The organism is Micromonospora sp. Utrum1, from assembly GCF_057197805.1.
This window is the reverse complement of record NZ_CM170071.1, coordinates 1392463-1618811: the sequence shown is the minus strand read 5'-3', so window position 1 is coordinate 1618811 and position 226349 is coordinate 1392463. Positions and strand designations below refer to the sequence as shown.

Genomic DNA, 226349 nt, shown 5'->3' with positions numbered 1-226349 from the left:
GCGCCAGTGCCGTGGCTGCCCTCCAGGATGCGGACCTTGTAGTCGGCCAGCTCGAACTCGCGCAGCTCCGGGTAGTGCCGGGCGAGCCCCACCCGCAGCGCCTCGTCCAGGGCGTTGACCGGGCCGTTCCCCTCGGCGGTGGCGATGACGCGCTCTCCGCGTACCCGGATCTTGACGGTGGCCTCGGAGACCACCGCGCCGTCCTCGCGGTGCTCGACCAGCACCCGGTAGGACTCCAGCGCGAACGGCCGGGCCGGCGCGGCGTCCGGCAGCTCGGAGCGGACCAGCAGTTCGAAGGAGGCGTCGGCGGCCTCGAACGACCAGCCGCCGGCCTCCAGTTCCTTGACCCGGCTGGTGACCCGGGACAGGGTCTCGGGATGGCCGGCCAGGTCCAGGCCCAGCTCGCGGCTCTTGAGCTCGACGCTGGCCCGGCCGGCCATCTCGGTCACCAGGATCCGCATGTCGTTGCCCACCACCGAGGGATCCACGTGGTTGTAGAGCAACGGGTCCACCTTGATCGCGCTCGCGTGCAGCCCCGCCTTGTGGGCGAAGGCCGCGGCCCCGACGTAGGCCTGATGGGTGTCAGGGGCGATGTTGGCGATCTCGGCGATGGCGTGCGAGACCCGCACCATCTGTTCCAGGCAGCCCTCCGGTAGGACGAGCATGCCGAGCTTGAGCTGGAGGTTGGCCACGATCGCGAAGAGGTCGGCGTTGCCCGGGCGCTCGCCGTAGCCGTTGGCGGTGCCCTGGACGTGCCGGACGCCAGCCTCGACCGCGGCGATCGTGTTGGCCACCGCGCAGGCGGTGTCGTTCTGGGCGTGCATGCCGAGCCGCTCCGGTGCGATCCCGGTGCGCGCGGTGAGGCCGGTGATCGCGGCGGTGACCTGGGAGGGCAGCATTCCGCCGTTGGTGTCGCAGAGGACGAACCGCTCGGCCCCGGCGGCGAGCGCGGTCTCCGCCACCGCGGCGGTGTACGCCGGGTCGTGCCGGTAGCCGTCGTAGAAGTGCTCCCCGTCGACGAAGACCCGCCGCCCCTGCGCCACCAGGTAGGCGACCGTGTCCCGGATCATCGCCAGGTTCTCCTCGGCGGTGGTGCGCAGCGCCCGCTCGACGTGCCGCAGGTCCGCCTTGGCCACCAGCGCCACGGCCGGGGTCCGGGCGTCGAGCAGCCCGTGCACCTGCGGGTCGTCCTCGACGGCGACGCCGGCCTTGCGGGTGGCCCCGAAGGCGACCAGGATCGCGTGCCGCAGCTCCAGCTCGGTGCGGGCCCGGCGGAAGAACTCGGTGTCCTTCGGCACCGCGCCCGGCCAGCCGCCCTCGATGAAGCCGACCCCGAGGTCGTCGAGCAGGCGGGCCACCGCCAGCTTGTCGACCACCGAGTAGCTGAGCCCCTCGCGCTGGGCGCCGTCGCGCAGCGTCGTGTCGTACACCTGGAAGGTCATGGGAGTCCTCTTCTCGAACCTGCGGGGAGCAACAAAAAGACCCCCCGCGGATGCGGGAGGTCTGCGCGCTCGGCGAGGGGGAAGGCCGGCGCGCTAGCTGCCAATAATCAGGACGGAGCTGGTCACGGTCCGTACTCTGCCATCCCGAACCCGGTTTTGGGAGGAACAATCCACATCTCGGGATGGTGACCCAGGGCGACCGCTCCGGCCCCGTGATCGACTTAACAACCGGACCGGCCGCCGCCGGGCCGAGACGACGCTGCGGCAGCATCTGGAACAGATCAAGTTACCGGCCGGGCGTCGTTGCCAGGCCGCCGTCAAGGAGGACCCGTGCTCACTGTCGGTGACCGCTTCCCCGAGTACGAACTCACCGCGTGCGTCTCGCTCGACGCCGACAAGGCGTTCGAGACGATCAACCACAAGACCTACGAGGGCAAGTGGCGCGTCGTCTTCTTCTGGCCGAAGGACTTCACCTTCATCTGCCCGACGGAGATCGCCGAGTTCGGCCGGCTCAACGGCGAGTTCGCCGACCGGGACGCCCAGGTGCTCGGCGTCTCCGTGGACAACGAGTTCGTCCACTACGCCTGGCGCAAGGACCACCCGGACCTGCGCGAGCTGCCCTTCCCGATGCTCAGCGACATCAAGCGCGAGCTGACCGCCGACTGCGGCGTGCTCGGCGAGGACGGCGTGGCCCAGCGGGCCACCTTCATCGTCGACCCGGACAACGAGATCCAGTTCGCCATGGTGACCGCCGGCTCGGTCGGCCGGAACGTCTCCGAGGTGCTGCGGGTGCTCGACGCCCTGCAGACCGACGAGCTCTGCCCGTGCAACTGGAACAAGGGCGGCGCCACCCTGGACGCCAACGCTCTGCTCGCCGGCGCCGGGGCCTGACCATGGGTCTGGACGCGGTCAAGGCGGCCCTGCCCGGGTACGCCAGGGACATCAAGCTCAACCTCGGCTCCACCATCGCCACCTCGACGCTGAAGCCGGAGCAGGCCTGGGGCACCGCCCTGGCCTGTGCGGTGGCGGCCCGGAACGCGACGGTGCTCAAGGAGATCGCCGCCGAGGCGGCCGGTCACCTCACGCCCGAGGCGGTCGAGGCGGCCAAGGGCGCGGCCACCATCATGGCGATGAACAACGTCTACTACCGGGCCAAGCACCTGATCGGCGACGAGCAGTACGCCTCGCTGCCGGCCCGGCTGCGGATGCAGATCATCGCCCGGCCCGGGGTGGAGAAGGCCGACTTCGAGCTGTGGTGCCTGGCCGTCTCGGCGATCACGGGCTGCGGCGTCTGCCTGGAGTCGCACGAGAAGACCCTGCGCGCCGCCGGGTTCAGCCGCGACCAGGTGCACGAGGGGCTGCGGATCGCGGCGGTCGTGCACGCCGCGGCGGTGGCCCTGGACGCGGAGGCCGCCCTGGCCTGAGCCGGTCGGTGTATCGATCTCCGCAACCGGGTAGGCAGGTATCCGACAGGCAAATCCCCCGAGAAAGTCGAGAAAGGGAGTGTTGACGCCATGGAGCGGCTCGACCCTCGAACGACCCACGGGACGCCGGATCCGCTGACCCAGGGTGGTCAGGGCGCCTTCGCGGGCGGCGCGCCCGCCGGGCGTTTCGATCCGTGGAGCTACCGGGACGACGCCGGGGTGACCGGTGTGGACCTGGTCGGCTACAAGGTGGAGGCGACTGACGGCGGTATCGGCAAGGTGGACCGGGCCAGTCACGAGGTGAACAGCAGTTTCCTCGTGGTGGACACCGGGCCGTGGATCTTCGGCAAGAAGGTCATGCTGCCGGCCGGCACCGTCAACCACGTCGACCACGACGAGCGGAAGGTCTACGTCGACCGGAGCAAGGACCAGATCAAGGCCGCGCCCGAGTACGACGAGACCACCGACACGGACCCGGCGTACCGGGACAAGCTCGGCGGTTACTACGACGACACCTACTCGTCGATCCCGCCGGGCACGGCCCGGTAACGGAGGCACCTGCAACCGACGGCCGGCGGGGCACATCATGGCCCCGCCGGCCATTACCGTGTCAGGGGTGGACGCCCTGGAAACCCCCTTCCCCGCGTTGTTCAACTTCCGCGACGTCGGCGGCTACCGCAACCGCGACGGGCGCACCGTCCGGCACCGCCGGCTCTACCGCTCCGACTCCCTGCACCGGATCGATGAGACCGACCGGGCCGCGTTCACCGCGCTCGGCATCCGCACCGTCATCGACCTGCGCCGCCCCACCGAGGTGGCGCGGGACGGCCGGGTGCCGGCCTACGACGGGCTCACCTACCGGCACATCCATCCGGAGCACCAGGACTGGGCCGAGCAGATGTACGACCCGGACACCAGCCTGGCCCGCTACCTCGCCGACCGCTACGCCGACCTGGCCCGTACCGGCACCGCGGGGCTGGCCGAGGCGGTCGGCCTGATCGCCGACAGCGCCAACGCGCCCGTGGTGGTGCACTGCGTCGCCGGCAAGGACCGCACCGGCATCGTCTGCGGGCTCACCCTGGCCGTGCTCGGCGTGCCCGACGAGGACGTCGCCGCCGACTACGCGCTCAGCACCGCCGCGTCCGAGCGGTTCAGCGCCTGGGTCCGGGCCACCGTGCCGGACGCCGAGGAGCCACCGCCGCCGTTCCTCGCCTCCCCCGCCGAGGCGATGATGCTCTTCCTCAGCGAGCTGCGCGAGGGCTACGGCTCGGCCGAGGGCTACCTCCGGCACGCCGGCGTGACCGACGAGCAGATCACCGCCCTACGCACCCACCTCCTCGACTGACCCCGGCGGAAAGCGCGCACGGCCGGCGCCGTCGGGAGACGGGGCCGGCCGTGCGGGACGAGCGGGTGGACGGTCAGAGGACGCGGGAGACCCAGCCGTGCCGGTCCTCGGCGCGGCCGCGCTGGATGTCGACCAGCTTCTGCCGCAGGGCCATGGTGGAGCGGCCCGGCTCGCCGCCGCCGATGAGGAACTCCCCGTCGGGGAAGCGCACACCGCCGATCGGGGTGATCACGGCGGCGGTGCCGCAGGCGAACACCTCGCGCAGCCGCCCGCTGGCCGCGTCGGCCTGCCAGTCGGCGAAGCTGACCGGCCGCTCCTCGACCCGGTGCCCCGACTCGGCGGCCAGGGTGAGGATCGCGTCACGGGTGATGCCCGGCAGGATGGTGCCGGTCAGCGGCGGGGTGACCAGGGTGTCGTCGTCGTAAACGAAGAAGACGTTCATGCCGCCCAGCTCGTCGACGAAGCGCCGCTCCACCGCGTCCAGGAAGACCACCTGGTCGCAGCCGGCCTCGATGGCCTCGGCCTGGGCGGCCAGCGAGGCGGCGTAGTTGCCGCCGCACTTGGCCGCGCCGGTGCCGCCGGGCGCCGCCCGGGTGTAGTCCGGCGAGACCCAGACCGTCACGGGCTTCACCCCACCGGCGAAGTACGCCCCGGCGGGCGAGGCGATCACGCAGTAGAGGTATTCGTTGGCCGGGCGGACGCCGAGGAAGACCTCGCTGGCGAACATGAACGGACGCAGGTAGAGGCTGGCGTCCTCGTGCTCCGGAATCCAGTCCTGGTCGATCTCGACCAGCCGGCGCAGCGACTCGACGAACGTCTCCGCCGGCAACTCCGGCATGGCCAGCCGGTGCGCCGAGGCGACGAAGCGGGCCGCGTTGGCCTCCGGTCGGAACATGGTCACCGACCCGTCCCCGGTCCGGTACGCCTTCAGCCCCTCGAAGATCTCCTGCGCGTAGTGCAGGACTGCGGCGGCCGGGTCCATCGGGATCGGCGCTCGCGCCTCCACCCGGGCGTCGTACCAGCCCTTGCCCTCGGCGTAGCGAATGGTCACCATGTGGTCGGTGAACACCCGGCCGAAGCCCGGGTTCGCCAGCAGGGCGGCCCGGTCGGCGGCGGATACCGGCGCGGGATTCGGACGGATCTCGAAATCGAGCTTGTCACCACCGCTCATCGCGCTGACCTCCCTGCGGGTCCACGGCATGCGGGATCGCACGCCGACGTCACTGGTGCCAGAAACTTACCCCGAACGGTCGTTCAGCGGATAGCTCCGCCCCGGCACATGGAGCGCGCCGGACGGGCCGCCGGCAGGGACCGGAACGAGAGCGGGCCCGGGTACGGGTCTGGCGGCCCGGATCCGGGCCGACGTGACGGCCCGGTCAGGCTACGGCGTACCCGGCGAGCCGGTCGCCGACCTCCTCGGTGCGCAGCGGCGCGCCCGGCGTACGCCCGGCCAGCTCGGTGGCGACCGCGGCGGTGACCCGCGCGGCGGCGTCGCCGTGCCCGAGCTGGTCGAGCAGCAGCGCGGCGGAGAGCACCCCGGCGACCGGATCGGCGACGCCGCGGCCGGCGATGTCCGGCGCGGAGCCGTGCACCGGCTCGAACATCGACGGGTAGCGCCCCTCCGGGTTGATGCAGCCGCTGGCCGCCAGCCCGATGCCGCCGGTCACCGCGGCGGCGATGTCGGTGAGGATGTCGCCGAAGAGGTTGTCGGTGACCACCACGTCGTACCGCGACGGGTTGGTCACCAGGAACATCGCGGCGGCGTCGACGTGCTGGTACTCGGTGGTCACGTCGGGGTGCTCGGCGGCGACGGCCGCGAAGGCGCGGGCCCAGAGCGAGCCGGCGTGGGTGAGCACGTTGGTCTTGTGCACCAGGGTGACCTTTCGCCGCTCCCGGCGGCGGGCCCGGGCGAACGCGTCGCGGATCACCCGCTCGACGCCGTGCCGGGTGTTCAGGCTCTCCTCGGTGGCCACCTCGGCCGGCGTGTCCCGGTGCAGCGAGCCGCCGGCGCCCGCGTAGAGGCCCTCGGTGCCCTCGCGGACCACCACCAGGTCGACCTCGCCGGGCTTGACGGCGGCCAGCGGGCCCGCGACACCGGGCCAGAGCCTGGAGGGGCGGAGGTTGACGTACTGGTCGAAGGCGAAGCGGAGCTTGAGCAGCAGCCCGCGCTCCAGCACGCCCGGCGGCACGGTGGGGTCGCCGACCGCGCCGAGCAGGATGGCGTCGTGGCCGGCCAGCTCGTCGAGGACCGAGTCGGGCAGCACCTCGCCGGTGCGGTGGTAGCGGGCCGCGCCGAGGTCGTACCCGGTGGCCTCCACCCCGGGGAGCACCGCGTCGATGACCTTGCGGGCCTGCGCGACCACCTCGGGTCCGATGCCGTCCCCGGCCACCACCGCGATGCGTGCCACCTGGCGCTCCTCACCTCGTCGTTCCCGGCAACCGTACGTCGCCGTCCCGGCTCCCGGTACGCGTCTTCCAGCATTCGGGAAACTACGATGCACAGGACTCTCCCAGGTGGCATTCATGGTGCGGTCATGTCCACTGCTTAGGGTCGGTGGCGACCGGGTCGACGGGGGCCCGTGACCGCTTTCGCCGCGGCGCTGCGGCGTGGTCAGCGAGGGAGCAGTGTCATGCGGATCGAGGGACAGCGGCGGGCCCGCTGGACGGACGAGCAGCCCCGCACCCGGTGGATCGACCAGTCCGCCTTCCGCCACCGCCGCCCCGACCTGCGGCTCGGCACCCGCAGCCACCGGCTGGAGCGGGCCGGCGGCGCCGCCGGAGACCGGATCAGCGTCCGGCACACCGTCCGCACCTCCACCGCGGAATACTCGCTGCTGCTCAACGCACCCGAGTGGCTCGGCCGCCGGGGCATCGGGGACGCGCTGCGGGACGCGGTCGCCGAACTGCGCGCCATCGACCTCACCTACGGGCCGAACCAGCCGGACAGCCTGGTGTCGAGGCTGCGCCGGGGCGAGATCGCCCCCGAGTCGTACCCGCCGCTGGCGGACCTGGTGGACCGCTGCGCCGCGATGCGCGCGGCGACCGACGGGTGGTTCGACGCCTGGGCGGTGCCCGGCGGTTTCGACCCGGGCGGCCTGCTCGGCGGCTGGGCGGTGGAGCGGGCCGCGGCCCGGCTGCGCGCCGCGGGCGTGCACGACTACGCCGTGCTCACCGGCGCCGACCTGACCGTCCGCGGCCACGCGGCGCACGGCGGCCCGTGGCGGGTCGCGGTGCACCACCCGACCGACGGGCACCGGGCGCCGCTGGTGCTGGAGATGACGGCCGGCGCGGTGGGCACCTCCGGGGTGACCGGGCGGCAGGGGCACGTGGTGGACCCGCACACCGGTGAGCCGGCCGACCAGCTGGTCGCCGCCACGGTGGTGGGCCCGGATCTCGCGGTGGCCGACGCCTACGCCACCGCCCTGTACGTCGCCGGCCCGGCCGGGCTGGCCTGGTTCCGCAACGGCTCGGACTACCGGGTGCTCTTCGCCCACCGCCGGCGCTGACCGGGAGCGCGCCCCGCCTTCGCATCCGGGACGTGAACGGCGATCGGCCCCCACGGTCTCGGCAACGACCGTGGAGGCCGGTCAGCGACGAATGCGCGTGGCTCGCGCAATCGAGGGGTGCGGGCCGGTGGGCCGGTTGGCCGACCACGCCACCCGAAGACGGGCCGGAGTATCGACTCAGCCAGTGACCGCACGCGTACGCTAGCGAATCGACGCAACTCGACGCAAGAGTCTCCACAGCGGACCGTCCGGCGCCCTGTCGGCAATCAGCGCGTCAACCTGCGGCGGGGCAGGGGTGACGGCGCGGACCGGGGATGGCACGCTGTCCGCCGTGAGTTTCGATCTGAGCGTGTGGGCCCTGCGGGCCGGGGCCACGCCCGACGAGGTGCGGGCAGCGGTGCAGCAGTGCCGCGAGGGGCGGCACGGCGAGGCGTATCCCGACCCCCGGGTGGTCGCCTTCTACCGGGCCATCACGGCCAGCTATCCCGACCGCCCGGCGGGCCCGGGCACGCCCTGGGAGGTCACCCCGCTGCACGCGGCCGGTGACCACGTGGAGATGAACCTCTTCCCCACCTGCGCGGACCAGGTGCTGCTCGACATCGAGCGGCTGGCCGGCGAGCACAACCTCATGCTCTTCGACGCCCAGGACGGCTCGGTCTACCCGCCGCCGGCCCGCGTCACGTCCTGAGCGGACACGATGAGGGGCCCGGCCGTCCGGCCGGGCCCCCGATCCGTCGTGGCCGGACTACTCGTCGCGCAGGTCGGCCGCGCTGGCCGCCACCGCGCCGATCGAGTCGGCCGCCGAGGTGAGCAGGTCCGCGCCGAGCGCCTGGTCGACGGTGAGCGTCATCAGCGTCTCGCCACCCGCCTCGCGGCGGGCCACCTGCATGGCGGCGATGTTCACGCCGGCCTCGCCGAGCAGCGTGCCGACCGTGCCGACCACGCCCGGCCGGTCGACGTAGCGCAGGAAGACCAGGATGCCCTCGGCGCCGATCTCGACGTCGAAACCGTCCACTTCGGTCAGCTTGAGCACGTCCCGGGTGCCGGTGTGGGCCACCGTGCCGGAGACGCTGACCGTGCGGCCGTCCGGCAGCGCGCCGCGGACGGTCACCAGGTTCGGGTGGTCGACGGTCTCGGCCTGCGTGGCGAGGGTGACCTCGACGCCCCGCTCGGCGGCCAGGTGCGGCGCGTTGACGTAGGTGACCTGCTCCTCCACCACCGAGCTGAACAGCCCCTTGGTGGCGGCGAGCTTCAGCACCGACACGTCGTTGGTGACGATCTCGCCGCGCACGTCGACGGTGACGCTGGCGGCCACCCCGCCGGCCAGGGCGGTGAAGGCCCGGCCCAGCTTCTCGGCCAGCGGCAGCAGCGGCCGGACGTCCTCGGCGACCACGCCGCCGGCCTGCACGTTCACCGCGTCCGGCACGAACTCGCCCTGGAGCGCCAGCTTGACGCTCTTCGCGACGGCCAGACCCGCCTTGTCCTGCGCCTCGTGGGTGGACGCGCCCAGGTGCGGGGTGGCCACCACGTTGTCGAAGGCGAACAGGGGCGAGGAGGTGCACGGCTCCTTGGCGTAGACGTCGACGCCGGCACCGGCGACCCGGCCCTCGGCGATGGCGTTCGCGAGCGCCTGCTCGTCGACTAGGCCACCGCGGGCGGCGTTGACGATCCGGACGCCCGGCTTGACGATCGCCAGTTCCTTCTCGCCGATCAGGCCCACCGTCTCCGGGGTCTTGGGCAGGTGGATCGAGATGAAGTCGCTTTCCCGGAGCAGCTCCTCCAAGCCGACCAGCCGGACGCCGAGCTGCGCGGCGCGGGCCGGCTGGATGTACGGGTCGTACGCGATCAGGCGGGTGCCGAAGGCGGCGATGCGCTGCGCGAAGAGCACGCCGATCCGACCGAGGCCGACCACGCCGACGGTCTTGCCCTGCAGCTCCACGCCGGTGTACTTGGACCGCTTCCACTCCCCCGCCTTGAGCGCGGCGCTGGCGCTGGCGGTGTTGCGGGCCACGGCGAGCAGCAGCGCGACGGCCTGCTCGGCGGCGGAGACGATGTTGGAGGTGGGAGCGTTGACGACCATGACGCCCCGCGCGGTGGCGGCGGGCACCTCGACGTTGTCCAGCCCGACGCCGGCCCGGGCGACCACCTTCAGCCGCGGCGCCGCGGCGATCGCCTCGGCGTCGATCTGGGTGGCGCTGCGTACGATCACCGCGTCGGCCTCGGAGAGCGCGGAGAGCAGGGCCGGGCGGTCGGTGCCATCCACGTGACGCACGTCGAAGTCGTGCGCGAGCACCTCGATGGCGGCGGGAGCGAGTTCTTCGGCGATCAGTACGACAGGATTCATCGGTCCTCGTAGACGCTCGGTTTTTGTGGTCGGCCTGGGGCGTCGGGACGCCTCGCTGCGCCCTGCGCCGATCCGTGCCATGGCCGTCGGGTGCCGGCTGGAGCACCTCACCAAGGATGGTAGGGGGCGGCCCGCCCTCCGGGTCGCGGACCGCGGGGTGAGCGCCCTCACACAGGCTGGTCGAGCGCTCGTCGTCCCCCGTTCACCCGGTGACCGTCTGGCGCAGTCCCGGTACAACGGGAGCCAGCAGCCGCGCGGGAGGAGCCGTCGATGTCGCTCGTGGTCCGGATCGCGCTGCTCCGCCCGCTGGCCCGCGGCCGCCCGCTGCGCTGGGGGCCGCGGCTGGCCGAGGCGTTGGTCACCCGGTCCCAGCTGGTGAGCGGACTGCCTGGCGGAGCCGCCCGGCGCGTGGCTGCCGCCGAGGAAGCCGTGGCACTGTGCCGCTGGCTCGCGGCGGACCGCCCGGACCGGCACCGCGTGGACCTGGCCCGCGCGCTCGTGGCCCGGGTCGGCATCCCCGACCTTCAGCCCGTGGCGGAGGCGATCGACCAGCTCCGGGAGGCGATCGGATACGTCGATGACCCACCCGACCGCGCCGGGCTGGTGGTGCTCGCCGCTGCCCGAGGGCTGCTGGCGAGCAACCTGTCCGTCATCGGCGAGGAGCGCGAGGCGCTCACGACGGCGCTGCGCGCCCGGGCCACCTGGGATGCCGCCGCCCCGCTCGACGAGTCGGAGCGGATGCGGCGGGCCTGGACGCTACTGGTGATCGGCGACTGTCAGGCGGCGCTGGGCCGGCCCGGGCCGGCGCTCGCCGTGCGGCAGGAGGCGTGGAACGCGTTCCGCGCGGTCTCCCGCTACCAGCGGCTGCGGCGGCTCTACCTGGGGGCGATCGCGGCGACCGACCTCGCGCGGAGCCTGGCCGCGACCGGTCGCCCCCGGGAGGCGCTCGACCTCCTCAACGCGTCCCGCCCGGACCGGGAGATGGTGCGTACCGTCCAGTCGGCGCGCGGGTGGGCGCTCACGGCAGGCGCACTGCTGGTCGAGGCGGAGTGCCGGGCGGAGCTGGGCGAGCCCGACGCGGCGCTGCGAGCCGCCGAGGGGGCGGTCAGCCGGTTGCGGGAGCCGGCCCCGCTCCGACGTGGCGAGCTGGCCGCGGCGCTGCGCGTACACGGGCAGTTGCTGCTGCGGTTCGGGTCGCGCCCGGGCGGCGCCGATCGGCTCGCGGAGGCGGTCGAGGTGGCCCGGGACGCCGACAACATCGAGCTGGCCCGCGCCCTGACTCGGCTCGCCGCGGCGCGGATCGTGGACCGGCGGTGGGACGCGGTCGAGCCGCTGCTGGAGGAGTTGCTCGGCGTCTGCCGCCGGTGGGCCGACGACCTGCCGGAGGTGTTCCGCCCGCTGCTGGTCGAGGCACTGAACCTGGTCGTGCTGGTGACCGCGTTCGAGGCACCGGCCGGGGACAGGCACCCCGGCGCCCCGCCGCGCGACCGGGTCGCCGGGCTGGACGGGGTGACCGCCGGGCGGAAGGCGGTGGAGCTGGCCCGCGCGCTGGCCACGGCCGACCCGCAGCACCGCGCGCTGCTGGGCCGGGCCCTGTTCGGGCTGGACCGGGCGGTCAACCGGGCCGGCGACGTCGCGGAGGCGGCGGAGCTGCTGCGCGAGTGCGCGGCCCTCCGCCGCGAGCTGTACGCGGAGGACCCAGCAGGGCACCGGTCGGATCTGGCTCAGGCGTTGGCAACCTGGGCAACCGGCTGCACGTCCTCGGCCGCAGCGACGAGGCGGAACGCGCCGCCGCCGAGGCGTACGACCTGGCCTCGACGTGACGGGGCGGCCGCGCGCCGCCGTCGTGGTGCGGGAATGACGGCGGCCCGCCGCCCGACGCCGGGGAGAGCGTCGGGCCGCGGGCCGCGTCGGAGCTGCCTGACCCGGGGTCAGGCGGTCTCGGTGATGGGCCGGTCGACCCAGCTCATCATGGCGCGCAGCTTCTGCCCGGTCTCCTCGATCGGGTGCGCCGCGCCCTCGGCGCGCCACTTGGCGAAGTTCGGCCGGCCGGCCTCGTCCTCGGCCACCCACTCGCGGGCGAACTCGCCGGACTGGATCTCGCCGAGGATCTTGCGCATCTCCTCCTTGACCCGGGAGTCGATGACCCGGGGCCCGCGGGAGAGGTCGCCGTACTCGGCGGTGTCCGAGATGCTGTAGCGCATCCGGGCGATGCCGCCCTCGTACATGAGGTCGACGATGAGCTTCAGCTCGTGCAGGCACTCGAAGTAGGCCACCTCGGGGGCGTAGCCGGCCTCGGTGAGCACCTCGAAGCCGGTCTGCACCAGCGCCGCCGCGCCTCCGCAGAGCACCGCCTGCTCACCGAAGAGGTCGGTCTCGGTCTCCTCGGTGAAGGTGGTCCGGATGGCGCCGGCGCGGGTGCCGCCGATCGCCTTCGCGTAGGCCAGCGCCAAGCGGAAGGCGTTGCCGCTGGCGTCCTGCTCGACGGCGACCAGGCAGGGCACGCCCTTGCCGTCGACGTACTGGCGGCGGACCAGGTGGCCGGGGCCCTTCGGGGCGACCATCGCCACGTCCACGTCGGCCGGGGGCTTGATCAGGCCGTACCGGATGTTGAAGCCGTGGCCGAAGAAGATCGCCTTGCCGGGGGCGAGGTTGGGGGCGATCGCCTCGGCGTAGAGGCCGCGCTGCGCGGTGTCCGGCGCCAGGATCATGATCACGTCGGCCTCGGCCGCCGCCTCGGCCGGCGTGAGCACCCGCAGGCCCTGCTCCTCGGCCTTGGGCCGGCTCTTCGAGCCGGCGGGCAGGCCGATCACCACGTCGACGCCGGAGTCGCGCAGCGACAGCGCGTGGGCGTGGCCCTGGCTGCCGTACCCGATCACGGCGACCTTGCGGCCCTGGATCAGGCCCAGGTCGGCGTCGTCGTCGTAGTACACCTCAACGCTCATTGACTTCCCTTTCGTACGGCGGTGCCCGTCGGCCCGTCGAAAATCTGGTGGGTGCGAATCAGGCGGCGCGCAGCGCCGGGCCGGCGGTGATCGAGCGGGAGCCGCGCCCGATGGCCACCGTGCCGGACTGGACCATCTCCTTGATGCCGAACGGCTCCAGGTCACGCAGCAGCGCGTCGAGCTTGTCCGGGGTGCCGGTGGCCTCGATGGTCAGCGTGTCCGGTGCGACGTCGACCACCCGGGCGCGGAACAGGGCGACCGTCTCCAGCACCTGGCCCCGGGCGCTGCGGTCCGCGCGGACCTTGACCAGCAGCAGCTCCCGGGCCACCGAGACCTGCGAGTCCAGCTCGACGATCTTGAGGACGTTGACCAGCTTGTTGAGCTGCTTGGTGACCTGCTCCAGCGGGGACGACTCGGCGTTGACCACGATGGTGATCCGGGAGACGTCGGGGTTCTCGGTCTCCCCGACGGCGAGACTGTCGATGTTGAACCCGCGCCGGGAAAACAGCCCGGACACCCGGGCCAGCACGCCCGGCTTGTTCTCCACCAGCACGGACAAGGTGTGCAGGGTCATTACAGCGCCTTCCTCGTCATGCCCTCATGGCCCTCGCTGCGCTCGGTGCATTCGGTCATGACTACAGCTCGTCCTCGTCGAAGGCGGGGCGGACGCCCCGGGCGAACATGATCTCGTCGTTGCTGGTGCCGGCGGCGACCATCGGCCACACCATGGCGTCCTTGCCGACCACGAAGTCGATGACCACCGGGGCGTCGGTGATCGCCATGGCCGCCTCGATGGTCTTGTCCACGTCGGCGGCGTTCTCGCAGCGCAGGCCGACGCAGCCGAGCGCCTCGGCGAGCTTCACGAAGTCCGGGATGCGGTGCTTGTGGGTGCCCAGCTCGGTGTTGGAGTAGCGCTCCCCGTAGAACAGGGTCTGCCACTGGCGGACCATGCCCAGGTTGCCGTTGTTGATGACGGCCACCTTGATCGGGATGCCCTCCAGTGCGCAGGTGGCCAGCTCCTGGTTGGTCATCTGGAAGCAGCCGTCGCCGTCGACCGCCCAGACCGTGGTGTCCGGCTTGCCGACCTTGGCGCCCATGGCCGCCGGGACGGCGTAGCCCATGGTGCCGAGGCCGCCGGAGTTGAGCCAGGTGTACGGCTTCTCATACGAGATGAACTGGCTGGCCCACATCTGGTGCTGGCCGACGCCCGCCACGTAGACGGTGTCCGGACCGGCGATCTCGCCCAGCCGCTTGATCACGTACTGCGGGGAGAGGGTGCCGTCGGCCGGCTCCTCGTAGCCCAGCGGGTAGCGCCCGCGCAGGTCGTCGAGCTGGTTCCACCAGTCGGCGAGATCGGCGGCCGGGTGGGCCGCGTGCTCGGCGGTGACGGCCGCGATGAGCTCGTCGATGACGTGCCGGGCGTCGCCCACGATCGGGACGTCGGCGTGCCGGTTCTTCCCGATCTCGGCCGGGTCGATGTCGGCGTGCACCACGGTGGCGTCCGGCGCGAACGAGTCCAGCCGGCCGGTGACCCGGTCGTCGAAGCGGGCGCCCAGCGCCACGATCAGGTCGGACTTCTGCAGGCCGTAGACCGCGGCGACGGTGCCGTGCATGCCGGGCATGCCCAGGTGCTGCCGGTGCGAGTCGGGGAACGAGCCGAGCGCCATCAGGGTGGTGACCACCGGGATGCCGGTCAGCTCGGCCAGCCGGCGCAGCCCCTCGGTGGCGCCGGCCTTGAGCACGCCGCCGCCGACGTAGAGCACCGGGCGGCGGGCGCTGCTCATCAGCCGGGCCGCCTCGCGGATCTGCTTGCCGTGCGGGTGCAGGGTGGGCCGGTAGCCGGGCAGGTCCAGGGTGGGCGGCCAGGTGAAGGTGGTCGGCGCCTGGAGGACGTCCTTGGGGATGTCGACCAGGACCGGGCCGGGCCGGCCGGTCGAGGCCAGGTGGAACGCCTCGGCGAGCACCTGCGGGATCTCGTCGGCCGTCTGCACCAGGAAGTTGTGCTTGGTGATCGGCAGGGTGATGCCCTGGATGTCCGCCTCCTGGAAGGCGTCCGTGCCGATCGACGGGCGGGCGACCTGGCCGGTGATCGCCACCATCGGCACCGAGTCCATGTACGCGTCGGCGATCGGCGTCACCAGGTTGGTCGCGCCCGGGCCGGAGGTGGCCATGCAGACGCCGACCTTGCCGGTGGCCTGGGCGTAGCCGGTGGCGGCGTGCCCGGCGCCCTGCTCGTGCCGGACCAGGATGTGCCGGACGGTCGAGTCGTAGAGCGGGTCGTACGCCGGCAGGATCGCGCCGCCCGGGATGCCGAAGACGACGTCGACGTCGAGCGCCTCGAGCGACCGCACCAGCGAACCGGCACCGGAGACCTGCGCCGTGGTCGGCTGCCGTACGGCCGAGGCGGCCGGCGCGGCACCGGTGCGGGGGGCGGGAGCGTGGTCGGCGTCAGCCGCCGGCTCGGTGGCCGGGCGGGCTCGCCGGACGGAGTGGGCGAGGGTCTCTGGCGTGGGTCTCGTCATGGCGGTTCAGGCCTTCGGCTGGAGTGGGTGATGCGCTTCTCAGGATGGAACGCGGGCGTCCCGGCGATGGTCCGACGGCAACAAAAACGGCCCACGTGCAGATGCACGGGGCCAGCGCACTCTCGTTCGGGAGAGTGCGCTCAGGTAAGTACTCGCAGCGACCGGTTCGACGACATGCGGTCAAGCCTGACGCATCTCACGCGATGAGTCAACTGATCCCACATTTTGGTTCACGGACGTGGGCGTGTCGGCCCCCGAAACGCCCTCCGCGCCCGGTGCCACCTGCGAAGATCCCTCATTCGAGGTACGCGGCGCGGGTATCTGGGCGGGCGGGTTCGACCGCAGCCGGGGCAGCAGCGGCGACGGTCCGGTCCGCACCGGCGGGGGCGGTGGGACGGGCGGCACCGAGGCCGGGCGGTTGCCGGGCGAGGTGGCCGCCTCCAGCATCGCCTCCAGGTGTTCGGCGGGTACGCCCCAGCCGAAGGCCGCGCCCTGCCCGAACCGGCAGCCGGCGGCCACCACGGCGGCCAGCTCGGTGGGGGTGGTGACGCCCTCGGCGATCACCTCCAGGCCGAGCTGGTGCCCGAGGCGCATGACGATGTCGACCATCGGGGCGAACGCCGGACCGTCGCGGCCGACCGGCCGGACCGGCTCGTGCTCGGCGACCAGGCTGTGGTCGATCTTGAGGATGTCGATCGGGAGCCGGCGGAGCTGCCCCAGCGAGGAGTAGCCGGCGCCGAAGTCGTCCAGCGCGATCCGCACGCCCGTGAGACGCAGCGCGGTGAGCCGCCGGATCAGCTCGTCGAGGTCGGTGGCGACGGCGTGCTCGGTGACCTCCAGCACCAGCCGCTGCGGCGGCACGTGGTGGGCGCGCAGCGCGTCGGCGACCTGGACCACGTACTCCGGGGCGTGCAGCTCCCGGGGCGAGACGTTCACCGACACCCAGACGTCGTGCCCGTCGGCCAGCCAGCGGGAGAGCTGGTAGCAGGCCTGGTGCAGCACCCAGGCGCCGAGCTTGGAGATCATCCCGCACTCCTCGGCGAGCGGGATGAACTCGTCCGGGCGGACGTTGCCCAGCTCCGGGTGGTGCCAGCGGAGCAGCGCTTCGGCGCCGACCGGGCGGACCGAGGGCAGCGAGGCCACCGGCTGGAAGGCCAGCCGCAGCTCGTCGCGCTCGATCGCGCCACGCAGCTCGTGCTCCCAGCATGGTGCGCCGGCGCAGCAGCTGGTCGTAGGTGGCGTCGTAGCGCTCGATCCGGTTCTTGCCGCGCTGCTTGGCGTAGCGCAGCGCCAGGTCGGCGTTGCGCAGCAGCAGCTCGACGTCGGTCTCCCCGCAGCCGCCGGCCACCCCGATGCTGACCGAGAGGAAGACCGGCCCGTCGGCCTCCTCGTAGGGGCGGCCGAGCACGCCGAGCAGCCGCTCGGCGACCGGCCCCGGGTCGCTCGTGCCGTGCATGAGCACCGCGAACTCGTCGCCGCCGAGCCGGGCGGCCAGGTCGCCCGGGCGCAGGTTGCCGCGCAACCGCCGGCCCACCTCGGCCAGCACCGCGTCGCCGACGTCGTGCCCGCGCATGTCGTTGACGTTCTTGAAGCCGTCCAGGTCCAGCCCGAGCAGCACGCAGGGGACGCCGGCCTCGGCGCAGCGGTGCAGCGCCCGCAGCAGGCCACGCCGGTTGGCCAGGCCGGTGAGCGGGTCGGTGTGCGCCAGCTCGCGGAAGTGCGCCTCCCGCTCGGCCAGCCGGCCGGCGTAGCCGCGGACGTCGTTGAGGGCCAGGTACTGCCGCGCCACCAGGGCGAAGCCCTCGACGCTGCCCGCCGCGATGCCGAACACGTCGAACCGGCCGCCCTGCACCAGGTGGTACATGGCGGAGGCGGCCATCGCGAACATCGGCACGAAGGCGTACTCGCCGTCGCGGCGGATCAGGTCGACGTCGACCCGCGGCAGGTCGACCCGGTGCGCGGCCAGGGCGGTGGCCAGCAGGCCGGCGGCGATCACCGCGGCGCCGGCGAACGCCAGGCCCGCGCCGGCCTGGCAGAGCCCGGCCGACAGGCCCAGGCCGCCGCAGGTCACCCCGGTCGCGCCGGCGCCCAGCAGGACCAGCCGGCCGCGCGGCGGGGCCGCCCGCAACACCATGATCAGGGTCAGCCCGGCGGTGAGCGCCGCGCTGACCGTGGCCAGCAGGATGGCCAGGCAGACGGCCGGGGTCGCGTCGCCGAGCAGCCGGGTCGGCGGGCTGAACACCGCCCAGCCGACGAACCAGAGCGCGCCCGCCATGATCACGCCGTCCAGCAGCAGCCGGGCGGTGGCCGCCCGGGCCGCGGCGGTGCCGGGCAGCCGGAGCAGGACGACGCCGAGGCCGAGCCCGGCGAGCGTGGTGCCGAACGAGACGAGGGTGGCCCACCCGGTCCGCTGGCCCTGCCGGTGCGCCCAGTGGTCGCCGGCGGCCAGCGTGCCGGCCAGGCCGAGGAGCAGGCTGAGCAGGGCGACCCCGGCGGCGGCCGCGAGCAGCACGTGGGCCCGCCGATGCGGCCCACCCCGGCGGCGCGCCGACACGGCGAGCAGGGCGGCGGCGCCGGCCGCGGCAAGCCCGCTCAGCACCGCGACGGTGACCATGCCCGGGGACGACTGCACGACCTCAACTGTGCCGGATCGGCGCCCCCGGTGGGGCACCGGGTGTGCAACTGTTGGGACACGGGGCGCGTGCCGGGGGGCGGCCGGGCCGACGGTGTCAGACTGGTAGGCATGCCTGAGCTGCGGTCGAGGACCTCCACCCACGGTCGGACGATGGCCGGCGCCCGGGCCCTGTGGCGGGCCACCGGGATGACCGACGACGACTTCGGCAAGCCGATCGTCGCCATCGCCAACAGTTTCACCCAGTTCGTCCCCGGCCACGTACACCTCAAGGACCTCGGTGGCCTGGTCGCCGACGCGGTGGCCGAGGCCGGCGGGGTGGGCCGGGAGTTCAACACCATCGCGGTGGACGACGGCATCGCCATGGGCCACGGCGGCATGCTCTACTCGCTGCCCAGCCGGGAGCTGATCGCCGACGCGGTCGAATACATGGTCAACGCGCACTGCGCGGACGTGCTGGTCTGCATCTCCAACTGCGACAAGATCACCCCGGGCATGCTGCTGGCCGCGCTGCGGCTCAACATCCCGACCGTCTTCGTCTCCGGCGGCCCGATGGAGGCCGGCAAGACCGTGGCGATCGAGGGCGTGGTCCACTCCAAGATCGACCTGATCGACGCCATGATCGCCTCCTCGAACGAGGCGGTCACCGACGACCAGCTCGGCGAGATCGAGCGCTCCGCCTGCCCGACCTGCGGCTCCTGCTCCGGCATGTTCACCGCCAACTCGATGAACTGCCTCACCGAGGCCATCGGCCTGGCGCTGCCCGGCAACGGCTCGACGCTGGCCACCCACGCCGCCCGCCGGTCGCTCTTCGTCGAGGCCGGCCGCACCGCCGTGGAGATCGCCAAGCGCTGGTACGACTCCGACGACGCCTCGGTGCTGCCCCGGTCGATCGCCAGCCGGGCCGCGTTCGAGAACGCGGTCGCCCTCGACGTGGCCATGGGCGGCTCGACCAACACCGTGCTGCACCTGCTGGCCGCCGCTCGCGAGGCGGAACTGGACTTCGGGGTGGCCGACATCGACGCCATCTCCCGCCGGGTGCCCTGCCTGGCCAAGGTCGCGCCGAACTCGCCGCAGTACCACATGGAGGACGTACACCGGGCCGGCGGCATCCCGGCCATCCTCGGCGAACTGGACCGCGCCGGCCTGCTCCACCGGGACGTGCACGCGGTGCACTCGCCCAGCCTGGCGCAGTGGCTCGCCGACTGGGACGTGCGCGGCGGCTCCGCCACCCCGGAGGCGGTCGAGCTGTTCCACGCCGCCCCGGGCGGGGTGCGCACCACCGAGCCGTTCTCCACCACCAACCGCTGGTCGTCCCTGGACACCGACGCGGCCGGCGGCTGCATCCGGGACCGCGAGCACGCGTACAGCGCGGACGGCGGGCTGGCCATCCTGCACGGCAACCTCGCGCCGGACGGCTGCGTGGTGAAGACCGCCGGGGTGCCCGAGGAGTGCCTGACCTTCCGCGGGCCGGCCAAGGTCTACGAGTCGCAGGACGACGCCGTGTCGGCGATCCTGGCCAAGGAGGTCGTCGCCGGGGACGTGGTGGTGATCCGCTACGAGGGCCCGAAGGGCGGCCCCGGCATGCAGGAGATGCTCTACCCCACCTCGTTCCTCAAGGGCCGCGGGCTGGGCCGCTCCTGCGCGCTGCTCACCGACGGCCGGTTCTCCGGCGGCACCTCCGGCCTGTCCATCGGGCACGTCTCCCCCGAGGCGGCCTCGGGCGGGCTGATCGCGCTGGTGCGGGAGGGCGACGAGATCGTCATCGACATCCCGGCCCGGTCGATCCGGCTCGACGTGCCCGACGACGTGCTTCAGGCGCGCCGGGTGGCGGAGGAGAAGCGGGACCGCCCGTACACCCCGGCCGGCCGGGTCCGCCCGGTCTCCGCGGCGCTGCGCGCGTACGCCTCGATGGCCACGTCGGCCAGCGACGGCGCGTACCGCCGAGTGCCGGAGTAGCCGCCCCCACCGGTCTCCACGCCGCCGGTAGGGTCCGGCGGCGTGGAGACGACGGTGAGCTACGCGCGACTGATCCGACCGGCCATCGACCGGGTGTACGTGGGCGCCCGCTGGGCCGCCCGGGCCCGGATGGAGAAGTTCTACGCCGAACGCGGCGTGGACCTCGGCTACGAGAACAGTTTCTTTTCGGGCGTGCTGGCCCGGCCCATGTCCGCCGAGGCGCTCGCCGACGGCCTGGCCTACACCGACGGCGACATGAGCCGGGAGCTGGCCCAGGGTGTGACCAGGGTGGACGCCGAGGGCACCTGGCACCTCACCGAGCTGGGCCGGGAGCTGGCCCTCCACGCGCAGCGGGCCACGGCCGAGGCCGCCGAGGAGCTGTGGTCGGCCATGCCGGGAATGCTGCCCGGACTGAGCATCGTGCCCCGGCTGGCCGACCTGGTGGGTCGGGTGCTGGCGCACGGGCAGGCCACCGGCGGTCCGGCGTTCCGCGCCATGTCCCCGCCGTACGAGCCGGAGGACGCCTCGCCGGCGCTGCTGCTGGTCACCCGGCTCGGTTCGCTGCGCCACCACCGCGCCGACGCGCACCGGGCGGCGTGGCGGGCCGCCGGGCTGACCGCCGAAGGGATCCGGGCGCTGCCGGACGGGCCGGAACGGGCCGCCATCGAGGCGGAGACCGACCGGCGCGACGAGCCCACGTACGCGGTGCTCAGCGACGCCGAGCGCTGGGAGCTGCTGGCCGGCCTGGCCGCCCTACCGGGCTGAACAAACAGAAGACCATTGCTGAACAACAAGCTCGGAGCAGCCAGCCATGCGACAGAAACCATGAGCTGCCAGCACGGGTGTCAGTGAGCAGACGCCTTCGCCTCCGCGCCGGCGAAGGCGATGGTGCGGGCGTGGCGGATGGCGGCCGGGGTGTCCGGGAAGATCAATCCCTCCCGGCGCAGCTCCTCCGCCACGCCCAGCGTGCTGAGCACCTGGTCGTGGCCCGGCGTGATGCCGGAGAGCAGCACGGCGATCCCCCGCCCCCGCAGCCGGTCGACGGCGTCGCCGAGCACCTGCGCGCCGGTGGCGTCGACGGTGGACACCCGGGACATCCGGAGGATGACCACCCGTACGTCGGCCACCACGGCCAGCTCCAGCAGGAAGGTGTGCGCGGCCGCGAAGAAGAGCGGTCCGTCCAGCCGGTACGCGACGATGTGCTCGGCCAGCAGCGCGTGCTCCTCGGCGCTGTGCTCGCCGGGGTCGAGGGGCACCTGTTCCAGCCGGGCGCTGCGCGCCACCGCGCGCAGCGCGAGCACGACGGCCACGGCCAGCCCGACCGCCACCGCGGTGACCAGGTCCCACATCACGGTGACCGCGAAGGTGAGCACGAGCACCACGGCGTCGGCCCGGGTGGCCCGGAGCAGCGCCCGCAGCGACCCGGCCTCCACCATCCGTACGGTGGTGGCGAGCAGCACCCCGGCCAGCGCGGCGAGCGGGATGCGGCCGACGAGCGGCGCGGCGGCCAGCACGATGGCGGCGAGGGCGACGGCGTGGGTGAGCGCGGCGAGCTTCGAGGAGGCGCCGGCCCGCACGTTCACGGCGGTACGGGCAATGGCGGCGGTCGCCGGAATGCCGCCGAAGACGGGGGCGGCCAGGTTGGCCAGGCCCTGCCCGAACAGTTCCCGGTCCGGGTCGTGCCGTTCACCGACGGTCATCCCGTCCGCCACGGTCGCCGAGAGCAGGCTCTCCAGGCCGGCGAGCGCGGCCACCGCGAGCGCGCTGGGTAGCAGCACGCCGAGCGCGCCGGGGTCGAGGAAGTCCAGCGAGGGGGCGGGCAGCCCCTGCGGCAGGGCCCCGATGCGGACCAGGTCGACCGGGGCCAGTTCGGCGACGAGCGTGGCGGCGGCCACCCCGAGCAGCGAGAACGGGATGCCGGGTCGCCAGCGGGCGCCGAGCAGCATCAGCGCCGCGACCCCGAACGCCACGGCGACGGCCGCCGGGCGCGGGTGGGCGACGAATCGGGCGACCGCATCGGCGGCCACGGCCCAGACCTTCTCGCCGTGGGCGTCGGTGACGCCGAGCGCCGCCGGCACCTGTTGCAGGGCGATGACCACGGCGATGCCGGCGGTGAAGCCCTCGATCACCGGGGTGGGCAGGTAGCGGGCGTAGCGGCCGAGGCGGGCCAGAGCGAGGGCGAGCAGGATGAGGCCGGCCAGCGCGCCGACCATCAGCACGCCCCGGGCGCCGAAGCGCTGCACCACCGGCACGAGCACCACGGTCATCGCTCCGGTGGGGCCGGAGACCTGCAGGTTGGAGCCGCCGAAGATCGCGGCGACGGCCCCGGCGACCACGGCGGTGACCAGCCCGGCCTGCGCGCCAAGCCCGGACGTGACGCCGAAGGCGAGCGCCAGGGGCAGCGCCACCACGGCCACGGTGAGCCCGGCGAGCAGGTCGCGGCGGGGCGATCGGCGTACGGCCGCCAGGTCGGACCGGCCCGGCAGCAGCCCGGACAGCCGGGTCCGGAGCAGCCGACCGACCCGCCGCGGCCCGCCGCCGGGGGCGTTCGGCCGGGGCGGCCCGCCGGCGGCGGTGGAGGCCGGGGCCGCCGCGTTCATCGCTCCCCTTCCCCGGCTCGCAGCTCGTCGAGGAGGGCGTCCCGGTCGGTGAGGACCGCGCCGAGGATCCGCCGGCCGGCGGCGAGCAGGTCCGCCACGTCGGGGGTGCTGAGCGAGTACACGACCAGCGGGCCGTCCCGGTGCGAGGTGACCATGCCGGCCCGCCGGAGCACGGCGAGCTGCTGGGAGAGGTTGGACGGCTCCACGTCGATGGCGGCGAGCAGGTCGCGGACCGGCTTCGACCCGTCCTGGAGCAGTTCGAGCACCCGGATCCGGACCGGATGCCCGAGGGTGCGGAACAGCTCGGCCTTGGCCTGGTACAGCGGCACGGACACGACGACCCCTCCCCGGGTGACTCTGAAGACTTTACCACTTGCAAAAGTCTTCAAGTCTGGGCCTGGATCCGCTACCCGGTCAGGTCGTTGACGCAGCGGAGGACCGGCCGGGCGGTGAGGGCCGCCGGGTCGAGCGGCTCCGGCGCGGTGACCGTGAAGGTGGTCGACTCCCCCGGCAGCAGGGTGACCACGGCCTGGTCGACCTGCCCCGACGGGTGCAGCCGGTCCGGGAAGAGGGTCAGGTCGCGCAGCACCGTCCGCGCGGTCACCCGGACCCGCTGGGCGTCGCCCGCCGGCTCGACCGTCGCGTCCAGCCCCGCCGCCGGCCACTCGACCTCCCGGTCGGTGGCGAAGAACCACAGCGCCCGCTCCGCGGTCTCCCCGGCCTCCGCGACCAGCAGCTCCCGCCGGGCCTCGTCCGGCCGCGCCAGCTCCGCCGGCAGCGCCAGCACCACCGAGGAGTACGCGGGGACGTCGAGGTCCACCGAGGTCTTCGCCCTCGGCTCCCCGGTGAGCGTGAGCCGGGTGACCGTGGCCGGCGCCTGCCACGCCTCGCCGGTCTCGTTGACCGCCACCAGCGCGAGCCCGCCGTCCCGCGGCTGCACGGTGAGCAGCCGGTCGGCGTACGCCCGGCGCAGCGCGTACCAGAGGGGCTTGCGCCGGCCGTCGCCGTCGACGGCCGCCCAGGAGGTGACCGGCCAGCAGTCGTTGAGCTGCCAGACGATGGTGCCCATGCAGACCGGCCGGTGCGAGCGGAAGTGCTCGACGCCGAGCTGGATGGCCCGGGCCTGGTTGAGCTGGGTGAGGTAGTGCCAGTCGTCGAAGTCGGCGGGCGGCGGCAGGTGGGCGTCCAGCCCGCGCTGGAGCTTCCGGTCCCCGTCGGTCGCTTTCTGGTGGTGCGCCATCCCGGGCGAGTCGTGGGCGAGCGGCTCGTCGGAGAGGGCCCGGCGCAGCGTCGCGTACGCCGGGGGCGCCTGGTAGCCGAACTCGGCGACGAAGCGGGGCACGTACTCCCGGTACTTCGTGTAGTCGTCGGTATTCCACACGTCCCAGATGTGCATGGTGCCGTGCGCCGGGTCGTTCGGGTGCACGTCCTCGCTGCCGGACCAGGGGCTGCCCGGCCAGTACGGCCGGGTCGGGTCCAGCTCGGCGACGATCGCGGGCAGCAGCTCCAGGTAGTAGCCGCGCCCCCAGGTGCGGCCGGCGAGGGCCTCCTGCCAGTCCCAGTCGTGCCAGCCCCAGATGTTCTCGTTGTTGCCGGTCCAGAGCACCAGCGAGGGGTGAGCGGCGAGCCGGGTGACCTGCTCCCGCGCCTCCGCCTCGACCTCGGTGCGGAACGGCTCCTCCTCCGGGTACGCGGCGCAGGCGAAGAGGAAGTCCTGCTGCACGAGCAGCCCGAGTTCGTCGGCCAGCTCGTAGAAGTCCGCCGACTCGTAGCGGCCGCCGCCCCAGACCCGCAGCAGGTTGACGTTCGCCCCGACCGCCTGCGCGAAGCGCTCGGCGAGGCGGGCCCGGGTGACCCGGTTCGGGAAGGCGTCGTCGGGGATCCAGTTGACCCCCTTGACGAAGACCGGCACCCCGTTGACGTGCAGGGTGAACGCGGAGCCGTGTGCGTCGGGGGCGGTGTCCAGGTGCACCGAGCGGAAGCCGATCCGGCGGGACCAGTCGTCCAGCACCCGGCCGTCCGGGGAGCGGAGGGTCACGTCGAGATCGTGCAGCGGCTGGTCGCCGTACCCGACGGGCCACCAGAGCGCCGGGTCGCGCACGGTGAGGGTCGCCACGGCGTGGCGCTCCCCGGCCGGAACGGTGACCTCGACGGCGGCGCCGGCCACGGTGGCGTGCACGGTCAGCGGTTCGTCGCCCGCCCGCTCGACCTCGACGTGCAGCTCCACCCGGCCGGTGTCGCCCTCGACCGTGACCAGCGGCCGGACGGTCGCCAGCCGGGCGGTGGACCAGGCGTGCAGCCCGATCTCCTGCCAGATGCCGGCGGTGACCACGGTCGGCCCCCAGTCCCAGCCGAAGTTGCAGGCGGTCTTGCGGATGAAGTGGAACGGCTCCGGGTAGGCGTTCGGCCGGTCGACGAGCCGGTCCCGCTGCGCCTCGGCGTAGCGGTAGGGCGAGTCGAAGCGCACGGTGAGCGTGTTGGCACCCGGCCGGAGCAGCGGGCCGGCGGCGAACCGGTAGCCGCGGTGCTGGTTCTCGGTGCGGCCGACCTCGGTGCCGTTGAGGGCGACCGTGGCGACCGTGTCCAGGCCGGCGCAGACCAGGTCGACCCGCTCGTCGTCGCCGGGCCGCCAGTCGAAGGTGGTCTCGTAGACCCAGTCGGTCCGGCCGATCCAGCCCAGCCGGTACTCGTTGTCGTCGAGGTACGGATCGGGGATGAGGCCGGCCGCCAGCAGGTCGGTGTGCACGCAGCCGGGCACGGTCGCCGGCACCGCCTGCCCGGCGACCTCCGGCGGCACCTGCGGACCGGGCACCGCCCGCAGCGTCCAACCCTCGTGCAGCGTCTGACGGCTCACGACTTCACCGCGCCTTCCATGATTCCGCGGACGATCTGACGTCCACCGATGAACAGCATGACGAGCAGGGGCACGGTGGCGATGAACGCCCCGGCCAGCACCCGCCGGTAGATTACGTAGTTGCCGCTGGCCAGGTCGGAGACCGCGACCATCGAGGTCGGGAAGTCGGTGCCGCTCAGCGTGATGAGCGGCCACTGGAAATCGTTCCAGGTGGCCACGAAGGTGAGCAGTCCGAGCACGGCCAGGGCCGGGCGGATCGCCGGCAGCACGATGTTGGCGTACACCCGCATGGTGGTGGCGCCGTCCATCCGGGCCGACTCGACCAGCTCATCGGGGACGGTGTTGACGATGAACTGCCGCATGTAGAACACGCCGAACGCGGTGACCAGCCCGGGGGCGATCACCGCCAGCAGGGTGCCGTTCCAGCCGAGCTTGCCCATCACGATGTAGAGCGCCACGATGCCGAGCTGGTTGGGCACGGTCAGGGTGAGCACCACGAAGAGCATCAGCGCCTTGCTGCCCTTGAAGCGCAGCTTGGCGAAGGCGAAGCCGGCCAGCGAGCAGAAGAAGAGCACCGAGGCGGTCACCACGGTGGCGACGATGACGCTGTTGACGAGCGAGGCGGCGAAGTAGACGTCCTGGAGCGAGAAGACCTCGTCGGCGTTGGTCATGAACATCCCGCCCGGGACGATCGCCGGCGGCAGCTTCGCGAGGGCCTCGTCGCCGCTGGTGGCGATGACGAACATCCAGTAGAGCGGGAACGCGGCGAACAGCATGGTCAGCGCGAGGAACAGGTAGGTCCAGAGCCCTGCCTGGGTCTCCTGCGGGGCCCGCGCCATCAGCCGCGGCTTCCGGCGCGCGGGTCGTGCCACGGCGGTCACTGTGCTCTCCTTCCGTTCGCGACTGCGGTACTCCGCTTCGCTGCGTTCCTCGCGCTCACCGACGCCCTCCGGACAGTCGGTTCGTCACCACGTAGTTGACGCCGGCGACGATCAGGATGATCAGGAAGAGGGCCCAGGACATGGCCGCGGCGTAGCCGAGGTTGAGGTCCTTCCAGCCGACCTTGTAGATGAGCTGGGCGATGGTCTGCCACTCGCCGTTCGGCCCCCCGGTGGCGGCCTGGGCGTTCGGGTCGAAGAGCATCGGCTCGGTGAAGAGCTGGAGGCCACCGATGGTGGAGAGGATGACGGTGAAGAGCACCACCGGCTGGATCATCGGCACCGTGATCCGCCAGAGCTGCTTCCACGGTCCGGCGCCGTCGATCGCCGCCGCCTCGTAGACGTCACGCGGGATGGACTGCATCGCGGCCAGGTAGAGCAACGCGTTGTAGCCGATCCACTTCCAGTTGACCATCGTGGCGATGGCGATCCAGGAGTGCAGCTTGTCGGCCCGCCAGTCGATCGGGTCGTCGGCGCCGCCGAGCCCGAACAGGCCGAGCACCCAGTTGGCCATGCCGAAGTCGCGGGAGAAGAAGACGCTGAAGACCATGGTCGATGCGACGATCGGGGTGACGTACGGCAGCAGCACGCCCACCCGCCACCAGGTCTGTCCCCGCAGCTTCCGGTTGAGCAGCGCGGCGACCACCAGCGCGAGCAGCAACTGGGGCACCGAGGAGAGCAGGAAGATGCCGAAGGTGTTGTAGAGGGCGTTCCAGAAGTCCTCGTCGCCGAAGAGCCGGCTGAAGTTCTCGAAGCCCGCCCAGTAGGGCAGCGTCGGGTCGTCGAGCCGGTAGTTGCGCAGCGAGACCACGGCGTTGAACAGCAGCGGGAAGAGCCCGAACACGACGAAGAGCAGGAAGAACGGCGCGATCATGAGGTACGGCATGTAGCGCATGTCGAAGCGGTACAGCCGGTTGCGCCAGGTCAGCCGCCGGTCGTCGCCCCCGGAGCGGCCACGCTCTGGGGCGGCTCGGCAGCTCGACCGCGCGGGGGCGGCACGGGTGGTGGACATCGGATCACTCCAGGGCCGAGGTGGGTGAGGAGGTCAGGCGGTGACGGGGCGGCTGCGGCCCGCCCCGTCACCGGTGTCCGGTCAGGACTTGGCGGCCTTGTCGGCCTCCTTGACCGCCTCGCTCCAGGCGGCGTCCGGCTTCAGGCTCTTGTTCTCGACCCGCCGGATCACGTTCTCCACGGCGACCCGGGTGGGGCCGTTCTTCTTGCCCAGGTACTGCGGGGTGAGGCCCTGCGCCATCTTCGGGAAGATCTGCCCGACCGGGGCGTTGTTGAAGAACGGGTTCTTGAAGTCGGCGATCGCCGGGTCGGCGTACAGCGCCGGCTGGGAGGGCAGGTTGCCGACCTTCTTGAAGATCTCGATCTGCTGCTCCGGCGCGACCAGCCACTCCAGCAGCTTGTACGCCTCGTCGACGTGCTTGCCCTGCTTGGGGATGGTCAGGAACGAGCCTCCCCAGTTGCCGCCGCCACCGGGCACCGCGGCGATGTCCCACTTGCCCTGGGTGCCGGGGGCGGTGTCCTTGATGTGGCCGAGCATCCACGCCGGGCAGGCGAGCACGGCGAAGGCTCCGCTGGTGAAGCCCTTGTCCCAGTCGGCCTGGAAGCTGACCAGGTTGGCCGAGAGCCCGGCCTGGACGGCCTTGACGGTGTAGTCGAAGGCGACCTTCGGGCCGCCGTCCATCTGGAGCTGCTCCTGGTCGGTGTAGAAGCCGACCTGCTGCTGGCCGAGGATCGGGTTGAACAGGTTGGTGCCGGCGTCGATGAACTTCTTGTTGGTCTTGGCGGTGTACTGCTGGCCGACCTCGATGAACTTGTCCCAGTTGGGCCAGAGGGCGGAGACCTGGTCGCGCTCGGTGGGCAGGCCGGCGGCCTTGAACAGGTCGGTCCGGTAGCACATGGCCAGGCCGCCGACGTCGGTGCCGAGGCCGATCTGGGTCTTCCCGTCAGCGGAGAGGGACTGCTTCCACTTCCAGGGCAGGTACTTGCTCTCGTACGAGCCGGCGCCCTTGTCCAGCAGGTTGACGAACTTGTCGGACTGGCTGCGGAACTGGACCATGAAGCCCTCGTCGATCGCCGCGATGTCCGGCGCGCCGTTGCCGGCGACGAGCTTCTTCTGCAGGTCCTCGTGCTGGGCGTTGTACTCGCCGGAGTTCAGCTGGATCTTGATGTTCGGGTGCTCGGCCTCGTACTTCGCCTTGAGGTCCTGGAGGCCGAAGTCGCCCCAAAAGTTGATCTTCAGTGTGACCTGCCCGCCGGCCGCGCCGGAACCGCCGGTGGTGCTCTTGCCGCTGCAGGCGGCGACCATGACCAGGCTGACGGCACCCACGGTCGCCGCCCGGGCCCAGTGCGTCCAGGACCGTTTCATGTCATCCTCCGCGCCAAAATGGGAACGCTCCCGATATCGAGAGACGTTGACTGAACCGGATAAGTGAGCACACCGTACGGTGACCCCTCTGGAGTGTCAACGGCCGATTAACAGCGAGCCCGCCTCGTCGGCAACACGTCGCTCTGGGAGCGCGCTCATGCGTGGTTGAGCGCTCTCCGGCGCACAAAAGTAAGGCCAGGGCTGTCAGGGACGGCCGAGTCGGGCCGTACGCTTAACCGCGCAAGCGAAGGGCTGCGTCGATCGCGCCGCGGCCCGGTTGCAGTAGCGTGACAGCCGCCGGTCACCCCCGGCGGTCGAACAGGCCCGCGAGGGCCGGACGAGTGGAGGAGCGCGCCGGTGAAGCGGCCGACCATCGCCGATGTCGCCCGACGGGCCGGGGTCTCCAAGGGCGCGGTGTCGTACGCGCTGAACGGGCAGCCCGGGGTGTCCGAGGCGACCCGCCGGCGGATCCTGGCGATCGCCGCCGAGATCGGGTTCAGCCCGAGCAGCGCCGCCCGGGCGCTCTCCGGCGCCACGGCCAAGGCGGTCGGCCTGGCCCTGTGCCGGCCCGCCCGGATACTGGGCATCGAGCCCTTCTTCATGGAGCTGATCAGCGGCGTGGAGGCGGAACTGTCCGCCCGCTCGTACGCGCTGACCCTCCAGGTGGTGGCCGACCAGGAGGCGGAGATCGCGGTCTACCGCCGCTGGTGGGCCGAGCGCCGGGTCGACGGGGTGTTCGTCTGCGACCTGCGCACCGACGACCGCCGGGTGCCGGCGCTGGAGGAGTTGCAACTTCCGGCCGTGGTGATCGGCGGTCCCGGCCACACCGGCAGCCTGACCAGCGTCTGGTCCGACGACGCGGCGGCCCTGGTCGAGACGGTGGAGTACCTGGTCGCGCTCGGGCACAGGCGGATCGCTCGGGTCGGCGGGCTCCCCTCGCTGCTGCACACCGAGATCCGCACCGACGCGTTCACCGAGGTGTGCGGCCGGCTCGGACTGGACGAGGCCACCACGGTCTGGTCCGACTACACCGGCGAGGAGGGGGCGCGGGCCACCCGCCGGCTGCTCAGCTCGGCCGGCCGGCCCACCGCGGTGATCTACGACAACGACGTGATGGCGATCGCCGGGCTCTCCGTGGCGCAGGAGATGGGGCTGGCCGTGCCCGGCGACCTGTCGATCGTGGCCTGGGACGACTCCCCGCTCTGCCAGCTCGTGCACCCGCCGCTGACCGCCCTGGGCCGGGACATCCCCGCGTACGGGGCGCACGCCGCGCGGCAGCTCCTGGCCGTGATCGCGGGCGAGCCGGTGACGGGCCTCCAGGACGAGACCGCCCGGCTCACCCCACGCGGCAGCACCGCCCCGCCGCGGAGCCGGTGAACCGGTTCAGCTATCCCACTGAACGACCAGGTCAGCGGGGTGTCGAGGGAAACTCCTCGAACCACGCCTCCACCCGCTCGGCGGGGGCCGGGCGGGCCAGCGCGAAGCCCTGCCCGTAGCGGCAGCCGGCCCGGCGCGCCCCGGCCACCTGGGCGTCGGACTCCAGCCCCTCGACCACCACCTCCAGGCCGAGCCGATCGCCCAGGTTGGCCACCACGTCGATCAGCGGGCGCTGGCCGTCGGGGCCCGGCCCGACCAGGTGGGGGCCCACCTTGAGCAGGTCGATCGGGAGCCGGCGGAGCTGGGCGAGCGAGGCGTGCTCGGCGCGGAAGTCGTCCAGCGCGGTGCGGACGCCGAGCGAGCGGAGGCCGGCGAGCCGGGCCACCACGGTGGACAGCTCGGCGGCCACCGCCGGCTCGGCCACCTCCACCACCAGGCGCTCCGGCGGCACGTCGTACGCGGCCAGGGCGGTGGCCGTGCGGGCCACGAAGTCGGGCGCGGCCAGCTCCCGGGGCGTGACGTTGACCGCCATCCACAGCTCCCGGCCCCCCTCCGACCAGTCGGCGAGCTGCCGGCAGGCCCGGTCCAGCACCCACCGCCCGACCTCGCCGAGCAGGTCGAGGTCGGCCGCCACGGGCAGCAGTTCGTCGGGCAGCACGGTGCCCAGCACGGGGCTGCGCCAGCGCAACAGCGCCTCGGTGCCGACCGGCACGCGGTCGGCCAGCGCCAGCACCGGCTGGTAGACCAGGTCCAGCTCGCCCCGGGAGAGCGCGCCCGGCAGCTCCCGCTCCAGGTCCAGCCGGCGGACCAGCTGTTCCTCCAGGTAGGCGTCGTACCACTCGACCCGGTCCCGGCCCAGCTGCACCGCGCGCCGCCGGGCCAGGTCGGCCTGGCGCAGCACGTCCTCCGGCTCGCCGCCGGTGGTCTCGGCCAGCCCGACACTGGCCCGGATCCTCGTCGCCCCGCCGGCCCGCGGGTACGGCTCGGCGAGCGCCCCCAGCAGCCGGGTGCCCAGCGCGTACGCGAGCACCGGCCCCAGATCGGTGAGCACGGCGAACTCGCTGTCGGTGAGCCGGGCGACCAGATCGTGCGGACCGGAGCCGGACCGGAGCCGGTGGACGACCTCGGCCAGCACCGGCCCGTCCAGCACCGCCGTCTCGTCGGCCCCGTGCAGGTCGACGACGAGCAGCGCCCCGCCGGTGCGCCGGGCGAGGGCGTCGACCAGTTCGGCCCGGTCGGCCGGCGGGCCGTCGGCGGGCGGGCGGCCGTCGCCGGCCAGGTGCCGCGACCGCGCCTCGCCGGCGGCCAGTCGCTCGGCCCGGCGCCGCTGGTCGGCGGCGGCGAGCACCTCCCGGACCACGATCGGCGGGATGACGGACAGCCCCAGGGCGATCGCCGGGGCGGTGAACTGCCCCACCGTCCACAGGTGGTGACCGGCAGCCAGCGCCGCGATGCCGGCCGGCGCGGTGAGCCCGGGCCAGGCGACGGGCGCCGCGGCGGTGCCGGGGTTCTTCCGGGCCGCGGTACGCCGGGCGCCGGCCGCGGTGACCAGCGCGCCGACCAGCAGCGGCGGCGCGACGGCCAGCACGGCCCGGTCCGGCGCGGCGTAGGCGAGCAGCACCACGAGCAGGGCCAGCCCGCCCAGCGTGGCGGCCGCGCCGGCGTGGCAGCGGGCCGCGCCCGGCCGGCGGCTCCGCTCGGCGAGCGCGGCCACCGACAGGACGGCCAGCGCCAGGGCGCCGCCGACGCTGGCGGCGAGCGCGGCCGACGGCACCGGGCCGGTCGGCAGCAGCACCCAGCCGGCGAAGACCAGGCTGACGCCGAGGCCGACCATGTCGACGCCGCGGCGCAGCCGTTCCCGGCCGGAGAGCCGGGAGCGGCCGGGCAGCCGGAGCAGCGCGACGGCGTACAGCGGGGCGGTGATCGCCAGGCCGGCCAGCGCGACCGGCAGTCGGTGCCCGGGTTCACTCAGCGGCAGCACCGCGACGGTGAGACCGGCGGCCAGCACGGCGGCGTCGAGGATGCCGGCGACCCGGCGGGACAGTGCCACCCGTCGGGCGCGCCGCCCGGTCGGCCGGGCGACGGCCGGCTCGAACGGGCCGGCCCGCTCCGGCGGCGGGGTTCCGCGGGACCGCTGCCCGGCGGGCGTGCCGACGACGGGCGCGGGCCCGGCACTGGCCGGTGCGAGCGCGGCGGGCGGAGCAGCGGCCGGCGCGGGCGGGGCGGCGGGCGCGGCGGGCGGGGCACCGGCCAGCCGGGCGAGTCGGACGCAGGCCAGGGCGGAGCCACCGGCCACGGCGAGCGACACGGCGGCCGGGCCGGGGATCAGGCCGGCGGCGCCGGCGAGGACGAACAGCGCGCCGGCGAGCGACACGACGAGGTCGGGGAGCGGCGGCCGGCGGAGGGGACCGGCGGAGGGCTGGGTGACGGGCACGGCGGTCGCCTTCGTGAGGGGGCACGGGGCGGTGCGGTTGCGGTACGACGTGCGGGGTCAGCGGTGCGGGTCGGGGTGTCGGGCGCGATCGGCGCCGGACGGGGACCGGCGCGACCACGCCCATAAACGATCCCGGACAGCCAGGGTTACGCGACACGGCACGTGACGCCGATCACACCTGCTGGGTCCGCAGCGGGCCGCCCGCCGGGATCCCGGCCGGTCCCGGGTGGGATCATCGGGGGGTGAGCCGCGCCGACATCGTCCGTTTCCGCTACAGCCAGGCGATCCTGGTCGCCGCGATCGTCGCGTTCATCGGCGCGCTGCCGCTGGCCACCGCGCGCTGGTGGCTGCTCTGGGTGCTGCTGATCCCGCTCGCGCTCGGCGTCTGGGCGTGGCGGGCCGGCACCGACGCGGACGCCCGCGAGCTGCGGCTGCGGGCCCTCGTCGGGCAGCGGCGGGTGCCCTGGACGCGGGTCGCCGAACTGGCCACCGACGCGCGCGGCCGGGCGGTCGCCCGGCTCGACGACGGCGAGACGCTGGTGCTTCCCGCGGTCCGCGCCGCCGACCTGCCCCGGCTGGTCTCCGCCACCGGGCAGGAGCTGCCCGAGTCCGCCGGCTGAACCGTCAGTAGCCGTCGACCACCCGGTTCGTCAGCGGCTCCCCGGCCGCGAACCGGCGCAACTGCTCCCCCACCAGCCGGTACGCCCGCGGCAGCAGGCCGCGGACCGAGCCGGCGACGTGCGGGGTGAGCAGCACGTTCGGCAGCTCCCACAGGGGATGGTCGGCGGGCAGCGGCTCCGGGTCGGTCACGTCCAACGCGGCCTGCAGCCGCCCCGACGCCAGCTCGGCGACCAGCGCCGAGGTCCGGGCCACCGGGCCCCGGGCGGCGTTGACCAGCAACGCGCCGTCCGGCATCGCGGCGAGGAACTTCTCGTCGACCAGCCCCCGGGTCTGCTCGGTCAGCGGCACCAGCAGCACCACCACGTCCGCCTCGGGCAGCAGGGCGGGCAGCTCGTCCACCCCGTGCACCTCCTCGGCCGGGCGCGGCGTCCGGGCGACCAGGGTGAAGCTCACCTCGAACGGGGCCAGCCGGGCCCGGACGGCCGCGCCGATCGAGCCGGCGCCGACGATCAACACCCGCTTGCCGGCCAGCTCGTCGGTCGGGGCCACCTCGTCGTACGCCCACTCGCGGCGGCCCTGGGCGCGGGCCAGCGGGCCGAAGCCGCGCAGCGCGGAGAGGATCGCGGCGACCACCCACTCGGCGGTGGCCGAGTCGTGCACCCCCCGGGCGTCGCAGAGCGTCACGCCGTCGGGAATCCGCCCCACCCAGGCGTCCGCCCCGGCGGAGAGGAGCTGCACCACCTGGAGGTCGGGCAGCTCGGCCAGGAGCTCGCCGGCGTCCGGGCCGGCCAGGAAGGGCGGCACCCAGAACCGCACGCCGGACGGGGACGAGGGCAGCTCGGCCGGGTCCGCCAGCAGCTCCACGGTGACGCCCGGGGGCAGCTCGCCGAGGAGGCGCCGGCCGGCCGGGTGCGGAATCCATACCTTCACGACCGCCGACATTAGTCGCCCCGAACGGCGCCGGCGGGCGGGGCCGTGACGACCACCGCTGCCGGGATTGACGAGCAGCCCGGGGAGGTATAACCGAGGGCGGAACGTCGGCCGGCGTTCCCGACTCCGGAGACAGGTGGCGATGAGCGAGGACACTCCCGGGCGCCCGGCCGTGCCGATTCCGGCGCTGGTCGACGCCGAGCGGCTGCGGTCCCTCGCGGAGACCCGGCTCGGCGCGGCGCCGGACGAGGCGTTCGACCGGTTCGCGCGGCTGGTCAGCGACCTGCTCGACGTGCCGGTCGCGCTGGTCTCGCTGGTCACCGCCGAGCGCCAGTTCTTCCCCGGCGCGGCCGGGCTGCCCGAGCCCTGGGCCGGCCGGCGGGAGACCCCGCTGAGCCACTCGTTCTGCCAGCACGTGGTCGACGTCGAGGTGCCGATGGTGCTGCCCGACGCCCGGCTCTACCCCCGGGTGCGGCGGAACCTGGCCATCGAGGACCTCGGGGTGGTCGCGTACGCCGGGATGCCGCTGACCGATCTGGACGGCCGGGTGCTCGGCTCGCTCTGCGCCATCGACAGCAAGCCCCGGGCCTGGACGGCCGAGCAGCTGCGTACCCTCGCCGACCTGGCCGCCGCCTGCTCCTCCGAGCTGCGGCTGCGGATCGCGGTGCAGGGCGCCGAGCAGGCCCGCCGCCGCGCCGAGGAGGCGCACGACCGGCTCGCCATGCTGGCCGGGATGAGCGAGACGCTGGGCGGCACGCTCGACGTGGCCACGGCGATCGACCGGCTCGGGCAGGCCATGGTCCCGCTGCTGGCCGACTGGTGCCTGATCACCCTGGTCGACCCGGCGGGCCGGCCGCGGACGGTCGCCGGGACGCACCGGGACCCGCAGCGAAAGTCCGACGTCGCCCGGTTCGCCGAGGTGCTGGCCACCGGGCTCGGCCCGGACTCGATCATCCGCTCGGTGCTGCGCAGCGGCCGGCCGGTCATGCGCGGCGCGGCGAGCCTGGACGACGTGGCGCGCGGCACCACCAGCCCCGAGCTCGTGCCACTGGCCGCCCTGCTGGGCTTCGGCTCGCACCTCAGCGTGCCGATCACCGCCGCCGGGGACCGGATCGTCGGCACCGTCACGCTGGTCAACGGCCCCGCCCGGCGTGGATTCGACGAGAGCGACCTGCGGACGCTGCGGGACCTCGGCCGCCGCGCCGGCCAGGCGGTCGGCAACAGCCGGCTCTACAGCGAGCAGCGGCACGTCGCCGAGGTGCTCCAGCAGAGCATGCTGCCCACCCTGCCGGAGGTGCCCGGGGTGGAACTGGCCGCCCGCTACCTGCCGGCGGCCGACCGGGTGGAGGTCGGCGGCGACTGGTACGACGCCTTCGTCCAGCCCGACGGCGACCTGGTCGCCGCCATCGGCGACGTCGCCGGGCACGACATCGAGGCGGCGGCGACCATGGGCCAGCTGCGCAACCTCGTCCGCGGCGACGCGTACGGGCGGGACGACCCGGTCGACGAGCTGATGACCCACCTCGACCGGGCGATCCAGGGGCTGCCCGTCCCGACCGTCGCCTCCGCCGTGCTGGCCCGGGTCTGCCCGGCCGCACCCGGCCTCCGGCTCTCCTGGTGCAACGCGGGGCACCCGCCGCCGCTGCTGATCCCCGCCGAGGGGCCGGTGCAGGTGCTGGACGGGACCCGGGGCGCCCTCCTCGGCCTGGCCCGCACGCCCCGCCGCACGCGCCGGGAGCTGACCCTCGCCCCGGGCGACACCCTGCTGCTGCACACCGACGGGCTGATCGAGCGCCGCGACCGGCCGATCGACGAGGGGCAGGCCGAGCTGATCGAGCAGCTCGCCGGCACCGCTCCGCTCCCCCTCGCGGCCCTCTGCGACCGGCTGCTCGCCGCGGCCCCCCGGCGGGAGGACGACATCGCCCTGCTCGCCCTGCGCGCCCGGTGAGCCGGGAGGCGGTTCGTCGGGCCCGGTTCGCCACCCCGCCCGGCTAGGCTGGGCCAGGTGAGGCCGCATCCCCCGTACCCCCGCGCCGGCCGCCTCCGGGCGGCGCTGGCGGCGTCCTGCGCGACGCTGCTGCTGGGCACCGCCGGCTGCGCCTTCGGCGACCCGGATCCCGACCCGGCCGGCGAGCCGCCCAACCTCCCGTCGCCGTCCACCTCGGCCAGCCCGGGGGGCGCCGGCCAGCAGGTGGTCGCCACGGTGCTGGCCAAGGGGCTGGCGGTGCCGTGGGGCATCGCTTTCCTGCCCGACGGCGGCGCGCTGGTCACCGAACGGGACAGCGGGCGGATCCTCCAGGTCGGCCCGGAGTCCGGGCCGGAGGGGATGACCGTCCGGGTGGTGCAGACCGTGCCGGACGTGGCGGCCTCCGGCGAGGGCGGCCTGCTCGGCATTGCGGTCTCCCCGGCGTACGCCCGGGACCGCACGGTCTTCGTCTACTACACGAGCGCCGAGGACAACCGGATCGCGCGGGTGGAGCCGGGCCGGCCGCCGACCCCGATCCTCACCGGCATCCCCAAGGCCGGCAACCACAACGGCGGCGGGCTGGCCTTCGGCCCGGACGGCTTCCTCTACGCCAGCACCGGCGACGCCGGGCGCACCGCGAACGCGCAGGACCCGAAGAGCCTCGGCGGCAAGATCCTGCGGATCACCCGGGACGGCCGGCCCGCGCCGGGCAACCCCACCGCCGGCTCCCCGGTCTGGTCGACCGGGCACCGCAACGTGCAGGGCTTCGCCTGGACGCCGAACAAGCGGATGTACGCCGTGGAGTTCGGCCAGAACACCTGGGACGAGATCAACCAGATCAACAAGGGCGGCAACTACGGCTGGCCGCAGGTGGAGGGGCGCGGCGACGACAAGCGCTACGTCAACCCCATCGTGCAGTGGCGCACCGGCGACGCCTCCTGCTCCGGCCTGGCCGCGGTGGAGCGGCTGCTGGTCACCGCCTGCCTGCGCGGGCAGCGGCTCTGGCTGGTCGAGCTGGCCGGCAACGGCACCGTCCTCGGTCAGCCGCGCGAGCTGCTCACCGGCCGGTACGGCCGGCTGCGGGCCGCCGCGGTGGCGCCGGACGGGTCGGTCTGGGTGAGCACCTCCAACCGGGACGGGCGGGGCAAACCGGCCGGCGACGACGACCGCATCCTGCGGCTGGTCTTCGCCGACGGCGGCGCCGGACGCAGCTGATTCCGCTTCCGCCGGGTTTGCCAAGATCCTTCTACGGGCAGGTCAGAATCTCAGCATGGACGGCCAGGAGAACGAGCAGCACAGCACCGGGGACGAGACGGCTCCGGAGGACGGGCGTGCCCGCCGGTGGCGCCTTGGCACGGCGCTGCGCCGGCTCGGCGTGGTGCTGGCCCTGCTCGTGGTCACCCTCGCCGGCATGGTGGCCGGCACCTACGCGGGCGGGCACGTGGGCACCGACATCGGGCCGTTCCGCGCGCAGCTCAACCTCAGCCCGTCGCTGAGCGGCGGCACCACCGTCGACATCCCGCCGCTGGGCGCGCTGCTGCTGGACAGCCACGACGGGCCGGCGTACCTGACCGTCGAGCTCGGCGCGCTGGACCAGCGGCGTACCGAGGCGCTGATCGACGACCCGGCGAGCATCAGCCGGGCCAGCCAGTCGGCGGTCGAGGACGTGCGGGCCGGCGTGATGCGGCTCGGCCTGAAGACCCTCGCCTCGTCGGTGCTGGCCACCCTGCTCCTGGCCGGCCTGGTCTTCCGCGACATGCGCCGCACCGCGTGGGCCGGCGGGCTGGCGCTGGTGGTCACCGCCGGCAGCCTCGGCCTGGCCGCCGCCACCATCCGCCCGCAGGCCATCGAGGAGCCGCGCTACGAGGGGCTGCTGGTCAACGCCCCGGCGATCGTCGGCGACGCGCGGCGGATCGCCAACGACTACACCAAGTACGCCGAGCAGCTGCAACGGCTGGTCGGCAACGTCAGCAAGCTCTACACCACGGTCTCCGCGCTGCCGGTGGTCCAGCCGTCGCCCGGCACCACCCGGGTGCTGCACGTCTCCGACATGCACCTCAACCCGACCGGCTGGCAGCTGATCCGCACCGTGGTGGAGCAGTTCAACATCGACGTGGTGATCGACACCGGCGACATCACCGACTGGGGCAGCGAGCCGGAGGCGTCCTTCGTCGGCTCGATCGGCCTGCTCAAGAAGCCGTACGTCTACATCCGCGGCAACCACGACTCGGCGAAGACGGCCGCCGCGGTGGCCGCGCAGCCCAACGCCATCGTGCTGAACAACTCCACCACGACGGTCTCCGGGCTGACCATCGCCGGCATCGGCGACCCCCGGTTCACCCCGGACAAGGAGACCTCGCCGGCCGGCAGCGGGCTCACCAGGGTCGTCGCCGACCAGGTGATCGGCGCCGGTGAGCAGCTCGCCGCCACGGTCAAGAGCTCGCCGAAGCCGGTGAACATCGCGCTGGTGCACGACCCGGCCTCGGCCGGGTCGCTCTCCGGCACCTGCCCGCTGGTGCTGGCCGGGCACACCCACGCCCGGCAGGTGTCGAAGCTGCCGCAGGTGCCGGACAAGCAGCCGACCCAGCTCATGGTGGAGGGCTCCACGGGCGGCGCCGGGCTGCGCGGCCTGGAGGGCGAGAAGCCCACCCCGCTGTCGATGTCGGTGCTCTACTTCGACCAGCAGAAGCTGCTCCAGGCCTACGACGACATCACCGTGGGCGGGACCGGGCAGTCGCAGGTCAACCTGGAACGGCACGTGATCCAGGACCCGAAGAAGGGCGACCAGGTGCCGGTCACCCCGACGCCGACCCGGGGCGGGCCCGTGTCGCCCGCCCCGACCGGCAGCCCGACCGCGACGCCGAGCCCCACCGGCTGACGCTCAGCGCAGCGAGAGCGCGGCCAGCGCGGCGTTGACGATGCTGCCGGGCAGCAGGTCATGCAGCTCGTACAGCTCCCCGACGCTGCCGGACTGGCCGAACTCGTCCACCCCGAGCGGCACGGCCGGGGCGCCGAGCGCCGAGCCGAGCCAGGCCATCGCGTGCGAGGCGGCGTCGTGCACGGTGACCACCGGCACCCGGTCGGCGAAGGCCGACCGCAGCGCCCCGGGCACGCTCGGCACGGTCGCCGTCCGCACGCCCTGGCGCAGGGTCCGCTGCCAGGCCCGGTAGAGCCGGTCCAGGCTCGTCACGTCGACCACGTGCGCCGCGACGCCCTCCTCGGCCAGCTCGGCGGCGGCCGCGAGGACCTCCGGCAGCACCGCGCCGGAGGCGGCGAGCTGCACGACCGGGGCGTCCGCGAGATGGGGGTACGCCTCGTGTGCGTCGACCAGCCGGTACGCCCCGGCCACCACCTGCCGGCGCAGCACCGCGTCGCCGATCCGGGCCCGGGCCGCCTCGAACGGCGCCTGGTCGATCGGCCGGGTGCTGAGCCGGAAGTAGTACGCCCCGTCCTCGGCCGGCGCGGCGGTGGCGGCCGGCGCCGCTCCCCCGGCGATCTGGCCGAGCGCGTCGCAGAGCAGCCAGTCGAGGCTGCCGGCGTACGCGGGTTCGCAGAAGGTGACCCCGGGCAGCTCCAGGCCGACCGAGGCGGTGATCGTCGACTGGTGGGCGCCACCCTCGGGGGCGAGGGTGATGCCGGACGGGGTGCCGGCGACCACGAACCGGGAGCCCGAGTAGGTGCCGTAGAGGAAGGCGTCCAGGCCGCGCAGCACGAACGGGTCGTAGACCGTGCCGACGGGCAGCAGCGGCTGCCCGGACAGGTCCCACGACAGGCCGAGCTGGCCGAGCAGCAGGAACAGGTTCATCTCGGAGATGCCCAGCTCGATGTGCTGCCCGGCGGGGGTCTCCGTCCAGCGCAGCATCCGGTCCTCGGTCCAGGAGCGCTGCTCGGTCGGGGCGAACACGCCGGTCTTGTTATGAACCCCGCCAGGTTGGTGGAGGTGGCCACGTCCGGCGCGGTGGTGACCAGGTAGGGCGCGACCTTCGGGTCGCGGGCCAGGTCGACCAGCACCCGGCCGAAGACCTCCTGGGTGGAGACGGGCTTGTTGACCCGTACCTTGGTGGTCTCCGGGACGGTGACCCCCAGCGCCCGCTCGCGCGGCGCGCGGGACAGCGCCTCCCGGCGCTCGCCGGCCCGGATGCCGGCCGGGGAGGCCGGGTCGAGGCGGTCCCACTCGGTGTCCCGGGTCAGGCCGTGCGCGGCGCGCAGCGCGTCGACCTGCTCGGTGGTGAGCAGCGCCGAGTGGTTGCGCGGGTTGCCGGCGATCGGCAGCCCCCACCCCTTGACCGTGTACGCGAAGACCACGCTGGGCCGGTCGGTGACCGCGTCGCACTGGGCGTACGCGTCGAGCATCGCCTGCAGGTCGTGCCCGCCCAGGTCGGTGACGAGCGGGCCCAACTCGTCGTCGGGGATGTCGGCCACGAAGGCGGCCACCTCGGCCGGGGCACCGTCCAGGAACTGCTTGCGCAGCGCCGGCCCGGCCAGCCCGAACAGCGACTGGTACTGCTCGTTCGGCATCAGGTCGATCCAGTCGCGCAGCGCTGCCCCGCCCGGCCGCTCGTACGCCTCGGCGAGCCTGCGGCCGTACTTGACCTCGACCACGTGCCAGCCGGCGGCCTCGAACTGCCCGCGCCACTGGTTGATCCGGACCCCGGGGACGACCCGGTCCAGCGACTGGCGGTTGAAGTCGACCAGCCACATGACGTTGCCCAGCCCGGTGGTGGCCGGGTCGGCGACGGCCTCCCAGATGTTGCCCTCGTCCAGTTCCGCGTCGCCGATGAGGGCGATGAACCGGGAGTGCGGCCGCTCGCCGAAGTGCGCGTCGACGTAGCGGCGGGTGACCGCGGCGAACAGCGGCGCGGCGGCGCCCAGGCCCACCGAACCGGTGGAGAAGTCCACCCCGTCCGGGTCCTTGGTCCGGGACGGGTACGACTGCAACCCGCCGCGCGCCCGCAGCTTCGGCAGGTAGGACCGGTCCAGGTTGCCGAGCAGGTACTGGACGGCGTGGAAGACCGGCGAGGCGTGCGGCTTGACCGCGACCCGGTCCTCGGCGTCCAGGTGGGCGAACCAGAGCGCGGTCATCGCGGTGACCAGCGAGGCGCTGGACGCCTGGTGGCCGCCGACCTTCACGCCGTCGCCGGTGTCCCGGTCGTGGTTGGCCGCGTCCACGATGCGGGTGGCGAGCCAGAGCACCCGCCGCTGGATCTCGTCGAGGACGTCGAGGTCGTGCTGGTTCACGGTGACTCCATCCGGGCGTCGCCGTTGACGCCCACGCGCGGGGGGGTGCGGGGTGGCCGCGTACTCGGAAGAGACCGGGGGCCGCCGCCGGATCACGGCGGCGGCCCCCGGGACGGGACTCAGCCCTGGACGCCGAGGCGCGCCAGGATCAGCTCGCGGACGGTCTTGGCGTCCGCCTGGCCGCGGGTGGTCTTCATGACCGCGCCGACCAGCGCGCCGGCCGCCGCGACCTTGCCGCTGCGGATCTTGTCGGCGACGTCCGGGTTGGCGGCGATCGCCTCGTCCACGGCGGCGGTGAGCGCGCCGGTGTCGGAGACGACCTCCAGGTTGCGGTTGGTCATGATCTCGGTCGGCGAGCCCTCGCCGCCCACCACGCCCTCCAGCACGATGCGGGCCAGCTTGTCGTTGAGCCGGCCGGCGTCCACCAGGCCCTGCAGCTCGGCGACCTGCTCCGGGGTGGCCCCGACGTCGGAGAGTTCCACGCCGGTCTCATTGGCCCGCCGGGACAGCTCGCCCAGCCACCACTTGCGGGCGGCGGCCGGGGTGGCGCCGGCGGCCACGGTCCGCTCGATCAGTTCCACCGCGCCGGCGTTGACCACCGACTGCATGTCCAGGTCGGACAGGCCCCAGTCCTGCTGGATGCGCTTGCGGCGCAGCCGCGGCAGCTCCGGCAGGGCGGCCTTCAGCTCGGCCACCCAGGCGGGGTCCGGCGCGAGCGGGACCAGGTCCGGCTCCGGGAAGTACCGGTAGTCGGTGGCGGTCTCCTTGGACCGGCCGGGGGTGGTGTCCCCGGTGTCCTCGTGGAAGTGCCGGGTCTCCTGCGTGATGGTGCCGCCGGCGTCGAGCACCGACGCCTGCCGCAGCATCTCCGAACGGACCGCCCGCTCGACCGAGCGCAGCGAGTTGACGTTCTTGGTCTCGGTGCGGGTGCCCCACTCCTCGCCCGGCTTGTTCAGCGAGGTGTTGACGTCGCAGCGCAGCGAGCCCTCCTCCATCCGGACGTCGGAGACGCCCAGCGAGCGGATCACGTCGCGCAGTTCGGTCACGTACGCCCGGGCCACCTCGGGAGCGAGCGCGCCGGTGCCGGGGACCGGCCTGGTGACGATCTCCACGAGGGGGATGCCGGCCCGGTTGTAGTCGACCAGCGACTCGGTGGCGCCGTGGATCCGACCGGTGGCGCCGCCGACGTGCAGCGTCTTGCCGGTGTCCTCCTCCAGGTGCACCCGCTCGATGCCGATCCGCACGATCTCGCCGTTCACCTCGACGTCCAGGTAGCCGTCGACGCAGAGCGGCTCGTCGTACTGGCTGATCTGGAAGTTCTTCGGCATGTCCGGATAGAAGTAGTTCTTCCGGGCGAACCGGCACCACTCGGCGATGGAGCAGTTCAGCGCGAGACCGATCCGGATGGTCGCCTCGATGGCCGCCTTGTTGGCCACCGGCAGCGAGCCGGGCAGGCCCAGGCAGACCGGGCAGACCCGGGTGTTCGGCTCGCCGCCGAAGTCGGTCGGGCAGCCGCACCACATCTTGGTGTTCGTGCCCAGCTCGACGTGGGTCTCCAGGCCGATCACCGGTTCGTAGCGCGCCACGACCTCGTCGTACGCGGGCAGTGTCGTCGTCATCGGTGCTCCTGCCTCACAGTGCCGGTGGGGTGAACGTGCCGACCGTGGACTCCAGCGCGGCGGCGACCCGGTACATCCGGTCGTCGGCCATGGTCGGGGCCATGATCTGGAAACCGACCGGCAGCCCTTCGGAGAGGCCGCACGGGACCGAGATGCCCGGCCCGCCGTAGAGGTTGGTCGGGATGGTGAACAGGTCGGCCAGGTACATCTGGTAGGGGTCGGCGGTGCGCGCCCCGATCGGGAAGGCCACGAACGGGGTGGTCGGCGAGATGAGCGCGTCCACCCGCTCGAAGGCGGCGGTGAAGTCCCGGGTGATCAGGGTGCGGACCTTCTGCGCCTGCCCGTAGTAGGCGTCGTAGTAGCCCGAGGAGAGCGCGTAGGTGCCGAGCATGATGCGCCGCTTCACCTCGGGACCGAAGCCGGCCTCCCGGGTCAGCGACATGACCTCCTCCAGCGACCGGTTGCCGTCGTCGCCGACCCGCAGGCCGAACCGGACGCCGTCGAACCGGGCCAGGTTGGAGGAGCACTCGCTCGGCGCGATCAGGTAGTAGGCCGGCAGGGCGTACTTGAAGTGCGGGCAGGAGATCTCGACGATCTCGGCGCCCAGCTTCGCGAGGGCCTCCACCGACTCGCGGAACGCGGCCATCACGCCCGGCTCGGCGCCCTCGCCGGTGAACTCGGTGACCACGCCGAGCTTCACCCCGGTGAGGTCGCCGGTGGCGCCGAGCTTCGCAGCGCCCACCACGTCCGGCACCGGGGCCGGGATCGAGGTGGAGTCGTTCGGGTCGTGGCCGGCGATCACCTGGTGCAGCAGCGCGGCGTCGAGCACCGTGCGCGCGCACGGGCCGGGGGTGTCCAGCGAGGAGGAGAACGCCACCAGGCCGTAGCGGGAGGTGCCGCCGTAGGTGGGCTTCGCCCCGACCGTGCCGGTGACCGCGCCCGGCTGGCGGATCGAGCCGCCGGTGTCCGAGCCGATCGACAGCGGCGCCTCGTACGCGGCCAGCGCCGCCGCGCTGCCGCCACCCGAGCCACCCGGGATGCGGTCCAGGTCCCACGGGTTGCGGGTCGGGCCGTACGCCGAGTATTCCGTGGAGGAGCCCATGGCGAACTCGTCCATGTTGGTCTTGCCGAGCATCACCGTGCCGGCGTCGCGCAGCCGCTGCACGACCGTCGAGTCGTACGGCGGGCGCCAGCCCTCCAGGATCTTCGAGCCGACGGTGGTCGGCACGCCCTTGGTGGTGAGCACGTCCTTCACGGCGACCGGCACGCCGGCCAGCGGGCCCAGCTCCTCGCCGGCGGCGCGGCGCTCGTCCACCCGGCGGGCGGCGGCCAGCGCGCCCTCGGTGTCGACGTGCAGGAAGGCGTGGACCCGCTCGTCGACGGCGGTGATCCGGTCCAGGTGGGCCTGCGTGACCTCCACGGCGGAGGTCCCGCCGGTCGCCACCAGGCCGGCGATCTCGGCGGCGGTGAGCCTGGTCAGGTCAGTCATGAAGCCACATCCTCGTCCAGGATCCGCGGGACGCGGAACCGCTGCTCCTCGGCGTCGGGCGCACCCGACAGCGCCTCCTGCGGGGTCAGGCACGGCGTCACCACGTCCTCACGGAGGACGTTGGTCAGCGGCACCGAGTGGGACGTCGGCGGAATGTCCGCCGCGGCGACCTCGCCGACCTGGGCGACCGACTGGAGGATCACGTCCAGCTGGCCGGCGAAGGTGTCCAACTCCTCCTCGGTGACGGCGAGCCGCGACAGTCGCGCGAGATGCGCGACCTCCTCGCGGGAGATGGCGGCCATCGGGTGCCCCCTTCGTGGCTGTCCTGCTGCGTCTGCGGTGTGCCGGCCGCGCGCTCGCCGGGGACGATGACACGCGGTGACCGGAGCGAGTCTATTGCCCTCCGGTGGGGCCGACGCCTCCGACTCCCGGTGCCCGGCCGCCGGGACGCCGGTCAACGGGCCGGTCGGCGCGGCCCGTCACCCTCCGCCGCCACGGCCGGGTGGACCGGACGGTACCGGGACAGCCAGGTCACCAGCTCCTCGGCCGGCATGGGGCGGGCGTGGAACCAGCCCTGCGCCACGTCGCAGCCGGCCGCGTGCAGCAGCCGCCAGGTGCGCTCGTCCTCGACGCCCTCGGCCACCACCCGCAGCCCGAGGGCCCCGGCCAGCTCGATCATCGACCGGACGATCGCCGCGTCGTCGGGGTCGTCGGCCATCCCCAGCACGAACGACCGGTCCACCTTCACCTCGGACAGCGGCAACCGGCGCAGGTGCTGCAACGACGAGTAGCCGGTGCCGAAGTCGTCCAGCGCGATGCCGACCCCGATCCGGTGCAGCTGGGTGATGCTGGCCAGCACCCGCCGCGGGTCGGCCATCAGCGCGCCCTCGGTGATCTCCACCTGGAGCCGGTCCGGCGGGACGCCGTAGCGGGCCAGCCGGTCGGCGATCTGCTCGGCGATCTCGCCGGTGTGCAGGTCGCGGACGCTGACGTTGAGCGCGGCGCGCAGCGTGACGCCGGCCGCCGACCACTTGGCCACCTGCTCCACCACGTCGTCCACCACCCGGCGGGTGAGCAGCCGCATCACCGCGCTCTGCTCGGCGACCTGGATCAACTCCCCGGGGTCGACCATGCCCCGGCGCGGGTGCCGCCAGCGCAGCAGCGCCTCGACCCCGACCACCTCGCCGGTCGCGATGGCGATCTGCGGCTGGTAGTACATGGTGATCTCGCCCGGGTCGTCCGCCCCGCCGGGGTGACCGGCCGGCCGGGCCCGGGCCGGGCCGCGCGGCTCCATCGGCCGGCTCGGGACCGGTGCCGCGCCGGCCTCCGACCCGGAGCCGGACGGTCCGCTCGGGCCGCCCGGTCCGCCCGCTCGCTGACGAGCCGCGTCGTCGCCCTCCGGCTGGCCGACGGTCACGGTGTCGGGCTGGCCGCCGAGCGCCGCGCCGAGCACCGCCTCCGGCCGGCCGTCGGGCCCCACCTCGGGCTGGCCGCCGTGGGCCGGGGTGAGCCGGTCGCCGTCCCCGGGCGACGGAACCTCCGCCGGGGCCGGACGGGCCGCCCGGCGGCGGATCGGGTCCGCGCCGGTGACGATCCGGTTGATCAGCTCGTCGTCGTGCCGCACCTCGACCCGCTCGCGCCGCCGCAGCCGCCACCGCCCCGGCGGCTCCAGGTCGCGGCGCGGCCGCAGCCGCCCCGACCCGGGGATGTCGGAGGACCCGTCGCCGGGTCGCGCCCGACCGCCGTTGCGAGGCAGACCGTCGGCCCGGGCCGGCCGCGCCGCCGGGGCGGGCAGGCCGGGCGCCGGGGCGAGGGCCGCGCCGTCGCCACCACGTACACCGGTCGGCTCCCCGGCCGGGGCCGGCGGCCCGGCCTCCAGCACGCGGCGCAGGTCGGCAAGGAGGCTCAGCCGCTCGGCGGAGTTGTGGTCGGACTCCGGCGCGTAGACGGCGACGGTGTCGTTGCGGTGCTTCGCGTCGTACATCGCCACGTCGGCGTGGCGCATCAGGGTGGCGAAGTCCTCGCCATGCTCGGGGAAGAGGGCGACGCCGATCGAGCCGCCCACGTCCAGCGGCAGCCCGTCCAGCGGCACCGGCTCGGCGAGCGCGGCCACCACCCGGTCGGCCCGCTCGCGGGCCTGGTCGGTGCCGGTGAGCCCGGGTACGACGATGGCGAACTCGTCGCCGCCGAGCCGCGCCACCAGGTCCCCCTCACCGACCACCTCGATCAGCCGGGCGCTCACCTCGACGAGCAGCCGGTCACCCACCGCGTGCCCGAGCGCGTCGTTGACGTGCTTGAACCGGTCGAGGTCGAGCAGCAACAGGGCCAGGTGGGCGTCCGGCTCGCCCCGGGCGGCCCGCTCGGCGTGCAGGTGCACCTGCTCGGCCACCTCGGTGAGCAGAGCCTTGCGGTTGGGCAGCCCGGTCAGCGGGTCGAGGTCGGCGAGCTGCTCCCGCTCGGCGGAGAGCCGGGCCATCCGGTAGACCGCGAAGAGCGGCACCAGCACCAGCGGGATCAGCGCAGCGCTGGCCCGGGCCGCGGCCACCAGCACCGGGGCGAGCAGCAGCAGCGAGCCGGTGGAGAGCAGCTCGTAGGCCAGGCCCAGCCGGACGCTGGGCCACCAGCGGTCGCCGAACCGCAGCCGGATCGCGGAGCTGACCAGGCCGTAGTTGACCACGAACCAGGCCGCCGTGGCGCCGCCCACCGCCGCCACGTCGGTCCAGTGCAGCCGGCCACCGTCGAAGAGCTCGCCCGAGCCGAGCCGGGTGACCGCGTACGCGGCCGCCAGCGCGCAGGCGTACTGGGCGCCGTTGAAGGCGGTGCGCCATCCGGCGTAGCCGAGCCGCCAGCCGGAGACGGCCACCGCCACGGCCTGCACCGCGACGGCCGGGCCGAGCCCCCAGCCGAGCAGGATGGCGAAGGTGAAGCAGGTCGACGGGAAGACCGCCGAGGTCTGGCGTCGACCGGGCGGCACGAACGGCCGGGCGTCGCAGGCCACGGCGAGCGCCGCCATGGTCCAGAAGGCGGCCGGCAGGTCGGGCAGCTCGTCGGGGAGCGCGGCCAGCGGCCCGGCCGACACGAGCAGGGCCAGGACGCCGACCACACTGACGAAGCCGAAGAACGGCCCGGTCCGCCCGGGCGGCACGGAGTTTCGCGGGTCGCCGGTCTCCATCGCACCTCCCGGGATCGGCCCCTGGCATGCGCCGTCACACGCCGTACGCCAATGAAACGCCCTCGGTGCCGACTTCCCCGACACGACAGTCACGAATCGGTCGTAGTCGTAATTAAGTTGGAATACGCGGCAGGCTGCGCCGCGCGGGTGTCAGCCCTCGATGCGGGCCACCTCCCGGGCCGCGTCCGGGCCGGACTCCAGCAGCACCCGGAAGCCGTCCTCGTCGAGGACGGGCACCTTGAGGCTGGCCGCCTTGTCGGCCTTGGAGCCGGGGTTGTCGCCGACCACCACGAAGCCGGTCTTCTTGGAGACCGAGCCGGTGACCTTGCCGCCGCGGCTCTGGATCGCCTCGGACGCCTGGTCGCGGCTGAACCCGGCCAGGGTGCCGGTGACCACCACGGTCACCCCTTCGAGCGGGCGCGGCCCCTCCTCGCCGGCCTCCTCGGCCATCCGCACGCCGGAGTCGGCCCACTTGCGCACCACCTCGCGGTGCCAGTCGACGGCGAACCACTCCTTGATGCTGGCCGCGATGGTCGGGCCGACGCCGTCCACCGAGGACAGCTCCTCCTCGCTCGCCGCGTCGATCGCCTCGACCGAGCGGAAGTGCCGGGCGAGGGCCTGGGCCGCGGTCGGGCCAACGTGCCGGATGGAGAGCGCGACCAGCACCCGCCACAGCTCCCGCTCCCGGGCCACGGCCAGGTTGTCGAGCAGCTTGGTCGCGTTGCTGCCCAGCGTGCCGTCCTTATTGACGAAGAACGGCGCGCGGGAGAGCTGCTCGGCGTCGAGGGCGAACAGGTCACCCTCGTCGTGGATGATCCCGGCGTCGAGCAGCGCGGCAGCGCCCTTGTAGCCGAGCACCTCGATATCGAAGGCGCCCCGGCCGGCCAGGTGGAAGACCCGCTCGCGCAGCTGCGCCGGGCAGCTGCGCGAGTTGGGGCAGCGGATGTCGACGTCGCCCTCCTTGGCCGGCGCCAGCGGCGTGCCGCAGGCCGGGCAGGTGGTGGGCATGACGAACGGGCGGGCGTCGGCCGGGCGCAGGTCGACCACCGGGCCGAGCACCTCGGGGATGACGTCGCCGGCCTTGCGCAGCACCACCGTGTCACCGATGAGCACGCCCTTGCGCTCGACCTCGCGGGCGTTGTGCAGGGTGGCCAGGGCGACCGTGGAGCCGGCCACCCGGACCGGTTCGAGGACGGCGAACGGGGTGACCCGGCCGGTGCGCCCGACGTTCACGTCGATGTCGAGCAGCTTGGTGGTCACCTCCTCCGGCGGGTACTTGAAGGCGATGGCCCAGCGCGGCGCGCGGCTCGTCGAGCCGAGCCGGCCCTGGATGGAGACCGGGTCGACCTTGACCACCACGCCGTCGATCTCGTGCTCGACGTCGTGCCGGTGCTCGGCGTAGTAGGCGATGTATTCGGCCACCCCGGCCAGGTCGGGCACCACCCGCCAGCGGTCGCTGGTCGGCAGCCCCCACGCCCGGAGCGCCGCGTAGGACTCGGACTGCGCGGCCGGCTGGAAGCCCCGGCGGGCACCGATGCCGTGGACCACCAGGCGCAACGGCCGGGAGGCGGTGATCCGCGGGTCCTTCTGGCGCAGGCTGCCGGCGGCCGCGTTGCGCGGGTTGGCGAACGGCGCCTTGCCCTGCTCGACCAGGCCGGCGTTGAGGTCGGCGAAGCCGGCCACCGGGAAGTAGATCTCGCCGCGCACCTCGAGGAACTCGGGCACGTCGGGGAAATCGTCGGAGGGGGTCAGCCGGGCCGGCACGTCCCGGATGCTGCGGACGTTGGCGGTGACGTCCTCACCGGTGCGCCCGTCGCCCCGGGTGGCGGCCCGGACCAGCCGCCCCTTCTCGTAAGTCAGGTTGATGGCCAGGCCGTCGACCTTGAGCTCGCAGAGGTAGGGCACCGGGCCGCCGGCGTCGCGCTCGACCCGCTCGGCCCAGGCGGCCAGCTCCTCGTCGGCGAAGGCGTTGTCGAGCGAGAGCATCCGCTCGGCGTGGGTGACCGGGGTGAAGTCGGTGGAGAAGGTGCCGCCGACGCGCTGGGTCGGCGAGTCGGGGGTGCGCAGCGCCGGGTATTCCGCCTCCAGCGCCTCCAGCTCACGCAGCTGCTCGTCGAACTCGGCGTCGGAGACGATCGGCGCGTCCAGCACGTAGTAGCGGTACTGGTGCTCGGTGAGCTCCTGGCTCAGCGTGGCGTGCCGCTCCCGCGCCTCGGGGGTCGGCTCGGCGCCCGCCGCCGCCTCCTGGGCCGGGCTGACCGTCTGGGGAATCGCTTCTTCGGACACCCTGCCGCCTTCGGACACCGCTGTCGACCTCCCGTGATCGTGCTACCCCCGCACGGTAGCGGGCGGGGCCGACAACCGCCCCCACCCCACCGACTCGTTCGCCGTCGATCATGACGTTGGCGGCGCCGAAGCCGACATTCCACCCCGCCAACTTCATGATCGACGGGAGGGGTCCGGGGCCCGGGTCGGGGTGGTTGGTGCCGGGCGGTGGGGTGGTCGGCGTGCGACGATCGCCGGGCGGTGGTGGGGCGGCACGGGTGAGAGGCGGGGGTACGGATGCGCGACGGGCTGCTCTGGGCGGCGGTGATCGTGGTCTGTGTGGCGGCCGGCTGGCTGTGGGGCGAGTGGCGGCGCCGGGCCGCGAACCGGTCCGCGGAGGCGGGTCGGCGCGCGGGACGCCGGTCGGGCGCGGGGGACCGCTCCGGGCGTGGTCCCCGCTCGGGAACGGAGGTGCGCAGCGACGGCGGCGCACGCCCCGGACGCGGCGGCACGCGTCCCGCCGGCAGACCGGACGGCGGCCGCCCCGACGGCGAGCCGGCGCGCGGGCGTACCGGCGCGGCGCCGCGGCCGCGGGACGCCGGGCGGGGTCCGGCGACCGCGCCGCGCCCCGGGGAGATCTGGTGGGCCGACGTGCCCTACGCCGACGGGACGGGCTCGAAGGTGCGCCCGTGCCTGGTGCTGCGGGTCGACGGCCGGGACGCCGACGTCCTGAAGATCACCAGCCAGGACAAGTCGGACCGGGACGACCACCTGCCGATCCCGACCCGGAGCTGGGACCCGGACGCCGACCACGACAGCTTCCTGGACATCAGCGAACCCATCCCGGTGCCCCTCACCGCCTTCGAGGACAGGGCCGGCACCTGCGCCCCCGACCTCTGGCGTGGCATCCGCCGCCTCCCCCACCTCACGGTCTGACCAGCGCCCGACCGGTCGGGTCAGTCGAGGGCGGTGCTGAGGGCGCGCAGGTGGTCGGCGTATTCGATCCGGGTGGACCAGTCGGCGGGCCACGCCGACATGCCGTGGGCGGCGCCGACGAAGGCGCCGGCCAGGGCGGCGATGGAGTCCGAGTCGCCGGCCGTGGTGGCGCCCCGGGCCAGCGCGCCGACCGGGTCGTCGGCGTGCCGCAGCGCGCAGAGCAGCGCGGTGGCCAGCGCCTCCTCGGCGATCCAGCCCTCGCCGGTGTGCCGGCACGGGTCGCCGCCGTCGTCGGGGCGGGCCAGCGCCGCGTCGAGCCGCCCGAGCACCCGCAGGCACTCGTCCCAGCCCCGGGCGATGAACTCCGCCGGCCTCCGCTCGCCCGAGCGCTGCCACAGGTCGCCCAGCCAGTCGGCCCGGTAGACCGTGCGCTGCGCCCGGGCCCGGTCGGTGAGCAGCCCGGGCAGCTCGGGCAGCGCGGCGCCGTCGCGCAGCAGCCGGACCGCGTACGCGGTCAGTTCGCTGGCCGCCAGGCCGGTCGGGTGGCCGTGGGTCAGGCCGGCCTGGAGCTGGGCCAGCCCGGCCAGGGTGTCGAGGTCGACGTCGAGCAGCCCGACCGGGGTGACCCGCATGTTGGCCCCGCAGCCCTTCGAGCCGGCGACCGTGGCGTCCTGCCAGCGGATGCCCCGGTCCAGCTCGGCGCAGGCCCGCAGGCAGGTCACCCCGGGCGCGCGGTTGTTGTCCGGGCTGACCGCCCAGTCGAGGAACCGCCGCCGCAGCAACGGCTCCACCGCCTCCGCCGTGTAGGCCGGCGCGTCGCGCAGGGCCCAGGCCACCGCGAGCGCCATCTGGGTGTCGTCGGTGACCAGCGCGGGGTCGCCGGTCAGCTGCCGCGGGCCGGCCGGACCGTAGCGGCGGACGATCTCGTCGACGGTAAGGAACTCGGTGGGCTTGCCCAGGGCGTCGCCGTAGGCGAGACCGAAGAACGAGCCGGAGGCGCGGCGCGGGACGGAGTCGATCACGGTGACGATCATGCCCCGCCCGCGCAAGCCCGGCCCGCGCGGTCAGTCCCAGCAGAGGCAGAACGGGTGCCCGGCCGGATCGGCGTAGACCCGCCAGCCATCCCCCTCGCCGGGCAGCCGGCGGGCGCCGAGGGCCAGCGCCGCCTTCTCCGCGGCCTCGATGTCGTCGACCGTCACGTCGATGTGGAACTGCTGCGGCCGCTCCGGGTCGGGCCACTCGGGGGCACGCAGGTTGAGCGCCTTCTGGAAGGCGAGGCGCGGCTGGTGGCCCGGCCGGCCGCCGAGCACCACCCAGTCGTCACCTTCGGAGTTGTCCTCGATGAGCGGGAGGCCGAGCAGCTCCGCGTAGAAGCCGGCCAGCGCGCGCGGATCTGGGCAGTCGATCACCACGGAACGCAGCTGTCCAATCATGCCGGTCATCCTGCCCCCGGGGTACGACAGGAAACCTCACTGCTTCCGAACTGATTGCTCATCATGCCGTTCGGATGGTTCGCTCTCCGCTCGACGGTGGCCGGGCTGGAGTCCTGGACCGGCAGTCTGGTCCGGTGGCGATCGGTCCTCTCCTGCAGGGTCTGCCTCACCTTGTCATGTGGGGTGTGCAGGGCGATGTCGGGGTCGCCGGCTCGCTGCAGGATGTTGATCGCGGCGTTCACGTCGGCCTGCCACACCACCCCGCACGAGGTGCAGTGAAGCCGGTCCCCGCTGCGTCGGCCGAGGCGGCCGCAGCGGTGACAGGCTTGTGAGGTGTAGGCGGCATTGACGTGAACGAGCGCAGAACCTCTGCGCTCCGACACGTTTGCTAGCGCCTCCGCGGTGACTCCTTTGGTCCACCCGGCGAGGCGTCGATTCATGTTCTTGCCGAGCGTCTTACGCCCGGCGAAGCGCTTGGTCAGGTCTTCGGCAACGACGACGCCGGCCTTGTCGACGACCCGATGCACGGCCTTAAAGATCTCCGTACGTACCTGCGCGCGGTGACGGATTGCCTGCCGGTCTCGCTTGACGGTCCCGAGGTTGTGGGACCTGATTCGATGCGCTTTTGCATGGTTGCCACGCAGGGCGGCGGTGTTCGCTATCGAACGCAGCTTCGCCCGCCGCCGGTTACGCTCCTTCAACCGGTCCGACTCGCCGGACAGCAGCTCGCCGAGTCGGCGGCCGTGGCGCGCGCCTTCGGAGTCCGTTAGGGCTTCGGTGTAGCCCTTGTCGACGCCGATGGTCCGGTCACCGCACGGCCGCTGTGACGACCGCATCTGCGACGCGTCTATCTGGTAGTGCACCTCGACGCGACCACCACGCAGGATCAGCCGCAGCGTGCCGGTCGGGGCAACCGTCGTGGACAACGGAATTCTGACCATGCGGCGACGTTCCAGACCGGGAACCGCCAGCCACAACTGGCCGCGCCGGTCAACGACGGTGTTGTGTTGATCAGCGCGTACCACGATCTGATCATGCGTGCGATTCCTGCCACGCCTCCAGTGCTTCCGCATCTGCCGGGCCAGGAAAGGGTCGCCAGCCCACCGGTCGGCCTTGAGGGAGTTCAGCATGTGCATCCGCTCGGCCGGGTCGCTACCACGCCGGATGGCCGCTCGACGAACCTCGACCTTAGCCGCTGCCAGGTTCGCCGCGATGTCGGTCATGGCGTCGCGGAGGGTTTCCTTCCACGCGTTGGCCAACACACCGAACCGCGCATGTGTGTCGTCAGCCAACCACCGATCCCGCACCGACCGATCCTTCAACCCGGATCCGACCCCAGAGATTGACCCGTAACGCTGCCACACCTCGCTGCGAACCTGACCCAGCCGGCGAGCCTGCTCATGCAAGGCGGCGTACTTGCTGCGATTGAGGCGGGTCGAGTACGCGATCCGGGTTACCTTCACCGGTCGACCTTGACGCTCAGATGCACCACCTGGAGCTCCTTCGCGTGGCGTCACACTCGGCACGGCTGGCGTGGCTCCTGCTTGCGGAACGATGATTTGTGGCCGCAGCCCGTTTCTACCCGCCGAGGAAGGCTGCGGCAGAAAGGGCCGGACATCCATCCGAAAGCATAGCGACGCCGCTCACAATAAAGAGGGATTCGACAACCGCTTAGTCCTCCTCGGCGAGCCGCCGGCCGGCGTCCCGGCACGCGGCGAGGACCGTGCGCACGTACGCCGGGGTGGCCCCGGCCAGGCCGCAGGCGGGGGTGACCACCACCTGCTCGGCGAGCTGGCGGCGGGGGAAGCCGAGCTGGTGCCAGACCCGGCGTACCCGGTCGGCGACCTGGGCCGAGGTCGGCGCGCGACCGCCCGGCGGCGGCAGCGCGGGCGCGGCGCCGGCCAGCAGCCCGAGCCCGGCGTCGAGGACCTCGCCGAGCGGGTCCAGGTCGGTGATCAGTTCCAGGTCGAGGGCGACGCCGGCGGCCCCGGCGGTGCGGATCAGCTCCAGCGGCACGTCCGGCGCGCAGCAGTGCACCACGGTGGGTACGCCGGCCGCCTCGATCACGCCTCGCAGCAGGGCACGGGCCACCTCGGACTCGACCGGGCGGTGGGTGCCGAAGCCGCTCTCGGTGGGTACCCGGCCGGCCAGCACGGTGGGCAGCGACGGCTCGTCGAGCTGGAGCAGCACCGTGGCGTGCGGCAGCCGCCGGGCCACCGCCGCGACGTGCCGGCGCAGCCCCTCGGCGAGCGAGCCGGCGAGGTCCCGGACCGCGCCGGGGTCGCGCAGCAGCCGCCCGCCGATCGGCAGCTCCAGCGAGGCGGCCAGGGTGAACGGGCCGGCGGCCTGGACCTTGACGGGGCCGGCGTACTCCTCGGCCTGCTCGGCGAGCTGGTCGAGGTCGCGTTCCATCAGGTCGCGGGCGCGGCGCAGGTCCTTGCCGGGCCGCGGGGCGATCCGCCAGCGGGCCGCGTACAGCTCGACCGGCAGCTCCACGAGGAGGCCGCCGGTGCGGCCGATCAGGTCCGCGCCGGGGCCCCGGGCGGGCAGTTCGGGCAGGTGCGGCAGGGCGGGCAGCTCACCGAGCACGATGCGCTGCGCCTCGGCCACGTCGGTGCCGGGCAACGACCCGATCCCCGTCGCCGCGCCCACTCCCCACGGCCAGGTCGTCTCAGTCACTGCCGCAGCCTATCCACCACCCCGCGCGCCGCACGGAGGGATCCGGGTGGGCTCAGCCGGTGATGGTGGCGGAGCCGAGGACGACGTCGCCGGCCGGGTCCGGGCGGTACGCGACGATCGCCTGGCCGGCGGCCACGCCGCGGACCGGGCGGCGCAGGTCGGCGTGCAGTTCCTCGGCGTCCAGCGACACGGTCGCCGGCACCACGTCGCCGTGCGCCCGGAGCTGCACCTCGCACTCGATCGGCCCGCCGGGGCGGGCGCCGCCGGTCCAGACCGGGCGGGTGGCCCGGACCTGGGAGACCTCCAGCGCCTCGGCCGGGCCGACGGTGACCGTGTTGGTCTTGGGGGTGATGGAGAGCACGTAGCGCGGGCGGCCGTCCGCGGCGGGGCGGTCCAGGTGCAGGCCCCGCCGCTGCCCGACGGTGTACTGGTAGGCGCCGGTGTGGCTGCCGACCACCGCGCCGCTGAGCGCGTCCACCACCGCGCCGGGGGCCTCGCCGAGCCGCTGGGACAGGAAGCCCCGGGTGTCGCCGTCGGCGATGAAGCAGATGTCGTGCGAGTCGGGCTTGTCGGCCACCGCGAGGCCGCGCCGGGCGGCCTCCGCGCGCACCTCGGCCTTGGTCGAGTCGCCGAGCGGGAAGATCGACCGGTCGAGCTGCGCCCGGGTGAGCACCGCGAGGACGTACGACTGGTCCTTGGCCGCGTCGACGCTGCGGCGCAGCAGGCCGTCCGGGCCGAGCCGGGCGTGGTGGCCGGTGACCACCGCGTCGAAGCCCAGGGCCACGGCCCGGTCCAGCACCGCGGCGAACTTGATCTTCTCGTTGCAGCGCAGGCACGGGTTCGGGGTACGGCCCGCCGCGTACTCCGCCACGAAGTCGTCCACCACGTCGGCGTGGAACCGGTCGGCCATGTCCCAGACGTAGAACGGGATGCCGAGCACGTCGGCGGCGCGGCGGGCGTCCCGGGAGTCCTCCAGGGTGCAGCAGCCCCGGGCGCCGGTGCGGTAGGTCTGTGGGTTGCGCGCGAGCGCCAGGTGCACGCCGGTCACGTCGTGCCCGGCCTCCACCGCCCGCGCCGCCGCCACGGCGGAGTCCACTCCGCCCGACATCGCCGCCAGAACCCTCACCGGCTCACTCCCCTCGTCATCACCGAGGGTATCCGGGTCAGCGGGGAGTGCGGAGGGCGGCCGCGCGGCGGGCTCGCTCCACGGCGCCGGGCAGGGCGGCGATCAGGGCGTCGACCTCCGCTTTGGTGCTGGTGTGGCCGAGGGTGAAGCGCAGCGACGAGCGGGCCCGGTCGTCGTCGGCGCCCATGGCCAGGAGCACGTGCGAGGGCTGGGCGACGCCCGCGGAGCAGGCCGAGCCGGTCGAGCAGGCGATGCCGTGGGCGTCGAGGAGCAGCAGCAGGGCGTCCCCCTCACACCCGGGGAAGGAGAAGTGCGCGTTGCCGGGGAGCCGGCCGGTCGGGTCGCCGTTGAAGATCACCTCGGGGACCGCCTGCCGGACCCGCTCGACCAGGTCGTCGCGGAGCGCGGCGACCCGGGCCGCGTACTCCTGCTGGCCCTTCACGGCGGCCTCGACGGCGACCGCGAAGGCGACGATGCCGGCGGTGTCGAGGGTGCCGGAGCGGACGTCGCGCTCCTGGCCGCCGCCGTGCAGCAGCGGGGTGGCGGCGATGTCGCGGGCCAGCAGCAGCGCGCCGACCCCGGTCGGGCCTCCGAGCTTGTGGCCGGTGACGGTGAGCGCGGCGACGCCGCTGGCGGCGAAGTCGACCGGCACCTGCCCGACCGCCTGGATCGCGTCGGTGTGGAAGGGCACCCCGTGCTCGGCGGCGACCGCGGCCAGCTCGGCCACCGGCTGCACGGTGCCCACCTCGTTGTTGGCCCACATCGCGGTGACCAGGGCGACCCGGTCGCCGTGCGCGGCCAGTTCGGCGCGGAGCCGCTCCGGCTCGAGCCGGCCGGCGGCGTCGACCGGCAGCCAGCCGACCTCGGCGCCCTCGTGCCCGGCCAGCCAGTCCACCGCGTCCAGCACGGCGTGGTGCTCGACGGCGCTGGAGACCACCCGGAGCCGCTCGGCGCGGGCGGCGCGGCGGGCCCAGAAGATGCCCTTCACGGCCAGGTTGTCGCTCTCTGTGCCACCGCCGGTGAAGATCACCTCGGACGGGCGGGCGCCCAGCACCGCGGCCACCCGCTCACGGGACTCCTCCACCCGCCGCCGGGCGCGCCGGCCCGCCGCGTGCAGCGAGGACGCGTTGCCCACCTCGCGGGCCGTGGCGACGTACGCCTCGAGTGCCTCGTCGAGCATCGGGGTCGTCGCCGCGTGATCCAGGTATGCCATCACCGTTCAGCCTAACGGCCGACCGGTGTCCCGCCGGATGCCGGACCGCCCCGTTCGTACGGGGACGGGGCGGGCGGTCCGGCCGGCACGCCGGTGACCAGGATGTCGTCCCGGTGGCGCGACGGGTGGGAGCCACTTCGGACGCACCGGCGGTTGCCCGCGCCCGTGGCGAATTCCCCGGGCGTTCCGGGGTACCCAGGGTCTGGCCGATCCCCGGACGCCATGGATGTTCTTCTTGGGTACGCTGAGCGGAGCACCAAGCCCGCCCACTCCGCGACAGCTCGCCGAGGGGCGCCCCTGACGGGCTGATCGGCGGGCCGGCTCAGCTCCCCGGCCCGCCGATCAGCTCCCTTCCGCCGCACGGAAGGGCCGCAACGAACGCGAGCCGCCGCCCGGATCACCGGACGGCGGCTCGTGTCGTGACGGGGTCACTTGCGCTTGCGGATCTCCTCGGCGGCCTGCGGGACGACCTTGAACAGGTCGCCGACCACACCGAAGTCGGCCAGCTCGAAGATCGGCGCCTCGCCGTCCTTGTTCACCGCGACGATCGTCTTCGAGGTCTGCATGCCGGCCCGGTGCTGGATCGCGCCGGAGATGCCCAGCGCGACGTAGAGCTGCGGGGAGACCGTCTTGCCGGTCTGGCCCACCTGGAACTGGTGCGGGTAGAAGCCGGAGTCGACGGCTGCGCGGGACGCGCCGACCGCGCCGCCGAGCAGGTCGGCCAGCTCCTCGACCAGCTTGAAGTTGTCGGCGTTGCCGACGCCCCGACCACCGGAGACGACCACCGACGCCTCGGTGAGCTCGGGGCGGGAGCCCTTCTGCTCGGCGACCCGCTCGACGACCTTGGCCAGCTTGTCCGCGTCGGAGACCGACACGGTGAGCTGCTCGACGGCCGGGGTGGCCGCGGCCGGGGTCGGGTTGAGCGAGTTGGGCCGGACGGTGACCAGCGGCAGGCCCTTGGTGACCTTGGACTTGACGATGGTGGAGCCGGCGAAGGCGACCTGGGTGGCGGTGCCGTCGGCGGCGAGGGACACCACGTCGGTCAGGATGCCGTTGTCCAGCTTGACCGCCAGGCGCGCGGCGATCTCCTTGCCCTCCTGGGAGGAGGCGAGCAGCACGGCGGCCGGCTGCACCCGCCGGACCAGCTCGGCCAGCACGGTGGCCTTCGGGGCCACCAGGTAGCCGTCGATCTCGTCACCCTCGGCGGCGTAGACCTTCGCCGCGCCGTACTCGCCCAGCTTGGCGCTCAGCGCCTCGGCGGCGCCGGCGCCACCGAGCACGACCGCGCTCGGGGTGCCCAGCTCGCGGGCGAGGGTGAGCATCTCCAGGGTGACCTTCTTGACGCCGAATTCCTTGGTGGCTTCGACGACGACGAGAACCTCAGACATGTCCAGACCTCTCACACGAACTTCTCGGTGGCGAGGAACTCGACCAGCTTCACGCCGCCCTCGCCCTCGTCGGTGACCTTGGTGCCGCCGGAGCGCGGCGGGCGCTTGGTGTGCTCGAGCACGGCGCTGGTGGCGCCGTCGAAGCCCACCTCGGCGGGGGCGACGCCGAGGTCACCCAGGGAGAGCGTCTGCACCGGCTTCTTCTTGGCGGCCATGATGCCCTTGAAGGACGGGTAGCGCGGCTCGTTGATGGTGTCCCAGACGGAGACGACGGCCGGGGTCGAGGCGGTGACCACCTCGTAGCCCTCCTCGGTCTGCCGCTCGACGGTCAGGGTGGCGCCGTCGACGGTGAGCTTGCGCGCGCCGGTCAGGGCGGCCACGCCCAGCCGCTCGGCGATCATGTGCGGCATGACCTGGACCCGGCCGTCGGTCGACTCGGCGCCGCAGATGACCAGGTCGGCACCCAGCTGGCCGAGGGCGGCGGCGAGCACCTTCGAGGTGGCCACGGCGCAGGACCCGTGCAGGGCGTCGTCGACCACGTGCACGGCCTTGTCCGGCCCCATGGAGAGCGCCTTGCGGATCGACTCGGTCGCCCGGTCCGGACCCATGGTCAGGATGGTGACCTCGCCGCCGTGGGCCTCCTTGATCTTCAAGGCCTCCTCGATGGCGTACTCGTCCATCTCGTTGATGACGTTGTTCGCCGAACCGCGGTCGACGGTGTTGTCGTCAGGACGCAGGTTGCGGTCCGCGCCCGAATCGGGCACCTGCTTGACGAGTACGACGATGTTCATCGCGCTTCGACGACCCTCCTGTTTGGTGTAGCGATCACTCGCCCGGTCACGGGCGCAGCCTCGCGCGTGGCTTAACGTTCGGTCAACCGCGCGGGGCTGTGCAGTTGCCCACGAAGCAATGTTACCCGCAAGTAGCTTCCGCTCTCCGGTGCCTCAGAGTGACACAGGTCACCGGACTCCGTCGCGCCGGGTAAGCTCCCGAAACATGGGGTTGACGGACATGTCGGAAAAGGGCGTTTCGGCGCAGGCCCCGGACGCGGCGGCCGGCCCCCGTACCAGCCGCCGGGCCTGCCGCCGGATGCTCCCGGACACCTACCGGTGTGCCTGCGGCCGGGTCCGTGACCGCTGCGTCCGGGCCAGCGTGCGGGCACTCTGGTCGGCCGGGACGGTCAGGCCGGCTCCGCCAGCGCATGCCTGATCTTGTCGATCACCGCAGCCTCGGCGGGCGCGACACCCCGGTGGGCCTGCGCCACCCGGTCGGCGGCGGCCAGCACCACCGACCGGTACGCGTCGACGTCCCCCGGTGACTTGGTCCGGAGGATCTCCACCGCCCGGCCCAGCGCCGGCAGCACGGTCGCCTCGATCTCCAGCGCCGAGTCCCGCGGCAGCTGCGGCAGCGGGCCGGTGGTGAGCGCCTCCTTGACCACCCCGCTGGCATCGCCCAGCGCCCCGGACGCGGCGATGCTCTCCCGCACCATGGCCAGCATCCCGGGCACCGCGTTGGAGACCAGGAAGACGGCCCCGAAGGCGCCGGTCTTGAGGGTGAGCTGCTCGTCCGCCGTCAACCGCTCCATGATCACGGAGTGTAGACGTACGGGGTGGTCGTGGTGACCGCAACGAGCCCGAGCCGCTCCAGGATCGGCCGGCTGTCCGGCGAGCAGTCCACCTGCAGCAGGGTCTTGCCGCGCTGCTCGGCCAACCGCGCCCGGTAGGCCACCAGCGCCCGGTAGATGCCCCTGCCCCGCCACTCCGGCAGCGTCGAGCCGCCCCAGAGCGTGGCGAAACCGGTGCCGCCCAGGTAGCGCACCCAACCGGCGCTGACCACGGTGTCGCCCGCCTCGGCCACCACGATCGTGATCGACTGCGGGTCGGCCTCGATCTCCCTGGCCAGCCCGGTCACCAGGTGGCTCCGGTCGTCGTTCCAGACCGCCTCCTCCATGGCGGCGATCCGTTCCAGGTCCTCCCGGGAGGTGACCTCGCGCAGGCGTACCCCCTCGGGCGGCATCGGGACGGCGGCGGCCAGGGCCGCGACCGGGCCGACCACGACGGTCTCCAGGTCCTCCGGCACGAAGCCGGCGGCGCGCAGCCGGTCGCCCAGGTCGGCCGGCTCGTCGTGCCCGTTCAGCTTCCACTCGACCGACTCGCCCCGGTCGCGGAAGAACTCGACCTGCCGGGCGATCAGCGCGTCCAGGTCGGCGCCGGCCAGCCCGCCCAGCGTCCGGTACGTGATGAAGCCGCGCTTGTCCAGGCCGAGGATCCGGACCAGCGGGCCGTCCCGGTCGACGGTCACCCCGGCCGGCAGCGGGTCCGGGATCTCCGGGCGGATCTGGGTGTCATACGCGTCGCGCAGGTTCCGCGCGTCAAGATCGGTCATCCCTTCAGGCTAGGCACCGGGCAAAGCGGATAATCGACAACGTGTGGGAGGCGATCAGGCGCTGGTTCGACCCGCGCGAGCTGCGGTCGGTCGGCAGCACGCCGGACTACCGCTTCTCGCTGGCCAACGAGCGGACCTTCCTGGCCTGGCTGCGCACCGGGCTGGCGCTGATCGCCGGCGGGCTGGCCGCCGCGCAGTTCCTCCCGCGGTTTCCGCTGGCCCACCTGCGCGAGGTGATCGCCGTCGCCCTGCTGCTGCTGGGCGCCGCGGTGGCGGTCCGGGCGGTGGACCACTGGTCCCGCACCGAGCGGGCCATCCGGCTGGGCGAGGAACTGCCCGCGTCCCGCTTCCCGGCCGTGCTGGCCCTGGTGGTCGCGGTCGGCGCGCTGCTGCTGGTGGTCGCCGTGCTGGTCCGGGGTCTCGGGTGAGCCGGGATCCGGGGCTGCAACCGGAACGTACCCGGCTGGCCTGGCGGCGGACGCTGCTCGCGGTCACCGCCGTCCTGGTGCTGGAACTCCGGCTGGCGTTCACCGGGCGCGTCTTCGACGCGCTGCTGGCCGGGCTGGCGGTGGCCGTCTGGCTGGGCGTGCTGGCGGTCGACTGGCGCCGGGCCACCGGTGTCGGGCTGCGGGGCGCGGGGCGCTGGTCGATCCCGCTCACCGCGCTGGCCACGGCCGGGCTGGCGCTGCTGGGCGTCCTGCACGTGCTGAGCGGGCTGCGCTGACCGTCCCCGGTGCGCCATGATGTCCGGCATGGTTCGCCTCTACGGGCTGCTCTTCCTGGCCCAGATCGTGCTCGCCGTCTGCGCGCTGATCAGCTGCCTCTCCGCCGAGGAGGGCGAGATCCGGGCGCTGCCCCGGGTCGCCTGGGTGCTGATCATCCTGTTCTTCCCGCTGGTCGGCTCGATCGCCTGGTTCGTCGCCGGTCGGGAGGCCGGCGCCCGGCGCCCCCGGACCGCCTGGCCGATGGGGAACGGCTTCTCCGAGCAGCACCGCCCCCGGCAGGTCGCGCCCGATGACGACCCCGAGTTCCTCTCCTCGCTTCGCGAGCGCGCCCGCCGGGACGACCAGGAGCTGCTCCGGCGTTGGGAGGACGACCTGCGCCGGCGCGAGGAGGACCTGCGCCGCCGCGAGGACGGGCGGGACCGGCCGGAGGTCTGAACGCAGCCGCCCGAGGCGGTGGCCGTCACACTCGACGCCTGAGCGCCCGCACCGCCAGCGGGGCGAAGACGGCGAGCAGCACGGCGGCCCAGATCAGCGACCGGGCCACCGGGCCGGCAACCGGGCCGGAGACCAGCAGTCCGCGCAGCGCGTCGGCCAGGATGGTGGCCGGGTTGATCTCCACCCAGTGCTGGAGCCAGGACGGCATCTTGTCGGTCGGCACGAACGCCTTGCTGGTGAAGGTGAGCGGGAAGATCACCATGAAGCCGAAGATCTGCAGCTGTCCGGCTCGCTGAGCGACCGCCGTCGCCGGTCACCCCGGCGACGGCGGTCGCGGCGTGTGGGTCAGGCCAGGTTCGACGACCGGGGGTACGCGTCGGCCGGGTCGGTCAGCACGTTGACCAGGTACGGAACGCCGGCGTCGAACGCGCGGGCCAGGGCCGGGCCGAGGTCGGCGGCCTTCTCCACCGTCTCGCCCGCGCCGCCGAGCGCCTCGACCACCTTGTCGTAGCGCAGCCCGGGCTGGAGGTCGGCGGCCACGTCGTAGCCGTACATGGCCCGCATCGGGTGCTTCTCCAGGCCCCAGATGCCGTTGTTGCCGACCACCATCACCACCGGGAGCCGCTGGCGGACCAGGGATTCCACGTCCATCAGCGAGAAGCCGGCCGCGCCGTCGCCCATCAGCACGCAGATCTGCCGGTCGGGGTGGCTGACCCGGGCGCCCATGGCGTAGCCCATCCCGGTGCCCAGGCAGCCGTACGGGCCGGGGTCGAGCCAGGTGCCGGGCTGGGCCGGCTCCAGGTACTTCCCCGCGTACGACACGAAGTCGCCGCCGTCGCCGATGGTGATCGCATCCCGGGCGAGCACCTTGCGCAGCTCGCCGTAGACCCGGGCCGGGCGGATCGGATCGATCTCGGCCGCCATCTCCTCCGCGTCGCGCGCCTTCGCGGCGTCCTCGGCCGTGCGCAGCTGGGCGACCCAGTCGGCGTGGTCGGCCCGGTCGCCGGGGTGCTCGGCGAACCCGGTGAGGATCAGCCGCAGGTCACCGGCGGGGGCGGCGGCCGGCTGGACGTGCCCCGCCCGCTGGCCGGGCGCGTCCACCACGTGCACCACCTGCGCGTCGCCGAAGTCGCCGAAGCCGAGCCGGAAGTCGAGCGGGGTGCCGACCACCACGACCACGTCGGCGTTCCTGAGCGCCACCCGGCGGGCCTTGGCGAAGGCGAGCGGGTGCTCCGGGGGCAGCGCGCCCCGGCCCATGCCGTTGGTGAAGACCGGCACCTGGAGCGACTCGGCGGCGGCCCGCAGCGCCTCGACGGCGTCGCCCGCGTACACGTCGGAGCCGGCGATGATCACCGGTCGGGACGCGCCGGCGATCAGGGCTGCGGCCTTGGCGACCTCGTCCGGGTCCGCCTCGATCGGGGCCGGCGGGGTGACCGCGGGCAGGTCGGCCTCGCCGACCGAGAAGACCGCCTCCAGGGGGAAGTCGAGGAAGGCCGGGCCGCGGTGCGGGGTGAGCGCGGCGGTGAGCGCCGCCGTGACCGCGCGCGGGATGTCGTCGGCGCTGAACACCGTCTCGGCGTGCTTGGTGACCGGGGCGACCAGCGGCAGGTGGTCCATCTCCTGGAGGCTGCCGGAGCCCCAGCGGAACTGCGGGGCCCGCCCGCCGAGCACCAGCACCGGCGAGGCGTTGAAGAACGCGCTGGTCAGGCCGGAGACGCCGTTGGTGACGCCGGGGCCGGCGGTGAGCACGGCCAGGCCGGGGCGACGCTGGAGCTTGGCCACCGCCTCGGCGGCGAAGACGGCGGACTGCTCGTGCCGGACGTCGTAGATCGGGAAGCCGGTCCGGTGCGCGGCGTCGTAGAGCGGGAAGACGTGCCCGCCGGAGAGGGTGAACATCTCCCGTACGCCGTGCGCGCGCAGCGCCGCGAGGGCCAGCTCGCCGCCGTGCCCCTCGACCCGTTCCGTCATCGCCACTTCCCTTCGTCATGACCGGAGTCACACGCTACTGGCCGGTAGGCGGGATGTGAACCGTTCTCGGGTCGGCGGCGGAGGGCCGCCGACCCGGATCGGCGGCTCAGCGGCCGGTGAAGCCCGGCTTACGCTTCTCCACGAACGCGGCCATGCCCTCGCGCCGGTCGTCGGTGGCGAACAGCGCCGCGAAGAGCTGGCTCTCCCAGGCCAGGCCGGAGTTGAGGTCCATGTCCAGGCCGCCGTCGACGGCCAGCTTGGCCGCCCGCAGCGCCTGCACCGGGCCGGTCAGGTACGGCTTCACGTAGGCGACGGCCGCCTCGTAGACCTCGGCGGCCGGCACCACCTGGTCGGCCAGGCCGATCCGCAGCGCCTCCGCGGCGTCGACCATCCGGCCCGTCATGATCAGGTCCTTGGCGCGGGCCGGGCCGACCAGGCGGGCCAGCCGCTGGGTGCCGCCGGCGCCCGGGATGATGCCGAGCTTGATCTCCGGCTGGCCGAGCTTGGCGTCCTCGGCCACGATCCGCCAGTCGCAGGCCAGGGCCAGCTCGCAACCGCCACCGAGGGCGTACCCGGTGATCGCCGCGACCACCGGCTTGGGGATCCGGGCGATCGCGCCCAGGGCGCTGGACAGGTCGGCGGCCCGGTCGGCCATGTCCACGTAGGACATGTCGGCCATCTCCTTGATGTCCGCGCCGGCGGCGAAGACCTTCTCCCCGCCATACACGATGACCGCGCGGACCTCGGTGTCGGCGGTGGCCGCCGCGGCGGCGGCGCGCAACTCCTCCTGCACCTGGGTGTTGAGCGCGTTCATCGGCGGCCGCTCCAGCCGGATGGTGCCGATGCCGTCCTTCACTTCCAGCCTGACGAACTCGCCCACGCTGCCCTCACTTCCTCGTCGAAGTCGCGTGCCAACCTTACGACCAGGGTCGTTGGGGTAAACAGTGGTGTCGACGGCTCCAGGTCGCTGCGCGGCGTCAGACGCGCCGAGATGGAGTTGTCGCAGCCCCTTCCCCGGGAGTGAGGCCATGATCACCTACTACGACGACCGTTCGGTCCAGGTCACCTCCACCGCCATCCGGGTGGACGGGCGCAGCTATCCCCTGGCCGAGCTGGGCGTGGTGTGGCACCGGCGGGGCAACCGCTCCTGGCGGGTGCTCGCCGGCCGGGGCGCGATCGGGGCGGCCCTCGCCGGCCCGCTGGTGGCCGCCGTGCTCGGCATCGGGCTGGCGGTCTGGCTGCACCGCTCCGCCGTGGTGACGATCGCCATCGTGGGGGCGTCCGTGCTGGTCGGCCTCGGCGTCGGGCCGCTCGCCGACGTGCTCTTCGAGCACCTCGACCGGTCGTATGCCCGGGGCAGCCGGGAGCTGGAGATGTGGGCGCGCTGGCGGGGCCGGCCGGTGCGGCTGCTGCACACCGGCGACGCGCTGCGCTTCGGCCAGATCTACCGGGCGGTGCAGCGGGCCATGGAGAGCGGGGCCCCCGGTCAGCGGGCCGGTCAGAAGGCGATCGGGCGGTCGGGCAGCAGCCCGAGGCCGCGCAGCAGGCCGTAGGTGTCCTGCTCGCCCCAGAACTGGACGATCCGTCCGCCGGCCAGCCGGTACATCTTGCAGGCGCTTTGCACCGTGGTGGCGCCCGTGGCGTCCCGCCGATACGTCTGCGCCATCGAGACCACCACCCGGTCCCCGGCCGCGAAGATCTCCAGGATCTCCTGGTCGAGCACGGTCAACCCGGGCGAGGAGACGGCCGCCTCGGGATACCGCCGGCCGCGTACCGCCGTGCCCGAGCCGTAGATCTCCACGTCCTCGGCGACCACCTCGGCCAGCTCGGCCAGGTCCTTGGTGACGAAGGTCCGCAGTTGACGTTCTCTCCGCCCTAGAGGGCGAAGATTCCCTGCACGCTGCGCGTCGGACACGCGGCGTCTGGGCGGATTCCTGTTTCACGGCGCGGTGCCGGCACGGATGCCGGTCTTACCTGCGCTCCACAGGCGTTTAGGCTCTCGGCGCGTCCCGCCGCGAGCACGTTGATCGCCGCGTTGACGTCCCGGTCGTGGACTGACCCGCACGGGCAGGTCCACGACCGGACGGACAGCGGCTTGGGTCCGTCGAGCCGGCCGCAGGCCGAGCAGGTCTGCGACGTCGGCGCGAACCGGTCGATCTTGGCAAAGGTTCGCCCGTACCGGGCGGCCTTGTACTGCAGCATCGCAGTGAACGACGCCCAGCCGGCGTCGTGCACCGACTTCGCCAGCCGAGTGCGGCCGAGACCAACCACGCACAGGTCCTCGACGAACACCGCTTGGTTGTCGCGGATGATCGTCGTGGAGAGCTTGTGCTGCCAGTCCCGCCGGGTGTCGGCCACCCGGGCGTGTGCCTTCGCGACCTTGACGACGGCCTTCGTGCGGTTCGCGCTGCCCCGCTGCTTGCGGGACAGGTTCTGCTGCAGTCGGCGCAGCTTGCGGGCGGCGCGGCGCAGGAATTTCGGCGCCGCTATCTTCGTGCCGTCCGACAGCACCGCGAAGTGGGTCAGCCCCAGGTCGATGCCCACCTCGCTGCCGGCCCGCGGCAGCGGCTCGTCGGGGGCGGCCACCACGAACGAGGCGAAGTACCGCCCGGCCGCGTCCTTGATGATCGTGACCGAGGTGGGATCCGCCGGCAGTGCCCGTGACCACCGCACCACCAGGTCGCCGATCTTCGGCAGCCGCAGCCGACCGCTGTCCAGCACCTTGAACCGGGCATTGGCGGTGAACCGGATGGCCTGCCGGTTGTCCTTACGCGAACGAAACCGGGGCGGGGCGACCTTGCGGCCCTTGCGCTTGCCGCTGATCGAGGAGAAGAAGTTCCGGTAGGCGGTGTTCAGGTCCGCAATAGCCTGCTGGAGCACCACCGCCGAGACCTCGCCCAGCCATTGACGCTCGACCGTCTTCTTCGCCTCGGTGATCACCCGCTTGGACAGCTCGCCGTCAGACACGTACGGCAGCCCGTCCTCGCGCGCCGACTGGCGGATACGCAGCCCATCGTTGAACACAACCCGCGCACACCCGAACGCCCTAGCCAACGCCTCCTGCTGTGCGGGCGTCGGGTAGACGCGGTAGTTATACCGAAGCTGCACGTTGGACAGTCTGGCATCGGCCTATGACACAGATTGGGGACATTCGGAGCGGCAGGCACTGCGTTTTCGTCCTGCACGCTTACTTGGTCTTCGTGACCAAGTTTCGGCACAAGGTGCTCGGCGACCGGCACCTGACCCGCCTGGAGGAGATCATGCGGGCGGTGTGCGCCGACTTCGAGTGCGAACTGATCGAGTTCAACGGCGAAGGCGAGTACATGCATCTGCTGGTCAACTTCCCGCCCAAGGTCGCCCTCTCGAAGCTGGTCAACAGCCTCAAGGGCGTGCCCTCGCGGCGGATGGGGCAGGAGTTCCCCGACCTGGGCCGCCACTACCACCAGGCCAACAGGCTCTGGTCGGCCTCGTACTTCGCCGGGTCCGTCAGCGGCGCACCCCTGACCATCCTGCACCAGTACGTCGAACAGCAGAACCGGCCAGGCTAGAACCCATGGCTTGCGTGGGAGGGACGGTTCTGTCCGAGCCCACCCCATGAAGGGCGGAGCACTGACCCGCATCTAGGTAGCGCCGGACCACCTCGACGTTGCGCTCCTGCTCAGTGCTGGCCGCCTCGGTCCGGTCCGCCATGCCGGGACGCTACCCCGGGCGACCCCCGTCCCCACTGCCCTGCCCCTCCGGGGCGCGCCGCCGCACACCGTCCCCTCTGGACTCTGGGCGGTTAGGCTGAGTGATGACCATCTATTACCGGGACGGCGCGGTACAGGTCACCTCCGAGGTCATCCACGCCGGCGGGCACGTCGTCGCGCTCGCCGACGTCACGTACGTCTGGCACGCCCGCGGCGCGACCACCCTGGCGGTGCGGGGCCGGGTCCTGGGGCGCGGCGTGCTGGTCCTGCTGCTGTCGCTGCCGCCGCTCGTGGCGCTGGTCTGCGTGCTCTCGCTGGCCTGGGCCGCGCAGGACCGGGGCGACTGGAAGCTGGCGCTGGTCATCCTGGCCGCCTTCGTGGTGGTCGGGCTGGCCCTGACCCCGTTCCTGGAGGTGCCGCTGGGCTGGCTGGACCGCTCCTACGAGCGGGGCAACCGGGTGCACGAGCTCTGGGTGCAGCACCACGGGCGGGAGGTGCTGCTGCTGCGCACGCCCGACGCGCTGCGGTTCGGCCAGATCTACCGGGCCGTGCAGCGCGCCGTCGAGCAGCAGGGCGACCACCGCTGATCGCCGACGGGCGGTCCTGGCCGGCGGAACGCACACTGGGTGGCATGGCGATTCCCCTCCCCCGCCCCGGCGCCGTCGTCGGGCTCACCCGTTCCGCCCTGGACCAGGCGTTCGGCTCGGCCGCCGCGTTCGCCGCCGTGCCCGCCCGCGCCTTCGCGGTGCTCGACGAGGTGGAGGCGCTGCTGCGGCGGATCAACGGGGTGGTCGACCGGATCGAGGGCACCCTGGACCGCACCGACCGGGTGCTCGACGACGCGGACGCCGCGGTCCGGGAGGTGGCCGTGATCAGCGCCGCGGCCACCGAGGCGATCGGGACCGCCACCGACGTCGCCACGGCCGCCGCCACCGTGGTGGGCGAGGCCGACCGGGTGGCCCGGGCGGCGGCGATCCTGGTCGCCGAGGCCGACGCGGTGGCCGCCCGGGCCGCCGGCACGGTGGTCGTCGCCGAGGAGGCGGCCGGCACCGCGGCCGAACTGCTGGGCGCGTACGAGCCGGCGCTGCGCCGGGGCGCGCCCATGGCGAGCCGGTTCATCGAGCAGCTCAGCCCGGAGGAGGTGACCGCGGCGATCCGGCTGGTCGACGAGCTGCCGAAGCTGAAGGAGCACCTGACCTCGGACGTGCTGCCGATCCTGGCCACCCTGGACCGGGTCGGCCCGGACCTGCACGACCTGCTGGCCGTCACCCGCGACCTCAAGCTGGCGGTGGCCGGCATCCCCGGGCTCGGCATGCTGCGCCGGCGGGGCGAACGCCTCGCCGACGAGCCGGTCGACTGACCCGGTCAGCAGTCGCAGGAGATCGCCGACCGGGGCGCGGTCAGCTCGTCCACCCGGCGGCGTACCGTGCCGGTCGGGGTGACCACCGGCAGCCCCTCCCGCGCCCAGTACTCGAAGCCGCCGATCATCTCCTTCACCGGCCGGCCGAGCCGGGCGAACTCCAGCGCCGCCCGGGTCGCGCCGTTGCAGCCCGGCCCCCAGCAGTACGTCACGACCGTCGACCCGGCCGGCACCAGCTCGGCGCCCCGGGTGGCGATCTCGGCGGTGGGCAGGTGCAGGGCGCCCGGCAGGTGGCCCTGCCGCCAGGCGGCGTCGCCCCGGGAGTCGACCACCACCAGCCCGGGTGTGGCGGCCTCCAGCGCGGCGTGCACGTCGCTGACGTCGGTCTCGAAGCTGAGTCGGGCGTGGAAGTGGGCGGCGGCGGTCGCCGGGTCGGCCGGCGGCACGGAGAAGGTCATGCCCCGATCCTTCGGCCCCTCGGGACACCGGCGGGAGTGGCCTGATCGCCGTCCTTCGCTAACATCCCGCCATGACCTCCGTCGACCGGTCCGTGGCGGTGCTCGCGTACCCGGGGATGTCGGTCTTCGAGACCGGCATCGTGACCGAGGTGTTCGGGCTGCCCCGGCCCGAGCTGGAGGTCGACTGGTACCGGCTCACCGTCTGCGCGGAGCGTCCCGGGCCGGTGCCGGTCGTCGGCGGGCCGCCCTGCACACCCCGTACGGCCTGGACACCCTCGCCGCGGCCGGCACGGTGATCCTGCCCGGGGTGCCGGACGTGACCGTCGACCCGTCGCCGGAGCTGGTGGCCGCGCTGCGCCGGGCGCACCGCCGGGGCGCGCGGCTCATGTCGATCTGCTCCGGCGCCTTCGCCCTGGCCGGCGCCGGCCTGCTCGACGGCCGGCGGGCCACCACCCACTGGCGGTACGCCGACCTGCTGGCCCGCCGCCACCCGGCGGTCACGGTCGACCCCGACGTGCTCTACCTCGACGACGGCGACATCCTGACCAGCGCGGGCAGCGCTGCCGGGCTGGACCTCTGCGTGCACGTGGTCCGGCGCGACTTCGGCGCGGCGGTCGCCAACGCGGTGGCCCGCCGGCTGGTGATCCCGCCGCACCGCGACGGCGGGCAGGCCCAGTTCATCGAGGCGCCGGTGAGCGTCGACCCGGACGACGACCGGATCGCCGCGAGCCTGGCCTGGGCGGTCCGCCACCTGGCCGAGCCGCTGAGCGTGGCGGCGCTGGCCCGGCAGGCGCACCTGTCGACCCGCAGCTACCTGCGGCACTTCGCCCGGGCCACCGGGACCAGCCCGATCCGGTGGCTGATCGACCAGCGGGTGCGGGCCAGCCTGGCGCTGCTGGAGACGACCGACGCCCCGGTGGCCGAGATCGCGGCGGCGGTGGGCTTCGACAGCCCGGTCACCTACCGGCACCACTTCGGCCGGGCCATGCGGACGTCGCCGTCGGCGTACCGGCGGGCGTTCCGGGCCGGCGCCGCCGAGGTCAGACCGGCCGGCTGAACAGCTCGTCGATCTCCACCCGGCGGGGCAGCGCCACCGAGGCGCCCAGCTTGCGGACGCAGGCCGCCCCGGCCGCCGCCGCCCAGTGCACCGCCTCGACCAGCTCGCGCCCCTCGCCCCAGGCCACCGCCAGGGCGGCCGTGAAGGCGTCGCCGGCGGCGGTGGAGTCGACCACGTCGACCTTCACGGCCGGGACGTGCACCGCCGGCCGGTCGCGCGCGACGTACCAGGCGCCGTGGCCGCCGAGGGTGAGCACCGCCCGGGGCACCAGTTCCAGCAGCGCCGCCGGCTCGTCGGGGCCCCGGCCGGTGAGCGCGTGCGCCTCGGTCTCGTTGACCACCAGCAGGTCGGTCGCGGCCAGCAGCTCCGCCGGCACCGGCCGGGCCGGCGCCGCGTTGAGCACCACCCGGGTGCCGGCCGACCGGGCCGCCAGCGCCGCCGCGGTCACCGTCTCGACCGGCACCTCGAGCTGCGCGACCAGCACGTCCGCCTCGCGTACGGCGGCCAGCTCGCCCTCGGTGAGGCCGGTGAACGCGTCGTTGGCGCCGGGGGTGACCAGGATGGCGTTCTCCCCGGCGCCGCCGACCATGACCAGGGCGACGCCGGAGGAGCCGTACACCACCCGGAGGTGGCCGGTGTCGACGCCGGCCGCGGTGATCCGGGCCTTGAGGGTGACCCCGAAGGCGTCGGAGCCGATCGCGCCGAGGAAGACGCAGGAGGCGCCGGCCCGCACGGCGGCGACGGCCTGGTTGGCGCCCTTGCCGCCGGGCAGCATGACGAAGTCGCTGCCGAGCACGGTCTCCCCCGGCCGGGGCAGCGCGGCGGCGATGCCGACCAGGTCCATGTTCGCGCTGCCCACCACGGCGACCCGGGTCTGCTGCACGGCGTCGTCTCCCGTCGGGCTCAGGCGGCGCGCGCGGTCCAGCGCTCGCCGGCCCGCGCGACGACCAGCGGCAGGCCGAACGTCTTCGACAGGTTGTCGGCGGTGAGCGTCTCGGCGAGCAGGCCCTGCGCCACGACGCCACCCTCGCGCAGCAGCAGCGCGTGGGTGAAGCCCGGCGGGATCTCCTCGACGTGGTGGGTCACCAGCACCATGGCCGGGGCATCCGGGTCGTACGCCAGCTCGGCGAGCCGGGCGACCAGGTCCTCGCGGCCACCCAGGTCGAGCCCGGCGGCCGGCTCGTCGAGCAGCAGCAGCTCCGGGTCGGTCATCAGGGCCCGGGCGATCTGCACCCGCTTGCGCTCGCCCTCGGAGAGCGTGCCGTAGGTCCGCTCGGCGAGGTGGGCGACGCCGAGCTGGCCGAGCAGCGCCCGGGAGCGCGCTTCGTCGGTGCGGTCGTAGCTCTCCCGCCAGCGGCCCACCACCGACCAGGCCGCGGTCACCACGACGTCGGTGACCCGCTCGTCGGTGGGGATCCGCTCGGCCAGGGTGGCGGTGGAGAGGCCGATCCGGGTGCGCAGCTCGTTGACGTCGGTGCGGCCGATGCGCTCGCCGAGCACGTGCGCCGCGCCGGTGGTCGGGTGCAGCCGGCCGGCGGCCAGGTTGAGCAGGGTGGTCTTGCCGGCGCCGTTCGGGCCGAGCACCACCCAGCGTTCGTCCAGCTCGACCCGCCAGTCGACGTCCTGGAGCAACGCGCTGCCGGAGCGCCTGACGCCGACCCCGTCGAGGCTGACCACCAGATCCGCGTCCACGGGTGAGGGGGCGGGGGCGCCGGCGGCGCCGGGGATCAGGTCACCAGTCACGCTGCCATCCAACCACGCAGCCGGCCCGGTGCCCCCCACGGGCGGCGTCGCGGCCATAGGGTGGGGCGCCGTGTCGTTGGTCACCATCTCGGGAGGACACCGAATGCCGGACCGCTGCCGGGAGGCATGCGGATGAGCGCGGTCATCGAGATCGCCGGTCTCCGCAAGACGTTCCACACCCTGCGTCAGGGACGCCGGGTCGCCGTCGACGGCTTCGACCTGCTGGTCGAGGCCGGGCAGGTGCACGGCTTCCTGGGGCCCAACGGCTCGGGGAAGACCACCACGCTGCGCGCCCTGCTCGGGCTGGTCCGGGCCGACGCGGGCCGGATGAGCGTGCTCGGGGCCACTTCCCCGGAGCGGCTGTCCGACGTGGCCGGGCGGGTCGGCGCGATCGTGGAGAGCCCGCAGTTCTTCGGCAACTTCACCGCCCACCGGACGCTGCGGCTGCTGGCCCTGGCCGGCGGCGTGCCCACCACCCGGGTCGACGAGGTGCTGGAGCAGGTCGGCCTGCGGGAGCGGGGCGACGAGCGGGTGAAGGGTTACTCGCTGGGCATGAAGCAGCGGCTGGCGGTCGCCTCGGCGCTGCTGAAGGACCCGGAGCTGCTGATCCTGGACGAGCCGGCGAACGGCCTGGACCCGGCCGGCATCCGGGAGATGCGGGACCTGATGCGGTCGCTCGCCGCGGCCGGGGTGACCGTGCTGCTCTCCAGCCACATCCTGGCCGAGATCCAGCTCATCTGCGACCACGTGACGATCATCAGCCAGGGCCGGCGGGTCGGGTACGGGCCGGTGGACGAGGTGCTGGCCGGCTTCGACCAGCACCAGTGGCAGGTCCGGGTGGCCGAGCCCGAGCGGGCCGTGGAGCTGCTCGGCCGCGCCGGGCTGGCGGTGGCCGCCCATCCCGACCACCTGGTGGTGACCGGGGTCGTCGACCCCGAGCTGATCAGCCGCACGCTGGGCGAGCAGGGCCTCTGGGTACGCGAGCTGATCCCGCTGCGGCCGGATCTGGAGAGCGTCTTCCTGGAGCTGACCGGCGACCATCCGCACCCGGCGCTGCCCCGCCAGGTGGACGGGGCCCCGCCGTTCGACGGAGTGATCGACCTGGACGTCCGGGAGAGCCGGGAGGTGGACGCGTGAACCTGGTCCGTGCCGAGCTGGAGCGGCTGGCCGCCCGCCGCTTCGTGCAGCTCATGGTGCTGCTGCTGGCGGTCGCCTTCGCGGTGACCGTGGCGACCACGCTGGCCGGCTCGCACCGGCCCACCCCGGTGGAGCTGAGCCGGGCCCAGGCGCAGGCCGCCGAGGAGGTGCGCAACCTGGAGCTGGCGCATGACCGCTGCCTGCGGATCAAGGCGGGCACCGTGATGCCGGACGAGAATGACTACCTGCCCCGGGACTGCGCGCAGATCGACCCGGCCCTGATGGAGCGGCTGCCCGCCCCCTCCAACTACCTCAGCGGGGTGTTCGTGTTCGCCAACGAGGCCGAGCCGCTGCTCTACTTCCTGATCGCGTTCCTGGCGATGTTCGGGTTCCTGGTCGGCGCCTCCTACATCGGCGCCGACCTGAACTCGGGCGGCGTGGTCAACCTGCTGCTCTGGCGACCGCGCCGGTTCGCGGTGCTCGGCGCGAAGCTGGGCACGCTGCTCGGCGGGCTGCTCGGGCTCTCCGCGGTGGCGTCGGTGGCGTACCTCGGGGTGTTCTGGCTGATCGGCCAGGCGTCCGGGCTCGCCGGCCGGCTCGGTGGCGACTTCTGGTCGTCGCTCGGTGCCGTCTGGGTGCGGGGCCTGGTGCTGGTGCTGCTCGCCGGGGCGCTCGGCTTCGCCATGGCCACGCTGGGCCGGCACACCTCGGCGGCGCTCGGCACGGTGGCCGCCTACCTGGTGGTGTGGGAGCTGGGCGCCCGGCTGGTGTTCCAGATCCTGTCGGTGGCCCGGCCGGAGCGGTTCATGCTCTCCAGCTACCTGGCGGCCTGGCTCGGCGGCGAGGTCCAGTTCTGGGACGGTACCGCCTGCGACGGTGGCGTCACGGGCTTCTGCGACGGCTCCTACACGCTGGGCTGGGCGCCGGGGCTGGTGGTCCTGCTCGCCCTGACCGCTGCCCTGGTCGTGGCGGCCTTCGCGGTGTTCCGCCGCCGCGACCTGGTCTGAGCCGCGAGGGTGCGGCCCCCGGCCCGGGGCCGCACCGTCAACTCCTTGCAGAGGCTGGCCGCCTCGTGAAGAATTCCTTCACATGGCGGCGTGGGCGACGACGGGCCGGCGGTCAGCCGACCGTCGAGCCGAACACCTCGTCGCGCACGGCGTCCAGGGCGGTGCGCAGCGCGCCGCGCAGGATCGGCTCCTCGGTCAGCCCGGTGCTCACCACGCGCGGCCGGACCAGGGTGATCGCGGCGACCTCGTGCTGCACCCGCTCGGCCAGCGCCGCCCCGCCGGCCCGCCCCACCTCGCCCGCCAGCACCACCAGCGGCGGGTCGAGCACCACGCAGGTGCTCGCCACCCCGAGCGCCAGCCGGCGGGCCAGTTCGTTCAGCATCGCTCCGCCCGCGGTGCCCGCGGCGATGGCCGCGCGCACCGCGTCGGCCGCGCCGGCCTCGGCGAAGCCGTGCTCGGCGGCCACCGCGCGGACCGCATCGGCCCCCGCGAGCTGCTGGAACGCCGGCTTGGCCCGCTTCGACACATCGCGCGGGATGGGTACGCCGGGCACCGGCAGGTAGCCGATCTCGCCGGCCGCGCCGCTGCTGCCGTGGTGCAGCCGCCCGCCCAGCATGATCGCCAGGCCGACACCGGCGTCCAGCCAGACCAGCACGAAGTCCGCCGTGCCCTGAGCCGCGCCGGACTGGGCCTCGGCCACGGCGGCCAGGTTCACGTCGTTCTCGAAGACCACCGGGGTGTGCAGGTCCTCGCGGAGCGCGGCGAGCAGGCCGCGGTGCCAGCGCGGCAGGTTGAACGCGAAGGTGATGTCGCCGGTGCCCGGGTCGACCAGGCCGGGGGTGCCCAGCACGATCCGCCGCACGCTGGACAGCTCCGCCCCGGCGCTACTGGCCGCCCGGACCACCGCGTTGTGCACCACGCCGACCGGGTCGTCGGTGTCCCTCGTGGACTGCTCGACCCGGCCCACCACCGCACCGGTGATGTCGGCGCAGGCGGCCACCACGCGCTCGGCCCCGACATCCACCCCGACCACGTACGCGCTGCCCGGGCGGACCGCGTAGAGCTGGGCGTTCGGGCCCCGCCCGCCGGCCTGCTCACCGACCCGGGTGACCAGGCCGCGTTCCTCCAGCCGTTCGACGAGCTGGGACGCGGTGACCTTGGAGAGCCCGGTCAGCTCGCCGATCCGCGCCCGGGTCAGTGGCCCCTGCTCGAGCAGCAGCTCCAGCGCCGCGCGATCGTTGAGCGCCCGCAACAGTCGGGGGGTGCCGGGCAGCCGGGTCGCACTCATGCCACGTCCTCAATTTTCAGTAAGGTCTCTAACCACAAAACGCCTGCCGAGGTGTCCGTAGCGTATCGGCCGCCCCCATCCGGGGCCGTCGGACGACCCGGCAGGGAAAGGGGATACTCGTGGGGTTGGATCCAGGACTCCGGCAGCTCGCGCTGGGCACGCTGCTGGCGGCGTACCCCGGCCCGGTCCCGCCCGACTGGGCGGTCGACCTGCTCGCCGACGGGCTCGCCGGGCACACCCTGTTCGGCACCAACATCCACGATCCCGCCCAGGTGGCGGCGACCACCGCGGCGCTGCGCGCCGGCCGGCCGGACGTGCTCATCGCGATCGACGAGGAGGGCGGGGACGTCACCCGGCTGGCGCACGCCACCGGCAGCCCGTACCCGGGCAACGCCGCCCTCGGCGCGGTCGACGACCCGACCCTGACCCGCCAGGTCTACGCGGCGATCGGCGCGGAGCTGGCCGCCCTCGGCATCAACCTGGACCTCGCGCCCACCGTCGACGTGAACACCGCCGACGAGAACCCGGTGATCGGCACCCGCTCCTTCGGCGCCGACCCGCACCGGGTGGCCACCCACTCGGCCGCCGCGGTCGCCGGCCTCCAGTCCGCCGGGGTGGCCGCCTGCGCCAAGCACTTCCCCGGGCACGGCGCGACGGTCGCCGACTCCCACTACGAGCTGCCCACCGTCGACGTGCCGCCGGCCGTGCTGCGCGAGCGCGACCTGCCGCCGTTCGCCGCGGTGGTCGACGCCGGGGTACGCGCCGTCATGACCGCGCACATCCGGGTGCCCGCGCTGACCGGCGACGGTCCGGCCACCTTCAGCCGGGCGGTCCTGGTCGACCTGCTGCGCGGCGAGTACGGCTTCACCGGCGCGGTGATCACCGACGCCCTGGAGATGAAGGGTGCCGCGCTGGCCGCCGGCGGGGTGGGACCGGCCGCGGTCCGCGCCCTGGCCGCCGGGGCGGACCTGCTCTGCATCGGCGCCAAGGTCGACGCCGGCCTGGTGGAGCACGTGGTCGAGGAGATCGTCGGCGCGCTCGCCGACGGCCGGCTGGACCGGGCCCGGGTCGAGGAGGCCGCCGGCCGGGCCGCCGAGCTGGCCGCCTGGACCGCCGCGGGCGGCGCCGCGGCCACCACCCCGGACGGCCTCGGCTACGCCGCCGCCCTGCGCGCGGTGCGCGTCGAGGGCGACGTCACCGGCCTGGCCGCCCCGCTGGTGGTGCAGGTGCACGCCACCTCCACCATCGCCGAGGGGCGGGTGCCGTGGGGGTTGGGTCCGCACCTGGCCGGGGCCGAGGAGGTCCGCGCGGTCGCCGGCGAGACCGACCCGGACGAGCTGCGCGAGCTGGCCGGAGACCGGCCCATCGTGCTGGTCGGCCGCCACCTGCACCGGCTGCCCGGGGCGCGGGAACTGGTCGACGCGCTGGCCGCCACGCACCCGGTGACCGTGGTGGAGATGGGCTGGCCGAGCGGCTGGCGGCCGACCGGCGCCCGGGCCTTCGTCACCACCTACGGCGCCAGCCATGCCAACGGGCACGCGGCCGCACAGGTGCTCGGCCTGGCTGGCTGAGGTCTGCCCGGCCACGTTCCGGGGTAAACGGTCCGGATGACCGCCACCGACCCCTGGCACCGGGCCCTGGCCGACCTGGCCTCCCGGTCGCACCGCGTGCCGCCGGACGCGCTGCCCGCGGCGGTGGCCGCGGCGGTGCGCGACCTCGGCATGGCCATGACCATCTACGTGGTGGACGTCGAGCAGGAGCTGCTGCGGCCACTGCCCGAGCCGGGAAGACCGCTGCCCGAGCCGCTGCCGATCGACGCCAGCCTGCCCGGCCGCGCCTACACCGAGGTGCGGGTGCGGGCGGGGCAGGACGGCCGGCTCTGGGTGCCGATCGTCAACGGCACCGACCGGTTGGGCATGCTGGAGGTCGCGCTGCCGGCCGGGGCGGACCCGGACGACCCCGCCCTCCGGGACGGCTGCCGGACGATCGCCGGCCTCGTCGGACACCTGCTGACCAGCAAGACCGCGTACGGAGACGGCCTGCAGCGCGCCCGGCGGAGCGAACCGATGGCGGTCTCCGCCGAGTTGCTCTGGCAGCTGCTCCCGCCGCTGACCTTCGCCGGCGACACGGTGGCCGTCAGCGCGATCCTGGAGCCCTCCTACGAGGTGGGCGGGGACGCGTTCGACTACGCGCTGGACGGTGACCGGCTCGCGCTCGCGGTGCTGGACGGGGTCGGGCACGGGCTGCCGGCGACGCTGACCACTGTGGTGGCGCTCGCCGCGCTGCGGGCCGCCCGGCGCACCGGCGGCGGGCTGGCGGAGCAGGTCGCCGCGGTGGAGGCGGCCCTGCGTAGCCAGTGGCGGGACGGGCGGTTCGTGACCGCGGTCCTGGCCGAGGTGGAGGTCGACACCGGCCGGGTCCGGTACGTCAACGCCGGGCACCCCGCCCCGGTGCTGCTACGCCGGGGACGGGCCGTGCGCGCCCTGACCGGCGGGCGGCGCCCGCCGCTCGGCCTGGACCTGCCGGGCGCCGAGCCGGGCGAGGCCCGGCTGGAGCCGGAGGACCGGCTGCTGCTCTACACCGACGGGGTGACCGAGGCGCGCGACGCGGCCGGGGAGATGTTCGGACTGCCCCGGCTCGCCGACCTGGCCGAGCGGCACATCGGCTCGGAGCTGCCCGCAGCGGAGACGCTGCGCCGGCTGAGCCGGGCCGTGGCCACGTACCGGGGCACCGCCTCGCGTGACGACGCCACCATGGTGCTGCTGGAGTGGTCCGGCGCGGCGGCGGCGCGGACGGAGCCCTGAGCCGGTCTACCGCAACCGGCGCCAGCCGGGCTCGACGGTGGAGCTGCCGTCGCCCCTCCCGCCCGACCAGCCCAGCAGGACGTCGACCGCGGTGATCCGCAGCACCCGGGCCACCAGCGGCTGCGGGTCGGTCACCCGGAGGGTGGCGCCCCGGCCGACCGCCTCCGCCGCCCCGCGCATCAGGGCGGCCACCCCGGTCGAGTCGAGGAACGGGACCGCGGCGAGGTCGACCACGACCTCCACCACACCGGGCCGCTCCAGCGCCTCGTCGAGCGCCCGGTCGAACGCGGCGGCCGCGGCCATGTCGAGGTCGCCGACCGGGCTGAGGACCAGCCGACCCGCACCCCTGTCCCGCGTACCGATCCGCATGATCCGCCCGTCCGCTCCGACAACGCCGCCGTGACCATACCGGCCGCGCGCAAGCCGACCTACTTGAACGTGTTCAAAGACTGCCGTACGCTGAGCTCGACTTCAATTTGAACGCGTTCAAGAAAGGTGGCGGGGATGGACGTCAAGGTCTGGATGTACCTGGCCTACCTGGCGATCAGCATCGGGCTGACCGTCTGGGTGGCCCGGGCGCTCTCTCGCAACGGGCTGGTGTTCCTGGAGGACGTGTTCGCCGACAAGCGGCTGGCCGACGCGGTCAACAGCCTCCTGGTGGTCGGCTTCTACCTGCTCAACCTCGGCTTCGTCACGGTGGCCATGAAGGAGGCCGGCCCGGTGGGCGACACCAGCCAGGCCCTGGAACAGCTCTCCTTGAAGGTGGGCTGGGTGCTGCTGGTCCTCGGCGCGCTGCACTTCTTCAACGTCTTCGCGCTCGGCCGCTACCGGCGCGGGCGGCTGCGCCAGCAGGCGGCCGCCCACCCGCCGCTCGCCCCGGTCGGCTACCTCCCGCCGCAGGGCGGCCCCCGACCGGTCAACCCGGCCGGACCGGCGCCGGGGCAGACGCCGCCCGCCCCGCCACGATGACGCTCGCCCAGGGCGGGCGCCCGACGGATCCCACCGGGCACGGGGCCGGTGGGATCCGCGGGTTCACCGTCCTCTACGACGCGCACTGCCCGCTGTGCCGGGCCGCCCGGCAGTGGCTCGCGTCGCGCGCCCAGCTCGTACCCCTGGAGTTCGTGCCGGCCGGGTCGGCGGAGGCCCGGCGGCGCTTCCCCGGGCTCGACCACGACGCCACGCTGCGGGACCTGACCGTGGTGGCCGACACCGGCGCGGTCTACGCGGGCGACGGCGCCTGGTTCGCCTGCCTCTGGGCCCTGGCCGACCACCGCGCGACGGCGGAACGGCTGGCCCGTCCGCACCTGCTGCCGCTGGCCCGGCGGGTGGTGACGACCGCCGCCGCGGTACGTGAGCTCGTCCGGGAACCGCGGCCGGACCCGGGATACGGTGACGACGATGACCGAGCAGACTGCGCCGACGACCGCTGCGGGCGGCCCGAGCACCGGGGCGACGGCCCGGGGTGAGCAGACCCGCCAGCTGATCCTGGACACCGCGATGCGGCTGTTCCGCGAGCGGGGCTACGCGCGCACCACCATGCGCGCCATCGCCCAGGAGGCCGGCGTGGCGGTGGGCAACGCCTACTACTACTTCGGCTCCAAGGAACACCTGATCCAGGAGTTCTACGCGGGCACCCAGCGGGAACACCGGGAGGTGGCCGCGCCGGCGCTGGCCCGGGAGCGGGACTTCGCCGCCCGGCTGGCCGCCGTGCTGCACGCCGGGGTGGACGTGCTGACGCCGTACCACTCGTTCGCCGCCAGCTTCTTCAAGACCGCGGCCGAGCCGACCTCGCCGCTGAGCCCGTTCTCCGCCGAGTCGTCCGGCGCGCGAGAGGCGTCGGTGGCGCTCTTCCGCGAGGTGCTGGAGGGCTCGGCCGCCAAGGTGGACGACGAGCTGCGTGAGCCCCTGCCGGAGCTGCTCTGGCTCGGCTACATGGGCGTGGTGCTCTACTGGGTGCACGACCGCTCCCCCGACCAGGCCAAGACCCGCCAGCTCATCGACGGCGCGGTCCCGCTGGTCGACCGGCTGGTCGGGCTCTCCCGGCTCCGGGTCCTGCGCCCGGTGACCCGGCAGGTGGTCACCCTGATCCGCACGCTGCGTCACTGACCGCTCCGAACCACCCCGTCGGACTGAATCGCAGGTCAAGTCCGTAACCGGACAGGGGTCACCCGCCCCTCACCCCTTGCTCGACACGCGGCAGACACTTAGCGTTACCAGGGTCGGGACCTGGGGAGACGCCGCGGACCGTGGATCCGGCCCGGGATCCACGGTCCGCGCCCGCCTCAGCGCGGGAAGACGCCGTACGAGGTCCAGCCCCGGTCCGGGAAGCCGGCCGCCTCGGCCACCCGCGCCGAGGCGTGGTTGTCGTGGTTGTGCAGGTAGGTGGGGATCGCCCCCTCGTCCAGCACCCGTCGGGCCGCCTGGGCGACCAGCCGCCGGGCCAGCCCGCGTCCCCGCGCCGCCGGCACCGTGCCCACGGCCAGTTCGTGCCCGTACGCGTCGTGCCGCTTGATCCCCGCCCCGGCCAGGTACGCCCCGTCGGCGTCCCGGACCACCAGCACCTCCCGGTCGAACAGCCGCAGCCAGGGCGGCAGCCCGGGGGTGGTCGGCGGCACCCACTCGCCGGCGTCCGGCAGCGGCGCCGGGGCGGTGCTCCACCGGAACAGCCCGGCGTGGGTGGTGAACTCCGGCGCGCCGACCGCCGCCGGCAGGGTGGGCAGCAGCCGTTCCCCGGGCCGCTCCCGGACCAGGTCCCGGACCACGCCGGCCCGGTCCGGCGGCACCGAGAGGATCGCGCACTCCGGGGACGCGACCGCGACGGCGGGGCGCAGCCGCCCGTCCCAGGCCGGCCGGGCCCGCCGGTGCGACCGGACCACGTGCAGCCCGGGACCGGCCGGCCACTGCCCCAACCAGGTTGCCAGGTGCAGGAACAGCCGCCGGTCGAGCACGTGATCACGGTACGCCAGCCGAACTCGTCCGGCGCGGCGGATCCGCCCGCCCGACGCCGTAAGAACTCGGCAATGGATCGACCACCCACCCGTGGCTACGCTGACCTCCGGGTATGGGGAGGTACGCGTGGCGCAACGGGTGCTGGTGGTCGACGACGACCGCACGGTCGCCGACGTGGTCTGCCGCTACCTGGAGCACGCCGGCTACGAGGTCGGCCACGTCGGGGACGGGGCCGCCGCGCTGGCCGCCGTGGCCCGGCGCCCGCCCCACCTGGTGGTGCTCGACCTGATGCTGCCGGTGCTCGACGGGCTGGAGGTCTGCCGGCGGCTGCGGGAGCGGCCCGACGGCGTACCCATCGTCATGCTCACCGCCCGCGGCGACGAGGCCGACCGGATCCTCGGCCTGCAACTGGGCGCCGACGACTACCTCAGCAAGCCGTTCTCCCCGCGCGAACTGGTGCTGCGGGTCCGCTCGGTGCTGCGCCGGGTCGGCGGCGACCCGGCCGGCGTACCCCCGGAACTGCTCGCCGACGGCGGCCTGGAGGTGGCGACCGGCCCCCGGGTGGCCCGGCTGCACGGCCGGGAGCTGACCCTGACCCTGCGCGAGTTCGACCTGCTGGCGCACCTGATGCGGCACCCGGCGCGGGCGTTCCGCCGGGCCGAGTTGCTGGAGCGGGTCTGGGGGTGGAGCTTCGGCGACCAGTCGACGGTGACCGTCCACGTGCGGCGGCTCCGGGAGAAGATCGAGACCGACCCGGCCGACCCCCGCCGGATCGTCACCGTCTGGGGCGTCGGCTACCGGTACGAGCCGGTCGATGCGTGACCTGGCGCTGATCTTCGCAGCGGCCCTGGTCGCGGCGCTCGCCGTCGGGCTGGCGGGCGCGGTGGCGCTGCGGCTGCTGCGCGGCCGGTCGATCACCGTGCACATCTCCGTGCTGCTCGCCATGACGGTCGGCGCGGTGGCGGCCGGGGTGGCGGTGGTCGCCGAGGCGATGTTCCTCTCCCCGCACGACCTCGAGGTGGTGCTGACCACGCTCTCCGCCGCCGCGGTGGTCAGCCTCGCGGTCGGCTGGCTGTTCGGTCGCCGGCTGGCCGCCGCGGCGGTCTGGGCCGACCAGGCGCGCGAGCGGGAGCGCCGGATCGAGAAGGGGCGCCGGGACCTGGTCGCCTGGGTCTCGCACGACCTGCGCACCCCGCTCGCCGGGCTGCGGGCCATGGCCGAGGCGCTGGAAGACGGGGTGGTGGGCGACCCGGCGACGGTGGCCGAGTACCACCGCCGGATCCGGGTGGAGACCGACCGGATGACCCGGCTGGTCGACGACCTGTTCGAGCTGTCCCGGATCAACGCCGGCGCGCTGCGGCTGTCGCTGTCCGCGGTGCCGCTCGGCGACGTGGTGTCCGACGCGCTGGCCGGCACCGCGCCGCTGGCCGCCGCGCGCCGGATCCGGCTGCTCGCCCCGGAGTCGGGCTGGCCAACGGTGACCGCGAGCGAGCCGGAGCTGGCCCGGGTGGTGGGGAACCTGCTGCTCAACGCGATCCGCTACACCCCGGAGGACGGCACCGTCCGGGTCGACGCCGGCCGCGACGCCGACACCGCCTGGCTGGCCGTCGCGGACACCTGCGGCGGAATCCCGGAGCGCGACCTGCCCCGGGTGTTCGACGTGGCGTTCCGGGGCGAGCCGGCGCGGACCCCGCGCGCGGCCGACAACGGTGGTTCGGGCGGGTTGGGGCTAGCCATCGTGCGCGGCCTGATTGAGGCGCACGGCGGGCGGGTAGACGTTCAGAACATCACCGACGGCTGCCGGTTCGTGGTTCGGTTGCCGGCCGCGGGAACCTGACGCATCGATCCCGCGTCATATTCATTTCCATACATGTACAAGTTTCTCTGGGACGGTAATGGTCATGCCGAATCATCCGAATGACCGGTACCAGCAGGACGCCGAGCAGCGCTGGCGGGCCGTCGAGGCCGCCGGGCGGTTCCCGGCGCAGGCCGACTACCGGGGGTCTCCCCGCGGGACACTCTCCTGGGCGGAGCTGAACGCGCTGCCGGCGGGCGCCTCCCCCCGGCGCGGCCTCACCGCCCGCTGACACGCCCGGGCGCTCCGCACCGAGCTTTCGCACACCTGTCCTGTAGCGTCTTGTGGTCCGAATCCCGCCTACCACAGGAGAAGCTCCGCGCATGGGCAAGAAGACGATTCACGTCTCCGACTTCAGCGGCCAGGTGCTGCGCGCCGACGACGAGGTGGTCAGAGTCGTCGTGCTGGAGCACCCGGACCTGGTCGCCGGGCCCGTGCAACTGGACGCCACCCCGGTCGAGGTGGAGAGCATCGACGACGCCGCGCTGGACGTGGCCGTGGTGGAGATCCACGACAAGCACGGCGGCGGCGAGCCGCGCCGGGTGGTGCTGACCGCCAGCGAGTTCGACGCGATGGCGACCGACGTGCCGATGGCGCAGCTGCTGCGTACCGCCGAGCGGGTCAAGCCGCCCAAGGCCCGGCGGGGCGCCGAGAAGATCGACTACGGCACCATCGAGCACGCCGGCAAGCCGCACCGCGGCCTGGTCACCGAGGAGGAGGCCCAGCTGGTCCGCGAGCGGCTCGACGAGGTGAACAAGCGCCTCGCCGACGCGGGGATCCGCCAGGTCGACCCGGCCGACCCGGAGCACGCGGCCCGCTACGGCTTCCCCACCGCCTGACGCACCCGGCCGGGCACGCGCCCCCGTGGCGCGTGCCCGGACGGTGCGGGTCAGGGCGCGTGCTCCCGTGGCGCGTGGGCCCGGCCGCTGCGGGTCAGGCCCGCTTGCGGGCGATCTCGGCCAGGGCGCCCTCGACCGCGGACTCCAGCGCGGCCTTCTCCAGCCCGAGCCCGGCGAGCACGCCGTCGCCGCCCTCCTCCTCGAGCAGGGCGAGCAGGATGTGCTCGGTGCCGACGTAGTTGTGGCCCAGCCGCAGCGCCTCCCGGAACGTCAGCTCCAGGACCTTCTTGCCCCGCGCGTCGTAGGGAATCAGGTCCGGGACCTGGTCGACCTTCGCCGGCAGGGTCGCGGTGACCGCCTCCCGCAGCCGCTCCAGGGGTACGCCCCGAGCCACGATCAGCGCGGCCGCGAGCCCCTCCGGCTCGGCGAGCAGGCCGAGGGCGAGGTGCCCCGGGGTGATCTCGGCGTTGCCGGCGGCGCGCGCCTCCTCCTGCGAGGACAGCACCACGTTGCGCGCCCGCGTCGTGAACCGGCCGAACCCGGCGTTCGGGTCGAGCGCGGCCGCCGTCTCGGCCTTCGCGGCGGACCGCTTCTGGGCGGCCTGCTTGCTCACCCCCATGCTGCGGCCGATCTCCGTCCATGAGGCCCCCGACCGGCGGGCCTGATCGACGAAGTGCCCGATCAGGTGGTCGGCGACATCGTCCAGGTGGTCGGCGACCAGGACGGCGCCGGCGAGCTGGTCCAGCGCGTCGGTGTGCGCCTTCTTGATGCCCTCGATCAGCTCGTCGAGGCGTACCGGGTGGGTCATCTTCAGCGGCTCTGTCTCCTCCATGCGTCAACCATAGGTTGACGCGTGCAGGTGCGTCAACCATAGGTTGACGATCTCCCGCCCGAAGACGACGAAGCGCCCCTATCCGCAGAAGCGGGCCGGGGGCTGGCGTCCGTGCCGCGCTGCTCGACTGTGGCCTGCGTCAGGTACGCCGCTGGCCGGCACCCGTCGGGTGCCGGCCAGCGTGTTGGCATGTGTCAGCTGTTCCAGTACTGGGCCACGATGTCGGCGGCCTGCCGCTCCCACTGGGCGTAGGCATCCGGGTAGGCCGAGACCTGCACGGTCTGCGCGGCCTCGGTCAGCGGCATGTCCTGCCAGCCGTCGACCTGCTTCAGACCCTTGAGGAACGCGAGGGTGGAGTACTCGGGGTCGGTGATCTGCTCCGGCGTACCCCAACCCGAACTCGGGCGCTGCTGGAACAGGCCCAGCGAGTCATGGTCATTCTTGTCGCCGAGGTGGCCCAGGTTCTCCAGCTTCGACTCCTGCAGGCTGGTGGCGATCGAGATGACCGCGGCCCGCTCCGGGAGACCGGCCTTCTTCGTCGCGGCGATGATCGCCTTCGCGTTGGCCGTCTGCTCGTCGTTCAGATCAATCTTCGACTGGGCGCCCTGCACACCGTGCGGGATCAGCTTGCCCGCGTCCGGCTTGTCGGCCTGCACCACCGCCGCCTCCGACAGCCCCGTCACCGGCGCCGCCTCGTGATGATTCAGCGGACCCGCAGCCAGACCACCAGCGAACGCCAGACCAGCAATACCCAGCACACTCTTACGCAGCATCGTGTTCATGGGGGTTAGCTCCATTCGGGGGTTGGCGCACACCCCGACCGGGGGAGGTCGGCAATCCGGCGTGCGCAAGCACCGTCAGGCGCTCTGAAAAGTCATTCCGGGAGGATCATCGGCGCGCGGGGCCGGGGAGCCACTTCGTCGCGCCGGGACCATGTACAACGACCGGCCGCCCACCATCATTCCGGGCTCGGCACACCCACCTCGCGGGGCGGGCTGGCCACCCCGCCGGGCGGGGCGCCTTCCTCGGCCGTTCACGGGGATACAACGACCCGCACCCGCCCGCCATTCCGCCGCCAGAGTGCCGCCGACCACCCCACGAACCGGACACCCCGCCCAGGCCGGCCCCGCAGCACCCACCACTTCACCCTGGTAGGCCGACCTACCGCGACAGCGCGCCGTCGGTGGAACAGCATGGAGGTCACCGGACCCCGGAGACACACATGGCGTTCCACCCACCACCGAAGCACGGGTGGGAAACGGACATACGCCCCACACACCCCGCCGGCCGCCCGATCGCCGGTCACGGAACACGGTGACCGGAGCCAACCCCGCCGCGGCGGGGGCGACCCGGACGAGCGCGCCGCGCTGGTCGTGTGGGGTGGGCACGCCATGGGGTGCCGCGAGCTGGTCGGCCAGCCTGATCAACTCCAGATCGCCCAAGTGGCGGTATCCGGCACCCGTTGAAAGCCCCACCTCGCCGAGCTGGAGTCGATCTTGCCGCCCGGTGCCCAGACATGGGGCCGGCCGGTCCGCGTGTCACTTGCGGGCGGTGAAACGTGCACACCCGTGTCACAGCAGCAGGGCCGGTAGGGCGCCTGCATCTCCGGATCAGGACAGTTCGGCGGAGTGGGGCTTCCGGGAGGTCCGGACACCCCTGCCTTCCGGATCGCGAGCCGAAGTCGGGTGGGCCGGCTGTGCAGATGAGGGCCGGAAAGCGTCAGGCCGGTCCGAGGAGACCGGGCCAGAAAGCGTCAGGCCCGGTCCGAGGAGGACCGGGCCTGACCGAACCGTGCGCCGCCAGGGACTCGAACCCCGAACAACCGGGCGAAACGGCCTTGATCAACAGTTAGCGAAAGACCGAGGCTAGATGTCGCCTCCCCATGCTGAATGATCAGATCCGGACCAGTGCAACGCCTCGGCATCACGTCGCTCGAAGAGCACAGCCACATTGTCCGGCTGGTATCGCAGCGTCTCGCCACGGGTTTCCGCCAGAACGGCGACGAAGGCACCCGAGCTGCCGAACTCCAGCCGGCAGGCCCAGGGAGTCGGCGGGCACTCGGGCACGGCCCGGTGCCAGGACATCCCGGCCTTCGTCATGACCGGTCCCAGAAGCGGCCGCCAGCCCGTCGACGCGGACACGTCGTGCGCCTCGATCAGGTCGGTGATGCCGACGTCCTCACCCGAGCCCTCGACCGCCACGAGCGCCTCGCACTCGTCCTCCATCAGCCAGGTCAGCGTTGTCGGCACCGACCGTGAGGTCACGAGGCGTAGCCCGTAGGGCACCTCGTGCAGGCGGCCGGCGTCGTCGGGAGGAGTGCTCCCGCCCGAGTAGAGGTAGGAGACCTCCCGCAAGCTCTGCCCGACCAGCGAGCGCAGGACATCACGGGTGAACTCGACCTGGAAGGACATCATTTGTAGACCCCGAAGTATTGCAGCGTGCCATCCGACCGGAAGGTTGCTCCGATGAAGTAGTTCTTACCGGCACCCTCGCCCTTCCACGGGTTGACGATGCTGTTGCTGATGACCCGCAGCCGGCCGTCGGCTGCCCCAGACGCAGATCACCCAGCCGCCCACCCCAGACACAAAGAAGGCCCCGACCCAGAATGAAGTCCGAGGTCAGGGCCTTGCTGCTGGTGCGCCGCCAGGGACTCGAACCCCGAACCCGCGGATTAAGAGTCCGCTGCTCTGCCAGTTGAGCTAGCGGCGCTCATCGGCAACGGGAAGCACGTTAACACGCCGCCGACCGGGCCCTTCGAGGGGCGGCCGCCCTTCGACCGAGAGGTGCGGCTGCTACGGCCGGATCACCACCCGCCGGCCGCGCAGCTCCCCCTCCTCCAGCATCCGATGCGCCTCGCCGACGGCCGACAACGGCATCGACACGACCTCGCGTGGAGCCACCCGACCGGCGGCGAGCAGGCGGTTCACCGCGCCCGCCGCCTCGGCCAGCTCGGTGACGGTGGCGTGGGAGATGACGAAGCCGGTCACGCTGCGGTCGTTCATGTAGAGCGGACCGGCCGGCAGCACCGGCCGGGAGCGGGCACCGGCCAGCAGCACGATCCGTCCACGCAGTGCCAACAGGTCGACGACCGACTCCAGGTCGTTGCGGCCCGAGGTGTCCAGGTACACGTCGGTGCCGTCGGGGCATGCCGACCGCAGCCGGCTCGGCAGGCCCGGGTCCCGGTAGTCGAGCACCTCGGCGGCGCCGAGCCGGCGGCAGTAGCCGGCGTCGGCCGCCGACGCGGTGGCCACCACCCGGGCGTCCGCCGCCGCGGCGAGGGTGACGAGCGCCGCGCCGACGTTGCCGGCGGCGCCCTCGACCACCACGGTCTCCCCCGGCCGGAGCCGGCCGTGCACGAACAGCGCCAGGTACGCCGTGGCGGTCGGGTGCAGCACGGTGACCGCGGTCGCCGGGTCGACCCCGTCCGGCAGCCGGTAGAGCCGGTCCGCCGGCACCACGGCCTGCTCCGCGGCGGCGCCCTGCCGGCCGTCGTACCCGAGGCTGTTGCACCAGACGAGGTCGCCGGCGCGGAGGCCGGGGGCGCCGGGGCCCGCCTCGGCGACCCGGCCGACCAGGTCGCGACCGACCACGAACGGCAGCGGCAGCGCCGTGGGGTACGCCCCGGAGCGGACGAAGGTGTCGACGGGGTTGACCGTGGTGGCGAGCACGTCGACGAGCACGTCGGTCGGGCCGGGGCGCGGCGCCGGCAGTTCGCCGTACCGGATCTCGGCGGCCGGGCCGGGGCGTTCGATGTAGGCGGCTCGCATGCCCTGATTCTGGTCGCCAGCCGGGCGCGGGGGGCGGGCGAAAAGTTCAGGCCCGGTGCATCGCACCGGGCCTGAACTTCGCTTGTTGTGCGCCGCCAGGGACTCGAACCCCGAACCCGCGGATTAAGAGTCCGCTGCTCTGCCAGTTGAGCTAGCGGCGCTCGCTGACAACGGGAGAAACCTTAGCACGCCCGCTGAGCCGGGTTCCAACCCGATACCGGGCTCCCCCCTTCGGTCGAGCTTAACCGGCGAAAGCCCACAAAACTCGCAGCTGACCGGCCACGGGGCGCAGCGCACGGGCACTCATGCGGCACGATGTCCGCCAGGCACGCGAGAACAGAGGTGGGGATGGCGAGTTTCGCGCGGGCCGGGGCGGTGGTGGGCGCTCTGGTCCTCACGGCGTCGCTGGCACTGACGGGGTGCGGCGACGACCAGAAGAAGCCGGCGTTCGTGTCCGGCGCGCAGCAGGGCGACGTGGCCGCGACCACGGCGCCGGGCACCACGGGCGAGCCGAGCCAGCCCGCCCTGCCGGCGCTGACCGTGAGCCCGGCCGACGGGTCGGACCGGCGCCCGGTCAGCACCGAGATCAGCGCCAGGGTCCCGGGGGGCGGCAAGGTGTCGAAGGTCGTCCTCACCGCCGCCAACGGCGCCACCGTCGCCGGACGGCTGCGCCGGGACGGCTCGTCCTGGGTGCCGTCGGCGCCGCTGAAGTACGGGACCCGGTACACCGCCACGGTCACCGGCACCGGCACGGACGGCCAGACGCGGCAGGGCACCAGCAGCTTCACCACGATGGCCAAGCCGAAGTCGATGATCGGCTCGGGGCTCTACATGTTCAGCGGCAAGACCTACGGCGTGGCCATGCCGGTGGTCGCCGAGTTTTCGCCGGGCATCCCGAAGAAGGACCGCGCCGCGGTGCAGAAGCGGATGTTCGTGCAGACCGACCCGCCGCAGCCGGGCGCCTGGCACTGGCTCTACAACGGCACGCAGGCCTACTACCGGGCGCCGGAGTACTGGAAGCCGGGCACCACGATCACCGTCCGGCTGGCGCTGGCCGGGATCCCGCTCAGCAACGGCCGCTACGGCAACGTCGACCGGAGCGCCACCGCCAAGATCGGCCGCGCCTTCGAGATGAAGGTCGACAACGCGACCAAGCAGATGACGGTGTACGAGAACGGCGCGGTGGTCCGTACCCTGCCGGTGAGCCTGGGCAAGAAGAGCACCCCCTCCTCCAGCGGCACGATGGTGGTGATGGAGAAGAAGGAGTCCACGGTCTTCGACACCCGCGACGAGCCGGATCCCCGCGACCAGTACGTCACCGAGATCGACTTTGCCCAGCGGCTGACCTGGGGCGGCGAGTACATCCACGCGGCGCCCTGGTCCGAGGGGGTGCAGGGCCGGCAGAACGTGTCGCACGGCTGTGTCAACGTGTCGATGGCGAACGGCCGGTGGCTGTTCGGCAAGACGCTGGTCGGCGACCCGATCACGGTGAAGGGCACCGAGCGGCGGCTGGAGCCGGGCAACGGCTGGACGGCCTGGAGCATGAGCTGGCGGCAGTTCGTCGAGGGCAGCGCCCTGCCGGTGCCCGAGGGTGGCCAGGGATCGCCCTTCTGAGCAGGCGTAACGTGGGCGGACGCGGCACCCTCGGTGGCCGTTCGTCCGCGTACCGCCGGGCGGAGCGGGAGATCTCTCCGCCAGGCAAAGCGCCGCACGATATCAGAATCGTTACATCTGGCCGGGGTGTTTCGGTTCACGTTAGGCAACGGGTAACTGTTCTGGTGCGTCTACAGGGACGATGGGACCCGGGACCACGACTGTGAGGGAAACATGCGAGCTAGCCAGGACGAGCTGATCCGGGGCGGGACCGCCCGGCGCGGCGGGCGACGCCGCGTGTTCGCGGCCGCGGTGCTCGCCGCCGCCATGGCCCTGACCGGCTGCACCAGCGGCGGCGGGGGCGACGGCGACAAGCCGTCGAGCTGGCAGGGGGGCGGGGAGAGCGGCCCGAAGGCGGCGGCCACCATCACCGAGCCCGCGGCCGACGCCAAGGACGTGCCGGCCTCCACCGCCGTCACCTTCACCACGAAGGAGGCGGAGGAGACCACCGTCGAGTTGAAGGACTCCGCCGGCAAGGCCGTCGAGGGCCAGCTCGCGAAGGACGGAAAGAGCTGGCTCCCGGACGGCGCGCTGGCCTACGGCGAGACGTACACGGCCACGGTGACCGCGACCGGCGACGACGGCAAGCCGGCCACCGCGACCAGCACCTTCACCACCATGGCGAAGCCCGGCAAGCAGGTCCGGGTCACCAGCTTCCTCGGCGACAACCAGGTCGTCGGCGTGGCCATGCCGCTGATCGTCAAGTTCGGCCGTGCCATCCCGGAGGACTACCGCGACGACCTCCAGAGCCGGATGACGGTCACCGCGAAGCCGGCCCAGGAGGGCATCTGGCACTGGATCAGCCCGACCGAGGTGCACTACCGGCCGAAGGTGTTCTGGAAGGCCAACAGCACGGTGAGCTACAAGGTGCAGGCGGGTGGGCTGCCGCTCGGCGACGACTGGTACGGCCGCTCCGACCTCACCGTCGACATCAAGATCGGCCCGTCGTTCGTGATGACCGTGGAGAACCGCACCAAGCGGATGACGGTCACCAAGGACGGCAAGGTGATCAAGACGATCCTGGTGAGCCTCGGCAAGAAGAGCACCCCGTCGTCCAGCGGCACCATGGTGGTCATCGAGAAGCTCCGCCACACGGTCTTCGACACCATGGAGGAGCTGGGCCCGGATGAGGGCTACCGCACCGAGATCGACTACGCGCAGCGGCTCACCTGGGGCGGCGAGTTCATCCACGCCGCACCGTGGTCGGAGGGCGTGCAGGGCAGGACGAACGTGTCGCACGGCTGCGTGAACGTCTCGATGAAGGACGGCAACTGGCTCTTCGCCAACACGCGCATGGGCGACCCGATCACGGTCAAGGGCACCGAGCGCAAGCTCCAGAACGGCAACGGCTGGACCGACTGGAACATGAGCTGGGACCAGTACGTCAAGGGCAGCGCCCTGCCCTACGAGCCGCCGGCCGAGCCGGGCGACGACACCAGCCCGAGCGCGGACGAGCCGAGCGTCGAGCCGACTGCCTGAGCTGGACACCGAGCGGCCCCCTCCACGCGGAGGGGGCCGCTCGACGTTCAGGGCACGGAAAACACCGAAGCCCCCTCCCGGAGGAGGGGGCTTCGGTCACTGGGGTGACTGATGGGAATTGAACCCACGACAACCGGGACCACAACCCGGTGCTCTGCCAACTGAGCTACAGCCACCATGCTCTCCGCGCCGGTCGACCCGGGCGGGGCGCGGACTAATAATAGCCACACCCCTGCCGACCCCGTCCACCGGGTTCCGGGCGGACCGCCGGGCGGGGCTCAGAGCTGGGCGGCGATCGCCTTGGCGCTCTCCACGTCCGGGCCGGGCAGCGGCACGAAGACGGTCCGCCGGTAGTACTCCAGCTCGCGGATGCTCTCCCGGATGTCGGCCAGCGCCCGGTGGGCCAGCCCCTTCTGCGGCTGCCCGAAGTACACCCGCGGGTACCAGCGCCGGCAGAGTTCCTTGATCGAGGAGACGTCGATCATCCGGTAGTGCAGGTGCGCGTCGAGCCGGGGCATGTCGCGGGCGATGAAGCCGCGGTCGGTGGCGATCGAGTTGCCGCAGAGCGGCGCGGTCCGCGGGTCCTTCACGTGGCTGGCGACATAGTCGAGCACCATGTCCTCGGCCTCGGCCAGGGTGACCGTGGAGCGCCGGACCTCCTCGGTGAGGCCGGACTTGCCGTGCATGGTGCGCACGATCTCCGGCATCGCCTCCAGCGCCGCCTCGTCGGCGTGGATGACCACGTCGACGCCCTCACCGAGCACGTTGAGGTCGGGGTCGGTGACGAGCGCGGCGACCTCGATCAGCGCGTCCCGCCCGAGGTCCAACCCGGTCATCTCACAGTCGATCCAGACCAGAAGATCAGCCACCGCAACAGACTACGCGCCGCCGACCCGCCCGCGCCTGAAGCACCCTCGCCGAGTGGACCGCTAGGGTTTCCCCGTGCCAGCCGAACCCGTCGCACCTCCCGCCGTCACCGAGGACGATCCGGGCGGGCGTACGGCCCGTCGGCTGGTCACGGTGCTGGCGCTCGCGGCGGTGTTGCCGGCGCTCTACCTGCCCGGCCTGGTGCACGACTTCTTCGACCTCAAGATCTACATGCGGGCGATGGACTGGTGGGCGGCCGGCAATCCGCTCTACGACTACGTTCAGCCGGACCGGGTGCAGGGCGCGCTCTACTTCACGTATCCCCCGTTCGCCGCGCTGCTGCTGCGGCCGTTCGCGCTGCTGCCGCTCGGCGCCACCATCGCGATCTTCACGGTGCTGACCGTGGTCGGCGTGGTGGTCACCACCCGCTGGCTGGTGCTGCCCCTGGTCCGGCGGCACGACCTGCCGAGGCTGTTCACCGTCACGGTCGCCGTGCTGCTGGTCCTCGCGGTGGAGAGCACCCGGGAGACAATCACCTTCGGGCAGATCAACATGCTGCTGGTGGTGCTGATCCTGAGCGACCTGCTGTTCGCCGTACCCCAGGGGCGGCGCTGGGCCGGCGTGGGCGTGGGGCTGGCGACGGCGCTCAAGCTCTTCCCCGGCATCTTCGTGCTCTACCTGCTGGCCACCCGGCGGTGGCGGGCGGCGGCGGTGGCCGCGGTGACCGCGACGCTGGCCACGCTGTTCGCGGCGGCGCTCGCGCCCCGCGACTCGTGGCGGTTCTGGACCCACGAGCTGTGGGCGACCGACCGGGTGGGCCGGACCGACTACACCGGCAACCAGTCGCTGTTCGGCCTGCTCAGCCGGATCACCGCGCCCGACAAGCCCAGCCAGCTTCCCTGGTTGCTGCTGGCGCTGCTGGTGGCCGGGTACGGGCTGTGGCGGGCCGCCCGGGCGGCAAGGGCCGGGGACGCACTGGCCGGCCTCACCCTGACCGGCCTGGTCGGTGGGCTGGTCAGCCCGATCACCTGGACCCACCACCTGTACTGGTTCATCCCGGCGATGGTGGTGCTGGTCGACGCGGCACTGGACGCCGACCGGGACACGGTGGCGGCTGCCCGCCGGCGGCGCTGGCTGCTCGTCCTCGCCGTCGGCACCGGCTTCGTGATCGTCTACGGGGTGGTCACCTTCCAGGACTGGGGAGTCGCCCCGGCGCGCACCGACAACCCCGCCGAGTTCGTCACCCGCAACGCGTACGTGCTGCTCAGCCTGCTGCTGCTGGCCCTGCTGCCGACCCGCCGGCAGGCGCCGGAGCGGGCCGGGGTCGCGGCCGAGAACGTGCACTAACTGGACAGACCTCGCGACAAGCGGCGTTCGGCGCTAATCTGGTCCCAACTACCTCAGGTTTCTCCCAGGTAGCACCGATCCCCCGGTGACGGTGGCCCTCCGCGTCGGCAGCGCGGAGGGCCACCGGCCGTACGGGGCCGGTGTCACTCGTCGACCGGTGTGGCCGGCCGGACCGGTCGGGGCGTCTCCGCGGTGGTCACCGGGGGCCACGGCCAGTCCGGGTCGACCGGCAGGTCGGCCAGGCTCTCCGGCCGGTGACTCGGCACCGGGCCGATCGCGGCGCGGGACCGCTCGGCCGGCGCCGACCCGACGCAGACCAGTTGCCGGTCGGGCAGGCTGGCCGGCTCCGACCGCTGGCCCAGCCCGCTGAGCGAGCTGACCCCCAGCCGGCCGGCCAGCACCGGAACCTGGTCGGGCTCGACGACGAAGACCACCTCGCGCGGGCGGGCCGGGCGCAGCAGCAGGACCACGGCGAGAACCACCAGCAGCGCCCCGCCGGCCAGCAGCGCCCAGGCCACCCCGGGGAACCAGCCGGCGCGCAGTTCGGCGCGCAGGTCCAGGGCCAGGTCGGGCCGTCCGTCCGGCCGCATCACCACCAGGCTCAGCGACCGGTCGGCCAGCTCGGCCGGGCTCCACTCCAGGACGCCGATCCCCTCGCGTACCCAGAAGTCCTGACCGAGCGGGACGGCGGCGGCGGTGCCGGCGGTGGCCGGGTCGAGGCGGACCGGCAGTGGCCCGCGGGCCAGCGCGACCCGGCGCACGGTGGCGTGCGGGACGTCAGCGAGCCACCGTCGCACCTGGTCGGTCGGGGCGAGGCCGAGGAAGGCCGGGCCGTCGGCGGTCCGTGCGGTGAGCCGCAGCCGGGCCTGCCCGTTCCGGGCGACCGGCGCCTCGGCGCGGAGCAGGGCGTCCACGTCGGTCACCACGACCGCCCGGGCGGGGGTGCGGACCGTCTCGAAGCGGGCGCCGAAGCCGCCGTCCGGGTCGGCGTGCCGGGCGGCGAGCCAGAGCCCGACGCCCGCCAGCAGGGCCGGAATCCCCACGGTCAACAGCAGCATGCCGGCGATCGTGCGCACGAAACGCATTCGCGTCGTCCCCCTCGGTAGCGAAGTACCCGGCCGACCTTACCGACGCCGACCGGGCAATCGCCGGATATCCACGGCAAGCACCCGATGGACCGCGGAAAGGCCGCCGGCCCGCCGGAAGATCCGACGGGCCGGCGGGGTCGGCGCGGGTCAGGACTTCGCGGTGGGCTCCCGTCGGGTACGCAGGAAGGCCAGCCCGCCGAGGATCAGGCCGGCCAGGCCGGCGACCAGACCGGCCACGCCGAACGCGGTGGCCGCGCCGGTGTCGGCGTCGTCGTCATCGTCGTCGGCGGCGGCCGCCGCCGGGGCGCTCGCGACCGGCGAGGCGGGCGCCGAGGCGGCGGTCAGGGTGAGCACCGGGGCCGGATTCTCCGGCTCCTCCGCCCCCGGCGTGGGCTCCTCGATCCAGCGGGAGACGTTGCCGTCCGAGTAGGTCTGGAGCACCTTGAACACCATCCGGTCGACCTGCGGCAGCGGGCCCATCGACACCGGGAACTCCTGAAACTCGCCCGGCTTGACCCCGCCGTTCGGGGCGGCCGTCCAGGTGAGCTTGGAGACGGCCTCGGTGAGCTGGCTGCCGTGCACCTCGATCGGCGGGTCGACCTTGCGCTTCTCCATGGTCACCGTCCAGCCGGGCACCGGCATGGTGGAGACCGAGCCGACCGGGGCGTTCTCCGGCAGGTTCACCTCCACCTTGGTGGTCGACGCCGTGTCGCTCTCGTTCGGCACCCGGAACGCGAAGCGGCCGTAGCTGCCCTGCGTGGCCTCCTTCGGGTTGACGGTGACGTGCGCCGAGGCCGGCCCGGCCAGACCGAGCACGGCCGTGGCCACGGCGGCGAGGGTGAGCGCGGCGGCGGTTGCCGGACGCCGGAGACGGATCATCTGCGGGAGCCTTCCGTTACTTGACGGGCACGGTGGCGGTCACCGTGGCCTGGTCGATGTCGGACGTGCGGACGGTGAAGCGGAGCTGCCACTGCCCCGCCGCCGGGAGGTTGATCTCGCCGAAGGCGTGGTTGTCGGTCAGCGGCAGCAGCGGGATCGTGATCGGCTCGATGCCCGCCGACGGCAGCGCGGCGGTGGCCTTCCACTCCTGCACCGGCTGGGGCCGGTTGTCCTTCGTGTACGCGTAGAGGTGCAGCGAGTTGCTGCCGGTCTCCGCCGGGTCCACCTCGACCTGGAGCGAGTAGATCGGGCTGCTCAGCGTCGCGGAGAAGTAGCCGGCCGGGCTGCCGGCCACATCGGCGGAGGCGGTCCGGGCCGGGGTGGTCTGCACCAGCGTCGCCGAGAGGCCGAGCACCACGGCGGTGATCGCCAGCTCGGCCACCACCGCCCGCCGCATCGCCCCCGGGCGGCCCGCGGCGGTGCGCCGCCGGACCAGCGCCCGCGAGTAGGCGGCCACCCCGATCACCAGCGCGAACAGCACGATCTTGGCGAGCAGCAGCTGCCCGTACGTGGTGTCGACCAGCGCCTTCGGGGTGGCCACCTCGATCAGCCCCTGCACGGTGCCGGCGAGCAGCAGCGCGGCCACCGCCAGCGTCGCCCACCGGGACCAGATCGGCAGGATCGCGTCCAGTTCCCGCTCGTCGGCCCGGCGCAGCAGGAAGACCGCGAGCATCACCAGGCCGCCCAGCCAGACGGCCATGCTGCCCAGGTGCACGGCGTCCACCACCACCGACACCGCGGGCGCGGGCGAGGCGGCCGGGTGGCCGGCGAAGGGCCAGGTGAACAGCGCCGCCCCGCCGAGGATGGCCAGGATGAGACCGTCGGTGCGGCCGACCGGCCCGGCGAAGAGCGGGCGGAGCAGGAACGCCGCCGCGGCGAGCAGGCCGAGCCGGACCAGGTGCGCGGTGCCGTACGCGCTACCCAGCACGTCGCCGAGGCCGGAGCCGGTGCCGTCGAACAGGCCCCCACCGTTGGTGTAGGGCACCTGGAGCCACAGCTCGGCGAGGGTGGCCACGGCCAGCAGGCCCAGCCCCGACCAGGCCAGGCGGGCAGGGCCGCGCCGGGACAGCCGGCGCGGCCAGAGCGCGGCCAGCACCAGCGCCGGGCCGACGAGCAGCAGCAACCCGACGTAGCCGAGGTACTTGACCACCTTGACCGCGTTCTCCACCACCGGGTTCGCCCGGGTGTCCGTGCCGGTGTCGGACGGCGGGGTGGACGGCGCGCCGACCGAGTAGGTGAACGCCCCGGAGACCGGGTGGCTGTCCGCCGAGATCACCCGGTAGCTGACCAGGTAGGTGCCGCGCGCGCCGGACGGATCGACCGGGATGCTGACCACGGCGCCCTTGAAGGTGGGCTCGCCCCGGTCGGCCCGGGAGCCGTCGGGCGCGATCACCCGGACCTTGTCGGGGACCTTGCGGACCCCCTCGCTGAAGGTGATCACCACTTCGGCGGGCGCGCTGGGCACCACGGCCGAGGCGGCCGGGCTGCTGCTCACCAGCACCGCGTGGGCGCTGGCCGGCGTGGCCGGGGCCAGCAGCAGGGCGACGAGGGTGACCAGCAGTCCGGCGAGGGCCCCCAGCCGGGCGGCCGGGCGGCGGTCGGCGACGGCCACGGGGCGGCGGCGTACGGCAGCAGTCATGACCATCATGCTTCCCGAACCGTGCGGCGTCCGGCGACCCGGCCTCATCCGCGTCCCGGCGCCGGCGCCGCGGGCAGCCGGCGCTCCGCCTCCCCATCCAGCCGCGCGGAGAGCGCCACCCGTACGTCGTCGCACGTCATGCCGGGGTAGTCGGCGGGCGGGCGGGAAAAGTTCCCGGCGTGGGCGGGACCACGGAATGGGCCGAAGGACCCTGTCCGGCACAGGTAGGCCGCGTAACCTCGTCTGTCGTGATCCCCGTCCCGCGCGACACCTTCGCCGGCCGCCCCGCGGCGGCGGCGCGCGAGGCTGCGCGGGACGCGGCGACCGACTGGGCCCTGGCCGCCCGGGACGGCGATCCGGTCGCCCAGGCCGCCTTCGTCCGGGCCACCCAGGCCGAGGTGTGGCGCTTCGCCGCCGCCCTGGTCGACCCGGACAGCGCGGACGACCTGACCCAGGAGACGTACCTGCGGGCGTTCCGGGCGCTCCCCGGCTTCGAGGGGCGGTCCACCGCCCGGACCTGGCTGCTCGGCATCGCCCGCCGGGCCTGCGCCGACCACCTGCGTACGGTGGTCCGCCGCCGGCGGCTGGACGAGCGGCTCGCCGCGCACGCCGCCACCGACCGGCCGTACCCGGACCCGGCCGGCCAGCTCGGCGCCAGCGACCTGGTCCGCCGGCTCCCCGCCGAACGGCGCTCCGCGTTCGTGCTCACCCAACTGCTCGGCCTGTCGTACGCCGAGGCCGCCGCGGTGGAGGGGGTGCCGGTGGGCACCATCCGCTCCCGCGTCGCCCGGGCCCGCGACGAGCTGGTCGAGGCCGCCGGCGACGCGATGACCGGCTGACCGTGGAACTTTCCTCGGATCCGGGACGACAAATGACCGTGACCGCACCCCGCACCCGGGCCGCCCGCCGGTCCGCCGTCCGGCCCTGGCTCGGCATCGCGGCCCGCCTCGGCCTGGCCGCCGTCTGGCTGCTCGCCGGCGCCGCGAAGGTCGACGACCTGGCCGCCTCCGGCCGGGCGGTCAACGCCTACCAGGTGATGCCGTACGACCTCGCCACGGTGATCGGCGCCGCGCTGCCCTTCGTCGAGCTGGCGCTCGGCGTGCTCCTGCTCGTCGGGCTCGCCACCCGGCTGGCCGCTGGCGTCTCCGCGGCGCTGCTGGTGGTCTTCGTCAGCGGCATCGCCTCGGCCTGGTCCCGCGGTCTGGCCATCGACTGCGGTTGCTTCGGCAGCGGCGGCCAGCTCGCCGCCGGCCAGGCCCCGAGCTACCTCCCGGAGATCCTCCGGGACCTGGGATTCCTGCTACTGGCCGGGTTCCTGCTGATCTGGCCCCGCACCCCGTTCTCGGTGGACGGCTGGCTGGCGGGCGACACCGTGGAGGTCGAGGATGAGTAGTCGCAAGGGGCGGAAGGACGCTGCCCAGGTGGTCCGCGCCCAGCTCGCCCGGGAGAAGCGGCGCACCCGCACCATCTGGACCTCCGTCGCCGCGGTGGCGGTGCTGCTGATCGCCGGGCTGATCGGCTGGTCGGTCTACCGCAGCCAGAAGTCGGAGACCTTCACCACCCCGCCCGGCGCCAATCCGCCCGGCACCGGCATCGTCCTCGGTGACGGGCCGGTCACGATCGACCTCTACGAGGACTACCTCTGCCCGGTCTGCAAGAACTTCCAGGAGACCAGCGGCCCGACCATCAACCAGTTGATCAGCGACGAGAAGGTCCGCGTGATCTTCCACCCGGTGGCCTTCCTCAACCGCTTCTCCACCACCGAATACTCCACCCGCTCCTCGGCCGCCGCCGGCTGCGCCGCCCAGGGCGGCAAGTTCAAGGAGTTCACCGACCAGCTCTTCGCCCGGCAGCCGGCCGAGGGCAGCGCCGGGCTCAGCGACGACGAGCTGATCGACATCGGCGCCGGCGTCGGGCTGAACCGGAACGACTTCGGCTCCTGCGTCCAGGACGGCAAGTACAAGGGGTGGACCGAGCACGTCACCGACGACGCCAGCAAGTCCGGCGTGACCGGCACCCCGACCATCCGGGTCAACGGCAAGAACGTCGAGGACCGCAGCCCGGAGGGGATCAGGGCGGCCGTGGAGGCGGCCGGCAAGTGATCCCCGCACCGCTGCGGCGGGCCGGGCTGGTGCTCACCGCCGCGCTCACCGCCCTGCTCGCCCTCGCCACCCCGGCCGCCGCGCACGGCGCGGACGCCCCCGACGGCACCGACTACCGGGCCGAGGTCACCGGGGTCGCCCCGGACCGGCCCGGGCTCACCGCACGGATGGTCGAGGCCGGCGCCCGGCTGGAGTTGACCAACCGCACCGGCGCCGACGTCGAGGTGCTCGGCTACTCCGGCGAGCCGTACCTGCGGATCGGGCCCGGCGGGGTGTACGAGAACAGCCGCTCCCCCGCCACGTACCTGAACCGCACCCTCGCCGGGGACACCCAGCTCCCGCCGGAGGCCGACCCGGCGGCCGCGCCGGTGTGGCGGCGGATCTCCGACGGGCCGACGGCCCGCTGGCACGACCAGCGGACGCTCTGGCTGGAGTCGGCCCCGCCGGCGCAGGTGGCCGTCGATCCGGGCCGCGAGCAGCGGGTCCGCGACTGGGTGGTGCCGCTGCGCGCCGGCACCGGAACGGTCGAGGTGCGGGGCACCCTCGACTGGGTGCCGCCGCCGGACGCGTACCCGTGGTGGGTGGCGGCCACCCTCGGTTTCCTGCTGATCGGCGCGGCCGGGCTGGTCCCGGCCGGCACCGCCACCGGCGTCCGCGCGCTGCGCGGGGTGGGCGCGCTGCTCGCCTTGGGCGGGGCGGCGACCGTGGCGCTGACCGTGGGCAAGGCCCTGGACACCGGCGCCGCCGGAGCCGGCGGGGTGCTGCTCGAACTGCTCACCGGGCAGATGTGGACGCTGCTCACCGGGCTCGGCGCGCTCGCCGCCGGCGGGTACGCGCTGGCCCGCCGCCCGGCCGCCGACTTCGCGCTGGCCCTGGCCGGCGCGTGCCTGACCCTGTTCGCCGGCGTGTCGAACCTGGCCGTCCTGTCCCGCTCGGTGGCCCCGGTCGCCGGGCCGCCCATCCTCGCCCGGGTCCTGGTCACGCTGGCCCTCGCCACCGGAGTCGGCGCCGTCGCCGCGGGGCTGCTCCGCCTGCGCACCGCCGCCCACGCCGCCCGCCCCACCCCGGCCGCCCCGCCGACGTCCCCGCGCTCGCCGATCTTGTAGTTGCGGCCCCCGATCCGCGGCTGTCGTCCCGGTCCACGAGGGCCGGAAGTGCAGGATCGGGGTCAGGAGGGGCGGGGGGCGAAGCCGTAGGGGAGTTCGAGGCGGTGTCGGGCCAGCAGTGCCTCGTCGGAGAGCAGGTCCAGGGTGGGGGCGTCGGCGGCGATGCGGCCGGCGTCCAGGATCACCGCCCGGTCGCAGAGCTCCGCCGCGTACGGCAGGTCGTGGGTGACCATGAGCAGGGTCACCGGGAGGCCGCGCAGGATCTCCGCCAGCTCCCGGCGGGCGGCCGGGTCGAGGTTAGAAGACGGCTCGTCCAGCACCAGGATCTCCGGGCGCATGGCGAGCACGGTGGCCACCGCCACCCGGCGGCGCTGCCCGAAGGAGAGGTGGTGCGGCGCCCGGTCCCGGTGCTCGCTCATCCCCACCGCGGCGAGCGCCTCGTCCACCCGGGCGGCCAGTTCCGCCCCGCGCAGCCCCAGGTTGGCCGGCCCGAACGCGACATCCTCGGCGACCGTGGGCAGGAAGAGCTGGTCGTCCGGGTCCTGGAAGACGATGCCCACCCGGCGGCGGATCTCGGCCAGGGTGTCCCGGTCCCGGCTCACCGTCAGGCCGCCCACGCTCACCGTGCCCTCGGTGGGGGTGAGGATGCCGTTGAGGTGCAGCACCAGGGTGGTCTTGCCGGCGCCGTTCGGCCCGAGCAGCGCCACCCGGTCGCCGTGCGGCACGGTCAGGTCCACCCCGTGCAGGGCGACGTGACCGTCCGGGTACGCGTACCGGACGCCGCGGACGTCCAGGGAGGGCGGCTGCTGCACGTACCCGATCATGTCAGCACGAGCGCGACGGCGGCGATGGTGGCCGCGATCGCCGGCACGGTGGCGGCGGCCGCCCACTGGCCGGCGGTGGCCGCGCCCGCGCCCTGCCAGACCGGCGGCATCCGGCCGGTGTAGCCGCGGGAGACCATGGCCAGGTAGACCCGCTCGCCACGCTCGAAGGCGCGCAGGAAGAGCGCGCCGACCCCGGCGGCGAAACCGCGGAGCTGCCAGAGGAAGCGCGGGTCGTCGCCCCGGGACACCCGGGCCACCCGCATCCGCCGGGCCTCCCCCACCAGCACGTCCAGGTAGCGCAGCATGAAGGTGGCGATCTGGGTGAGGACCTGCGGGCAGCGCAGCCGGTCCAGGCCGACGATCAGGTCCCGCGTCGTCGTGGTCGCCGCCAGCAGGAGCGACGCGAGTACGCCGAGCGTGCCCTTCGCCAGGATGTTCCACGCGCCGTGCAGCCCGTCGACGGAGAGGCTCAGCCCGGCCACCTCGACCCGCTCCCCCGTGCCGAGGAACGGCAGCGCGACCGCGAACAGCACGAACGGCAGCTCGATCAGCGCCCGGGCGAGCAGCCAGCGCGGCCCCACCCGGGCCAGCGCCGCCACGGCGGCGACCAGCAGGGCGTACCCGCCGAAGGCCCAGTAGGCCTCCCGGGGCGTGGCGACCACCGCGAGGGTGAACAGCACCATCGCGGCGATCTTCACCTCCGGGGGGAGGCGGTGCACCGGCGAGGACGACTCGCGGTACAGCACGTGCGCGTGGCCGGCGCCCATCCGCGGCTCAGCGGTTTCCGGCGGCGCGCGCCGCGCGCTCGTCGGCGGTCGGGTCACCCGTGGAGTCGGCCGGGCCGGCTGCCCGGTCGGTCGCCGGACCGCGGCGACGGGCCAGCCAGAACAGGCCGCCGCCGAGGGCGAAGGTGAGCAGCACGCCCAGCACGCCGGACAGGCCGGTGGAGAGGAAGCCGTTGCTCACCCCCCGGACGCCGTAGTCGGCGAGCGGGCTGTCGGCCAGCTCGTGGTCCTTCGCCTGCTGGGCCGGGCAGCTGCCGCCGGTGATCTCGTCATCGGCGTTCACCGTGCAGCCCTTGAGCAGCGACGAGTCGAGCCCGTCCGGGTGGGCCGAGGCGTAGTTGCTGACCACGCCGGCCAGCAGCAGGGCGACCAGCAGACCGCCGAGGACGAACGGCCAGGGACGCTTGCTCATCGGGCACCTCCGGCGACCGGGACGGCGGGAGCCGGCACGGCCGGCTTCAGGGCGCGCAGGGCGTACACCAGGTCGGGGCGGACCTTGGCGACGGTGACCACGGTGGTCGCGGTGATCAGGCCCTCGCCGACGCCGATCAGCAGGTGGACGCCGGCCATCGTGCCGGCCAGCCCGGTGAGGTTGCCGCCCAGGTCGGTGGTGCCGCCCAGCCAGTACTGGAGCACGAAGCCCTGGGACGCCACCACGACGCTGACCAGCGCGGACACGAAGGCGGTCACGGCGAGCCCGGTCGGGGTGCGCGGCAGCACCCGCAGCAGCACCGCGATCAGCAGGTACGCCGCGGCGGTGCCGAGGAGCGCCATGTTGGTGATGTTGAGGCCGAGCATGGCCACCCCGCCGTCGCCGAAGACCAGCGCCTGCACGACCAGCACGACGGCGACGCAGAGCGCGCCGACCCACGGGCCGACCAGCATCGCGGCGAGGGCGCCACCGAGCAGGTGACCGCTGACCCCCGCCGTGAAGATCGGGAAGTTGAGCATCTGCACGGCGAAGATGAACGCGGCCACCAGGCCGGCCATCGGGGCCAGCCGGTCGTCGAGGTCACGGCGGCCGCGCAGCACGCAGAAGGTGAGCACGGCCAGCGCGAGGGCCGCGAACACCGCCGCGACGGGACCGTCGATGATCCCGTTCGAGATGTGCATCGCCAGGGTTTCCACGGGCCGAGCCTATTTGCGTGAGGCCGTTGTTGCCAATCCCTTGCAACAAGCCATGGTGATCATCACCCGACGGCGCGTCGCCACCCGCGCCGAACCGGACGGCGGCGGTATCGTCAGCGCCATGACCGACCGCCTGAACCCCGGCGACCCCGCCCCCGAATTCACCCTCCCCACCGACACCGGCGGGACCCTGTCCCTGGCCGACCTGCGCGGCCGCAAGGTCATCCTGTACGCGTACCCGGCCGCCATGACGCCCGGCTGCACCAAGCAGGCGTGCGACTTCCGCGACTCGCTCGCCTCGCTCCAGGCCGCCGGCTACGAGGTGATCGGCATCTCCCCGGACAAGCCGGAGAAGCTGGCCAAGTTCCGCGACCGGGACGCCATCACCTTCCCGCTGGTGGGCGACACCGACAAGGCGGTGCTGACCGCGTACGGCGCGTTCGGCGAGAAGCAGATGTACGGCCGGACCGTCACCGGGGTGATCCGCTCGACCTTCGTCATCGACGAGGGCGGGAAGATCGAACGGGCGCTCTACAACGTCAAGGCCACCGGGCACGTCGCCAAGCTGCGCCGCGACCTCGGCCTCGACTGACTGTGAGGCTGGCGGGGTCGGTCCGCAGGTGATGGGCTGATGGTCGGCAGCAGTGGGCGTGACTCTTCGTCTGACTGGCTTCGTGCCTTTCGCGGGACTTGTCCGCCTGCTGCTGCCGGCGCCGGCCCGGCGGGAGACGTTTGGCCTGATCAGGAGCTTGACCGCCAGTTAGCGGCTGGCGTGTCTCATCACAGTCCTGCCATCTCCGCACCGGACCGGACCCTTGCGTCCCCACGGTGAGGAGAGAACGCATGTCCATGCGGCAGATCTGGTCGAGGTCGTCATCGGCGTCGACACGCACAAAGACACGCACACCGCCGCGGTGCTCGACACCCGCACCGGCGGGGTCCTCGCCAGGGCCACGGTGAACACCGACCCGGATGGCTATGCCGAGTTGGTGGCCCTGGCCGAGCAGCACTCGGGGCTGCGGGCCTGGGCGCTGGAGGGCTCCGGTGGTTACGGGGCCGGTCTGGCCCGGCACCTGGCCGACGCCGGGGAGTTGGTCGTGGAACTGGACCGGCCGGTGCGACCGGCGCGCCGAGCCGGGGCGAAGTCCGACCCGATCGACGCCGAACGCGCTGCCCGCGATGCACTCGCCCGCACCCGCCTGGCGCAGCCGAAGACCGGCCCCGAGCGGGCGGCGTTGCAGGCACGACTGACCGCCCGCCGCGCAGCCGTGGAAGCCAGCTCGGACGCCCAGCGGCAACTGCACGCGTTGGTGATCACCGCCCCCGAGGTGGTGCGGGCCCGCTTCCGCGGCCAGAGCACCCGCCTCATGCTCACCACCGCCACCCGGCTGCGCCCCACCACCAACGCCGACGTCGAGGTGTTCACCTGCCTGACCGTGTTGCGGGACCTCGCTCGCCGCGTCCGCTTCCTCGAAGCTGAAGCCACCGCACACGAGAAAGCGATCCGCGCGATCGTTCGCTCCTGGCGACCGGACCTGCTGCAGCTCACCGGCGTCGGACCGATCGTCGCCGCCACCGTGCTCACCGCCTGGTCCCACCCCGGGCGCTGCCGCAACGACGCCGCGTTCGCCATGCTCGCCGGAGCGGCCCCCATCCCCGCCTCATCCGGCAAGACCATCCGTTACCGACTCAACCGCAGCGGCGACCGCCAGCTCAACCGCGCCCTGCACACCGTCGTCCTGACCCGCCTCCAACGCGACGAACGCACCCGCGCCTACGCCGAGCGCCGCCGCGCCCAAGGCAAAACCGACCGCGAGATCAAACGCTGCCTCAAGCGTTACATCGCCCGAGACCTCTACCGACGCCTCGAAACCCCATCCCAACCACTTGACGCGGCATAGGAGCGTCCTGTCGTAGGCCGCCGTTACCGTCGGCGCGTGCCTCGCTACAAATACTCGCCGGAGCGGCTGGCGGCCGCGGCGGCGCAGGCGCGCAGCGTCACCGAGGTGATGCGGCTGCTCGGGGTACGGGTGAGCGGCGGGTCGCACGCCCACATCAGCCGGCAGTTAAACGCCTGCTCCGCCAGGCGGAAACGGGAAGCCATCCGGCTGGCATCCGACGGCGGGTGGGCGATCAGCCACGGCACGGTGTCGAACATTTCTGCGGCGGGCCGGAGTGCAGACCGTCTCGGCGCGACGCTCTAGACTCAGCGGGTCGGCGGGAGTGGCGGAACGGCAGACGCGCAGGCCTTAGGAGCCTGTGTCCGAGAGGACGTGGGGGTTCGAAACCCCCCTCCCGCACCAGCAGCAGTGTCACATGGATCACGAACCCGGGCCCATGCCGTGGCGTCTCGCGCAGGATGGCTGGCGTGAACCTGCGCTTCGTCCTGGACCCCGACCTCACCCCTGAGCTGCGCGAGCAGATCATCGCCCTCTGGGTGGACGTGACCAACGCCGGCGGCGCGGTCGGCTTCGTCGCCCCGGTGACCGAGGCCGAGGTGCGGCCCATGGCCGTGGCGACCTTCGCCGCGATCAGCGACGGGCCGGACCGGCTGCTGGTCGGCTACGAGGGGGACCGCCTCGTCGGCGTCCTGATCATCGCGGACAACCGGTTCCACCTGAAGACGCACTGGCGGGTGCTGAAGCGGGTCATGGTGCACCCGGATACGCAGGGGCGCGGCTACGGCGCGGCGCTGATGCGTGAGGCCGAGCGGATCGGCCGGGAACTGGGCCTGGCGGCGCTGCACGTGACCGTCCGGGACGGGCTGGGCCTGGGCGGGTTCTACGAGCGCCTCGGGTACCGCGAGGTCGGGCGGCTGCCCGGCGCGCTGCGGCTCGCCCCGGGCGACGACCGAGACGAGGTCTTCATGTGGCTCGACCTGGACCCCGCCACTGACTGACCCCCATCCCGCACGGGCCGCTCAGACTGCGAGCGGTCAGCCGCAGCCGGCGGATGCCGGGGCGAGGGTGGCCGGCGGGGCGGCGGCCGCGTCCACCACGGCGGGCGTGCCGGGCGGCGCGGTGACCGTCGGCGTGGCCGAGGCGTTCGGCCGAGGGCTGGGCCGGGCGGACGGCGAGCGGCTGGGCGTGGCCGACCCGGCCGCGGTGTCGCCGTACATCCGGACCGTGCTGCGCTGGACCTGGCCGGGGAGCAGCCGGATGCCGGTGGCGGTGGCGCGGTGGCCGTACACGTCGGTGACCCGGATGGTGTACGGCCCAGGGCCGGCGCCGGAGTCGATGAGCCAGTAGTTGTAGTCCTGGTGGGCGGCGGCGCGCCAGGATCCCCCCTGCCGCACCTCGACGGCGCGCAGCGGGTTGCCGTGGTCGCCGACCAGGACGGCGAACCACCACTGCGACGCACCCTCCTTGACGCGGAAGGTGAGCGGGCCGGGTAACGGTGGGTTCACCACCGCCCGGTAGCTGACCTTCACCACGCCCTGCACCGGGTCGGCGATCCGGGCGAAGGCCTCGGCGGAGAGGTCGAGGTGGCCGGGTTCGCACTCCGGGCACTGATCCATGACGAGGACCCGGACGGTGCCCTTGGGGCCGGTGACATCGAGGTGGCCGCCGCAGGACGCGCCGGCCGCGTACTCGTCGGGGCCGAGGGCGACGTAGAGGCGGTTGGCGGGTGCGGTGGGCCGCGAGCAGTTTCCGCCGGCCCCCTTCGAGTCGTAGAAGGTCGCCTTTCCGGTGTGGACGGTGCCGCCGAGCGGCGGTGCGGCGAACGCCCCGGCGGGCAGGGCGCGGGGCGGCGGGGCGGCGCAGGCGGGTGCGGCACCGCCGCGTACCGCGAGGGTCACCCCGACCACGGCGGCGAGCGCGGCGAGGCCGCCGGCGGCGAGCCCGCGGCGCGGGCCGGCCGTGGCACGGCGGCGGCCGGCCCGGGTGGGCGGGTGCTCGTCCCCGGCGGGGGTCGGGCGGCTGGGGGCGCTGCCGTCGGTCACGGCGGTCGATGCTGCCGGACCGGCGGGGCACCGGACAAGCGGACTAAGCGAAAGCTAAGACGAGTTCCCCATCCGGCGGCAGGACCCTCACCAGGCGACGCCGATGCCGTCGCCCGGGTACCAGTGCCGGGCCGGGGTCTCGCGGTAGGCGAGGAACCGCCGGCCGGTCCGTTCGGCGTGCTCGGCGAGGACGTTGGTGGCGGTGACGTTGTCGGTGAGCAGCATGGCGCCGGGGGCGAGCTTCGCCTCGACGGCCTCGAACTCGCTGCGCTCGTGCACCCGGCTGTGGTCGCTGTCGTGCAGGAAGAGGTCGATCGGCCGCTCCAGCGCGCGGATCGAGGCGACCGAGTCGCCGATGACGAGGTCGACCACGTCGGCCCACGGGGTGGCCCGGGCGAGGTAGCCGGCCTCCGGGTTGATGTCGAGGGAGGTGAGCCGGCCGGGGTGGCCCTCGGCGGCGTTGCGCAGCAGGGCGGCGGCCAGGACGCAACTGCCGAGGCCCTTGTCGACACCGGTCTCCACGACGTGGGCGGGCTTGCGGGCTCGGACGATGGCGTACCAGCCGATGCGGCGGGCGTAGCGGACCTGCCGGTCGGCCAGACCACGGCGGGACGCGGCGGCGGTGGCGGTCTCAATGTGCCCGCGCAGCTTGTCGTCGCCCTCGATCTCGGCGAACCAGCGGCGCACCTGCCCGACCGGGACGTCGCAGACCACGCTGACGAACCAGGCCAGGTGGTGCCGGCTGAGCTTGGTCAGCTCGTAGGTGTAGTTGTGGTGCTCCCGGGAGGTGAGCAGCCATCGCGCGGAGGTGCGCAGCACCCGGGCGTCGTGCCGGGCCACCCGGGCCAGGCGCTTGGGGAAGGCGGCGACCGGCGCCAGCCGGGTCCGGGCGATGGCCCGGCGGAGCTTCGTTGCATCCACCTGTGCGGTTGTACCAGGTCGGGGACACCGACGGCGAGAGAAGTTTCGATTCGCCGACCGGGTGGTCGGGGCTGACCGGCCGGACGAGGGTCCCCGCACCGAAAGGTGAGTCAGTAGCATCGCGACCATGTCAGATCGTCACCGGCTCGCCGACCCGCACACCCGCTTCCCCGCGTTCGAAGTGGAGCAGGGCGGAGCGGATGAGAACGTCACACCGCCTCGGCGGCGTCGCCGCGGGCGGCGTATCGCCCTGATCGTGCTGCTGGTGGTGGTCGTGCTCGCCGGCGGCGGCATGCTGGCCGGTGGCCTGTACTACCGTTCGGTCAACAACTCCATCGACCGGGTCGACGCCTTCACGGGGGTGCCCGAGGAGTCCCGGCCGCAGGTCGTGGCCAAGGGCGCCATGAACATCATGATCCTGGGCAGCGACTCCCGCGACCCGGAGAACAGCGGGGGTTCCCGGAGCGACACGATCATCCTGGCGCACCTGCCGAAGGACCGCTCGAGCGCGCAGCTCATCTCGATCCCGCGGGACACCTGGACGGCCGTCCCGAAGTCCGCGGAGGGCCGGGGCGGCCGGGACGCCAAGATCAACGCCGCCTACGCCTGGGGCGGCGTGCCGCTGATGGTGCAGACCGTGGAGAAGTTCACCGGCGTGCGCGTCGACCACGTCGCGATGGTCGACTTCGCCGGTTTCAAGGAGATCGTCGACGCCCTGGGTGGTGTCGAGATCAACGTGGAGAAGGGCTTCACCACGAAGTACTCCCTGAGCGGCAGCCGGACGTTCGCCACGGGTCCGCAGACCATGGACGGCGCCGCCGCGCTCGACTACGCGCGCGAGCGGCATGCCTTCGCCGACGGCGACTTCGCCCGGATCCGGCACCAGCAGCAGGTGATCAAGGCAATTCTGGACAAGGCGGCCTCCGGCGGCGTGCTGGCCAACCCCGGCAAGCTGAACTCGTTCGTGCGGGCGACGTCGAGCGCGGTGTCGGTGGACAAGTCGTTGTCCATCCTGGACCTGGCGATGGAGATGCGTGGCCTGCGGAGTGGCAACCTCGGCTTCTTCACCTGCCCGGTCAAGGGGACGGGCCGGGTCGGCACCGAGAGCGTCGTGTTCGCGAACACGGCGAAGGCCAAGACCCTCTTCGACGCGGTCCGCAGCGACTCGGTCCCCGACATCCTGGCTGCCGGAAAGTAGGACGTCGAACTACCGTGCCGGCTCTGGCGGCGCGGGTGACCCGCTCGTATCCTTCGATCGCCTCGGCGTTTCCCATCTGCGCAGGGGGCTTCACGGGGGAAGGAAACGACCATGTCACGCCCAACGGCGTTTGGTCATCCTGCTGCGTCCGCGCCGACACTCAACGGAGCGTCCCAGCAGCCGGTGACGACGCAGGATGACTCGCCGGGCGGTGCGGGGATCACCGTGGTGATCCCACCCGTCCGGTCGGCGAAGGAGCCGCCGGCCGTGGCGGAGACCCGCCCCGGTCTGGACACGACCACGGTGCTGCCGTATGCCGGCTCCCGGACGTCGAGGCGCACGCGCTGGCTCCGGGCCTGGATGATGACGGCGCCCATCGACGTCGTCGCACTGCTGGCCCCGCTGCTGCTGACCCATCACTACTGGCGCGGGACCCTGGTCAACGCCGGGCTCACGGTGGTCTTCTTCGCCGCGGGCGGGCTCTACCGGCCCCGCCGGCACATCAGCATCCTGGACGAACTGCCGATCCTCGGCGGGCGACTTCTCGCCTCCGGCGCGGTGGTGGCCATCATCGCGGCCGAGCGCCACGACTCGGTGCCGTACGTCAGTGGGTTCATGCAGGGCGTCGCGCTCTCCGCCGGCCTGGTGATCGTCGGTCGCGCGGTCAACCGCAAGTTCATGCTCGTCGCGCGTAAGCGGCGGTGGGTGGAGCACAACGCGATCATCATCGGTCGCGGTCCGGTCGGCGTCGAGCTCGCCCGGCTGCTCCGCCGCTACCCGCAGTACGGCCTCCGGTTCGTCGGCTGTGTCGACGCCCCGTCGCGGCAGCGCGTCGGGTCGGTTCCGCTGATCGGCACCCTCGACGACATCGAGAAGCTCACCACGATGCTGGAGTGCGAGGTCCTGGTCATCGCCGACCCGGACTGCTCGGAGTCCACCCTGATGGAGACCCTGCTCCAGCCAGCCAGCTCGCGCTGCGACCTCTGGGCGGTGCCCCGCCTCTGGGGCTCCCGGTCCCAGGGCGGATACCCCGACCACATCGGGGCCATCCCGATCGTCAAGATCGGGGACACCACGCTCACCGGTCCACGGTGGAAGATCAAGCGGGCGTCCGACGTGGTCTTCGCCGCGCTGGCGCTGATCGTGCTGAGCCCGGTGCTCCTGCTCTGCGCGATCGCGACGTTCCTCGACGGTGGCCGCGGCATCTTCTTCTACCAGGAGCGGATCGGCCGGTACGGCGAGCCGTTCAAGGTCATCAAGTTCCGCTCGATGCGGCCGGTCGACGAGCACGAGTCGCAGACGAACTGGTCCATCGCGAACGACCGGCGGGTCGGTCCGATCGGGCGGTTCATGCGCCGTACGTCGCTGGACGAACTCCCCCAGCTCTGGAACATCCTGCGCGGTGAGATGAGCGTGGTGGGGCCCCGGCCGGAGCGGCCGTACTTCGTCGAGAAGTTCTCGGTCGAATACCCCGACTACGCGATGCGGCACCGGGTCCCCGTCGGGCTCACCGGGCTCGCGCAGGTCAGCGGCCTGCGGGGCGACACCCCGATCTCCGACCGGGCGCGGTTCGACAACTACTACGTCGAGAACTGGTCGCTCTGGCTCGACATCAAGATCGTGCTGCGTACCGTCGCGGAGGTCTTCCGCGGTGGCGGGCGTTGAGCCCGGCCGGCCGCACGTAGCTACCCGACCCTCCTGTCGACCGTCCGCCGGTCGGCAGGGGGGTCGCCGCTAGCGGGCCTCGCCGGCCAGTGCCTCGGCCAGGCTCGACCGCCAGTCCGCCAGCGGCTGGAGCTTCGCGGCGGCCCAGCGATCGTGGGCCAGCACGCTGTAGCTCGGACGGGCCGCCGGCCGGGGGAAACGGTCGCTGGTCGTCGGCCGGATGCGCTCGGGGTCGAGGCCGCGCAGGACGAACACGGCGCGGGCCAGGTGGTACCAGGTGGTCTCGCCCGACGCGGTGCCGTGGTAGACGCCGGGGGCGGCATGGCCGGCCAGCGCCGCGTCGGACAACGCGACGAGCCGCTCCGCCAGCCGGTACGACCAGGTGGGTTGCCCCCGCTGGTCGTCCACCACGTCGAGCCGCTCGCGTTCCCCGGCGAGGCGCAGCATGGTTGCCACGAAGTTCGGGCCGTGTGCGCCGTAGAGCCAGGCGGTGCGCACCGTGTAGCCGCTCTCGGGAAGCAGCCGGGCCACGGCCAGTTCTCCGACGAGCTTGCTGCGCCCGTACGCGTTGACCGGCGAGGTCGGGGCGTCCTCCGGGTACGGCTCGGTGGCGTCGCCGCGGAAGACGTAGTCGGTGGAGACGTGGATCATGCGCGCGCCGCTCGCGGCGCAGGCGCCGGCCAGGTTCGCGACCGCGTCCCCGTTGACGGCGGTGGCCGCCTGCTCGTGGGCCTCGGCGCCGTCCACATCGGTCCAGGCGGCGGCGTTGATGACCACGTCGTGCCCGGCGACGGCGGCCCGCACCGCCTCCGGATCGGTGATGTCGAGGTCGGCGCGGGTGGTGGCGGTGACCGAGAGGTCCTCCCGGGATTCCAGGACGGCCAGCAGGTCCCGTCCCAGCATGCCGCCGGCGCCGGTGACGAGCAGCCGACTCATGCGGAGGCCGACTTCAGCGGCTCCCACCACGCCCGGTTCTCCCGGTACCACCGCACCGTCTGGGCCAGGCCGCGCTCGAGGTCGATGCTCGGGGCGTACCCCAGCTCGGCGCTGATCTTGCTGATGTCCAGCGAGTAGCGGCGGTCGTGGCCCTTGCGGTCGGTGACCGGCACGACCCGGTCCCATCCGGCGCCGCAGGCCTCCAGCAGCCGGGCGGTGAGCTCCTTGTTGGTCAGCTCGGTGCCGCCGCCGATGTTGTAGACCTCGCCGGCGCGGCCCTTCTCCTGGACCATCGCGATGCCCCGGCAGTGGTCGTGCACGTGCAGCCAGTCGCGGACGTTGCCGCCGTCGCCGTAGAGCGGGACGGTGCCACCGTCGAGCAGGTTGGTGACGAACAGCGGGACGACCTTCTCCGGGAACTGGTACGGCCCGTAGTTGTTGGAGCAACGGGTGACCACCACGTCCATGCCGTGGGTGCGGTGGTAGGCCAGCGCCAGCAGGTCCGAGCCGGCCTTGGACGCCGAGTACGGGGAGTTCGGCGACAGCGGCCAGGTCTCCGTCCAGGAGCCCTCGTCGATGGAGCCGTACACCTCGTCGGTGGAGACGTGCACGAACCGGTGCGTACCGTGCCGCAGCGCGGCGTCGAGCAGGGTCTGGGTGCCGAGCACGTTCGTGGTGACGAACGGGGCGGCACCGGCGATCGAGCGGTCCACATGAGATTCCGCCGCGAAATGGACGATCACGTCGTGACCGGCGACGACTTCGTCGACCAGCGCCGGGTCGCAGATGTCGCCCGGCACGAAGCGCAGACGGGGGTCCTCCCGTACCGGGGCGAGGTTGTTCAGGTTGCCCGAGTAGGTGAGCTTGTCCAGCACGGTCACCGCGGCGGGTTCGACGGCCGGCACCCCGGCAGCGTCGCCGCCGGGCATGCCCAGCAGCATCCGCACGTACTCCGACCCGATGAATCCGGCTCCGCCGGTGACGAGGATCCTCACGGGTCGGGGAGTCTACGCGAATGAGCAGGACAGCCGGGGGCGGCGACCGGGGCCTCGGGTCTACCCCGGTGCAGGTAGCCTGCGCGGGTGCGTGGAATCCTTCTCGCTGGTGGCACCGGCTCCCGGCTCTGGCCGGTCACCCGTGCGGTCTCCAAGCAACTCATGCCGGTGTTCGACAAGCCGATGGTCTACTACCCGCTCTCCACGCTCGTCATGGCCGGCGTGCGAGAGATCCTGATCATCACGACGCCGGAGGACCAGGACCAGTTCCAGCGGCTGCTCGGTGACGGCAGCCAGTGGGGCCTGCGGCTGGCGTACGTCACGCAGCCCCGTCCGGAGGGCATCGCACAGTCGTTCCTGCTGGGCGCGGACTTCATCGGCGACGAGTCGGTCGCGCTGATCCTCGGCGACAACATCTTCCACGGCGTCGGCCTCGGCCGGCAGCTCGCCGGCCACGGCGACCCGGTCGGTGGCCGGGTCTTCGCGTACCCGGTGGCGAACCCGGCGGAGTACGGCGTGGTCGACTTCGACGCGGCCGGGCGGGTGCTGTCGATCGAGGAGAAGCCGGCGCAGCCGAAGTCCCGCTACGCCGTACCCGGCCTCTACTTCTACGACAACCGGGTGGTGGACATCGCCCGCAAGCTCACCCCCAGCGCCCGGGGCGAGCTCGAGATCACGGCGGTCAACGAGACCTACCGCGAGTGGGGCGAGCTCTCCGTGACGGTGCTGGACCGGGGCACCGCCTGGCTGGACACCGGCACCTTCACCTCGATGATGCAGGCCGCCGAGTTCGTCCGGGTCATCGAGGAACGCCAGGGCATGAAGATCGGCTGCATCGAGGAGGTCGCCTGGCGGGCCGGCCTCGTCGATGACGAGCAGCTGCGCACGCTGGCCCATCCGCTGACCAAGAGCGGCTACGGCGGCTACCTGCTCGGCCTGCTCGCCGAGCAGGCGCACGGCGGGGACGACCGATGAAGATCCGACCCCTGAGCATCGAGGGGGCCTGGGAGATCACTCCGCAGCAGCACGGCGACCCTCGCGGCCTGTTCATGGAGTGGTACCGCTTCGACCGGCTCGCCGAGGCGGTCGGTCACCCGCTGCGGCTCGCCCAGGGCAACCTCTCGGTCTCTGCGCGGGGGGTGGTCCGCGGCATCCACTTCGCCGACGTCCCGCCCGGCCAGGCCAAGTACGTGACCTGCGTACGCGGAGCCGTGCTCGACATGATCGTGGACATCCGGGTCGGGTCGCCGACGTTCGGTCAGTGGGAGGCCGTCCGCCTCGACGAGGTCGACCGACGCGCCGTCTACCTCGGCGAAGGGTTGGGACACGGCTTCTGCGCCCTGACCGACGACGCGACGCTGAGCTACCTCTGTTCCGCCACCTACAACCCGACGGGCGAGCACACCGTGCACCCCCTCGACCCGCAGCTGGCGATCGACTGGCCGGTGGAGACGCCGCTGCTGTCGGCCCGGGACGAGGCCGCGCCGAGCCTGCATGAGGCCCGCGAGTCGGGCCTGCTGCCCGACTACGACGCCTGCCGGTCCTTCTCGGCCGGCATGAACACGCGCACGACACCCTGAGCCGGCGGGTACGAGCCTTCCGGCCCCGGAGTGGCCGGCCGCCTGCGCAGGGCCGCCCAGACGGTCTTCACGTCGGCGCTGACCGGTGTGCCGGCCTGGCTGTGACCACGGAGCACGGCGATGCCGAGTCCGATGGCGAGTCCGCCGAGTGCGCCGCTGGTCGCGTGCAGTGGCCAGGACACACGTTCGGGTCGTGCGGGGGCGGACGCGGCGTGGAGCACGGCGACCTGAGCCTTCAGGCCGAGCCCGGCGGGCGCCGCGTCCCGTTCCGCGATTCGCTGCAGTTCGGCGGCGAGCCCGTTGGCGATCGCCGCGGCGATCCCCCCGTCACGGTCCGCGACGGCGACGTCGATCGCCAGGGTGTTCACCGTCGATGAGGCGACGATGCGGTCGGCCAGCTGAGCGGGCGTGTAGGGCAGCTGGAGCGAGTTGATCACCGGGCGGGTCAGCCGGGGGGTGTTCATCATGCTCGCGTACGTCTTCACCCGCCGCTGCATCAGCTTGCCGGCGTCGGGACCCGGAACCTCCGGCTGGTCCTGTGCGCCGGGCTGTTCCTTCGCGAACGTGACCAGCATCTGCACCTCGGCCCGATAGGTCGGTTCCTGGCGTGCGGCCAGGAAGCCGGCCCCGACACCGCCCAGCAGTGCCAGCACCACCAGGACCGTCCACCGTCTTCCGATTGCGCCGAGATAGCGGGCGAGGTACATGCGGCTCCACCTCGAAAGGCCGGTTCAGAAGCGCCAGGCTACCTCCTTCGCCACCCCGGCCCGTCGGCCGGCCGCACTGGGGCGGTCAGGCGATTGCGGAGCGGAGCTTGATTCGGGTAGAAAGTGCCAGCGACGTGGAACTCGTCGTACCCGCAACACATCTGCCACATCTTTTGGGGGAAGACGAGTGGATGACGTGTCGCCGATCAACGCTGCGCCGTGCGCGGCCGTTGGTCGGGAACCCGCCCGGGGCACCGGGTGCTAGGTCTGGTACGACGGCTCGTCTCCCCCGAACGTCTCTATGTCGCCGCCCTCGGCCTGACCGGCCTCGCGGCGCTGGTGTCGGTGACCCTGCCGGCGGCGGAGCGCGGCGAACTCGCCGCGAACATGGTGAGCGCCACCATGGGGGCCGCCCTGGGCGGCTTCTCCATGGACACGTTCCTGCTGTCCCGTCCGGCCGGCTGGATCATGTCCCGGGGCCGGCACTGGGTCCTCGCCATCCTCATGGTGTCGCTGGGGCTCACCGCCCTGGCCGCGGCGCTGCTGACCACGGTGGCCGGTATCGGTAGCTACGCGGTGGCCATGGGTGCCGCCTGCGGTCTCACCGTCTTCAACACGGCTGGCTCCCTGGGCCTGCGGCTCAAGAAGTTCTGGTTCGTGTATTCCATGCGGGCCGCGGGCGGGGCCGTGCTGGTGGCGGGCTACGCGATCCTCTACCTGCGCGGGCAGCTCGACGGCGGCCTCTGGAGCATGCTGTGGCTCGTCGTGCAGGTCGCGGTCGCCGCCGTCCTGGGTGTGGCGGTCCTGACCTGGGCCGGACGGTTCCGGCCGATCCCGGCCGCGACCGCGGGTCGGCCCGAGTACCGGGCGGACCTCGTTGCCGTGGGGCGGCTGCACATCGGGGTCTGCGCTCAGATGCTGACGTACCGGTTGAGTCAGGTCCTGGTCGCCCGGTTCGCCGGAGCCGGGCCGCTCGGCGTCTACGCCCTGGCCGTGGCGGCCCTGGAGTTCGCGCAGTCCGGCGCGGTGGTCAGGTCCCAGCGGATCCTCGCCGAACGCGACCCCGACGCGATCCAGGACCACGGCCGGGAGGTCGTGAAGGGGGCGGTCCCCGTGGCCGCGCTGGCCGTTCTCGGGCTCGCCGGCCTGGGTGTGCTCGCGCCCGACTACCGCCATGCCTGGCTCTACGGCCTGCTCCTGCTGCCGGGGACGTTGGCTCTGTCCGCCGGCAAGACCTGGAGTGCCGCCCTGCTCAAGCGGAGCGGCGAGCAGGCGACGACCACCGTGGCCCTCATCACGATGTCCGTGTCGGTCGTGCTGTACTTTCTCCTCATCCCGTGGGCCGGCGCGTTCGGCGCCGCCCTGGCCTCGTCGGTCGCCTACGGCGTGTACGCGTTCCGGACGCGCCAGAGCCTGCAGCGGGGTTCGCATCTCCTCCTCAATCGGATGGCATAGCGGTGGACGTCTCAATCGTCGTTTTGACCTGGGAAGACTTCGAGCGCACGAACGGATGCGTCAGATCGCTGCCCGCCGGCGCCGAGGTCATCGTCGTGGACAACGGCAGCGCCGCCGACATCAGTTCGGCGCTGCGCGCGATGTGCGACGAGACCGGGGCCAGGTACGCCCGGTCGGACGTGAACCTCGGCTACGCCAAGGGCATGAACCTCGGCGTGCGGCACAGCACCCGGTCGCGCGTGATCCTGTCGAACAACGACATCGTCGTCCAGCCGGGCGCCATCGAGCGGTTGCTGGCGCCTCTCGACGACCCGGCCGTGGGCGCCACCTTCCCGAAGGTGCTCGACGCCACCGGCAAGGACCAGACCGCCGCGGGCCGGTTCCTGACGGTCGGCGCCGGCATGGCGCACGCCACCGGGCTGAGCCTGGTGTTCCCCGGGCTCCGGATCGTCTCCACGCCCGAGCAGGGTGACTGGCTCTCCGGGCCGTTCGTCGTGATCCGCCGGGAGACGCTCGACAAGATCGGCGGCGTCGACGAGTCGTCCTTCTTCTACTCCGAGGACCTGCGGCTGTGCTGGGCGGTCCGGCAGCTGGGCCTGCGCCTCGCCTACGTGCCGGAAGCCGTCGTGATGCACGAGGACGACGCGAGCGCCAAGCGCCGGTGGCCGGTGGAGGAGATCTCGCGCCGGCAGACCCGGGAGTTCATCCGGGCCAGCCGCGAACTCGCCGGTTGGCGCGGCACCATCGCCTGTTCCGCGTACACGCTCGGGGTGCTGCTGCGGGCGGCGGTGGGTGGCGGCGCCGCCCGGCGGGCGGTGGCCAGGGGTGCCCTCGAAGGATTGAGTGCGCGATGAGGATCCTGTTCGTCTGCACGACCGGGGGATCGGGCCGACGACAGCTCGGCGGCGCCGAGCGCTTCCTCATCGAGATGCTTCCGGCGCTGGCCCGGCAGGGCGTGGAGGTGGTCGCCGCCACGCCGGACGACGAGGTCGCGGCGTCGCTTCGTGAGTCGGGAATCCAGTGGCTTCCGCTCGGTGCGACGCGGCGGATCGATCTCGGTTACGCGCGGGAGATCCGGCGGATCGTTGACGAGTTGCGGCCGGACGTGGTGAGCGCCCACCTGCTGTCCGCGGCGATGCACGCGCGGGTGGGGCTGGGCGTGCAGGGCCGCCGCACCCCGCTGGTCGTGGCCCTGCACAACAGCCTGTGGCAGTACCGCGACGCGGCGGAGTCGCTGCGGGAGAAGGCGGCGGTGCAGGCCAACATCACCACCGACCTGATCTTCCGTCGGCTCCGGCCGCACGCGACCGTGGCGGTTTCCACCTTCGAGGGGGAAGAGCTGCAGGAACGCGGACACGTCCGCAATGTTCACGTCATCCCGAACCCACTTCCCGCGGTCTGGCCCGACGTGGACGACACCCCGAGTCTCGCGCCGACGGGTCCGGTCCGGGTCGGCTTCCTCGGGCGGCTGGAACGGGAAAAGGGCGCCGACCTGCTGTCGGACATCGCGGCCGGGCTGCCCGAGATCGAGTTCCTGATCGCCGGCGCCGGCGCCACGCCCATCGCGCCGCTCCCGAACATCAAGCTGGTCGGGCGGGTGGATGCGGCGTCCTTCCTGCAGAAGGTGAACTGCCTGCTCGTGCCGTCCCGGGTGGAGGCCTTCGGACGCAGCGCCCTGGAGGCGATGTCCCTCGGCGTTCCGGTCGTGCATTCCGGTGTCGGCGGGCTGACCGAGGTCACCCGGCGCGGCGCCGGCGTCCTGGCCTATCGGGCGGACATGACGGCAGACGCGATGGTGGCGGCCATCCGGGCGGCGACCCGGCCGGGCGCCTACGACGAGCAGCGCCGCGAGCTGGCGCGGGAGTACGCGACGCAGTACTCCTTCGCGAGCTGCGTGGAGCGTTGGCTCAGTCTCTACCGAGCAGTCGCCGATGACCCTCGCTGAACGGCGACTCTGGTCGGTCGGCATCCCCCTCGTTCTCGGTGTGCTCCTGCTCCTGGCGACGCAGGCGGTGGGGACCGCGGTCACGGTCGGACTGGCGGTGGGAGCGCTGTTGGCCGCTCGGTGCCGCATGTGGGCCCTGGCCGCGTGCACGGCCATCTGGAGCGCCGCCCTCCTCGCCGTGCGCGTGTTGCCCGGCCCCTACGACTCCTGGGCCGGCCGGACGGTGCTGCCGGTCCTCGCCGGATACGTCACCGTCTTCCTGATCATGTGGGCCGTCGGGAGACGGGTGATCAGCCGGCCGGCCGACCGGGCCAGACCGCCTCGGCCGGAGCTTTCCTGGCCGTCCGACCGGCGGCTTTTGACGTACCTCCTGGTGCTGCTCGGCGTGGCGGCCCTGACAGCGGCGATCCGGTTCCGGGGCGTCGTGCCACCGCTCCTCGCCGACAACCCGGACGCGGCACGGCAGGTGCTGCGGCAGCAGTCGAACATCGTCATCGGGCTGCTGTCCGAGGCGTGGACCCTGGGCATGGCCATCTCCCTGCTGCGTGCCCTGTCCGGCAGCCGGCACCGGGCGCTCGTCTACTACGTTCTCACCGGGGTCTTCACGGTCGGCGCGGCCCTCGGGGCGAGCAAGAATTCGGTGCTCGTCGGCATCGCACCCGCTCTCATCGCCGCCCTATCGGTGCGCCGCCCGCGGCGGCGTGCGTCGACGTCCTTCCCGACGACGGCGGTCGTGCTCCTCATCGGCGCCGTGGCTCTCGGCGCGGCGGTCTATCTCGGCGGGCAGCGCACCATGGCGGGCAGCGGCGCATTCGAGACCGAGTTCCGGTCGCGGTACGGCACCAACGCGGTGACCAGCAGCGCCGGCTCGCTCGACCTGTCGCTGAGTTCCTCCACGGAGACGTTCGGCCGGCTCTGGTCCCAGCGGGAGCACCTGGAGCCGACGTACGGCACCTATTCGCTGGCCTTCCTGGGGTCGCGCGTCGAACCGCTGGTCGGCAAGGCGGACCTGTACGGGGTGACGTCCCAACTCAGTCAGCCGTACCTGATGAACACCGCGACCTTCGTGGCCATCCCGCTGCTCGACTACGGTCCGATCGGAGCGGTGTTCTTCCTCGCCGCCCTGGGCCTGGCGGTCGGCGCGACCGAGCGGTGGTTCGAGTTCGCGGCGGCACCCGCCCAGCAGCTGGGGCGCGCGTTCATCGTCTACTTCGCCCTGTTCGGCATCTACGAGATGTATCCGCTGATCTATCCGACCTGGCTGAGCCTGGTGCCTGGGCTCTGGGCCCTGCACCGGCTGGGGAGAACCGCGAAGTGAACGAGACGGGCTTTACCGGGCTCACGGTCGTCACCGTGCTCTACCGGTCCGGTGACATGCTGACCGAGACGCTACCGACCTGGACACGCAGCGCGGGCGGGCTTCCGGTCCGGTTCATCTTCGCCGACAACTGGCCGGAGGACGGCTGCGAGAAGGTCATCGCCGGCTGCCTGGCCGACGACCGGTACGTGTACCTGCCCGACTCGTCGAACCCGGGCTTCGCGGCCGGCTGCAACCGGGCCGTCGCGGCCGCGACGACGAGTCACGTCCTGCTGCTGAATCCGGACGTCTGGCTGCCCGAGGACGCGCTGGCCCGGATCTGCGCCGCCGTGGCGGAGGAACCCGGCACGCCCGTCGCGGTCGGCCTGGCCATGCACGGCGGCGAGTACGTGGGCATCGACGTGAACCCGATCTCGCTGTTCATCGACCGGTCGGCGACGGCGTCACGGGCGCCCCTCGGTCCATCGGGCGGCGCGGCGGTCTTCTCCACCGCGCTGTACCGCAGGTTCGGTGGCTTCTACGAGCACCTGTTCGCCTGGGGTGAGGACGCCGACCTCGCCTTCCGGCTCTACGCCTCGGGCCTGCGTACCCGAGGGCTGGATCTCGTGCTCCCGCACGCCGGCGGTCACAGCGTCGAGGGCGACGACAAACTCCAGGGCTTCCGAGCCTTCCTCCTGGCCCGCAACCGGCTCCTGGTCGCGGCTCGGACCTTCACCTGGCCGCTGATGCTCGTGGCGCTGCCGATCCTCGCGCTGGCGCACGTCGCGCTGGCCGCCCGACGGGTACGGCAGGGCCTGCTGCGACCGTTCCTGCGGGGCGTGGGACGCGGCCTGGCGGAGGCGCCGGCCGCCCGCCGGCAGTGGAAGGGCAAGCGGTTCGGCTTCGCTTCCCTGTTCAGCTACCTGACAGTTCGGAGAGCCTGATGGCAGGACACCGCTGGAGTGTCGTAACGGTCACCTACAACTCGGCGGACACGCTCCGCAAGTGCTGGCGGGGTGCGACCAAGCCGTACGAGTGGATCGTGGTGGACAACTGCTCGGCCGACGACTCGGTCGCGGTCGCGGAGGAGTTGGGCGCCCGGGTGATCCGGCTGCCGGAGAACGTCGGCTTCTCGAAGGCCAACAACATCGGGGTACGCCAGGCGGCGGGTGAGTACGTCCTGTTCGCCAACCCGGACCTCGAGGTCGGCTCGGACGGCCTCGACGTGCTGGCGCGGCACCTCGACGCGTACGGCGGCCTGGTCGCTCCGCAACTCCTCTCCTCGGACGGGGTCCCACAGGCGAACGGACGTGGTTTCCCCTACGCCACCGCCAAACTGGGCAACCGGAAGGTCTGGCCCCTGTCCCGCCTGCACGCCTCCTACCGGGTGGTGGCGCAACCCGGCCAGGCGATCTACGTGGCCTGGGTCATGGGCGCGGCGGTCGCCGGTCGCACCGCGGAGGTCGTCGAGCTGGGTGGGTGGAACGAGCGGTTCTTCCTCTACTACGAGGACCACGAGTTCGGGTTGCGCGCGTGGCGTCACGGCCTTCCCGTCGTGCTGCTGGGCGACGTCCGGTGGACCCACCACTGGGCCCGCGCGACGAACTCCTTCCACTGGTCCCCGGCGCACAACTTCGAGTTGCAGAGCGCGAAGACGTTCTTCGGCATGTTCCCCGAGTTCCTGGTCGGGCTGCCGCCGGCCGCCCGGCGGCACCGGCAGGCCGCGCGCCTGATCGGGTCGTCGGTAGATACGACGTCGACCGCTGCCACCACCTGAACCGAAAGAAGGTGCGCCGCTGGAGGGCCGGTGCTTGCGGTCACGCTGAGAGCGGGATGCCACCATCCGTGCAAGCTCCGACGTCGAGGCCAGTGAGCCGCGCCACCAGGGAAACCCACGGCAGCTGTGCGACTGGTCGTGCTTGCCACGAGCGGAGGAACAGCTGATGACTCCGCGTCGTATCCGTTGGACGAGCTACAGTGGCCAGCCCGTCCACCCGATCCGCGCGCACCGGGCCGGCCGCTACCCGGCCTGCGCCAGATGCTCACAGGGGAGGCGGAGACTCCATCGAGAGGGACTGAGGGAAAGGACAGCCTCTGAGTTGCCGTCAGCACAATGCTGCTCGGCCGCGGTCAGATTCTGCTGCCACGTCGAGCCCTCGAGTCGAAGCAGCCCGAGGGTGGAATGCCACTGATGGTTGATGCCGAGCAGAATTATCATCGCCACCCCGGCCCGCACCGCCGCCAGCAGGTACCGCTGGCTAGGTCTGGGCGACCGAGCCAGCCCGACGAGAACGGCAGAGAACAGGAACAAGCACGGCACGATGCTGTAGCGCTGCCCCAGTAGGACGACGGAGGGCTGGTCGATGCGAAGCAGGTCGGACCAGTTCATGTAGAGCTGCGCCCCGATGAACGCGGCGGCAAGACACAGGCTCGTAATCGCCAAGAACCGCTGAGCCGGAGTGCCAGAGCGGATCCGCCACACGGCGATTGCCAGAGCGACGATGGTCGCCAGCACGGCTGGCCAGGAATAGAAGTTCGAATTCAGTTCGAGGGCCTTCGGGTACAGGTCGGAGGCCATTTCCGGACCGGTGAACATCACCAATGGCACGCGTGCCGCGGCAGCCACCGTTCCCTGCATCAGGTCGAAGGGTTGGCGGGGTCGTGTCGAGGTCGACGCCAGCAACGGCACGATCTGCATCGCCGTGCCGAGGATGAAGGCGAACGCTGGGACCCGATCACGCCGCTGCGGCAGGGCGAGGCGTGCGGCGGCCAGCGGAACGAGCAGCAATCCCAATGGGCTCGTTGTGGCCGCGAGCAGGAGCGCAAGTGCAGCGAGCCCGTTCTGCCACCGGGTAGTTGGCCGCCAGAGCAGGGCCCAGAAGGCGCCGAAGATCACGAACCAGTGGAGATTGGTGAGGTTGTTCAGCCCCTCACTGTTCCCGGAGGGAAGCAATACGATTGCCGCGGCGAGCACCGACCGCAGCGTCCGGGACGGGAAGTGTCCGGCGGCCGCGGTGAAAACCAGCAACGCCACCGCCGCCCGCATCACCGCTGCGGCGACCGCAACCCCTGCGGCCCACCAGCCGATCGGCAACTGGGTAACCACCTCGGCGGAGAGTCGCGGAAGCATGTGCAGATAACCGGCGTACGGCTCGAAGATCACCAACGGGAAAGGTTTCGTCGCCGCCCCACCGAGGAACTCCCGGCCATCCTCCGCCCACACATGCGTCAGGTGGGTCTGGCCCTGAGGGATCACCAACTGATACGTCACGGCCAGGAGAAACGCCGCGAAATAGCCGAATACCGCCAGTCGACTGATCGCCTGCGGTCGGACTGCGCGAGGAAAGACGTTGTCCGCCAACCATCGTTGCCAGACCACCCCGCGCGAACCGCGTTGCCACTCTGGCTTCAGGGTAGACATGGAGGAGAGGGGTGACGTGAGAGACGAGGCGTCCTCGCGGGCAGGAGCCTGGCTCTCTTCCACAGCGGTCACGACACTGCCTCCTCTGAGCTCCCGCGACGGAACGGAAGTATGGCATCCTCGGTTTCGGGCTGGATCAGCCTCCCAGACAGGCGCACCTCGGCCGGTCCGCGTCGCCGCGCCACTGTCATGCCTTGGTCCACGGCGTACGGGCCGCGAGCTTGTGCTGATAGCGTCTCGCCGTGTCCGAGACACGCCCGCTGCCGGCTCCTTCCCCACCCGCGGCACCCGCTCCGACGGTGCCCTGGGCCGGTTCAGCACCAAGATCCGGGGCGCTCGCGCCGGCTGCCTGGGGCTGGCTGACCAGGTCTCCCTATTGGCCGGTCGCCGGCCTGATCATCGCGTTCGGCGCGGCGTTACGGATCCGCCAGTGGGCGTTCGGACGCAGCTTCTGGAGCGATGAGCTTTATGTGGCGCACAACCTGCGCGAGCGAGGCTATCTCGACCTGCTGAAGCCCCTCGCGTTCAGCCAGTCGGCGCCGCCCGGCTGGCTATGGCTCGAGCGGCTGTCGCTCGAGCACTTCGGTGCTACGGAACGACCACTTCGGCTCGTACCGCTGCTTTTCGGGCTGGCGTTGCTGCCGCTGGTGGCCTACCTCGGGCGGCGGCTCATGCCGCCGATGGCGGGGCTCGCGGCGCTGCTGCTCGTCGCGGTCGCGCCGTTCCTCGTCGCCTACTCGAACGAGCTCAAGCAGTACAGCGCCGAGACATTTTGCGTAACGTTGCTCGTCGGGATGGCCCTCCTGCTGATTCGTGATGCGCCGACCTGGCGCAGCGGGGTCGTGTTCTGGCTCGTGTCGCTGGTCGCGTCGGCGCTGAGCATGCTAGCCATCCCGGTCGCCGGCACCCTCGGGCTGTTGATCGGAGTGCGCGCGCTGACCCGCCCAGAATCTCCATGGGCGCAGCGGTGGCGAGAGTTGGGGCGGTTCGTCGCGCCCGTGCCGGCCTGGGCCGTCTCCATGCTGGCGATGTACGTCTTCATCCTGGCGCCGGGGCTGGACGATCCTCACCTAAAGGCCTACTGGCTGGGCAAGTCGATCTACCCGAACCAGCCGCTGACCGATGTGCCGGCCACCCTCGACTGGATCGCCGCAACGTATCGAAGCCTGGCCAGGGCACCGTTCGTGAGCTGGTCTGCCTGGGTCGTCGTGCCGTTGCTCATCATCGGCGCGGTGCTGTGTCGGCACCGCGTGCATACCCTCGCCGTGTTCATTCTGCTCACCCCGTTGGCGGTCGGACTGGGCAGCGCGGCTGTCTCGGTCTATCCCCTCACCGGCCGGCTGGCGCTCTACGTGGTGCCTGCCTGTTTGATGCTGGCAAGTTTCGCAATCGCGCCTCCTAATGCCCGGCACGCAGTTCTCTGTCGGCTCCGCTGGGCGGCGGGGCTGGTGCTGATTGTCGCGCTCGCGGTGCCGCAACTGGCCATGGACGTGCTGGCCACCATGCGTCCGCAGCATGCCTTCCCCCAAGGTGGGGGTGCCAATGTGGCCGACTACCGGACCGCGCTGCGCTACCTGAGCGCCGAGCGGCGTCCCGGCGACGTCGTCCTCGCAACCGGGGTATCGTGGAATGCGCAGTCCTACTATGGCCCGCCGGCGGACGGCTACGTGGTCGCGGCCGGGCCCGGCGGCTGCCCGAAGAAGCCCCTGTCAGCTCTGCTCGCAGGACGGTCTCGGGTCTGGCTCTTCCAAGCCACCAGCTGGGCCGAGACCGAGAACCGGGACCTCATCGTCCGGCTGGGAAGTGGTGGCGCAGCGGTCGCGGAGCGCACCTTCAGCGGAGCCCGCGTGGTGCGATTGGACTTGACCGGCACGGCCGCCGTCGGGCGCGACGTCTGCCTGGTGCCCCCGCCCAACGGGGCGGGGGTCCGCTAGCTGTTGCGGTGCCAGAGGTCACGCAGCGCGTCCCAGTTGCCGCCGAGCCCCGCCGCACACGGAGTCTCGAGATAGAGCGCCGCCATGCTGTTGTCACGGCCCCACCAGATTCCGCATACCGGGCGTCCGTCCTGGCCGTTGCCGGCGTACTCGACGTAGCTGCCAGGCACCTTGCTGACTCCGCCGGTGGTCTGCGTCGCCTCCCGCATACCTGGGGCGAGAGCGCGGCCGATGATGCCCATCCGCTGACGGTAGGCGCGCGCGGCTTCCTTCTTCTCGGCCGAATCGTAGAGCGCGAAATGCACAGCCACACCCCGGTACCGGCAGTAGGTGTGCCGTTTCTCGCCCTCCGGCAGTTTGGGGCCGCCGACCTCGGTGTCAGTCGCGCACCCGCCCATTCGGGATAGCCAGGGCTCGGCGAGTGGCATGAGGTCACCGTCGAACTTCGCCTTGCTCAACGAGTCCTGAGTCGCGTCGTACAGCGGCGGTGAGGCGCTGGCCGACGGAGTCCCCGGCTCGGTGCCGCCGCCGAGCGCCTTGCCGGCGAGGAGCCCGGCCCCGCCGGCAAGCACCGCGGCCATGACGACACCGCCGATCCACAGGCCGGTCCGGTTGTTCGACGGCCGCGCGACCGGGGCGATCCGTGGACCGCCGGACGAGTCGAGCGGGTCCGGGGCGGCGGGCGCCACGGGGGCGGCCACCCGCTGCACCGGCACGCCGGGCGACACGGGCGCTCCCGATGACACCGGCACACCCGAGATCGGCTGGGTCGCCATCGCCCAGGGCTGGGGAGCCCACGGCAGTTGAGGCGGGGCGGAGACGGGGGCGGCGACCGGCGGCGGTGGGAGCATCTCGGCGGTCGGCGTGCGCTGGTAGTCCATCCCGAGGCTCTGGAACAGTCGCGCGGCCGCTCCCTCCTCTTCGGACGGGTACGCCACCCACGGCTGGGCGACGGTGAAGTCGGCGTTGACGAAGCGGTGACCCCCGGGCGTCTGCGCCAGCACGTTCGCCGCGTTGCTGAACGCCTCCCGCCACCGCTGGTCGCCGGCCGCGGCGCCCTCGAGCACGGCCACGGTCACCGGCCGATCCTGCCCGTCGAGAGCCGCCCAGGCCCTGCCGACCTGGCATTCACCCAGTACCTCGGTGAACCTGTACGGACCTTCCGGCTGCATGCCCCACTCCTCTGCTCACCCGCCGTGCGGATAGTACAGAGAGCACGCCCGTAGGTCCGCCCGCCGGTCCGCGGAATGGACTGACGTGGGATCGGCGTGCGCGGGACGCCGCCGCTGCTCACAGTGGTCCGATCCCCCGCGGAGCCGGGCACGACCCCGGCCCGGGTGGCGCCGATCACGCCGGACCCTGCCAGAACCGTCCGACCGCCCCGTGCCGTTCTGACCGGGCGGTGGCGCCCGGCCGCCGATCGGCCCATCCCGGGCATCGCGTCACCACCTTGCGCTCTGAAAGTTTTCATGCATAGAGTCAACCCGTGAATGAAAGCGGTGCGGCACCCACCGACCGCCTGCTCGACCTCTTCCACGGCGTCCGGCTCACCCCGACGCAGCGCCGCATCGCGCACTGCCTGGTCCAGCAGGCGGGCGCGGCAGCGTACCTGTCCGCGGCGGAGGTGGCCGAGCTGGCCGGGGTCAGCCAGCCGTCGGTGACCCGGTTCGCCATGGCACTCGGGCACGACGGCTACCCCGCGCTGCGCCGCCGCCTACGCGAGCTGACCGCAACCGGCACGGCCGACCCGGCCGAGGCCGGCAACGCCCTCCAGCGGGCGGTGCACGCCGAGATGGGCAACCTCGACCGGCTCGCCGGGCAACTCGCCGACGCCGGCCGGATCGCCGAGGTGGGCAAGCTGCTCGCGGCCAGCCGCCCGCTGCCGGTGCTCGGGCTGCGCGCCGCCGCGCCCCTCGCGGCGTACTTCGCGTACTTCGCCGCCAAGGTGCACCCGGACGTGCGGGTCCTCGACGACGGCGGCAGCCTCCTGGCCGACCGGCTCGAACAGGCCGCCGCGGCCGGGGCGGGCGCGCTGCTCGCCTTCGTGCTGCCCCGCTATCCCCGGGAGACCCTGGACGCGCTGCGCGAGGCCCGGGACGCCGGGCTGACCGTCGTGGCCATCACCGACTCCCCGGTGAGCCCGGCCATCGACCACGCCGAGGTGGTGCTCCCCGCCGCCGTCGGCACCGACCTGGTCTTCGACCTGCACACCGCCCCCATGACCCTGGCCATGGTGGTGCTCCAGGCGATCTGCGACGCCACCCCCACCGAGACCCAGGCCCGGCTCGAGGCGTTCGAGTCGTCCGCCACCCGTCGTCAGTTGTTCCTCGGCTGAGAGGAGTACGGAGATGCACCAGCCCGTCCGCGCCGCCCGCGGCACCGCACGCACCGCCAAGGGGTGGCCCCAGGAGGCCGCGCTGCGGATGCTGATGAACAACCTCGACCCGGAGGTGGCCGAGCGCCCCGAAGACCTGGTGGTCTACGGCGGCACCGGCAAGGCGGCCCGGGACTGGCCGTCGTACCACGCGCTGGTCCGGACGCTGACCGAGCTGCGCGACGACGAGACCATGCTGGTGCAGTCCGGTCGCCCGGTCGGCGTGATGCGCACCCACGAGTGGGCGCCCCGGGTGCTGCTGGCCAACTCGAACCTGGTCGGCGACTGGGCGACCTGGCCGGAGTTCCGCCGCCTCGAGGCGCTCGGCCTGACCATGTACGGGCAGATGACCGCCGGCTCCTGGATCTACATCGGTACCCAGGGCATCCTCCAGGGCACCTACGAGACGTTCTCGGCGGTGGCCGAGAAGCGGTTCGGGGGCAGCCTGGCCGGCACGCTGACGCTGACCGCGGGCTGCGGCGGGATGGGCGGGGCGCAGCCGCTGGCGGTCACCATGAACGGTGGCGCCTGCCTGATCGTCGACGTGGACCGCAGCCGGCTGGAGCGCCGGGCGCACGACCGCTACCTGGACGAGATCGCCGACTCGCTGGACGACGCGGTCGAGCGCGCGCTCGCCGCGAAGCGGGACCGCCGGGCGCTCAGCGTCGGGGTGGTCGGCAACGCCGCCACGGTCTTCCCGGAGCTGCTGCGCCGGGGCGTCGCCATCGACATCGTCACCGACCAGACCAGCGCGCACGACCCGCTGTCGTACCTGCCGGAGGGGGTGGAGCTGGCCGACGCCCGGGACTACGCGGCGACGAAGCCGGCCGAGTTCACCGATCGGGCCCGGGCCTCGATGGCGAAGCACGTCGAGGCGATGGTCGGCTTCCTCGACGCCGGCGCCGAGGTATTCGACTACGGCAACTCGATCCGGGGCGAGGCGAAGCTCGGCGGCTACGAGCGGGCCTTCGACTTCCCCGGTTTCGTGCCGGCGTACATCCGGCCGCTGTTCTGCGAGGGCAAGGGCCCGTTCCGCTGGGCCGCGCTCTCCGGCGACCCGAAGGACATCGCCGCCACCGACCGGGCCATCCTCGACCTGTTCCCGGAGAACGAGTCCCTGGCCCGGTGGATCCGGATGGCCGGGGAGCGGGTCGCCTTCCAGGGCCTGCCGGCCCGGATCTGCTGGCTCGGCTACGGCGAGCGGGACAAGGCCGGGGTGCGGTTCAACGAGATGGTCGCCTCGGGCGAGCTGAGCGCGCCCGTGGTGATCGGCCGGGACCACCTGGACTGCGGCAGCGTGGCCAGCCCCTACCGGGAGACCGAGGCGATGGCTGACGGCTCCGACGCGATCGCCGACTGGCCGCTGCTGAACGCGCTGGTCAACACCGCCAGCGGGGCGTCCTGGGTGTCGATCCACCACGGTGGCGGGGTCGGCATCGGCCGGTCCATCCACGCCGGGCAGGTCTGCGTGGCCGACGGCAGCGCGCTCGCCGGGCAGAAGATCGAGCGGGTGCTCACCAACGACCCGGCCATGGGCGTCATCCGGCACGTCGACGCCGGCTACGACGACGCGCGCGAGGTCGCCGAGCGCACCGGCGTCCGGGTGCCGATGGCCGAGGGCACGGCGTGAGCGCGAGGAGTGCGGCGCAGCGGAGCCCCGCAGTCGCGAACAACCGAGGTGCCGCGTGAGCGATCTCGCCGCCCGGTTCCGCAAGCTCTGGGACGAGATCGCGCCGGTCGGGCGGGACGCCGGCAGCGGCGGCTACCTGCGATACGCGCTCACCGAGCCGGAGCTCGCGCTGCGGGCCTGGTTCCGGGAGCAGGCGGAGCAGCGCGGGATGCCGGTGACCGAGGACGGCAACGGCAACCTCTTCGCCTGGTGGGGTGACCCGTCGGCCGGGGACGCGGTGCTCACCGGCAGCCACTTCGACTCGGTGCCGCACGGCGGGGCGTACGACGGGCCGCTCGGCATCGTCAGCGCGTTTCTGGCCGTCGACGAGCTGCGGGCCGCCGGGGTGGCCCCGGTCCGGCCGGTGGCGGTGGCCGCGTTCGTCGAGGAGGAGGGCGGCCGGTTCGGCGTACCCTGCCTGGGGTCGCGGCTGCTCACCGGGGAGATCGCGGTGGAGCGCGCGGCCGGGCTGCGCGACGGTGCGGGGGTGAGCTTCGCCGAGGCGCTGGGCGACCGGCCGGCGGGCGCCGACCCCGGCCTGCTCGGCCGCTTCGCGGCCTTCGTGGAGCTGCACGTCGAGCAGGGCCGGGCGCTGGTCGACCTCGGCGCGCCGGTCGCGGTGGCCAGCGCCATCTGGCCGCACGGCCGCTGGCGCCTCGACTTCGCCGGCGAGGGCAACCACGCGGGTACGACCCGGATGGCCGACCGCCGCGACCCGATGCTCACCTTCGCGTTCACCGTGCTCGCGGCGAACAAGGAGGCCCGGCTGCGCGACGCGCATGCCACCGTGGGCCGGGTGGCCGTCGAGCCGAACGCCACCAACGCCATCCCGTCCCGGGTGACCGGCTGGCTGGACGCCCGGGCGGCCGAGCCGGAGACGCTGCACGGCCTGGTCGAGGCGGTCCGGGCCAAGGCCGCTGAGCGGGCCCGGCGGGACGGCACCGAGCTGACCTGCACCGAGGAGTCGGCCACCCCGCTGGTGGCGTTCGACGGCGGGCTGGCCGGCCGGCTGGCGGCGCTGCTCGACGCGCCGGTGCTGCCCACCGGCGCCGGCCACGACGCCGGGGTGCTGGCCGCGCACCTGCCGACCGCGATGCTCTTCGTGCGTAACCCGACCGGGGTGTCGCACTCCCCGGTCGAGTCCGCCACGGACGCCGACTGCGCGGCCGGGGTGACCGCCCTGGCCGGGGTGCTGGAGGAGCTGGCATGCCGCTGACCCGCTGGCTGGCCGAGTACGCCTGGCTGCCCGACCACGCCGAGCCCACCCCGGACGTGCTGATCGAGGCCGAGGGCGGCCGGATCACCGCGGTCACCCCGCTGGTCGGCGGCGGCGCGCCCGCCGCCGGGGTCGAGGTGCTGGGCGACGCGGTACGCCTGCCCGGGCTTACCCTGCCCGGCCTGGCCAACGCCCACTCGCACGCCTTCCACCGGGCGCTGCGCGGGCGCACCCACGGCGGGCGCGGCGACTTCTGGAGCTGGCGGGACGTCATGTACGACGTCGCCGCCCGGCTCGACCCCGACTCCTACCTGGCCCTGGCCCGGGCCGCCTACGCTGAGATGGCCCTGACGGGGATCACCTGCGTCGGCGAGTTCCACTACCTGCACCACGGCCCGGAGGGCAAGCCGTACGCCGACCCGAACGCCATGTCGGCCGCGCTGGTCGAGGCCGCCGCGCACGCCGGGATCCGGCTCACCCTGCTGGACACCGCGTACCTGACGGCGAGCGTGGACGGCGCGGAACTGGTCGGGACGCAGCGCCGGTTCGGCGACACCAACGCGCTGCGCTGGGCGGAGCGGGTCGACGCGTTCCGTCCCGAGAACGACCACGCCCGGGTCGGCGCGGCGATCCACTCGGTTCGCGCGGTGCCGGCCGAGCAGCTCGCCACGGTGGCCGGCTGGGCCGACCGCAACGGCGTGCCGCTGCACGTGCACCTCTCCGAGCAGCCGGCCGAGAACGACGCCTGCCGGGCCGTGCACGGCTGCACCCCGACCCGGCTGCTGGCCGACCACGGGGTGCTCGGCCGGCACACCACGGCGGTACACGCCACCCACCCGACCAGCGCCGACGTCGCGCTGCTCGGGGAGAGCCGGACCGGGGTCTGCCTCTGCCCCACCACCGAGCGGGACCTGGCCGACGGGATCGGGCCGGCCCGGCGGATGGCCGAGGCGGGCAGCCCGCTCAGCCTGGGCAGCGACAGCCACGCCGTGGTCGACCTCTTCGAGGAGGCCCGCGCCGTGGAGCTGGACGAACGGCTGCGCACCCGGCGGCGGGGGCACTTCGCCGCCGCCGAGCTGGTCGCCGCGGCCACTGTCGCCGGGCACGCCGCGCTCGGCTGGGGCGACGCCGGCCGGCTGTCGGTGGGTGACCGGGCCGACCTGGTGACGGTACGGCTGGACAGCGCCCGGACCGCCGGGGTGCCGCCGGTCGGCGCGTTCTTCGCGGCCACCGCCGCCGACGTGACGCACGTGGTGGTCGACGGGCGGACGGTGGTGGCCGACGGCCGACACCTGACCGTGGACGTGCCCGCCGAGCTGCACGAGGCCATTGCGGCGGTGACGTCGTGAGCGGCTTCCCGGTGCGCCCCGAGGGCCCGGCACGGCCGGCCGTGCGCGGCAGCGGCAGTCTGCTGGTGGACAACATCGGCGAACTGGTCACCAACAGTTTCGGCGAGGGCGAGGGCAGGCCGCTGGGCCTCCGTCGGGACGCCGCCCTGCTGGTCGAGGACGGGGAGGTGGCCTGGGTCGGGCCGGCGCGGGACGCCCCGGCCGCCGACCGGCGGATCGACGCCGACGGGGCCGCCGTGCTGCCCGGTTTCGTGGACAGCCACGCCCACCTGGTCTTCGCCGGCGACCGGGCCGCCGAGTTCGCGGCCCGGATGGCCGGGCAGCCGTACACCGGGGGCGGCATCCGGACCACCGTGGGCGCCACCCGGGCGGCCTCCGACGACGAGCTGCGGGCCACCGTGGCCCGGCTGCGCGGCGAGGCGATGCGGCAGGGCACCACCACCATCGAGATCAAGAGCGGGTACGGGCTGACCGTCCCCGACGAGGCCCGCTCGCTGCGGATCGCCGCCGAGTTCACCGAGGACACCACCTTCCTGGGCGCGCACGTCGTCCCGGCCGAGTACGCCGACCGCCCGGACGACTACGTGGGCATGGTCTGCGGGCCGATGCTCGCCGCCGCCGCGCCGTACGCCCGGTGGATCGACGTGTTCTGTGAGCGGGGTGCCTTCGACGTGGACCACGCCCGGGCGATCCTCGCCTGCGGGCAGGCCGTCGGCCTGGGGGTGCGGGTGCACGCCAACCAGCTCGGGCCCGGGCCGGGCGTGCAGCTCGGGGTGGAACTCGGCGCGGCCAGCGTCGACCACTGCACCCACCTGTCCGACGCCGACGTCGACGCGCTCGCCGCTCAGCGGGTCGACTGCATGTGCGCCGAGGGCGGGCACACCGCCACGGTGGCCACCCTGCTGCCCGGGGCGGAGTTCTCCACCCGGTCGCCCTACCCGGACGCGCGCCGGCTGCTCGACGCCGGCGTCACCGTGGCCCTGGCCACCGACTGCAACCCCGGGTCGTCGTACACCTCGTCGATGCCGTTCTGCATCGCCCTCGCCGTACGCGAGATGCGGATGACCCCGGCGGAGGCGGTCTGGGCCGCGACCGCCGGCGGCGCGCAGGCGCTGCGGCGCAGCGACGTCGGGGCGCTGCGGCCCGGCGCGCGGGCCGACCTCATGATCCTCGACGCCCCCTCGTACCTGCACCTGGCCTACCGGCCGGGTGTTCCACTGATCCGCCAGGTTCTGCACAACGGAGTGCCGCAATGTCGACCGTAGTCATCCAGCCCACCGGGATCTCCCCCGCCGACGTGCTCGCCGTGGCCCGCGGCACCGCCAAGGTCGTCCTCGACCCCGCCACGGTGGAGGCGATGGCGACCAGCCGGTCCATCGTGGACGGCATCGAGGCTGCCGGCCGGCCCGTGTACGGCGTCTCCACCGGGTTCGGGGCGCTCGCCAACACCTTCGTCGCGCCCGAGCGGCGGGCCGAGCTCCAGCACGCGCTGATCCGCTCGCACGCCGCCGGGGTGGGCGCGCCGATGCCCCGTGAGGTGGTGCGGGCCATGATGCTGCTGCGGGTGCGCTCGCTCGCCCTCGGCCGCTCCGGGGTCCGGCCGCTGGTCGCCGAGGCCCTGGTGGACCTGCTCAACCACGAGGTGACCCCGTGGGTGCCCGAGCACGGCTCGCTCGGCGCCTCCGGCGACCTGGCGCCGCTGGCGCACTGCGCGCTGGCGCTGCTCGGCGAGGGCTGGGTGCTGGGCCCGACCGGCGACCGGCTGCCGGCCGGCGAGGCGCTGCGCCGGGTCGGCCTGGAGCCGGTCGGGCTGGCCGCCAAGGAGGGGCTGGCGCTGATCAACGGCACCGACGGCATGCTCGGCATGCTGCTGCTGGCCATCCACGACGCCCGGCACCTGTTCGCGATGGCGGACGTGACCGCCGCGCTGGCCATCGAGGCGATGCTCGGCTCGGAGCGGCCGTTCCTGCCCGAGCTGCACGCCATCCGGCCGCACCCCGGCCAGGCCGCCTCGGCCGCGAACATCCACAAGCTGCTGCAGAACTCGGCGGTGATGGACTCGCACCGCGACGACCTGGCGCACGCGGTGCAGGACGCCTACTCGATGCGCTGCGCGCCGCAGGTGGCCGGGGCGGCCCGGGACACCCTCGACTTCGTCGAGGTGGTGGCCGGGCGGGAGCTGGTGTCGGTGGTGGACAACCCGGTGGTGCTGCCGGACGGGCGGGTCGAGTCGACCGGCAACTTCCACGGCGCGCCGCTCGGCTTCGCCGCCGACTACCTGGCCATCGCCGCGTCCGAGGTGGGCGCGATCGCCGAGCGCCGGGTGGACCGGCTGCTCGACGTCACCCGCTCCCGGGAGCTGCCGGCGTTCCTCTCCCCCGACGCCGGGGTCAACTCCGGCCTGATGATCGCGCAGTACACGGCGGCCGGGATCGTCGCGGAGAACCGCCGGCTGGCCGCCCCCGCCTCGGTCGACTCGCTGCCCACCAGCGGCATGCAGGAGGACCACGTCTCGATGGGCTGGGCAGCGACCAAGAAGCTGCGCACGGTGCTGGACAACCTGACCAGCGTGCTCGCGGTGGAGCTGCTGGCCGCCGTACGCGGGCTCCAGCTGCGCGCCCCGCTGACCCCGTCGCCGGCCGGCCGGGCCGCGGTGGCCGCGCTCGGCGAGGCGATCGGCGAGCCGGGCCCGGACGTGTTCCTCGCCCCGCTCATGGAGGCCGCCCGGGAGGTGGTGCGCGGCCCCGAGCTGCGCGCCGCGATCGAGCGCGAGGTCGGCCCGCTGAGTTGAGTACGGACGCTGTCGGCGAGGGCTGTTACCGTTCGCCGCCGTGACCGATGACGCCGTGACCGCCCCCGACCGTACCGACGCCCAGGACGGCGACGACCTGCACGACCAGGTCCGGGCCTTCGTGCGCCGGCAGGTGGCGCTGGCTGAGCTGCCGGCGGCCGCCATCGTCGCGGAGACGGTGGAGTTCCTGGACGGCGAGGCCGAGCCGGCGCGGCTCGCGGACCTAGCCTGGGCGGTGGTGGCCGAGGAGCTGACCGCGCACCTGGCCGACCAGGAGACCTGGCCGGAGGTGACCGACAGCGACCGGCTCACCGCCGCGTTCCGGGCGCTCGACGCCGTGCGGGTCGTGGCCCGGGAGAGCTTCACCTGCTGCCAGAACTGCGGCGTCGAGGAGATCGGCGCCGAGGCGCGGCGGGGCCTGAAGACGCGCGGCTACACCTTCTACCACCGGCAGGACGCCGAACGCGGCGTCGAAGGCTCGGGGGTGTGGCTCGCATACGGGGCGTTCGAGGGAGCCTCCGCGGCGGAGATCGGCGCGGAGGTGGCGGCTGCGCTGCGGGCCGCAGGGCTGACCGTCAACTGGGACGGGGAGGTCGGCCGGCGGATCCACGTGCCGCTGCGGTGGCGGCGGCGGCGGATCGGCCGGCTCGCCGCCGTACCCGCCACCGCGGCGGACGACGTCGACGTCGACGTGGAGCTGCTCGCCAGGTGGACCGGCGTGCACGCCCCGACGGAGGGGCGGGTGCCGGCCGGCCGGTTCACCGCCCTGCACCTACCGTGGCTGCCGGCCGCCGTCCCGGTCCGCCTGGAGTGGGAGGGCCGCGCGGTAGAGGTCCGGCGCAGCGGCGACGCGCTGGTCGGCACGTACGACGACCCGGACGTGCCGGAGCTGACCGTAGGCCGGCACGACGGCCAGGCGTTGGTCCGCGCGCTGCGCGGCCTGCCCCCGGCCGGCGAGCCGGTGCCCGCACCGGTCGGCTACGTCGAGGTGACCGGCGACCACGCGAAGGGGACGGACCGGGAGGTGGCGATGGAGCTGGCGGAGCTGCTGGCCCGGGTTCGGGCCATGCGCCCGTCCAGCTATGACTGCCTCACCTGCGTGGGTCGCTCCGGCGGCTGTGCGCAGGCCGCCTGGGAGCCCGGCGGCCTCTGGGTGGAGCACCTGGACATCGAGGCGGCCGTCTCGGTGGGTCGGTACGCCACCCTGGCCGAGGTGGAGCGGGTACTCACGACGCTGGCCGTGGAGGACCGGGTGGCCGTACACGAGCTGGGCGGCGAGCTGACCACGCTGCACCACCGCTGAGCGGTCAGTCAGGCGGTCGGCGGGAGCACCTTGGCGACCAGCTTGGCCAGCTCGCGCAGCGCCTTTCCGCGGTGGCTGACCGCGTCCTTCTCCTCCGGGGTCAGCTCCGCGTTGGTCCGCTCCTGCCCGTCGCCGAGGAAGATCGGGTCGTAGCCGAAGCCGCCGTCGCCGCGCGGGGCGCGCAGCAGCCGGCCGGGCTGCCGGCCGTCGACCAGGTGCTCCTTGCCGCTCGGCAGCACCAGGGCCACCGTGCAGACGAAGGCGGCGCCCCGGTGCTCGTCCGGCAGGTCGGCGATCTGGTCCAGCACGAGCTGAAGGTTGGCCTCGTCGTCGCCGTGCGAACCGGCCCAGCGGGCGCTGAACACGCCCGGCATGCCGTTGAGCGCGTCCACCGTCAGCCCGGAGTCGTCGGCGATGGTCGGCAGGCCGGTCCGCCGGCAGCCCTCCCGGGCCTTGATCAGCGCGTTCTCGCCGAAGGTCAGGCCGGACTCGGGCAGCTCCGGGTATTCCTCGACGTCGTCCAGGCCGAGCAGGGCGATCCGGTGGGCGCCGAGCGCGCCGTCGAGGATCCTCTGGAGCTCGACGAGCTTCTTCCGGTTACGGGTGGCCAGGAGCACCTTGTTCATGAGTTGAGTGCCTTCCGCTGCGCGTCCACCAGTTCCAGGCAGCCCGCCACGCCCAGGTCGAGCAGGGCGTCCAGCTGCTCCCGGGCGAAGATGCCGGCCTCGCCCGTCCCCTGCACCTCGACGAAGTCACCCGTCCCGGTGCAGACCACGTTCATGTCGACCTCGGCCGCCACGTCCTCCTCGTAGCAGAGGTCCAGGCGCGGCTCGGCGGCGATGATGCCGACGCTGACCGCCGCCACCGACCGGTGCATGACCTTCTCCACCTTGCCGGCCAGGGCCTTGCGCTCGGCGAGCCAGGTCACCGCGTCGTGCAGCGCCACGTACGCGCCGGTGATGGCGGCCGTCCGGGTGCCACCGTCGGCCTGGAGCACGTCGCAGTCGAGCACCACCGAGTTCTCGCCGAGCGCCTTGAGGTCGACGCAGGCCCGCAGGCTGCGGCCAATGAGCCGGGAGATCTCGTGGGTCCGGCCGCCGACCCTCCCCTTGACGCTCTCCCGGTCCGAGCGGGTGTTGGTGGCCCGGGGCAGCATCGCGTACTCGGCGGTCACCCAGCCGAGCCCGGAGCCCTTGCGCCAGCGGGGAACGCCCTCGGTCACGCTGGCCGTGCAGAGCACCCGGGTCGCGCCGAACTCGACGAGCACGGAGCCCTCCGGGTGGGTGCTCCAGCCTCGGGTCAGGGTCACCGGTCGGAGTTGGTCGGGCTGCCGCCCGTCAGGTCGCGCCATGCCTGCACCTTATGCGGTGCGGTGATCGAACCGCCCCGGGGTGCCCCAACGATCGCTCGCGCCGGGCTGACGGCTTCGGATGGCTTCCCTCAGCTTGGGGGAATGCGGCAGTATGACCTTCACATCTGCGCAGCCGAATACCGGATAGGTCCATGAATATGCCCCTGTCGCGCCGCGTGATCATTTCAGCCGTTGTTGCCATGGTCGCCGTCGGTTCGGGGGTGGGCTTCGCCGTCTGGGCCAGCGGTGACGATCCCGCGTACCGTCCGCCGAGCGGCCACGTCGTGCAGCCGGGGGCGCCGGGTCAACCCGGCAGATCCCTGTCGGGTGACGACCTGACCCAGGTTTCGCCGCCCGGATTCAAGGCGGCCGACACCCTGTTCATCCAGGGCATGATCCCGCACCACGCGCAGGCACTGGACATGACCGCGCTGCTGTCGGGCCGCACCACCAACCCGGACGTGACGCTGCTGGCCAAGCGGATCGACGTGTCGCAGCGCGACGAGATCACTCGGATGCAGCGGTGGCTCGCGGAGCGGAACGTGCCGACCACGGGCCCGAACGCGGGCCATGCCGGGCACGAGCTCATGCCGGGGATGCTCACCGCCGAGCAGCTCGATCAGCTCAAGCAGGCCCGCAACGGCGACTTCGACCGGCTCTTCCTCACTTTCATGATCCGCCACCACCAGGGCGCGCTGACCATGGTGGAGGAGCTCTACGCTTCGGGTGGCGGCCTTGAGCCGGCGACCGACCAGTTCGCCCGTGAGGTGAACGCCGACCAGAGCATCGAGATCCAGCGAATGCAGGAGATGCTGGCCAAGATGGGCTGACGCCCGGACCAAAGCCGAAGGGCACCTCGACTCGACAGATTCGAGCCGAGGTGCCCTTCGTTCAGGAACCGGTCAGAGCGATGCCTGCAGGTCCAGGATCGCCTGCTTCAGCTTCTGGTGCTCAGAAGCGGTCAGCTTGCCGGCGATCTCCTGCAGCTGGGACACCGCGGCGTCCCGCTGGCCGTTGGCGGAGAACCGCTCGGCGCGCTGCAGGAACTGGTCGACCTGGGACTTCAGCGGGTGGCCGATGGTGTTGGCGCGGACGAGCTGGTCGTAGTGCGCGCGTGCCACCGCGAAGCTCGGCGTCCAGGTGATCTCCGGCTGGCCCTGGGCGTTGAACTGGCCGAGCTGCACCTCCTCGGCCGCCATAATCTCCGCCTTCGACAGGTGCTCACTGGGGGTCAGCTTGAACACGTCGAAGCCGCGGGCGATCTCGTTGCCGAAAAGGCTGCCGTTGTACCAGTACGCCGACCAGAATCCGCCGAGCACGAGCGAGTTCGCGTTGACCGCCCCGCGGTCGAAGAACGCGATCTCCTGCGGGTGGGCCGAGTCGGTGAAGTCGAACACCGAGATTCCGCCCTGGTACCAGGCCTGCATCATGATGTCGCGGCCGGGCACCGGGATCAGCGAACCGTTGTGCGCCACGCAGTTCTCCTGCAGCGTCTGCGGAACCGGCAGCTTGTAGTAACTGGCGAACTCCATCTTCCGGTCGACGATGTCGAAGATGGCGTTGGCGCCCCACTCCGGCTGGTCGGTGTCACGGCAGCGAGCACCGCTACCCCCGCCCCACTCGTCGGTGAAGATCACCTTGGTGCCGTCGTTGTTGAACGTCGCCGAGTGCCAGTACGCGAAGTTCGGGTCGGACACCTCGTCGATCCGGACCGGGTTGGCCGGATCCGAGATGTCGATCAGGATGCCGTTGCCCTGGCAGGCGCCGGCGGCCAGCCCGATCTGCGGATAGGCGGTGATGTCGTGGCAGGCGTTGGTGTTCGGCGTGGGCGACCAGTTCGACCCGGACGGGTGCCGGGGCGTCTGCGGCCCGTTCTGCAGGCCGTCGATCCGGCCGGTCTCCGGGTCGGTGAACAGCCGCGGCTGGTTCACCACGGCGGCCTGCTCAGGGGCCGCCACCGGCACCTTGATGACGTCGATCCGCCACCGCGACGGGTCCTCGCCGTTCGCGGGGTTGTTGTTGCAACCGGCCATCGTCGTGGCCGGGCGCACCGAGGTGGTGCCCGAGACGTAGACGTAGACGTTGTTCGCGTCCTTGGGGTCGGTCACCACGGTGTGCGTGTGCGAGCCACGGCACAGCTGAACCGCCGCGACCTGCACCGGGTTGCGCACGTCGCTGATGTCGAAGACCCGAACGCCCTGGAACCGGGTGCCGACGCTGGGGTTCGTGCCGCAGTCGACCCGCCCGCGGGTCTCCTCGACCGACATGAAGAGCAGGTTGTCGTGGACCGAGATGTCACCCTGCCCACCCGGGCACACGACGCTCGTGACCAGCTGCGGGTCGCTCGGCTTGGAGACGTCGAAAATGTTGAACCCGTTGTAGTTGCCCGTGAACGCGTACGTGCCGCCGAAGGCGAAGTCCGAGTTGTAGAACCCGCCGTTGCCGGGGTTCGCCGGGTCGACCATGCCCGCGGGCTTGTCGCGGTGCGCGACCTGCTCGAGGTTGCTGATCGCCGACTGCGCGTCGAGCCAGCCAGCGCCGAGTCCGATTCGCGGATCGGGCTCCGCCGCCGAGGCCGTGCCCGGCAGCGCGCCGGCCAGGAGTACGCCGGCGGCGATGAGGCCGAGTGCTTGCCGGCCTCTACGTGACCTTGGACTGAGGTGGTGGGTCATGCGATGCCTTCCGCTCGAAGGACCTGACGCAACGTCCACATAGCAGGCACGGCGCGTCGTGTGAGTAAGGACCGTACCGACGCTCAGCCGCAGGTCAAGAAGCCGAAGCGTGATATGTACATATTTGCGAAGGCAAATTTTCGCCTTTATCTTCTCGTGATCCGCAGGTCACGACATGCGTCGAACCTGGGGGGCCAATCTTTCGCCACTCGTCGGATGATCCGCCGATGAGCCGGCCCGTAGCGTCGATGCAATTCGCCCCGCACAGGCTTGACCACCGAACGTGACTGCCTGCGGCGGCGGATCGGCGCTTGACGCTGTCTTCTCCGACCGTCGAAAGGAGCAGCGGTGCCCCTGCCCTCACGCCCATCCCGTGGTCGCCGCAACGCCGCGTTGCTGCTGTCCACGACCCTGGTCGCGTCCATGACGACGTTGACCGCGCAGCCCGCCTCGGCGGAGCCCGACGAGGCCGCCCAGGCGAACCCGACCTTCCTCACCGGCCCCAACCAGGGCACACCGAACGAGATCGCCACGTCCTACCTGCGCGCGCATCCCGCCGACCACGGGGTACGCGTCACCGACCTGGCCGACCTCGCGGTGGCTTCCAGCTACACCAGCCGCCACAACAGCGTCACCCACGTCAACCTGGCCCAGCGCTACAAGGACCTCGAGGTCTTCGGAGCCACCGCCACCGTCAACATCGCCCGCGACGGCAGCGTCGTGTTCGCCGGCGACACCCTGGTCCCCGGGCTGGCCGACAACGCCTCCGGCACCGCCACGCTCGACGCGGTCGAGGCGGTGCACGCCGCCGCGGGCGCCCTGGATCTGCCCGACCCGGCCAACCCGAAGGTGACGAGCCGCAGCAGCGGCGCCGCCCAGCGCACCATCGTCTCCGGCGCCGGCATCTCCGACCAGCCCATCCCCGCCAAGCTCGGCTGGCAGCCCACCGCCGACGGGCTTCGTCTGGCCTGGCAACTCGTCATCGACGACTCCACCGACACCCACCTGTGGAACGCGGCCGTCGACGCTCAGAGCGGCAAGCTGCTCAAAGCCGACGATTGGACGATCCACGAGGACGTCAAGGAGGTCGCCGACAACCTGGACCGCAGCGCGCCGGGACGCTCGACGACGCTGAACAGCGCGGCCTTCGGGTCGCGCAACCCCGTGCAGGACGGCTCGAGCTACCGGGTCTTCGCCGGCCCCGCCGAGAGCCCGAACGACGCGCCGCGGACCCTGGTGACCAACCCGGCCGACGGGACCGCCTCGCCGAACGGCTGGCACGACGTCGACGGCGCCGCGGGGGCCGAGCACACCACCACCCAGGGCAACAACGTCCACGCCTACCACGACGAGGACGACAACAACGCTCCCGACTTCGGCAGCAGCCCGGACGGCGGTGCGAGCCTGACCTTCGACCACCCGCTCGACCTCGGCGAGCACGCCCAGAACTACCGGGACGCCGCGACCGACAACCTGTTCTACTGGAACAACATCATCCACGACGTCAGCTACCAGTACGGCTTCGACGAGGCGTCGGGGAACTTCCAGTCGAACAACTACGGCCGGGGCGGCGCGGGCGGCGACTACGTCCGGGCGGAGGCAGCCGACGGCCGCGGCACCAACAACGCCAACTTCTCCACCCCGGCGGTGGACGGCGTCGGTGCGCCGCGCATGCAGATGTACCTGTGGCCGGGCACCCAGTTCGGTAGCCCGAACCAGGTCGTCGTGGACGGCGTCGGCTCGTTCGACGCGTCCTGGTCGCGGTTCACGCCGGCCCCGACCGTGGCCGGCCTGCCCGGACACCGCTTCGAGTACGGTGGCACCGGCTGCACCACCGCGACCTACCCCGCCACCCTCCCGTCGGGCGGGTGGATCAGCGTGGTCGACGGCGGCACCGCGGCCTGCACCTACCTGCAGCGGGCCCAGGTCGCCCAGTCGCTCGGCGCCAGGGCGCTGGTGGTCGCCCACAACGCCACCAGTAGCGCCCCGGTGCTGACCGGCCTCATGACGTCCGCGCCGGTCACCATCCCGGCCGTCGCCGTGACCCAGGCCGACGGCAACGCCATCAAGGCCGCCATCGCAGCGGGCGATGCCACCGGGTCGGTACGCAAGCACCCGAACCACCCGGGCATCCGCGACGGTGACCTCGACGCCGGAGTCATCATCCACGAGTACACGCACGGCATCTCCAACCGGCTCACCGGCGGCCCTACGGTCAACTGCCTGACCGGCAACGAGCAGATGGGCGAGGGCTGGAGTGACTTCATGGCGGTCACCACGCTGCTCGACCCGACGTTCGACACGGCCGACGGGCAGCGCGGCATGGGCCCGTACGTGCTGTTCCAGGACGACCGGCACGGCGGCGGCATCCGGCCGCGGCCGTACTCCCGGAACATGGAGATCCAGCCGTTCACCTACGACGGGATCAAGACCGGCGGCTGGCTCAACGGGACGTCCCTGGCGTTGCCGCACGGCATCGGGCACGCGTGGGCGTCGGTCCTGTGGGACATGACCTGGAACCTGATCGACCGGCACGGGTTCAACCCAAACGTCTACGACCCGTGGAACACCGGCGGCAACAACCTGGCCCTCCAGCTCGTCACCGACGGGCTCAAGATGCAGGGCTGCGGCCCCGGCTTCGTCACCGGCCGCAACGCCATCATCGCCGCCGACGCGGCGCTGACCGGCGGTGAGAACGCCTGCATCATCTGGGGTTCGTTCGCCCGCCGGGGTCTCGGCTACAGCGCGGTGCAGGGCACCACGGCCCGCGACGACAACACCGAGGCGTTCGACACCCACCCGTCCTGCCGGGGCGACTTCGTCGGCCGCTCGGCCCAGCCGTCCCTCAACACGGTCGTCGCCGGTGACGCCGCGCAGATGAAGTTCCAGCTCGCCAGCAACCGCGGTCTGAACATCCTCGCCAGCGGCTCGCCGTACTCCCGGCTGGTCGACTGCGACACCCTCAGGACCGTCGGCCCCGACGGCGCGATCACCCCGCGACCCACCCCGGTCGCGGCACGCAACCCCGGCGGTTCAAGCCTGTCGGCCAACGCCAACGGCCAGTACAACTACCCGTGGAAGACCGACCCGGCCTGGGCCGGCACCTGCCGCGAATTCGTGCTGACCCTGGACAACGGATTCCAGTACCGCACCTACATCAAGTTCATCGCCGAGTCGTAGCACCGCCACCACCCGGGGGGCGTCCCGGCCAGGGACACTCCCTCCGGCGTGCTCCGGACAGGTCCGCACGCGGCTGGAAACGTCCCGGCAGACAACGCGGCGAGGCGGCTGCCGCCGTCGTGGTCAGACCTCGTAGGAGGCGCCGGCGCGGACCACCTCGAGCGGCCCGGCGTACGCCCCGGCCGCCGACTCCACGGTGTGCGACTCGCTGCCCCAGGCGGGAACGAGGTGGGTGAGCAGCAGCCGACCCACCCCCGCCTTGGTGGCCGCCTCGCCGGCCTCCCGGCCGGTCAGATGCAGGTCCGGCGGGTTCTCCACCCCGTCGAGGTAGCTGGCCTCGCAGAGGAACAGGTCGGCGCCCTGGGCCAGCCGAAGCAGCGCGTCGCACGGCGCGGTGTCGGCGGAGTAGCAGAACACCCGGTCGCCGTGCTCCAGCCGCACCCCGTACGTCTCGACCGGGTGGTTCATCCGGTCGACGGTGACGGTGAACGGGCCGATCGGAAAGGTGCCCGGCTGGAGGCCGTAGAACTGGTAGACGTCCTCGACCGTGCTCTCCTCCTGCCCGTAGGCGGTGGCCAGCCGGTCCGGCGCGCCAGAGGGGGCGTACATCGGCAGGGGCGGGTACGGGCCGTCCGGGGCGTAGCGGCGCACCACCACGTAGGACACCGCGTCGAGCATGTGGTCGCAGTGCAGGTGGGTGAGGAGGATGGCGTCGGGGGCGTGCAGGCCGACGTAGCGCTGGAGGGTGGAGAGCGATCCCGAGCCGAAGTCGATCAGCAGCCGGAACCCGTCGGCCTCCAGGAGGTAGGCAGAGCAGGGAGACTCGGGCCCGGGAAAACTGCCCGCGCAGCCGAGGACGGTCAGTCGCATCCGGTCGCCTCGGTCTCACGTTCGGTAGTCGAGACGCCGGCGGTCGCTCCGCCGATGATCTCTACCGACGCGGTCGCCACGCTGCGCAGCCTACGCGTCGGCCCGGTCGGGCAAGAATCATCTGCCGGAAGTTGTCATCAACGTGACACCCACACGCGTCCGGTGCCGGACGGTTACGGTCGGTTCGGTCCGCGCCCGGCGCGGACCGAACCGACCAGCCAGCCGTCAGGCCCAGAGCTGCCCCTCGAGGGCGTCCTCGGCGTCCGCCAGGGTGCCGCCGTACGCCCCGGTCGACAGGTACTTCCAGCCGCCGTCGCAGACCACGAAGGCGACGTCGGCGCGGCGGCCGTCGCGGACCGCCTCGTGCGCCACGGCGAGGGCGGCGTGCAGGATCGCACCGGTGGAGAAGCCGGCGAAGATGCCCTCCACCTCGACGAGCTGCCGGGTCCGCAGCACCGCGTCCCGGGTGCCCACCGAGAAGCGCCGGGAGAGCACGGTGGCGTCGTACAACTCGGGCACGTAGCCCTCGTCGATGTTGCGCAGCCCGTAGACCAGCTCGCCGTAGCGGGGCTCGGCGGCGACGACCTGGATGCCGTCGACCTTCTCCCGCAGATAGCGCCCGGTGCCCATCAGCGTGCCGGTGGTGCCCAGGCCGGCCACGAAGTGGGTGATGGTCGGCAGGTCGTGCAGCAGCTCCGGCCCGGTCGTCTCGTAGTGCGCCCGGGCGTTCGCCTCGTTGCCGTACTGGAAGAGCATCACCCAATCCGGGTGCTCGGCGGCGATCTGCTTGGCGGTGGCGACGGCCTGGTTCGAGCCGCCCGCGGCCGGCGAGAAGATGATCTCCGCGCCGTACATCCGGAGCAGTTGGACCCGCTCGGTGGAGACGTTCTCCGGCATCACGCAGACCAGCCGGTAGCCGCGCAGCTTGGCCACCATGGCCAGCGAGATGCCGGTGTTGCCGCTGGTCGGCTCCAGGATGGTGTCACCGGGGCGGAGCCGGCCGGCCTCCTCGGCCGCGCGGACCATGAACAGGGCCGCCCGGTCCTTGATGCTGCCGGTCGGGTTCCGGTCCTCCAGCTTCGCCCAGAGCCGCACCGGCGGCGCCCCGTCAGGCACCGTCGGCGAGAGCCGGGGCAGGCCGACCAGGGGCGTGCCGCCGCAGGCGTCGAGCAGGCTGTCGTACCGTGCCATGCCGCCGACCGCCCTCAGCGGGCGGCGACGGCCGCGCGGTGACCGGCGAGCGCGGCTGCCGCGGCACTGTGCTGCGCGATCGCGGCTGCCGCCGCGAAGCCGAAGGCGCCACCGGCCACGGCCGGCAGGATGGTGACGCTGTCGCCGTCGTTGAGCTTGGCGTCGAGCGCGCCGAGGAAGCGGACGTCCTCGTCGTTGACGTAGACGTTGACGAACCGGTGCAGCGCGCCGGCGTCGGTGACCAGCCGGGCCCGCAGGCCGGCGTGCCGGGAGTCCAGGTCGGCGAGCAGGTCGCCCAGGGTGTCGCCGCCGCCCTCGACGACCTTCGCGCCGCCGGTGTAGCTGCGCAGGATGGTGGGGATGCGAACCTCGATGGCCATGATGTCTCGTGCTCCTTGTTCGGGTGGTGTGCCAGGTGACGGGAGGAAGAAAGGGTGTGCCGGCGCTGGAAGGTCAGCGGCCGGAACACTCGTAGTCGACCGTCGCCGGGCTCTGCCCGAACATGTAGGACTGGACGGCGTGCGGGTCCACGGCGGCCACGATCTCGACCGGCTCCTCGGTGACCACGCCGTCGACGATCCGGAAGGAGCGGATCTCCTCGGTGTCGGGCTCACGGGTCGAGACGAGCAGGTAATGCGCTCCCGGCTCACCGGCGAAGGACACGTCCGTGCGGGACGGGTAGGCCTCCGTCGCTGTGTGCGAGTGGTAGATGACGACCGGCTCCTCGTCGCGGTCGTCCATCTCCCGCCACACCCGCAACTGCTCCATCGAGTCGAACTCGTAGAAGGTCATGGAACGGGCGGCGTTGCCCATCGGGATGTGCCGGGTCGGGGTGTCGCTGCCGGCGGGACCGGCGACCACGCCGCACGCCTCGTCCGGGTGGTCCCGACGCGCGTGGGCGACGATCGCGTCGATGATCGACCGGTCGATGCTCAGCACGCCGCCCAGCCTAGCGCCTGGCCGTCCCGGGCCGCGAGGTGGCGACCGTCACGACTCAGTCGATCAGGGCGTTGAGCAGGGATTCCTGGAGATAGCCCAGGTACGCGTAGACCGACAGTTGGAACACCCGCGACGAGGTGGGGTCCTCGGCGACCGCGTCGTCCAGTTCCTCGCCGAGGTCGGTGCCGTCCTTGATCTCCAGCCGGACGCCCATGGCGAGCCGGGCGTCGTTCAAGGCGCGCAGCCACGCCTCGGCCGCCTCCGCGTCCAGCCGCACCTCGCCGCCGGCCTCGCCGCCGGGCAGCGCGGCCAGGATCGCCCCGGCCTGGTCGATCTTGGCGGTCTTGAGGTCGCCCTCGGTGTAGCGGCGGAACTCCGCGCTGCCCGCCACATCGTCCGGGTAGACCTCGGGGAAGAGCCGGCCGACCACCGGATCGCCATGGTCAAAGCCGTCGGTGAGCAGCCCGACCACCTCGGAGGCGACCTTGCGCAGCACCCGAACCTCGTCCACCGCGAAGGTGGCCACGTAGCGGTCGCCGTGGCGACGGAACATGCTCATGACCGGTCCACCGTCGCCCAGAGGCCGTACGCGTGCAGCTGCGACGCGTCGTGCTCCATCCGCTCGCGGGCGCCGCTGGAGACGACCGCCTTGCCCTTGTGGTGCACGTCCAGCATGAGCTGCTCGGCCTTCTCCCGGCTGTATCCGAAGAGCTTCTGGAACACCCAGGTCACATACGTCATGAGGTTGACCGGATCGTCCCAGACGATGGTCACCCACGGCCGGTCGGAGACCGGCACCTCTTCGGTGTCCGGCGTCTCGACCGGCGCAACCTGTGGAGCCGCCATGCCCCCCATCGTGCCACCGGATCCGGGGAACCGAGGAACCGGAACGGCGCGGCGCTCGGCATCACCCGCCCGGGCCGCGTACGCCGGCCCGGGCGGCCGTGCGGCGGCCCCGACCTCAGGCGAGCAGGATGCCGTGGTCGACAGCATCGGTGAGGACCGCGCCCAGCGAGAGACGGATCACCTCGAAGCGACGGGACACCTGGCGGGACAGCTCCAGCTCCACCTCGCGCAGCGCCCGCTGCGCCCACGAGCGGGCGACGTTCGGGTCGGCGTTGCCGGGGGCCCGCCAGTGCTGCCAGCACCCGCCGTTAAGCGCCACCCCGACAGGCGGGAGCGCCTCGTCGCGCTCCGCGCCCGGATAGCCGGCCAGCGCGTCGAGCGCGCCGGCGCCGGCCAGCCCCGCCACTCCGGCCGTGCTGGTGACCAGGAGCACCCGGTCCACCTCCCGGCCGTCCGGATGGTCGGCCAGGCCCCAGCGGACGGCGTGCATGATCCGGCGGCGCACCCCCTCGGCGAGCGGCGCGCCGAAGACCCGGGCGGCCGCGTCGCCGACGATGCCCCGGACCGCCTCGTCGCACTGCGCGGTGGCGAGCAGCGACAGCGCCTCCATCTCGCGGTCGAGCAGCTGCGGCAGGCCGGCGCAGCCGACCCCGAAGACGATCTCCTGCACCACCCGGAGGTGGATGTTGGCCAGCTCCAGGGCGAGGTGCTGACGGATCCGCTGGGCGCAGGAGCGGGCCTGGCGGTCGATCCGCTCGGTGACATCGGCCGGCTCGGAGCCGGCCACCACGGGCACCCGGCCGTGCGCGCCCGGCGGCTCCGGCGGCCGGGAGCTGGCCCGGCGCAGCCCCTCGTCGGCGGCCCAGCCGACCAGCGCTCGGCGCAGCACCGAGTGCTCGCCCTGGCGGACCGGGAACCAGCGGGCCGGGGCGAGCGCGGGCACCGCGGCCAGCAGCGCGGCCCGGTGCGCGGCGACCGAGACCTCCACCGGGTCGTACCGGCGGGCGGCGGGGCCGGGCGGGCCGGATCGGCCGGCCGACGACCCGGACGCCCCCGTGTCCTCCGTCGTCGTGCCGTCCGCCGGCGCCGCCCAGCCGGCCACGCCGGGGGTGACGGCGAAGAACACCTCCACCCTGGTGCGCGCCACCTCGGCCAGCAGGTGCAGCTCGGCCGCGCTGAACGCCTGGTCGGCGGAGATGACGAAGAGCAGGGCACCCGCCCGGCCCGCCGCGTCGAGCAGCACCCGGCCGCCGGCCGCCCCGAGGGCGCCGGTGTCCGGCGTGTCGAGCACGGCGAAGTGCCGCAGCAGCGGGTCCGGCAGGCTCAGCTCCACCCGGCGCGGCGGGCGGGCCAGCGCCGGACCGGCGGCGAGCGGGTCGGCGCCGTAGGAGTGCGGCTGGCGGTAGCCCGGCACGTAGGCGGCCCGGGTGGGCACCTTGGCGTGGTGGACGAGGAGGTGACTGCCGGCGGGCACGGCGAGCATCCCGGGATCCACCTCGAGCAGGCCGGCGAGCAGCTCCCGGCGGCCGGCGCCGGCCGGGCCGGTGACGACGACGCCCAGCGGCTCGTCCGGCCCCGGCTCGGTCACTCCGAGCCGGGTGGGCAGCGGCGCACAGCGGGACGACTCGGCCGACCCGCCCGGTTCGGGCACGTCGACCGAGGGGAGTGGACCTGGCTTCAACAGGCGGCCTCCCGGTCAGGCGACCGGAGCATTCGGTCGCGAGGAAAATCCCTGGTCGCAGGGGATGTCGGAAGCGTACGGCTGTCGCCGATCCGACATCGAACACATCCGGTACTCACGAGTAATCGACAGATTACTCAACTTCGCTGCGTGACGGTGTACACGCGGACGGAACACCATCGATATGCTGCACCGATGAGTCGGTGGGACTTCGTCGGCCGAACGGATGAACTCAACCGTCTGTTGTCGGCGGTCGGCGGTCCGGAGGGACGCGGGCTGCTCTTCAGCGGCAGCGCCGGAGTGGGCAAGAGCCGCCTGCTGCGCGAGGGGGTGGCCGCTCTCTCCACCGACCGCTACGCGATCTGGTCGGTGGCGGCCAGCGCCACCACCGCCGCGCTGCCGTTCGGCGGGCTGGTCCAGGTGCTCCCGGCCGCCCAGCCGCAGGGCCTCTCCCCCGCCGGCGTCCTGCGTTGGGCGGTCGACGTGCTCCAGGAGCAGGCCGCGGGCCGGCCGATCGTGCTGGCGATCGACGACGCGCACCTGCTCGACCCGCCGTCGGCGGCGCTGGTGCACCTCATCGCCCGCGCGGAGAACGCGACGGTGCTCGGCACCCTGCGCAACGGCGAGCAGATCCCCCTGCCGATCCGTGCCCTGTGGACCGACGACCTGGTCGACCTCGTCGAGCTGGGGCCGCTCGGCCCGAGCGAGACCACCGGGCTGCTCGCCGCGATCCTCGGCGGGCCGGTCGACGCCGGCTCCTCCGAGCGGCTGTTCCGGCTCTCCGCCGGCAACCCGCTGCTGCTGCGCGAACTGGTGCTCGCCGCCTCCGGCGGCGACGAGCTGAGCCGGACGTACGGCATCTGGAAGTGGACCGGCCGGCTGGAGCTGGCGCCCAGCCTCACCGACCTGATCGACACCCGGATCGGCCAGCTCACACCCGGCGTACGGGCGGTGGTCGAGCTGGTGGCGTTCGGCGAGCCGCTCGGCCTGCACCTGCTGGAGCAGGCGGTCGACCCGGCCGACGTGGAGGTCGCCGAGGAGCGCGGCCTGATCTCCATGGTGCGCGACGACCGGCGGCTGAACGTCCGCCTCGCCCACCCGCTCTACGGCGAGGTGATGCGCCGGCAGTGCCCGGTCAGCCGCACCCGCCGCCTTCAGGCCACCCTGGCCGGGCTGCTGGAACGGGTCGGCAAGCGACGCCGCGACGACCTGCTGCGGGTCGCGGTGTGGCGGCTCGACTCGGGTACGGCGCAGGATCCCGCCCTGCTGCTCGACGCGGCAGCCCAGGCCTTCGGCCGGTACGACGTGCCGCTGGCCACCCGGCTGGCCCGGGCCGCGCTGGAGGGTGAGGGCGGCCCGGACGCGGCGGAACTTCTCGCCACCATCCTCATGTTCGGCGACCGGCCGGAGGAGGCGATCGCAGTCCTCGACCAGGTGGCCGGGGCGATCCAGGACGACCGGCGGCGCGGCCGCTGGCTGACGGCCCGCGGCATGGTCAGCTACTGGGGACTCAGCCGCGAGTCCACGGTGGAGGAAATCGCCGCGCGCGGCGCCGAGCTGACCGACGCCGCCGACCGGGCCCGGGTCCGCGCCTTCGAGGCGATCATGCGGCTGCACCGGCTGGACACCGACACGGCGGTCCGGCTGGCCCAGGCGGTGCTGGACCGGCCGGCCGCCCCGATGGCCGCGCGCGAGCTGGCCCGCTGCACCCTCGCGCATCTCCAGGCCGCCCAGGGCCAGTACCGACGCAGCGCCACGGCCATCACCCGGGTGCAGGCCGAGGCGGCGTCGTGGCGGGCCGACATGCCCTACCTCCAGCTCGCCATGGAGCTGGCCCGGGGCACCCGGCTGGCCCTCTCCGGCGATCTGACCGGCATCGACGCGATCGTCGCCGACGAGTTCGCCGACCTGGCCGGCGCCGGCGACTTCCGGCTCGGCACCGGCTACCTGGCCATCCTCCAGGCGTACGCGGCACGGCTGCGCGGCCGCGGCGACGAGGCGCTCAAGACCAGCCTGGGCGCCTGCGCCGTGCTCGCCACCAGCCGGGTCTACGCCGGCCTGGCGCACGCCGAGCGGGCGCAGGCGGCGGCGCTGCGCGGCGACGCGACGCACGCGGCGGAGGCGATGGCCGAGGCGGACCGGACCCACGCGCCCGGGATGGCGGTGCTCTACCCCTGGCTGGAGCAGGCCCGGGGCGCGGTGCACGCGGCCGCGGGCGACCTGCCGGCGGCCACCAAGCACCTCTGCGCGCTCGCCGACCGGCTGCGCGAGGACCGCCTGGCCGGGCACGAGCTGCTCGTTCTGCTCGACCTGGTCCGGTTCGACCAGGCCGCCTCGGCGATCGGGCCGACCTGCGGCGATGGCGGCCGGCGGACCGTGGCGCAGCGCCTGGCCGAGCTCTCCGAGCAGGTCGACGGGGTGCTGCCGCCGCTGGTCGCCCGATACGCCCGCGCGAGCGTCGACGACAGCCCCGACGAACTGCTGGCCGTGGCCGACGGCTTCGCCGCCCGGGAGCTGATCGTCTACGCCGCCGAGGCGACCGCGATGGCGCTGCACCGGATGGGTCGCAGCCGGGCCGGCGCCACCGGCCCCGCCCGGGAGCGCCTCGCCGACCTGCTCCGCCGGTGCGACGAGGTGTCCACCCCGGCGCTGCGGCTGCTCCGCCCGACGCTGAGCGAACGCGAGTGGGAGATCGCCCGGCTCGCCGCCGACGGGGTTACCAGCCGCACCATCGCCGAGCGGCTCTTCCTCTCCACCCGTACGGTGGAGAACCACCTCCAGCGGGTCTACAGCAAGCTCGGAGTGGCCGGCCGGACGGAGCTGCGGGCCGCGTTGCGGTCGATGCCGGGCCACGACGGCACGGATCCGGCCTGAACTCTAGGCTGGGGCGGTGAGCACCCTTCGCCCCGCGCTGCTGACCGACCACTACGAACTGACCATGATCAGCGCCGCGCTGCGGGACGGCACGGCCGACCGTCGCTGCGTCTTCGAGGTGTTCAGCCGGCGGCTGCCCGCGGGCCGCCGCTACGGCGTGGTCGCCGGGACGGCCCGGCTCGTCGAGCTGATCCGCGACTTCCGGTTCAACCCCGACGAGGTCGAGTTCCTGCGCCGCACCGGCGTGGTGGACGACCGGGCCGCCCGGTGGCTGGCCGACTACCGCTTCACCGGCGACGTCGACGGGTACGCCGAGGGCGAGCTGTTCTTCCCCGGCTCCCCGATCCTCACCGTCTCCGGCACCTTCGCCGAGTGCGTGGTGCTGGAGACGCTGGCGCTGTCGGTGCTCAACCACGACTGCGCGGTGGCCGCCGCGGCAGCCCGGATGGTCACCGCCGCCCGCGGCCGGGCGCTGATCGAGATGGGCTCCCGCCGGGCGCACGAGGGGGCCGCGGTGGCCGCCGCCCGGGCCGCGTACCTGGCCGGGTTCCGGTTCACCTCCAACCTGGCGGGCGGCCAGCGCTACGGCATCCCCACCGCCGGCACCGCCGCGCACGCCTTCACCCTGCTCCACGACGACGAGCAGGCGGCGTTCGCCTCGCAGGTCGCCACGCTGGGCAAGGACACCACGCTGCTGGTCGACACCTACGACATCAGCCAGGGCATCCGCAACGCCATCGCGGTGGCCGGGCCGGAGCTGCGCGCGGTCCGGATCGACTCGGGCGACCTCGCGGTGATCGCCCAGCAGTCCCGCGAACTGCTCGACTCGCTCGGCGCCACCGAGACGAAGATCATCGTCTCCGGCGACCTCGACGAGTACGCCATCGCCTCGCTCGCCGCCGAGCCGGTCGACATGTACGGCGCGGGCACCGCCGTGGTGACCGGCTCGGGCGCCCCCACCGCCGGCCTGGTCTACAAGCTGGTCGAGGTGGACGGGCGCCCGGTGGTCAAGCGCTCCGAGCACAAGGCCACCATCGGCGGCCGGAAGGTGGCCGTCCGCCGGCACAAGCCGACCGGCACCGCCACCGAGGAGATCATCGTGCCGCAGGGCGTGCCGGACCGACAGCCCAACGACCGGCTGCTCCAGCGCTCGTTCATCGTCGAGGGCGAGCCGGTCGCACTGCCCACCCTCGACGAATCCCGGGAGCACCTGCGGCAGTGCCTGATCTCCATCCCCTGGGAGGGGCTCAAGCTCTCCGGCGGCGACCCGGCCGTCCCGGTGACCGTCGTACCCGCGAGCTGAGAGGACCGATCCGATGGCCAACGCCTTGATCATCGTGGACGTGCAGAACGACTTCTGCGAGGGCGGCTCCCTCGCGGTGAACGGCGGGGCGGGCGTCGCCGCCGGCATCTCCCGGCTGCTCGCCAGCGAGCCGGAGCGCTGGGACCACGTGGTCGCCACGAAGGACTACCACATCGACCCGGGCGCGCACTTCGGCGATCCGCCGGACTACGTCGACTCCTGGCCCCGGCACTGCGTGGTGGGCACCACCGGCTCCGAGTTCCACCCCGACCTGGAGACCGGCCGGGTGGAGGCGATCTTCCACAAGGGCGAGCACGCGGCCGCGTACTCCGGATTCGAGGGGCACGCGGACGACGGCGAGTGCCTGGCCGACTGGCTGCGCCGGCGCGACGTCGACCGGGTCGACGTGGTCGGCATCGCCACCGACCACTGCGTCCGGGCCACCGCGCTGGACGCCGTCCGGGAGGGCTTCCGCACCACCGTGCTGCTGGACCTGACCGCCGCCGTCGCGCCCGACACGCTGGACGTGGCGCTGCGGGCGTTGGACGGCGCCGGGGTCGGCACGGTCGGCGAACCTGTGATCAGGGCCGCTTGAGCAGGTAATCGGTTGCGACTGTCGTACCCCCGGCCCAGGATTGCGCCGGAGGTACGGACCGTCGTGAACCTGAAGCCTTACCGGGAGGCACTCGCCCTGCCCGGTCTCCGATCGTTGCTGCTGATCTCGGTGCTGGCGCGCATCCCGCTCACCGCGACCGGCGTGACGCTCACCTTCCACGTCGTGCTCGACCTCGGTCGCGGCTACGGCGCCGCCGGGCTGGTCGGCGCCGCGTCCACCATCGGCGCCGCGCTCGGCTCCCCGCTGCTGGGCCGGCTGGTCGACCGGCGCGGGCTGCGCCCGGTGCTGCTGATCACCACGGTCGCCGAGGGCGCCTTCTGGGCCAGCGCGCCGACCCTGTCGTACCCCGTGCTACTGCCCACCGCGTTCCTGGCCGGCCTGTTCGCCCTGCCGGTCTTCTCGGTGGTCCGCCAGTCGGTCGCCGCGCTGGTGCCGGCCGAGCGGCGCCGCCCCGCGTACGCCCTCGACTCGATGTCAGTGGAGCTGTCGTTCATGGTCGGCCCCGCGCTGGCCGTGGCCATGGCCGCCGCCGTGTCGCCCCGGCTCACCATGTGGGCGGTCGGCGCCGGGATCGTCGCCTCGGGCATCTGCTTCTGGCTGCTCGACCCGCCCACCCGCGCCGCCGACGAGCCGGCGGGTCCGGCCCGCAAGGTGCCCCGCCGCGAGTGGCTGACGCCCCGGCTGCTCGCCGTGCTGGCGGTCAGCCTGGCCGCCACCCTGGTGCTGGGCGGCACCGACGTCGCGGTGGTCGCCGTGCTGCGCGAGGGCGGCGAGGTCGGCTGGACCGGCGCCGTCCTGGCCGCGTGGGCGGTCGCCTCGCTGGTGGGTGGCTTCGCGTACGGGGCGGTCACCCGCTCGCTCTCCCCGCTGGCCCTCGTGGCGGCGCTGAGCGTGACCACCATCCCGGTCGGGCTGGGCGGGGCGCACTGGTGGTTGCTCTGCCTGGCGCTCGTCCCGGCCGGCGCCCTCTGCGCGCCCTCCATCGCCTCGACCTCGGACGCGGTGAGCCGGCTCGCCCCGGCCGGCGTACGCGGCGAGGCCATGGGCCTGCACGGCTCGGCCGTGACCGTCGGCATCGCGCTCGGCGCGCCGCTGGCCGGCGCGGTGATCGACGCCTCGGCGCCGGCCTGGGGGTTCGCGGTCACCGGCGCGATCGGGGTGCTGGTCGCCCTGGTCGTCCTGCCGATCGAGCTCCGCCACCGCCGCGAACCGACCCCGACCCCGCAACCCGAACTGGCCCCCGCCACCCCCTGACCCGCACCGCCGACCGCCGCGCCGACCCGCCGCCGGGTCGGCGGTCGGCGGTCGGTCGAGGCGGGCGCCAGCTCGGCGAGGTGGGGGTGTCCGGCGGGTCGGGATACGCCCACCTCGCCGAGCTGGCGGGCCGCGCAAGCCAGAGGACCGGACACCCGGCCGCGCGAACCCACACGCCTGGCGGTTCGGGCGCCAACGCCCAGCGGAGCCGAGCCCGCCGACTCCGCCCACCTCCCTCACCACCAGCCGACCCCCCGCACCCCACCCCGCCCGCGTCGCGCAGGCGCTGCCCACCACCTCGGCGAGGTGGGGGTCTCCGGCGGGTCGGGATACGCCCACCTCGCCGAGCCGGTGCGGCGCCACGCGGTGCGCGCCGAGCGGGCGGCGCCATGCGGCGCGCGCCGCGCCGGGGAGCGGGCGGAGCCGGGCCGGGAAACGCGACGGGCGCCGCACCCCGGCAGGGGGTACGGCGCCCGTACGGGTCGCCTGGGTCAGCTCTTCTCGAGCCGGCCCTCGGTGTCCTCCTGGTAGCTGGCGCCACCGTCGGACTCGCTGGTCAGCGGCTTCGCGCCGCCCTCGGGCGGGCCGGCCAGGGAGTGGCCGGCGGCCAGCTCGGGGAACTTGTGGTCGAACGCCGGCCGCTCGGAGCGGATCCGCGGCATCCGGTCGAAGTTCCGCAGCGGCGGCGGCGAGCTGGTGGCCCACTCGAGCGAGTTGCCGTGGCCCCACGGGTCGTCGACCTCGACCACCGGACCGGTCTTGTACGACTTCCAGCAGTTCCAGATAAACGGCAGGGTCGAGATACCGGTGATGAAGGCACCGACCGTGGAGACCGTGTTCAGGAACGTGAAGCCGTCACCGGGCAGGTAGTCGGCGTAGCGGCGAGGCATGCCCTCGGCGCCGAGCCAGTGCTGCACCAGGAAGGTGGTGTGGAAGCCGATCATGGTCAGCCAGAAGTGAATCTTGCCGAGCCGCTCGTCGAGCATCCGGCCGAACATTTTCGGGAACCAGAAGTAGATGCCGCCGAAGACGGCGAACACGATGGTGCCGAAGAGCACGTAGTGGAAGTGCGCCACCACGAAGTACGAGTCGGAGACGTGGAAGTCGAGCGGCGGGCTGGCCAGCAGCACACCGGTCAGGCCACCGAAGAGGAAGGTCACCAGGAAGCCGACCGCCCAGAGCATCGGCGTCTCGAAGCTGATCTGGCCCCGCCACATGGTGCCGATCCAGTTGAAGAACTTCATGCCGGTCGGCACGGCGATCAGGAAGCTGAGGAAGCTGAAGAACGGCAGCAGCACCTGGCCGGTGGCGAACATGTGGTGCGCCCACACGCTCATCGACAGGGCGGCGATGGCGATGGTCGCGGCGACCAGGCCCTTGTAACCGAAGATCGGCTTCCGGGAGAAGACCGGGATGATCTCGCTGATGATGCCGAAGAACGGCAGCGCGATGATGTAGACCTCGGGGTGGCCGAAGAACCAGAACAGGTGCTGCCACAACATCGGGCCGCCGGTGGCCGGGTCGTACACGTGGGCGCCGATCAGGCGGTCGGCGGCGAGCGCGAAGAGCGCGGCGGCCAGCAGCGGGAAGACCAGGATGGCCAGCAGGCTGGTGACCAGCAGGTTCCAGGTGAAGATCGGCATCCGGAACATGGTCATGCCGGGGGCACGCAGGGTCAGGATCGTGGTGATCATGTTGACCGCGCCGAGGATCGTGCCCAGACCGGAGATCGCCAGCCCGACGATCCACATGTTCCCGCCGACGCCCGGCGAGTGCTCGGCGGTGCTCAGCGGCGTGTACGCCGTCCAGCCGAAGTCGGCCGCGCCGCCTGGGGCGATGAAGCCGGCCGTGGCCATGGTGCCGCCGAACAGGTACAGCCAGTAGGCGAAGGCGTTCAGCCGGGGGAACGACACGTCGGGCGCGCCGATCTGCAGCGGCACCACGTAGTTGCCGAACGCGAACACGATCGGCGTCGCGAAGAACAGCAGCATGATCGTGCCGTGCATGGTGAAGAGCTGGTTGTACTGCTCGGGCGACAGGAACTGCAGGCCCGGCCGCGCCAGCTCGGCGCGCATGATCAGGGCCATCAGGCCACCGATCATGAAGAACGCGAACGCGGTGACCATGTACATGATCCCGATCTGCTTCGCGTCCGTGGTGCGCAGCAGCCGCGCGATTGCCGACCCCTTGACCGGCTCGCGGACCGGCCAGGGCCGGGTCACGACCGGCTTGGGTGCGACGGTGGTCACGAGTGGCCTCCGGTTCTGGGTTGTCCCGCTCGGCGCGCTGTTCATCTGCGCGGCCGTCATCCGCAAGGAGGATAGTCCCCGGTAGGTGGCCCCGCCGCGTGGGGTGGGCGGCTACGATCACCGGCCCGCTAGAGCGGGCCGGTCAGGAGCCGGTAGTGCTCCCGGAAGATCCGTCCGCCACGTCCGCGCAGCAACGGGTCGCGCAGCGCCGGCGGCACGTCGCGGGTGCGGTTGCGGTCCCGGGTCCGGTCCCGGACCCAGCGGGTACGCGGGCGGCGACGACTCTCGTACGCGATGAGCGCCGCCTCGACGCTGCCGGCGGCCTTCAGCGACTCGGCGAGCACCACGGCGTCCTCCAGGGCCATGGCGGCGCCCTGGGAGAGCGTCGGTGCGGTGGCGTGAGCCGCGTCACCGACGAGCAGCACCCGGCCGTGGAACCACCGCCCCAGCTCGACCTCTTCGGTGAGCTCGACGTCCACCGTCTCCAGGGCGGCGAGCACCTCGGGCACCGGTCCGCCGTAGGCGGCGAACAGCTCGTGCAGCCGGGCGAGCGGGTCGGCCGGCAGGCTGGTGCCGGCCTCGTCGGCGTAGCAGTACAGCCGGCCGGCGCCGAGCGGCACCACCAGGAAGCCGGCGCGCTGGCCGAGCAGGGCGGTCCAGTCGGCCACCCGGGGGCCGCCGCGCACCACGCTGCGGTAGACCACCTGGCCGGCGGGGCGGGGCGGGCCGCCGAGCGCGGCCAGGGTACGCACCGCCGAGCGGGGGCCGTCGGCGCCGATGACCAGGTCGTACTCGCCGCTGGTGCCGTCGGTGAAGCCGACCGCGACGCCGCCGGGCAGCGGCTCGACGGTGCTGACCTCGGCCCCGTGCCGGACGGCGCCGCCGGCCCCGGTGAGCAGCACCCGGTGCAACTCGGCGCGGGGCAGCGCGCGGCACTCCCCCACTCCGGCCCAGAGCGCGTCGAGGTCGACCTCGCAGAGCGGCGCGCCGGTCGCCTCCAGGAAGCGCTGCCGGTGGATGACCTGGCCGAGGGGGCGTACCGGGCCGTCCAGGTCGAGCCGGCGCAGCGCCCGGGCCGCGTTGCCCGGGAGGTAGAGGCCCGTGTCGGCGCGCTCGGTCGGGGGCAGCTTCTCGGTCACGTCGGGACGGAACCCCGCCAGGCGCAGCGCCCGGGCCACGGCGAGCCCGGCGATGCCCGCGCCGACGACGAGGATGCGCAGGGGGGAACCACCCATCGTGGGGTACGCCTCCGGAGGGGTTCGGAACGCGTTGGAGGCAAGACATTACTCGCCGCAACCAACCGGCGGAAGTGTCCATCAGCCCTGGCGTGGACGCCCGGTCAGCGACCGGGAGCCCTCCCACCGGCGGGAATCCCGCCCCGACCGGGTGATGCGGCCGTCGCCGCCGTAGCGCCCAGCCACCGACCGCTCACGGACGGTCATCGAAACGATCGACTCGACCGGCACGGTTGCGCGACGGTTTCAGACATGTAAATGTGGTGCTCTGACCTTGGGAGCGCTCCCGGCATACCCCCGACCCGAATCGGCGCCCCCCGCGCCGAGCCAAGGAGCATCATGAAGCGTCCATTGAGGGCCCTCGCCGCGGCCGGTCTGCTGGCCGTCGGCTCGATCGTCGCCGTCGCCCTCGGCGGCACCGCCTCCGCCGACACCCAGATCTGCGAGCAGTACGGGTCGACCACCATCGGCGGCAAGTACGTCGTGCAGAACAACCGCTGGGGCACCACCGCCCAGCAGTGCATCAACGTCACCTCGACCGGCTTCTCCATCACCCGCCAGGACGGGGTGGGGAACACCAGCGGCGCGCCGGTCTCGTATCCGTCGATCTTCGTGGGCTGCCACTACACGAACTGCTCGCCCGGCACCAACCTGCCGATCCAGGTGAAGAACATCAGCAGCGCCCCGAGCAGCATCAGCTACAACTACGTCAGCGGCGCGGTCTACGACGCCGCGTACGACATCTGGCTCGACCCCACGCCGAAGAAGGACGGGGTGAGCCAGATGGAGATCATGATCTGGTTCAACCGGCAGGGCCCGATCCAGCCGATCGGCTCCGTGGTCGGCACCGCCAGCGTCGCCGGCCGGACCTGGGAGGTCTGGCGGGGCAGCAACGGCTCGAACAACGTCATCTCGTACGTGGCGCCGTCCCCCATCACGAGCATGAGTTTCGACGCCATGGCGTTCATCAACGACACCCGGAGCCGGGGCGCGATCACCAGCGACTGGTACCTCACCAGCATCCAGGCCGGCTTCGAGCCGTGGCAGGGCGGTGTCGGCCTGGCGGTGAACTCGTTCTCGCAGAGCGTCAACACCGGCGGCACCACGCCGACCACGCCGCCGGCCACCACCCCGCCGCCGCAGACCAGCACCCCGCCGCCGCCCGGCAACGCCGCCTGCTCGGTGAAGTACACCACCAACGTCTGGAACAACGGCTTCACCGCCGACGTGACGATCACCAACACCGGCTCCAGCACCGTCAACGGCTGGACCCTGAACTACAACCTGCCCTCGGGGCAGACCATCACCGGCTCGTGGAACGCCACCGTGACGCAGAGCGGATCCGCGGTTACCGCGCGGAACCTGAGCTACAACGGCACGCTGGCACCGGGAGCCTCGACCAGCTTCGGCTACCAGGCGACGCTGAGCGGCGGATTCTCCGCGCCGAGCAGCTTCACCCTCAACGGCGCCACCTGCGCCCGGGCGTGACGCCAACCTGATCCCGGGGCGCGGTCCGCACGGGCCGCGCCCCGCCTCAGGCTCAGTGGCCCAGGGCGTCAATGTCGCGCATCTCCTCGGCGGTCAGCGAGAAGCCGAACACGTCGGCGTTGACCCGGATCCGGTCGGGGGTGACCGACTTCGGGATGACCACGATCTCGTGGTCGATGTGCCAGCGCAGCACCACCTGGGCCGGCGAGACGTCGTGCGCCTGGGCGATCCGGACCAGCACCGGGTCGGTGAGGTCGCTGGTCTTGAACGGGCTGTAGCCCTCCAGCACCACCCCCCGGTCCCGGTGGGCGGCGTGCACCTGCCGGTCGTACAGGGACGGGCTCCAGCGGATCTGGTTGACCGCCGGGGTCTCCTCGGTGGCCTGGATCAGCTCGTCGATCTCGCTGATGCTGTAGTTGCTCACCCCGACGGCCCGGGCCAGGTTCTCGTCCCGGGCGGCGAGCATCTCGCGCCAGACCGGGATGCTGTCACCGGGCGCCGACGGCGGCCAGTGGATCAGCCACAGGTCGACGTGGTCGATGTCCAGGGCGGCCAGGCTCGCCTCGATGGTCTCCCGTTCCCGGCCCACCCGGTCCGGCGGCAGCTTGGTGGTGATGAAGAGGTCCTCGCGGCGCAGCCCGCTCTCCTTGACCGCCCGGCCGACCTCCTTCTCGTTGCCGTACATCGTCGCGGTGTCGATGTGCCGGTAACCGGCGTCGAGGGCGGCGAGCACGGCGTCGTACCCGGCCTCGCCGGTGGCCTGCCAGGTGCCGAAGCCCAGCAGCGGCATCCGGACGTCGCCGGTGAGCGGGAGGGTGGGCTGGTCGAGGTCCATACCGACGCTTCTACCCGTGATCGGCGGCGGCATGCCGGCGACCCGCCGAGCGGCGGCCGAACGGGACAGAAGCGGCAGGAACCGGGCGATCGACCCGGACCTGCCGGAGAATGCGAGGGTGGCTGACCGGCTGGAGGAGTACCGGCGGAAACGGGACGCGGCGCGTACCCCGGAGCCGGTGCCGGAACGGACCCCGCAGGGGAAGCGGGCCGCGCGGCGCAAGCCCCGGTTCGTGATCCAGCAGCACCACGCCCGCAGCCTGCACTGGGACCTGCGCCTCGAGCACGACGGCGTGCTGGCCTCCTGGGCGGTGCCGCGCGGCCTGCCCCGCGATCCGGGCCGCAACCACCTCGCCGTGCACACCGAGGACCATCCGATGGAATACCTGACCTTCCACGGTGAGATCCCGGCCGGCGAGTACGGCGGCGGGCGGATGACCGTCCACGACACCGGCACCTATCGCGTGGAGAAGTGGCGCGACGACGAGGTGATCGTGGTCCTGGACGGCCGGCGGACGAAGGGGCGGTACGTCCTCTTCGCCACCGGCGGCCGGGGCCGGGACTGGATGGTCCGCCGCACCGACCCGGCTCCCGAGGGCTGGACGCCGATGCCCGAGCTGGTCCGCCCGATGCACACCACCCCCGGAAACGGGCTGCCCAAGGATGAGGCCGCCTGGGGGTACGAGCTGCGCTGGGACGGGGTGCGGGCGATGGCGTACCTCTCCGGCGGCCGGCTCCGGTTGCTGGACTCCTCGGACGAGGAGATCACCGGGGCGTACCCGTGGCTGCGGGCGATGGCCGAGGAGCTGGCCCCGGTCGAGACCGTGCTCGACGGCGTGCTGGTCCGGATCGACCCGGGCGGGCGGGTCAAGCCGCCCACCAAGCGGGACGGCCAGTTCCTCGCCGTCGACCTGCTCTGGCTGGAGGGCGTGACCAGCCTCGACGTGCCGTACGCGCAGCGCCGGGAGCTGCTCGACGGTCTGGCGCTGACCGGCCCGCACTGGCAGACTCCGCCGTGGTTCCCGGGGGTCGGCGCGGACGCCCTGCGGACCGCCCGCGAACAGGGGCTCCCGGGGGTGGTGGCCAAGCGGCTCGACTCCCCGTACGAGCCGGGTCGGCGCAGCCGGCACTGGCTGAGCCTCGACCCGAGCTGAGGAGCACCGTGCACCTGACGCACCTGGACTGCCCGCGCTGCGGCGAGCAGCATCCGGCCGACAAGTTGCAGAACCTGTGCGAGTGCGGCTCCCCGCTGCTGGCCCGCTACGACCTGGCCGCGGTGGCCGCCGCGGTGACCCCGGAGCAGTTCGGGCTCCGCCCGGCCGACCTGTGGCGCTACCGGGAGCTGCTGCCGGTGGCCGATCCCCGCTTCGTCACCACGCTGGGCGAGGGCTGGACGCCGCTGCTGCGCGCGCCGGCGTACGGGCAGGAGATCGGGATCCCGGACCTGATCGTGAAGGACGAGGGACTGACCCCGACCGGTTCGTTCAAGGCCCGGGGTGCGGCGGTCGGGGTGAGCCGGGCCCGGGAGCTGGGCGTCGAGCGGATCGCCATGCCGACCAACGGCAACGCCGGGGCGGCCTGGGCGACGTACGCGGCCCGGGCCGGGATGGGCGCGACCATCGCCATGCCGCTCGACGCGCCGACCATCTGCCGGCGGGAGTGCGTCGCCGCCGGTGCGGATCTGCGGCTGGTGGACGGCCTGATCAGCGACGCCGGCCGGTGGGTGGCCAGCCTGGTCGCCGAGTCGGGCGGGCGGGTGTTCGACGCCGGCACGCTGCGCGAGCCGTACCGCCTGGAGGGCAAGAAGACCATGGGGTACGAGATCGTCGAGCAGCTCGGCTGGCAGGTGCCCGATGTGATCATCTATCCGACCGGGGGCGGGGTCGGGCTGATCGGCATCCACAAGGCGCTGCACGAGCTGCGGGAGCTGGGCTGGGTGGAGGACCGGCTGCCCCGCCTGGTCGCCGTGCAGTCCACTGGTTGCGCGCCGATCGTCCGCGCGTTCGCGGCCGGCGAGCCGCGAGCCACCCCGTGGGCGGACGCGCACACTCTGGCGTTCGGCATCACCGTGCCCGCCCCGCTCGGCGACGAGCTGATCCTGGCCGCGCTGCGGGAGAGCGGCGGCACCGCGATCGCCGTGGAGGACGCGGAGATCCTCGCCGACCTGCGCGACTTCGCCGCCCGGGAGGGGCTGCTGCTCTGCCCCGAGGGGGCGGCCTGCCTGAGCGCCGCCCGGCAGCTGCGGGCCGGGGGTTGGATCCGCGCCGGCGAGCGGGTGGTGGTGCTGAACACCGGCGCGGGCCTCAAGTACCCGGAGACGGTGGACGTCTCCGGCGTGCCGACGGTGTGACGCGGGCTCCCCGGGACCGGGGAGCCCGCGTCGGACCGTCCTACCGGTAGGTGATGTCGGAGGCGGAGTAGAAGCAGTTCACCCCGTCGGCGCCCTCGCCGATCTCCTTCGGTTCGCTGCCCTTCGGCACGCCTTGGTACTTGACGCAGATCCGGGTGGACCGGCTCGGGTCGCTGAGGATGGTGATCCGGCTGAACCGGGCCGTGTCGCCCCAGTTGGTGTTGATGCCGGCCAGCACCTTGGTGCCGGTGGCGGTGACGTTGTCCATCACCACGTGCCGCTGGTAGGAGGTGGAGCAGTTGCCGCAGGCCCGGTAGAGCTTGCCGGAGCTCTCCACCCGGAAGTTGCGGATGTGGACGGTGCCCGGGCCGTTGTGCTGGAACACCTTGTCGCTGGCCGACCGGGCGCCTCCGCCGTCCACGGTGTAGGTGGTGCCGCCGCGGAAGGTGGCGGCGTCCTCGCCGACGTCCTCCCACCAGACGTTGAGCAGCGTGCAGTCGCCCTCGCAGTGCACTCCGTCGCCGGCCGGCGCACCGATGATCACGTTCTTCAGGGTGGCCCCGGCGGCCAGCTCGAACATCGGGTCCTGGCTCTCGCTCTGCCCACCGTCGCCGATGCCGTAGTAGCGCTTCATCCCGCCGTCGAAGGTGCCGGAGACCGGGATGGTGGCGTCCACCTTGACGCTGGCGGTGGGCGCCGGCCATGCGGCCGGCGGCGGTGTGGTGCCGGTGGGGGTCGGGGTGGGCGAGCTGGGCGGGGTGCTGGTCGGCGGCGTGGTGGGGGTGCTGACCGAGGAGTCCACGGCGACGTCGTCGAAGCTGCCGCCGGCGTACGCGGTGACCAGGCCGATCCGGCCGGCGCCCACCAGGCTGTTGCTGCCGCCGCCCACCTGGGCGCCGTTGACGTAGCCGCGGATGGTGCTGCCGCTGGTCTCGATCCTCAGCGTGTACCAGGTGCCGGTGGTCGCCCCGACCGACGCCGAGCCGAGCGAGGTGATCTGGCTGCCGTTGACCGCCTGGAGTTCGGCCCGGCCGGAGCCGAGCAGGGCCAGCCGGTACATCTTCGTGCTGCTGCTGGCCCGGGCGGCGAGCCCGACCAGGGCGCTGGACGAGCCGAAGGCGGTGGGGCGTACCCGCGCCTGCACCTGGTAGTCGGTCCAGCCGGACTGGCCGGCGAACTGGCGGGCCAGCTCGCTGGCGGCGCTGGACTGGGTGAAGGCCCCGTCGGCGACGGCCCAGGTCCCGCCGGACTTGGACCAGCCGGCGGTGTCGCCGTCGGAGAAGGTGTCGGAGAAGACGGTGGCGGCGAAGGCCGACGTCCCCATCCCGGCGGCGAGCGCCGCCACGGTGGCTCCGGCGCCCGCCGCGAGCAGCAGCGGGCGTCGGAGTCTGGCACGTGAGGTCTGCACGGTTGTCCTCCTTGAGGCACGTGGTGGTGGACCGCCGCGGCGGAGGGTCGACGCCTGGCCACGGTCGCGACGGTCGGTGCCGCCCCGTCGGAGGCCCGGTCTCCGGAAGCGGGGCGGCGAGGAAGCGAAGGCCAGGAAAGGGCTTTCCCGTATCAGCAGGCTAGGCCCGTGCAGTTATCAACGTCAATGGCTGCGATGTGCAGGATTGTTGCAGGTCGGGGGCACGCCTACGCGCTCCACCACGGCGATGGTGGAGCGCGTGAGCGGGTCGCCTCCGGTCAGGAGGTGGGCGGCTCGTCCTCGCCGGCGGCCTCGGCCGCGTCGGCCTCCTCCTTGGTCCGGTGCACCGCCCCGTCGGCGTGCTCCGGCGGACCGTAGACGGTGTAGAGGACGAGCGGGTTGGGGCCGGTGTTGACGAAGTTGTGCTTCGTGCCGGCCGGTACGACCACGAGGTCGCCGGCCACGACCTCCTTCTTCTCCCCCGCCACCCGCGCCTCGCCGGTGCCGCTGACGAAGGTCAGGATCTGGTCGATGCCCTCGTGGACCTCCTCGCCGATCTCCCCGCCCGCCGGGATCGTCATGATCACCAGTTGGCTGTGCTCCCCGGTCCAGAGCACGCGGCGGAAGTCGGGACTCTTCTCGGCGACGGTCGCGATCGTGAAATGCTCCATGACCCGCTCATACCCGGTCCCCGCGCCGCTCACGCCGCGACTCGCAAATGGTGGAATTCCCCACCCGCTCGGGGTTTGCATCCCCTCTGGACGGGCATCTGCTGGCAACAAGGCCGGTGCATGCCGGGCCGGCCGGAGCCAGGTCCCCGCTTTCGTACCGCCGTACGGCTGCGATGGTGGGAGACGGCCAGAGCGCGGCGACGTTACGACCCCAGGTCGGACGGCGCCGTGCGCTCGTCTACGGGCCCCGTTCGTCCGCCGGCAGCCGGCGCGCACGCCGGTCGCCGCCCCGCGCGGGTCAGGCGAGGACGGCCAGGTGGAACGGGCGGTCGGTGTGGCCGCTCGCGGCGTACGTCTCGACGAAGACCGCGTTGGGGATGCCGGTTCGCGGCGCGACGGTGATGGTCCCCTGCGGGGCGAGCCCGCCGCTGGCGGGGCCCAGGGTGCCGACGTAGGCGGCCCCGGCGACGTCCTGTTCGAAGGCGACCTGGTACATCCCGGCGGCCAGCCGGGTGACCGAGGCGGCGCCGAGCCCGCCACCGCCCGCCAACCAGCGGGAGGACTGTCCGATCAAGGACGGATGACGCCGCTGAGCTGGGAAAACTCACTCGTGTGGGGTGGCCACCGGCTCGCTGCCGCGGCACCGCACCCGGAGTTCGTGCTCCCCCTCGGCGCCGACGAAGCGGACCTCGACGTGGTCGTCCGGCCCCCGGTCGGCGTCCTTCACCCGGTAGCCCTGCGCCGGGGACCAGGACACCAGGCGTACACCGGCCGGCCCGCACTCGGCGACCGCGCTGCCCCCGTCCGTGACGAAGGTTCGCCGGGACCCGCCCGCGGCCGGCGGGCGGCTCGCCGCGGCGGCGGTCGGCGTCGCGGCCGTCGCGGATTCCGCCGGTGTCGCGGTCACCGGCGCGGGCGAGGCGAGCGCGCGGGCCACGTCCCGCTCGTCGCGTACACCGCCCGGGGTGCCGGTGATGCCCGCGCCAACCAGTTGGATCGCGGCCAGCCCGACGAGGGTGGCGGCGATGGTGGTGGCCAGCCAACCGGCGGCGGCGGCGAGGAGCGGACGACGGCCCATGTCCCGAGTCTCCCCGACGCGGGGTTGAGCCGGACTCGGGGCAACGCTAAGGCTGGGTTAACGAGGGCGGGGCCGGGCGGCGGGAGGGGCTAGCCTGCCAAGCGTGGCCCGGCTGCTGCTCATCGAGGACGACCTGACGATCCGTACGCCGTTGCTCCGGGCCCTGCGGGAGCGCGGGCACGCGGTGGCCGCGGCCTCGACCGCGCTGGACGGGCTGCGCGACGCGCTCGACGACCGGCCCGACCTCGTCGTGCTCGACCTCGGACTGCCCGATCTGGACGGTGGCGAGCTGCTGCGGATGCTGCGCGCGGTCAGCTCGGTGCCGGTCATCGTGGCCACCGCCCGCGACGACGAGGCCGAGATCGTCCGGATGCTCGACGCCGGCGCCGACGACTACCTGGTGAAGCCGTTCACCGCCGCCCAGCTGGACGCCCGCGCCCGGGCGGTGCTGCGCCGCTCGACCGGCGACGCCGCGACGGACCCGGTGCTCGTGGTGGGTGGGCTGCGCGTCGACCCACGGGCCCGGCAGGTCACCCTGGACGGCGCGCCGGTCGAGTTGACCCCCCGCGAGTTCGACCTGCTGCACCACCTCGCCAGCCGGCCGGGCCAGGTGGTCACCAAGCGGGAGCTGCTCACCGAGGTCTGGCGGATCCCGTACGGCGGGGCCGACAAGACCGTGGACGTGCACCTGTCCTGGCTGCGCCGCAAGCTCGGCGAGAGCGCCCAGGAGCCGCGCTACCTGCACACCGTCCGGGGGGTCGGGGTGCGGCTGGACGTTCCGGGCGACGCCCGGTGAGGGGCCGGCTGGCGCTGCTGGTCGCCGCGGTCGGGGTGCTCGTCATGGTCGCGTTCCTGGTGCCGCTGGCCGTGCTGGTGCGCACCGTCGCCGCGGACCGGGCGACCGTCCGGGCCGCCGCCGACGCGCAGGGCCTGGTCCCGGTGGTCGGCACGGCCGAGCCGGACACCGTCCGGCTGACCGTCGATCAGCTCGCCGCCGAATCGGGGCGCGAGGTGAGCGTGTTCCTGCCGGACGGCACCGTGCTCGGCGCGCGGGTGCCGCGTACCCCGGCGGTGGTCCTTGCCGCGCGGGGGCAGAGCCTCACCGTCGAGTCCGCCACCGGCCGGGAGGTCGTCATCGCGGTCCAGGGCCGGCCGGACGGGACGGCGGTGATCCGCACCGTCGTCCCGCGGGCCGAGCTGACCGCCGGGGTGACCCGGGCCTGGCTCGTGCTGGCGCTGCTCGGCGTGCTCCTGGTGCTGGTCGGGCTGGGCGTCGCTGACCGGCTGGCCCACACCCTGGTTCGGCCGATCGCCGACCTCGGCGCGGTCTCCCAGCGGCTCGCCAACGCCGAACTGGACGCCCGGGTCCAGCCGGCCGGGCCGCCCGAGCTGCGGGAGGTCGCGGGCGCGCTGAACCATCTGGCCGAGCGGATCCAGGTGCTGCTGCGCGAGGAACGCGAGCAGGTGGCCGACCTGTCGCACCGGCTGCGCACCCCGCTGACCGTGCTACGGCTGGAGGCCGAGTCGCTGCGCGACCCGGACGACGCGGCCCGGCTGACCACCGCTGTGGACGGCCTGGAACGGGCGGTCACCGGCGTGATCCGGCAGGCCCGCTGGCGCAGTGCGGCGGCGGAGGGCGGTGGCTGCGACGCGGCCGTGGTGGTCGGCGAGCGGGTGGCGTTCTGGTCGGTCCTGGCCGAGGACACCGGGCGGAGCGTCACGCTCAACCTCGCGCCCGGACCGTTGCCGGTGCGGGTGGCCGGCGACGAGTTGGCGGCCGCGGTCGACGCGCTGCTCGGCAATGTCTTCGCGCACACGCCGGACGGCACGCCGTTCACCGTCCGGCTCGCTCCGGAGGCCGGGCAGGTGGCGCTGACCGTGGCGGACGCCGGCCCGGGCCTGCCACCCGGGTCGGTCCGGCGGGGCGCCAGCCGGGCCGGGTCGACCGGGCTGGGCCTGGACATCGCCGACCGGGCCGCTCGGGCCGCCGGCGGCCGGTTGGAGCTGGGCAGCGGTCCCGACGGCGGGGCGGCGGTGACGCTCCGGCTCGGCCTTAACCCGGGATTAGACCTCGGGTAGCGTGCCGCTAGCCGTCCCCGGCCGATCCTCGACGCACAACCGAGGAGAGGTGGAGACGATGCGACGAACGTCCCTGGTACTGGCGGCGATGGGTGGGGCCGCGGTGCTGGCGGTCACCGGCGCGGCGATGGGCGTGACCGCGGCCGACCGGCCGGGTCCGGGCACCGCGCCGGCCGCCGTGGCCGCCGACGACAGCCCGGAAACGGTGAGTGCGAGCACCGACGACAACCCCGGGACGGACGACAACCCCGGACCGGACGACTCCGCGACCGCCGGCACGGCCCGGCCAGGTGGCGCCCCGAGCGCCTCCGGGGCGTCGGACGGCGCGATCACCCGGCAGCAGGCCGGCAAGGTCGCGCTGGCCCGGCTCGGCGGGGGCCGGATCGTGGAGATCGAGGCCGAGACGGAGCACGACCGTCCGGTGTGGAGTGTGAAGGTCACCCGCGCCGGCAGCACGTACGAGGTGAAGGTCGACCGGGCTGACGGCGCGGTGGTCGAGGTGGAGCGGCGGCGGCCCGACGACGCCCGCCGCACGGACGACGGGCGCGGCGGCGACGACCGGTACGACGACCACGGCGACGACCGCCACGACGACGACCGGTACGACGACCACGGCGACGACCGGTCCGGCAGCAACGACTGAACGCCGGTCCGGGTCCGGGCGGACGAGGTTCCGCCCGGACCCGACGGCGTCGGTGTGCGCCGCGCCCATGCGCCGCACCGTCACCCGGACGAATGGATCGGCGGCGATGCCCGGAAAGCCTGTGGCGGAACGCGATCGGGTCGCTACATTGAAGTATGGTGCCCGCCCATGGCGGTCGGGCGGCGGAACCGGTCTACCGCCCTGTGCTGGCCGGTCGCCGGGGTGAGCTGGAGGCGCTGGCCCACCTCGACGACGCCACCGCTCCGCTGCTCGCTCCGGTCATCGACGTCCACGCGGTGGATCCGTGCACCGTGGACCTGCTCGGCCGGCTGCCGGCCGGGCTCCTCCCCGCCGTCGACGTGTCGGTGCTGCCGGACGCGCCGGAGAGTGAGCTGGTCCGCTGGGGCGTACCGCTCGTGCCGGTGATCGGGCTCGCGGAGGGCAACCGGCGGTTGGTGTTACACGGCGCGGCCGCCCGGGCCTACGCGCGGCGCGCGGTGGTCCGGCTGCGGACCGGGCAGGACCGGACGGGTCCGGACGCGACCACCGCCGCGGTGGAACGGGTGTGGCGGCTGACCCGGCTGGTGCCGGAGCAGTGCGACCTGCTCATCGACGCGGGGGACGTGTGCTGCCCGGCCGACGTCCGGCTGGCCGAGCCGCGGGTCCGGCGGCTGGCGGAGTGGGCCCGGCGACACGCCTGGCGCTCGGTGACCGTGGCGGCCGGCGGGATGCCGCCGACGCTGGCCCGGCTCCCCACCGACGAGCCGGTACGCCTGGACCGCTTCGACTGGCAGCTCTGGCAGCGCCTGGCCGACCTGGGCCTCGGCTACGGCGACTACGGCGTGGGCTGCGCGGTGCCCGGGGCGGACGGGCCGGGCGACCGGCTGCCGACGCTGCGCTACACCACGACCGGGGCGTGGTGGGTCTACCGGTGGTCGCGGCGCGGCGGCCGGGGCGACGACCGCTTCGCCGACCTGTGCCGCACGCTCGTCGCCGCGCCGCACTGGCCGGTGGCGGGCGCGAGCTTCTCCTGGGGAGACCACGAGATCCTGCGCCGGGCGCGACGCGGCGCAGGCGCCGGCTCGTCGGCGAACTGGATCGCCTGGAGCACGTCGCACCACCTGGCGCACGTGCTGGGCACGCTCCTCCGCCCCGAGCGTGAGCAGCGCGGCGGGCCATGGCGGGTCGACCACGACGTCCCCGAGCGGGGGCGAGCCGGCCGGCCACAGCGCGGCGGTGAGAACCGCCGCGCCGGGTGAGTCACTCCTTCTCGGTGAAGCCGAACTGCACGACGCCCTCGTCGTCGACCACCGCGTCCACCGAGGTGTCATCGAGCAGCTCGGCGGCGTCGGCGTCGAGGAAGATCCGGGCCCCCTGGTTGTCCACCACCTTGTCGCCCTGGATCGGCTCCTCGACCAGTTCGATGGAGAGCGAACCGGCGTCGGTGTCGGCGGCGATGCGCAGGCCACCCGCCTCGGCGACGTCCTGCTGGTTGGCGAGGTCGCGGATCACCATTACGGCGTTGTCGGTCATGGTCAGCATGGCGGAACTCCTCGTGGCTTGGCTGGTTCGGGAATCGCGGGCGGGTCGACGCGGCCCACGCGGCCGGTCGGGACCCCGGGAAGGCGAATCAGGCTTCGCCGTGCAAACCAGGGCAGGTCGAACGCCCCTCATGGCCTACGGTGCCCCCTGCCCGGGCATCCGTCAAATAGAGCAGGGTCAGTCGACACCGGACCGGTGACGTCGCGGCGAGGAATGTTTTTCCCGCCGCATTCGGGGTATTCCGGCGGGTTCCACCCACGTCCGGCAATAACTTTCGCGGTGCAGTCTTCTCTGGAGGAAATCTCCGTGACAGCATCGGCACATGCATCGTCGTCTCTTCCCCCGGGCGCTCGCGGTGCTGGCGCTGGTCGCCACCGCGGCCACCGCCGGTGCCCCCACCGCCACGGCCGAAGCGCCCACCCCAGCGCAGACCCGGCTGCACGCGACCATCGACGCGATCCTCGCCGACTCCCGGCTCAACGGAGCACAGGCGGGCGTGGTCGTCGTCGACACCACCACCGGACAGACCCTCTACGACCGCAACGGGGACCGGCGGCTGATCCCCGCCTCGAACACCAAGCTGCTCACCTCGACGGCGGCCATGGAACTGCTCGGCCCCGGGCACCGCTTCACCACCGACGTGGCCGGCGACGGGGTACGCCGGGCCGGGCTGCTCTCCGGCAACCTCTACCTGCGCGGCGGGGGCGACCCGACCATGCTGGCCGAGGACTACGACCGGCTGGCCGCCGAGGTGGCCGCCGCCGGTGTACGGGTGGTGACCGGGAACCTGGTCGCCGACGACACGCGTTACGACCGCACCCGGCTGGGCCCGGACTGGACGTGGGACGACGAGTCCTACTACTACGCCGCGCAGGTCTCCGCGCTGACCGTCGCCCCGAACACCGACTACGACGCCGGCACGGTCATCGTGCACGCCGCTCCGGCCGCGCAGGCCGGCGCGCGGCCGACGGTCACCATGACGCCCGCCAACGGCTGGCTGCGGATCGACAACCGGGCCGAGACGGTCGCCACCGGCGAGACGACGATCTCCTTCGAGCGCGAGCACGGTGGCAACACCATCGTGGTGACCGGCCAGATCGCGGTCGGCCAAGCCGAGACGAGCGACTGGATGACGGTCTGGGAACCGACCGGCTACGCCGCCGACGTCTTCCGGTCGGCGCTGCAACGGCACGGGGTGCGGGTCCTCGGCCGGACCGTGCTCGGCCGGGCCACCCCGGACGACGCCAAGCCGGTCGCCCGGCACGACTCGATGCCGCTGGCCGACCTGATGGTGCCGTTCCTCAAGCTCTCCAACAACGGCCACGCCGAGGTGCTCACCAAGGAACTGGGCCGGGTGCTCTCCGGCTCCGGCACCTGGTCGGCCGGACTGAGCGCGATCAGCGAGTACGTCGGTGACTCCGGAATGGACACCGGCACGCTGCGCCAGCGCGACGGCTCCGGGCTGTCCCGGCGCAACATGATCCCGCCCGCCCAGTTCGTCGCGCTGCTGTCGGCGGTCCGCGCCGAGCCCTGGTTCGACACCTGGTACGCCGCCCTGCCGGTGGCCGGCAACCCCGATCGGTTCGTCGGCGGCACGCTGCGCAGCCGGATGCGCGGCACCGCCGCGGCCGACAACGTGCACGCCAAGACCGGCAGCCTCACCGGCGCGTCCAGCCTCTCCGGCTACGCCACCGACGCCGACGGGCACGTGCTGGCCTTCTCCGTCGTGCTCAACAACTACCTGACCTCGTCGGTCAAGGGGCTGGAGGACCAGATCGCGATCGCGCTGGCCTCGTACACCGAGAAGGGGACGACCACGGCGCGGCTGGCGGTCCCGACGGCGCCGGAGTCGCCGCGGGTGCCCGAGGGTCTGGAGTGCTCCTGGGTGAAGCCGGCCGTCTGCTGAGCCGGCTCAGGCGCCGGGCCGGGGCGGGCACGGCTCGGCGGCGGGGTCGCCGCGCTCGATCAGCGCGTCGATCTCGGCCGGCGGCAGGCCCCGCAGCGTGAGCACCCGCCGCCCCCACCGGTGCAGCCGGCACGGGTGGGGGCTGGCGTCGTTGCGGCAGATCGTCCCGCCCGACCAGCGCCGTGGCGCGTGCACCACCACCGCGCGCACCGCGAACTGGGCGTCCTCACCGGTCACGTACGGCGGCAGCGGGATATCCCGCAGCACGTCGCCGTCGGACGGCGGGAGAGAACGGACGACGCGGGCACTGCTGCTCATCGGTCGAGCCTCCACAGCGGATGGTCGGACGGGGACATCGGAAACGTACGGCGTCCCGCGCCGGCCGCGACGGACAAACTGTCCCGGTGGTTCAGCCTGCGGCGGCGCGCATCCGGGCCGCCGTGCGCGCGGCGGGGCGACGCCGTCGATGATGACCGTCGAGCCCTGTAAGGCGGTCAGATTCGTTCCAGCACCACCACCGGGATATCCCGGTCGGTCTTCGTCTGATAGTCGTCGTACGCCGGCCAGACGGCCGTCATGGTGCGCCACATCCGCGGCTTCTCCGCCGCCGTCGCGGTGCGGGCCCGGACCGGGAAGGTGTCCGGCCCGACCTGGACCTGCGCCTCCGGGTCGGCGAGCAGGTTGAGATACCAGGCGGGATGCTGCGGGGCGCCGCCCTGGGAGGCCACCACCAGGTAGGCGTCGCCGTCCCGGCCGTAGATCAGCGCGGTGCGCCGCAGCTTGCCCGAGCGCCGGCCACGGGTGGTCAGCAGCAGGGTGAAGACGCCGGGCCGCCACTCGTGGCCCTCGGCGCCGCCGGTCTCCACGTATCGCCGGATGTGCTCGGCGACCCAACCCTCGGGGCTGTCCAGCACCTGCTCGCTCGTGGCCATGGTGTCCCTCCCGGATCATCGCTCGGCCCGCCCGGCCCACGCTACCCCCGGCCTGCGCCGGGCACCGGACGATCGGCGGTCAGCGCAGCGCGACCGCCTGGAGGCTGACGTTGCCGCAGTCCCCCAGGGACTCCTCCACCGTCCAGGTCATCAGCAGCTTCGCGCCGGGCGGGGCACGGAACCGGATGGTGAAGTCGGCGGTACGCGCGGTGTGCGGGTCCTCCAGGCGCAGGGTGCGGGCCGGCCCGCCGCCGGAGATCCGCACGTCGAGGCGGCCGCGGGCCATCCACAGCCCGGCGTAGAGGTGCACGGTGCGGAGCTGCCCGTCGGCGACCACGGCCAGGGCGAACCCGTTGCCCCGGTCGCAGGTGTACACCCCGGACATGGTTCCGTCGGCCGAGCCGACCGGCGTGCCGTCGCGCCAGGCGTACGCCTCCGGGTTGTTGCTGTAACTCTGCCGCTCGCCGCGACCGCCCTCGTCCCGGATGTCGCCGGAGCCGTGCCGCTTGCGCACCGGTGTGCGGGGGCCGAGCAGTCCCCACTGGACCCAGTCGACCGTGCCCACCGCACTGAGGTCGACCCGGGCCGGCACGTCGGCCTGGCTCACGGTCAGCGTCGGCGGCACGGCGGGCGTGGACGGCGACGGGCTGGGCGAGGGTGGACGCTGGCGGGGGCGCAGCCCAGGCGTGACGGCCCCGGCCTGCGCGCCGCCCGGGGGCGGCAGCACGGGACGGCCGGTCGGCGGGGCGGGCAGCACCGCGCTCTCCTCGCGGGGCGCGTCGTGCCGCTCGCTGCCGAGGTAGGCCACCAGCGCGGCCAGGCAGGCGAACGCGACCAGCGCCTCCAGCAGCCAGCGTCGCCGTCGCCGGGTCCGCGCCAGCCGGCGCAGCGCCGACCGCGTCTGCCCGCGCGGGTACGACGTCCGGCCGCCGACCCGACCGTGGTCCTCCTGCCCCACCGAACCTCCGCTCACCGCCGCGCTCCGGCCGCCGGTTCACGTTTCCATCATGGGCGGCGGTGCGCCATATGCCGGCGCCGGGCATTTCCACTTCGTTACCAAGCGGTAGCGACGGTGCCTCAACTCACCGTGATCGCCTCCAGCGTCACCCCGTCGTTCTCCCCGCCCACCACGGTCAGCGCCCGCCAGGTGATCAGCAGCCGCTCCCCGCGGGGCGCGCGGAAGTGGACGACGTACTGGAAGAAGCGGTCCCCGGCGGCGAGGGCGACCTCGCGGACGGCCGGGTCGCCGCCGCCGGAGAGCCGCACGTCGAGCCGGGCGCCGGCCGAGAACGCGCCGACGAAGAGCCGGACGGTCCGCAGGTCATCGCTGCCGGCCACGCTCAGCGCGAAGCTCTTCCCCGCCCCGGGCTGGAAGACCCCCGACCGGGTTCCCTCCTGCCGGGCCGTCGGTGTGCCGTCCGTCCAGGTGAGAGCGGCGGCGCCGGCGTTGTGCTCCACGCGGTCGCCGCCCGGGTCGCCGATCTCGCCGGTGCCGCGCTGCTTGCGCTGGACGCTGGCGGCGCCCGCGCCACCCCAGTGCAGCCAGTCCCGGTCGCCGAGCACGGTCAGCGACACCGACGGGGGCACCGGCTCCTGGTCCAGGTTGAGCAGCGGCTCGCCGGGAAGGGCCGGGTCCGCGGTTACCGGCACGACGGTGGGCGGCGCGGCGGGCGGCGCCGGGGCAGGGACGGTGGACGCCGCCGCGGGCACGGTCGGGGCGCCGTCCGGTGCCGCGCCGCGGCCGGCGTACGCCAGCACCAGCACCAGCGCGGTCAGCGCCGCCCCGGCGAGGACCACCCGGCGCCGGCGACGCCGGGCCCGGGCCACGCCGACCCGGGTGGCCGGCTGGTCGGGCGCGACGCCGACGGCGGTGCGGACCCTGGCCGCGGTCGGGCCGACCAGCCCGGCGAGCCGGGCCGTGACACCCTCCGGGGCGGAGTGCCGCATCGGCGCGGCGGGCTTGGCTTCCACCGGTGGCGGGGCGTCCGGATCGCCGAGGGCCGGCGTGGCAGGGGCCGGCGGGTCGGCGGGCTCGGTCGGCGGGGCGTCGGGGTCGTCGGGGTCGTCGGGCAGCCGGCGTGGCGCGGGCGGCGGCTGCGCCGCGCGGGCCGGCTCGGCCGGTACGGCGGGCAGCCAGCCCCCGACCCGGATACCGGTCTGCGTGAGTTCGTCCTCAGCCACCGACCGTTACCTTTCAGTGTGCTCTGGTGAGCATGTGATTGGCAGTCCCGCTTTGCGGGACGGTCTCGGTCTTACCCGCCTGGGCGGTGCCGGGTTGACGTTTCACGGCCACCGGCCCGCCGGGGCGGGTCTTATGGTCGGCTCCACGTCCTGCCACCGGGCCACTCCCGGCGGTTGTCGCCTCACGCGCTAGCGCGGCGAGGTTGCGTGCGGCGTTGACGTCCCGGTCGAGGACCAGGCCGCAGGTGATGCAGGTGAAGGTGCGCTCGGACAGGGCCAGCTTGGCTTTCACCGTGCCACAGGCCGAGCAGGTCTTACTGGAGGGATACCAGCGGTCAGCCACCACGAGGTGGCCGCCGTTCCATGTGGTCTTGTACGCCAACTGCCGGCGTAGTTCGCCGAAGCCGGCGTCGGCGATGCGCCGAGCGAGGCGCCGGTTGCGGAGCATGCCGGCCACGTTGAGGTCTTCGACCACGATGGTGCCGTACTTGCTGGCGAGGCGGGTGGTGAGCTTGTGCAGGCCGTCGCGGCGCAGGTTCGCCACTCGCGCGTGCGCCCGGGCCACGTGTCTGCGCGCGCGTTCCCACCGCCTCGAGGGTTGCTGGCCGCTACGCCGATCCGGCCCGACACGCCGTGACAGGCGCCGGGCGAGACGCCGCATTCGATGGGCCGCGGCCTCCAGGTGGCGTGGGTTGGGCAGGAGTATGCCGGTGGACAGGACCGCTAGGTGCTTCACCCCGACGTCCACGCCGAGCACCGCCTGCGGGCGCGCCGGTGTGCGCTCGACCCGGTCGACCTCAACGGTGAACGCGACATGCCACCGCCCGGCGTCACGGCGCACGGTAGCCGACAGGATCCGGGCCGTGCCCGCTTCCAGGCGGCGGGCGAGCTTGCGGGCGGACTCGTGCAGCTTGAGCCGGCCCAGCCGGGGCAGCACGACGTGCTTGCGGTCCGGCTCCACCCGGATCGCGCCAGTGGTGAACCGCACAGACGGCGTGCTGCGGCGACGGGACTTGAACCGAGGAAACCCCACCCGCCGCCCCGCCCGCTTACCCGTACGCGAATCGGACCAGCTCTTCAAACCGCGGGCCAGCGCGTCGAGGCCGGTGTTGAATGCCTCCTTCGAGCACTCGGCCCACCACGGCGCCACGTCCGGCTTGGCCGCATTCCACGCCCTGCGCAGCGCCGGCAACGACCACCCGATCGTCGGCGTCAAGCCCGACTCCGCGACGCCGTAGGAGCGTTCAGCGGCACGCTGCTGCATAACCGCCTTCACCCGGGCAAGCGCCCAGTTGTACGCCACCCGACCCGCGCCCACGTGCGCCAGCACCGCTCGTTCCTGACGCGGCGTCAGGTCCAGGGCGAACCGGTACGCTTGCACAACCATCACATCAATCACCATCGTCCGTCGCCGCCGCGACGGCCCGCCGAACCCGCTCGGCGGCGCCCCGACGCCCGTACAGACGGGCGCACAGGCTGGTCAGGATCTCAGTGACATCCCGCACCAGGTCGTCGTCCACCTCCGCCGGGTCCACCACGAGCAGCCGACGCCCCTGAGCGGCCAGGGCCGCCTCGACATACTCAGCGCCGAAGCGAGCGAACCTGTCCCGGTGCTCTACCACGATGGTCGTCACCGTCGGGTCGCGCAGCAGGGCGAGGAACTTGTTGCGATGCCCGTTCAGCGCGGACCCGACCTCGGTCACCACCCGAGACACCGCCAACTGCTGTCCAGTCGCCCACATAGTCACCCGCGCCACCTGCCGGTCCAGGTCAAGCCGCTGGTCAGCCGACGAGACCCCGGCGTACACCACCGTCTGCCCACCACTGGGAGCCGCCGCGGCGAGAGGTTCACCCACCATGATGAGCCGGCCCAGCCGATACGTCGGAACAGGCAGCGTCCCAGCCGCGTACTGCCGCCGCGCGGTCACGTACGCGACGCCCTGGGACGCCGCCCACTCCTTCAAATTCACGCCGCTCACCATAGCTGCCCTCAAGCGACTAGAGATCACTGCCGCGCTACCTGTTGTCGTCCTCCCTCGGCCACCGGCGCCGGCGGCCGACCCGCGGCCCGCCGCAGGGCGGATGACACACACCTCGATCTTCGAGAAGCCGTCAGCGGGAGGCATCTTCCCGACAGCGCCCCCCGCGCCGGTCAGCGGATCTCGAAGCCCAGCGCCTGCGCTAGCACGACGGCCTGCTCGGCGTCGACGACCGCGCCGGCCCGCTCCACCGCCGTCGGGTCGAGCGCGGTCAGGTCGCTGCCGCGCAGGTCGGCCCGGATCAGCTTGACGGCGTGCAACTGCGCGCCGGAGAGGTCGACGCCGGTGAGCACCGCGCCGGTCAGGTCGGCGCCGGTGAGATCCACCTCGCGCATGCGGGCGTCGGTGATCCGCACGCCGCGCAGGTCGGCGCCGGGCAGGGCGACGAAGGACCAGTCGCCGCCGTCGACCCGCAGCGGACGCAGGTCGCACTGCTCGAAGCTGCTGCCGACCAGCTTGCAGCCGGTGAACTCGGCCTCGAAGAGGTTGCACCGCTTGAAGGTGCAGCGGTCGAAGGCGGAGTCGGTGTGCCGGGAGGCGTTGAGGGCCACGTTGCCGAAGACGCACTCGGTGAAGGTGGCCCCCTGGCTGACCGCCTCGGTGAGGTCGACGTGGAAGAACTCGCACCGGACGAAGTGCCGGTCGACCAGCTCCTCGGCGTACCAGTCCTGGTGGCGGTAGGTGACGTCCTCGACGGCTTCCGGCATGCGGCCGAGACTAGACGAGTGATTCCGAATTGATCAGTGGTCGTACGCGATCAAGGAACGCTTGACGGGTGCGTTGGTCCGCCAGTTGTGCCAGATCGCTGCGGCCATCGCGAGGAGCCGCTGCGCGACGCGCGCGAACACTCCGGCCGGGGTGCGCCCACCGTGTCCTTCCAGGTTGAGCTGGCCTTTCAGGGTGTCGTTGACCGACTCGATCCACTGCCGGACACCGGCGAGGTTGCCGAAGCGGCGTTGCTCGTCCTTGCGGTCCGGGCGGGCCAGCAGCACCCCGACCTGCTCGGCGGCGTACCGATCGATCTGCTTGCCGGACAGGCCCTTGTCCGCCAACACCACCATGCCGCTGCACAGCGAGCCCAGTTCGCGGGCGTGAGCCAGCAACTCCTCGGCCACCTCCCGCTCTCCGATCTTGGGGTTGGCCAGGCACCACGCCACCGGCATTCCCTCGGCGGTGGTCATCAGGTACAGCTTCAACCCCCAGTACCAGCGCGAATGGGAGGCGCAGTAGCCGTACCCGGCGATCTCTGCCAACGCCGAACGCTGCACGGTGGGCCGAGACGTGCCGCACGGGACCGGGGTGGCATCCAGCAACCGCAGGTCGTCGCGCCACGACGGGCACAGCGTGGCCAGGTACAGCGTGGCCCGGCAGATCAGCGGCGCGGCGGCCTTGACCCGCTTGTGGTATCCGGGTTGTTTGGGCAGGTACGGGAACAGATGCCCGAGCCGGCCGTAGCACAGGCGCAGCCAATGGTGCTCCGAGCGGGCACCCAGCAGCACCTGGGCCACAGCCAGGCATACCAGCTCGGAGTCGGACAGCCGCTTGGGTCGGCCCGGCCCACGTCGGTGCGGCGGGATGACGTGGTCGTCGATCAGGACGTACAGTGCGGTCAAGAGGGTGTCGAGGTCTGTCTTCACAAACAACCATCGATGCCCTCTCTTCTTGTGCTGGTCAACCCGCCACGCCGCCCAACCCAGAGTTGGGAATCACTCGTCTAGTGTGACCGGCGGACACTTCCCGCTCCCCGTACCGGCCGGTAGGTTCGACGTCGTGAGCGTCGCAGTGAGCACGGACCCGGACCGTATCGGCTTCGACCCCGCCCGGCTGGCGCGGATCGACGAGCACTTCGGCAGGTACGTCGACGACGGCCGGCTCGCCGGCTGGCAGATCGTGGTGACCCGCCGGGGCGAGATCGCCCACTCCTCGACGTACGGGCTGCGGGACCGGGAGGCCGGCACGCCGGTCGAGTCGGACACCCTCTGGCGCATCTACTCGATGACCAAGCCGATCACCTCGGTGGCCGCCATGATGCTCTGGGAGGAGGGCCGGTTCGAGCTGAACGACCCGGTCAGCCGCTGGCTCCCGGAGTTCGCCGACGTCCGGGTCTACGACCGGGGCTCGGTGCTCAAGCCGTACACCGTGCCGGCGGTCGAGCCGGTCCGGATCTGGCACCTGCTCACCCACACCGCCGGCCTGACCTACGGCTTCGCGCAGGTCAACGTGGTCGACGGCCTCTACCGGGCGGCGGGCTTCGACCTGGGCGTGCCGGCGGGCGCGGACCTGGCCGAGGCGACCCGCGGGATGGCCCGGCTGCCGCTGCTCTTCCAGCCGGGCACCAGCTGGAACTACGGCGTCTCCACCGACGTGCTGGGCCGGCTGGTCGAGGTGGTCTCCGGGCAGTCGCTGGACGCGTTCTTCGCCGAGCGGATCTTCCGGCCGCTGGGCATGACCGACACCCGCTGGTGGGTCGAGGAGCCGGACGCCAAGCGGCTCGCCGCGCTCTACGCCCCGCACCCGGCCACCGGCCAGGCGGTCCGCGCCGAGGCGATCGGCCGGTACGCGCTCACCGCGCCCGAGTGCCTCTCCGGCGGCGGCGGGCTGGTCTCCACGGCCGCCGACTACCACCGGTTCACCCAGTTCCTGCTGCGCGGCGGCGAGCTGGACGGGGTGCGGCTGCTCGGCCCCCGGACGGTGCGCTTCATGACCCGCAACCACCTGCCCGGCGGCCGGGACCTGGCCTCGTTCTCCCCGGAGGGCTTCGCCGAGACGATCCTCGACGGGATCGGCTTCGGGCTGGGCTTCGCCGTGGTGCTCGACCCGGTGCCGTCCCGGGTGCCGAGCAGCGTGGGCGAGTACTACTGGGGCGGCCTGGCCAGCACCGCGTTCTGGGTGGACCCGGTGGAGGAGGTCACCGCGCTGCTCTTCACCCAGCTCATGCCGTCGAGCACGTACCCCCTCCGCCCCCAGCTCCGCCAGCTCGTCTACTCGGCCCTGGTCGACTGACGCCCGGCCGGTTCGTCGGAACGGCACCGGTCGGGCGGCCCGCTCCCTAGCCTGGGGAGCATGAGCGACATCGTCGTGTTCGGCGCCGGCGGGACGGCGGGCTCGCGGATCGCCGCCGAGGCGGCCGAGCGGGGGCACCGGGTCACCGCGGCGGTGCGCCGCCCGGAGGCGACCAGCTACCTGCCGCCCGGGGTCCGCACGGTGACCGGTGATGTGACCTCGGCGCGGAGCGTACGCGAGCTGGCCGGGGACGCCGACGTGTTCGTGGTGGCCATCGGCGGCGGCGAGCGGGAGCTGTGGCGCGACGCCGCGCGGACCCTGGTCGACACGCTGCGCGAGCTGCCCGACCCGCCCCGGGTGATCCACGTGGGGGGCGGGGCGACGTTGCTGACCCCGAAGGGCACCCGCTACCTGGACGAGCCGGACTTTCCCGAGGAGTACCGGGACTCGGCCGAGGGCCAGGCCGACGCCTTGGACATCTACCGCTCGGCGGCCGACGGGGTGACCTGGACCTATGTCTCACCGCCGCCGTTGGAGTTCCACCCGGGCGAGCGGACCGGCCACTACCGCACCGGCACCGACCACCCGGTCACCGACGCGCAGGGCCGCTCGGTGCTCACCTACGAGGACCTGGCGGTGGCGATCGTCGACGAGATCGAGAACCCGCGGTTCGGCAACGCCCGGTTCACCGCGGCGTACTGAGGTCAGTCGGCCAGCCGGGCGGGGAAGCCGCCGGTGGCGATCGGCCCCCAGCTGTCGATGGTCACCCGGATCAGCGACTTGCCCTGGTCGACCATGGCCTGGCGGTACTCGTCCCAGTCCGGGTGCTCGCCGGAGATGCTGCGGAAGTATTCGACCAGCGGTTCGAGCGCCGCGGGCAGGTCGAGCACCTCGGCGGTGCCGTCGACCTGCACCCACGGCCCGTTCCAGTCGTCGGAGAGCACGCAGGCGGAGACCCGGGGGTCGCGGCGGATGTTGGTGACCTTGGCCCGCTCCGGGTAGGTGGAGATCACCAACCGCCCCTCGGCGTCGACCCCGCAGGAGACCGGGGAGGACTGTGGCCGGCCGTCGGCGCGGGTCGTCATGAGCACGACCCGGTGCCGGGGGCGGAGGAAATCGATCAGGGCGTCCCGGTCGACCCGGGTGTTGGTCGCGATGCTGCGTGCCATCCCTCGGTTCTACCAGGTGGGCCGGACGGGCCTCAGCGGGGACGGCCGGCGACCCGGCGCGGGGAGGTCTGCTCCGGCACGCGCGGGCGCACGCTCGGCCGCCAGGCGCGCCCGTTGGCGTAGATCACCCGGAAGCCGAGGTAGGAGGCGAGCGGCGCCCAGTGCGCCGAGCCCATCCGCAGTTCGGCGGCGTTGTGCCGCTGCCCGTTGGCCAGCACGTCGAGCAGCACGGTCTCGAAGGCGGCCGACTCGACCCAGTCGACCTCGCGGGTGAAGCCGCAGACCAGCGCGGCCCCGGTGACGTCGAGGAACTCGCGCAGCATTGCGTCGGAGGCGCGCAGCACCGAGCAGCTGCCGAAATAGAGGCGGCGCCCCTCGCAGCGGCCGGCCATCCGCTCGGCGACGTCGGCCAGCTCGACGGAGTCCCAGTCGGTGAGGCAGAGCCGGCTCGGCTCGCCGTGCATGGCGAAGAAGCCGACCCGGTAGTCGGCGTACTGCTTGAGCAGCCAGCGGTCGAGGAAGTAGAAGAGCTCGTCGCGGGTGGCGGCGTCCTTGTGGATGAAACGGATCCGGCCCAGCCGTTCGAGCAGTTCGAGGGTGGGCAGGACGGAGCCGCGCTCGTTGAGGTCCCGGTGCCACTGCCCTTCGATGCAGAAGACGCCACCACGCGCCAACGCCCACCTCCCCCGCCCGCGAAGGTCGCCCGGAAGGCCGTACCCGGCCTCGGAGGCAGACGTTACCGGGCCGGGGTGACGAGGGGACGTCACCCTGGGTGTGGTCGGTTGGGCGAGTCCGTCACCGCCGCACGGTTCCGCCGTCATCGGCACCGGCCGGGCCGGAATGGGCGGTTCGTCATTCGCCGCAATTCACAGGTAATGCCCAGCAAGGGCGTAATGCGAGAGCAATTCCGGTTATCCGCCACGAATCGGCAGGACGGCTGTCACGGTGGAAGGGACGGGATCTTCCGGTCGATGTCCCGCCCCAACCCCACATCACTCTCTAACGGGAGGAATTCTGTGCGCGTCAACACGCTCAAGCGGGTGGCCGTCGCGTTCGCGCTGGCCCTGCCCGGGGCCGCGATCGCCACGGTCGTCGCCGCGCCGCCGGCCCATGCCGACGGCTGCTACACCTGGCCGAGGAACCTCTACCAGGGGCGGTCCGGCGAGGATGTCCGACAACTCCAGATCCGGGTGGCCGGCTGGGCCGCGTACCGGGACATCGTCCGGGTCGACGGCATCTACGGCCCCGAGACGGCGGCCGCGGTCCGGCGCTTCCAGTCCGCGTACGGGCTGCGCGCCGACGGCGTCGCCGGCCCGCAGACGTTCGCCAAGATCTACGACCTGCAGGACGACGACTGCACGCCGAAGCACTTCAGCTACACCGAACTCGACAACGGTTGCGGCAAGGGCGGGTGGAGCGGGGGCCCGCTCTCGTCGACCGCGACCCGGGGCATGGCGCTGCGCACCATGTGGAAGCTGGAGGCGCTGCGGCGCAGTCTCGGTGACACGCCGCTCTACGTCACCAGCGGATTCCGCAGCATCGCCTGCAACCAGCAGGTCGGCGGCGCCTCGGACAGCCAGCACCTCTACGGCGACGCGGCCGACCTGACCTCCCGCAACAGGACGCTCTGCCAGGTGGCCCAGTCGGCCCGCAACCACGGCTTCAGCGGCCTCTACGGCCCCGGCTACCCCGACCACAGCGACCACGTCCACGTGGACTCGCGCCGGGAGAACAACCAGGACCGGTCGTCGAACACCACCAGTTGGTCCGCCCCGAACTGCGGGATCGGCTGACCGGTGTCGACGAAGGCCCGACGCAGGGGTGGGGGGTCCCTGCGGCCGGGCCGCCGTCGGTGGTCCCGGGCGGGCGACCGCTCCGGCTCGGCGTGGCTGATGCCACGCCGCGATCCGGAGCGGTCGTCAGCTCGCCCGGGGCCAACGCGGCCGGGTGGCGGGGGGTGCCACCGGCCGACCGGTACCGCCGGGCCGGAGGCCGGGCCGCACCGGAGGTGGGGCGACCCGGCCGACCGGGCCGCGCGGGGACTGGGACGCGGCCGGCCGCCCGGCCGACGGGCCGGTCAGCACGAACGGGAAGGGCACGTGCACGAACGGGTTCCCGTGCCGGACCAGGGCGTCGATCTGACGCTCGTTGAGGCCGTGGGCCTCCAGCACGCGCCGCCCCCACCGGTGCAGCCGGCAGGGGTACGCGGCACCGTCGTTGCGGCACTTCGGTCCGGCAGGCCACTCCTCGGCGGCGTGCACCACCACCGCCCGGACCGCGAGCCGGACATCCTCGGGGGTCAGCGGCGCCGGCACCGGCACCTCGCCCAGGATCTGATCGATGGGATCCGTCGACTGCTCACCAACTCGCACGGCAGGCCTCCCGCAGCTCGGCAGCGGTGCGGCGGACCGGCCGCACCACATCCTCGACCACTGGTACGGCCGCACACCGGCAGTAGTTCAATCCCGCCCGGCGGTCAGACCGACCCGGCGTCCCGCACCGGCAGCGCCACCTGCACCCGGTTGGTCCCCGGTCCGCCGGACCGGGACGGCCCGCGACGGTAGCGTCGGCGGTGGGACCACCGGGGGCGGGAGGGCGCGATGACCGAGCGGCAGCCGTACCGCGTGGTGGCCCGTCACCCGAGGTTCGAGCTGCGCCGCTACCCGGCCCATCTGGTCGCCGAGGTCAGCGTCGAGGGGTCGTTCGAGTCCGCCGGCAACGCGGGGTTCCGGCCGCTGGCCCGGTACATCTCCGGTGCCAACCGGTCGCGGCGGGCGGTCCCGGTGAGCGGGCCGGAGCCGGCCGGCGCGGAGCGGATCGCGATGACCTCCCCCGTGCTTCAGGAGGAGGGCGACCGGCCGGGGAGCTGGCTGGTGCGGTTCGTGATGCCCGCGAGCTTCACTCCGGCCACGCTGCCCGAGCCGGTGGATCCGCTGGTCACCATCCGGGAGGTCCCCGGGCAGCTCGCGGCGGCGATGCGGTTCTCCGGGCGGTGGACGGCGCGGGCGTTCGAGCGACGGGCCACCGCGCTGGGCCGGGCGGTCACCGGCGCGGGCCTGCGTCCGACCGGCGCCGTCCGGTACGCCCGCTTCGACCCGCCGTGGCAGCCCTGGTTCCTGCGCCGTAACGAGGTCGTGCTCCCGGTCGCCGAATAGTCGGCGGCCGCGCGGTCGCCGGGTCACCCCTAGACTCGTGACCCCGCCCGCCAGATCGGAGATCCCCGTGCGTCCGTGGCCTGCCGCCCTCGCCCTGGTGCTGCTGCTCGCCGGTTGCGGCGGCGGCGCCGAGTCGACGGTCCTTCCCGCCTGGGAGGCCCCCGCGCCGAGCGCGCCGGCCCCACTGACGGTGAAGGAGGCGAAGGGCCGCTACCTGGCCATCGTGGCGCCGTACAACACCGCGTTGGAGGAGCTGGAGGAGGCGCTGAAGGCCGGCCGTCCGTGGCGCACCGTGCGGGACCTGGCCCGCAAGGTAGCCAGCACCAACGCCGCCCACGCCGAGCAGCTCCGGGCCACCGCCTGGCCGGCCGTGGTGCAGGCCCCGGTTGCCGCGCTGCTCGAGGAGAACGACGTGGCGCTGCGGCACTGGCAGCTCGCGGCCGAGGCCGGCAGCGCCGCGGTGTTGATGCGGGAGATCCGCGCCGCCGCCGCGCACGACGGCGGCAAGCAGGCCGACAAGGTACGCACCACCCTCGGCCTCCCGCTCTACCGGGACTCCTGACGAACCGCCGTCGGGCCCGCGCCGAGGTGCGGCGCGGGCCCGACGGGGTGACCGAGATCTACTTCTTGTTGCCCGTGTTGCTCACCCGGAACGTGTAGTCCGCGTCCAGGTAGGTGAGGTCACCGGTCGGCAGGTTGCTGATGATGACGGCGAAGTCGTCCTGGTTGCCGTTGGCGCACCTGGTCCGCAGGCCGCTGGCCGTGAACTGGTCGCCGATGGACCGATAGACCCAGTTGCCCGCGCCGTCGGTGGTCTCACCCGGCGAGGTGACGCCCGGGGTGAGGTCGCAGTGGCTGACCACCTGGACGGTCCAGTTGTTGTCCTGCACCCCGCTGGTGGCGAACCAGTTGCCCGCCGCCGAGGTGAGGGTCGCGTCGGCGCCGTTGACCCGGACGTCGTCGACGAACCAGCCGGTGTCCATGTACGCGGCGTCCGTGGAGTACCGGAACCGCACGTCCGTGGTGCCGGCCGGCAGGTCGGCGGTGAGGTGCTGGTAGACCGGGTCGTCGACGAAGTACTGGCCGCCGGAGGTGCCGGTCAGGCCGTTGCCCTCCTCGTTGTTGCCGTGCGGGTCGTCGTTGGTGGTGACGACCTGGCCGGCGTCGGTGCGCAGCGGCACCGTCACCCAGTTGCCGCCGACGAGCGCCTCGACGAAGCCGTAGTCCCAGCCCTCCTCGATGAAGTACCAGCTCCAGAAGTCCAGCGAGGTCACCGCACCGGAGGTGGACACGTCGAGGATGTTGTCGTTCTGGCTCTCGTAGCCGGCGTACCAGTGGGTGGTGCCGGTGTGCGGCGCGATCACCGTCTCGTCGTCGCCGTCGAAGGCCAGCGCCACGGTCGGGCCGGGGTTGCGGAACCGCTCGACCGACATGCCGAACGGCACGGCGGTGGTGTCCTGGCGGTTCTTCAGCCGCGCCCACTTGGCTTCGGGCGTGGCGCCCTGGTAGCTGCCCCGGCCCGACCAGAAGACGTCGTCGGCGATGTCGATGGTCCACGAGGTGTCGGCGGGGTCGCCGAAGTCGAAGGCCTTGATGTCGTAGATCGGCGAGTCCTCGTCGTCCAGGTAGACCGCCACCGACCAGTCCCGGAACAGGTCGGCCGCGCTGCGCAGGTGCGCGCCGGTGTCCGCGTTGAAGTCGTCGATGGCGTTCTGCACGCCGGCCATGCCGTCGGCCTGCTCCTCGAAGATCTTCTTGATGAGCAGGTCACCGGCCTTCCCGTCGTACTGCTTGTCCGGGGTGTAGGTGCCGTCGCCGTTGCCGCCGGCCTGCTCCCACAGGTACTGGAAGTAGGTGAACGAGGCGCCGTAGTTGGCCAGGGTGCTGCCCCACCGGGTCAGCGAGGTCTCCTCGTAGAAGACCTGCTGGTTGGTCAGGTGCGAGCCGCCGGCGTCCAGGCCGTTGAGGAAGATGGCGAAGTCCGCCAGGCCCTCGTCCACCCAGGAGAGCTCGCCCGGGTCGCTGTAGTTGTGCAGCAGGTGCTGCAGCTCGTGCGCGACCGTGCCCTCGTACAGCTCGGGGCGGTCGTTGGCCGGGTTGGCGTCGCGCCACGGCGAGTCGTTCGGGCCGACCCGGTTGGCCCAGTCCAGGGCGTCGACCACGATGACGTTCATGCCGACGCTGTCGATGAAGTCCGGCGCGAAGTAGCCGGCCGTGTACGAGGTCTGCGCGCAGTCGTAGTAGGCGTCGTCCTGGATGTTGTAGAGCACCATGACCAGCGAGTCGCTGGCCGGCTCGTCCGGGTCGGCCGCGTCCATCGGGCCGAAGTGCTCCTCGTCGACGGCGACGATCTGCTTGGCGAGCTTGTCGCCGACGTAGTTGATCTGCGCCTGGGTGAGGGCGAACTGCGCGGCGGTGGCGGTGGCGCAGGGGGTGAACGCGTCACCCGTGTTGTGGTCGAACTGCGGGTCGAGGCTGGCCACGCCGACCGGCGCGGTGCCGTCGAGCGGGGTGCCCTTGGGGACGTAGATGTAGACCGGGGTGCCGTCGGGGGTCGTGTTGGCGTACACCCGGGTGAAGTCCTGGTTGTAGGTGCCGCCCGCCGCGCTGTCGTTGATCGGCAACGTGATGGTCGGCTCGCCGGGAAGGTTCTCGTGGTCGTTGGCCTGGGCCGGGGCCGAGACCGTGAAGGCGAGCGCCGTCACGCCCGCCACCGCGGCCGCGATCCGGCTCGGTCGTCTCATTCGCACGCGGATGCCTCCTGCTGTGAGGCGGTGATCAGCTCCGGCCACCGCCGTCGGGTGAGCAGTTGCCCCGTCGTCGCCGCCGAAGGCAGCAGCTGAGCAGGGGAATTTTGTCTTCAGGCAACCACTTGCGACGGCGCCAGGGAGGCGCCCGCAGGTCACAAATTCGTCACGAACGTGAGTCACCTGACCGCACGTGCGACTCTGGTCGACGGCCGGTCGACCCGGCTTGGCGGATCGTCGGAGGGGCCTGCCCGCACGTCCGTCCATCTCGTCCCGACGGCGGAGCCGGCCACCGTTCCGTCCGGCACCGGTGCCCGTTCTAGGCTTGGTGGTCCAGTGACGCCCAGGCGAGGAGGCCCGGATGACCCGCTACGCCGCCCTGCTGCGGGGCGTCAACGTCGGCACCACCCGGCTGGCCATGGCCGACCTGCGCCGCCTCGTCACCGACCTCGGGCACGAGGACGTCAAGACCTACCTGCAGAGTGGCAACGTCGTCTTCAGCAGCCCGCCCGCGAAGGACGACATCCTGGCCGAGGGCATCGCCCGCCGGCTCACCGACGAGTTGGGCCTGCGCGTGCCGGTGCTGGTGCGCAGCGGCGACGAACTCGCGGCGGTCGCGGCGGCCAGCCCGTACGCCGGGAAGCAGGACGACCCGACGCGGGTCCTGGTGGCCTTCCTCTCGGCCGCGCCGAGCCCGGCCAAGGTCAGGGACCTGGTCGCGCCGGACGGGGAGAACCTGGAGTTCGCGGTCGACGGGCGCGAGGTGCACCTGCACTTCCCCGACGGCGGCTACGGACGGAGCAAGTTCACCAACACCCACCTGGAGAAGAAGCTGGGCGTGGTGGCGACCACCCGCAACTGGAAGTCGGTGCTGGCCCTGCGCGACCTGACCGCCGGCTGAGCGGAGGGGCCGACCCCCGTGGCCCGACCCCTCCGCGCCCGGTCTCAGAAGTGGTACGCCGTGTGGTACTCCGGGACCAGCACGCGGCTGCGCGGCGACGCCCTCCGCACCGCGGCGATCAGGTCGTCGAGGCGCTTGCGATCGCTCGGCGCCACCGCCGGTGGGTTGGTCAGCGGGGTCTCGAAGTTGTCCCAGTGCACCGGCACCACGACCTTCGGGTAATCGAGGGCCGCCATCAGCCGGGGCACGTAGTCGGCGGTCGCGGTGGTCGCGGCGGAGGCCACCATCGCCACGTCGGGGGCCAGCCCGACCAGGTTGCGCTCAGCGAAGTCGCTCGCCCCCATGAAGAACACCGACGGGCCCCCGTCGACGCGGATCTGGTACGCCAGGGTGTCCCCCTCGGGCAGGTCGGAGATCCTCTCCGGCCTCGGCGGCGGGCTGACCCGTACGCCGGGGAAGGCCATCGACCAGGCGCCGTTGCGGCTGTGCAGGGAGCTGACCACCTCGACGGTGTAGCCGCCGAAGTCGAGCACCTCGCCGCCCTTGACCGGGGCGAGCTGGCCGGCCGGCACCCCGTACGCCAGCCCGAGGTGGTAGGCGGTCAGGGTGCCGAGGACCCGGGCGCCGGTGCGGCCGGCGATGTGGGGCACGTCGTTGAAGTGGTCCCAGTGGGTGTGCGTGACCAGGATGTTCTCGGCGCGGTCCACCAGCGGGTCGACGACGGCGGTGTCCACCGTCAGCACGGTGTCCGGGTCGAACGCGCCCCGGAAAAGGCCGGTGTCGTAGCGGCTCAGGTACGGGTCGACCAGCACCGTCCGGTCGCCGATGTCGATCCGCCAGCCGGACGTGCCCCACCAGCGGAAGCTGACCGCGCCCGTGCGCCGGGCCCCGGCGGCGGTGGCCGGGCCGGCGGCGGTGGCGGCCCGGGCCGGCGCGCCGGCGGCGAGGCCGGCGGTGGACACCGCGGCGGCGCCGACCGCGGCGTCGCGCAGGAAGCGGCGGCGGTCGTACGACCGTTCGTCGAACATGGAGCATCCTCCCCGTGGAGCAGGTTGATCGGTTCGCCCACCCCACCACCGGCCGCCCGCCGATGTCCAAGATCAGCCGGCGGCACGGTCGATACGCGTTCGGATATCGGTGCAGCTCACGGCTCTGAACGCGGGCCGGCCCCGCCGGGAAATCAATCGGCGCGCAGGGCCTCGACGGCGGCCCGGGCGGCCTCGCCCATGGCCAGGTCCACGTCGATCCGGCGGGTGCTGAGCCGCTCGGTACGGGCGAAGACCGCGACCCCGTACCGGCGGCCGTCGGGATACTCGACGACCCCGGCCTCCAGGTGCAGGCCGGGCAGGGTGCCGGTCTTCCCGGCGACCCGGACGCCGGGCGGGAAGCCGGCGGCGAGCCGGGTCCAGAACAGCTGCCGGGCCATCAGCTCCCGGACCATCGCGCAGGCGGCCGGCGGCCCCGCCTCGTCCCGCCAGATCAGGCCGAGCAGCCGGGTCATCTCCCGGGCCGTGCTGGAGGTGGTGTGTGCCGGGTCGAAGACCCGCATGGCCCGGACCCGCTCCGGCGGCAGGGTCGGGAAGATCCGGGCGAAGTCGGCCTCGGTGCGGGCCCCCACGTCGGCGAGCATCGTCTCGACCAGCTGCCGGGGGCCGCCGACGATCCGGGTACGCGGCAGGTCCAGCTCGGCGGCGAGCATCGGCAGCACGTCCGGGCCGACCCGGCGCAGCAGCAGGTCGGCGGCCGTGTTGTCGCTGACCGACATGGCGAAGTAGGCCAGGTCGCGCAGGGACACCTCGACGTCGTCGGCGCAGCCGGCGACGCCCCAGCCGCCGAGCCGGTCGGCGGGGCCGACCAGCACCCGCTCGACCGGGTCGAGTTGGCCGGCGACGACCTGCCGGGCGAACTCCAGCGCCAGCAGGATCTTGAACACCGAGGCGATCACCACCTGCTCGTCGGCGCGCAGCGCCACCTCCCGCCCCGGCGCGTCGACGTCCACGACGTGCAGGCAGCCGGCGATCCCCGCCCGCTGGAAGATCTCCCCGATCCGCTCCGCGCTCACCCCGACACGCTAACCAGCGGCGGTCGGGGCGGGCGTAGGGTGCCCGTCGTGGACCTGCTGCGACACCTGCGGCACTTCGTGGTCGTGGCCCGCGAGCTGCACTTCGGGCGGGCGGCCGAGGTGCTCGGCATCGCGCAGCCGCCGCTGAGCCAGTCGATCCAGCGGCTGGAGCGCGAGCTGGGCGCCACCCTCTTCGACCGGTCGCAGCGGCAGGTCCGGCTCACCACGGCCGGCCAGCTCCTGCTCGGCGAGGCCGACGAACTGCTCGCCGGGGAGCGCCGGCTGCGCAACCTGGTCGATCAGGTACGCCGGGGCGCGCTCGGCGTGCTGCGCGCCGGTGTACCCCCGGAGACCCCGGCCGTGACGCTGCGCGCGCTGCTCGACGGGCTCGCGGCCCGCGCGCCCGGGCTCGACCTGGACCTGCACGAGCTGACCAGCGCCGAGCAGCGGCGGATGCTGGCCGAGGGGCGGCTCGACGTCGGGCTGCTGCACCACCCGGTGGAGGAGGCCGCGCTGCGCTTCGGCCCGGCCGTGGACGCCCCGGTCGGGGTGCTGCTCCCCCGGGCCGCGCCGCCGGCCCGGGCCCGCGAGGTGGAGCTGGCCGACCTGGCCGGCCTGGACCTGATCACCGCGCCGCCGGCCACCGCGCCCGGCTGGCACGGGCACCTGCTGGCGGTCTGCCGCCGGCACGGCTTCGTGCCCGCCCGGGTCCGGCCGGCCCGCAACCCGGAGTTCCTGTTCGGACTGCTGCTGGCCGGTGGCGCGGTCGCCCTGGAGCCGGAGTCGGTGGCCCGCCGCGAGCCGCGGATCGCCTGGCGGCCGCTGGTCGACGCGCCGCTTGTCAAGCGCACCTCGGCGGCCTGGCCGGCCCGGGCCGGGCACCCGGCGGCCCCGATGTTCGGGCAGCTCGCGGCGGAGGTGCTGGCCGTCGCGGAACCGCCACCGGCGACCGCGGCGCTCGCGTCCGCCGCCCGGCCCTGGCCGGTGCTCTTCGAGGCCGGCCAGGGCGGGCGGAGCGACGGTCAGCAGCCGCAGGTGTAGTAGCGCTGGATGACGGCGGCGCAGATCACCCGGCGGCGGCCGTGACGAGCCGGGTCGAGCGGGTAGAGAACCCGGGTGGCAGGCCCGGCGCCGCGCGTGGAAGCGTTCCCGGGCACCCGGACGATCGGAGATGAGGCTTCCATGGCCCCGAACAGCGTTCCCGACATCCCGCTCAACGACGGCAACACCATCCCGCAGCTCGGCTTCGGCGTCTTCCAGATCGACCCGAAGGAGACCGCGCAGGCCGTCGGTACGGCGCTCGAGATCGGCTACCGGCACATCGACACCGCCGAGATGTACGGCAACGAGGCCGAGGTCGGGCAGGCCGTGCGCACCTCCGGGCTGGACCGGAGCGAGGTCTTCGTCACCAGCAAGCTGAGCAACGCCTTCCACCGCCCGGACGACGCCCGCCGGGCGTTCGAGTCGACCCTCGCGGAGCTGAAGTTCGACTACCTCGACCTGTTCCTGATCCACTGGCCGCTGCCAACGCTCTACGACGGCGACTTCGTCTCCACCTGGCGGGTCCTGGAGGAGTTCCAGCGCGACGGCCGGGCGAAGTCGATCGGCGTCTCCAACTTCCAGGTCGCCCACCTGGAACGGCTGGCCGCGGAGGCGGAGATCGTGCCGGCGGTCAACCAGATCGAGGTGCACCCCTACTTCGGCAACGAGGAGGTGCGCGCCTACGGGAAGGCGCACAACATCCTCACCGAGGCGTGGTCGCCGATCGCCCAGGGCAAGGTGCTGGACGACCCAACCATCGTCGACATCGCCGAGGAGGTCGGCCGGACCCCGGCGCAGGTGGTGCTGCGCTGGCACGTGCAGCGCGGCGACATCGTCTTCCCCAAGTCGACCACTCCGAGTCGGATCGACGAGAACCTCCGGATCTTCGACTTCGAGCTGGACGACACCACGGTGGAGCGGATCAGCGGCCTGGACCGGGGCGAGGCGGGCCGGCAGGGGCCGAACCCGGACACCTTCGACTACCTGCCGGCGTAACGCCTACCGGCAGCCCTCACTCCCGGTCGGTAGTGCTCCCTCGGTGAGGGTTGAACGTCACCGCGGCCGACCTGCAGCCCTGCCCGGAGCAGCGGGCCCGGCTCGAAACGGCGCGCTGACCGTTCGACCGGGCCCGCGCTGACCATCCGCACGGACCCGGCCGGCTCTACCGGTGAACCCAGGGTCCGCGTCGGCAGATCTCACGGCCACCCGCACCCGGAAACGGGCAAAGCGGGTCTGACTGACGGAACAGTCAGCCGGGGAGATTGAGGCGTGTCGGCGTAGACCCGCAGGTCGGGACGCCTCCAGACTGGGAGGCGACCAGGCGGCCAGACATCTCACGGCCGCGATCGTCGTTCTTCGCCGGCCCGCACCTGGGCGGCTGGACGCCAGGCGACCAGTCCAGGAGGAAGTTCGTATGTCCGGCAAGCACTCGCGGTCCGGTCCGGGCGGCGGGCGGGCCCGGAGCGATGCAAGGCCTCCGAGGCGGAGAAGGGCGGGCACCTCCCGTGGCAGCGCCAAGGTGCCCGGGAAGCTCATCGTGCTCGTGCCGGCGCACGATGAGGCCCAGGGGATCAGCCAATCGGTCACCGCCCTGCGGCAGCAGACGTACCGGCCCACAATGGTCGTGGTGATCGCCGACAATTGTCGGGATGAAACGGCCCGACTCGCCGCACAGGCTGGTGCGTACGTCTTCACGACGTTCGGAAACCAGCGCAAGAAGGCGGGTGCACTGAACCAGGTACTCGCACAACTGCTACCGCGGCTGACTGCTGACGATTTCGTCGCGGTGGTCGACGCTGATTCGGTCCTGGATCCTCATTTCCTCAATCACGCGCTGGCGAAGCTGGGTGCCGACCGGAGGCTGGGAGCCGTCGGAGGCGTGTTCCGAGGCAGCAGCGGCAGTGGATTCGTCGGCCACCTCCAACGCAACGAGTACGTCCGGTACGCCCGGGACGTTGCGCGGTTGAACGGCAAGTGCCTGGTGGTCACCGGCACAGCGGCCGTGTTCCGGGCCGGCACCCTTCAGGAGGTCTCCAGGGCGAGACTCAGTGGCCGGCTCCCCGCGGGCGACGGAGCGGGTGGGGTGTACGACACCACCGTTCTGACCGAGGACAACGAGATGACCTTCGCACTGCGTCATCTCGGCTACACGGTTCTCTCGCCCAAGGAGTGTTCACTGGTCACGGAGGTCATGGGCACGTGGCGTGACCTCTGGAGACAGCGCCTCCGCTGGAAACGGGGGGCGGTGGAGAACTGCTTCCAGTACGGGATCACGCGCGTGACGTGGCGGTACTGGGGCAGGCAGTTGGTGACGCTGCTTGGCGTACTCACAACCTTCGCGTATCTGGGATCGCTCGGATACAGCGTAGGCGTGTACCGCGAGATCCATGTCCAGCCGTTCTGGCTGGCGGTTTCCAGCATTTTCGTCGTCGAGCGGGTGGTGACCATCCGCTATCGCGGCTGGAAGTACATGCTCGCCTCGGCGACAATGTACGAACTGGTACTAGACATTTTCCTCCAGTTCGTCCACGCAAAGGCATACACCGATTTCATTTTCCGCCGAGAGAGGAACTGGTAACAAGAGATGTACAACAATGTGACTGCCCCTGCGGCTGCTGGTGCGGCTACCTCTGGTGGCCTGGCCGTTACGGGAGCCAACATTCTCTGGGTCGTGCTGGCCGGGTTCGCCATGGTGGCTGCCGGATCTGCTCTGATGCGAATCGCCCCCAGGCTTCGCAGGTCCCGGTAACCGCGCGGGGTGCCCCGAGTGCTCCGCGCGGGGCACCCCAACCGCCTGTTGCCCAGTTGCAGGTCAGCCGTTACCGCTTCGACCATCTGCCCCGGTGAGCGGCCACCGTGGCCGGTGCTCGGCTGCCGGTCCCCGCGCGGGGGTTCAGGAGGCAACCCGCTCGGCGACCCGGCGGATCGCCGCCTCGGTCAATGACCCCGGCGCGGCGACGTAGACGTTGACTTCCTCCCCACGCCTGAAGGGCGGGGGATTCCCGTGGCTGAGGCGCGTTCACGCCGCGAGCCGTTCGGGTGGTTGGCGTTTCACAGACAGCCCTGCGGCTAGGTCTCCGCGCCCTGTTACCGCCAGCCCGGCGGCGAGGATGTTCTTGGCGGCGTTCACGTCGGCGTGGTCCTGATGCCCGCAGGCGACGCACCGGAAGACCGCTTGGCTCTCGCGGGACTCCGAGGCGACATGCTTGCAGGCGTTGCAGGTCTGCGACGTATACGCCGGGTTGACCTTCTCGATCTTTGCCCCGTGGTAGCGGGCGGCGTGTTCCAGCTTGAGCAGGAATCCGCCCCACCCTTTGGCGAGGATGGCCCGGTTCAGGCCAGCCTTCTGGCGGACGTTACGGCCGGGCTGCTCAACGGTGCCCTTCGCGCTGGCCGTCATGTTCTTGATCCGCAGGCCCTCGACAGCGACCATGCCGTGCTCGCGGACCAGGCGCACGGCGGTCTGCGCGGCGAAGTCAGCTCTGCGGGCCCGGATACGGGCGTTGAGCCGGCCGAGTTGCGCGCGGGTAGCGTCGCGACGTTTCGATCCGCGGTTGCGGCCATGGACCCGCAGCGACCGGGACATGCGCTGCTGCAACCGCTTGAGCCGGGCCGCCTCGCCTGCAGTGACGAACTCCCGCTCGTCCAGCCCCCCGTCAGAGGTGGCCACAGCCACGGTGACACCCCGGTCCACACCGACCGGCGGCTTACCGTTCGGGGCAACCTCGGTCCCGCCGTCCTCGACGCAGAACGAGATGTACCAGCGTCCGCCGTCACGGGAGACGGTGGCGTTGCGGATGGGGCCACCCAACGGCCTGGTCCACCGAAACCTGACCGGCCCGAACTTCGGCAGGCGCACCTCACCCCACCTGCGGTTCAGCCGCTGCACCGCGATGTGCTTGGGGTCGGGAAACCGGAACGACGGGGCCGTGCGGGCCTTGGACCGCCAGCGCACCTTCCACGTGCCATGCGTCTTGCACGCCCGGTCCAGGTCCCGCAGGGTTTGCTGCAACGTGTGCGACGGCGCGTCGGCCAGCCACGCGCAGTCCGGGTCCTTCTTCGCCTCGGCCATCTGCCCGGCCTGCTCGTTGTAGCCGATGAACGCGCCGCGGCGGCGGTACTCACGGCGCTGCTCCAACGCCGTGTTCCACACCGCCCGACACACCGCGCCGACCTGTTCGGCGTAGGCGGCCTGCTCGTCGGTGAAGGCGAGGAGATAGCGGCGGCCGGTCAGCATTCAGCGGCCCTTCTGCTGCTCAACGTACCGCTTCACCGCTGCCAATGGGGCACCGCCGGTGGTCGCCACGAAGTACGAGTTCGTCCATAAGGTCGGCAGCCGAGAACACAGCGACGGGAACTCCTCACGCAGCACCCGAGAAGTCCGTCCCTTGATCGCCTTGACGAGCTTGTGGACGCCGAACTGCGGGTCCACCTCGACCAGCAGGTGAACATTGTCAGGCATGACTTCCAGCGCCACCAGCCACGCCCATTTTTCCTCCACCACCTCACGGATGAGCTGCTTCAACCGCTCCTCGATCCGGCCGCCGAGCACCCGGCGTCGGTACTTCGGGCACCACACGACGTGGAAAGCGCACTGGAACACGACGTTGCTGTTCGACCGCAGGGCAACGGACACCCGTGCAATATACAGCCTCGCGCTATCTACTGTCCGTCCGAAATTGACACGCTAACCCCACGGCTAAAGCCGGGGGTCTGCGCGCTACGCACTTCGATCACCGGGGCCAACAAGGGAACCGGCCTGGCCACCGCCCGGCAGCTCGGCGCGCGGGATGACCGTGCTGGTCGGCGCGCGGGACGCCGCGCGGGGCCTGGAGGCGGAAGCCAAGCTGCGTGCCGAGGGGGTGGACCCGGTTCGTGCCGCTGGAGGTCACCGACGCGGCGTCGGTCGCCGCCGCGGCCGAGCTGGTCGATCAGGAGTACGGCCGGCCGGACGTGCTGGTCAACAACGCCGGGATCATCCGCGCCGACGGCGCCGGGCTGCCCAGCGAGACCACCCTCGAGACGCTGCGCGAGGTCTACGAGACGAACCTGTTCGGCGTGGTTGCGGTGACCAACGCGCTGCTGCCGCTGTTGCGCCGGGCGCCGGCCGCCCGGATCGTCAACGTGTCCAGCGAGGTCGGCTCGATCGCGGTGATGACCGACCCGAAGGGCGCCCTGTTCGCGCTGACCTCGATCCCCTACCCGTCCTCGGAGACGGCGCTGAACATGGTCACCGCCATGTACGCCAAGGAGCTGCGGGACACCCCGATCAAGGTGAACGCGGCCAACCCCGGCTACTGCGCCACCGACCTCAACCACCACAGCGGCTTCCGCACCCCGGAGGAGGGCGCGGAGGTGAGCGTGCACCTGGCGACCCTGCCGGCGGACGGGCCGAGCGGACTGCTCTGGGGCTACCAGATGGACGCCGGCGGCGGCTACGGGGTGCTGCCCTGGTGAGGCGTTTGACTTCGCGCGCACTCGAAGGTGGAGGGTGGTGCCACCGTCTGACGGGAGGATTTCATGCGTTACCGCACCATCGGCACCGACCCGGCCACCCGCCGCGATGTCAGCGTGCTCAGCCTCGGCGCCATGCTCTTCGGCACCGCCACCGACGAGGCCACCTCGTACGCCATCCTCGACCGGTACGTCGAGGCCGGCGGCACGTTCATCGATACCTCGGACAACTACGCCTTCTGGCAGAACGGGGGCCAGGGCGGGGAGAGCGAGGAGCTGCTCGGCCGCTGGCGGCGCAGCCGTGGCGTCGGCAGCGAGGTGGTCATCGCCACCAAGCTCGGCGCCCGTCCCCTCGCCCCGGGCACCAGCTACGTGGACAACGCCGAGGGGCTGTCGGCCAAGGTGATCCGCGAGTCGGCCGAGCGCAGCCGGGAACGGCTCGGCGTGGACCGGCTCGACCTGCTCTACGCGCACATCGAGGACCGGACCGTGCCGCTGCGGGAGACCGTGGAGGGCTTCGCGGAGCTGGTCGCCGAGGGCACCGTCGGGCTGCTGGGCGCGAGCAACCACCGCTCCTGGCGGGTCGAGCGGGCCCGAGCCCTGGCCGCCGCGGCCGGTCTGCCCGGGTACGAGGTGCTCCAGTACCACCGCAGCTACCTGCCCCGGCGGCTGGACCTGCCGGGTGAGCTGGACCCGGACGGCGACGTCGGTGCGGTCGGGCCCGACCTGGCCAGCTATTTGCGGGCCGAGCCGCAGCTCACCCTGGTGGCGTACTCGCCGCTGCTCAAGGGCGCCTACGCGAAGCCGGAACGCCTCGGCGAGGACTACGCCCTGCCGAGCACCCCGGCCCGGCTGGCCGCGCTGCGCGCCGTGGCCGACGAGACCGGGGCGACGGTCAACCAGGTGGTGCTCGCCTGGCTGCTGGGCGGGGACGTGCCGGCGATCCCGCTGGTCGGCTTCTCCTCGGTGGCGCAACTGGAGGAGAGCCTCGCGGCGGTCGACCTGGAGCTGACCCCGGAGCAGCGGGGTCGTCTGGACCAGGCACGGTAGGCGCGGGGCGCTGCTCGCCCGCTCCCGGCCGTGCGGTGTGGGCAGCGCTGTCTCGTGTTGCGAAATTCCGCCGATCGGCGCTTTCCCGTTGGCCGTCCGTCTGTCGGATACGACCGGAATTGAGAATCACTCCCGACTTTGTCTCTCGTTAGGTGGATGTAACGGGGTTGCTCGGGGCACGCTCTGCGGCCGGACCGGCTACGCAACCGACGTGACTGTTCAGCGACGGGAACGGGGCCCACGCACAGATGCGGACGACTTCACGGCTGGCTGCCCTATGAGCACCTACCGCCACACCCGGGTCATCGTGGTGGTGCCCGCCTACAACGAGGCGGGCACCATCGCCGAAACCATCCGCGCCCTCCAGGCGCAGACCCGGCCCGTGGACCGGCTGGTGGTCGTACCGAACAACTGCTCCGACGACACGGCCGCCGTCGCGTGGGCGGCCGGGGCCGAGGTGTGGGAGATGCCCGGCCCGAACCCGCACAAGAAGGCGGGCGCCCTGAACTGGGCCGTCAACCTGCTGCTGCCGCAACTGGACGACCAGGACATGCTGCTGGTCACGGACGCGGACAGCATCCTCGCGCCCGGTGCGGTCGCCGCCGCCATCCGCGGGCTGGAGCGCCGCGGCGTCGGCGCGGTCTGCGCCGACTACCGGTTGGACCGCCAGCCCCGGCTGCTGGACATCCTGCAGGGCAACGAGTACGCCCGCTTCTCCCGCTGGGTCTGGCGCAAGGGCGGCCATGCCATCGTCCTGTCCGGGGTGGCCACCCTCTTCCCCGTCCCGGTGGTCCGGCGGATCCTGGCCGCCCGCGCCGCCGGTGACCTGCCCGGGTACCGGGGCGAGCTGTACCACCGCGATCCGGCCACCGAGGACATCGAGATGACGTTCGCGGTCCGGTCGCTGGGCTATCGCCCCCGGGTCGCCCCCGGATTCGAGGCCATCACCGACTCCATGCCGACCCTCCAGGCTCTCATCACCCAGCGCGTCCGCTGGCAGCGCGGCATGCTCGACTCGCTGCGCCTGTACGGCGTCCGCCCGTGGAATGCCGGCAACTGGCTGCGGCAGCTCGGCATCTACACCACTTCGCTCCTCGTCCCGCTCTACCTGGCCAGCCTGATCGGGGGTTGGTTCCTGATCGGCTTCGTCCCGTGGGACCCCCGTTGGCTCGCGCTGACCGCCGTGTTCGTGCTCGAGCGCGCGCTGACCGTCCGCCGGCAGGGCTGGTGGGGACTGCTCACCGCCGCCGCGCTGCTTCCCGAGTGGTGCTACGAGCAGGTCAGGTCGTTCGCCTACTGGCGAGCACTGGCCCAGACCGTGCGCGGAACCGACCGCGTATGGATCAATTCCTGAGAAGAAAGGCACTCATCATGTACCAGCGTGGATGCGCCGCTGCCGCCGCCGGCTGCTCGGCCTCCCTGCCCGTCACCGGCGTCAGCATCACGTGGTCGCTGGTGGCCGGCGCGACGCTCCTGATCGCCGGCATGGCCCTGCTCCGGCTCGCCCCGAGCATCCGGAGCCGTAAGGCCCGCGCCAGCTGATCGTCCTGCCACGGCGCGGCGGCCTCGGCAGCCGCGTCGTGGCGCCTGATCACCTCAACCGGTCAGGTCGATGCGCCAGTCGTTGGAGCGCATCAGGTGCCCCGGCGGGTATTCGAACTCCGTCTCGCCGAGCAGCGTGAACCCGGCCTTGCGGCACACCGCGTTCGACGCCGGGTGGTCCACCGACGGGTAGGCGTGCGCGAAGCGCCGGTCGCCGTGCGCCGCGGCCTCCGCGATCAGCGCGCGCACCGCCGCGCTCGCCAGCCCCCGCCCCTGGTACGCCGGCAGCACCGCCCAGCCCATCTCGTAGACCGGCTCGCCGCGCCACTCCCGCGCCCAGTAGCCGACGCTGCCCACCTTCGTCCCGTCGGGCAGCCCGACGGTGAACATGTGACCGCTGCGCGGGCCGGGGCCGCGCAGGTAGCGCTCGTGCCGGGCGAGCACCTGCTCGTCGGTCTCCGGGCCGCCGGTGTGCGCTCGCACCTCCGGCGCGTTGAGCTGTTGCAGCAGCGCCAGGTCGTCGGCGCTCCACCGGGCGAGGCGTACCTCGGTCATGGGTCCCCCTTCGGTCCGGCGCCGATTCAAGCAGCCGCCCCCGACAGTCGTCCGCCAGATCCGATCTGGCGGGCCGCCGCTCGGCGTCTGGCGCCTGGGAGGTGAGGCCCGACACCAGCGGGAGGGGAGCATGACGCCGTTGCGGCTCGCTGTGATCATCGGCAGCACCCGGGAGGGACGGATCGGCGACCGGATCGGTCGCTGGTTCGTCGCGCAGGCGCGGCAGCGCGAGGGGCTGGCGCTGACCGTGCTCGATCTCGCCGGGTACGACTTCCCGGCCAGCCTGCCGGCCGAGCCGACACCGGCGATGCGGTCGTTCGCCGGGGAGGTGAACCGCGCGGAGGCGTTTGTGGTGGTCACCCCGGAGTACAACCACAGCTTCCCGGCCTCGTTGAAACAGGCGATCGACTACGCCTACGACGAGTGGCAGGCCAAGCCGGTCGGTTTCGTCTCCTACGGCTGCCGGTCGGTCGGCTTGCACGCGGTCGACCAGCTGCGGACCGTGTTCACCGCCCTGCACGCGATGACCGTGCGCGACACCGTCGGCGTCGACCTGCTCGACGGCGAGCCCGCGGGGCGGGCCGAGGAGCAGCTCCGGCAGGACGCCCGGGTGCTCCTCGACGAGCTCTGCTGGTGGGGCCTGGCGCTGCGCGAGGGCCGCGCGGCGCGCCCGTACGTCTCCTGAGAACACCCACGACGAGAGGTAGTGATCATGAGTAACCGGAACACCGGCCCGGCCGTCGAGGCCGACGGCCTGGTCCGGTCGTTCGGCTCGACCCGAGCGCTCGACGGCCTGGATCTCCGGGTCCCCGCCGGCACCGTCTACGGGCTGCTCGGGCCGAACGGCGCCGGGAAGACCACCGCGGTGCGGGTGCTGGCCACGCTGTTGCGTCCGGACGGCGGGCGGGCCCGGGTGTTCGGGCACGACGTCGTCGCCGAGGCGGACGCGGTGCGCGCCCGGGTCAGCCTGACCGGCCAGTACGCCTCGCTCGACGAGGACCTGACCGGGGCGGAGAACCTGGTCCTGCTGGGTCGGCTGCTCGGCCTGGGCCGGCCGGCGGCTCGGCAGCGGGCCGAGCGGCTGCTCGCCGCGTTCGGGCTGACCGAGGCGGCCGGCCGGCAGGTGAAGAAGTACTCCGGCGGGATGCGGCGGCGGATCGACATCGCGGCGAGCATCCTCAACACCCCGGACCTGCTCTTCCTGGACGAGCCGACGACCGGGCTGGACCCGCGCAGCCGCAACCAGGTGTGGGAGATCATTCGGGCGGTGGTCGCGCACGGCACCACGGTGCTGCTGACCACCCAGTACCTGGACGAGGCCGACCAGCTCGCCGGCCGCATCGCGGTGGTCGACCACGGCCGGGTGATCGCGGAGGGCACCCCGGGCGAGCTGAAGTCGTCGGTCGGCTCCGGCACCGTCCACGTGCGGCTGCGCGACGCCGGGGAGCGGCCCCGGGCCGAGCAGGTGCTGCGGGTGGCGCTGGGCGTGCCGGTGCAGCTGGAGGCGGATCCGGTGGTGCTCACCGCCCGGGTCGGCGAGGACGGCACCGACCTGGAGGCCGGCGAGCAGGCCGCGCGGGCCCTCGGCGAGCTGGCCCGGGCCGGCATCGTGGTGGACGACTTCTCCCTCGGCCAGCCGAGCCTGGACGAGGTGTTCCTGGCCCTGACCGACCATCCCGCCGTGTCGACGGACGAGCGGGACGACGAACTGGAGACGGCCCGATGAGCGACACCGCGACCACGACCGGGCGGCCGCCGTCCGTCTACGTGCCGTCCGCCGAGGCGTTGGCGACGGTCCTCGCCCCGGGCGAGCGGCCGCCGAGGCCGAGCGCCCTCGCCGCGTCGCTGACCTTCGGCTGGCGGGCGATGCTGAAGATCAAGCACGTGCCGGAGCAGCTCTTCGACGTGACCGCGTTCCCGATCATCATGGTGCTGATGTTCACCTACCTGTTCGGCGGCGCGCTCGCCGACAGCCCGCGGGACTACCTGCAGTTCTTCCTGCCGGGCATCATGGTGACCAGCGTCGTGATGATCACGATGTACACCGGTGTCGGGCTGAACAACGACATCGAGAAGGGCGTCTTCGACCGGATCCGCACCCTTCCGGTCTGGCGGCCGGCCGCGCTGGTCGGCATGATCTTCGGCGACGTACTGCGCTACGTGCTCGCCGCGGTGGTCATCCTCGGCGTCGGGCTGGCGCTCGGGTTCCGGCCCGCCGGCGGGCCGCTCGGGGTGCTCGCCGGCATCGGCCTGCTGGTGGTCTTCTCGTTCGCGTTCTCCTGGGTCTGGACGTTTTTCGGCCTGGTGCTGCGCAGCGAGAAGTCGGTGATGGGGGTCAGCATGATGGTGCTGTTCCCGCTGACCTTCCTGAGCAACGTCTTCGTCGACCCGGCCACCATGCCGGGCTGGCTCCAGGCGTTCGTCAAGGCCAACCCGGTCACCCACCTGGTGGCGGCCGTGCGCGCCGCGATGGGCGGAACCGCGGACGCGACCAACACGATGTGGCTGCTGTTGTGGAGCGCCGGGTTCGTGGCCGTCTTCGGCACGCTGACCATGTACCGCTACAACCGCCGCTGATCCGACGGGACGACGGGGGTGCCGCCGCGGCGACACCCCCGTCGTCGTCCCGCCCCTACCGGACGCGGTTCGCCCACCGCCAGTTGTGTACGAAGCCGTGCTTCACACCGCCGAAGAAGTACGCCCACACGGGGCTCGTGGCGTACGGGCCGATCTCGTCGAACATGGCCTTCGCCTCGTCCCGGCGATCGGACAGCGAGTAAGCGAGGGCGAGCCAGTTGCGGCACACCATCGCGTCGCCGTGCCGGGGCGGGCCGGCCGCTCGCCACTTCGCCGCGCAGGCGTCGTACTCCTGCCACACCTCGGGACGCTGGAAGTACCGGCGGCAGGCCAGCACCCCTTCCGGAGTGGGGGTGCCCCAGTTGAACTCGCGCATCGCGTACTCGAAGTGCGCGAACAGGGGAAGCAGGGTGACCGCCGTCCCGGGCGGTGCGGCGGCCGCAGTGGCCCGGGCCAGGCCGAACATCTCCTCGTGCGAGCCGTACCACTTCTCGCAGAGGAAGCTCACCGCCGCCAGGTGGATCCCCAGGTTGAACGGGTCGCGGCGCCGCGCCTCCGTGAATGCCTGGTGGAACTCCGCCTGTAGCGAGCGGCCGTCGGAGAACATCGCCCACAGCACGTCGATCCACGGCACGGGATCGTGGGGCGCGAGGGCGATGGCCCGGCGCGCGGCGACCGCGGCCTGGGCCGACAGCTCGGCGAACCCCTGGAACTGCTCCTGGGTCGTCTGGCTGGCCGGGGCTGAACCCCGCGCCCGGCCCGCTCGTTCCGCGAGCCTCGCGGCGAGGAGGACGGCGGCGGTCGGATCGTCGGGGGCGGACACCAGCCAGGCGTCCAGCCACGTGTCGTCGGCGGCGGCGTCGCTGAGGACGGAGACCCGGCGGGCGCGGCGCTCCCAGTCGGGGCCGGCGGCCTCGATCACGTCGCGGGCGGCACGCCAGTCGGCGGACGCCTTGTCCCGCGCGGCACGCAGCTCCAGGTCGTCGAGGGCCCGGTCCAGGTCGACGGCCGGCTCCACCGGCCGCTGAGCACGGCTGAAAGGGTTCCGGAACATCGAGGGAGCATATGCCGCTCGGACCGGTCGTGGTGGCCGGCCGGTCCGGCAGCTGATTATCGTCGATCCCGGGCCGCGGGCTCAGCGGCCAGCTGCCTCACCAGGCTCGGAGAGGCGCCAGGGCACGGGCTCGGTGGGCAGGTAGCGGCAGGAGCTGCCGGTGGAGACGGTGGCGCGCAGATGCTCGGCGAGCGCCGGATGCCGGTCGTCCAGCCGGCGCAGCGTGTCACGGATCCGGGCCGTCACCGCCTTGCGGGCCCGCTCGGCCTCGTCGCCGAGCCGGCGGGTGCGCCCGGCCAGCCCGGCCGCGGCGCGCAGCTCGGCCAGCAACGCGGTGCGCTCAGCGTCCAGGGCGCCCACCTTCCGGTCGTCGCCGCGGACGGCGGCCCGGTCGATCTCGTCGTCGAGCCGTTGCAGGTGCCGCCGGTAGCGGGCCTTGGCCTCTTCGTCGAGGACCGGGTCACCACCGAGCCGCCGGGCGGCGACCAGCTCCGGCCCGGCGGCGGGGTCGAGCAGTTCGACCGCGGGGACGTCGACGCCGGGCCGGCTCAGCAGCAGCCGCAGGTCGTGCAGGCCCTTGGCGTCGGGCAGGTGCGCCACCGTGCCGGCGTAGGCGAGCCGCCACACGGCCCCGTCCCGCCGGAACTCGGGCACGACGGCGGCCTCGACCCCGCCGGCCCGGTCGCCGCCCACGATGCCGGGACCGGCCGAACCATCGGCCGACTGACCCGCTCCGGCCGGTGTTGCCACCGCGACGGCGCGACCCAACCCGGCCGGGGCCGACACCCCGACGGCGTAGGCCGGTGCCGGTACGGCGCGGGCGTGATCTGACCCGGCCGGCGCCGGCAGCGCGTCGGCATGACCGGATCCTGCCTGCGCTGGCAGCGCGTTGGCATGACCCGGTCCGGCCGGCGCCGGCAGCGCGTCGGCCAGGCTCGCCTCCGGTCCTCGTGCCACCTCTCCGGCGGCGGTGGGAGCAGCCGCCTCGCCGAGCCGGTGCAGAACCTGGGTCATGCCGAGCGCCCGCGCCTCGGCCACCGTCGCGGCGCGCAGCCGGGCCGCCGTGGCCGCGTCGCCGGCCCGCCCACATGCGGTGAGGGCGGCCACCAGCCCGGCCCGGCTGAGCAGCGACCACGGCCGGGCACCCATCCGGTCGGCGGCGTCGCGGGACGCCGCGTAGCCGGCGACCGCGTCGTCCCAGCGCTGCTCGGCGGCGTCCACGGCGGCCAGCCAGAGGTCGACCGGGCCGCTGATGTCGCAGCCGAAGAACGCGGCCATCCACCGGCCCCGGTGCGGCTCCAGCGCCGCCCGCACCTCGGCGCACCGCCGGGGATCCGCGGCCGCGGCCGCCGCCTGTGCCCGCAGCCGCAGCCACAACGGCGACACCGGCCGGGGATACGGAGTGCCGGCCGCCTCGATCCCGGCGGTCAGCCGCAGGACGGTCTCCGCGTCGCCGCGCTCGGCGGCCGTGATCGCCCGGAGCAGCCCCCGCTGCGGGTGGCCGGCCGCCTCCGGCGCGTCCAGCAACGCCTCGGCCTCGGCGAGGCGCCCCCGAAGCAGGAGCAGGGACCAGCGCAGGTGCAGGCCCATGAAGGCGTGGTCGGGGTGCTCCCACTCGCCGTACCCGTCCATCTCGGCGTAGTGCGCCTCGGCCGCGTCGAAGTCCCCGCGGAAGGCGGCGATGATGCCGCTGTCGATGGCCGCCGCCATCCGCTGCCGGGCGACCTCGCCCTGCCGGCAGCCGGTGACGAAGGCCGTGTGCTCGTGGGAATAGCCCGGGTCGCCGAGTTCCAGCAGCGCCACCCAGCGCAGCGAGGTGGCCCACAGCTCGGTCTCCCGGTCTCCGGTGCGGCGGGCCACCTCCCGGATCTCCGCGGTGACCACGGCCCGGTCCTCGGCGGTGCCGAGCCCCCAGGTGGTGTCGTGCCGGGCCCACAGGCTGAAGGTGAGCGCCTCGTCGTCGCGGCCGTGCCGCGCGAGCGTCTCGGTGGCGGTGATCAGGTCGGTGACCAGGGCGCTCGTCCCCCGACCCGGCTCGGGCTCGCCGATCAACCGCCGGTACGCCTCGCGGACCAGCGCGTCGGCGTCGGTGCGGCGCCGGGCGGCCGCCTCCTGCCGGTGGGCGGTGAGCGCGACGCGGGCCAGCATCGCCGGCTCGTCGAGCGGGCGGGCCAGGGCCGCGGCGTCGGCGAGCAGCCGCTCGGCCTCGTCCTGCGACCCGACGTGGTGCAGCAGTTGGGCCAGCTCCAGCAGCACCTTGACCCGGCGGGCCGGCTCGTCGGCGACCTCCAGCGCGCGGCGGAAGTGCTGCACCGACTCCTCCACGGCCAGCCGCCCGCCGGCTTCCCGGGCGGCGGCGACCAGCAGCTCGACGGCCCGCCCCGGGTCGAGGTCGGCGCCGGCCAGCCAGGCGTGGCGGGCCAGGTCGGCCGGGATGAGCCGCTCGGCGAGCGCCGCCGACCGGTCGACGGCGCGGACCACGGCGGCGTGCCGGGCCCGGCGCTCGGCGTCGGTCAACCCGTCGTAGAGGGTCTCCCGGACCAGGTCGTGGGCGAAGGCGAACCGGCCGCCGCCCCGGGCCAGCACGAGCCGGGCGCTGGCCGCGCGGTCGAGCAGCCGGTCCACCTGCGCGACCGGGGCGGGTAGACAGGCGGCGAGAACCTGGCGGTGGAAGTCGCGGCCGAGCACGGCGGCCACGATGAGGGCCTCGACCACCGGGGCGGGCAACTGGTCGAGGCGGCGGCGCACCGCCTCCCGTACGCCGGGGGCGATGGTGGTGGCCAAGCCGTCGGTGTGCCACAGCCGGGCGGTCTGCTCGACGAAGAACGGGTTGCCGCCGGTGCGCCGGTGCACCTCGTCGACGAGGTCGGCGCCCGGTTCGCGCCCGGCGGTGCGGCGGATCAGCGCAGCCACCTCGTCGCGGCCCAGGCCGGCGAGGGTGATGGTGGTGGCCTTGGCGGTCAGCGGCAGCAGCAGCGGCCGGAGCCGGTGGTCGCCGGACTCGACCTCGGCGTCGCGGTAGGTGCCGACCAGCAGCAGCCGTTCGAACCAGGTGTGCTGGGTGGCGAACTGGAGCAGCCGCATCGACGCCGGATCGGCCCAGTGCAGGTCGTCCAGGACGACCACCACCGGCCGGTGCTGGGCGACGGCCACCAGCGCGGTGGTCACCGCGTCGTGCAGGGCGAACTCCGCCTGACCGCCGTCGTCGGTCGGTTCCTCCCCGGCCGGGTCGGCGCCGGTGCGCTCGCCGAGCAGCGCGGCGAGCCCCGGCCCGGCGGCCGTCTGCGCCCGGGCCCAGTCGTCGGGCCAGCGGCCCAGGCGGCGCAGCACCTGCACCCACGGCCAGTAGCCGGGGGCGCTGTCGGAGTCCCAGCAGGCCGCGCCGAGCACCAGCGCCCCGCGCCGCCGGGCGTCGTCGGCGACGGCGCTCACCAGCGTGGTCTTGCCGATGCCCGGCTCGCCGGTGACCAGCACCAGGCCGCCGTGGCTGGCGGTCACCCGGTCCACTTCGGCGCGCAGCAGGGCCGCGGGATGCTCCCGCCCGATGATCGCCTCGCCGAACCGCGGCTCCATGACCTCACGACGGTAGTCGACCGCACCGACAACGCGGGGAACCCGCGCGAACGCTTCGCCGCGCACTGGCCACACGTCACCCGGGCCCGAGCGGGTGGTCGCCGACCCGTTGAACACCAAGCTCAAGTACGTCGCCTCGAACTCCCTGCGCGCGCCGCTGCGGCAAGCGCATCTGGCCCGACGACCGGAACCTCGCCACGTTCCGGCTGACCCACTGCGAGCCGACGAGCACCGGGGCGCTGCTGCCGCACTACGCCCGGGGCACGGAGTGAGGCGCAAGGCCCATGACTAGCGGTCGAGGCAGCGGGTAACCGCGGCCCATGGGTAGCCACAAGCAGAACAAGCACGATCCGGGCGGCGAGTCGGCGCGGGCGCACCGGCACCCGGGCAGCGGCGCGCCGGGCCGCCAGGGCTCGGGGATGGAGCGCACGGGGAAGCGGCACCAGTTGCACACCGCCACCGGCGCCGCCGGGAGCGAACGGGACCAGGGCCGCGCCAAGGTCCAGGGCGAGCAGCGGGTCCAACGGCGGGGCACCAGCTGACATGGCCATGTTCCTGCTGCGGTCGACCTACACCGCCGACGGGCTCAGCGGACTGATCCGGGACGGTGGCACCAAACGCGTGGACGTGGTGCGGAAGATGGTCGAGGACGCCGGAGGACGGGTGGAGTCGATGTACTTCGCCTTCGCCGACGACGACACCTACGTGCTGTGCGAGATGCCCGACCACCGGACCACCGCCGCGCTGGCCATCGCCATCGGCGCGGCCGGTGGGCTCCAGGTACAGGTCACCCCACTGCTCACCCCGGCCGACGTCGACGAGGCGACCCGGACTCGCGCCGCCTACAGCGCCCCGGGGGCCTGAGGCACGGGACGGTCCCGAGGGCTGGGCTTTTCGATTGATAAGGATGAATGGGATTCCCCAGCATCCGCACCATGCGTGCCCGCCACGTCACCGTCAGCGCCATCCTCGCCGTCCTGGCGAGCCTGCTCGGCTGGGGAGCACCGAGTCCACCGGCATCACGCTGACCGGGCTGGCGCCGGGCACCAGCTACCGGATCGCCGTCCAGGCGTACGCGCCGGGCGGCTACTCCGACACCTCGCCGGTGACCGTGGTCCGCACCGCGTACGGCCGCGCGAGGGCCGACCACCTCAACCTGGACTGGTCGCCCACGAACACCCAGGCGCAGTTCGCCCTTCAGGTCACCAACACCGGCGCGACGCCGCTGGACCTCACCACGGTCCGGGTGCGCTACCACCTGCGCTTCGAGGACGGCAACCCCTCGCTGGTGATCGAGTGCGACTGGGCGGCGCTGGGCTGCGGCACGGCCCGCCGCACCCTGCAGTACTTCCTTCCGCCCGCGCCGCCGCCGAGCCCCACCCCGACGGTCTATCCGCTCCCCGGCACTCCGGTCCCCGGCTGGGTCGAGCTGACCTTCACCGCGGGCGTGCTGGCCCCCGGCGCCTCCTCCGGGCCGATCCAGCTCCGGCTGCACCGGCCGAACTGGACGGACCTCGACGAGCGGGACGACCCGAGCTGGCGGGCCGCCACCGGCGGCTGGGTCGAGAACGACCACGTCACCCTCGACGTCGACGGCGTGCGCGAGTTCGGCGACACCTGGTCCTGAGGACAGCACCGGCGGCGCAACGCCTGTGCCGCCGGAATCCATTCGTGGGCGGCCCTGCGCACGGGTGCTCAGCCGCGCGCCGCAGCCGGCAAGCTCCGCGCCGGTTGGGCGGGGACGGCCGCGCCCAGGGGTGGCAGGGTCACCGTCACGACCAGTCCGCCGCCCTCGCGGGGATGGGCTTGGACGGCACCACCGTGCGCCTGGGCCACCGCCCGCACGATCGACAGGCCCAGCCCGAAGCCCCGCCCGGCGCCGGCCCGGTCCCGCGCGCCGCTGCGCTGGGGAGCGGCCACCCGGTCATGGTGCAGCCGCCGGAACGGCTGGAAGATCGTCTCGATCTCGTAGCCGGGCACCACCGGTCCGGTGTTGGCCACGACCAGGGTGGCGCGGCCGTCGACGATGCCGGTGCTCACGTCGATCTCGCCGCCGGCCGGCAGGTTGTGCCGGACCGCGTTCTCCACCAGGTTCTGCGTCAGCCGCTCCAGCAGCACCGGATCCCCGGCCGTGGCGGCGGGCGCGAGCCGCCGGCGTAGGTTCGGCCCTTGCGTGCCGGCCACCTGGTCGAGGAGGTGGCCGGCGATTTCCGCGAGGTCCACCGGGGTCCGGTCGACCACCCGCTGTTCCGAGTCGGCCAGGGTGAGCAGCCCGTCGATGAGCCGCTCATGTCGCTCGTTGACCGCCATCAGGGTCTCCCCGAGCTGCCGCAGTTCGGCGGAGGCGCCCGGCCGGGACATCGCCACCTCCAGCAGCGACCGGTTGAGCGCCAGCGGCGTACGCAGCTCGTGGGACGCGTTCGCCACGAACCGCCGCTGCCCGTCGAAGGACCGGTCGAGCCGCTCCAGCATCAGGTCGAAGGTGTCGGCCAGTTCCTTCACCTCGTCCCGCGGGCCCCGCAGCGCGATCCGCTCGTGCAGCCCCCGCCCGCCCGCGTCGGCCGCGGCGATCCGCCGGGCGGTGCCGGTGATCTGGTGCAGCGGCTGCAACGCCCGCCCGGCGATCAGCCACCCGAAGCCGAGGGCCACCACCGAGATCAGCAGCAGCGCCACCCCGCCCTGGGTCAGCAGCGACTCCAGTGCGTTCCGCTTCGCCTCGTCCTGGGCCTCTCGAACAAGGATGCGCACCTGTTCCATCGCGCCCGGGGCGGGCACCTTGCCGAACGGGGCGGCTTGGACGATGTCGGTCTTGGCGATCACGCCGGTCAGCGGCTCCCGCATCCGCTGGTCCACCAGCACGTAGGTGACGGCGAGCAGGACCACGCCGGCGAGCAGCAGGAGCCCGCCGTACACCAGGGTCAGCCGCGCCCGGATGGTCAGTCGTTTCACGGGATCTGATACCCCACTCCCGGCACCGTCTCGACCACCTGCGGGTCGCCGAGCTTGCGGCGCAGCTTCATGACGGTCACCCGCACCACGTTGGTGAACGGGTCGATGTGCTCGTCCCAGACCCGGTCCAGCAACTCCTCGGCGGAGACCACCGCCCCGCCGGCCCGGACCAGCTCCGCCAGCACCGCGAACTCCTTGCGGGACAGCGCCACGTACCGGCCGTCCCGGTAGACCTCCCGGCGGGCCGGGTCGACCACGATGCCGGCCCGGCTCAGCCTGGGCGGTGCCGCCGGCCGCGCCCGCCGGGCCAGCGCGTGCACCCGGGCGGAGAGTTCGACCAGTGCGAACGGTTTGACCAGGTAGTCGTCGGCGCCGAGGGCCAGCCCCGCCACCCGTTCCCGCACGGCCGCGGCGGCGGTCAGCATCAGCACCCGGGTCTCGGCGCCGCTGTCCACCACCGCCCGGCACACGTCGTCGCCGTGCACCACCGGCAGGTCCCGGTCGAGCACCACCACGTCGTAGTCGGTGACGCCGAGCCGTTCCAGCGCCGCGTCCCCGTCGTACGCCACGTCCACGGCGAACGCCTCCCGGCGCAGCCACTCCGCGATGGAGTCGGCCAGCAGCGTCTCGTCCTCGACCACCAGTACTCGCACGTCCCCCATGGTGCCGCGCCCGTGGATAACGGCGGCGTTAACGCCGGCGGTTACGCCCGGGATACCGCCGCTGCGGTCGACTCGTCCGTATCGGCCGGCGATCGGCGCCGGCCGGGAGGAAGGAGTTGTGCCATGCGCCGACGAATGTCGGGCACACTGCTCGTCCTGCCCCTGCTCCTGGGTCTGGCGGTCACCGGCTGCGCGGGTGCCGACCAGGACGGGGAGCGGGTGGCCACGGCCGGCGGCGGTGCGGGCGGCGCCTCGCCCAGCGCCAGCGTCGCCCAGGTCAGCGACGAGGACCGGCAGCGCGAGTTCGCCAAGTGCATGCGGGAGAACGGGGTGCCGGACTTCCCCGACCCGGAACCCGGCGAGGGTGGCGGCTTCCGCATCCGGATGCCCGCCGGGACGGACAAGGCGAAGGTCCAGGCGGCCATGGAGCAGTGCCGCAGCCTGATGCCGGGCGGCGGCAAGGCGCTCAAGCTCGACCCCGAGCAGGTGGAGAAGGTCCGGCAGCTGGCCCGGTGCATGCGGGAGAACGGGGTGCCCGACTTCCCGGACCCGGGCCCGGACGGCAGCATCGAACTCAAGGGCGGCGCCGACATCGACCCGGAGAATCCGACCACCCGGGCCGCGCTGGAGAAGTGCCGCAAGGGTGGCGCGCCGCTGCTGATGAAGAGGACCTCGTGAGCGCGCGGAGCGAGCCGGGTCTCGCGACCCCCGCAGCCGCGAACAACGCTGGCAACGTGAGCGCGAGCAGTGAGCCGAGTTTTGCGACCACCGCAGTCGCGAACAACGGAGGCCCCGTGAGCGCCGGCACCACCGCGCTGGCCGCGGCGACCACCACCGCCGCACCCCCGGCAGCCGGGCGCAGCCGTCGCCGCCGCCGGGGGCGTACCCCGCTGGTGGTGGCCTCGGCGGTGGTGGTCGCCGCCGCGGCGGGCGTCACGGCCGCGGTGGCCGCCCGTGGCCAAGACGGCGGTACGGCGGCCGGCGGCAGCCTGCCCCCGGCGACCGCCCAGGTCACCCGCCAGACCCTGGTCGACGCGGAGAGCTTCGACGGGGAACTCGGCTACGGCGCCAGCCACCACGCGGCGCCGCGCGGTGGCGGCACGGTCACCTGGCTGGCCGCCACCGGCGCCCAGGTCACCCGGGGCAGGCCGCTGTACGCGGTCGACGACGCCGAGGTCGTGCTGCTGTACGGGAAGCTGCCGGCGTACCGGACCCTGGGTCCGGGCACGTCCGGCGACGACGTGCGGCAGTTCGAGCGGAACCTGGCCGCGCTCGGCTACTCGGGGTTCACGGTCGACGACGACTACACCTCGGCCACCGCGGACGCGGTGCGGGACTGGCAGGAGGACCTCGGCCTGCCCGAGACCGGCCGGGTGGAGCCGGGCCGGGTGGTCTACGCCGACGGCGCGGTCCGGGTGGAGAGCCACGACGCGGAACCCGGCGACTCGGCTCAGCCGGGGCAGGCGGTGCTGACCTGGACCGGCACCACCCGGGTGGTGACCGTGTCCCTCGACGTCGACGACGAGCGGCTGGCGAAGAAGGGCGCCAAGGTGACCGTCGCGCTGCCCGACGGGAAGGAGGTCGCCGGCACGGTCGCCGGCACCGAGACGGTGATCGACACCGGCACCGAGGGCGGGGCGGGCGGCCAGGGCGAACCGGAGACGAAGATCGACGTCACCGTGACGGCGGCCGACCCGAAGGCGCTGACCGGGTTCGACCAGGCCTCGGCCAAGGTGGCGTTCACCGCCGCCGAGCGCCGCGACGTGCTGACCGTGCCGGTCGCCGCGCTGCTGGCGCTGGCCGAGGGCGGGTACGGCGTGCAGCTCGTCGAGGGCGACGCCACCCGGATCGTCGCCGTGGAAACCGGCCTGTTCGCCTCCGGCCGGGTGGAGGTCTCCGGCGCGGGACTCACCGAGGGAGCGACCGTGGGGATGCCGACATGACCGGCGACACAGTCGTCGAGCTGACCGACGTGACCAAGGTCTACCCGGGCGTACGGGCCCTCGACGGGGTCTCCCTGACCGTCCGGTACGGCGAACTGGTCGCCATCGTCGGCCCCTCCGGGTCGGGCAAGTCCACGATGCTGCACCTGATCGGCACTCTGGACCGCCCGTCCACCGGCCGGGTACGCATCGACGGGCACGACGTGGCCGCGCTCGGCGACCGGCAGCTCTCCGCGCTGCGGTCCACCCGGATCGGCTTCGTCTTCCAGCAGTTCCACCTCGCCCCGAACGTGCCGGTGCGGGACAACGTCGCCGACGGGTTGCTGTACGCGGGCGTACCCCTTCGGGAGCGGCGGCGACGGGCGGAGGCTGCGCTGGCCCGGGTCGGGCTGGGGCACCGGCTCGACCATCGGCCGCACGAGCTGTCCGGCGGCGAGCGGCAGCGGGTGGCGATCGCCCGCGCCGTGGTGGGCGCACCCGCGCTGCTGCTGGCCGACGAACCGACCGGCAACCTGGATTCGGCGTCCGGCGCCGGGGTGCTGGCGCTGCTGCGCGACCTGCACGCGGCCGGGACCACCATCGTGGTGATCACCCACGACCTGGAGGTCGCGGCCGGCCTGCCCCGCCGGGTCCAGATGCGCGACGGCCGGATCGTGGCCGACCACCGACCCGTGGGGGTGCCGGCATGAGCGGGCCGGTCAGGCTGGCGCCCGCCCGGCTGCGGCCCCGGGACGTCCTGCGGGTCGGCGGCGTCGGGCTGCGCACCCGGCCGCTGCGGGCCTTCCTGTCGGCGCTGGGCATCGCGATCGGGATCGCCGCCATGGTGTCGGTGGTCGGGATCTCCGCGTCGTCCCGGGCGGAGCTGGACCGCACGCTGGCCGAACTCGGCACCAACCTGCTCACCGTCGGTCCGGGCAACACGCTCTTCGGCGACGACGCCCAACTGCCGGCGGAGTCGGTGGCGATGATCGGGCGGATCGGGCCGGTACGGGAGGTCGCCGCCACCGGGCTGCTGTCCGACGCGCGGGTGTACCGCTCCGACCTGATCTCCCGGGGCGAGAGCGGCGGGATCGCCGCCCGCGCCGCCGGCCTGGAACTGCGCGACACGGTCGGGCTGGAGGTGGTCAGCGGCACCTGGCTGAACGCCGCCACGGCCCGCTACCCGGCCGTGGTGCTCGGTGCCACCACGGCCCGGCGGCTCGGCATCGGCGCCGCCGGAGCGGACGTGCGGATCCAGCTCGGTGGGCGCTGGTTCACGGTGCTGGGGATCCTGGCGCCCGCGCCGCTCGCGCCGGAGCTGGACCTGTCCGCGCTGGTCGGCTGGGACGCCGCGAGGTCGTACCTCGACTTCGACGGGCACCCGACGACGGTCTACACCCGGACGTCGGAGACCGCGGTCGAGGCGGTCCGCGCGGTGCTCGCCGCCACGGCGAACCCGGAGGCGCCGAACGAGGTCAAGGTCGCGCGCCCCTCGGACGCGCTCGCCGCGAAGCAGGCCACCGACGAGGCGTTCACCGGGCTGCTGCTCGGCCTCGGCGCGGTCGCCCTGCTGGTGGGGGGCGTCGGGGTGGCGAACACCATGGTCATCTCGGTGCTGGAGCGGCGCCCGGAGATCGGCCTGCGCCGGTCGCTCGGGGCCACCCGCGGGCAGGTCCGCACCCAGTTCCTGGCCGAGTCGCTGCTGCTGTCCGCGCTCGGCGGGCTCGGCGGGGTGCTGCTGGGCAGCGCGGTCACGGCCGGCTACGCGTTCTCCCGGTCCTGGCCGGCGGTGGTGCCGCCCTGGGTGCTGGGCGGTGGGGTGGGCGTGACCCTGCTGATCGGGGCGCTGGCCGGGCTCTACCCGGCGATCCGCGCGGCGCGGCTCGCACCGACCGAGGCGCTCGCCACGCCGTGAGCGCGGGCCGGCGGGTCGTGGCCGGGGTGACCGGCCACGACCCGCCGGCCGTTTCACTCGGATACTCCCGGGTACCCGGGTCGCCCGGTCGGTTCCCGGCACGACCGAGGGTCGTGGCGAGGGCCTGTTGAAGTTCGTCCGCGACCAGCACCCGCAGTGGCTGCCCCGGACCCGGGCCGAGTACCAGCCCTAACTGTCGCGCTGACGGAGCGCGGCTTCGCCGAGGGGCGTACGCCGGTAGCGGATCTCGTGCCGGTGTCGTTCCCCGGCGACGAATCCGGCGTCGCGCAGCACCGACAGATGCTCGGACACCGTCCCGGCGGCCAGCGCGTGGCGGTGGGCCAGCGTCGTCGTGCTGGCCGGCTCGTCGAGGCTGACCAGCAGCGCCGCCCGGGTTCTGCCGATCAACCGGCCCAGAGCCGCATGCCGATCGGTGGACAGGGGCTGCCAGAGCGTGCCGAGCCCACGCGCCGGATAGATCACTGTGGGCTGCCACGGCGGGTCCACGATGACCACCACCTGATCCCATTTGAAGGCGCTGGGCACCAGGGCGAGCCCTTCGCCGCGCAGGTCGCGATGCTCGTCGTCGCCGTACTCGCGGGTCAGCACGCCGTTTTTCCAGCGCAGCCGTGGATGTAGCTCGGCGAACAACCGGTCGAGGCCGCCTTCGGCGAGTCGCCGGGTCTGGAAGCCCACATCGGCGTCGAGCAGCCCGCGTACGTGCGGCCAGACCGGTTCGACCAGGACCTGCCATGCCCGCTTCACACGTGAGACCAGCGTCTGGAGAGCAATGGCCGGGTCGCCCAGCAGCAGGCGTCCGGTCGCCGACTCGGCCGCCCCCGGGGTGTCCGCCAGTGACCGGCGCACCTCTGCGCGTACCCGATCATGGTCGGTGGCCGCCACGGCCGCGAGCTCGTCGTCGAACCGGGCGTGGGGGCTGACCGGAGGCGGCGAGAGGAAGTCGGGGGTGTAGCCGCGACGCGGCTGGAGCAGGGCGATCGGCCGCAGGTCGAGGTCCCGCGTGTCGAGGGTGTCGAGCCAGCGGCGGTGGGGGCCGACGCCTTCGCGCGGGGAGAGCAGGCGCACCGCGGACAGCGTCTCGAAGATGGGCGAGATGGCGAAGCGGCAGCGCAGCAGGTCGGCGGGGCTGAACCGCAGCGTGACCGCCATCCGCTCCACCTCCCGGACGACGAGATTCGGCCGTCGCCGAATCAGTCGCGGCCACGGTATCAGCGCTCGCAGAGTGTCTCCCGTCCGAACCGACGATCACGAGGAGAACGACGATGAACCCGAGCGCCGACTGGGAGCAGCGCAGCGCGGAGCTGTGGGCGGCCTTCAACGCGGCACCCGACGGCTGGGACGAGGAGGAGTTCCGCGCGCGGGTCGGCGTCCTCGCCGACGAGTTGGGGCCGGATCATCCGGTGGCGGCCTTCGAGCGGGCCTGCGCCTGGGACTCGACCGGTCATTCGGACAAGGCGGTGCCGCTCTACCGCAGGGCGCTGGAGCTGGGCATCGACGGCATCCGCCGGCGGCGCTCGGTGATCCAGATGTCCAGCTCGCTGCGGAACACCGGGCAGCCCGAGGAGAGCGTCCGGCTGCTGACCGAGGAGCGCGAGCGCGGCTCCGACGAGCTCGACGACGCGGTCAGCGCGACGCTCGCCCTGGCGCTGACCAGCGTCGGCCGGGAGCGGGAGGCAGTCGCGATCGCCGTCGGGGCGCTGGCCAGGCACCTGCCCCGCTACCAGCGGTCGATGGCCAACTATGCCCGGCTCCTGGTGGAGCCTCACTGATCCGCCGGCTGGACGAGGAGTTCGGAACCACTCGTCTAGGTGCTGGCCGGGAAGCGCTCGTGCCCCAGCACAGCGAGCAGCCGCAGCTTCTCGTAACCCTCGCTGCGCGGCGGCGCGGTGAGCACCAGCAGGGCCTGGGACTGGTCCTCGGTGAACAGCACCTGGCAGTCCAGCTCGATCGGGCCGAGCTCGGGGTGGATCAGCGTCTTGTGGTCGGCGAAGCGCTGGGCCACCTCGTGCCGCTCCCACAGCTTGGCGAACTCCGGGCTGATCTTCTGCAGCGCCCGCACCAGCTCGCCGGCCCGCGACTGCGGCCCCATCGACCCGTACGCGGCGCGCAGGTTGGCGACCTGGGCGCGGCTCTGCCGGTCGCGGTCCTCCTCGGGGTAGCGGGCCCGCTCCGCAGGGTCGGTGAACCACCGGTAGATCTCGCTGCGGGCCAGGCCCGTATGACCGGATCTGTCCCCGAACAGGGCTTCGGCCATCCGGTTCTGCACCAGGATCTCGCCGAGGTTGGACAGGATGAGCGCCGGGGTGTCCGCCAGCCGGTCCAGCACCCGCAGCAGCGCCGGGGAGACGTGCGTCGCCGCGGAAACCGGGGACGGCGGGTTGTGACCCGCCACCCGGAAGAGGTAGTCGCGCTCGTCGCCGGTCAGCCGCAGCGCCCGGGCGAGGGAGGCGAGCAGCTGGGGGCTGGGCTGCGGGCCGCGCTGCTGCTCCAGGCGGGTGTAGTAGTCGGTCGACATGGTGGCGAGGGCGGCCACCTCCTCGCGCCGCAGCCCGGGCGCGCGCCGGCGGGCTCCGGCGGGCAGCCCGACGTCCCCGGGCTGCAGCGCCTCGCGGCGGCGGCGGAGGAAGTCGGCCAGGGCTGCGCGGTCCATGATCCCAGTATCCGCCCGCCGCGCGGGTCAACCAGGGATTGCCGATCCCCCGATAACCGCTCTCTGCCCCCGAACCGTCACGGTGGGCCAGGCTCTAGGTATGAACATTTCCGGAAACACCATCTTCGTCCCCGGCTCCACGAGCGGGATCGGCCTCGCCCTCGCCCTCGAACTCAAGGCCAAGGGCAACACCGTCATCATCGGCGGCCGGCGCACCGACCTGCTCGAGAAGGTCGCCGCGGAGCACCCCGACATCGACACCGTCACGATCGACACGGCGGATCCCGCGAGCATCGCCTCGGCCGCCGCGCAGGTGCTGGCGAAGCACCCGGACCTCAACGTCCTGGTCGCCATGGCGGGCATCATGCGCGTCGAGGACTGGCACCAGCCCGAGTCGTTCCTCACCTCGGCCGAGGAGGTCGTGACCACCAACGTGCTCGGCCCGATCCGCCTCATCGCCGCGTTCATCGAGCACCTTCAGGCACAGCCGGACGCGACGATCATGACCGTCTCCTCGGGCCTCGCGTTCGCGCCGCTCAGGGCCACCCCGAGCTACAACGCGTCAAAGGCCGCCATCCACATGCTCAGCGAGTCGATCCGGCTCCAGCTCGCCGACACTACCGTGAAGGTCGTGGAGCTCGAGCCGCCGTCGGTGCGTACCGCGCTGCTGCCCGGGCAGGAGACCAGCGAGTTCGCCATGCCGCTCGAAGATTTCGTGGCGGAGGTCGTCGCGCTGATCGAGTCGCAGCCGGACGCGAAGGAGATCCAGGTCGAGCGGGTCAAGTTCCTCCGCTACGGCGAGGCGCGCGGCGACTACGACCAGGTGGTCGCCACGCTCAACGCCCACGACCCGCACGGCAGGTAGCCGTCATCGGCGGATCGGTCCCGGCCGGCCGACCGGCGTCGGCCGGCCGGGCCGCTCGCGGAGCGGTGGACACTCAGTCGAAGGTCGCGGTCGTCAAGTTCTCCTGGACGACGTGGGCACACCCCTCCACCCGGCAGGTGTCCTCCAGGAGCGACCGGATGGCCGGGGTCACCCGGAGGTTCTGGGCGAACCCCACCATGTCCGCGTAGAGCTGGCTGTGCGTGCGCTCATACCGGCGGCGCTTCGGAATGGCGGTGAGGAAGCCGGCGCGCACGGCACCGTTGAGCACGGAAGCCGGATCGACGATGCGCCGCCCCGACAGCAGGCCCTTCTCGTCCAGCGAGTCACGACGGTAGTGGCCGTCCGGCCGGACGAACTTCAGGAACAGGAACCGCAGTTGGAGGGCGGTGGGGCAGGGGCCGACAAAGGGGTGCTCCCGACGCCCGTCCGCGCCCAGCAGCTTGACGAAGTCCGCGACGTCCTCGATGGCGGTGCGTGAGTCGATCTCCACGGAGACGAAGCCGGTGAGATGCCCGAAGTCGGCCTCGGCGAGGGTGGGCAGGCAGGCGTCGAACCGGGTGCCGTGCAACGTCGCGTCGGACAGGTCGCAGCCGGTCATGACGCAGCTGGTGAAGCGGGTCGACTCCAGGTTCGCGCCGCGGAAGCTGACACCGGCCAGCGACAGGCCCGAGAAGGTGAGCCCGGAGAGGTCCTGGCGTTCCAGCGGAGCGTGGATCAGCAGCCGGGCGCAGTCGGGAAGCCCGAGGAGCACCTGGAGGATGTTGCGGAACGCCGTGGGGGTGGCGGTGGCGCTGGACAGCCGGGTGAGCAGCTCCTCGCCGGCGGCGAGTTCCCTGATCCGGGCGCACAGCACCCGCAGGGCGAAGGAGTCGGGCGGGAACGGGCGGCAGTCCAACAACTGCGCGAACCGCACCGGATTGACGGCGAAGTACTGGGCGGCACGGATCCCGATCTGGTGCTCGAAGATCACATCCTGCGCGAAGCGCACCCGCTGCCGCTCCGACGCGGCCCGGAAGACCGGCAGGCGGCAGATGGCCGCAGTGCACCGCTCGCGCTCGGGTTCGGACAGGTCCGAGGGAATCACGAACTCGGCGAGCTGGCCGATCTCGTCGATCGGCACACCGCGGTTGTCGTTCTCCAGCTCGGCGACGGCGACGTGACTGATGACGTCGAGCAGGTCGTGCCGGGAGACGACGTGCTCCTGCAACTGCTCCTTCTTGTACTCGCGATCCATGATCGCGTCGACGGCGTCGTGGACCAGATCCATCTCGGAGTAGTCGTTCGGTATCCCGTCGGTCTTGCCCTCGGCGACCCGCTCGGCGAGCAGTTCGGCGTAGTACGGGGTGCCGCAGAGCTTCATCAGCTCCGGCTTCGCGTCGAGGATCGACAGCAGTTCGCGGTCCTTGTCCTGCAGTCGGATGCGCGCGAAGGTCGTGATCGACTCGGGCTGCCACGGCAGCAGGCGGAACTCCTCGACGTATTCGTGGGCCACCGCGAGGAAGTCCCGCAGTGCCTGGTTGGAGCTCAGCAGCGAATCACGGACGCAGAGCAGGATGCGCGGGGTCGTGGGGTTGTCCGGTCGGGCGACGATCTCGTGGATGTACTCGAAGAAGCCCGGGTCCTGGGCGATGACCTCGTCCAGCCCGTCCAGCAGCCAGCTCGCGAACCCGCGGGTGAGCATCCACTGGAACGTCGGCTGCTTGACCGGCCGCGCGACCTCGGTCTGCAGCAGCGCGTCGACCATGGGCCCGAGTGCGGGCGCACTGGCCAGCGCGGCGTAGTCCGGCAGGAGTGGCAGCGGCCGGTAGGCCCGCCGTAGCTGCTTCTTCGCCTTCTGGAAGTTCGTGTAGAGCGTGGCGAACAGCGACGAGAACAGGATGCTCTTGCCGTAGCCCGCCGGCGCGGTCACCAGCACGATCGGGCGGTCCCAGTCGCCCGGGCTGTCGAAGCGGCGAGCCAGCTCGGTGAGCAGGTCGCTGCCCACCACTCCGGTGCCCACCGCCTCGAAGGGCTGCGGGGTACGCCGGCGCGCCTCGGTCTCCCCGTCGCGGCGTAGCTGCTGCGCGGCCGTTCCCGCCAGCGCCGACACGGACGTGTCGTCCCATTTGAACCGGGCGTCGAAGAACTGGATCGGGACCCGGATGTCGACGTTGTACTCGTGCTTGGCGACTCGCCGGAACTCCGTCGACAGCCCCTGGGTGGACTCGACCAGCAGGAACTTCGCGCCCGGAGTACGCGCCTCCTCGGCGAAGCGTTGCAGGAGGGTCGCCTCGCGGCGATGCAGTTCCTCGGCGTCCGGGGCGGCCGGGCACCACACCGTCATGTGCTCGCTGTTGTCCGCGTACGCCGCCCGCCTCGCCCGGACGACCTCGCCCCGCAGTTCCCCGGGAACCGACCAGCCTTCCGACTCGAGGAACGTCACAGCCTCGTCGTACAGCGTCATGAACAGTCCTCCATCAGGAATCGAAAGGGTTCCCACCGGTCCGGCCGGCCGACGACGTGCAGGTAGGCGCAGGCCCGGCTGACCGCGATGTAGCTGGTCGTCCAGTCCTCCTCGCCGTCGTCGGCATAGACGACGGCCGGCGCCTCACAGCCGTGGAACTGCCGCACGGTGCAGACCGCCAGCTCGTCGCCGCGCAGCCCGCTCGTCGTCCGCACGCCCCGCTCCGCCAGGGTCCGGCGGATCGCGGCATGGTTCGCCTGCGTCGACGTCACCACCACCAGTTGGGAGGCCGACAGGTCCTTCAGGATCTCCAGGACCGCGTCCGCGCACGCCGACGCGAGGTCCGCGGAGCCGCCGCTGAACCGCGGCGCCCGCCCGGCCGGCCCGGTGACCGGCGTGTGCGCTCCCGAGATCCGCGCGACGAGCTTCGCGATCGGCAGGACGTTGCGGCAGTTCTCGGTCAGCCAGAACTCGTTGAACCCGCCGTCGGGCCGTGGGCGCCAGGTGCCGGACGAGTCGCGCTGGTACGGGTCGGCGAAGAGCACCACCGATCCGTCGGGGCGGACCAGTTCGCGCAGGGCCTCCCGGAGATCCTCGTCATGACTCTGCGCCTCGTCGACGATGAGGCAGTCCAGCGGCTTGCCGTACGCCTCGGCCAGGCCCAGCACGGTTGCCCACAGCTGCTCGCCCTCGTAGTCGCGCAGGCGATCGGCGCCGTAGAGGTCGCACAGCACGTCCTCCGGGTCGCCGGAGCTGACGCCTTCCACCCGCAACCTGCGGCGGATCTCCAGGCGCAGGTTGCGCTGCTGTCCGATCACCGCGACCCGCAGCCCCCGGGCGGCCAACTCGCGCGCCCGCTCCTGGGCGAGGACGGTCTTGCCGGTTCCGGCCGCACCGAGCACCAGCGAGGCGCGCTTCTTGGAGGTCCCTTCGAGCACCTCTAGTTGGCGACCGGTCAGGCGGATCTGGCGCTGGGTCAGGCGGGCGAGGTCGTCGGACGCCAGATCGACGTCGTAGCGGAGGGTGCGGGCGACGACCGCGGTCGGCGCGAGCGCCGCCAGGGCCTTCTCGAAGTCCGACTGGCTGGCCCAGCCGTGCTGGTCCCAGTGGGCCATGACGCGTTCCACGAGCATCGGCGCGTGCTCCAGCGCCGCAGCGCTCAGCGCGATCGTGTCCGGGGCGTGCGGACCGAGATTGCCCGACGGTCGGCCGTCGGCGAACACGACGCAGTGCCCGGCCGGGACGTGCCGGATGCCGGCGGTGTCGCGCAGCCACCCGGCCAGGGCGTATTTGTTCCGCACGGCCTGGTCGAACGGGTCGACGTTCAGCGGCACGTCGCCGCCGCGGCGCTGGGCGAACCACTGCCGGCCGGCGACCCGGTAGGAACCGTCCTTGACCTCCATGATCAGCAGACCGCGCCCGGGGTGGAGCAGGACGAAGTCCGCCTCGCCCATCCGCCACCTCGGCCGGCCGGCGTCGAAGTACGCGAGGCTGTGCAGCACGAACCACGAGTCGTTGAGCGACCGGAGCTTGTCGAAGACGGCCCGCTCCCCGCGAGTGGCGTTCGCTCGCAGGTTCTTCGGATAGAAGCGCGCCAAGTCCGCCTCCGCAACACGGGCCGTTCGACGACTGGGGTGACGACGCGAGCATCCACATTGTCCGCTCGTTCAGCGGCTGTCGCGCTCCACCGGACTTGCGGTCTTCCCTGGACGATCGGTCATCCGGGGGTCACGCACAGCGAACCGATCGCCCCGACGACCTCGCGCAAGTGATGAACATCGTGGCCGAACGGATGAAGAAGCAGGGTGGGGACATGGAGGCAGAATTCGGAAATCAACCGCGCCTCGATGAGCTCACGGAGGAGCCGCAGATGGCCGTCGGAAACAAAGGTGTCCTGCTCGTCGACTGGGACAACCTGGCCGGCGCGATCATCGGCCGCGGCCACGTGGTGGAGCGCGGCATCGTCGACGCCCTGTGGAGCGACGCGACGACCCGCTGCGGCGGCCACCTGCAGTACAAGCACATGGCGGCGGCGAAGTTCGACGGAAGCATCTCCACGGCGATGACCGAGCACCTCATCGACGACGAGGTGGTGGGCAGCACCAAGGAGCAGGCCGACATCCATCTGACCGTGCTGGCGATGGACTACCTCTACCAGGACTGCGGCCAGTTCGTCCTGGTCACCGGCGACCAGGACTTCATCCCGCTGATCCGTCGCCTGCTGCGCGACGGCTGCCGAGTCACGGTCGTGTACGGCGACAAGGACCGGCTCTCCACCCAGTTCCGCGGCATCCTCACCCTGCCCGGGCTGGACTCCATCTGCATCGACGACATCTACACCCTGAAGAAGCCTCCGCCGGTCACCTGCCGGGCGCTGCTGGGCCTGCTCGAACTGCAGCGTCGCGGCATCATCCTGGGCGGCAAGGAGCAGGCCGACCGCACCGCGACCCTGGCCCGCTGGGGCATCCTGGAGAACGAGGACGAGAGCCGGTACTGGGCGCTCATCGAGTCGCTCGGTCACAAGGTCGTCCGTTCCGACGCTGCGGTGCGGGCCAAGGAGCAGTTCCTGCCGCGCAACGCCACCCGCACCTACCTCGACGTCGGCGCCGGCCGGTTCGGCGACATCACGGCCGTCGACTACGTGGTCCGGCGGCTCGCCGCCCGACCCAAGGGCCTGACGGTCACGGAACTGCGTACGGGCCCCCTCCAGGCGGACACCGGCGCCCGGCTGCTGCGCGTGCTCGACGCGCTGACCGCCGTGCAGCTCGTGCGCAAGGGCGCCGACGACACGTATGCGGTGACAGTGGACGATCTCGGCCTCGGCTACCTGGAACCGCTGTGGCGGGTCCACGCCGGCCTGACCATGGAGTGCTTCCGGACGCAGAGCCGGACCATCCCGTTCCGGCGCCTGCCCGGCCTGCTCAGCGCGACCGGCGTCGGGCAGGGCCAGGAGAAGTTCGCCGCCGGCCTGATCAACAGGGTCATGAAGTACGCCAGCGCGGCAGGCGTCGTGGACGCCGTCGCGGTCGGCGGCGCCCGCCACGCGCTGGCCACGAACTCACCGCTCGCCCGTCTGATCGAGGACGCCTATCACGAGCTCTACCGGGCCTTCGTCGGGCGGGCGCCGAGCCCGATACCGGAGAGCGAGATCCTCGAGTTCATGGCGGTCAAGGACCGGACGCGGGCCGAGCCGGTGTTCGGTTACGACCCCCGCGACCGGCACCGGATCCTGCGCGTCCTGGCCCAGTCCCGGGCCATCACCTGGCGCAGCGAGAAGGTCACGATCCCCCAGACCCGCTGGGGCGACGCCGGTTCGTCGTTCGCCTAGGAGCGCCCGTGCCGCGCTGGACGAGGCCCCTGCTGCGCGGCGCCGGCAGGTACGGGCTGGCGCTCGCCGGGACGGTGGCCGTCTGCGCCGCCGGCACGGCCGTCGTGGTGGCCTTCACCTGGCGGGCAGACCGGGCGGCCGCGGTCGCCGGTTCCTTCGCCGCCGTCGCGTCCACCATCGGCGTGCTGGCCGCGATCTACCTGTCCCGGCAGGCGTTGTCCCGGACCGACCGGCAGCTCACGGAAACCCGCCGGGCCCTGGTGCTGAGCAGGTACCCGCTCCTGCTGCCGGTCCACCAGTCAGTCGCGTTCCCGGACTCCGGCGGCATGCTGGCCCAGCACCCACCCGCCCAGGAGCGCTTCGCGCTGACCTCCGCGCCCGCCCCGGCGTACGCGTTCCTCGCGATCACGAAGGACAGGTTCCTCGTCCCGGTGGAGAACGTCGGTGAGGGGCCGGCGCTGCGCGTCCGAGGGACGTTGTGGTGCTCGGACGGGCGCAACGGACCGGTCGCCGGCGTGCCGGCCCTCGGGGTGGGCCGGACCGGCGTGCTGGCAGCCGTGCTCCACACCGACGGACGGCCGATGCCGGAGGAATTCCGCACGACGGAGCACGACGGAGTCGTCTACTGGCTCGATCTCGACTACGCCGACGTCTTCGCGAACCCGCGCCGGACGACGGCGCTCTTCGACCCGCGCGGGATCGGTGCCTGGCACTACGTGCAGGGACACGAGCCGGGAACGCTCTGACCGCGCTCCGGACATCCTGGGAAAGTGAAAGCCCCAGCACGAAGGCTGGGGCCGGGTATTGAGACGGATCGAACGATGACTACGTTTCAGCTCATCATCGCCAGCCACCATCTCCCCTATGAGTAGAGGCTACGGACACGCTCCGCGAGCGTCAACTCGGCCACCCGTCCGTGTCTGCGCTCCGATCAGCTCACCAAGAGCAGCGACTTGACGGTCGCCGCGCTGCATCCGGCCACGACAAGTCTCGCTGGACAGCTCCCCTGGTCCGCCCCGGGACCCGGCCGTCCCTGGTCAGGAGGCCCGGTGCGCGCCGAGGTGGGCGAGCATCGTGTGGTTGGCCTCCCAGCCGTCCGGGAACTTCACCGGCACGTCCAGGTGCACCCGCTCGGTCGACGGGTGCGCGTCCAGCAGCTCGGCGATCCCGGCCCGCGCCACCACCACGCAGGCGTGCCGGTGCCGGGACGCGAGCACGCAGAGCCGCCCCGACTCCAGGTGGAACGCCGTCGCGTCGCGCCGGCCCGAGAGCGGGTGCAGCACGATCGTCACGTCGTACTCCCGGCCCTGGAGCCGGTTGGCGGTGTCGACGGTGATGCCCGCGCCGGCCGCGCCCAGGTGCGACCGGATGGCCGCCACCTGGTCGCGGTGCGCGGCCCCGACAGCGATCCGGTCCGCGGTCACCGGCCCGCCGCCGGGCGCCTGCTCGGAGAACCCGACCGGTTTTCTGTCCAGGAATCGCAGGGCGAGGGCGGCGCAGGCCGCTGCGGCCTCGGAATCGGTACGCAGCGTGTGCCGGGCGGGCAGCTC

General features: G+C 73.1%; 206 protein-coding genes, 4 tRNA genes and 4 pseudogenes (2 of these 214 only partly in view). 103 read left to right on the top strand and 111 right to left on the bottom strand.

Annotated features, from left to right (window positions below):
- Window positions 1-1442, bottom strand: the 5' portion of a protein-coding gene (cimA, locus tag AC0OLQ_RS07960; RefSeq protein WP_484530818.1) for a citramalate synthase. The gene continues 139 nt to the left of window position 1, outside the view; only the first 1442 of its 1581 coding nucleotides appear in the window; it begins with the start codon at window positions 1440-1442; its stop codon lies beyond the left edge, outside the window.
- A 330-nt stretch (window positions 1443-1772) separates the two neighbouring features.
- Between cimA and AC0OLQ_RS07955 the strand changes: the two genes are divergently transcribed.
- From AC0OLQ_RS07955 to AC0OLQ_RS07940, 4 genes are all read left to right on the top strand, one after another.
- On the top strand, window positions 1773-2333 hold the full coding sequence (locus tag AC0OLQ_RS07955) for a peroxiredoxin (protein ID WP_091312648.1): 561 nt from the start codon (window positions 1773-1775) through the stop codon (window positions 2331-2333).
- 2 nt (window positions 2334-2335) lie between these two features.
- A complete protein-coding gene (gene ahpD, locus AC0OLQ_RS07950) occupies window positions 2336-2866 on the top strand; it encodes an alkylhydroperoxidase, AhpD family (RefSeq protein WP_484530817.1) in 531 nt (176 codons plus the stop codon).
- 90 nt (window positions 2867-2956) lie between these two features.
- Entirely contained in the window at window positions 2957-3415 is a 459-nt protein-coding gene (locus AC0OLQ_RS07945; protein ID WP_357337876.1) for a PRC-barrel domain-containing protein, read from the top strand.
- 37 nt (window positions 3416-3452) lie between these two features.
- Window positions 3453-4211: a tyrosine-protein phosphatase gene (locus AC0OLQ_RS07940; protein ID WP_484530816.1), complete on the top strand. Its 759-nt coding sequence runs from the start codon at window positions 3453-3455 to the stop codon at window positions 4209-4211.
- Between the two features lie 73 nt (window positions 4212-4284).
- On the opposite strand, the gene AC0OLQ_RS07935 is transcribed toward AC0OLQ_RS07940, so the two are convergent.
- Both AC0OLQ_RS07935 and AC0OLQ_RS07930 read right to left on the bottom strand, forming a co-directional pair.
- Complete coding sequence (locus AC0OLQ_RS07935; protein WP_212837618.1) at window positions 4285-5382, bottom strand: branched-chain amino acid aminotransferase; 1098 nt, start codon at window positions 5380-5382, stop codon at window positions 4285-4287.
- A 205-nt stretch (window positions 5383-5587) separates the two neighbouring features.
- Entirely contained in the window at window positions 5588-6619 is a 1032-nt protein-coding gene (locus AC0OLQ_RS07930; protein WP_484530815.1) for a 3-isopropylmalate dehydrogenase, read from the bottom strand.
- Between the two features lie 222 nt (window positions 6620-6841).
- Here AC0OLQ_RS07930 and AC0OLQ_RS07925 point away from each other — a divergent pair, with 222 nt between their 5' ends.
- Window positions 6842-7717 (top strand): FAD:protein FMN transferase, encoded by an 876-nt coding sequence (locus tag AC0OLQ_RS07925; protein ID WP_484530814.1) that lies wholly within the window; start codon window positions 6842-6844, stop codon window positions 7715-7717.
- 331 nt (window positions 7718-8048) lie between these two features.
- Entirely contained in the window at window positions 8049-8405 is a 357-nt protein-coding gene (locus tag AC0OLQ_RS07920) for a hypothetical protein (protein ID WP_357337866.1), read from the top strand.
- Between the two features lie 57 nt (window positions 8406-8462).
- Here AC0OLQ_RS07920 and serA read toward each other — a convergent pair whose 3' ends face one another.
- From serA to AC0OLQ_RS07895, 5 genes and pseudogenes are all read right to left on the bottom strand, one after another.
- Window positions 8463-10061, bottom strand: coding sequence for a phosphoglycerate dehydrogenase (gene serA, locus AC0OLQ_RS07915; protein WP_484530813.1), 1599 nt, complete (start codon window positions 10059-10061; stop codon window positions 8463-8465).
- A 1931-nt stretch (window positions 10062-11992) separates the two neighbouring features.
- Window positions 11993-13006, bottom strand: coding sequence for a ketol-acid reductoisomerase (ilvC, locus tag AC0OLQ_RS07910; protein WP_357337861.1), 1014 nt, complete (start codon window positions 13004-13006; stop codon window positions 11993-11995).
- A 58-nt stretch (window positions 13007-13064) separates the two neighbouring features.
- Complete coding sequence (gene ilvN / locus AC0OLQ_RS07905) at window positions 13065-13580, bottom strand: acetolactate synthase small subunit (protein WP_357337859.1); 516 nt, start codon at window positions 13578-13580, stop codon at window positions 13065-13067.
- A gap of 61 nt (window positions 13581-13641) precedes the next feature.
- Complete coding sequence (locus tag AC0OLQ_RS07900) at window positions 13642-15528, bottom strand: acetolactate synthase large subunit (RefSeq protein ID WP_484530812.1); 1887 nt, start codon at window positions 15526-15528, stop codon at window positions 13642-13644.
- Window positions 15529-15708: 180 nt separating this feature from the next.
- Window positions 15709-18160, bottom strand: a pseudogene (locus AC0OLQ_RS07895) (putative bifunctional diguanylate cyclase/phosphodiesterase).
- 111 nt (window positions 18161-18271) lie between these two features.
- Here AC0OLQ_RS07895 and ilvD point away from each other — a divergent pair.
- Window positions 18272-20119, top strand: coding sequence for a dihydroxy-acid dehydratase (gene ilvD, locus AC0OLQ_RS07890; protein ID WP_484530811.1), 1848 nt, complete (start codon window positions 18272-18274; stop codon window positions 20117-20119).
- Window positions 20120-20161: 42 nt separating this feature from the next.
- On the top strand, window positions 20162-20884 hold the full coding sequence (locus AC0OLQ_RS07885; protein WP_484530810.1) for a hypothetical protein: 723 nt from the start codon (window positions 20162-20164) through the stop codon (window positions 20882-20884).
- An 80-nt stretch (window positions 20885-20964) separates the two neighbouring features.
- Here AC0OLQ_RS07885 and AC0OLQ_RS07880 read toward each other — a convergent pair whose 3' ends face one another.
- From AC0OLQ_RS07880 to AC0OLQ_RS07855, 6 genes are all read right to left on the bottom strand, one after another.
- Window positions 20965-22719, bottom strand: coding sequence for a SulP family inorganic anion transporter (locus AC0OLQ_RS07880; RefSeq protein WP_484530809.1), 1755 nt, complete (start codon window positions 22717-22719; stop codon window positions 20965-20967).
- On the bottom strand, window positions 22716-23054 hold the full coding sequence (locus AC0OLQ_RS07875; RefSeq protein WP_484530808.1) for an ArsR/SmtB family transcription factor: 339 nt from the start codon (window positions 23052-23054) through the stop codon (window positions 22716-22718). Before AC0OLQ_RS07875 ends, AC0OLQ_RS07880 begins: the two co-directional genes overlap by 4 nt.
- A 71-nt stretch (window positions 23055-23125) precedes the next feature.
- Window positions 23126-25573, bottom strand: coding sequence for a glycoside hydrolase family 2 protein (locus AC0OLQ_RS07870; RefSeq protein WP_484530807.1), 2448 nt, complete (start codon window positions 25571-25573; stop codon window positions 23126-23128).
- A complete protein-coding gene (locus AC0OLQ_RS07865; protein ID WP_484532297.1) occupies window positions 25570-26412 on the bottom strand; it encodes a carbohydrate ABC transporter permease in 843 nt (280 codons plus the stop codon). The genes AC0OLQ_RS07870 and AC0OLQ_RS07865 overlap by 4 nt, the downstream gene beginning before the upstream one ends.
- Before the next feature lie 97 nt (window positions 26413-26509).
- Window positions 26510-27523: a carbohydrate ABC transporter permease gene (locus AC0OLQ_RS07860; RefSeq protein WP_484530806.1), complete on the bottom strand. Its 1014-nt coding sequence runs from the start codon at window positions 27521-27523 to the stop codon at window positions 26510-26512.
- An 81-nt stretch (window positions 27524-27604) separates the two neighbouring features.
- Window positions 27605-28888, bottom strand: a complete 1284-nt coding sequence (locus tag AC0OLQ_RS07855; protein WP_484530805.1) for an ABC transporter substrate-binding protein — start codon at window positions 28886-28888, stop codon at window positions 27605-27607.
- Between the two features lie 357 nt (window positions 28889-29245).
- Here AC0OLQ_RS07855 and AC0OLQ_RS07850 point away from each other — a divergent pair, with 357 nt between their 5' ends.
- Entirely contained in the window at window positions 29246-30265 is a 1020-nt protein-coding gene (locus AC0OLQ_RS07850) for a LacI family DNA-binding transcriptional regulator (RefSeq protein ID WP_484530804.1), read from the top strand.
- Window positions 30266-30296: 31 nt separating this feature from the next.
- Here the strand turns inward: AC0OLQ_RS07850 and AC0OLQ_RS07845 are convergent, their stop codons facing one another.
- A complete protein-coding gene (locus AC0OLQ_RS07845) occupies window positions 30297-32699 on the bottom strand; it encodes a putative bifunctional diguanylate cyclase/phosphodiesterase (RefSeq protein ID WP_484530803.1) in 2403 nt (800 codons plus the stop codon).
- Window positions 32700-32941: 242 nt separating this feature from the next.
- Between AC0OLQ_RS07845 and AC0OLQ_RS07840 the strand changes: the two genes are divergently transcribed.
- The gene (locus AC0OLQ_RS07840) at window positions 32942-33319 is read left to right on the top strand and encodes a PH domain-containing protein (protein ID WP_484530802.1); all 378 of its coding nucleotides are present in this window, start codon (window positions 32942-32944) and stop codon (window positions 33317-33319) included.
- Window positions 33320-33323: 4 nt separating this feature from the next.
- On the opposite strand, the gene AC0OLQ_RS07835 is transcribed toward AC0OLQ_RS07840, so the two are convergent.
- A complete protein-coding gene (locus AC0OLQ_RS07835; RefSeq protein WP_484530801.1) occupies window positions 33324-34250 on the bottom strand; it encodes a 2-hydroxyacid dehydrogenase in 927 nt (308 codons plus the stop codon).
- A gap of 142 nt (window positions 34251-34392) precedes the next feature.
- Here AC0OLQ_RS07835 and AC0OLQ_RS07830 point away from each other — a divergent pair, with 142 nt between their 5' ends.
- The 3 genes from AC0OLQ_RS07830 to AC0OLQ_RS07820 are packed head-to-tail and all read left to right on the top strand — an operon-like array spanning window position 34393 to window position 39094.
- On the top strand, window positions 34393-36198 hold the full coding sequence (locus tag AC0OLQ_RS07830; RefSeq protein WP_484530800.1) for a SpoIIE family protein phosphatase: 1806 nt from the start codon (window positions 34393-34395) through the stop codon (window positions 36196-36198).
- 57 nt (window positions 36199-36255) lie between these two features.
- The gene (locus AC0OLQ_RS07825) at window positions 36256-37431 is read left to right on the top strand and encodes a PQQ-dependent sugar dehydrogenase (RefSeq protein WP_484530799.1); all 1176 of its coding nucleotides are present in this window, start codon (window positions 36256-36258) and stop codon (window positions 37429-37431) included.
- Window positions 37432-37486: 55 nt separating this feature from the next.
- Window positions 37487-39094 carry a metallophosphoesterase gene (locus AC0OLQ_RS07820; RefSeq protein WP_484530798.1) on the top strand — a complete coding sequence of 536 codons (1608 nt, stop codon included), beginning with the start codon at window positions 37487-37489 and terminating at the stop codon, window positions 39092-39094.
- Window positions 39095-39097: 3 nt separating this feature from the next.
- Here the strand turns inward: AC0OLQ_RS07820 and AC0OLQ_RS07815 are convergent.
- From AC0OLQ_RS07815 to ligA, 6 genes and pseudogenes are all read right to left on the bottom strand, one after another.
- Window positions 39098-41454, bottom strand: a pseudogene (locus AC0OLQ_RS07815) (transketolase-like TK C-terminal-containing protein).
- Window positions 41455-41573: 119 nt separating this feature from the next.
- Complete coding sequence (gatB, locus tag AC0OLQ_RS07810; RefSeq protein ID WP_484530797.1) at window positions 41574-43073, bottom strand: Asp-tRNA(Asn)/Glu-tRNA(Gln) amidotransferase subunit GatB; 1500 nt, start codon at window positions 43071-43073, stop codon at window positions 41574-41576.
- Window positions 43074-43086: 13 nt separating this feature from the next.
- Window positions 43087-44562 carry an Asp-tRNA(Asn)/Glu-tRNA(Gln) amidotransferase subunit GatA gene (gatA, locus tag AC0OLQ_RS07805; RefSeq protein WP_357344327.1) on the bottom strand — a complete coding sequence of 492 codons (1476 nt, stop codon included), beginning with the start codon at window positions 44560-44562 and terminating at the stop codon, window positions 43087-43089.
- Entirely contained in the window at window positions 44559-44864 is a 306-nt protein-coding gene (gene gatC, locus AC0OLQ_RS07800) for an Asp-tRNA(Asn)/Glu-tRNA(Gln) amidotransferase subunit GatC (protein ID WP_091268917.1), read from the bottom strand. The genes gatA and gatC overlap by 4 nt, the downstream gene beginning before the upstream one ends.
- A gap of 152 nt (window positions 44865-45016) precedes the next feature.
- Complete coding sequence (locus AC0OLQ_RS07795) at window positions 45017-47734, bottom strand: EAL domain-containing protein (RefSeq protein WP_484530796.1); 2718 nt, start codon at window positions 47732-47734, stop codon at window positions 45017-45019.
- Between the two features lie 150 nt (window positions 47735-47884).
- The gene (gene ligA / locus AC0OLQ_RS07790; RefSeq protein WP_484530795.1) at window positions 47885-50020 is read right to left on the bottom strand and encodes an NAD-dependent DNA ligase LigA; all 2136 of its coding nucleotides are present in this window, start codon (window positions 50018-50020) and stop codon (window positions 47885-47887) included.
- A gap of 276 nt (window positions 50021-50296) precedes the next feature.
- On the opposite strand from ligA, the gene AC0OLQ_RS07785 reads away from it, so the two are divergent.
- Window positions 50297-50935: a type II toxin-antitoxin system PemK/MazF family toxin gene (locus AC0OLQ_RS07785; protein WP_484530794.1), complete on the top strand. Its 639-nt coding sequence runs from the start codon at window positions 50297-50299 to the stop codon at window positions 50933-50935.
- Window positions 50936-50955: 20 nt separating this feature from the next.
- Here AC0OLQ_RS07785 and AC0OLQ_RS07780 read toward each other — a convergent pair whose 3' ends face one another.
- The 10 genes from AC0OLQ_RS07780 to AC0OLQ_RS07735 form a co-directional block, all read right to left on the bottom strand.
- Complete coding sequence (locus tag AC0OLQ_RS07780; RefSeq protein ID WP_484530793.1) at window positions 50956-51969, bottom strand: ADP-ribosylglycohydrolase family protein; 1014 nt, start codon at window positions 51967-51969, stop codon at window positions 50956-50958.
- A 30-nt stretch (window positions 51970-51999) separates the two neighbouring features.
- On the bottom strand, window positions 52000-52368 hold the full coding sequence (locus AC0OLQ_RS07775; RefSeq protein ID WP_484530792.1) for a VOC family protein: 369 nt from the start codon (window positions 52366-52368) through the stop codon (window positions 52000-52002).
- A 5-nt stretch (window positions 52369-52373) separates the two neighbouring features.
- A complete protein-coding gene (locus AC0OLQ_RS07770) occupies window positions 52374-53831 on the bottom strand; it encodes an RNA-guided endonuclease TnpB family protein (RefSeq protein ID WP_484530791.1) in 1458 nt (485 codons plus the stop codon).
- A gap of 208 nt (window positions 53832-54039) precedes the next feature.
- Window positions 54040-55047, bottom strand: coding sequence for a methionine synthase (locus AC0OLQ_RS07765; protein ID WP_484530790.1), 1008 nt, complete (start codon window positions 55045-55047; stop codon window positions 54040-54042).
- Between the two features lie 52 nt (window positions 55048-55099).
- Complete coding sequence (gene mnmA, locus AC0OLQ_RS07760; RefSeq protein WP_484530789.1) at window positions 55100-56173, bottom strand: tRNA 2-thiouridine(34) synthase MnmA; 1074 nt, start codon at window positions 56171-56173, stop codon at window positions 55100-55102.
- 37 nt (window positions 56174-56210) lie between these two features.
- Complete coding sequence (locus tag AC0OLQ_RS07755; protein ID WP_484530788.1) at window positions 56211-57386, bottom strand: cysteine desulfurase family protein; 1176 nt, start codon at window positions 57384-57386, stop codon at window positions 56211-56213.
- A 428-nt stretch (window positions 57387-57814) separates the two neighbouring features.
- The gene (locus AC0OLQ_RS07750) at window positions 57815-58774 is read right to left on the bottom strand and encodes an electron transfer flavoprotein subunit alpha/FixB family protein (protein ID WP_357344347.1); all 960 of its coding nucleotides are present in this window, start codon (window positions 58772-58774) and stop codon (window positions 57815-57817) included.
- 11 nt (window positions 58775-58785) lie between these two features.
- Window positions 58786-59565 (bottom strand): electron transfer flavoprotein subunit beta/FixA family protein, encoded by a 780-nt coding sequence (locus tag AC0OLQ_RS07745; protein WP_357344349.1) that lies wholly within the window; start codon window positions 59563-59565, stop codon window positions 58786-58788.
- A 389-nt stretch (window positions 59566-59954) separates the two neighbouring features.
- Window positions 59955-60359: a hypothetical protein gene (locus AC0OLQ_RS07740; protein ID WP_357344351.1), complete on the bottom strand. Its 405-nt coding sequence runs from the start codon at window positions 60357-60359 to the stop codon at window positions 59955-59957.
- A gap of 2 nt (window positions 60360-60361) precedes the next feature.
- Window positions 60362-61159 (bottom strand): GNAT family N-acetyltransferase, encoded by a 798-nt coding sequence (locus tag AC0OLQ_RS07735; RefSeq protein ID WP_484530787.1) that lies wholly within the window; start codon window positions 61157-61159, stop codon window positions 60362-60364.
- A gap of 41 nt (window positions 61160-61200) precedes the next feature.
- On the opposite strand from AC0OLQ_RS07735, the gene AC0OLQ_RS07730 reads away from it, so the two are divergent.
- From AC0OLQ_RS07730 to AC0OLQ_RS07720, 3 genes are read left to right on the top strand one after another with little or no spacing between them, the layout of a single operon-like run.
- Entirely contained in the window at window positions 61201-61587 is a 387-nt protein-coding gene (locus AC0OLQ_RS07730) for a DUF202 domain-containing protein (RefSeq protein ID WP_357344356.1), read from the top strand.
- Window positions 61584-61883, top strand: a complete 300-nt coding sequence (locus tag AC0OLQ_RS07725) for a DUF202 domain-containing protein (RefSeq protein ID WP_484530786.1) — start codon at window positions 61584-61586, stop codon at window positions 61881-61883. Before AC0OLQ_RS07730 ends, AC0OLQ_RS07725 begins: the two co-directional genes overlap by 4 nt.
- 28 nt (window positions 61884-61911) lie before the next feature.
- Complete coding sequence (locus tag AC0OLQ_RS07720) at window positions 61912-62319, top strand: PLD nuclease N-terminal domain-containing protein (protein ID WP_357344361.1); 408 nt, start codon at window positions 61912-61914, stop codon at window positions 62317-62319.
- A 25-nt stretch (window positions 62320-62344) separates the two neighbouring features.
- Here the strand turns inward: AC0OLQ_RS07720 and AC0OLQ_RS07715 are convergent.
- The 3 genes and pseudogenes from AC0OLQ_RS07715 to AC0OLQ_RS07705 all read right to left on the bottom strand — a co-directional run.
- Window positions 62345-62611: pseudogene (locus AC0OLQ_RS07715) on the bottom strand (ABC transporter permease); the annotation flags it as partial.
- A 53-nt stretch (window positions 62612-62664) separates the two neighbouring features.
- Complete coding sequence (locus AC0OLQ_RS07710) at window positions 62665-64287, bottom strand: acetolactate synthase (protein ID WP_484530785.1); 1623 nt, start codon at window positions 64285-64287, stop codon at window positions 62665-62667.
- A gap of 106 nt (window positions 64288-64393) precedes the next feature.
- On the bottom strand, window positions 64394-65167 hold the full coding sequence (locus AC0OLQ_RS07705) for an enoyl-CoA hydratase-related protein (protein ID WP_484530784.1): 774 nt from the start codon (window positions 65165-65167) through the stop codon (window positions 64394-64396).
- 148 nt (window positions 65168-65315) lie between these two features.
- Between AC0OLQ_RS07705 and AC0OLQ_RS07700 the strand changes: the two genes are divergently transcribed.
- Window positions 65316-65840 (top strand): DUF6232 family protein, encoded by a 525-nt coding sequence (locus tag AC0OLQ_RS07700; protein WP_484530783.1) that lies wholly within the window; start codon window positions 65316-65318, stop codon window positions 65838-65840.
- Here AC0OLQ_RS07700 and AC0OLQ_RS07695 read toward each other — a convergent pair.
- The gene (locus AC0OLQ_RS07695) at window positions 65786-66103 is read right to left on the bottom strand and encodes a nuclear transport factor 2 family protein (RefSeq protein ID WP_484530782.1); all 318 of its coding nucleotides are present in this window, start codon (window positions 66101-66103) and stop codon (window positions 65786-65788) included. The two genes, AC0OLQ_RS07700 and AC0OLQ_RS07695, sit on opposite strands and share 55 nt — an antisense overlap.
- Before the next feature lie 59 nt (window positions 66104-66162).
- Window positions 66163-67395, bottom strand: a complete 1233-nt coding sequence (locus AC0OLQ_RS07690; protein WP_484530781.1) for an RNA-guided endonuclease InsQ/TnpB family protein — start codon at window positions 67393-67395, stop codon at window positions 66163-66165.
- 23 nt (window positions 67396-67418) lie between these two features.
- Here AC0OLQ_RS07690 and tnpA (AC0OLQ_RS07685) point away from each other — a divergent pair, with 23 nt between their 5' ends.
- From tnpA (AC0OLQ_RS07685) to AC0OLQ_RS07675, 3 genes are all read left to right on the top strand, one after another.
- Window positions 67419-67835, top strand: coding sequence for an IS200/IS605 family transposase (gene tnpA, locus AC0OLQ_RS07685; RefSeq protein WP_484530780.1), 417 nt, complete (start codon window positions 67419-67421; stop codon window positions 67833-67835).
- A 245-nt stretch (window positions 67836-68080) separates the two neighbouring features.
- A complete protein-coding gene (locus tag AC0OLQ_RS07680) occupies window positions 68081-68563 on the top strand; it encodes a DUF6232 family protein (RefSeq protein WP_484530779.1) in 483 nt (160 codons plus the stop codon).
- A gap of 44 nt (window positions 68564-68607) precedes the next feature.
- Window positions 68608-69336, top strand: a complete 729-nt coding sequence (locus AC0OLQ_RS07675; protein WP_484530778.1) for a hypothetical protein — start codon at window positions 68608-68610, stop codon at window positions 69334-69336.
- 5 nt (window positions 69337-69341) lie between these two features.
- Here AC0OLQ_RS07675 and AC0OLQ_RS07670 read toward each other — a convergent pair whose 3' ends face one another.
- Window positions 69342-69794, bottom strand: coding sequence for a rhodanese-like domain-containing protein (locus tag AC0OLQ_RS07670; protein ID WP_357344379.1), 453 nt, complete (start codon window positions 69792-69794; stop codon window positions 69342-69344).
- Between the two features lie 71 nt (window positions 69795-69865).
- On the opposite strand from AC0OLQ_RS07670, the pseudogene AC0OLQ_RS07665 reads away from it, so the two are divergent.
- Window positions 69866-70851 (top strand): annotated as a pseudogene (locus AC0OLQ_RS07665) (helix-turn-helix domain-containing protein).
- Here AC0OLQ_RS07665 and AC0OLQ_RS07660 read toward each other — a convergent pair.
- Both AC0OLQ_RS07660 and AC0OLQ_RS07655 read right to left on the bottom strand, forming a co-directional pair.
- Window positions 70835-71734 (bottom strand): ribokinase, encoded by a 900-nt coding sequence (locus AC0OLQ_RS07660; RefSeq protein WP_484530777.1) that lies wholly within the window; start codon window positions 71732-71734, stop codon window positions 70835-70837. The pseudogene AC0OLQ_RS07665 and the gene AC0OLQ_RS07660 overlap by 17 nt on opposite strands.
- A gap of 20 nt (window positions 71735-71754) precedes the next feature.
- The gene (locus tag AC0OLQ_RS07655; RefSeq protein ID WP_484532296.1) at window positions 71755-72651 is read right to left on the bottom strand and encodes an ABC transporter ATP-binding protein; all 897 of its coding nucleotides are present in this window, start codon (window positions 72649-72651) and stop codon (window positions 71755-71757) included.
- Between the two features lie 75 nt (window positions 72652-72726).
- Between AC0OLQ_RS07655 and AC0OLQ_RS07650 the strand changes: the two genes are divergently transcribed.
- Together AC0OLQ_RS07650 and AC0OLQ_RS07645 are read left to right on the top strand one after the other, a co-directional pair.
- Complete coding sequence (locus AC0OLQ_RS07650; RefSeq protein ID WP_484530776.1) at window positions 72727-73731, top strand: ATP-binding cassette domain-containing protein; 1005 nt, start codon at window positions 72727-72729, stop codon at window positions 73729-73731.
- A complete protein-coding gene (locus AC0OLQ_RS07645) occupies window positions 73728-74738 on the top strand; it encodes an ABC transporter permease subunit (RefSeq protein ID WP_484530775.1) in 1011 nt (336 codons plus the stop codon). Before AC0OLQ_RS07650 ends, AC0OLQ_RS07645 begins: the two co-directional genes overlap by 4 nt.
- Window positions 74739-74850: 112 nt before the next feature.
- Here AC0OLQ_RS07645 and AC0OLQ_RS07640 read toward each other — a convergent pair whose 3' ends face one another.
- Entirely contained in the window at window positions 74851-76026 is a 1176-nt protein-coding gene (locus AC0OLQ_RS07640) for an ROK family transcriptional regulator (RefSeq protein ID WP_484530774.1), read from the bottom strand.
- Between the two features lie 119 nt (window positions 76027-76145).
- On the opposite strand from AC0OLQ_RS07640, the gene AC0OLQ_RS07635 reads away from it, so the two are divergent.
- The gene (locus AC0OLQ_RS07635) at window positions 76146-77597 is read left to right on the top strand and encodes a glycoside hydrolase family 3 protein (protein ID WP_484530773.1); all 1452 of its coding nucleotides are present in this window, start codon (window positions 76146-76148) and stop codon (window positions 77595-77597) included.
- Between the two features lie 36 nt (window positions 77598-77633).
- Window positions 77634-78830, top strand: a complete 1197-nt coding sequence (locus AC0OLQ_RS07630) for a PP2C family protein-serine/threonine phosphatase (RefSeq protein ID WP_484530772.1) — start codon at window positions 77634-77636, stop codon at window positions 78828-78830.
- Window positions 78831-78836: 6 nt separating this feature from the next.
- Here the strand turns inward: AC0OLQ_RS07630 and AC0OLQ_RS07625 are convergent, their stop codons facing one another.
- Complete coding sequence (locus AC0OLQ_RS07625; protein ID WP_484530771.1) at window positions 78837-79199, bottom strand: STAS domain-containing protein; 363 nt, start codon at window positions 79197-79199, stop codon at window positions 78837-78839.
- Between the two features lie 135 nt (window positions 79200-79334).
- On the opposite strand from AC0OLQ_RS07625, the gene AC0OLQ_RS07620 reads away from it, so the two are divergent.
- From AC0OLQ_RS07620 to AC0OLQ_RS07610, 3 genes are read left to right on the top strand one after another with little or no spacing between them, the layout of a single operon-like run.
- Complete coding sequence (locus AC0OLQ_RS07620; RefSeq protein WP_484530770.1) at window positions 79335-79799, top strand: hypothetical protein; 465 nt, start codon at window positions 79335-79337, stop codon at window positions 79797-79799.
- Window positions 79796-80296, top strand: a complete 501-nt coding sequence (locus tag AC0OLQ_RS07615; protein ID WP_484530769.1) for a thiol-disulfide oxidoreductase DCC family protein — start codon at window positions 79796-79798, stop codon at window positions 80294-80296. The genes AC0OLQ_RS07620 and AC0OLQ_RS07615 overlap by 4 nt, the downstream gene beginning before the upstream one ends.
- A complete protein-coding gene (locus tag AC0OLQ_RS07610; protein WP_357344400.1) occupies window positions 80229-80936 on the top strand; it encodes a TetR/AcrR family transcriptional regulator in 708 nt (235 codons plus the stop codon). Before AC0OLQ_RS07615 ends, AC0OLQ_RS07610 begins: the two co-directional genes overlap by 68 nt.
- 176 nt (window positions 80937-81112) lie before the next feature.
- Here the strand turns inward: AC0OLQ_RS07610 and AC0OLQ_RS07605 are convergent, their stop codons facing one another.
- Window positions 81113-81778: a GNAT family N-acetyltransferase gene (locus AC0OLQ_RS07605; RefSeq protein WP_484530768.1), complete on the bottom strand. Its 666-nt coding sequence runs from the start codon at window positions 81776-81778 to the stop codon at window positions 81113-81115.
- 127 nt (window positions 81779-81905) lie between these two features.
- Between AC0OLQ_RS07605 and AC0OLQ_RS07600 the strand changes: the two genes are divergently transcribed.
- The 4 genes from AC0OLQ_RS07600 (at window position 81906) to AC0OLQ_RS07585 (ending at window position 84473) form a co-directional block, all read left to right on the top strand.
- On the top strand, window positions 81906-82601 hold the full coding sequence (locus AC0OLQ_RS07600) for a response regulator transcription factor (protein ID WP_357344405.1): 696 nt from the start codon (window positions 81906-81908) through the stop codon (window positions 82599-82601).
- Complete coding sequence (locus AC0OLQ_RS07595; RefSeq protein ID WP_484530767.1) at window positions 82594-83616, top strand: sensor histidine kinase; 1023 nt, start codon at window positions 82594-82596, stop codon at window positions 83614-83616. The genes AC0OLQ_RS07600 and AC0OLQ_RS07595 overlap by 8 nt, the downstream gene beginning before the upstream one ends.
- Before the next feature lie 64 nt (window positions 83617-83680).
- Window positions 83681-83866 (top strand): DNA repair protein, encoded by a 186-nt coding sequence (locus tag AC0OLQ_RS07590; RefSeq protein ID WP_484530766.1) that lies wholly within the window; start codon window positions 83681-83683, stop codon window positions 83864-83866.
- A gap of 91 nt (window positions 83867-83957) precedes the next feature.
- Window positions 83958-84473, top strand: a complete 516-nt coding sequence (locus AC0OLQ_RS07585) for a hypothetical protein (protein ID WP_484530765.1) — start codon at window positions 83958-83960, stop codon at window positions 84471-84473.
- Between the two features lie 94 nt (window positions 84474-84567).
- Here AC0OLQ_RS07585 and AC0OLQ_RS07580 read toward each other — a convergent pair whose 3' ends face one another.
- The 6 genes from AC0OLQ_RS07580 to AC0OLQ_RS07555 all read right to left on the bottom strand — a co-directional run bounded on the left by AC0OLQ_RS07580 (window position 84568) and on the right by AC0OLQ_RS07555 (window position 89233).
- Window positions 84568-85305, bottom strand: a complete 738-nt coding sequence (locus AC0OLQ_RS07580; RefSeq protein WP_484530764.1) for a Clp protease N-terminal domain-containing protein — start codon at window positions 85303-85305, stop codon at window positions 84568-84570.
- A gap of 194 nt (window positions 85306-85499) precedes the next feature.
- Window positions 85500-86087, bottom strand: a complete 588-nt coding sequence (locus AC0OLQ_RS07575; protein WP_484530763.1) for a hypothetical protein — start codon at window positions 86085-86087, stop codon at window positions 85500-85502.
- Between the two features lie 1083 nt (window positions 86088-87170).
- Window positions 87171-87719 (bottom strand): hypothetical protein, encoded by a 549-nt coding sequence (locus AC0OLQ_RS07570; protein ID WP_484530762.1) that lies wholly within the window; start codon window positions 87717-87719, stop codon window positions 87171-87173.
- 219 nt (window positions 87720-87938) lie between these two features.
- Window positions 87939-88014: transfer RNA gene (locus AC0OLQ_RS07565), tRNA-Lys, on the bottom strand.
- An 83-nt stretch (window positions 88015-88097) separates the two neighbouring features.
- Window positions 88098-89072 (bottom strand): NADPH:quinone reductase, encoded by a 975-nt coding sequence (locus tag AC0OLQ_RS07560; RefSeq protein WP_484530761.1) that lies wholly within the window; start codon window positions 89070-89072, stop codon window positions 88098-88100.
- 88 nt (window positions 89073-89160) lie between these two features.
- Window positions 89161-89233: transfer RNA gene (locus tag AC0OLQ_RS07555), tRNA-Lys, on the bottom strand.
- A 187-nt stretch (window positions 89234-89420) separates the two neighbouring features.
- On the opposite strand from AC0OLQ_RS07555, the gene AC0OLQ_RS07550 reads away from it, so the two are divergent.
- The gene (locus AC0OLQ_RS07550; RefSeq protein ID WP_357346153.1) at window positions 89421-90686 is read left to right on the top strand and encodes a L,D-transpeptidase; all 1266 of its coding nucleotides are present in this window, start codon (window positions 89421-89423) and stop codon (window positions 90684-90686) included.
- A 213-nt stretch (window positions 90687-90899) separates the two neighbouring features.
- Window positions 90900-92204 carry a L,D-transpeptidase gene (locus AC0OLQ_RS07545; protein ID WP_357346151.1) on the top strand — a complete coding sequence of 435 codons (1305 nt, stop codon included), beginning with the start codon at window positions 90900-90902 and terminating at the stop codon, window positions 92202-92204.
- 100 nt (window positions 92205-92304) lie between these two features.
- Here AC0OLQ_RS07545 and AC0OLQ_RS07540 read toward each other — a convergent pair.
- Window positions 92305-92380, bottom strand: a tRNA-His gene (locus AC0OLQ_RS07540).
- Window positions 92381-92482: 102 nt separating this feature from the next.
- On the bottom strand, window positions 92483-93073 hold the full coding sequence (gene orn, locus AC0OLQ_RS07535; protein ID WP_107076022.1) for an oligoribonuclease: 591 nt from the start codon (window positions 93071-93073) through the stop codon (window positions 92483-92485).
- 73 nt (window positions 93074-93146) lie between these two features.
- Here orn and AC0OLQ_RS07530 point away from each other — a divergent pair, with 73 nt between their 5' ends.
- Window positions 93147-94418 carry a glycosyltransferase 87 family protein gene (locus AC0OLQ_RS07530; RefSeq protein ID WP_484530760.1) on the top strand — a complete coding sequence of 424 codons (1272 nt, stop codon included), beginning with the start codon at window positions 93147-93149 and terminating at the stop codon, window positions 94416-94418.
- 143 nt (window positions 94419-94561) lie between these two features.
- Here AC0OLQ_RS07530 and AC0OLQ_RS07525 read toward each other — a convergent pair whose 3' ends face one another.
- The 3 genes from AC0OLQ_RS07525 to AC0OLQ_RS07515 form a co-directional block, all read right to left on the bottom strand.
- Window positions 94562-95503 carry a hypothetical protein gene (locus tag AC0OLQ_RS07525; protein ID WP_484530759.1) on the bottom strand — a complete coding sequence of 314 codons (942 nt, stop codon included), beginning with the start codon at window positions 95501-95503 and terminating at the stop codon, window positions 94562-94564.
- 150 nt (window positions 95504-95653) lie between these two features.
- On the bottom strand, window positions 95654-96385 hold the full coding sequence (locus AC0OLQ_RS07520; RefSeq protein ID WP_484530758.1) for a YcnI family copper-binding membrane protein: 732 nt from the start codon (window positions 96383-96385) through the stop codon (window positions 95654-95656).
- 16 nt (window positions 96386-96401) lie between these two features.
- Entirely contained in the window at window positions 96402-98084 is a 1683-nt protein-coding gene (locus tag AC0OLQ_RS07515) for a copper resistance CopC/CopD family protein (RefSeq protein ID WP_484530757.1), read from the bottom strand.
- Between the two features lie 248 nt (window positions 98085-98332).
- Between AC0OLQ_RS07515 and AC0OLQ_RS07510 the strand changes: the two genes are divergently transcribed.
- The 4 genes from AC0OLQ_RS07510 to AC0OLQ_RS07495 are packed head-to-tail and all read left to right on the top strand — an operon-like array spanning window position 98333 to window position 101292.
- Window positions 98333-98923, top strand: coding sequence for a sigma-70 family RNA polymerase sigma factor (locus tag AC0OLQ_RS07510; protein ID WP_357344622.1), 591 nt, complete (start codon window positions 98333-98335; stop codon window positions 98921-98923).
- Between the two features lie 32 nt (window positions 98924-98955).
- Window positions 98956-99477, top strand: a complete 522-nt coding sequence (locus AC0OLQ_RS07505) for a MauE/DoxX family redox-associated membrane protein (RefSeq protein ID WP_484530756.1) — start codon at window positions 98956-98958, stop codon at window positions 99475-99477.
- On the top strand, window positions 99470-100186 hold the full coding sequence (locus AC0OLQ_RS07500; RefSeq protein ID WP_484530755.1) for a DsbA family protein: 717 nt from the start codon (window positions 99470-99472) through the stop codon (window positions 100184-100186). Before AC0OLQ_RS07505 ends, AC0OLQ_RS07500 begins: the two co-directional genes overlap by 8 nt.
- A complete protein-coding gene (locus AC0OLQ_RS07495; RefSeq protein ID WP_484530754.1) occupies window positions 100183-101292 on the top strand; it encodes a hypothetical protein in 1110 nt (369 codons plus the stop codon). The genes AC0OLQ_RS07500 and AC0OLQ_RS07495 overlap by 4 nt, the downstream gene beginning before the upstream one ends.
- Window positions 101293-101354: 62 nt before the next feature.
- Here AC0OLQ_RS07495 and AC0OLQ_RS07490 read toward each other — a convergent pair whose 3' ends face one another.
- The 4 genes from AC0OLQ_RS07490 to AC0OLQ_RS07475 are packed head-to-tail and all read right to left on the bottom strand — an operon-like array spanning window position 101355 to window position 104029.
- A complete protein-coding gene (locus tag AC0OLQ_RS07490) occupies window positions 101355-102116 on the bottom strand; it encodes an energy-coupling factor ABC transporter ATP-binding protein (RefSeq protein ID WP_484530753.1) in 762 nt (253 codons plus the stop codon).
- The gene (gene cbiQ / locus AC0OLQ_RS07485) at window positions 102113-102883 is read right to left on the bottom strand and encodes a cobalt ECF transporter T component CbiQ (protein ID WP_484530752.1); all 771 of its coding nucleotides are present in this window, start codon (window positions 102881-102883) and stop codon (window positions 102113-102115) included. Before cbiQ ends, AC0OLQ_RS07490 begins: the two co-directional genes overlap by 4 nt.
- Before the next feature lie 7 nt (window positions 102884-102890).
- Window positions 102891-103313 carry a PDGLE domain-containing protein gene (locus AC0OLQ_RS07480; protein WP_484530751.1) on the bottom strand — a complete coding sequence of 141 codons (423 nt, stop codon included), beginning with the start codon at window positions 103311-103313 and terminating at the stop codon, window positions 102891-102893.
- Complete coding sequence (locus AC0OLQ_RS07475) at window positions 103310-104029, bottom strand: energy-coupling factor ABC transporter permease (RefSeq protein WP_484530750.1); 720 nt, start codon at window positions 104027-104029, stop codon at window positions 103310-103312. Before AC0OLQ_RS07475 ends, AC0OLQ_RS07480 begins: the two co-directional genes overlap by 4 nt.
- Window positions 104030-104150: 121 nt before the next feature.
- On the opposite strand from AC0OLQ_RS07475, the gene bcp reads away from it, so the two are divergent.
- On the top strand, window positions 104151-104621 hold the full coding sequence (bcp, locus tag AC0OLQ_RS07470; RefSeq protein WP_484530749.1) for a thioredoxin-dependent thiol peroxidase: 471 nt from the start codon (window positions 104151-104153) through the stop codon (window positions 104619-104621).
- Between the two features lie 223 nt (window positions 104622-104844).
- Window positions 104845-105930, top strand: coding sequence for an IS110 family RNA-guided transposase (locus AC0OLQ_RS07465; protein WP_484530748.1), 1086 nt, complete (start codon window positions 104845-104847; stop codon window positions 105928-105930).
- 44 nt (window positions 105931-105974) lie between these two features.
- Here the strand turns inward: AC0OLQ_RS07465 and AC0OLQ_RS07460 are convergent, their stop codons facing one another.
- Window positions 105975-106187: a hypothetical protein gene (locus AC0OLQ_RS07460; RefSeq protein ID WP_484530747.1), complete on the bottom strand. Its 213-nt coding sequence runs from the start codon at window positions 106185-106187 to the stop codon at window positions 105975-105977.
- Between the two features lie 59 nt (window positions 106188-106246).
- Between AC0OLQ_RS07460 and AC0OLQ_RS07455 the strand changes: the two genes are divergently transcribed.
- Window positions 106247-106332, top strand: a tRNA-Leu gene (locus AC0OLQ_RS07455).
- A gap of 56 nt (window positions 106333-106388) precedes the next feature.
- Window positions 106389-106928 (top strand): GNAT family N-acetyltransferase, encoded by a 540-nt coding sequence (locus AC0OLQ_RS07450; RefSeq protein ID WP_484530746.1) that lies wholly within the window; start codon window positions 106389-106391, stop codon window positions 106926-106928.
- Window positions 106929-106964: 36 nt separating this feature from the next.
- Here AC0OLQ_RS07450 and AC0OLQ_RS07445 read toward each other — a convergent pair whose 3' ends face one another.
- Window positions 106965-107972: an expansin EXLX1 family cellulose-binding protein gene (locus AC0OLQ_RS07445; protein WP_484530745.1), complete on the bottom strand. Its 1008-nt coding sequence runs from the start codon at window positions 107970-107972 to the stop codon at window positions 106965-106967.
- An 87-nt stretch (window positions 107973-108059) separates the two neighbouring features.
- The gene (locus tag AC0OLQ_RS07440; RefSeq protein WP_357344598.1) at window positions 108060-108893 is read right to left on the bottom strand and encodes an O-methyltransferase; all 834 of its coding nucleotides are present in this window, start codon (window positions 108891-108893) and stop codon (window positions 108060-108062) included.
- A 127-nt stretch (window positions 108894-109020) separates the two neighbouring features.
- Here AC0OLQ_RS07440 and AC0OLQ_RS07435 point away from each other — a divergent pair, with 127 nt between their 5' ends.
- Both AC0OLQ_RS07435 and AC0OLQ_RS07430 read left to right on the top strand, forming a co-directional pair.
- Complete coding sequence (locus AC0OLQ_RS07435) at window positions 109021-110091, top strand: LCP family protein (protein WP_357344595.1); 1071 nt, start codon at window positions 109021-109023, stop codon at window positions 110089-110091.
- Between the two features lie 360 nt (window positions 110092-110451).
- Window positions 110452-111756, top strand: a complete 1305-nt coding sequence (locus AC0OLQ_RS07430; protein ID WP_484532295.1) for a sugar transferase — start codon at window positions 110452-110454, stop codon at window positions 111754-111756.
- Between the two features lie 69 nt (window positions 111757-111825).
- Here the strand turns inward: AC0OLQ_RS07430 and rfbD are convergent, their stop codons facing one another.
- Window positions 111826-112692 (bottom strand): dTDP-4-dehydrorhamnose reductase, encoded by an 867-nt coding sequence (rfbD, locus tag AC0OLQ_RS07425; protein ID WP_484530744.1) that lies wholly within the window; start codon window positions 112690-112692, stop codon window positions 111826-111828.
- On the bottom strand, window positions 112689-113687 hold the full coding sequence (gene rfbB, locus AC0OLQ_RS07420) for a dTDP-glucose 4,6-dehydratase (protein ID WP_484530743.1): 999 nt from the start codon (window positions 113685-113687) through the stop codon (window positions 112689-112691). The genes rfbD and rfbB overlap by 4 nt, the downstream gene beginning before the upstream one ends.
- A gap of 87 nt (window positions 113688-113774) precedes the next feature.
- Here rfbB and rfbA point away from each other — a divergent pair, with 87 nt between their 5' ends.
- Window positions 113775-114662: a glucose-1-phosphate thymidylyltransferase RfbA gene (gene rfbA, locus AC0OLQ_RS07415; RefSeq protein WP_357344590.1), complete on the top strand. Its 888-nt coding sequence runs from the start codon at window positions 113775-113777 to the stop codon at window positions 114660-114662.
- Window positions 114659-115267 carry a dTDP-4-dehydrorhamnose 3,5-epimerase gene (gene rfbC / locus AC0OLQ_RS07410; protein ID WP_484530742.1) on the top strand — a complete coding sequence of 203 codons (609 nt, stop codon included), beginning with the start codon at window positions 114659-114661 and terminating at the stop codon, window positions 115265-115267. The genes rfbA and rfbC overlap by 4 nt, the downstream gene beginning before the upstream one ends.
- Here the strand turns inward: rfbC and AC0OLQ_RS07405 are convergent.
- Window positions 115213-115974 carry a YveK family protein gene (locus tag AC0OLQ_RS07405; protein ID WP_484530741.1) on the bottom strand — a complete coding sequence of 254 codons (762 nt, stop codon included), beginning with the start codon at window positions 115972-115974 and terminating at the stop codon, window positions 115213-115215. The two genes, rfbC and AC0OLQ_RS07405, sit on opposite strands and share 55 nt — an antisense overlap.
- A gap of 258 nt (window positions 115975-116232) precedes the next feature.
- Here AC0OLQ_RS07405 and AC0OLQ_RS07400 point away from each other — a divergent pair, with 258 nt between their 5' ends.
- Genes AC0OLQ_RS07400 through AC0OLQ_RS07375 form a run of 6 tightly spaced genes read left to right on the top strand, consistent with a single transcriptional unit; the run spans window position 116233 to window position 122448 of the window.
- Window positions 116233-117429 carry a polysaccharide biosynthesis protein gene (locus tag AC0OLQ_RS07400; protein ID WP_484530740.1) on the top strand — a complete coding sequence of 399 codons (1197 nt, stop codon included), beginning with the start codon at window positions 116233-116235 and terminating at the stop codon, window positions 117427-117429.
- A 2-nt stretch (window positions 117430-117431) separates the two neighbouring features.
- Entirely contained in the window at window positions 117432-118283 is an 852-nt protein-coding gene (locus tag AC0OLQ_RS07395; protein ID WP_484530739.1) for a glycosyltransferase, read from the top strand.
- Complete coding sequence (locus AC0OLQ_RS07390; RefSeq protein ID WP_484530738.1) at window positions 118280-119374, top strand: glycosyltransferase family 4 protein; 1095 nt, start codon at window positions 118280-118282, stop codon at window positions 119372-119374. The genes AC0OLQ_RS07395 and AC0OLQ_RS07390 overlap by 4 nt, the downstream gene beginning before the upstream one ends.
- On the top strand, window positions 119361-120692 hold the full coding sequence (locus AC0OLQ_RS07385) for a hypothetical protein (RefSeq protein ID WP_484530737.1): 1332 nt from the start codon (window positions 119361-119363) through the stop codon (window positions 120690-120692). The genes AC0OLQ_RS07390 and AC0OLQ_RS07385 overlap by 14 nt, the downstream gene beginning before the upstream one ends.
- Window positions 120689-121615, top strand: a complete 927-nt coding sequence (locus AC0OLQ_RS07380; protein WP_484530736.1) for a glycosyltransferase family 2 protein — start codon at window positions 120689-120691, stop codon at window positions 121613-121615. Before AC0OLQ_RS07385 ends, AC0OLQ_RS07380 begins: the two co-directional genes overlap by 4 nt.
- Window positions 121615-122448 (top strand): glycosyltransferase family 2 protein, encoded by an 834-nt coding sequence (locus tag AC0OLQ_RS07375; RefSeq protein ID WP_484530735.1) that lies wholly within the window; start codon window positions 121615-121617, stop codon window positions 122446-122448. The genes AC0OLQ_RS07380 and AC0OLQ_RS07375 overlap by 1 nt, the downstream gene beginning before the upstream one ends.
- 243 nt (window positions 122449-122691) lie before the next feature.
- Here AC0OLQ_RS07375 and AC0OLQ_RS07370 read toward each other — a convergent pair whose 3' ends face one another.
- Window positions 122692-124164, bottom strand: a complete 1473-nt coding sequence (locus AC0OLQ_RS07370; protein WP_484530734.1) for a hypothetical protein — start codon at window positions 124162-124164, stop codon at window positions 122692-122694.
- A 170-nt stretch (window positions 124165-124334) separates the two neighbouring features.
- Between AC0OLQ_RS07370 and AC0OLQ_RS07365 the strand changes: the two genes are divergently transcribed.
- A complete protein-coding gene (locus AC0OLQ_RS07365; RefSeq protein WP_484530733.1) occupies window positions 124335-126026 on the top strand; it encodes a glycosyltransferase family 39 protein in 1692 nt (563 codons plus the stop codon).
- On the opposite strand, the gene AC0OLQ_RS07360 is transcribed toward AC0OLQ_RS07365, so the two are convergent.
- Window positions 126023-127198, bottom strand: a complete 1176-nt coding sequence (locus AC0OLQ_RS07360; protein ID WP_484530732.1) for a hypothetical protein — start codon at window positions 127196-127198, stop codon at window positions 126023-126025. The genes AC0OLQ_RS07365 and AC0OLQ_RS07360 overlap by 4 nt on opposite strands.
- A gap of 314 nt (window positions 127199-127512) precedes the next feature.
- Here AC0OLQ_RS07360 and AC0OLQ_RS07355 point away from each other — a divergent pair, with 314 nt between their 5' ends.
- From AC0OLQ_RS07355 to AC0OLQ_RS07325, 7 genes are read left to right on the top strand one after another with little or no spacing between them, the layout of a single operon-like run.
- Window positions 127513-128361 (top strand): MurR/RpiR family transcriptional regulator, encoded by an 849-nt coding sequence (locus tag AC0OLQ_RS07355; RefSeq protein WP_484530731.1) that lies wholly within the window; start codon window positions 127513-127515, stop codon window positions 128359-128361.
- Between the two features lie 13 nt (window positions 128362-128374).
- Window positions 128375-130030 (top strand): urocanate hydratase, encoded by a 1656-nt coding sequence (gene hutU, locus AC0OLQ_RS07350; protein WP_484530730.1) that lies wholly within the window; start codon window positions 128375-128377, stop codon window positions 130028-130030.
- A 55-nt stretch (window positions 130031-130085) separates the two neighbouring features.
- The gene (locus AC0OLQ_RS07345) at window positions 130086-131285 is read left to right on the top strand and encodes an allantoate amidohydrolase (protein ID WP_484530729.1); all 1200 of its coding nucleotides are present in this window, start codon (window positions 130086-130088) and stop codon (window positions 131283-131285) included.
- Window positions 131282-132634 (top strand): formimidoylglutamate deiminase, encoded by a 1353-nt coding sequence (locus AC0OLQ_RS07340; RefSeq protein ID WP_484532294.1) that lies wholly within the window; start codon window positions 131282-131284, stop codon window positions 132632-132634. Before AC0OLQ_RS07345 ends, AC0OLQ_RS07340 begins: the two co-directional genes overlap by 4 nt.
- Window positions 132635-132675: 41 nt before the next feature.
- Window positions 132676-133899, top strand: coding sequence for an imidazolonepropionase (hutI, locus tag AC0OLQ_RS07335; protein WP_484532293.1), 1224 nt, complete (start codon window positions 132676-132678; stop codon window positions 133897-133899).
- Complete coding sequence (gene hutH, locus AC0OLQ_RS07330) at window positions 133887-135425, top strand: histidine ammonia-lyase (RefSeq protein WP_484530728.1); 1539 nt, start codon at window positions 133887-133889, stop codon at window positions 135423-135425. Before hutI ends, hutH begins: the two co-directional genes overlap by 13 nt.
- Before the next feature lie 40 nt (window positions 135426-135465).
- Window positions 135466-136728: a DUF6891 domain-containing protein gene (locus AC0OLQ_RS07325; protein WP_484530727.1), complete on the top strand. Its 1263-nt coding sequence runs from the start codon at window positions 135466-135468 to the stop codon at window positions 136726-136728.
- An 8-nt stretch (window positions 136729-136736) separates the two neighbouring features.
- On the opposite strand, the gene rdgB is transcribed toward AC0OLQ_RS07325, so the two are convergent.
- A complete protein-coding gene (rdgB, locus tag AC0OLQ_RS07320; protein WP_484530726.1) occupies window positions 136737-137354 on the bottom strand; it encodes an RdgB/HAM1 family non-canonical purine NTP pyrophosphatase in 618 nt (205 codons plus the stop codon).
- Window positions 137351-138079: a ribonuclease PH gene (gene rph, locus AC0OLQ_RS07315; protein ID WP_484530725.1), complete on the bottom strand. Its 729-nt coding sequence runs from the start codon at window positions 138077-138079 to the stop codon at window positions 137351-137353. Before rph ends, rdgB begins: the two co-directional genes overlap by 4 nt.
- Window positions 138080-138231: 152 nt before the next feature.
- Here rph and AC0OLQ_RS07310 point away from each other — a divergent pair, with 152 nt between their 5' ends.
- Complete coding sequence (locus AC0OLQ_RS07310; RefSeq protein ID WP_357344554.1) at window positions 138232-138909, top strand: DUF305 domain-containing protein; 678 nt, start codon at window positions 138232-138234, stop codon at window positions 138907-138909.
- A 72-nt stretch (window positions 138910-138981) separates the two neighbouring features.
- Here the strand turns inward: AC0OLQ_RS07310 and AC0OLQ_RS07305 are convergent, their stop codons facing one another.
- Window positions 138982-140751 (bottom strand): LVIVD repeat-containing protein, encoded by a 1770-nt coding sequence (locus AC0OLQ_RS07305; RefSeq protein WP_357344552.1) that lies wholly within the window; start codon window positions 140749-140751, stop codon window positions 138982-138984.
- A gap of 348 nt (window positions 140752-141099) precedes the next feature.
- Here AC0OLQ_RS07305 and AC0OLQ_RS07300 point away from each other — a divergent pair, with 348 nt between their 5' ends.
- Entirely contained in the window at window positions 141100-143931 is a 2832-nt protein-coding gene (locus tag AC0OLQ_RS07300) for a M36 family metallopeptidase (protein ID WP_484530724.1), read from the top strand.
- A 123-nt stretch (window positions 143932-144054) separates the two neighbouring features.
- On the opposite strand, the gene AC0OLQ_RS07295 is transcribed toward AC0OLQ_RS07300, so the two are convergent.
- The 7 genes from AC0OLQ_RS07295 to AC0OLQ_RS07265 form a co-directional block, all read right to left on the bottom strand.
- Window positions 144055-144801, bottom strand: coding sequence for an MBL fold metallo-hydrolase (locus AC0OLQ_RS07295; RefSeq protein WP_357344548.1), 747 nt, complete (start codon window positions 144799-144801; stop codon window positions 144055-144057).
- 225 nt (window positions 144802-145026) lie between these two features.
- Window positions 145027-145992: a PLP-dependent cysteine synthase family protein gene (locus tag AC0OLQ_RS07290; protein ID WP_484530723.1), complete on the bottom strand. Its 966-nt coding sequence runs from the start codon at window positions 145990-145992 to the stop codon at window positions 145027-145029.
- Window positions 145993-146006: 14 nt separating this feature from the next.
- On the bottom strand, window positions 146007-146372 hold the full coding sequence (locus AC0OLQ_RS07285) for a MoaD/ThiS family protein (protein WP_484530722.1): 366 nt from the start codon (window positions 146370-146372) through the stop codon (window positions 146007-146009).
- A gap of 73 nt (window positions 146373-146445) precedes the next feature.
- Window positions 146446-146931, bottom strand: a complete 486-nt coding sequence (locus AC0OLQ_RS07280; RefSeq protein WP_484530721.1) for a M67 family metallopeptidase — start codon at window positions 146929-146931, stop codon at window positions 146446-146448.
- A gap of 55 nt (window positions 146932-146986) precedes the next feature.
- A complete protein-coding gene (locus AC0OLQ_RS07275; protein ID WP_484530720.1) occupies window positions 146987-147490 on the bottom strand; it encodes a DUF2017 domain-containing protein in 504 nt (167 codons plus the stop codon).
- Window positions 147487-147777, bottom strand: a complete 291-nt coding sequence (gene clpS, locus AC0OLQ_RS07270) for an ATP-dependent Clp protease adapter ClpS (protein WP_091269570.1) — start codon at window positions 147775-147777, stop codon at window positions 147487-147489. The genes AC0OLQ_RS07275 and clpS overlap by 4 nt, the downstream gene beginning before the upstream one ends.
- A 115-nt stretch (window positions 147778-147892) precedes the next feature.
- Window positions 147893-149428, bottom strand: coding sequence for a P-loop NTPase family protein (locus tag AC0OLQ_RS07265; protein WP_484530719.1), 1536 nt, complete (start codon window positions 149426-149428; stop codon window positions 147893-147895).
- Window positions 149429-149653: 225 nt separating this feature from the next.
- Here AC0OLQ_RS07265 and AC0OLQ_RS07260 point away from each other — a divergent pair, with 225 nt between their 5' ends.
- Genes AC0OLQ_RS07260 through AC0OLQ_RS07245 form a run of 4 tightly spaced genes read left to right on the top strand, consistent with a single transcriptional unit; the run spans window position 149654 to window position 155505 of the window.
- Window positions 149654-152332, top strand: a complete 2679-nt coding sequence (locus tag AC0OLQ_RS07260) for a LuxR C-terminal-related transcriptional regulator (protein ID WP_484530718.1) — start codon at window positions 149654-149656, stop codon at window positions 152330-152332.
- 16 nt (window positions 152333-152348) lie between these two features.
- On the top strand, window positions 152349-153635 hold the full coding sequence (locus tag AC0OLQ_RS07255; RefSeq protein ID WP_484530717.1) for a nicotinate phosphoribosyltransferase: 1287 nt from the start codon (window positions 152349-152351) through the stop codon (window positions 153633-153635).
- 13 nt (window positions 153636-153648) lie between these two features.
- On the top strand, window positions 153649-154230 hold the full coding sequence (locus AC0OLQ_RS07250; RefSeq protein ID WP_484530716.1) for an isochorismatase family protein: 582 nt from the start codon (window positions 153649-153651) through the stop codon (window positions 154228-154230).
- Between the two features lie 39 nt (window positions 154231-154269).
- Complete coding sequence (locus AC0OLQ_RS07245) at window positions 154270-155505, top strand: MFS transporter (RefSeq protein ID WP_484532292.1); 1236 nt, start codon at window positions 154270-154272, stop codon at window positions 155503-155505.
- Between the two features lie 491 nt (window positions 155506-155996).
- Here AC0OLQ_RS07245 and ctaD read toward each other — a convergent pair whose 3' ends face one another.
- Both ctaD and AC0OLQ_RS07235 read right to left on the bottom strand, forming a co-directional pair.
- Window positions 155997-157754 (bottom strand): aa3-type cytochrome oxidase subunit I, encoded by a 1758-nt coding sequence (gene ctaD, locus AC0OLQ_RS07240; protein ID WP_484530715.1) that lies wholly within the window; start codon window positions 157752-157754, stop codon window positions 155997-155999.
- A gap of 128 nt (window positions 157755-157882) precedes the next feature.
- On the bottom strand, window positions 157883-158989 hold the full coding sequence (locus AC0OLQ_RS07235; protein WP_484530714.1) for an FAD-dependent monooxygenase: 1107 nt from the start codon (window positions 158987-158989) through the stop codon (window positions 157883-157885).
- Between the two features lie 339 nt (window positions 158990-159328).
- On the opposite strand from AC0OLQ_RS07235, the gene AC0OLQ_RS07230 reads away from it, so the two are divergent.
- Window positions 159329-160477, top strand: coding sequence for a glycoside hydrolase family 12 protein (locus AC0OLQ_RS07230; RefSeq protein WP_484530713.1), 1149 nt, complete (start codon window positions 159329-159331; stop codon window positions 160475-160477).
- A 52-nt stretch (window positions 160478-160529) separates the two neighbouring features.
- Here the strand turns inward: AC0OLQ_RS07230 and AC0OLQ_RS07225 are convergent, their stop codons facing one another.
- Entirely contained in the window at window positions 160530-161312 is a 783-nt protein-coding gene (locus AC0OLQ_RS07225; protein ID WP_484530712.1) for an aldo/keto reductase, read from the bottom strand.
- Window positions 161313-161430: 118 nt separating this feature from the next.
- Between AC0OLQ_RS07225 and AC0OLQ_RS07220 the strand changes: the two genes are divergently transcribed.
- Window positions 161431-162465 carry a DNA polymerase ligase N-terminal domain-containing protein gene (locus AC0OLQ_RS07220; protein WP_484530711.1) on the top strand — a complete coding sequence of 345 codons (1035 nt, stop codon included), beginning with the start codon at window positions 161431-161433 and terminating at the stop codon, window positions 162463-162465.
- 8 nt (window positions 162466-162473) lie between these two features.
- On the top strand, window positions 162474-163661 hold the full coding sequence (locus tag AC0OLQ_RS07215) for a threonine synthase (RefSeq protein WP_484530710.1): 1188 nt from the start codon (window positions 162474-162476) through the stop codon (window positions 163659-163661).
- Window positions 163662-163701: 40 nt separating this feature from the next.
- Here AC0OLQ_RS07215 and AC0OLQ_RS07210 read toward each other — a convergent pair whose 3' ends face one another.
- The 4 genes from AC0OLQ_RS07210 to AC0OLQ_RS07195 form a co-directional block, all read right to left on the bottom strand.
- Window positions 163702-165069, bottom strand: a complete 1368-nt coding sequence (locus tag AC0OLQ_RS07210; protein ID WP_484530709.1) for a pectate lyase — start codon at window positions 165067-165069, stop codon at window positions 163702-163704.
- A 278-nt stretch (window positions 165070-165347) separates the two neighbouring features.
- Complete coding sequence (locus tag AC0OLQ_RS07205) at window positions 165348-165740, bottom strand: cupin domain-containing protein (RefSeq protein ID WP_484530708.1); 393 nt, start codon at window positions 165738-165740, stop codon at window positions 165348-165350.
- Window positions 165741-166038: 298 nt separating this feature from the next.
- The gene (locus tag AC0OLQ_RS07200) at window positions 166039-166314 is read right to left on the bottom strand and encodes a hypothetical protein (RefSeq protein WP_484530707.1); all 276 of its coding nucleotides are present in this window, start codon (window positions 166312-166314) and stop codon (window positions 166039-166041) included.
- Between the two features lie 30 nt (window positions 166315-166344).
- Entirely contained in the window at window positions 166345-166818 is a 474-nt protein-coding gene (locus AC0OLQ_RS07195) for a septum formation initiator (RefSeq protein ID WP_484530706.1), read from the bottom strand.
- 103 nt (window positions 166819-166921) lie between these two features.
- Between AC0OLQ_RS07195 and AC0OLQ_RS07190 the strand changes: the two genes are divergently transcribed.
- From AC0OLQ_RS07190 to AC0OLQ_RS07175, 4 genes are all read left to right on the top strand, one after another.
- Entirely contained in the window at window positions 166922-167614 is a 693-nt protein-coding gene (locus tag AC0OLQ_RS07190) for a response regulator transcription factor (RefSeq protein ID WP_484530705.1), read from the top strand.
- Window positions 167611-168897 carry a HAMP domain-containing sensor histidine kinase gene (locus AC0OLQ_RS07185; RefSeq protein ID WP_484530704.1) on the top strand — a complete coding sequence of 429 codons (1287 nt, stop codon included), beginning with the start codon at window positions 167611-167613 and terminating at the stop codon, window positions 168895-168897. Before AC0OLQ_RS07190 ends, AC0OLQ_RS07185 begins: the two co-directional genes overlap by 4 nt.
- 58 nt (window positions 168898-168955) lie before the next feature.
- Window positions 168956-169540 (top strand): PepSY domain-containing protein, encoded by a 585-nt coding sequence (locus tag AC0OLQ_RS07180; RefSeq protein WP_484530703.1) that lies wholly within the window; start codon window positions 168956-168958, stop codon window positions 169538-169540.
- 155 nt (window positions 169541-169695) lie between these two features.
- On the top strand, window positions 169696-170799 hold the full coding sequence (locus AC0OLQ_RS07175) for a beta family protein (protein WP_484530702.1): 1104 nt from the start codon (window positions 169696-169698) through the stop codon (window positions 170797-170799).
- Between the two features lies 1 nt (window position 170800).
- Here the strand turns inward: AC0OLQ_RS07175 and AC0OLQ_RS07170 are convergent, their stop codons facing one another.
- Complete coding sequence (locus tag AC0OLQ_RS07170; RefSeq protein WP_357345189.1) at window positions 170801-171082, bottom strand: iron-sulfur cluster biosynthesis family protein; 282 nt, start codon at window positions 171080-171082, stop codon at window positions 170801-170803.
- Between the two features lie 322 nt (window positions 171083-171404).
- Between AC0OLQ_RS07170 and dacB the strand changes: the two genes are divergently transcribed.
- Window positions 171405-172988, top strand: a complete 1584-nt coding sequence (gene dacB / locus AC0OLQ_RS07165) for a D-alanyl-D-alanine carboxypeptidase/D-alanyl-D-alanine endopeptidase (RefSeq protein WP_484530701.1) — start codon at window positions 171405-171407, stop codon at window positions 172986-172988.
- Between the two features lie 6 nt (window positions 172989-172994).
- Here the strand turns inward: dacB and AC0OLQ_RS07160 are convergent, their stop codons facing one another.
- The 8 genes from AC0OLQ_RS07160 to AC0OLQ_RS07125 form a co-directional block, all read right to left on the bottom strand.
- Entirely contained in the window at window positions 172995-173306 is a 312-nt protein-coding gene (locus tag AC0OLQ_RS07160) for a hypothetical protein (RefSeq protein WP_357345194.1), read from the bottom strand.
- A gap of 176 nt (window positions 173307-173482) precedes the next feature.
- A complete protein-coding gene (locus tag AC0OLQ_RS07155) occupies window positions 173483-173920 on the bottom strand; it encodes a nitroreductase family deazaflavin-dependent oxidoreductase (RefSeq protein ID WP_484530700.1) in 438 nt (145 codons plus the stop codon).
- Between the two features lie 79 nt (window positions 173921-173999).
- Window positions 174000-174878 carry a hypothetical protein gene (locus AC0OLQ_RS07150; protein ID WP_484530699.1) on the bottom strand — a complete coding sequence of 293 codons (879 nt, stop codon included), beginning with the start codon at window positions 174876-174878 and terminating at the stop codon, window positions 174000-174002.
- Window positions 174879-174997: 119 nt separating this feature from the next.
- Window positions 174998-176101, bottom strand: a complete 1104-nt coding sequence (locus tag AC0OLQ_RS07145; protein WP_484530698.1) for a hypothetical protein — start codon at window positions 176099-176101, stop codon at window positions 174998-175000.
- Between the two features lie 13 nt (window positions 176102-176114).
- Entirely contained in the window at window positions 176115-177503 is a 1389-nt protein-coding gene (gene tnpB, locus AC0OLQ_RS07140; RefSeq protein ID WP_484530697.1) for an IS607 family element RNA-guided endonuclease TnpB, read from the bottom strand.
- Window positions 177493-178071, bottom strand: coding sequence for an IS607 family transposase (locus tag AC0OLQ_RS07135; protein ID WP_484530696.1), 579 nt, complete (start codon window positions 178069-178071; stop codon window positions 177493-177495). The genes tnpB and AC0OLQ_RS07135 overlap by 11 nt, the downstream gene beginning before the upstream one ends.
- Window positions 178072-178253: 182 nt before the next feature.
- Window positions 178254-178847 carry a pentapeptide repeat-containing protein gene (locus AC0OLQ_RS07130; protein WP_484530695.1) on the bottom strand — a complete coding sequence of 198 codons (594 nt, stop codon included), beginning with the start codon at window positions 178845-178847 and terminating at the stop codon, window positions 178254-178256.
- Window positions 178848-178880: 33 nt separating this feature from the next.
- Window positions 178881-179777 (bottom strand): IS982 family transposase, encoded by an 897-nt coding sequence (locus tag AC0OLQ_RS07125; RefSeq protein WP_484532264.1) that lies wholly within the window; start codon window positions 179775-179777, stop codon window positions 178881-178883.
- A gap of 133 nt (window positions 179778-179910) precedes the next feature.
- On the opposite strand from AC0OLQ_RS07125, the gene AC0OLQ_RS07120 reads away from it, so the two are divergent.
- Window positions 179911-181143, top strand: a complete 1233-nt coding sequence (locus AC0OLQ_RS07120) for a serine hydrolase domain-containing protein (protein WP_484530694.1) — start codon at window positions 179911-179913, stop codon at window positions 181141-181143.
- Window positions 181144-181203: 60 nt separating this feature from the next.
- Window positions 181204-181845, top strand: coding sequence for an NAD(P)-dependent oxidoreductase (locus tag AC0OLQ_RS07115; RefSeq protein ID WP_357345207.1), 642 nt, complete (start codon window positions 181204-181206; stop codon window positions 181843-181845).
- A 2-nt stretch (window positions 181846-181847) separates the two neighbouring features.
- Here AC0OLQ_RS07115 and AC0OLQ_RS07110 read toward each other — a convergent pair whose 3' ends face one another.
- The gene (locus tag AC0OLQ_RS07110; protein ID WP_357345208.1) at window positions 181848-182312 is read right to left on the bottom strand and encodes a PPOX class F420-dependent oxidoreductase; all 465 of its coding nucleotides are present in this window, start codon (window positions 182310-182312) and stop codon (window positions 181848-181850) included.
- A 32-nt stretch (window positions 182313-182344) separates the two neighbouring features.
- Entirely contained in the window at window positions 182345-182986 is a 642-nt protein-coding gene (locus AC0OLQ_RS07105; protein ID WP_357345210.1) for a DUF6642 family protein, read from the bottom strand.
- A 342-nt stretch (window positions 182987-183328) separates the two neighbouring features.
- Here AC0OLQ_RS07105 and AC0OLQ_RS07100 point away from each other — a divergent pair, with 342 nt between their 5' ends.
- Window positions 183329-184105, top strand: a complete 777-nt coding sequence (locus tag AC0OLQ_RS07100) for a D-Ala-D-Ala carboxypeptidase family metallohydrolase (RefSeq protein ID WP_357345212.1) — start codon at window positions 183329-183331, stop codon at window positions 184103-184105.
- 126 nt (window positions 184106-184231) lie between these two features.
- On the opposite strand, the gene AC0OLQ_RS07095 is transcribed toward AC0OLQ_RS07100, so the two are convergent.
- Window positions 184232-184684 (bottom strand): hypothetical protein, encoded by a 453-nt coding sequence (locus AC0OLQ_RS07095; protein WP_357345213.1) that lies wholly within the window; start codon window positions 184682-184684, stop codon window positions 184232-184234.
- A gap of 228 nt (window positions 184685-184912) precedes the next feature.
- Between AC0OLQ_RS07095 and AC0OLQ_RS07090 the strand changes: the two genes are divergently transcribed.
- Together AC0OLQ_RS07090 and AC0OLQ_RS07085 are read left to right on the top strand one after the other, a co-directional pair.
- The gene (locus tag AC0OLQ_RS07090) at window positions 184913-185467 is read left to right on the top strand and encodes an SOUL family heme-binding protein (RefSeq protein WP_484530693.1); all 555 of its coding nucleotides are present in this window, start codon (window positions 184913-184915) and stop codon (window positions 185465-185467) included.
- A 67-nt stretch (window positions 185468-185534) separates the two neighbouring features.
- Entirely contained in the window at window positions 185535-186029 is a 495-nt protein-coding gene (locus AC0OLQ_RS07085; RefSeq protein WP_484530692.1) for a hypothetical protein, read from the top strand.
- 58 nt (window positions 186030-186087) lie between these two features.
- Here the strand turns inward: AC0OLQ_RS07085 and AC0OLQ_RS07080 are convergent, their stop codons facing one another.
- Window positions 186088-188211, bottom strand: coding sequence for a hypothetical protein (locus tag AC0OLQ_RS07080; RefSeq protein WP_484530691.1), 2124 nt, complete (start codon window positions 188209-188211; stop codon window positions 186088-186090).
- 364 nt (window positions 188212-188575) lie between these two features.
- Between AC0OLQ_RS07080 and AC0OLQ_RS07075 the strand changes: the two genes are divergently transcribed.
- Window positions 188576-189115 carry a DUF1697 domain-containing protein gene (locus AC0OLQ_RS07075; protein ID WP_484530690.1) on the top strand — a complete coding sequence of 180 codons (540 nt, stop codon included), beginning with the start codon at window positions 188576-188578 and terminating at the stop codon, window positions 189113-189115.
- A 44-nt stretch (window positions 189116-189159) separates the two neighbouring features.
- Here the strand turns inward: AC0OLQ_RS07075 and AC0OLQ_RS07070 are convergent, their stop codons facing one another.
- On the bottom strand, window positions 189160-190143 hold the full coding sequence (locus AC0OLQ_RS07070; RefSeq protein ID WP_484530689.1) for an MBL fold metallo-hydrolase: 984 nt from the start codon (window positions 190141-190143) through the stop codon (window positions 189160-189162).
- A gap of 152 nt (window positions 190144-190295) precedes the next feature.
- The gene (locus AC0OLQ_RS07065; RefSeq protein ID WP_484530688.1) at window positions 190296-191177 is read right to left on the bottom strand and encodes a serine hydrolase; all 882 of its coding nucleotides are present in this window, start codon (window positions 191175-191177) and stop codon (window positions 190296-190298) included.
- A gap of 48 nt (window positions 191178-191225) precedes the next feature.
- Here AC0OLQ_RS07065 and AC0OLQ_RS07060 point away from each other — a divergent pair, with 48 nt between their 5' ends.
- Window positions 191226-192218 carry a LysR family transcriptional regulator gene (locus AC0OLQ_RS07060; RefSeq protein ID WP_484530687.1) on the top strand — a complete coding sequence of 331 codons (993 nt, stop codon included), beginning with the start codon at window positions 191226-191228 and terminating at the stop codon, window positions 192216-192218.
- Here the strand turns inward: AC0OLQ_RS07060 and AC0OLQ_RS07055 are convergent.
- On the bottom strand, window positions 192200-192334 hold the full coding sequence (locus AC0OLQ_RS07055; protein ID WP_484530686.1) for a hypothetical protein: 135 nt from the start codon (window positions 192332-192334) through the stop codon (window positions 192200-192202). The two genes, AC0OLQ_RS07060 and AC0OLQ_RS07055, sit on opposite strands and share 19 nt — an antisense overlap.
- A gap of 25 nt (window positions 192335-192359) precedes the next feature.
- On the opposite strand from AC0OLQ_RS07055, the gene AC0OLQ_RS07050 reads away from it, so the two are divergent.
- Window positions 192360-193214 carry an aldo/keto reductase gene (locus tag AC0OLQ_RS07050; RefSeq protein ID WP_484530685.1) on the top strand — a complete coding sequence of 285 codons (855 nt, stop codon included), beginning with the start codon at window positions 192360-192362 and terminating at the stop codon, window positions 193212-193214.
- A gap of 418 nt (window positions 193215-193632) precedes the next feature.
- On the top strand, window positions 193633-194796 hold the full coding sequence (locus tag AC0OLQ_RS07045; RefSeq protein WP_357345232.1) for a glycosyltransferase family 2 protein: 1164 nt from the start codon (window positions 193633-193635) through the stop codon (window positions 194794-194796).
- A 441-nt stretch (window positions 194797-195237) separates the two neighbouring features.
- Here AC0OLQ_RS07045 and AC0OLQ_RS07040 read toward each other — a convergent pair whose 3' ends face one another.
- Window positions 195238-196455: an RNA-guided endonuclease InsQ/TnpB family protein gene (locus AC0OLQ_RS07040; protein WP_484530684.1), complete on the bottom strand. Its 1218-nt coding sequence runs from the start codon at window positions 196453-196455 to the stop codon at window positions 195238-195240.
- Complete coding sequence (tnpA, locus tag AC0OLQ_RS07035) at window positions 196456-196854, bottom strand: IS200/IS605 family transposase (protein ID WP_484530683.1); 399 nt, start codon at window positions 196852-196854, stop codon at window positions 196456-196458. It lies immediately after the preceding gene.
- Window positions 196855-197069: 215 nt separating this feature from the next.
- Between tnpA (AC0OLQ_RS07035) and AC0OLQ_RS07030 the strand changes: the two genes are divergently transcribed.
- The 4 genes from AC0OLQ_RS07030 to AC0OLQ_RS07015 all read left to right on the top strand — a co-directional run bounded on the left by AC0OLQ_RS07030 (window position 197070) and on the right by AC0OLQ_RS07015 (window position 200264).
- Window positions 197070-197675, top strand: a complete 606-nt coding sequence (locus AC0OLQ_RS07030) for an SDR family NAD(P)-dependent oxidoreductase (protein WP_484530682.1) — start codon at window positions 197070-197072, stop codon at window positions 197673-197675.
- 63 nt (window positions 197676-197738) lie between these two features.
- Window positions 197739-198722 carry an aldo/keto reductase gene (locus AC0OLQ_RS07025; protein ID WP_484530681.1) on the top strand — a complete coding sequence of 328 codons (984 nt, stop codon included), beginning with the start codon at window positions 197739-197741 and terminating at the stop codon, window positions 198720-198722.
- Between the two features lie 277 nt (window positions 198723-198999).
- Entirely contained in the window at window positions 199000-200076 is a 1077-nt protein-coding gene (locus tag AC0OLQ_RS07020) for a glycosyltransferase family 2 protein (protein WP_484530680.1), read from the top strand.
- 17 nt (window positions 200077-200093) lie between these two features.
- Window positions 200094-200264, top strand: a complete 171-nt coding sequence (locus AC0OLQ_RS07015) for a hypothetical protein (RefSeq protein WP_168215388.1) — start codon at window positions 200094-200096, stop codon at window positions 200262-200264.
- Window positions 200265-200318: 54 nt separating this feature from the next.
- Here AC0OLQ_RS07015 and AC0OLQ_RS07010 read toward each other — a convergent pair whose 3' ends face one another.
- Window positions 200319-200819, bottom strand: a complete 501-nt coding sequence (locus AC0OLQ_RS07010) for a GNAT family N-acetyltransferase (RefSeq protein ID WP_484530679.1) — start codon at window positions 200817-200819, stop codon at window positions 200319-200321.
- Between the two features lie 130 nt (window positions 200820-200949).
- Between AC0OLQ_RS07010 and AC0OLQ_RS07005 the strand changes: the two genes are divergently transcribed.
- The 3 genes from AC0OLQ_RS07005 to AC0OLQ_RS06995 are packed head-to-tail and all read left to right on the top strand — an operon-like array spanning window position 200950 to window position 203396.
- The gene (locus AC0OLQ_RS07005; protein WP_484530678.1) at window positions 200950-201504 is read left to right on the top strand and encodes an NADPH-dependent FMN reductase; all 555 of its coding nucleotides are present in this window, start codon (window positions 200950-200952) and stop codon (window positions 201502-201504) included.
- A 27-nt stretch (window positions 201505-201531) separates the two neighbouring features.
- A complete protein-coding gene (locus AC0OLQ_RS07000; RefSeq protein ID WP_484530677.1) occupies window positions 201532-202545 on the top strand; it encodes an ATP-binding cassette domain-containing protein in 1014 nt (337 codons plus the stop codon).
- Window positions 202542-203396, top strand: coding sequence for an ABC transporter permease (locus tag AC0OLQ_RS06995; RefSeq protein ID WP_484530676.1), 855 nt, complete (start codon window positions 202542-202544; stop codon window positions 203394-203396). The genes AC0OLQ_RS07000 and AC0OLQ_RS06995 overlap by 4 nt, the downstream gene beginning before the upstream one ends.
- Before the next feature lie 55 nt (window positions 203397-203451).
- On the opposite strand, the gene AC0OLQ_RS06990 is transcribed toward AC0OLQ_RS06995, so the two are convergent.
- Both AC0OLQ_RS06990 and AC0OLQ_RS06985 read right to left on the bottom strand, forming a co-directional pair.
- Entirely contained in the window at window positions 203452-204450 is a 999-nt protein-coding gene (locus AC0OLQ_RS06990; protein ID WP_484530675.1) for a hypothetical protein, read from the bottom strand.
- Window positions 204451-204531: 81 nt separating this feature from the next.
- Entirely contained in the window at window positions 204532-208023 is a 3492-nt protein-coding gene (locus AC0OLQ_RS06985; protein ID WP_484530674.1) for an ATP-binding protein, read from the bottom strand.
- A 320-nt stretch (window positions 208024-208343) separates the two neighbouring features.
- Here AC0OLQ_RS06985 and AC0OLQ_RS06980 point away from each other — a divergent pair, with 320 nt between their 5' ends.
- From AC0OLQ_RS06980 to AC0OLQ_RS06970, 3 genes are read left to right on the top strand one after another with little or no spacing between them, the layout of a single operon-like run.
- Window positions 208344-208565, top strand: a complete 222-nt coding sequence (locus AC0OLQ_RS06980) for a hypothetical protein (protein WP_484530673.1) — start codon at window positions 208344-208346, stop codon at window positions 208563-208565.
- Window position 208566: 1 nt separating this feature from the next.
- Window positions 208567-208887, top strand: coding sequence for a GYD domain-containing protein (locus AC0OLQ_RS06975; protein WP_484530672.1), 321 nt, complete (start codon window positions 208567-208569; stop codon window positions 208885-208887).
- A gap of 43 nt (window positions 208888-208930) precedes the next feature.
- Entirely contained in the window at window positions 208931-209650 is a 720-nt protein-coding gene (locus tag AC0OLQ_RS06970) for a cellulose binding domain-containing protein (RefSeq protein ID WP_484530671.1), read from the top strand.
- A 68-nt stretch (window positions 209651-209718) separates the two neighbouring features.
- Here the strand turns inward: AC0OLQ_RS06970 and AC0OLQ_RS06965 are convergent, their stop codons facing one another.
- Window positions 209719-210972 (bottom strand): sensor histidine kinase, encoded by a 1254-nt coding sequence (locus AC0OLQ_RS06965; RefSeq protein ID WP_484530670.1) that lies wholly within the window; start codon window positions 210970-210972, stop codon window positions 209719-209721.
- Window positions 210969-211625: a response regulator transcription factor gene (locus AC0OLQ_RS06960; protein ID WP_484530669.1), complete on the bottom strand. Its 657-nt coding sequence runs from the start codon at window positions 211623-211625 to the stop codon at window positions 210969-210971. The genes AC0OLQ_RS06965 and AC0OLQ_RS06960 overlap by 4 nt, the downstream gene beginning before the upstream one ends.
- 132 nt (window positions 211626-211757) lie before the next feature.
- On the opposite strand from AC0OLQ_RS06960, the gene AC0OLQ_RS06955 reads away from it, so the two are divergent.
- The 4 genes from AC0OLQ_RS06955 (at window position 211758) to AC0OLQ_RS06940 (ending at window position 215471) form a co-directional block, all read left to right on the top strand.
- On the top strand, window positions 211758-212312 hold the full coding sequence (locus AC0OLQ_RS06955) for a hypothetical protein (protein WP_484530668.1): 555 nt from the start codon (window positions 211758-211760) through the stop codon (window positions 212310-212312).
- Between the two features lie 212 nt (window positions 212313-212524).
- Window positions 212525-213577 carry a peptidoglycan-binding protein gene (locus tag AC0OLQ_RS06950; RefSeq protein WP_484532291.1) on the top strand — a complete coding sequence of 351 codons (1053 nt, stop codon included), beginning with the start codon at window positions 212525-212527 and terminating at the stop codon, window positions 213575-213577.
- Complete coding sequence (locus tag AC0OLQ_RS06945; RefSeq protein ID WP_484530667.1) at window positions 213574-214266, top strand: ABC transporter ATP-binding protein; 693 nt, start codon at window positions 213574-213576, stop codon at window positions 214264-214266. The genes AC0OLQ_RS06950 and AC0OLQ_RS06945 overlap by 4 nt, the downstream gene beginning before the upstream one ends.
- A complete protein-coding gene (locus AC0OLQ_RS06940) occupies window positions 214263-215471 on the top strand; it encodes an ABC transporter permease (protein WP_484530666.1) in 1209 nt (402 codons plus the stop codon). The genes AC0OLQ_RS06945 and AC0OLQ_RS06940 overlap by 4 nt, the downstream gene beginning before the upstream one ends.
- Window positions 215472-215660: 189 nt before the next feature.
- Here the strand turns inward: AC0OLQ_RS06940 and AC0OLQ_RS06935 are convergent, their stop codons facing one another.
- Window positions 215661-216641 carry an ArsR/SmtB family transcription factor gene (locus tag AC0OLQ_RS06935; RefSeq protein ID WP_484530665.1) on the bottom strand — a complete coding sequence of 327 codons (981 nt, stop codon included), beginning with the start codon at window positions 216639-216641 and terminating at the stop codon, window positions 215661-215663.
- A gap of 113 nt (window positions 216642-216754) precedes the next feature.
- Here AC0OLQ_RS06935 and AC0OLQ_RS06930 point away from each other — a divergent pair, with 113 nt between their 5' ends.
- A complete protein-coding gene (locus tag AC0OLQ_RS06930; RefSeq protein ID WP_484530664.1) occupies window positions 216755-217261 on the top strand; it encodes a tetratricopeptide repeat protein in 507 nt (168 codons plus the stop codon).
- Between the two features lie 35 nt (window positions 217262-217296).
- Here AC0OLQ_RS06930 and AC0OLQ_RS06925 read toward each other — a convergent pair whose 3' ends face one another.
- Window positions 217297-218142: a helix-turn-helix transcriptional regulator gene (locus tag AC0OLQ_RS06925; RefSeq protein ID WP_484530663.1), complete on the bottom strand. Its 846-nt coding sequence runs from the start codon at window positions 218140-218142 to the stop codon at window positions 217297-217299.
- Window positions 218143-218242: 100 nt separating this feature from the next.
- Here AC0OLQ_RS06925 and AC0OLQ_RS06920 point away from each other — a divergent pair, with 100 nt between their 5' ends.
- On the top strand, window positions 218243-219007 hold the full coding sequence (locus tag AC0OLQ_RS06920; RefSeq protein ID WP_484530662.1) for an SDR family oxidoreductase: 765 nt from the start codon (window positions 218243-218245) through the stop codon (window positions 219005-219007).
- Window positions 219008-219080: 73 nt separating this feature from the next.
- Here the strand turns inward: AC0OLQ_RS06920 and AC0OLQ_RS06915 are convergent, their stop codons facing one another.
- Entirely contained in the window at window positions 219081-221471 is a 2391-nt protein-coding gene (locus AC0OLQ_RS06915) for a pentapeptide repeat-containing protein (protein WP_484530661.1), read from the bottom strand.
- Entirely contained in the window at window positions 221468-223069 is a 1602-nt protein-coding gene (locus AC0OLQ_RS06910) for a nuclease-related domain-containing DEAD/DEAH box helicase (RefSeq protein WP_484530660.1), read from the bottom strand. Before AC0OLQ_RS06910 ends, AC0OLQ_RS06915 begins: the two co-directional genes overlap by 4 nt.
- Before the next feature lie 272 nt (window positions 223070-223341).
- Here AC0OLQ_RS06910 and AC0OLQ_RS06905 point away from each other — a divergent pair, with 272 nt between their 5' ends.
- Both AC0OLQ_RS06905 and AC0OLQ_RS06900 read left to right on the top strand, forming a co-directional pair.
- Window positions 223342-224799 (top strand): NYN domain-containing protein, encoded by a 1458-nt coding sequence (locus AC0OLQ_RS06905; RefSeq protein WP_484530659.1) that lies wholly within the window; start codon window positions 223342-223344, stop codon window positions 224797-224799.
- 8 nt (window positions 224800-224807) lie between these two features.
- Window positions 224808-225545, top strand: a complete 738-nt coding sequence (locus AC0OLQ_RS06900) for a hypothetical protein (protein WP_484530658.1) — start codon at window positions 224808-224810, stop codon at window positions 225543-225545.
- A gap of 291 nt (window positions 225546-225836) precedes the next feature.
- On the opposite strand, the gene AC0OLQ_RS06895 is transcribed toward AC0OLQ_RS06900, so the two are convergent.
- Window positions 225837-226349 carry the 3' portion of an AAA domain-containing protein gene (locus tag AC0OLQ_RS06895; protein ID WP_484530657.1) on the bottom strand. Its footprint extends 810 nt past the window's final position, so only the last 513 of its 1323 coding nucleotides appear in the window; the start codon falls outside the window, past its right edge; its stop codon occupies window positions 225837-225839.

Coding starts and splice junctions, on each gene's coding strand:
- AC0OLQ_RS07855 (WP_484530805.1), bottom strand. CDS start 28,888: ATGAAACGGTCCTGGACGCACTGGGCCCGGGCGGCGACCGTGGGTGCC.
- AC0OLQ_RS06970 (WP_484530671.1), top strand. CDS start 208,931: ATGAATGGGATTCCCCAGCATCCGCACCATGCGTGCCCGCCACGTCAC.
- AC0OLQ_RS07160 (WP_357345194.1), bottom strand. CDS start 173,306: ATGAGCAGCAGTGCCCGCGTCGTCCGTTCTCTCCCGCCGTCCGACGGC.
- AC0OLQ_RS06980 (WP_484530673.1), top strand. CDS start 208,344: ATGGGTAGCCACAAGCAGAACAAGCACGATCCGGGCGGCGAGTCGGCG.
- AC0OLQ_RS07260 (WP_484530718.1), top strand. CDS start 149,654: ATGAGTCGGTGGGACTTCGTCGGCCGAACGGATGAACTCAACCGTCTG.
- AC0OLQ_RS06985 (WP_484530674.1), bottom strand. CDS start 208,023: ATGGAGCCGCGGTTCGGCGAGGCGATCATCGGGCGGGAGCATCCCGCG.
- AC0OLQ_RS07940 (WP_484530816.1), top strand. CDS start 3,453: ATGGCCCCGCCGGCCATTACCGTGTCAGGGGTGGACGCCCTGGAAACC.
- AC0OLQ_RS07435 (WP_357344595.1), top strand. CDS start 109,021: ATGTCAGATCGTCACCGGCTCGCCGACCCGCACACCCGCTTCCCCGCG.
- AC0OLQ_RS07070 (WP_484530689.1), bottom strand. CDS start 190,143: ATGTTCGACGAACGGTCGTACGACCGCCGCCGCTTCCTGCGCGACGCC.
- AC0OLQ_RS07570 (WP_484530762.1), bottom strand. CDS start 87,719: ATGATGTCCTTCCAGGTCGAGTTCACCCGTGATGTCCTGCGCTCGCTG.
- AC0OLQ_RS07615 (WP_484530769.1), top strand. CDS start 79,796: ATGACGCTCGCCCAGGGCGGGCGCCCGACGGATCCCACCGGGCACGGG.
- AC0OLQ_RS07040 (WP_484530684.1), bottom strand. CDS start 196,455: ATGCTGACCGGCCGCCGCTATCTCCTCGCCTTCACCGACGAGCAGGCC.
- ahpD (WP_484530817.1), top strand. CDS start 2,336: ATGGGTCTGGACGCGGTCAAGGCGGCCCTGCCCGGGTACGCCAGGGAC.
- AC0OLQ_RS07285 (WP_484530722.1), bottom strand. CDS start 146,372: ATGGCCATCGAGGTTCGCATCCCCACCATCCTGCGCAGCTACACCGGC.
- AC0OLQ_RS07360 (WP_484530732.1), bottom strand. CDS start 127,198: ATGCAGCCGGAAGGTCCGTACAGGTTCACCGAGGTACTGGGTGAATGC.
- AC0OLQ_RS07020 (WP_484530680.1), top strand. CDS start 199,000: ATGAGCACCTACCGCCACACCCGGGTCATCGTGGTGGTGCCCGCCTAC.
- tnpB (WP_484530697.1), bottom strand. CDS start 177,503: ATGGTGATTGATGTGATGGTTGTGCAAGCGTACCGGTTCGCCCTGGAC.
- AC0OLQ_RS07865 (WP_484532297.1), bottom strand. CDS start 26,412: ATGGCGCGGGCCCCGCAGGAGACCCAGGCAGGGCTCTGGACCTACCTG.
- rph (WP_484530725.1), bottom strand. CDS start 138,079: ATGGCGCGACCTGACGGGCGGCAGCCCGACCAACTCCGACCGGTGACC.
- AC0OLQ_RS07205 (WP_484530708.1), bottom strand. CDS start 165,740: ATGGAGCATTTCACGATCGCGACCGTCGCCGAGAAGAGTCCCGACTTC.
- AC0OLQ_RS07460 (WP_484530747.1), bottom strand. CDS start 106,187: ATGTTCGACACCGTGCCGTGGCTGATCGCCCACCCGCCGTCGGATGCC.
- rfbC (WP_484530742.1), top strand. CDS start 114,659: ATGAAGATCCGACCCCTGAGCATCGAGGGGGCCTGGGAGATCACTCCG.
- AC0OLQ_RS07525 (WP_484530759.1), bottom strand. CDS start 95,503: ATGCGTTTCGTGCGCACGATCGCCGGCATGCTGCTGTTGACCGTGGGG.
- AC0OLQ_RS07880 (WP_484530809.1), bottom strand. CDS start 22,719: ATGAACGCGGCGGCCCCGGCCTCCACCGCCGCCGGCGGGCCGCCCCGG.
- AC0OLQ_RS07075 (WP_484530690.1), top strand. CDS start 188,576: ATGACCCGCTACGCCGCCCTGCTGCGGGGCGTCAACGTCGGCACCACC.
- AC0OLQ_RS07595 (WP_484530767.1), top strand. CDS start 82,594: ATGCGTGACCTGGCGCTGATCTTCGCAGCGGCCCTGGTCGCGGCGCTC.
- ilvC (WP_357337861.1), bottom strand. CDS start 13,006: ATGAGCGTTGAGGTGTACTACGACGACGACGCCGACCTGGGCCTGATC.
- gatA (WP_357344327.1), bottom strand. CDS start 44,562: ATGACTGACCTGACCAGGCTCACCGCCGCCGAGATCGCCGGCCTGGTG.
- AC0OLQ_RS07575 (WP_484530763.1), bottom strand. CDS start 86,087: ATGAACACGATGCTGCGTAAGAGTGTGCTGGGTATTGCTGGTCTGGCG.
- AC0OLQ_RS07225 (WP_484530712.1), bottom strand. CDS start 161,312: ATGGACCTCGACCAGCCCACCCTCCCGCTCACCGGCGACGTCCGGATG.
- AC0OLQ_RS07275 (WP_484530720.1), bottom strand. CDS start 147,490: ATGAGCATGTTCCGTCGCCACGGCGACCGCTACGTGGCCACCTTCGCG.
- AC0OLQ_RS06945 (WP_484530667.1), top strand. CDS start 213,574: ATGACCGGCGACACAGTCGTCGAGCTGACCGACGTGACCAAGGTCTAC.
- AC0OLQ_RS06995 (WP_484530676.1), top strand. CDS start 202,542: ATGAGCGACACCGCGACCACGACCGGGCGGCCGCCGTCCGTCTACGTG.
- AC0OLQ_RS06935 (WP_484530665.1), bottom strand. CDS start 216,641: ATGGCGGTCACGCTGCGGTTCAGCCCCGCCGACCTGCTGCGCTGCCGC.
- ilvN (WP_357337859.1), bottom strand. CDS start 13,580: ATGACCCTGCACACCTTGTCCGTGCTGGTGGAGAACAAGCCGGGCGTG.
- AC0OLQ_RS07620 (WP_484530770.1), top strand. CDS start 79,335: ATGGACGTCAAGGTCTGGATGTACCTGGCCTACCTGGCGATCAGCATC.
- dacB (WP_484530701.1), top strand. CDS start 171,405: ATGCATCGTCGTCTCTTCCCCCGGGCGCTCGCGGTGCTGGCGCTGGTC.
- AC0OLQ_RS07290 (WP_484530723.1), bottom strand. CDS start 145,992: ATGGCACGGTACGACAGCCTGCTCGACGCCTGCGGCGGCACGCCCCTG.
- AC0OLQ_RS06905 (WP_484530659.1), top strand. CDS start 223,342: ATGGCCGTCGGAAACAAAGGTGTCCTGCTCGTCGACTGGGACAACCTG.
- rfbD (WP_484530744.1), bottom strand. CDS start 112,692: ATGAGTCGGCTGCTCGTCACCGGCGCCGGCGGCATGCTGGGACGGGAC.
- AC0OLQ_RS06915 (WP_484530661.1), bottom strand. CDS start 221,471: ATGACGCTGTACGACGAGGCTGTGACGTTCCTCGAGTCGGAAGGCTGG.
- hutU (WP_484530730.1), top strand. CDS start 128,375: ATGCACCAGCCCGTCCGCGCCGCCCGCGGCACCGCACGCACCGCCAAG.
- AC0OLQ_RS07820 (WP_484530798.1), top strand. CDS start 37,487: ATGGACGGCCAGGAGAACGAGCAGCACAGCACCGGGGACGAGACGGCT.
- AC0OLQ_RS07630 (WP_484530772.1), top strand. CDS start 77,634: ATGACCGCCACCGACCCCTGGCACCGGGCCCTGGCCGACCTGGCCTCC.
- AC0OLQ_RS07310 (WP_357344554.1), top strand. CDS start 138,232: ATGAATATGCCCCTGTCGCGCCGCGTGATCATTTCAGCCGTTGTTGCC.
- AC0OLQ_RS07785 (WP_484530794.1), top strand. CDS start 50,297: ATGCGCGACGGGCTGCTCTGGGCGGCGGTGATCGTGGTCTGTGTGGCG.
- AC0OLQ_RS07680 (WP_484530779.1), top strand. CDS start 68,081: ATGACCATCTATTACCGGGACGGCGCGGTACAGGTCACCTCCGAGGTC.
- AC0OLQ_RS07505 (WP_484530756.1), top strand. CDS start 98,956: ATGACCGTGACCGCACCCCGCACCCGGGCCGCCCGCCGGTCCGCCGTC.
- AC0OLQ_RS06920 (WP_484530662.1), top strand. CDS start 218,243: ATGAACATTTCCGGAAACACCATCTTCGTCCCCGGCTCCACGAGCGGG.
- AC0OLQ_RS07585 (WP_484530765.1), top strand. CDS start 83,958: ATGGGCAAGAAGACGATTCACGTCTCCGACTTCAGCGGCCAGGTGCTG.
- AC0OLQ_RS07500 (WP_484530755.1), top strand. CDS start 99,470: ATGAGTAGTCGCAAGGGGCGGAAGGACGCTGCCCAGGTGGTCCGCGCC.
- AC0OLQ_RS07655 (WP_484532296.1), bottom strand. CDS start 72,651: ATGGCCGCGACGCCGCCCGTGGGGGGCACCGGGCCGGCTGCGTGGTTG.
- AC0OLQ_RS07520 (WP_484530758.1), bottom strand. CDS start 96,385: ATGATCCGTCTCCGGCGTCCGGCAACCGCCGCCGCGCTCACCCTCGCC.
- bcp (WP_484530749.1), top strand. CDS start 104,151: ATGACCGACCGCCTGAACCCCGGCGACCCCGCCCCCGAATTCACCCTC.
- AC0OLQ_RS07170 (WP_357345189.1), bottom strand. CDS start 171,082: ATGCTGACCATGACCGACAACGCCGTAATGGTGATCCGCGACCTCGCC.
- cbiQ (WP_484530752.1), bottom strand. CDS start 102,883: ATGGGCGCCGGCCACGCGCACGTGCTGTACCGCGAGTCGTCCTCGCCG.
- AC0OLQ_RS07750 (WP_357344347.1), bottom strand. CDS start 58,774: ATGTCTGAGGTTCTCGTCGTCGTCGAAGCCACCAAGGAATTCGGCGTC.
- AC0OLQ_RS06975 (WP_484530672.1), top strand. CDS start 208,567: ATGGCCATGTTCCTGCTGCGGTCGACCTACACCGCCGACGGGCTCAGC.
- AC0OLQ_RS07305 (WP_357344552.1), bottom strand. CDS start 140,751: ATGACCCACCACCTCAGTCCAAGGTCACGTAGAGGCCGGCAAGCACTC.
- AC0OLQ_RS07945 (WP_357337876.1), top strand. CDS start 2,957: ATGGAGCGGCTCGACCCTCGAACGACCCACGGGACGCCGGATCCGCTG.
- AC0OLQ_RS07115 (WP_357345207.1), top strand. CDS start 181,204: ATGAGCGACATCGTCGTGTTCGGCGCCGGCGGGACGGCGGGCTCGCGG.
- AC0OLQ_RS06990 (WP_484530675.1), bottom strand. CDS start 204,450: ATGTTCCGGAACCCTTTCAGCCGTGCTCAGCGGCCGGTGGAGCCGGCC.
- AC0OLQ_RS07775 (WP_484530792.1), bottom strand. CDS start 52,368: ATGATTGGACAGCTGCGTTCCGTGGTGATCGACTGCCCAGATCCGCGC.
- AC0OLQ_RS07675 (WP_484530778.1), top strand. CDS start 68,608: ATGGCGATTCCCCTCCCCCGCCCCGGCGCCGTCGTCGGGCTCACCCGT.
- AC0OLQ_RS07230 (WP_484530713.1), top strand. CDS start 159,329: ATGAAGCGTCCATTGAGGGCCCTCGCCGCGGCCGGTCTGCTGGCCGTC.
- AC0OLQ_RS07015 (WP_168215388.1), top strand. CDS start 200,094: ATGTACCAGCGTGGATGCGCCGCTGCCGCCGCCGGCTGCTCGGCCTCC.
- AC0OLQ_RS07625 (WP_484530771.1), bottom strand. CDS start 79,199: ATGCGGATCGGTACGCGGGACAGGGGTGCGGGTCGGCTGGTCCTCAGC.
- tnpA (WP_484530780.1), top strand. CDS start 67,419: ATGACACAGATTGGGGACATTCGGAGCGGCAGGCACTGCGTTTTCGTC.
- AC0OLQ_RS07560 (WP_484530761.1), bottom strand. CDS start 89,072: ATGCGAGCCGCCTACATCGAACGCCCCGGCCCGGCCGCCGAGATCCGG.
- AC0OLQ_RS07235 (WP_484530714.1), bottom strand. CDS start 158,989: ATGGGTGGTTCCCCCCTGCGCATCCTCGTCGTCGGCGCGGGCATCGCC.
- AC0OLQ_RS07755 (WP_484530788.1), bottom strand. CDS start 57,386: ATGGCATACCTGGATCACGCGGCGACGACCCCGATGCTCGACGAGGCA.
- AC0OLQ_RS07295 (WP_357344548.1), bottom strand. CDS start 144,801: ATGCGACTGACCGTCCTCGGCTGCGCGGGCAGTTTTCCCGGGCCCGAG.
- AC0OLQ_RS07490 (WP_484530753.1), bottom strand. CDS start 102,116: ATGATCGGGTACGTGCAGCAGCCGCCCTCCCTGGACGTCCGCGGCGTC.
- AC0OLQ_RS07430 (WP_484532295.1), top strand. CDS start 110,452: ATGATGACGGCGCCCATCGACGTCGTCGCACTGCTGGCCCCGCTGCTG.
- AC0OLQ_RS07025 (WP_484530681.1), top strand. CDS start 197,739: ATGCGTTACCGCACCATCGGCACCGACCCGGCCACCCGCCGCGATGTC.
- AC0OLQ_RS07000 (WP_484530677.1), top strand. CDS start 201,532: ATGAGTAACCGGAACACCGGCCCGGCCGTCGAGGCCGACGGCCTGGTC.
- AC0OLQ_RS07155 (WP_484530700.1), bottom strand. CDS start 173,920: ATGGCCACGAGCGAGCAGGTGCTGGACAGCCCCGAGGGTTGGGTCGCC.
- AC0OLQ_RS07710 (WP_484530785.1), bottom strand. CDS start 64,287: ATGACGGAACGGGTCGAGGGGCACGGCGGCGAGCTGGCCCTCGCGGCG.
- AC0OLQ_RS07830 (WP_484530800.1), top strand. CDS start 34,393: ATGAGCGAGGACACTCCCGGGCGCCCGGCCGTGCCGATTCCGGCGCTG.
- AC0OLQ_RS07390 (WP_484530738.1), top strand. CDS start 118,280: ATGAGGATCCTGTTCGTCTGCACGACCGGGGGATCGGGCCGACGACAG.
- AC0OLQ_RS07180 (WP_484530703.1), top strand. CDS start 168,956: ATGCGACGAACGTCCCTGGTACTGGCGGCGATGGGTGGGGCCGCGGTG.
- serA (WP_484530813.1), bottom strand. CDS start 10,061: ATGAATCCTGTCGTACTGATCGCCGAAGAACTCGCTCCCGCCGCCATC.
- AC0OLQ_RS07050 (WP_484530685.1), top strand. CDS start 192,360: ATGGCCCCGAACAGCGTTCCCGACATCCCGCTCAACGACGGCAACACC.
- AC0OLQ_RS07110 (WP_357345208.1), bottom strand. CDS start 182,312: ATGGCACGCAGCATCGCGACCAACACCCGGGTCGACCGGGACGCCCTG.
- AC0OLQ_RS06940 (WP_484530666.1), top strand. CDS start 214,263: ATGAGCGGGCCGGTCAGGCTGGCGCCCGCCCGGCTGCGGCCCCGGGAC.
- AC0OLQ_RS07090 (WP_484530693.1), top strand. CDS start 184,913: ATGACCGAGCGGCAGCCGTACCGCGTGGTGGCCCGTCACCCGAGGTTC.
- AC0OLQ_RS07515 (WP_484530757.1), bottom strand. CDS start 98,084: ATGACTGCTGCCGTACGCCGCCGCCCCGTGGCCGTCGCCGACCGCCGC.
- AC0OLQ_RS06930 (WP_484530664.1), top strand. CDS start 216,755: ATGAACCCGAGCGCCGACTGGGAGCAGCGCAGCGCGGAGCTGTGGGCG.
- AC0OLQ_RS07720 (WP_357344361.1), top strand. CDS start 61,912: ATGGTTCGCCTCTACGGGCTGCTCTTCCTGGCCCAGATCGTGCTCGCC.
- ilvD (WP_484530811.1), top strand. CDS start 18,272: ATGCCTGAGCTGCGGTCGAGGACCTCCACCCACGGTCGGACGATGGCC.
- AC0OLQ_RS07740 (WP_357344351.1), bottom strand. CDS start 60,359: ATGGAGCGGTTGACGGCGGACGAGCAGCTCACCCTCAAGACCGGCGCC.
- clpS (WP_091269570.1), bottom strand. CDS start 147,777: ATGGCGGCTCCACAGGTTGCGCCGGTCGAGACGCCGGACACCGAAGAG.
- AC0OLQ_RS07130 (WP_484530695.1), bottom strand. CDS start 178,847: ATGCCGGAAGCCGTCGAGGACGTCACCTACCGCCACCAGGACTGGTAC.
- hutH (WP_484530728.1), top strand. CDS start 133,887: ATGTCGACCGTAGTCATCCAGCCCACCGGGATCTCCCCCGCCGACGTG.
- AC0OLQ_RS07745 (WP_357344349.1), bottom strand. CDS start 59,565: ATGAACATCGTCGTACTCGTCAAGCAGGTGCCCGATTCGGGCGCGGAC.
- AC0OLQ_RS07545 (WP_357346151.1), top strand. CDS start 90,900: ATGCGAGCTAGCCAGGACGAGCTGATCCGGGGCGGGACCGCCCGGCGC.
- AC0OLQ_RS07610 (WP_357344400.1), top strand. CDS start 80,229: ATGACCGAGCAGACTGCGCCGACGACCGCTGCGGGCGGCCCGAGCACC.
- AC0OLQ_RS07175 (WP_484530702.1), top strand. CDS start 169,696: ATGGTGCCCGCCCATGGCGGTCGGGCGGCGGAACCGGTCTACCGCCCT.
- AC0OLQ_RS07900 (WP_484530812.1), bottom strand. CDS start 15,528: ATGACGAGACCCACGCCAGAGACCCTCGCCCACTCCGTCCGGCGAGCC.
- AC0OLQ_RS06925 (WP_484530663.1), bottom strand. CDS start 218,142: ATGGACCGCGCAGCCCTGGCCGACTTCCTCCGCCGCCGCCGCGAGGCG.
- AC0OLQ_RS07860 (WP_484530806.1), bottom strand. CDS start 27,523: ATGTCCACCACCCGTGCCGCCCCCGCGCGGTCGAGCTGCCGAGCCGCC.
- AC0OLQ_RS07005 (WP_484530678.1), top strand. CDS start 200,950: ATGACGCCGTTGCGGCTCGCTGTGATCATCGGCAGCACCCGGGAGGGA.
- AC0OLQ_RS07590 (WP_484530766.1), top strand. CDS start 83,681: ATGCCGAATCATCCGAATGACCGGTACCAGCAGGACGCCGAGCAGCGC.
- AC0OLQ_RS07480 (WP_484530751.1), bottom strand. CDS start 103,313: ATGAGCAAGCGTCCCTGGCCGTTCGTCCTCGGCGGTCTGCTGGTCGCC.
- gatB (WP_484530797.1), bottom strand. CDS start 43,073: ATGACGACGACACTGCCCGCGTACGACGAGGTCGTGGCGCGCTACGAA.
- AC0OLQ_RS07650 (WP_484530776.1), top strand. CDS start 72,727: ATGAGCGCGGTCATCGAGATCGCCGGTCTCCGCAAGACGTTCCACACC.
- rdgB (WP_484530726.1), bottom strand. CDS start 137,354: ATGAACAAGGTGCTCCTGGCCACCCGTAACCGGAAGAAGCTCGTCGAG.
- AC0OLQ_RS07080 (WP_484530691.1), bottom strand. CDS start 188,211: ATGAGACGACCGAGCCGGATCGCGGCCGCGGTGGCGGGCGTGACGGCG.
- AC0OLQ_RS07450 (WP_484530746.1), top strand. CDS start 106,389: ATGGCTGGCGTGAACCTGCGCTTCGTCCTGGACCCCGACCTCACCCCT.
- AC0OLQ_RS07385 (WP_484530737.1), top strand. CDS start 119,361: ATGACCCTCGCTGAACGGCGACTCTGGTCGGTCGGCATCCCCCTCGTT.
- AC0OLQ_RS07935 (WP_212837618.1), bottom strand. CDS start 5,382: ATGAGCGGTGGTGACAAGCTCGATTTCGAGATCCGTCCGAATCCCGCG.
- AC0OLQ_RS07580 (WP_484530764.1), bottom strand. CDS start 85,305: ATGGAGGAGACAGAGCCGCTGAAGATGACCCACCCGGTACGCCTCGAC.
- AC0OLQ_RS06955 (WP_484530668.1), top strand. CDS start 211,758: ATGCGCCGACGAATGTCGGGCACACTGCTCGTCCTGCCCCTGCTCCTG.
- AC0OLQ_RS07195 (WP_484530706.1), bottom strand. CDS start 166,818: ATGGGCCGTCGTCCGCTCCTCGCCGCCGCCGCCGGTTGGCTGGCCACC.
- AC0OLQ_RS07640 (WP_484530774.1), bottom strand. CDS start 76,026: ATGAGTGCGACCCGGCTGCCCGGCACCCCCCGACTGTTGCGGGCGCTC.
- AC0OLQ_RS07250 (WP_484530716.1), top strand. CDS start 153,649: ATGGCCAACGCCTTGATCATCGTGGACGTGCAGAACGACTTCTGCGAG.
- AC0OLQ_RS07405 (WP_484530741.1), bottom strand. CDS start 115,974: ATGTACCTCGCCCGCTATCTCGGCGCAATCGGAAGACGGTGGACGGTC.
- AC0OLQ_RS07780 (WP_484530793.1), bottom strand. CDS start 51,969: ATGATCGTCACCGTGATCGACTCCGTCCCGCGCCGCGCCTCCGGCTCG.
- AC0OLQ_RS07700 (WP_484530783.1), top strand. CDS start 65,316: ATGATCACCTACTACGACGACCGTTCGGTCCAGGTCACCTCCACCGCC.
- AC0OLQ_RS07045 (WP_357345232.1), top strand. CDS start 193,633: ATGTCCGGCAAGCACTCGCGGTCCGGTCCGGGCGGCGGGCGGGCCCGG.
- AC0OLQ_RS07925 (WP_484530814.1), top strand. CDS start 6,842: ATGCGGATCGAGGGACAGCGGCGGGCCCGCTGGACGGACGAGCAGCCC.
- AC0OLQ_RS07375 (WP_484530735.1), top strand. CDS start 121,615: ATGGCAGGACACCGCTGGAGTGTCGTAACGGTCACCTACAACTCGGCG.
- AC0OLQ_RS07550 (WP_357346153.1), top strand. CDS start 89,421: ATGGCGAGTTTCGCGCGGGCCGGGGCGGTGGTGGGCGCTCTGGTCCTC.
- gatC (WP_091268917.1), bottom strand. CDS start 44,864: ATGGCCGCCATCTCCCGCGAGGAGGTCGCGCATCTCGCGCGACTGTCG.
- AC0OLQ_RS07010 (WP_484530679.1), bottom strand. CDS start 200,819: ATGACCGAGGTACGCCTCGCCCGGTGGAGCGCCGACGACCTGGCGCTG.
- AC0OLQ_RS07670 (WP_357344379.1), bottom strand. CDS start 69,794: ATGACCTTCTCCGTGCCGCCGGCCGACCCGGCGACCGCCGCCGCCCAC.
- AC0OLQ_RS07735 (WP_484530787.1), bottom strand. CDS start 61,159: ATGACCGATCTTGACGCGCGGAACCTGCGCGACGCGTATGACACCCAG.
- AC0OLQ_RS07795 (WP_484530796.1), bottom strand. CDS start 47,734: ATGGAGACCGGCGACCCGCGAAACTCCGTGCCGCCCGGGCGGACCGGG.